Source organism: Clostridium sp. (genome assembly GCF_017888565.1).
Lineage (GTDB): Bacteria > Bacillota > Clostridia > Clostridiales > Clostridiaceae > Clostridium.
On sequence record NZ_JAGHFX010000018.1, the window covers coordinates 1 to 164782 of the forward strand.

At 28.3% G+C, this 164782-nt stretch carries 151 protein-coding genes, 6 tRNA genes, 1 pseudogene and 3 riboswitches; of the genes and pseudogenes, 140 read left to right on the plus strand and 18 right to left on the minus strand.

Annotation, left to right across the window (positions count from 1 at the left end; genetic code table 11):
* Positions 1-85, plus strand: an 85-nt coding sequence (locus J7M87_RS03170) for an IS3 family transposase (protein ID WP_291648866.1), incomplete at its 5' end; no start/stop codon positions are given.
* 61 nt (positions 86-146) lie between these two features.
* Here the strand turns inward: J7M87_RS03170 and J7M87_RS03175 are convergent.
* Positions 147-1247 carry a glycosyltransferase gene (locus tag J7M87_RS03175; RefSeq protein WP_291648581.1) on the minus strand — a complete coding sequence of 367 codons (1101 nt, stop codon included), beginning with the start codon at positions 1245-1247 and terminating at the stop codon, positions 147-149.
* A gap of 247 nt (positions 1248-1494) precedes the next feature.
* The gene (gene rpmE / locus J7M87_RS03180) at positions 1495-1701 is read right to left on the minus strand and encodes a 50S ribosomal protein L31 (RefSeq protein ID WP_008676589.1); all 207 of its coding nucleotides are present in this window, start codon (positions 1699-1701) and stop codon (positions 1495-1497) included.
* Between the two features lie 152 nt (positions 1702-1853).
* Here rpmE and J7M87_RS03185 point away from each other — a divergent pair, with 152 nt between their 5' ends.
* The 24 genes from J7M87_RS03185 to J7M87_RS03300 all read left to right on the plus strand — a co-directional run bounded on the left by J7M87_RS03185 (position 1854) and on the right by J7M87_RS03300 (position 24139).
* The gene (locus J7M87_RS03185) at positions 1854-2441 is read left to right on the plus strand and encodes a thymidine kinase (RefSeq protein ID WP_291648583.1); all 588 of its coding nucleotides are present in this window, start codon (positions 1854-1856) and stop codon (positions 2439-2441) included.
* Positions 2442-2458: 17 nt separating this feature from the next.
* Positions 2459-4222, plus strand: coding sequence for a peptide chain release factor N(5)-glutamine methyltransferase (gene prmC / locus J7M87_RS03190; RefSeq protein ID WP_291648585.1), 1764 nt, complete (start codon positions 2459-2461; stop codon positions 4220-4222).
* 63 nt (positions 4223-4285) lie between these two features.
* Positions 4286-5371, plus strand: a complete 1086-nt coding sequence (gene prfA, locus J7M87_RS03195) for a peptide chain release factor 1 (protein WP_291648587.1) — start codon at positions 4286-4288, stop codon at positions 5369-5371.
* 50 nt (positions 5372-5421) lie between these two features.
* Positions 5422-6009, plus strand: coding sequence for a hypothetical protein (locus J7M87_RS03200; protein ID WP_291648589.1), 588 nt, complete (start codon positions 5422-5424; stop codon positions 6007-6009).
* A gap of 20 nt (positions 6010-6029) precedes the next feature.
* On the plus strand, positions 6030-7079 hold the full coding sequence (locus J7M87_RS03205; RefSeq protein ID WP_291648591.1) for an L-threonylcarbamoyladenylate synthase: 1050 nt from the start codon (positions 6030-6032) through the stop codon (positions 7077-7079).
* Between the two features lie 75 nt (positions 7080-7154).
* Positions 7155-7604 carry a ribose 5-phosphate isomerase B gene (gene rpiB / locus J7M87_RS03210; protein ID WP_291648593.1) on the plus strand — a complete coding sequence of 150 codons (450 nt, stop codon included), beginning with the start codon at positions 7155-7157 and terminating at the stop codon, positions 7602-7604.
* A gap of 32 nt (positions 7605-7636) precedes the next feature.
* Positions 7637-8266, plus strand: coding sequence for a uracil phosphoribosyltransferase (upp, locus tag J7M87_RS03215; protein ID WP_142691549.1), 630 nt, complete (start codon positions 7637-7639; stop codon positions 8264-8266).
* A gap of 228 nt (positions 8267-8494) precedes the next feature.
* On the plus strand, positions 8495-9646 hold the full coding sequence (gene wecB, locus J7M87_RS03220; protein ID WP_291648599.1) for a UDP-N-acetylglucosamine 2-epimerase (non-hydrolyzing): 1152 nt from the start codon (positions 8495-8497) through the stop codon (positions 9644-9646).
* A 116-nt stretch (positions 9647-9762) separates the two neighbouring features.
* Entirely contained in the window at positions 9763-10944 is a 1182-nt protein-coding gene (locus J7M87_RS03225; RefSeq protein ID WP_291648601.1) for an acetyl-CoA C-acetyltransferase, read from the plus strand.
* A 640-nt stretch (positions 10945-11584) separates the two neighbouring features.
* The gene (locus J7M87_RS03230; RefSeq protein ID WP_291648602.1) at positions 11585-11947 is read left to right on the plus strand and encodes an ATP synthase subunit I; all 363 of its coding nucleotides are present in this window, start codon (positions 11585-11587) and stop codon (positions 11945-11947) included.
* Positions 11948-12646, plus strand: a complete 699-nt coding sequence (locus tag J7M87_RS03235; protein WP_291648603.1) for a F0F1 ATP synthase subunit A — start codon at positions 11948-11950, stop codon at positions 12644-12646.
* A gap of 74 nt (positions 12647-12720) precedes the next feature.
* Positions 12721-12951 carry an ATP synthase F0 subunit C gene (gene atpE, locus J7M87_RS03240; protein WP_008676605.1) on the plus strand — a complete coding sequence of 77 codons (231 nt, stop codon included), beginning with the start codon at positions 12721-12723 and terminating at the stop codon, positions 12949-12951.
* Positions 12952-12990: 39 nt separating this feature from the next.
* Positions 12991-13473, plus strand: a complete 483-nt coding sequence (locus J7M87_RS03245) for a F0F1 ATP synthase subunit B (protein WP_291648869.1) — start codon at positions 12991-12993, stop codon at positions 13471-13473.
* Positions 13473-14012: a F0F1 ATP synthase subunit delta gene (locus J7M87_RS03250; protein ID WP_291648608.1), complete on the plus strand. Its 540-nt coding sequence runs from the start codon at positions 13473-13475 to the stop codon at positions 14010-14012. Before J7M87_RS03245 ends, J7M87_RS03250 begins: the two co-directional genes overlap by 1 nt.
* A 10-nt stretch (positions 14013-14022) precedes the next feature.
* Complete coding sequence (gene atpA / locus J7M87_RS03255) at positions 14023-15537, plus strand: F0F1 ATP synthase subunit alpha (RefSeq protein WP_291648610.1); 1515 nt, start codon at positions 14023-14025, stop codon at positions 15535-15537.
* Between the two features lie 36 nt (positions 15538-15573).
* On the plus strand, positions 15574-16425 hold the full coding sequence (atpG, locus tag J7M87_RS03260) for an ATP synthase F1 subunit gamma (RefSeq protein ID WP_291648612.1): 852 nt from the start codon (positions 15574-15576) through the stop codon (positions 16423-16425).
* A 15-nt stretch (positions 16426-16440) separates the two neighbouring features.
* Positions 16441-17832 carry a F0F1 ATP synthase subunit beta gene (gene atpD, locus J7M87_RS03265; protein ID WP_291648615.1) on the plus strand — a complete coding sequence of 464 codons (1392 nt, stop codon included), beginning with the start codon at positions 16441-16443 and terminating at the stop codon, positions 17830-17832.
* 11 nt (positions 17833-17843) lie between these two features.
* Complete coding sequence (locus tag J7M87_RS03270) at positions 17844-18248, plus strand: ATP synthase delta/epsilon chain alpha-helix domain-containing protein (protein WP_291648617.1); 405 nt, start codon at positions 17844-17846, stop codon at positions 18246-18248.
* A 190-nt stretch (positions 18249-18438) separates the two neighbouring features.
* On the plus strand, positions 18439-19086 hold the full coding sequence (locus J7M87_RS03275; RefSeq protein ID WP_291648618.1) for a hypothetical protein: 648 nt from the start codon (positions 18439-18441) through the stop codon (positions 19084-19086).
* Between the two features lie 21 nt (positions 19087-19107).
* Positions 19108-20367, plus strand: a complete 1260-nt coding sequence (gene murA / locus J7M87_RS03280; RefSeq protein ID WP_291648621.1) for a UDP-N-acetylglucosamine 1-carboxyvinyltransferase — start codon at positions 19108-19110, stop codon at positions 20365-20367.
* A gap of 178 nt (positions 20368-20545) precedes the next feature.
* Positions 20546-21592 (plus strand): stage II sporulation protein D, encoded by a 1047-nt coding sequence (gene spoIID, locus J7M87_RS03285; protein WP_291648623.1) that lies wholly within the window; start codon positions 20546-20548, stop codon positions 21590-21592.
* 291 nt (positions 21593-21883) lie between these two features.
* Positions 21884-22621 (plus strand): M23 family metallopeptidase, encoded by a 738-nt coding sequence (locus J7M87_RS03290; protein WP_291648625.1) that lies wholly within the window; start codon positions 21884-21886, stop codon positions 22619-22621.
* Between the two features lie 94 nt (positions 22622-22715).
* The gene (gene spoIIID, locus J7M87_RS03295) at positions 22716-22967 is read left to right on the plus strand and encodes a sporulation transcriptional regulator SpoIIID (protein ID WP_195262752.1); all 252 of its coding nucleotides are present in this window, start codon (positions 22716-22718) and stop codon (positions 22965-22967) included.
* A gap of 137 nt (positions 22968-23104) precedes the next feature.
* On the plus strand, positions 23105-24139 hold the full coding sequence (locus J7M87_RS03300) for a rod shape-determining protein (protein ID WP_291648629.1): 1035 nt from the start codon (positions 23105-23107) through the stop codon (positions 24137-24139).
* Positions 24140-24209: 70 nt separating this feature from the next.
* Here the strand turns inward: J7M87_RS03300 and yyaC are convergent, their stop codons facing one another.
* Complete coding sequence (gene yyaC, locus J7M87_RS03305; protein WP_291648631.1) at positions 24210-24731, minus strand: spore protease YyaC; 522 nt, start codon at positions 24729-24731, stop codon at positions 24210-24212.
* Between the two features lie 110 nt (positions 24732-24841).
* Here yyaC and J7M87_RS03310 point away from each other — a divergent pair, with 110 nt between their 5' ends.
* The 3 genes from J7M87_RS03310 (at position 24842) to metK (ending at position 27326) form a co-directional block, all read left to right on the plus strand.
* Positions 24842-25414 carry a hypothetical protein gene (locus J7M87_RS03310; protein ID WP_291648633.1) on the plus strand — a complete coding sequence of 191 codons (573 nt, stop codon included), beginning with the start codon at positions 24842-24844 and terminating at the stop codon, positions 25412-25414.
* 294 nt (positions 25415-25708) lie between these two features.
* A tRNA-Tyr gene (locus J7M87_RS03315) sits at positions 25709-25793 on the plus strand.
* A 150-nt stretch (positions 25794-25943) separates the two neighbouring features.
* Positions 25944-26052, plus strand: a riboswitch (SAM riboswitch).
* A gap of 98 nt (positions 26053-26150) precedes the next feature.
* Positions 26151-27326, plus strand: a complete 1176-nt coding sequence (metK, locus tag J7M87_RS03320; RefSeq protein WP_291648635.1) for a methionine adenosyltransferase — start codon at positions 26151-26153, stop codon at positions 27324-27326.
* Positions 27327-27396: 70 nt separating this feature from the next.
* Here the strand turns inward: metK and nagA are convergent, their stop codons facing one another.
* The gene (gene nagA / locus J7M87_RS03325; RefSeq protein ID WP_291648637.1) at positions 27397-28527 is read right to left on the minus strand and encodes an N-acetylglucosamine-6-phosphate deacetylase; all 1131 of its coding nucleotides are present in this window, start codon (positions 28525-28527) and stop codon (positions 27397-27399) included.
* A 245-nt stretch (positions 28528-28772) separates the two neighbouring features.
* Between nagA and J7M87_RS03330 the strand changes: the two genes are divergently transcribed.
* The 7 genes from J7M87_RS03330 to prfB all read left to right on the plus strand — a co-directional run bounded on the left by J7M87_RS03330 (position 28773) and on the right by prfB (position 37593).
* Positions 28773-31001, plus strand: a complete 2229-nt coding sequence (locus J7M87_RS03330; RefSeq protein WP_291648640.1) for an ATP-dependent RecD-like DNA helicase — start codon at positions 28773-28775, stop codon at positions 30999-31001.
* A 15-nt stretch (positions 31002-31016) separates the two neighbouring features.
* Entirely contained in the window at positions 31017-32039 is a 1023-nt protein-coding gene (locus J7M87_RS03335; RefSeq protein WP_291648642.1) for a hypothetical protein, read from the plus strand.
* Positions 32012-32212, plus strand: a complete 201-nt coding sequence (locus J7M87_RS03340) for a hypothetical protein (protein ID WP_291648643.1) — start codon at positions 32012-32014, stop codon at positions 32210-32212. The genes J7M87_RS03335 and J7M87_RS03340 overlap by 28 nt, the downstream gene beginning before the upstream one ends.
* Positions 32213-32424: 212 nt before the next feature.
* Positions 32425-32655 carry a phosphoribosyltransferase family protein gene (locus J7M87_RS03345; RefSeq protein ID WP_291648871.1) on the plus strand — a complete coding sequence of 77 codons (231 nt, stop codon included), beginning with the start codon at positions 32425-32427 and terminating at the stop codon, positions 32653-32655.
* 474 nt (positions 32656-33129) lie between these two features.
* Positions 33130-33666, plus strand: coding sequence for a ribosome-associated translation inhibitor RaiA (gene raiA, locus J7M87_RS03350; RefSeq protein ID WP_291648646.1), 537 nt, complete (start codon positions 33130-33132; stop codon positions 33664-33666).
* Positions 33667-33903: 237 nt separating this feature from the next.
* A complete protein-coding gene (gene secA / locus J7M87_RS03355) occupies positions 33904-36417 on the plus strand; it encodes a preprotein translocase subunit SecA (protein WP_291648647.1) in 2514 nt (837 codons plus the stop codon).
* A 74-nt stretch (positions 36418-36491) separates the two neighbouring features.
* A protein-coding gene (prfB, locus tag J7M87_RS03360; RefSeq protein WP_291648649.1) for a peptide chain release factor 2 occupies positions 36492-37593 on the plus strand; the annotation gives its coding sequence in 2 pieces (ribosomal slippage) (positions 36492-36569 and positions 36571-37593; 1101 coding nt in all).
* 70 nt (positions 37594-37663) lie between these two features.
* Here prfB and J7M87_RS03365 read toward each other — a convergent pair.
* Complete coding sequence (locus tag J7M87_RS03365) at positions 37664-39019, minus strand: M28 family metallopeptidase (RefSeq protein ID WP_291648651.1); 1356 nt, start codon at positions 39017-39019, stop codon at positions 37664-37666.
* A gap of 624 nt (positions 39020-39643) precedes the next feature.
* On the opposite strand from J7M87_RS03365, the gene J7M87_RS03370 reads away from it, so the two are divergent.
* Both J7M87_RS03370 and J7M87_RS03375 read left to right on the plus strand, forming a co-directional pair.
* Positions 39644-41809 (plus strand): Tex family protein, encoded by a 2166-nt coding sequence (locus J7M87_RS03370; protein WP_291648654.1) that lies wholly within the window; start codon positions 39644-39646, stop codon positions 41807-41809.
* A gap of 429 nt (positions 41810-42238) precedes the next feature.
* Positions 42239-42356: riboswitch (FMN riboswitch) on the plus strand.
* A gap of 220 nt (positions 42357-42576) precedes the next feature.
* Positions 42577-43179: an ECF transporter S component gene (locus J7M87_RS03375; RefSeq protein ID WP_291648656.1), complete on the plus strand. Its 603-nt coding sequence runs from the start codon at positions 42577-42579 to the stop codon at positions 43177-43179.
* A gap of 38 nt (positions 43180-43217) precedes the next feature.
* Here J7M87_RS03375 and J7M87_RS03380 read toward each other — a convergent pair whose 3' ends face one another.
* The gene (locus J7M87_RS03380) at positions 43218-43820 is read right to left on the minus strand and encodes a GGDEF domain-containing protein (protein WP_291648658.1); all 603 of its coding nucleotides are present in this window, start codon (positions 43818-43820) and stop codon (positions 43218-43220) included.
* Positions 43821-44728: 908 nt separating this feature from the next.
* On the opposite strand from J7M87_RS03380, the gene J7M87_RS03385 reads away from it, so the two are divergent.
* Entirely contained in the window at positions 44729-46111 is a 1383-nt protein-coding gene (locus J7M87_RS03385; protein ID WP_291648661.1) for an MATE family efflux transporter, read from the plus strand.
* Between the two features lie 26 nt (positions 46112-46137).
* Here the strand turns inward: J7M87_RS03385 and rimI are convergent, their stop codons facing one another.
* Genes rimI through tsaE form a run of 3 tightly spaced genes read right to left on the minus strand, consistent with a single transcriptional unit; the run spans position 46138 to position 47757 of the window.
* Complete coding sequence (rimI, locus tag J7M87_RS03390) at positions 46138-46599, minus strand: ribosomal protein S18-alanine N-acetyltransferase (protein WP_291648663.1); 462 nt, start codon at positions 46597-46599, stop codon at positions 46138-46140.
* Positions 46583-47299, minus strand: a complete 717-nt coding sequence (tsaB, locus tag J7M87_RS03395; protein WP_291648665.1) for a tRNA (adenosine(37)-N6)-threonylcarbamoyltransferase complex dimerization subunit type 1 TsaB — start codon at positions 47297-47299, stop codon at positions 46583-46585. The genes rimI and tsaB overlap by 17 nt, the downstream gene beginning before the upstream one ends.
* Positions 47296-47757: a tRNA (adenosine(37)-N6)-threonylcarbamoyltransferase complex ATPase subunit type 1 TsaE gene (gene tsaE / locus J7M87_RS03400; RefSeq protein ID WP_291648667.1), complete on the minus strand. Its 462-nt coding sequence runs from the start codon at positions 47755-47757 to the stop codon at positions 47296-47298. Before tsaE ends, tsaB begins: the two co-directional genes overlap by 4 nt.
* A 378-nt stretch (positions 47758-48135) precedes the next feature.
* Here tsaE and J7M87_RS03405 point away from each other — a divergent pair, with 378 nt between their 5' ends.
* The 7 genes and pseudogenes from J7M87_RS03405 (at position 48136) to J7M87_RS03435 (ending at position 56829) form a co-directional block, all read left to right on the plus strand.
* Positions 48136-49014 (plus strand): zinc ABC transporter substrate-binding protein, encoded by an 879-nt coding sequence (locus tag J7M87_RS03405; protein WP_291648669.1) that lies wholly within the window; start codon positions 48136-48138, stop codon positions 49012-49014.
* A gap of 52 nt (positions 49015-49066) precedes the next feature.
* Positions 49067-49142: transfer RNA gene (locus J7M87_RS03410), tRNA-Trp, on the plus strand.
* A gap of 211 nt (positions 49143-49353) precedes the next feature.
* Positions 49354-49429 (plus strand) — tRNA-Trp (locus tag J7M87_RS03415).
* 183 nt (positions 49430-49612) lie between these two features.
* Positions 49613-52846 carry a sensor histidine kinase gene (locus J7M87_RS03420; RefSeq protein ID WP_291648671.1) on the plus strand — a complete coding sequence of 1078 codons (3234 nt, stop codon included), beginning with the start codon at positions 49613-49615 and terminating at the stop codon, positions 52844-52846.
* Positions 52847-53069: 223 nt separating this feature from the next.
* Positions 53070-53918: pseudogene (gene licT / locus J7M87_RS03425) on the plus strand (BglG family transcription antiterminator LicT).
* Between the two features lie 76 nt (positions 53919-53994).
* The gene (gene ptsG / locus J7M87_RS03430; protein WP_291648673.1) at positions 53995-56040 is read left to right on the plus strand and encodes a glucose-specific PTS transporter subunit IIBC; all 2046 of its coding nucleotides are present in this window, start codon (positions 53995-53997) and stop codon (positions 56038-56040) included.
* A gap of 123 nt (positions 56041-56163) precedes the next feature.
* Positions 56164-56829, plus strand: a complete 666-nt coding sequence (locus J7M87_RS03435) for a hemolysin III family protein (protein ID WP_291648675.1) — start codon at positions 56164-56166, stop codon at positions 56827-56829.
* Positions 56830-57101: 272 nt separating this feature from the next.
* Here J7M87_RS03435 and J7M87_RS03440 read toward each other — a convergent pair whose 3' ends face one another.
* Positions 57102-58040: a phosphatase gene (locus J7M87_RS03440; protein ID WP_291648677.1), complete on the minus strand. Its 939-nt coding sequence runs from the start codon at positions 58038-58040 to the stop codon at positions 57102-57104.
* Positions 58041-58253: 213 nt separating this feature from the next.
* Between J7M87_RS03440 and J7M87_RS03445 the strand changes: the two genes are divergently transcribed.
* The 12 genes from J7M87_RS03445 to yaaA all read left to right on the plus strand — a co-directional run bounded on the left by J7M87_RS03445 (position 58254) and on the right by yaaA (position 71146).
* Positions 58254-58436, plus strand: coding sequence for an alpha/beta-type small acid-soluble spore protein (locus tag J7M87_RS03445; RefSeq protein WP_291648679.1), 183 nt, complete (start codon positions 58254-58256; stop codon positions 58434-58436).
* 339 nt (positions 58437-58775) lie between these two features.
* The gene (locus J7M87_RS03450) at positions 58776-59141 is read left to right on the plus strand and encodes a GntR family transcriptional regulator (RefSeq protein WP_291648681.1); all 366 of its coding nucleotides are present in this window, start codon (positions 58776-58778) and stop codon (positions 59139-59141) included.
* Between the two features lies 1 nt (position 59142).
* Complete coding sequence (locus J7M87_RS03455; RefSeq protein ID WP_291648683.1) at positions 59143-59841, plus strand: ABC transporter ATP-binding protein; 699 nt, start codon at positions 59143-59145, stop codon at positions 59839-59841.
* Between the two features lie 20 nt (positions 59842-59861).
* Positions 59862-60560: a hypothetical protein gene (locus J7M87_RS03460; RefSeq protein ID WP_291648685.1), complete on the plus strand. Its 699-nt coding sequence runs from the start codon at positions 59862-59864 to the stop codon at positions 60558-60560.
* Between the two features lie 12 nt (positions 60561-60572).
* Complete coding sequence (locus J7M87_RS03465; RefSeq protein WP_291648687.1) at positions 60573-61370, plus strand: DUF4097 family beta strand repeat-containing protein; 798 nt, start codon at positions 60573-60575, stop codon at positions 61368-61370.
* A gap of 258 nt (positions 61371-61628) precedes the next feature.
* On the plus strand, positions 61629-62759 hold the full coding sequence (locus J7M87_RS03470) for a DNA repair exonuclease (RefSeq protein ID WP_291648690.1): 1131 nt from the start codon (positions 61629-61631) through the stop codon (positions 62757-62759).
* Entirely contained in the window at positions 62746-65493 is a 2748-nt protein-coding gene (locus J7M87_RS03475; protein ID WP_291648692.1) for an AAA family ATPase, read from the plus strand. Before J7M87_RS03470 ends, J7M87_RS03475 begins: the two co-directional genes overlap by 14 nt.
* A gap of 75 nt (positions 65494-65568) precedes the next feature.
* Positions 65569-66495 (plus strand): zinc ABC transporter substrate-binding protein, encoded by a 927-nt coding sequence (locus tag J7M87_RS03480; protein ID WP_291648694.1) that lies wholly within the window; start codon positions 65569-65571, stop codon positions 66493-66495.
* A gap of 369 nt (positions 66496-66864) precedes the next feature.
* Complete coding sequence (locus J7M87_RS03485) at positions 66865-68664, plus strand: MutS family DNA mismatch repair protein (RefSeq protein WP_291648696.1); 1800 nt, start codon at positions 66865-66867, stop codon at positions 68662-68664.
* Between the two features lie 262 nt (positions 68665-68926).
* Positions 68927-69826, plus strand: coding sequence for a 3'-5' exonuclease (locus J7M87_RS03490; protein ID WP_291648698.1), 900 nt, complete (start codon positions 68927-68929; stop codon positions 69824-69826).
* Positions 69827-69937: 111 nt separating this feature from the next.
* Positions 69938-70354: a CBS domain-containing protein gene (locus J7M87_RS03495; RefSeq protein WP_291648700.1), complete on the plus strand. Its 417-nt coding sequence runs from the start codon at positions 69938-69940 to the stop codon at positions 70352-70354.
* Positions 70355-70378: 24 nt separating this feature from the next.
* Positions 70379-71146: a peroxide stress protein YaaA gene (gene yaaA, locus J7M87_RS03500; protein WP_291648702.1), complete on the plus strand. Its 768-nt coding sequence runs from the start codon at positions 70379-70381 to the stop codon at positions 71144-71146.
* Between the two features lie 223 nt (positions 71147-71369).
* On the opposite strand, the gene J7M87_RS03505 is transcribed toward yaaA, so the two are convergent.
* The 3 genes from J7M87_RS03505 to J7M87_RS03515 are packed head-to-tail and all read right to left on the minus strand — an operon-like array spanning position 71370 to position 73428.
* Complete coding sequence (locus J7M87_RS03505; RefSeq protein ID WP_291648705.1) at positions 71370-72017, minus strand: DUF1292 domain-containing protein; 648 nt, start codon at positions 72015-72017, stop codon at positions 71370-71372.
* An 8-nt stretch (positions 72018-72025) separates the two neighbouring features.
* On the minus strand, positions 72026-72679 hold the full coding sequence (locus J7M87_RS03510; protein WP_291648707.1) for a PspA/IM30 family protein: 654 nt from the start codon (positions 72677-72679) through the stop codon (positions 72026-72028).
* Between the two features lie 17 nt (positions 72680-72696).
* Positions 72697-73428, minus strand: a complete 732-nt coding sequence (locus tag J7M87_RS03515) for a hypothetical protein (protein WP_291648709.1) — start codon at positions 73426-73428, stop codon at positions 72697-72699.
* 481 nt (positions 73429-73909) lie between these two features.
* Here J7M87_RS03515 and rpsA point away from each other — a divergent pair, with 481 nt between their 5' ends.
* Positions 73910-75052 (plus strand): 30S ribosomal protein S1, encoded by a 1143-nt coding sequence (gene rpsA / locus J7M87_RS03520; RefSeq protein WP_291648711.1) that lies wholly within the window; start codon positions 73910-73912, stop codon positions 75050-75052.
* 242 nt (positions 75053-75294) lie between these two features.
* Here rpsA and J7M87_RS03525 read toward each other — a convergent pair whose 3' ends face one another.
* On the minus strand, positions 75295-75945 hold the full coding sequence (locus J7M87_RS03525) for a GDSL-type esterase/lipase family protein (protein WP_365844397.1): 651 nt from the start codon (positions 75943-75945) through the stop codon (positions 75295-75297).
* A gap of 336 nt (positions 75946-76281) precedes the next feature.
* On the opposite strand from J7M87_RS03525, the gene J7M87_RS03530 reads away from it, so the two are divergent.
* From J7M87_RS03530 to J7M87_RS03565, 8 genes are all read left to right on the plus strand, one after another.
* Positions 76282-77586 carry an ABC transporter substrate-binding protein gene (locus J7M87_RS03530; RefSeq protein WP_291648713.1) on the plus strand — a complete coding sequence of 435 codons (1305 nt, stop codon included), beginning with the start codon at positions 76282-76284 and terminating at the stop codon, positions 77584-77586.
* 94 nt (positions 77587-77680) lie between these two features.
* Positions 77681-78571, plus strand: coding sequence for a sugar ABC transporter permease (locus tag J7M87_RS03535; protein WP_291648715.1), 891 nt, complete (start codon positions 77681-77683; stop codon positions 78569-78571).
* Between the two features lie 15 nt (positions 78572-78586).
* Positions 78587-79414: a carbohydrate ABC transporter permease gene (locus J7M87_RS03540; protein ID WP_291648717.1), complete on the plus strand. Its 828-nt coding sequence runs from the start codon at positions 78587-78589 to the stop codon at positions 79412-79414.
* A 224-nt stretch (positions 79415-79638) separates the two neighbouring features.
* Positions 79639-79971, plus strand: a complete 333-nt coding sequence (locus J7M87_RS03545; protein ID WP_291648875.1) for a YhcH/YjgK/YiaL family protein — start codon at positions 79639-79641, stop codon at positions 79969-79971.
* Positions 79972-79999: 28 nt separating this feature from the next.
* Positions 80000-80677, plus strand: a complete 678-nt coding sequence (locus tag J7M87_RS03550) for a DUF624 domain-containing protein (protein ID WP_291648719.1) — start codon at positions 80000-80002, stop codon at positions 80675-80677.
* Positions 80678-80700: 23 nt separating this feature from the next.
* Positions 80701-81396, plus strand: a complete 696-nt coding sequence (locus J7M87_RS03555) for an N-acetylmannosamine-6-phosphate 2-epimerase (protein WP_291648721.1) — start codon at positions 80701-80703, stop codon at positions 81394-81396.
* A gap of 30 nt (positions 81397-81426) precedes the next feature.
* The gene (locus J7M87_RS03560) at positions 81427-82344 is read left to right on the plus strand and encodes a dihydrodipicolinate synthase family protein (RefSeq protein WP_291648722.1); all 918 of its coding nucleotides are present in this window, start codon (positions 81427-81429) and stop codon (positions 82342-82344) included.
* A 27-nt stretch (positions 82345-82371) separates the two neighbouring features.
* Complete coding sequence (locus J7M87_RS03565; RefSeq protein WP_291648724.1) at positions 82372-83253, plus strand: ROK family protein; 882 nt, start codon at positions 82372-82374, stop codon at positions 83251-83253.
* A gap of 97 nt (positions 83254-83350) precedes the next feature.
* Here the strand turns inward: J7M87_RS03565 and pyk are convergent, their stop codons facing one another.
* The gene (pyk, locus tag J7M87_RS03570; RefSeq protein WP_291648726.1) at positions 83351-84769 is read right to left on the minus strand and encodes a pyruvate kinase; all 1419 of its coding nucleotides are present in this window, start codon (positions 84767-84769) and stop codon (positions 83351-83353) included.
* Positions 84770-84923: 154 nt separating this feature from the next.
* On the opposite strand from pyk, the gene J7M87_RS03575 reads away from it, so the two are divergent.
* The 26 genes from J7M87_RS03575 (at position 84924) to J7M87_RS03700 (ending at position 109744) form a co-directional block, all read left to right on the plus strand.
* Positions 84924-86375 (plus strand): aminoacyl-histidine dipeptidase, encoded by a 1452-nt coding sequence (locus tag J7M87_RS03575; protein WP_291648728.1) that lies wholly within the window; start codon positions 84924-84926, stop codon positions 86373-86375.
* Positions 86376-86573: 198 nt separating this feature from the next.
* Positions 86574-87287 (plus strand): SPOR domain-containing protein, encoded by a 714-nt coding sequence (locus J7M87_RS03580; RefSeq protein WP_291648730.1) that lies wholly within the window; start codon positions 86574-86576, stop codon positions 87285-87287.
* A gap of 242 nt (positions 87288-87529) precedes the next feature.
* A complete protein-coding gene (locus J7M87_RS03585; RefSeq protein WP_291648732.1) occupies positions 87530-88096 on the plus strand; it encodes a Maf-like protein in 567 nt (188 codons plus the stop codon).
* Between the two features lie 56 nt (positions 88097-88152).
* A complete protein-coding gene (gene radC / locus J7M87_RS03590; RefSeq protein WP_291648734.1) occupies positions 88153-88842 on the plus strand; it encodes a DNA repair protein RadC in 690 nt (229 codons plus the stop codon).
* A 17-nt stretch (positions 88843-88859) separates the two neighbouring features.
* The gene (locus J7M87_RS03595) at positions 88860-89879 is read left to right on the plus strand and encodes a rod shape-determining protein (RefSeq protein WP_291648736.1); all 1020 of its coding nucleotides are present in this window, start codon (positions 88860-88862) and stop codon (positions 89877-89879) included.
* Positions 89879-90730 carry a rod shape-determining protein MreC gene (mreC, locus tag J7M87_RS03600; protein ID WP_291648738.1) on the plus strand — a complete coding sequence of 284 codons (852 nt, stop codon included), beginning with the start codon at positions 89879-89881 and terminating at the stop codon, positions 90728-90730. Before J7M87_RS03595 ends, mreC begins: the two co-directional genes overlap by 1 nt.
* 10 nt (positions 90731-90740) lie before the next feature.
* Positions 90741-91232, plus strand: coding sequence for a rod shape-determining protein MreD (mreD, locus tag J7M87_RS03605; RefSeq protein WP_291648740.1), 492 nt, complete (start codon positions 90741-90743; stop codon positions 91230-91232).
* A complete protein-coding gene (locus tag J7M87_RS03610) occupies positions 91229-94204 on the plus strand; it encodes a penicillin-binding transpeptidase domain-containing protein (protein ID WP_291648741.1) in 2976 nt (991 codons plus the stop codon). Before mreD ends, J7M87_RS03610 begins: the two co-directional genes overlap by 4 nt.
* A gap of 152 nt (positions 94205-94356) precedes the next feature.
* On the plus strand, positions 94357-94998 hold the full coding sequence (gene minC, locus J7M87_RS03615) for a septum site-determining protein MinC (RefSeq protein WP_291648743.1): 642 nt from the start codon (positions 94357-94359) through the stop codon (positions 94996-94998).
* A gap of 18 nt (positions 94999-95016) precedes the next feature.
* Entirely contained in the window at positions 95017-95811 is a 795-nt protein-coding gene (gene minD, locus J7M87_RS03620; protein WP_291648745.1) for a septum site-determining protein MinD, read from the plus strand.
* 15 nt (positions 95812-95826) lie between these two features.
* Positions 95827-96087, plus strand: coding sequence for a cell division topological specificity factor MinE (gene minE, locus J7M87_RS03625; RefSeq protein WP_291648748.1), 261 nt, complete (start codon positions 95827-95829; stop codon positions 96085-96087).
* A 150-nt stretch (positions 96088-96237) separates the two neighbouring features.
* Positions 96238-97365 carry a rod shape-determining protein RodA gene (rodA, locus tag J7M87_RS03630; RefSeq protein ID WP_291648750.1) on the plus strand — a complete coding sequence of 376 codons (1128 nt, stop codon included), beginning with the start codon at positions 96238-96240 and terminating at the stop codon, positions 97363-97365.
* Positions 97366-97499: 134 nt separating this feature from the next.
* Positions 97500-98105 carry a peptidase M23 gene (locus J7M87_RS03635; protein ID WP_291648753.1) on the plus strand — a complete coding sequence of 202 codons (606 nt, stop codon included), beginning with the start codon at positions 97500-97502 and terminating at the stop codon, positions 98103-98105.
* Positions 98106-98190: 85 nt separating this feature from the next.
* Positions 98191-99051, plus strand: coding sequence for a site-2 protease family protein (locus tag J7M87_RS03640; RefSeq protein WP_291648755.1), 861 nt, complete (start codon positions 98191-98193; stop codon positions 99049-99051).
* 143 nt (positions 99052-99194) lie between these two features.
* Complete coding sequence (locus J7M87_RS03645) at positions 99195-101048, plus strand: TIGR03960 family B12-binding radical SAM protein (RefSeq protein WP_291648757.1); 1854 nt, start codon at positions 99195-99197, stop codon at positions 101046-101048.
* On the plus strand, positions 101032-101733 hold the full coding sequence (locus J7M87_RS03650) for a TIGR03936 family radical SAM-associated protein (RefSeq protein WP_291648877.1): 702 nt from the start codon (positions 101032-101034) through the stop codon (positions 101731-101733). Before J7M87_RS03645 ends, J7M87_RS03650 begins: the two co-directional genes overlap by 17 nt.
* A 13-nt stretch (positions 101734-101746) precedes the next feature.
* Complete coding sequence (locus tag J7M87_RS03655; RefSeq protein WP_291648759.1) at positions 101747-103195, plus strand: ribonuclease E/G; 1449 nt, start codon at positions 101747-101749, stop codon at positions 103193-103195.
* Between the two features lie 132 nt (positions 103196-103327).
* A complete protein-coding gene (gene rplU, locus J7M87_RS03660) occupies positions 103328-103639 on the plus strand; it encodes a 50S ribosomal protein L21 (RefSeq protein WP_008676723.1) in 312 nt (103 codons plus the stop codon).
* A gap of 5 nt (positions 103640-103644) precedes the next feature.
* Complete coding sequence (locus tag J7M87_RS03665) at positions 103645-104019, plus strand: ribosomal-processing cysteine protease Prp (protein WP_291648764.1); 375 nt, start codon at positions 103645-103647, stop codon at positions 104017-104019.
* A gap of 1 nt (position 104020) precedes the next feature.
* Positions 104021-104320 (plus strand): 50S ribosomal protein L27, encoded by a 300-nt coding sequence (gene rpmA / locus J7M87_RS03670; protein ID WP_008676729.1) that lies wholly within the window; start codon positions 104021-104023, stop codon positions 104318-104320.
* A 235-nt stretch (positions 104321-104555) separates the two neighbouring features.
* On the plus strand, positions 104556-105845 hold the full coding sequence (obgE, locus tag J7M87_RS03675; RefSeq protein WP_291648766.1) for a GTPase ObgE: 1290 nt from the start codon (positions 104556-104558) through the stop codon (positions 105843-105845).
* Positions 105846-105856: 11 nt separating this feature from the next.
* Positions 105857-106153 carry a YhbY family RNA-binding protein gene (locus J7M87_RS03680; protein WP_291648767.1) on the plus strand — a complete coding sequence of 99 codons (297 nt, stop codon included), beginning with the start codon at positions 105857-105859 and terminating at the stop codon, positions 106151-106153.
* Between the two features lie 9 nt (positions 106154-106162).
* On the plus strand, positions 106163-106780 hold the full coding sequence (gene nadD, locus J7M87_RS03685; protein WP_291648769.1) for a nicotinate-nucleotide adenylyltransferase: 618 nt from the start codon (positions 106163-106165) through the stop codon (positions 106778-106780).
* Between the two features lie 32 nt (positions 106781-106812).
* A complete protein-coding gene (gene yqeK, locus J7M87_RS03690; protein ID WP_291648771.1) occupies positions 106813-107379 on the plus strand; it encodes a bis(5'-nucleosyl)-tetraphosphatase (symmetrical) YqeK in 567 nt (188 codons plus the stop codon).
* 47 nt (positions 107380-107426) lie between these two features.
* The gene (locus J7M87_RS03695; RefSeq protein WP_291648773.1) at positions 107427-108773 is read left to right on the plus strand and encodes an LCP family protein; all 1347 of its coding nucleotides are present in this window, start codon (positions 107427-107429) and stop codon (positions 108771-108773) included.
* A gap of 74 nt (positions 108774-108847) precedes the next feature.
* Positions 108848-109744 (plus strand): RluA family pseudouridine synthase, encoded by an 897-nt coding sequence (locus J7M87_RS03700; RefSeq protein WP_291648775.1) that lies wholly within the window; start codon positions 108848-108850, stop codon positions 109742-109744.
* Between the two features lie 206 nt (positions 109745-109950).
* Here J7M87_RS03700 and J7M87_RS03705 read toward each other — a convergent pair whose 3' ends face one another.
* On the minus strand, positions 109951-111219 hold the full coding sequence (locus J7M87_RS03705) for a D-alanyl-D-alanine carboxypeptidase family protein (RefSeq protein ID WP_291648777.1): 1269 nt from the start codon (positions 111217-111219) through the stop codon (positions 109951-109953).
* 158 nt (positions 111220-111377) lie between these two features.
* Between J7M87_RS03705 and J7M87_RS03710 the strand changes: the two genes are divergently transcribed.
* The 38 genes from J7M87_RS03710 to J7M87_RS03895 all read left to right on the plus strand — a co-directional run bounded on the left by J7M87_RS03710 (position 111378) and on the right by J7M87_RS03895 (position 151311).
* Positions 111378-111533, plus strand: coding sequence for a hypothetical protein (locus J7M87_RS03710; RefSeq protein ID WP_291648779.1), 156 nt, complete (start codon positions 111378-111380; stop codon positions 111531-111533).
* Between the two features lie 84 nt (positions 111534-111617).
* Complete coding sequence (locus tag J7M87_RS03715) at positions 111618-112052, plus strand: helix-hairpin-helix domain-containing protein (RefSeq protein WP_291648781.1); 435 nt, start codon at positions 111618-111620, stop codon at positions 112050-112052.
* Between the two features lie 93 nt (positions 112053-112145).
* On the plus strand, positions 112146-112361 hold the full coding sequence (locus J7M87_RS03720) for a DUF350 domain-containing protein (protein ID WP_291648783.1): 216 nt from the start codon (positions 112146-112148) through the stop codon (positions 112359-112361).
* Between the two features lie 158 nt (positions 112362-112519).
* Positions 112520-113191 carry a hypothetical protein gene (locus J7M87_RS03725; protein WP_291648785.1) on the plus strand — a complete coding sequence of 224 codons (672 nt, stop codon included), beginning with the start codon at positions 112520-112522 and terminating at the stop codon, positions 113189-113191.
* A gap of 36 nt (positions 113192-113227) precedes the next feature.
* Positions 113228-113650, plus strand: coding sequence for an RDD family protein (locus J7M87_RS03730; protein WP_291648787.1), 423 nt, complete (start codon positions 113228-113230; stop codon positions 113648-113650).
* Positions 113651-113669: 19 nt separating this feature from the next.
* Positions 113670-115022: a 23S rRNA (uracil(1939)-C(5))-methyltransferase RlmD gene (rlmD, locus tag J7M87_RS03735; RefSeq protein ID WP_291648789.1), complete on the plus strand. Its 1353-nt coding sequence runs from the start codon at positions 113670-113672 to the stop codon at positions 115020-115022.
* A 987-nt stretch (positions 115023-116009) separates the two neighbouring features.
* The gene (locus J7M87_RS03740; RefSeq protein WP_291648790.1) at positions 116010-117296 is read left to right on the plus strand and encodes an NCS2 family permease; all 1287 of its coding nucleotides are present in this window, start codon (positions 116010-116012) and stop codon (positions 117294-117296) included.
* Positions 117297-117306: 10 nt separating this feature from the next.
* The gene (ade, locus tag J7M87_RS03745; protein ID WP_291648791.1) at positions 117307-119091 is read left to right on the plus strand and encodes an adenine deaminase; all 1785 of its coding nucleotides are present in this window, start codon (positions 117307-117309) and stop codon (positions 119089-119091) included.
* 166 nt (positions 119092-119257) lie between these two features.
* Positions 119258-119905: a hypothetical protein gene (locus J7M87_RS03750; RefSeq protein ID WP_291648793.1), complete on the plus strand. Its 648-nt coding sequence runs from the start codon at positions 119258-119260 to the stop codon at positions 119903-119905.
* 331 nt (positions 119906-120236) lie between these two features.
* Positions 120237-122810 (plus strand): polysaccharide deacetylase family protein, encoded by a 2574-nt coding sequence (locus tag J7M87_RS03755; protein WP_291648795.1) that lies wholly within the window; start codon positions 120237-120239, stop codon positions 122808-122810.
* A 28-nt stretch (positions 122811-122838) separates the two neighbouring features.
* The gene (locus J7M87_RS03760) at positions 122839-124722 is read left to right on the plus strand and encodes a glycosyltransferase (protein WP_291648796.1); all 1884 of its coding nucleotides are present in this window, start codon (positions 122839-122841) and stop codon (positions 124720-124722) included.
* Positions 124712-126397: a glycoside hydrolase gene (locus J7M87_RS03765; RefSeq protein ID WP_291648799.1), complete on the plus strand. Its 1686-nt coding sequence runs from the start codon at positions 124712-124714 to the stop codon at positions 126395-126397. Before J7M87_RS03760 ends, J7M87_RS03765 begins: the two co-directional genes overlap by 11 nt.
* 13 nt (positions 126398-126410) lie before the next feature.
* Entirely contained in the window at positions 126411-127469 is a 1059-nt protein-coding gene (locus J7M87_RS03770; protein ID WP_291648801.1) for a glycosyl hydrolase family 18 protein, read from the plus strand.
* Between the two features lie 313 nt (positions 127470-127782).
* Positions 127783-128016, plus strand: a complete 234-nt coding sequence (locus tag J7M87_RS03775; protein ID WP_291648803.1) for a hypothetical protein — start codon at positions 127783-127785, stop codon at positions 128014-128016.
* A 50-nt stretch (positions 128017-128066) separates the two neighbouring features.
* Positions 128067-129473, plus strand: coding sequence for a GH1 family beta-glucosidase (locus J7M87_RS03780; RefSeq protein WP_291648804.1), 1407 nt, complete (start codon positions 128067-128069; stop codon positions 129471-129473).
* A 179-nt stretch (positions 129474-129652) separates the two neighbouring features.
* Positions 129653-130381, plus strand: a complete 729-nt coding sequence (locus tag J7M87_RS03785; RefSeq protein WP_291648806.1) for a MurR/RpiR family transcriptional regulator — start codon at positions 129653-129655, stop codon at positions 130379-130381.
* Positions 130382-130659: 278 nt separating this feature from the next.
* Positions 130660-132099 carry a glycoside hydrolase family 1 protein gene (locus tag J7M87_RS03790; RefSeq protein ID WP_291648809.1) on the plus strand — a complete coding sequence of 480 codons (1440 nt, stop codon included), beginning with the start codon at positions 130660-130662 and terminating at the stop codon, positions 132097-132099.
* A 63-nt stretch (positions 132100-132162) separates the two neighbouring features.
* On the plus strand, positions 132163-132468 hold the full coding sequence (locus J7M87_RS03795) for a PTS sugar transporter subunit IIB (protein WP_291648811.1): 306 nt from the start codon (positions 132163-132165) through the stop codon (positions 132466-132468).
* A 41-nt stretch (positions 132469-132509) separates the two neighbouring features.
* On the plus strand, positions 132510-133844 hold the full coding sequence (locus tag J7M87_RS03800) for a PTS sugar transporter subunit IIC (RefSeq protein ID WP_291648813.1): 1335 nt from the start codon (positions 132510-132512) through the stop codon (positions 133842-133844).
* A 19-nt stretch (positions 133845-133863) separates the two neighbouring features.
* Positions 133864-134178, plus strand: coding sequence for a PTS lactose/cellobiose transporter subunit IIA (locus J7M87_RS03805; protein ID WP_291648815.1), 315 nt, complete (start codon positions 133864-133866; stop codon positions 134176-134178).
* Between the two features lie 247 nt (positions 134179-134425).
* Positions 134426-135052: a thioester domain-containing protein gene (locus J7M87_RS03810; RefSeq protein WP_291648817.1), complete on the plus strand. Its 627-nt coding sequence runs from the start codon at positions 134426-134428 to the stop codon at positions 135050-135052.
* A gap of 29 nt (positions 135053-135081) precedes the next feature.
* A complete protein-coding gene (locus J7M87_RS03815) occupies positions 135082-135636 on the plus strand; it encodes a phosphatase PAP2 family protein (protein WP_291648819.1) in 555 nt (184 codons plus the stop codon).
* Between the two features lie 177 nt (positions 135637-135813).
* A complete protein-coding gene (locus J7M87_RS03820) occupies positions 135814-136005 on the plus strand; it encodes a hypothetical protein (protein WP_291648821.1) in 192 nt (63 codons plus the stop codon).
* A gap of 275 nt (positions 136006-136280) precedes the next feature.
* Positions 136281-137228 (plus strand): helix-turn-helix domain-containing protein, encoded by a 948-nt coding sequence (locus J7M87_RS03825; protein WP_291648823.1) that lies wholly within the window; start codon positions 136281-136283, stop codon positions 137226-137228.
* Between the two features lie 117 nt (positions 137229-137345).
* On the plus strand, positions 137346-138554 hold the full coding sequence (locus J7M87_RS03830) for a maltose ABC transporter substrate-binding protein (RefSeq protein WP_291648824.1): 1209 nt from the start codon (positions 137346-137348) through the stop codon (positions 138552-138554).
* Between the two features lie 61 nt (positions 138555-138615).
* The gene (locus J7M87_RS03835) at positions 138616-139533 is read left to right on the plus strand and encodes a sugar ABC transporter permease (RefSeq protein WP_291648826.1); all 918 of its coding nucleotides are present in this window, start codon (positions 138616-138618) and stop codon (positions 139531-139533) included.
* Position 139534: 1 nt separating this feature from the next.
* Positions 139535-140428 carry an ABC transporter permease subunit gene (locus J7M87_RS03840; protein WP_291648828.1) on the plus strand — a complete coding sequence of 298 codons (894 nt, stop codon included), beginning with the start codon at positions 139535-139537 and terminating at the stop codon, positions 140426-140428.
* A 95-nt stretch (positions 140429-140523) separates the two neighbouring features.
* The gene (locus J7M87_RS03845; RefSeq protein ID WP_291648879.1) at positions 140524-141543 is read left to right on the plus strand and encodes a LacI family DNA-binding transcriptional regulator; all 1020 of its coding nucleotides are present in this window, start codon (positions 140524-140526) and stop codon (positions 141541-141543) included.
* A gap of 223 nt (positions 141544-141766) precedes the next feature.
* Positions 141767-143248, plus strand: coding sequence for a 4-alpha-glucanotransferase (gene malQ / locus J7M87_RS03850; protein WP_291648830.1), 1482 nt, complete (start codon positions 141767-141769; stop codon positions 143246-143248).
* Between the two features lie 133 nt (positions 143249-143381).
* Positions 143382-143678, plus strand: a complete 297-nt coding sequence (locus J7M87_RS03855; RefSeq protein WP_291648831.1) for a DUF503 domain-containing protein — start codon at positions 143382-143384, stop codon at positions 143676-143678.
* Between the two features lie 94 nt (positions 143679-143772).
* Positions 143773-143921: riboswitch (SAM riboswitch) on the plus strand.
* 93 nt (positions 143922-144014) lie between these two features.
* Positions 144015-145052, plus strand: a complete 1038-nt coding sequence (locus J7M87_RS03860) for a methionine ABC transporter ATP-binding protein (RefSeq protein ID WP_291648833.1) — start codon at positions 144015-144017, stop codon at positions 145050-145052.
* A complete protein-coding gene (locus tag J7M87_RS03865) occupies positions 145052-145690 on the plus strand; it encodes a methionine ABC transporter permease (protein WP_291648836.1) in 639 nt (212 codons plus the stop codon). Before J7M87_RS03860 ends, J7M87_RS03865 begins: the two co-directional genes overlap by 1 nt.
* A 175-nt stretch (positions 145691-145865) precedes the next feature.
* Positions 145866-146699: a MetQ/NlpA family ABC transporter substrate-binding protein gene (locus tag J7M87_RS03870; RefSeq protein WP_291648838.1), complete on the plus strand. Its 834-nt coding sequence runs from the start codon at positions 145866-145868 to the stop codon at positions 146697-146699.
* Between the two features lie 151 nt (positions 146700-146850).
* Positions 146851-147759, plus strand: coding sequence for a serine hydrolase (locus J7M87_RS03875; protein WP_291648840.1), 909 nt, complete (start codon positions 146851-146853; stop codon positions 147757-147759).
* An 11-nt stretch (positions 147760-147770) separates the two neighbouring features.
* Positions 147771-148970, plus strand: coding sequence for a DHHA1 domain-containing protein (locus tag J7M87_RS03880; protein WP_291648842.1), 1200 nt, complete (start codon positions 147771-147773; stop codon positions 148968-148970).
* Positions 148971-149188: 218 nt separating this feature from the next.
* A complete protein-coding gene (locus J7M87_RS03885; protein ID WP_291648844.1) occupies positions 149189-149902 on the plus strand; it encodes an N-acetylmuramoyl-L-alanine amidase in 714 nt (237 codons plus the stop codon).
* A 259-nt stretch (positions 149903-150161) separates the two neighbouring features.
* A complete protein-coding gene (locus J7M87_RS03890; protein WP_291648845.1) occupies positions 150162-150338 on the plus strand; it encodes a hypothetical protein in 177 nt (58 codons plus the stop codon).
* 442 nt (positions 150339-150780) lie between these two features.
* The gene (locus J7M87_RS03895; RefSeq protein WP_291648847.1) at positions 150781-151311 is read left to right on the plus strand and encodes a helix-turn-helix domain-containing protein; all 531 of its coding nucleotides are present in this window, start codon (positions 150781-150783) and stop codon (positions 151309-151311) included.
* Between the two features lie 155 nt (positions 151312-151466).
* On the opposite strand, the gene J7M87_RS03900 is transcribed toward J7M87_RS03895, so the two are convergent.
* The gene (locus J7M87_RS03900) at positions 151467-153218 is read right to left on the minus strand and encodes an FtsH/Yme1/Tma family ATP-dependent metallopeptidase (RefSeq protein WP_291648849.1); all 1752 of its coding nucleotides are present in this window, start codon (positions 153216-153218) and stop codon (positions 151467-151469) included.
* A 223-nt stretch (positions 153219-153441) separates the two neighbouring features.
* On the opposite strand from J7M87_RS03900, the gene J7M87_RS03905 reads away from it, so the two are divergent.
* The 6 genes from J7M87_RS03905 (at position 153442) to J7M87_RS03930 (ending at position 158977) form a co-directional block, all read left to right on the plus strand.
* Positions 153442-153885: a hypothetical protein gene (locus J7M87_RS03905; protein ID WP_291648851.1), complete on the plus strand. Its 444-nt coding sequence runs from the start codon at positions 153442-153444 to the stop codon at positions 153883-153885.
* Between the two features lie 25 nt (positions 153886-153910).
* The gene (locus tag J7M87_RS03910) at positions 153911-154867 is read left to right on the plus strand and encodes a YkvA family protein (protein WP_291648853.1); all 957 of its coding nucleotides are present in this window, start codon (positions 153911-153913) and stop codon (positions 154865-154867) included.
* 31 nt (positions 154868-154898) lie between these two features.
* Entirely contained in the window at positions 154899-155834 is a 936-nt protein-coding gene (locus J7M87_RS03915) for a ribonuclease H family protein (protein WP_291648855.1), read from the plus strand.
* 90 nt (positions 155835-155924) lie between these two features.
* Positions 155925-156098, plus strand: coding sequence for a YtxH domain-containing protein (locus tag J7M87_RS03920; RefSeq protein ID WP_291648857.1), 174 nt, complete (start codon positions 155925-155927; stop codon positions 156096-156098).
* 300 nt (positions 156099-156398) lie between these two features.
* Positions 156399-157700, plus strand: coding sequence for a helix-turn-helix transcriptional regulator (locus J7M87_RS03925; RefSeq protein WP_291648858.1), 1302 nt, complete (start codon positions 156399-156401; stop codon positions 157698-157700).
* A gap of 17 nt (positions 157701-157717) precedes the next feature.
* Positions 157718-158977, plus strand: coding sequence for a transcriptional regulator (locus J7M87_RS03930; RefSeq protein ID WP_291648860.1), 1260 nt, complete (start codon positions 157718-157720; stop codon positions 158975-158977).
* 381 nt (positions 158978-159358) lie between these two features.
* On the opposite strand, the gene J7M87_RS03935 is transcribed toward J7M87_RS03930, so the two are convergent.
* The gene (locus tag J7M87_RS03935; RefSeq protein ID WP_291648862.1) at positions 159359-161425 is read right to left on the minus strand and encodes a helix-turn-helix domain-containing protein; all 2067 of its coding nucleotides are present in this window, start codon (positions 161423-161425) and stop codon (positions 159359-159361) included.
* Positions 161426-161604: 179 nt separating this feature from the next.
* Between J7M87_RS03935 and clpB the strand changes: the two genes are divergently transcribed.
* From clpB to J7M87_RS03955, 4 genes are all read left to right on the plus strand, one after another.
* Complete coding sequence (clpB, locus tag J7M87_RS03940) at positions 161605-164199, plus strand: ATP-dependent chaperone ClpB (RefSeq protein WP_291648864.1); 2595 nt, start codon at positions 161605-161607, stop codon at positions 164197-164199.
* 338 nt (positions 164200-164537) lie between these two features.
* A tRNA-Arg gene (locus J7M87_RS03945) sits at positions 164538-164614 on the plus strand.
* A gap of 6 nt (positions 164615-164620) precedes the next feature.
* Positions 164621-164696: transfer RNA gene (locus J7M87_RS03950), tRNA-Lys, on the plus strand.
* Positions 164697-164699: 3 nt separating this feature from the next.
* Positions 164700-164774: transfer RNA gene (locus J7M87_RS03955), tRNA-Gly, on the plus strand.
* Positions 164775-164782: the final 8 nt, after the last annotated feature.

Below are 164782 nucleotides of genomic sequence, written 5' to 3' on the forward strand. Positions count from 1 at the left end.
TGATTATTATAATAATGACCGTTGTCAGTGGAACTTAAAAAAGCTGACTCCTGTTCAATACAGAAATCAGCTCTTAGCTTCCTAACTCTCTTTTTTAAAATGTCCTTGACATAGGGACCAGTTTAGTACTATCCCATACACATTTTTTATTTAAATATTAATTTATCAGCTAAACTTACTATTTTTTGCTTGGAATAACAAGAAGATAATTTAGATAGTTTGCAGCGCATTTTTTCTAATTCCTTTGGATTAGAAATTAAATTATCTATTGCTAAGTTTAATTCTAAAAGATTATCTATATATAAAGCATATCCATTTGAGGTTAAAAATTCTACATTTTGCGTTTCCTGACCTGGAATGGCAAATGGAATTAATAAAGGTAAATTTTTAGTTATTGCTTCAGTAACTGTAAGACCACCAGGTTTACTTATTATTAAATCTGAATATTCCATTAAAGAATCAACATCTCTTGAAAAACCTAATATATGAAGTTTTTTATCTTTAATTGAATATTTATATTCCTTAAGTAAATCTTCCTTTAAATTTTCATTTTTCCCACATACAACTGTTATTCTAAGCTTATTTGAGTTATTCAATAATTCTTTTAAAACATAAGAAATGTTTTTTAATCCCATGCTACCACTCATCAACAAAATATTGAAATAGTTATCGGTTTTAGTTGCTTTTATATCGGACTTATTCTCTAAAAACTCATCTTTAACAGGAATTCCAAAAGTAAATATCCTTTTAGAATCTATGCCTCTTTTAGCTAAATCCTCTTTTGTATTATCACTTGCAGTGATATAAGCGTCTATATTTTTATCTATGTATGTAGAATGAGCTTTAAAATCAGTTACTATAACTATTACAGGTTTATTTAAGCCTTTTCTTTTAAGAGATCCCATTATATTTACTGCAAATGGATGCGTAACTAATATTATATCTGGACTAATTGAATTAATTAGTTTAGAGATCTTTCTTTTAGTAAAGCAAAAAACTAAAGATAAAAGCCTATTTGTAAAACCTGTATCAGTAAGTTTATATGCAAATCCATAAGTTTTTGGAAAAAAAGATGCTGATATTTCATATCCACTAATAAATAATTTAGTTAATATTTTACTATTATTTCTTAAAAAATCATGGCGTATAACTTCATATCCAGAGTTTTCAAATGAACTAGATATTGAACTTGCAGCCTGATTATGACCTTCCCCTGTAGAAGTTGTTAATATTAAAATTTTTTTCATGATTAAATAACACTCACTTTTCTAAATAACATAATATAATTAAGGTAATAGTATAATTATATAGTAGTTCCATAAAAATAAATAATCTGATATATCTGTATATATTAAAATTAAGAAAATTATTTAAATATAATTACCATTATATTATATTATAAAAATCTATGTAAAACATAAAAAAATAAAATTCTAAGATAAAATTAAGAAATAAAAGAAAAAATGGGAAAGACTATGTCTTTCCCAGAATTTCCTATTTGTTAAGATTAAATCTCTTATTGAATTTGTCAACTCTTCCGCCAACATCAATAATTTTTTGTTTACCAGTGAAGAATGGGTGGCATTTAGAGCATATTTCTACTTTTAGTTCATCTTTAACTGAACCAGTTGTAAAAGTATTTCCACATGCACACTTAACTACAGCTTCGTGGTTGTATTTTGGATGTATGCCTTCTCTCATATTTTTCACCTCTTTCAACTACTTAAATAACCATTTGAGTATATCATAGGTGTTTTATTGAGTCAAGGAGATTACATAATAAAAATATCTTTGATTAGTTATTATATAAGATGCTATAATTTAAATATATCTAATGAAAAAGGAGAAATAAAATGAGTAAATTATATTTTAGATATGGAGCTATGAATTCAGGAAAATCAACACATCTTATGCAGGTTGCTTATAACTATGAAGAAAGAGGTATGAATGTTGCATTAATAAAACCTTTCACAGATAAAAAGGGTGGGGAAAGACTAGTTTCAAGATTAGGTGTTGAAAGAAAAGTAGATTTAGTTATTTATGATCAAGATAATATATTAGAAAAAGTTCAAGAGTATAGAGAAAAAAATAAAAATATAGATTGTATATTAGTTGATGAAGCTCAGTTTTTAAAATTAAAACAAATAGATCAATTATTTGAGATAGCAGTTGTATTAGATATACCAGTAATATGTTATGGATTAAGAACTGATTTTAAAATGCAAGGGTTTGAAGGAAGTACAAGATTATTATTACTTGCTCATAGTATAGAAGAAATGAAAACTATATGTAAGTGTGGAAGAAAAGCTGTGTTAAATGGAAGAAAAATCAACGATAGATTTGTTTTTGAAGGAGAACAGATTGCAATAGATAATGTAGATAATGTTGAATATGAGTCTTTATGTGGACACTGCTATTTTAAATATAAAAATAATTTATAAATAGAAAGAGTGGTAAAATGAGAAAATGTGAAGTTGGAGGCCAAGCAGTTATTGAAGGAGTTATGATGAGGGGGAGTAAAGGACAGGCTACAGCAGTTAGAACTCCAAATAAAGAAATAAAAATAGAATTTAAAAAAATAGTACCTATAACTAAAAAATATAAATTTTTAAATATTCCATTTATTAGAGGGATATTTGTGCTTTTAGATTCGCTTATTACTGGAATTAATACATTAAATTATTCAGCATCATTTTTTGAAGATGAGGATGAAAGTGAATCAAAATTTGAAATTTGGCTAAAAAATAAATTTGGTGAAAGAAGTAATGATTTAATAATTGGAGCAACTATGATATTATCATTTGCTATTGCTGTAGGATTGTTCGTAGCATTACCTACAGCAATTGCATCACTGTTTAGTTATTTAAATTTACCAGCTATAGCTTTAAATTTAATAGAAGCGGTAATTAGAATTACGATTTTACTTGTTTATATGTATTCTATAAGTAAAATGGATGATATTTATAGGGTATTTCAGTACCACGGAGCTGAACATAAATCAATTTTTTGCTATGAGTCAGAAGAAGAATTAACAGTAGAGAATGTAAAAAAATTTAGTAGATTTCATCCAAGGTGTGGAACAAACTTTTTATTTTTAATTATGTTTGTTAGTATATTAATATTTAGCTTTACTGGATGGGGGGGATTTCTTGAAAGGTTAATACTTAGAGTGCTATTAATTCCAGTTGTATCAGGAATAACATATGAGTTAATTAAGTGGCTTGGAAAAAATGATAATAAATTAGCGAAGATAATAGCATATCCAGGATTAAAACTTCAAGAGCTTACAACAAAGGAACCAGATGATGATCAAATAGAAGTAGCTATTGCAGCTCTTATGAAGGCAGAAGGACTTAAACCTAAAGAAAAAACAATAGGTGAATTATTAGATAAAGCATCTAAGGAATTAAAAGAAGAGAATATAGATACTTATATTTTAGATTCACAGTTATTGTTAGGTAATGTTTTAGCAAAGGATAAATTGTATATAATAACAAATAGGGATAAGAATGTTTCTTTAAAAGATGAAAAGGAATATTTGGGTTTAGTAGAGAAAAGAAAAAATAAAATGCCTATCAAGTATATTTTAGGTGAAACAGAGTTTATGGGATTAGATTTTAATGTAGAAGAAGGGGTCCTAATTCCAAGAGGTGATACAGAGGTATTAGTAGAAGAATTATTATCTATCATAAGTGAAGAAGATGAACTAAATGTTTGTGATTTATGTTCTGGAAGCGGAGCAATTGGAATATCTCTTGCAAGTTATAGAAAAAAAATAAATGTAGAAGAAATAGATCTTTATGAGATTCCAGAAAAAATAACTAAAAAAAATATTATAAAGCATGGATTAGAGGATAGAGTTAAATTTATTAAAAGTGATTTATTAAAGGAGCCAATAAGTCAAGGAAAGAAGTATGATATAATAGTTTCAAATCCTCCATATATTAAAGCTGATGAAATAAGTAATTTAATGGATGATGTGAAAAAATATGAGCCTCATACAGCACTAGATGGTGGTGATGATGGATTATTATTTTATAAAAGAATAATCGAAGAAAGCAAAATCACACTAAATAATGGAGGGATACTAGCTTTTGAAATTGGTTATGATCAGGGAGAAGAGGTTAGTGATTTGATGAGAGAAGTTGGGTTTTACAATATAAAATTGGTAAAGGACTTGGCAGGATTAGACAGAGTTGTGCTGGGATACTTTAAATATTGATAAATTTCTATCTCTTGTGATATAATAGGGAGATATTAAAAAATATAGTACGGAGTGATATTTATGTTATTAGATAAATTGGCTTTTATAGAAAATAAATATGATGAATTATCTGTAAAGATATCAGATCCTTCAATAATGGCTAACCAAAATGAATGGAGAAAGCTATGTAAGGAGCATGCTGATTTAGAAGTCATAGTTACTGCATATAGAGAATATAGAACAGTTATAGATGATTTAGCAGCTAACAAAGAAATGTTAGCAGAAGAAAGCGATAGGGAAATGAGAGAAATGCTTTCAGAAGAAATCTCAGACTTAACAGCGAGAGAAGAAGAGTTAGAAAAGCATATTCAAATACTTTTATTACCTAAGGATCCAAATGATGATAAGAACGTTTTTGTAGAAATAAGAGGTGGTGCAGGTGGAGATGAAGCCGCTCTATTTGCAGCAAATTTATTTAGAATGTATACAAGATATGCAGAGACACAAAGATGGTCAGTTGAATTAATGAGTGCTAATGAAACTGATATTGGTGGATTCAAAGAAGTAGTATTTATGATTAAGGGATCAGGAGCATATTCTAAGCTAAAATATGAAAGTGGTGTACATAGAGTACAAAGAGTCCCAGATACAGAATCAAGTGGTAGAATTCATACATCTACAGCAACAGTAGCTGTTCTGCCAGAAGTTGATGATGTAGAAATAGAAATAAACGAAAAAGATTTAAGAATAGATGTTTATAGATCTTCTGGTAATGGAGGACAATGTGTTAATACAACTGACTCAGCTGTAAGAATAACACATATACCAACTGGAGTTGTTGTTGCCTGTCAAGATGAAAAATCACAGTTAAAGAATAAAGAAAAAGCTATGAAGGTTTTAAGATCTAGATTATATGAAGCGGCAGAAGCTGAAAGAAATGCTGGTATAGCAGAAGATAGAAAGAGTCAAGTAGGTTCAGGGGATAGAAGTGAAAGAATAAGAACTTATAACTATCCTCAAGGAAGAGTTACTGATCATAGAATTGGGTTAACACTTTATAAGTTAGAGTCATATTTAAATGGTGATATAGAAGAAGTGATTAATGCATTAATTACAGCTGATCAAGCTGAAAAAATGAAAAAAATGGGTAATACAGACGCTATTTAATAAAAAGCCTTACATTTTATAATGTGGGGCTTTTAAAGTAGGTGGGAAGAATGAAAATAAACAAAGCATTAAAAAAAGAAAAAAATCATAAAAGGAACTTCTTTATATTAATGTTCATGCTATTTACAATACTTCCTTTAGTAGCTTTATTGGCACAAAATAAGAATATGTTTTTATGGGCTTATTTAGCGCTTATAGAGGGATTAATAATAATATCGTGTATAAATAAATTGAATTATCATAGGTTAAGATTTTATTGTAATAATAATAAATTAAAATTTAAAAGTGGATTATTTTCAAAAGAATCAGTTATTATATGTGATAAGGTAGCAGTTGTACATACTGATAAAACAAAGGAAGAAATGGATATTATATTAATATCGACTGTTAGATTTAGAAATAAATATTTAAAGCCTGTAACAAAAGCCTTCATTAAGAGATATCCAGAAGCATCAGAAGAATACTTAAAAGTAAAAAAAATAAATCCAGAAGAAAATTACTATTTTCAAGTTATAAAAAAAGGTGCTTTAAAGAAATATAATTTATTAGATGAGATATATAAAAATTGTGTTAGGGCATCTTATACATCTTCAGCTATAGAAAATATAAAAATAGCAAGAGAGCAGATAGAAATATAAAGAGAAAGAAGGTAGAACTTTTGGAAACAAAGGTAGCTATTATAAAAGATATTAATAAAGATATTGAATATTTAAAGGAAGCAGCTGACATTATATATAATGGAGGAGTTGTTGCATTTCCGACAGAAACAGTATATGGTTTAGGCGCTAATGCGTTAAATGATGAGGCGGTAGAAAAAATATTTAACGCAAAAGGTAGACCACAAGATAATCCTTTAATAGTACATGTTTCTTCGAAAGATATAACTAACTTAGTTAAAGATGTTCCAGAGGTAGCACAAAAACTTATGAATAGATTTTGGCCAGGTCCTTTGACCATAATTCTAAATAAAAAGGAAGTAATTCCAAATAGGACTAGTGCAAATTTAGATACAATAGGTATAAGAATGCCAAACGATAAAATAGCATTAAAGCTTATAGAATTATCTGGATGTCCGATTGCAGCGCCATCAGCAAATATATCAGGAAGGCCTAGTCCAACTGAAGTGGAACGTTGCATTGAGGATTTAAGTGGAAGAATAGATTATATCCTTGGAGGAGAAAGAAGTAATGTAGGTGTTGAGTCAACAATAGTGGATTGTACAGTTAATCCTCCTATGGTTTTAAGACCTGGTGGAGTAACTTTAGAAATGCTACAAGAGGTTTGTATGGATATAAAAATAGATAAAGCAATACAAGGAAAACCTGATGAAAACTTGAAGCCTAAAGCACCGGGGATGAAGTATAGACATTATGCTCCAAAGGCCAAATTAAAAATAATAAAGGGAAATAAGCAAAAAACTATTGAAAAAATTAATGAAATAGTACAAAATTATATAGAAAATCAAAAAGAGGTTGCGATACTATCAACAGATGAATTGTGTAGTTCTTTTAATAAAGGTAAAGTGATTTCTTTAGGAAGTGAAAAAAATCTATATGATGTAGCAAGAAATTTATTTGAATCACTTAGAGAATGTGATGATTTAAATGTTGACATTATATTATGTCAAGCCTTTGATGAAAAGGGTGTAGGTCTTGCTATAATGAATAGATTAAATAAAGCCGCAGGCTTTGATATAGTAGAAGTATAATTAGGGAGGGAAGGGGGCACCTTTCCTTTTTTATTATATAAATTTATCATTATAATGGTTAGGAGGTACATTCTTATGAAGATAGCAGTAGGTTCAGATCATGGTGGAGTTGAATTAAAGGAAGAAATAAAAAAATATCTTGCAATAGAAGGATATGAAGTAAAAGATTTTGGTACTAACTCTACTGAATCATGTGATTATCCTGATTATGCATTACCAGTGGCAGAAGCAGTAGTGGCAAAAGAGTTTGATTTTGGAATTTTAATATGTGGAACAGGTATAGGTATAGGCATTGCAGCAAATAAGGTTCCAGGAGTTAGGGCAGCATTGTGTTCTGATACTTTTAGTGCTCATGCAACAAGAGAACATAATGATGCAAATATATTAACTCTTGGTCAAAGAGTAGTAGGACCAGGGTTAGCATTAGATATAGTAAAAACATTTTTAAATACTGAGTTTCAAGGTGAAAGACACCAAAATAGAATTGATAAAATAACAGAGATAGAGAAAAAATATTATAAATAATAAAAATTAAAAGTGCTGTAGGAGGAATATAAATGAGCAAAGTAACACAAATAGATCACCCATTAATATTACATAAATTAGCTTTCATAAGAAATAAGGAAACAGGTTCAAAGGATTTTAGAGAATTAGTAGAAGAGGTTTCAATGCTTATGGCTTATGAAGTAACTAGGGATTTAAGCACTGAGGAAGTAGAAATAGAAACTCCAATTTGTAAAACAAAATGTAAGATGTTATCAGGTAAGAAAGTAGCTATAGTACCTATATTAAGAGCAGGACTTGGTATGGTAGATGGTATGCTTAAGCTTATACCAGCAGCTAAAGTTGGTCATGTAGGACTATATAGAGATGAAGAAACTCTTCAACCAGTAGAATACTTCTGTAAGCTACCTCAAGATATAGCAGAAAGAGACGTAATAGTAGTAGATCCAATGTTAGCTACAGGTGGATCAGCAGCAGATGCTATAACTATGTTAAAGAAAAGAGGAGCAAAAAATTTAAGACTTATGTGCTTAATAAGTTCTCCAGAAGGTGTTGAATTTGTTCAGAAGGCTCATCCTGATGTAGATATATATGTTGCAGGAATAGATGAAAAGTTAAATGAACATGGATACATAGTTCCTGGACTTGGTGACGCAGGAGATAGATTATTTGGAACTAAATAATAAATTAATAAAGAGTAGCTTAAATATAAGCTACTCTTTATTAATTTATTAATTATCATATAAGATATAGTATTATTTGTTTATTTATATTTAAAAGTGTATAATTAGATAAACATGTCACTTATAAGGAATGTAGAGTTAATTAGAATAAAGCCTTAAATAAATAGAAATATTAAATTATATAGTAGTGGAAAATTTATTTTTAATTTTAATTAGGAGGAACCTAAAATGGATAAGAAGAAAATAATAACTATATTTGGTACTAGGCCTGAGGCAATAAAAATGGCTCCTTTAGTAAAGGAATTAGAAAAAAGAGAAGGAATTGATTCAAAAGTTTGTGTAACAGCTCAACATAGAGAAATGCTAGATCAAGTTTTAGACTATTTTGATATAGAACCTGATTTTGACTTAAATATAATGAAGAGTAAGCAAACTCTAACTGGAATAACTAATAGAGTTTTAGAAGGCTTAGAGGAAATATTTTTGCAAGAAAAACCAGATATGGTTTTAGTTCATGGGGATACTACGACTACATTTTCAGGAGCTCTTGCAGCTTTTTATCAACAAATAAAAGTTGGTCATGTGGAAGCAGGACTCAGAACCTTCGATAAGTATTTTCCGTTTCCGGAAGAAATGAATAGAAAGCTTACAGGGGCTTTAACTGATTTACATTTTGCGCCCACTAAAAGTTCAAAATCAAACCTTTTAAGAGAAGGTGTAAATGAAGCAGATATTTACATAACAGGTAATACAGTTATAGATGCAATGCTTCATACTGTTAAGGAAGATTATATATTTGAGAATGATATATTAAATAAAATAGATTTTAAAAATAAAAAAGTAATAATGATAACAGCACATAGAAGAGAAAACTGGGGAGAAGGAATAGAGAATATTTGCGAATCTTTAAATAAAATAGTAGATGAAAATGAAGATGTTGAACTTATATATCTAGTTCATTTAAATCCAGTAGTAAAAGATGTTGTATATAATAAATTAGGAAATAAAGATAGAGTACATTTATTACCTCCATTAGATACTCAAGAAACACATAATTTGATGAGTAAATGTTTTATGGTAATGACAGATTCAGGTGGATTACAAGAAGAAGCCCCACATCTAGGAAAGCCAGTATTAGTTCTTAGAGATGTTACAGAAAGACCAGAGGCTGTTGAATATGGTACAGTAAAATTGGTTGGAACTGATATAGATAAGATAGTGTTAGAGGCTAATAATCTAATAAATAACAAAGATGCTTATATAAAGATGAGTAAGGCGGCCAATCCTTATGGTGATGGGCTAGCATCAAAAAGAATTGCGGATATAATAGAAAATTATTTTAATATAAGAACAATGAAAATAGAGGAATTCCTAATATAAATATAAAAAAGATAAAGTTTTGCTGTTGATTAAAAGGAATAAAGTGGTATAATTAAATTGTGTTAATTGTTTAACAAATTAGACAATTCTAACGATTTATGGAGGAGATGTGGATTATGAGAGAAGTTGTAATTGCAAGTGCAGTAAGAACTGCCATTGGTTCATTTGGCGGAGCTTTAAAAGATGTATCAGCAGCAGATTTAGGTGCAATAGTAATAAGGGAAGCAGTAACTAAAGCAGGTATAAAAGGTGAATTAGTAGAAGAAGTGGTAATGGGAAATGTAATTCAAGCTGGACTTGGACAAAATGTTGCAAGACAAGCTGCGGTAAAGGCTGGATTACCAGTAGAAGTTCCAGCTATGACAATAAATAAGGTATGTGGTTCAGGATTAAGAACAGTTGCTTTAGCAGCTCAAATGATAAAAGCTGGAGACGCTGATGTAGTAGTTGCTGGTGGAATGGAAAATATGTCTCAAGCTCCTTATTTGTTAAAAACATCAAGATGGGGCCAAAGAATGGGTGATGGAAAAATGGTAGATTCCATGATTAATGATGCTTTATGGGATGCATTTAATAATTACCATATGGGCGTAACAGCAGAAAATATAGCTAAAGAATGGAATTTATCAAGAGAGGAGCAAGATGAATTTGCACTTAACTCTCAATTGAAAGCTGAAACGGCAATTAAGTCAGGCAGATTTAAAGATGAAATAGTTCCAGTAGCTATACCTCAAAGAAAAGGTGAACCAAAAGTATTTGATACTGATGAATACCCAAGATTTGGAGCTACAATTGAAGGAATGACTAAATTAAGACCTGCATTTATAAAAGATGGTACTGTAACAGCTGCTAATGCTTCAGGGATAAATGACGGTGCAGCAGCATTTGTAGTAATGAGTGCAGAGAAAGCAGAAGAATTAGGAATAACTCCATTAGCAAAAATAGTTTCTTATGGGCAAAGAGGATTAGACCCATCAATAATGGGATATGGTCCGTTCCATGCTACTAAAAAAGCTTTAGAAGTAGCAAATCTTAAAGTAGAGGATTTAGATTTAATAGAAGCTAATGAAGCATTTGCAGCTCAAAGCTTAGCTGTTGCAAAAGATTTAAACTTTGACATGAGTAAAGTTAATGTAAATGGAGGAGCCATAGCTTTAGGTCATCCAGTTGGAGCATCTGGTGCTAGAATATTAGTTACATTACTTCACGAAATGCAAAAGAGAGATGCTAAAAAAGGTTTAGCAACTTTATGTATAGGTGGAGGAATGGGAACAGCACTTATAGTTGAAAGAAAATAATTCATATAAATATAAAAACTCTTGATATAGCATCGAGAGTTTTTATATTTATATGAATTATTAAAATAGTAATAGATAATAATAGTATATGAGAAGAAATAATAAATAAAATAGATATATTAATTAGAAACTCATTTAATGGTGAAGTGAGTTGAAAATGAGATTATTAAAAACTTATAAAATGGTTATTTTGAATAAAAAGATGCAGATTATAAAAGTCTATAAAAAACTAAAAAAAAAAGAACAAAATAAAAAAATGAATAATCAAATAAATGTTTATTCATTTTTTAAAATAATAATATATAATTAATTATCCTAAAAGCTTCTAAAAGCTTCTAAAGACTATTTTGAAATACATATTATGGAAATAAAATATAAAAAAATTCGTATGAAAATGATATCAGTAGCAAAAATCTATATAAAGAATATTGGAAAAATTCTGAAAATTGAATAACATTCCTTTAATATTACTATATATGAAGAAAATAGAAATAAAAGTGAAGTTACTTAAGTAAAATAGGAATAAACTCATTAAATCATCAAATATAAAGATTAAATGAGTTAAATGAATAAAAATAAGATTTTCATTAATGTTTTCAGAGTACTATAATAACAAGAGTTAGTTAGGGGTGAGGATAAAATGAGTAGAGAAATGAATAAGTTAATATTTAAGTTGGTAAAATATGATTTAATAGCAGGATTCATTTTTGTACTTATAGTATCCATTCTGATTAATTTAAAAGTGGCGCTTATTTTTTTATTAGGTTTAATGATATCATTATTAAATACAATAAGTAGTGGCTTAATTTTAGAATATTCTTTAAATAATAATAAAAAAATATTATTAGCTTTTAGTTATATTATAAGAATAACTACTATCATTATTATAGCATTGCCATTTTTAAATAACTTAATACAACTAATGGCATATCTTATAGGATATTTATCACATTTTATTTTTATTGTATTATATTCGATAAGAACAGGGAAAGGGAGTGATTAGGTGGAACCACTAGAACCTATATGGTCTTACGCTATTGGACCCATTAAAATTGAAATAGTTCCTGAAGTGGTAATGCAGTGGATAACTATTGTATTAATAGCACTTATCGCTATATGGGCGACAAGGAATATGAAGCTTAGACCTAATAAAAAACAAGCTGTAGTGGAATCTATATACACTATGTTAAAAAATGTAGTTACAGCAAATATGGGAGAGGAATTTTTAGACATTATTCCTTTTATAGGTAGTTTAGCAGTATTTTTATTATTTATGAATTTTACTGGACTGATAGGATTACCTGTACCTACCAAGAACTTTAGTGTAACAGTAGCATTAGCTTTAATAACTTTTTATATGGTACAGTTTTATACGATTCGAAAGTATGGTTTGAAAAGTTATTTTGGAGGATATACGTTCCCTCTAGCTATAATTACACCAATAAATATATTAGAAAGAATAATGCTTCCTGTATCATTAGCACTAAGATTATTTGGTAATATACTTGCAGCTACATTCTTAGTAGAGTTGTGTTATGAAGCACTACATCATATAGGATTTATAGCTCAAATAGGAATACCTGTGCCTTTACATGCATATTTTGATATTTTTGATGGTGGTATTCAAACAGTAATTTTTGTAATGTTAACCATGATAAATATTAAAATGATAGCAGAACATTCAGGACATACAGAACATTAAATTTAATTAAGTATTATATTAATTTATCAATTATATAATTATTATTTTGTTTTATCTTAAAGGAGGATTTTATTATGGAAATATCAATGAGAGCATTAGGAGCAGCAATAGCTGTATTAGTAGGTATAGGAGCTGCAATTGGAATAGGAAATGCAACAGCTAAGGCTGTAGAAGGAATATCAAGACAACCAGAAGCAAGTGGTAAGATAACTACTGCATTAATGCTTGGATCAGCTTTCGCAGAAGCAACTGCAATTTACGGTTTATTAGTATCAATCCTTTTAATTTTCGTTGGAGTAAAATAGTGTCTTAGGGCTCCAGAAGGGAGGCAATAGTATATGTTAATGGAAATAAACCCTAGTACCCTTATAGCCACTATAATTAATTTTATTATTCTTTTTGCAGTTCTAAAGTATTTCTTTTTCGATAAAGTTAAGGCTATTATTGATGAAAGGGAAAATCTTATAAATGAACAATTAGACAATGCTGAAGAAGAAGCTGAAAAGGCTAGAATGCTGGCTATAGAAAATGAAAGAGTATTAAAAAGTGCTAGAGAAGAAGGGAAGTTAATTACAGAAAGACATAAGCAAAAAGCTGAAAAGATATATGATGAAATAGTTGAAGAAGCTAATCAGGAAGCTAAAATTATCTTAGAAAGAGCTAAAGTTGAAATAAATAGAGAAAAAGAAAAAGTAGAGTATCAATTAAAGAAGGAAGCTATAGATTTAGCTATTGAACTTTCTAAAAAGGTTATAGAAAAAAATATAGATGAAGAAAAGAATAGAGAGTTAATTGGAGAATTTATTACTAAGGTAGGTAATTCATAATGTATGAATATTTAGACCGAAGATATGCATTAGCTCTATATGAAGTAGCTGAACAAAAAGGGAAAGTTCAACAGTATCTACAAGATTTAAGAGAAATTTGTAACCTTATAGAAACAAATAAGGAATTCTACGAAGTAATTAAGCACCCTCAAATTAGTACTAAAAAGAAAAAGAGAACTTTTATAAATATTTTTAAAGGACATATAGATGAGGAATTATTATCATTTTTATTAATTCTTATAGAAAAAGATAGAATACTTTATTTAAAGGAAAAGCTTAATGAAATGGAGAAAATTGATTTAGAGCGAAAAAACACTCTAAATGGAATTGTAAAAACGACGCTTCCTTTAACTGAAGAAGAATTCAATAAGTTAATAAAAACATTAGAAGAAAAATATAATAAGCAAATTATATTAGAACAAGTCATTGATGAAAGTATTCTTGGGGGAATATATGTAAGAGTTAATAATGATGTTATAGATGGAACGGTTAAATCTAAATTAGATGAACTAAGAGATTTAATGCTTAGAACAGAATAGAGGTGAAGGTATGAATATTAAGCCTGAAGAAATAACTTCCATAATTAAAAAGGAAATAGAAAGATATGAAAAAGAAATAAAAACTGTAGATTCAGGTACTATAATCCAAATTGGTGATGGTATAGCAAGAGTTTATGGATTAGATGATTGTATGGAAGGTGAATTATTAGAATTCCCTAATAATGTTTATGGTATGGCTCTAAATCTAGAGCAAGATAACGTAGGTTGTGTTCTTTTAGGACCAGAAGAAGGAATTAGAGAAGGCGATATAGTTAAAAGAACTAATAAGATAGTTGAAGTACCAGTAGGTGAAGCATTATTAGGAAGAGTAGTTAACTCATTAGGAGAGCCTATAGATGGAAAAGGACCAATAAATAATTCTGGTTATAGAGCGATAGAAGTTTCAGCTCCTAGTATTATAGATAGAAGTTCTGTTAATGAACCTTTACAAACAGGGATAAAAGCAATAGACTCTATGATTCCGATAGGTAAGGGGCAAAGAGAACTTATAATTGGAGATAGACAAACAGGGAAAACAGCTATAGCGCTAGATACAATATTAAACCAAAAAGGTAAAGATGTAATATGTATATATGTTGCTATTGGACAAAAACAATCAACAGTTGCAAATATAGTTAATACTTTAGAGGAATTTGGTGCCTTAGATTATTCAATAGTTGTAAGTGGTACAGCTTCTGAATCAGCTCCATTACAATATTTAGCGCCTTATGCAGGATGTAGTATGGGTGAATATTTTATGCATCAAGGAAAAGATGTGCTTATAATATATGATGATCTTTCTAAGCATGCAGTAGCTTATAGAACTATGTCACTATTACTTAGGAGACCACCAGGTAGAGAAGCTTATCCGGGAGATGTGTTCTATATTCATTCAAGACTTTTAGAAAGAGCTGCAAAGCTATCTAAGGAAAATGGTGGAGGATCATTAACAGCTCTTCCAATAATAGAAACATTGGCTGGAGACGTAACGGCTTATATACCGACTAACGTTATATCAATAACAGATGGTCAAATATTCTTAGAATCTGATTTATTCCATTCTGGGCAAAGACCAGCAGTTAACGCTGGTATATCAGTGTCAAGAGTTGGTGGAAATGCTCAAATTAAAGCGATGAAACAAGTTTCAGGAACTTTAAGGCTTGAATTAGCTCAATATAGAGAACTTGAATCTTTTGCTCAATTTGGTTCTGATTTAGATAAAGATTCTAAAAAGAGACTTGAAAAAGGTAAGAGATTAGTAGAAGTGTTAAAACAAGATCAATACTCCCCTATGGCAGTAGAAAAACAAATTGTAATTTTATATGCAATAGTAAAAGATTTTCTATCAGATGTAAAAGTTAGTGATGTAAGAAGATTTGAGAGAGAACTTTTAGAATATATAGATACTCATCATAGAGAGTTATTAAAGAAGATAGTAGATGTAAAATCATTAACAGATGAAATAAAAGTAGAATTAGAAAACTATATAGTAGAGTTTAAGAAATTATTCTTACAAGATGCATAGCTTAAATAGCTATGCACTTCTTTAGGAGGTGGAAATTTGGGATCAGCAGGACTTATAGAAATAAAGAGAAGAATAAAGTCGGTTGAAAGTACAAGAAAGATAACAAAAGCTATGAATCTTGTAGCCACTTCTAAACTTAGAAAAGCAAGGAAAGAGCTTAATGATAATGAAGAATACTATAGATTATGTGAAGATATATTAATTAATTTAATGTCAGCATTACCAGAAGACTATGAAAGTTCTTTCTTTAAGAAAGCTTCTAAAGATTTAGATAAACTATATATTGTTATAGCTTCTGATACAGGTCTTTGTGGAGGCTTCAATGGAAATATAGCTAATAGTATGAACGAAATGATTAAAGACAAAGGATCAGCTAGAATAGTTGTTGCAGGAAGTAAGGGAATTTCTTATATGAAGAAATATGGGTTTGATACAGTTAGAGAGTATGTAGAAATTCCAGATATACCTACAATAAAAGAAGTAAGATCTATATACGATGATGCTTTATATATGTTTAAAACTGGAGAGATAGGTGAAGTCAATATAGTATTTACAGAATTTATATCTCCTATAAAGCAGGAAGTAAAAATAGAAAAGTTATTTCCATTAGAAATAGAAAATAAAAAGTCAGAACAATTTTTAATTGAACCTAGTTTAGAAGAGGTTTTAAATTCAAGTTTAGATGTATATTTTAAGAGTAAATTAAGAAGAGCTATGTTGCATTCAAAGGTTAGTGAACAAAATGCTAGAATGACAGCTATGGATGGAGCAACACAAAATGCTAATGATATATTACAATCTCTAAATCTTAAGTATAATAGAATAAGACAAGGAATGATAACGCAAGAGATATCAGAGATTGTAGGAGGAGCAGAAGCTCAAAAATAGTAAGGAGGTATTACTATGCCTGAAAGAGTAGGAAAAGTAGTTCAAGTAATTGGACCAGTAGTAGATATAAAATTTGATTCAGATGCACTACCTAACATTTATAATGAAATTAGAATAGATATGGGAGAAAAACTACTAATAGTTGAAGTTGAACAGCATATGGGAGACGACATTGTTAGAACCATAGCTATGGAATCTACTGATGGATTAAAAAGAGGAATGAAAGCTACTGATATGGGAAGATGTATATCTGTTCCAGTTGGTAGAGAAGTATTAGGAAGAGTATTCAATGTTCTTGGTCATCCTATTGATAATGCTGGAGATGTAGATATTAAAGAGATGTATCCAATTCATAGACCAGCACCAAGTTTTAAAGAACAATCTTTAGAACCACAAATGTTTGAAACAGGAATAAAGGTTATAGATTTATTAGCTCCATATCAAAAAGGTGGAAAGATAGGACTATTTGGAGGAGCTGGGGTTGGTAAAACAGTTCTTATACAAGAATTAATAAATAATATAGCAAAAGAACATGGAGGTCTTTCTGTATTTACAGGGGTTGGTGAAAGATCAAGAGAAGGTAATGATTTATATTATGAAATGAAAGAGTCAGGGGTTATAGATAAGACAGCTTTAGTATTCGGACAAATGAATGAATCACCAGGAGCAAGAATGAGAGTTTCATTAACTGGATTAACTATGGCTGAATACTTTAGAGATCAAGGTCAAGATGTTCTTTTATTCATAGATAATATATTTAGATTTACTCAAGCGGGATCAGAGGTTTCTGCTTTATTAGGAAGAATTCCTTCAGCAGTTGGATATCAACCAACTCTTGCGACTGAAATGGGAGCCCTTCAAGAAAGAATAACATCAACTAAAAATGGATCAATTACATCTGTTCAAGCAGTATATGTTCCAGCAGATGACCTTACAGACCCAGCACCAGCGACAACATTTACTCACCTTGATGCAACAACGGTTTTATCAAGAAGCATAGCTGAACTTGGAATATATCCAGCTGTCGATCCGTTAGAATCAAATTCAAGAATATTAGACCCAAGAGTGGTTGGAAGAGAACATTATGATGTAGCTACAGAAGTAAAAAATATCTTAGAAAGATATAAAGAATTACAAGATATAATTGCAATTCTAGGAGTAGATGAACTATCAGATGAAGATAAAAAAGTTGTTGCAAGAGCAAGAAGAGTTCAAAGATTCTTATCACAACCATTTACAGTAGCTGAACAATTTACAGGTATGCAAGGAAGATATGTGCCAGTAAAAGAAACTGTAAGGGGATTTAAGGAAATTTTAGATGGTAAATATGATGATTTACCAGAAGCAGCTTTCTTATTTGTAGGATCTATAGAAGAAGCTATAGAAAAAGCTAAGACCTTAAGATAGGGGATGGAATTATGAGTAAAACTTTTAAAATAAGTATAATCGCCCCGGGAAAAGAACTATTAAAATTAGAGGCTGAAAGCTTAATTACTTTAACTAAAGATGGTGAAATTGAATTCAGAGCAAATCATACTCCTATAATAATAAGTACTATTCCGACTACTACATTGATAGTAAATGGAAATAATAAAGAAAGAATATTTACATCATCAGGAATAGTTTATTTAAAGAATAATGAATTAAAATTTTGCTGTGATGCTGTAGAGAAAGAGTCTGATATAGATGTAGATAGGGCAGAAAAGTCAAAGGAAAGAGCGGAAAAAAGGTTAAAAGAAGATAAAAATATAGATATTGAAAGAGCTAAAAGAGCGTTGGCAAGAGCTAATGCAAGAATTAGTACTATAAGTATTAATAATTAGCCTTAAATAGAGGGATAAAAGAAATGGAATTTCTTTTATCCCTCTATTTTTTTATAATCAATTTAGATATGTATAAATATGACAATTAATCACAAATTTCAACTAAATCTATATATTATATTATAGCTATTAATTTTGAATAAAAAAAAATAAACTGGACAATAATTAAATAGAAAGGTAGGGGGATATTGTGAAGAATATTATGAGATTAATGTTTGTTTTAAGCTTATCTTTATTAATTATTGGTGCAGTTCCAATTAGATCTAATTCACACTCAGATAATTTTGATTTTATGGAAACTGAATTTATAAAAAACAGTAATTTTATTCAAAATGGTATTAAGGTGGAATATAGTATAAATCAACCTATTGATAAAGAGTTATCTTTGCTTAAAGACAATTTTAAAAAAAGTTTTGGAGAAGATGTACAATCTAATGAAAATATCATTGTTTATAAGGACTCAATTAAAGAAATAAAGGCAGTAGTGTGGAGTAATAATGAAAATATCAAAGTTCAAATTACTTATATAAATAATGATAAAGATGCTAATACTTTTCAATTGAAGAAAGAATTAAAACAAATACAAAATATTGCAGCAAAAAATATAAAATATTTTAATTTTATAAAGGTAAAAATAATAGAAGACCAAAAGCAGAATCTTTTAGATATACTAAAGAAAAATATAGATATGGAAACTCTAGAAGTGTTAAATATTCATAATGGGTCAGTAGGAAAAGCAAAGCTATATGATGGAAATAAAATTAATATAGGGTTTACTAAATATGATACAGGAGAATATTTAATTATTGGAACACCAGTGATATTCGTAACATACTAACAATTCATTATGGAGGACAATATGGAAAAAATTATAGTTGAAGGTGGTAAAAAACTAAGTGGTGAAGTGAATATTAGTTTGGCTAAAAATTCTGTTTTACCGATAATAGTTGCAAGTATTTTAAGTCCCAATGATATAATTATTCAAAATGCACCTATGTTAGAGGATGTAGTAGTTTTAACTGATTTATTATCAGGAATGAATTGCCAAATTGAAAATAAATCAAATGGCGATCTTAGAATAAATACCTCTAGTATTAAAGAAGCAGATATGAATAGTGAACTAATAAGAAAGATGAGAGCATCTTTTTTAATTATGGGACCTATGTTATCTAGATTTGGAAGATGTAAAATATCGATGCCGGGAGGATGTAACATAGGTAGTAGGCCTATTGATTTACATTTAAAAGGCTTTAAACTTTTAGGTGCAGAAATTGAAACTGGACATGGTTTTGTGGAGGCTAAAGCAAAAAAACTTAAAGGAAATAGAATATATTTAGATTTTCCTTCTGTTGGTGCAACTGAAAATATTTTAATGGCATCTGTTTTAGCAGAAGGGACAACAATCATTGAAAATGCAGCTGAAGAACCAGAAATATGGGATTTAGCGAACTTTCTAAATTCAATGGGAGCAAGAATTCACGGAGCTGGAATGGGCAAGATAACTGTAGAAGGGGTCAAAGAATTAAAAGGAGTAACTTATAAGCCGATATATGATAGAGTTGAAGCTGGAACATTCATGGTAGCAGCAGCTATAACAAATAGTAAGATTACTATAAATGGGGCTAATGAAGATCAATTAAGACCAACTATTGAAAAATTAAAAGAATGTGGGGTAAAATTTAAGAATATAAAAGAGGATGTTATGCTAGTTGATGGAACCGGCAAGAAAGGCCCTGTTGATATAAAAACATTGCCTTATCCTGGATTCCCTACAGATATGCAAGCTCAAATGATGACGTTATTAGCTGTAACAAAGGGATCAAGTATCATAACAGAAACTGTATTTGAAAATAGGTTTATGCATGTTGCTGAATTAGTAAGAATGGGCACTAGTATAAAGATAGATGGAAGAACTGCAATAATAGAAGGCGTTGAATCTTTAACCGGTTGTGAAGTGAAAGCCACAGATTTAAGAGCTGGAGCAGCTATGATATTAGCTGGGCTAGTAGCACAAGGTGAAACTGAAATTAGTGACATATATCACATAGATAGAGGTTATGTGAATATAGAGGAAAAGTTTAGAGGATTAGGAGCTAATATATACAGGGTTGATAGATAAATATATTTAAAATAAATATAGCTATATTCACCTAAATAAAGAACTTAGAGTTAAATCTAAGTTCTTTATTTTTGTATATTAGTTCAAAGTAACTTAACATAAAAAATAAAAAATAAAGTATACTTAATAAATTTTTACATATATTAAATTGTATTTATTTAATTAGGAGGCGGTGTGATTGAAAAATAAATTAAATTCAATAGAAGGAATGGTATCTCTTATCTTTTTTAGCACTCTAGTTTTAATATCTATGATTGCAATTCCAATGTTTGTAATTAAGTCTTCTCCAGTCAATGCACTTGAAGAAAAACAAGTAGATAATACTGATATAAATACTGAGACAAAAGAAGATAATTTTGTAACTCTAACTGGAAATGATGTTATAAAAGTTCATTTGACAAAGGAGGATAAAATAATAGAAGTTCCATTAGAAGAGTACGTAAAGAGTGTAGTATCAGGAGAAATGCCAGCTAGCTTTGAATCAGAAGCTTTAAAAGCACAGGCTATAGCAGCAAGAACATATGTAGCAGCTAAAAGAACTAGACCATGTAATGAAGCGAATGGGGGAGATGTATGTGATACTACTCACTGCCAAGTATATATAACTAAAGAAAGTAGATTAGAAAAATGGGGTGACCAAGGGAATGAAAATTGGGCAAAAATATCAGAAGCTGTTGATGCTACAAAAGGAATGGTTTTAACATATGATAATAAATTAGTACAATATCCACAATTTTTCTCTACAAGTTCAGGAATGACAGAAAATGCTGTTGATGTATTTTCAAGTGATGTTCCTTACTTAGTATCAACAGAAAGTAAAGGAGAAGAAATAGCACCTAAATTTACTAGTGAGTTTCCATTTGATATATCTAATTTCGTAAATGATATAAATTCAAAATATGAAGATGCAAAAATAACTGAAGGGAATCTACAAAATGATATAGAAATTTTAAGTAGAAGTGATGCTGGAGGAGTAAAAGAAATAAGATTTGGAGGAGCAAAAGTTAAAGGTGCTGATTTTAGACTAGCATTTGGATTAAGCTCAACTAATTTTCAATTTAGTATAAGTGGAAATAAGATAATATTTACTTGTAAAGGCTATGGTCATGGGGTTGGTATGAGTCAATGGGGAGCAAATGTTATGGCTAAGGATGGAGAGAAATATGAAGATATATTAAAGCATTATTATACAGGCACTGAGTTAAAAGAGGTAAAGTTTAATTAATTGTTGTTATTAATGGATGAATAGAAAATGTATAGATAAATCTAATTACTTAAAGCATAAACATATTATAAGGAAGTAAGATATAAGGCTATATGAAGTAGCATTATATCTTACTTCCTTTTCATTTTAAAACAATAAAATTATAACTTGTTAATAAGTACTATTAATTCTTAATTTTTTAAGTATGATTACTAGAAATGTTGGGAAATGTAGAAATTTGATGTAAATAAATCCATATTTAATTGTATTAATTTATTAGAACGGGCAAGAATACAAAAAGGAGGTGTTGATATGGACCAAAATAAGAAAGATAAGGTAAAAGACTTTTTCAGAAAGGAGGGCTTTTATTTAGTACTATTCCTTTGTTTATGTGTAATTGCAACTGTTGCTGTTGTTACAACAAAGAAAAATAAAGCATTAGAACAAAGTAATCAATCACAAAATGAATTTACTTTAAATGTTGAGGATAAAGCAACTTCAGAGGTGCAAAAACAAAATGCTGATAGAGTTGAAAATACTCAAAATAATGAATTAGCAGAAGGACAAGAAAATGAAATAGCATCAGGAGAAGAAGATGTTAATGTTTCTACAGGAACTAATGTAGAAGTGAGCTTTGCAAATCCTTTAGATGGATCAATTGCAAGAGGATATACTTATCCAAAGCCACAATCTATGAGTGATGGAAGTAGTAGAAACATCAGAGGAATAGATATAAAAGCTAGCGTTGGAACAGAAGTTAAAGCCGCAGCTGTAGGTGAAGTAAAAGAAGTTTCAAGCAAAATTGAAGAAGGAAACTATGTATTAGTTGCCCATGCAAATGGATTATATACAAAGTATAGTAATTTATCTAAGGACATAAGGGTAAACGTTGGAGATAAAGTAACAGAAGAAACAGTTATAGGAACTGTAGGAGATAGCTCTAAAATATTTACAAATAATGAATTTGGTGAACATTTAAATATTCAAGTTCAAGATGTAGATGGAAAAGACTTAGATCCAACAACATATTTTACATTTAATCAAGAATAATAAACATTCATCAGTCATTAATCTAAAATGGCTGATGAATAAATTAAATTTTAATGGTCGCGTATTAATAAGCTATCCAAAGGGAGGTAATATTTTGAAAGATTATATAGAAGAAAGAGTTTTAGAAGTAGCAAAATATATTATAGATTCAAAAGATACAATTAGAAAAACTGCAAAAGTATTTGGAGTAAGTAAAAGTACTATTCATAAAGATATGACAGAAAGATTACCTAAGATAAATCCAGCTATAGCAGAACAAACTCATTCGATATTAGAGTTAAATAAAGCTGAAAGACACATAAGAGGTGGAAAAGCTACCAAGATGAAATATAAGACAGCAGAGTAGTAATTGATTACAAAATTAAATACAAATATATTGAAGGATTACCATATTCCATATATAATAAGAAATAGAACGAATATTGTAAAATAAGAGAGATTTCAAATATTATATAGTGTGAATAGAGTAGGAGTGAACAAGGAATGTGGTTTTGGAGAAATAGGAGCGATTTAGGAATAGACTTAGGTACGGCGACTGTTTTAGTTTATGCAAAAGGTAAGGGAATAATATTAAAAGAACCATCAGTTGTTGCAATAAATAAGAATAATAATAAAGTGCTTGCAGTTGGTGAAGAAGCAAGAAGAATGATTGGAAGAACTCCAGGTAATATAGTTGCGGTAAGGCCATTGAGAGATGGTGTTATATCAGATTATGATATAACAGAAAAAATGTTAAAAGAATTTATTAAAAAGGCGTATGGAAAGAGTAAGATTACGGCTCCTAAAGTAATGGTATGCGTTCCGTCTCAAGCAACAGAGGTTGAAAAAAGAGCAGTAATTGATGCTGCAAGAAATTCTGGAGCTAAAAAAGTTCATTTAATAGAAGAGCCTTTAGCGGCAGCAATAGGTGCAGGATTAGATATAACTAGGCCAAGTGGATCTATGGTTGTAGATATCGGTGGAGGTACTACTGATATAGCTGTAATATCTCTTGGTGGAGTTGTTGTAAGATCATCTATTAAGGTAGCAGGTGATACATTTGATGATGCAATAATAAAGTATGTAAGAAATAAGTACAAGATAATGATAGGTGAAAAAACTGCAGAAGAATTGAAAGTAACTATAGGGTCAGCATTTAAAGGATCAAGAAATTTAACTGCAAATATGAAAGGGAGAAATTTAATTACTGGGTTACCAGATGAGCTCTCTATTTCAACAGATGAAATAGTATATGCATTAAGAGAATCAGTGTCTTTAATTGTTGATAGTGTTAAATTTGTATTGGAAAAAACACCACCTGAGCTTGCTGCTGATATAATAGAGAGGGGAATCCTGATGACGGGTGGAGGTTCTTTATTAGATGGATTAGATAAGCTAATAGAGCATGAAACTGGTGTTACTGTTGAGGTTGCAAATAATTCAGTGGAATCAGTAGCAGAGGGAACAGGTAAAGTTTTGGGATATTTAGATAAAATAGATACAAGTTCTTCAGATAATGAAATAACATTAGTTGATTAATTTATAGATATTATTAAATACATACATTAAATTTATAAAATTATTAAAGGGGAGTTTAAAAACTCCCCTTTTAATTATGAGTAAGATTATATGCATAAATAATGGCAGATGAAATTATCTTTGACATTTCCATAACCAAATGGAGACGAATACTTCTAGATGTAAAAAATTCAGCATTTTCACTTGAGTCAATAATACCGATTATAGAAGCTACACCAACGTCAGGTAAATTTTTACCTACTCCTTTTCCAGGATGTATTGGATAATCTCTGGTATGTATTTCACCAATAGAATTAGATTCTCCTAAGCAGGCATCTATTCCTATTATTAAAGATTTTGGATGTAATTTATTAATTTCTTTTAACCTATTATTTATATTAAGAGCATGTATTGGAGATTCTATAGTTCCGTACACTGGAAGAGGAAAATTTTTTTCTTTTAAAAATGTACCAACCATTGGACCTAAGCAGTCACCAATGCACTTATCAGTACCTATACATACAATAACAGTATTATTCGTAATATAGTCTTTGATAAATTTTGCTATTTCGATATGAGAATTATAAGAATTATATAATACTTTATGCTTCACTAAAAATTCACCTCCGCTTATACAATATATGTTTCAAGATTAATAAATATAATAAAATGTATAAAAAAACATAAAAAGGAAATTAATTAAATAAAAGGAGATGAATAAATATGAAAAAAAGATTTTTTTATATAATTACTATAATTCTTGGAGCCATTATCCCGATATACTATTTATTAATATGGGAGCCATTAAAAAGTGAAGAGGTTATAAGTAATAATTCCATAGGAGCTATTAATGAAAATGTTTTAAATGATGATGAAGTTTCAAATGGTAAAGATATATCAAGTGATGGGAATAAGAAAAAAATAGATAATAATAAAAATGGCTTTAATAATAAAGGGGAATCTAATATTAGAAAGAATAGTAATTATAATGAAAATATACTAAATAATAAAAAGGAAATAGAAGCGATATCAATAAAGCAAAGTGATATTGAAAATAATTTGTTTGCCGAACTAGAAAAAAGTGAAAAGTTGGAAATAGACAGAATGTTAAAAAGTTTATCTATAGTAGATATAGTGAAGGTGAATGATTATTTTTCTGATAAATATGATAACGATAATATAAGAGAAGGGTTTTTATTAGTAAAAAAGAGAATGTCCTTATTGGATTATGAAGAGTTTAAGAATATTCTAAGTAGATATACTGATTTGGATATTATTGAAGAAAAAATTTTATAATTTGAAAGTTAATAAAAATATGTATTTATTTTCGTAGTAAAAATTCAAATAATTATTAATAATAAATAAAAAATTATAATGCCTTGGGTAAATTTATTTTTAGGACAATATAAGACAATAAAAAAGTGATATTAGTATTAAATAGGAGAAAATTAAAGAAATATAGAAATAAATAAGTATAATCTTTATAAATGAGTTAATAACGCACTTGAAATTAAGATACAATAAATATATACTAATCATTGTCAGTTGAGGCGACAATGTTTACTTAACTGAAATTAAATAAATTTTAATGGGGGAGTTCCCGAGTGGCCAAAGGGGGCAGACTGTAAATCTGTTACGTTTCGTTTCGATGGTTCGAATCCGTCCTCCCCCACCACAAAAGACAAGAATTCTTGTCTTTTTTTTATATTTGCAAATAACTTAATATTTTGTTAGTTAAGTAAATTAAATATGCAATAAATTTGATTTTTAAGTTGACTAGTAGTATTAAAGGTGATATACTCTAAAAAGTAAAATTTGATATTAGTTCTTATCCAGAGAGGTGGAGGGAGAAGGGCCCGATGAAACCCGGCAACCTACTTTATTAAGTTTAAGTGTGGTGCCAATTCCTGCAAAGTAATTTTGCAAGATAAGAAAGATTAGGATTTTTAACGTCTCTTCTTATCGAAGAGATTTTTTTATTTTATAAATTAATTCAGAATTAATATCAAATAAAATGAAAGGAGAAATGAAAATGAGAAGATTATTTACATCAGAATCAGTTACAGAAGGGCATCCAGATAAAATTTGTGACCAAATTTCAGATGCAGTATTAGATAGCATTTTAGCTAAAGATCCTATGGCAAGAGTTGCTTGTGAAACAGCTGTTACTACAGGTATGGTACTAGTTATGGGAGAAATATCAACTAATTGTTATGTTGATATTCCAAAGTTAGTTAGAGAAACGGTAAAGGAAATTGGATATGATAGAGCTAAGTATGGTTTTGATTGTGAAACATGTTCAGTTTTAACATCAATAGATGAACAATCAGGCGATATAGCTATGGGGGTAGATGAAGCTTTAGAGTCAAGAGCTGGACAAAAGGATGATGTTGAGGCTGTTGGAGCTGGAGACCAAGGTATGATGTTTGGTTTTGCAACAAATGAAACAGAAGAATACATGCCTTTACCAATAGCAATGGCTCACAGATTATCAAGAAGATTATCAGAAGTGAGAAAGAACGGAACTTTACCATATTTAAGACCAGATGGAAAGACTCAAGTTACTGTTGAATATGATGATAATAAAGTTGTAAGAATAGATGCAATTGTAATATCAACACAACATAGTGAAGATGTATCTCAAGAGCAAATAAGAGAAGATTTAATGGAACATGTAATTAAAGCTGTAGTTCCAGCAGAATTATTAGATGATACTACTAAGTATTACATAAATCCAACTGGTAGATTCGTTGTTGGAGGTCCACAAGGAGATAGCGGATTAACTGGAAGAAAGATAATAGTTGATACTTATGGTGGATATGGAAGACACGGCGGTGGTGCTTTCTCAGGAAAAGATCCAACTAAAGTTGATAGATCAGCAGCTTATGCAGCAAGATGGGTTGCTAAGAACTTAGTTGCAGCAGGAGTTGCAGATAAGTTGGAAATTCAATTAGCTTATGCTATTGGAGTGGCTAAACCAGTATCAATAGAAATAGATACATTTGGAACTGGAAAGAAATCAGAGGCAGAAATAATTTCAATAGTTGAAAAGGTATTTGATTTAAGACCAGGTGCTATAATAAGAGATCTAGAGTTAAGAAGACCAATTTATAAGCAAACAGCTGCATATGGACATTTTGGAAGAAATGATTTAAATTTACCTTGGGAAGATTTAAATAAAGTAGAAGAAATAAAGAAATATCTTTAAAATAATAAAGTAGAAGATATAAAGTATATTTAAAATAAAAAATGCTCCAATTCGAAATTGGAGCATTTTTTTATACTAATACTTTACCAGCAACTATGACATTTTTTATATTTATGTCTTCATCAAATAAAACTAAATCAGCATCATAGCCTTCTTTTACAAGACCTTTTCTATCTTCAACTTTACAATGTCTAGCAGCATTAAAAGTTGCCATTTTTACAGCTTCATTTAGTGAAAGTCCAACATTTTTATATACATTTCTAACAGCTTTGTCTAGAGTTAATATTGAGCCAGCTAAGCTTCCACTTAAAAGTCTTGCAGCTCCATCTTTAACAATAACGTCTTGACCGCCTAATGCATACATGCCGTCAGGCATAGCGCATGCCATCATTGCATCAGTAACTAATAATACTTTATCAGTTGTCTTTTGATTGTAAGCTATTCTAAGTGATGGATATGATATATGGATACCATCAGAAATTGTTTCTGTAGTTATCTCACTATCAAATATAGCACCTACAACTCCAGGTTCTCTATGAGCAAATGGTGTCATTGCATTAAATAAATGAGTTGAGTGACAGCAACCACATTTAATTCCTTCCATAGCTTCATCATAAGTAGCTTTTGTATGACCTATAGAGCAAACTATTCCTTTTTTTGATAATTCTTTTATTAATTCCTTAGCCCCTGGAACTTCAGGAGCAATTGTAATTGATACAACGGCATCTTCAGCATCTCCTACCATAGCATTAAAATTCTCAAGCGTTGGAGGGATTAAGAAATTAGGATTTTGAGCTCCGATAGCTTTTGGACTAATGAAAGGCCCTTCAAGATGAGCTCCTAAAACTATAGCACCATCAGTGCCATTTTCTTTAGCTTCCTTTATAACTCCCATAGATTTTCTTATATCATCTACTGATACTGTCATTGTAGTTGGTGTGAAAGCGGTAGTTCCATGTTTAACTATAGTTTTAGAAATTTCATTGATTGCTTCAAATGTACCATCCATCGTATCGTGTCCACCTGCGCCATGTATATGAACGTCTATAAATCCAGGAGATAAGTATAGTCCTTCTGCATCAATTACTTCAGAGTCATTAATATTACTTGGATTTATTTCTTTTATTTTTCCATTTTCGATTAAAACAGATCCCTTTTCTATCTTATCAAGATATACTATGTTACAGTTTTTAATTATCATACGAGCACCTCCATGTTTTTAATATAAAATTCAATTAATAACTAAAACATTAATAGTTAGAAACGTATTCAAATATAGTATTAAATTGAATAATATAAGTTTATTAATTTATATATTTAATTATATCACATTAAATATAATAAGATTTAAATAAATGTATAATCTTTATTACAACTTATATATGATATAATTATATAATAAAAATAGTGAGATTAAAATATTATTAGAAGATTTGGAGAGATAACATGGAATGTCTAAACGGAATAGTAGAATCTATTGTATTCAAAAGTGATGATACAGGGTATGTTGTATCAAAGGTAAGGATAGATAAAGATTGTATAAATGCAGTTGGAATAGTTCCTTTTTTAAAGGAAGGGCAACATGTTAAGTTAAAGGGACAATGGGTTCTTCATAAGCAATTTGGGCGTCAGTTTAATATAGATGAATATGAAGAAGTGTTACCAGATTCAATTGATGGAATTAAAAAATATTTGAGTACAGGTATAATTCATGGAATAGGTCCTATAACTGCTAAAAAAATTGTAGATAGATTTAAGGAAGAAACTTTAGATATATTAGAAAATCATATTGAAAGACTTCAAGAGATTGAGGGAATTGGAGAGAAGAAATTTAGAATAATTTATGAATCTTATATAGAGCAAAAGGATTTAAAAGATATAATAATTTATTTTCAAGGTCATGGAATGACAACTAATCAATGTATAAAAATATATAAAAAGTTTGGTGTAGATGCTAAGGCTATTGTTTCAGAAAATCCTTATATTCTTTCAGATGAAATATCGGGAATAGGATTCATAACAGCAGATAGAATAGCAAAGAGCCTTGGAATAGAATCAACATCACCATTTAGAATACAAAGTGGAATAAGATATATATTGAATCAATTTTCAGCATCAGGTAATACATATATGCCTAAAAATAATTTAATTGATGAAGTATCTAAGATATTAGCTGTGCCAGCACAAATGGTAGAAGAAAACTTATATAACTTAGCACTAGAAACAAAAATAAAAATAGAAAAAATTAATAATATAGAAGCAGTATTTTCATTGCCATATTATTACTGTGAATTAGGTGTTACAAATAAGATAATTACATTAAGTATAGAAAATTTTAGAACTATAAATACAGATGTTGAATTTGAAATTGAAGCTTTTGAGAGAAAAAATAAAATAAAATTTGCAAACTCCCAAAGAGAGGCTATTGTAGGTGCTTTTGACAATGGGATAGAGATAATAACTGGAGGTCCTGGAACTGGAAAGACTACAATTATAAAATCTATCATAGAAATATATGAAAATAATGGTATGAAGGTTTTATTAGGGGCACCAACAGGAAGAGCAGCTAAGAGAATGACTGAATCTACTGGTAGAGAAGCAAAAACAATTCATAGGCTATTAGAAATGGGAGTAAGTGAAGATGAAAATTCTTATTATGGAAAGGGAGAATCGGAACCATTAGAAGCTGATGTAATTATAATAGATGAGGCATCTATGATAGATATAATGCTTATGCATAGTTTGCTTAAAGCAATAAAACTTGGAACAAGATTAATAATAGTTGGTGACGTAGATCAATTACCGTCAGTTGGGGCAGGAAATGTATTAAAGGACTTAATAGAAAGTAATTTTATAAAAGTGGTAAGACTTAAAGATATTTTTAGACAAGGAGAAGAAAGTCTTATTGTAACAAATGCGCATAAAATTAATAATGGTGAAATGCCGTATATAAATAGAAGAGATGGTGACTTCTTTTTTGAAAATAAAGACAATGTGGATTTAATATTATCTACCATAATAGATTTAATAAATAGAAGATTACCTAACTTTAAGAAAGCGTGGGATAAGTATAGGGATATTCAAATATTAACACCTACAAGAAAAGGAATATTAGGTGTGCAAAATTTGAATAATAAACTTCAAGAAGTTTTGAATCCTAAATCACCTAGCAAGAAAGAAAAAGAGTTAAAAGAAGTTATTTTTAGAGAAGGAGATAAAGTGATGCAAACTAAAAATAATTATTCTTTAAAATGGATTAGAGTTAATGGAAGTGGGGAGAATGAAGGTGTAGGTGTCTTTAATGGAGATATGGGCTTTATTCAAAGTATAAATGAAGAAGAGAAGACAATTACTATAATTTTTGATGATGAAAGAAAAGTTATTTATGATTACATATATTTGGATGAATTAGAGCTAGCATATGCAATTACTATACATAAAAGCCAAGGAAGCGAGTTTAAGGTAATAATTACTCCAGCGTTTATGGGATCACCATTGTTAATGAATAAAAATTTATTATATACAGCTATAACTAGAGCAAAAGAACTTGTAGTTGTTGTTGGTATTCCAAAGGCTTTAAAACATATGGTATCTAACACAAGAAGTATGGAGAGATACTCTTCACTTAGAGATAGAATAATAGATATTACCAATCAAGACATGTTTAGTGAATAAATAAGGAGAGGTTAAATGTTAGATAAAAAATTAATAAACCTAAAAGAGTTTAATAATTGTACATCTAAGATAAATAAGTGGTATAACAAACAATCAAAAATACTAACTATAATAACTAATCCATATAATAGTACATTTATATTTCTACCGTTAATAAAGTCGATACTAAAACAAAATAAAAAAGTATTATATGTGTGGGCAGGAAAAGATTTTAATAAAGAAATAATAGAAGATTTAAAAATAAGTGATTATAAATTTAGATATTCATATATGGAAGAGAACGAAGGTAATGAGGATTTAGTATTTGTAAATTTTGAAAATATTAATAAAATAAATAATTGTTATGAACTATGTATAATTGACGATATAAGTATATACTCACTTATTTCAAAGGAAGAGTTTAGACAATATGTTGAAGATTTATATTTATGTAGTAAAAGGATGATAATATTGTCTATAGAAAAAATAGTTAATATGGGTAGATGTATATCAGTTTCCGATTTGACTAGAAATACGCCTTTTGTAGAGCCTAGAATGATTACAACTAGAGTAAAATTAGATGAGGATATGCCTTATACACTATATGATTATTTAATGTGGTTTAAAAGTAATAATCGTAAGGTTATAATATATGTTCCCAGTGAAGAAAAAATTAATAAGTTATTTGATTATTATACACAAGAACTAAAGATTAAGGATATAAAAATAGTAAAATTTTTTAGAGGTGAGAATATAAAGAAGATAGACTCTTTACACAGATTAAAAAATAAAAGTGTTTTTATTATCACTAATAATATTAGAGAATATAAAACAGGTTCAGAGAGTATAGATATAGTTGCATTATTCTCTGATGAAATATTTTATAGTTATAAAAAAATAATATATTTTTGTGCTGATGTGGGAAAAGACGCAAGCGATAATAAAATAGGAGAAGTAATCCTTGTTGGAAAGGAAATATCGGAGGATATGGACTTGGCTAAAGAAATGGCAAGGGGATATAACAAAGAAATATGGGAAAAGGGCTTATTGAACTATTAAGAGATATTATAGATGAATTACTAGATATAATATATCCACCTAAAAATAAATGTATTTCCTGTGATAATGAAGTTATAGGATTATGTCCTATATGTAAAAGTAAGATAATGAGAGTAAAGGAAGAATCTAAGGTATTATCATATGGATATTATAGTGGAGTAATGAAAAAATAATACTTGAATTTAAATACAATAAAAATTTTTTAGCTGGAAATATATTAGCAGATTATTTATGTGAGTTAATAAATGAAAATAATATTAATGTAGATGCAATATTATTTATTCCTAGCAGTAAAAAAGCTTTAAAAAATAGAGGATTTAATCAATGTGAATTTATAGCACAAAAGATAAGTAGAAGATTAAATAAACCGATATATAGAGATATAATTAAAGTAAAAAATATAAAAGAGCAAAAAACTTTATCAAAAGAAGATAGATTTAAAAATATAGAAGGAGCTTTTGGGATTAAGAACAATAAAAATATAAAAAATAAAAATATAATTTTAATAGATGATGTAATAACAACAGGTGCGACATTATTTGAATGTGAAAACCTACTAAAAAAAAGTGGGGTTAATTCTATAAAAATGTTGACAGTTGCAAAAAGTTATATATAATAATAATGTAAAGTTTAGGTCTGTGGATGAAAGTCGATGCCAGTCGCAGGCAAAACGATCCACGTAAGTTTGGAAAAATTCCTAATGAGCATGGTGCGGTATAGAAGTAAGTCCTACCAAGAAAATTGAGAGGGTTAGTAGTGAGAGGGTAATTCCGAGTAGCAAAAGCTCCAGTAGGCGAGTGTGGGGTCAAAATCCAGGTCAGCTAACTTTACGAAAAAATAGCCATTAGTATTTACTAGTGGCTATTTTTTATACATATAAGAGCAGAGAAATTTAAAATTTTTTAAATTAAAAAATATATAAAACAAAGAGTAAACAGAAGTTTTATTGAGTAAAATAAAGTGAATTTTCTGTCAATTGCTCATATTCATCTTGATTGAAAAGGTTTCTAAGTAGTATAATATAAACATAAACAAACAAGTTTAAGACTACTGAGTAAGGTTTAAGCTTATAGAGAGGGGATGAACTTATATGAGAGTTTCAGTAATAGCAAAAAATACTACAGCAACACCAGCATTAAAGGAAATGGTTGAGAAAAAGCTTTCCAAGGTAAAAAGATATTTTGATCCAGAGGTAGAAGCAAAAACTACTTTATCAGTACAAAAAAATAAACAAAAGGTAGAAATAACAATACCGTTTAATGGAATAATACTAAGAGCTGAAGAATCAACTGAAGATATGTACAAATCAATTGATTTAGTAGTTGCAAAGTTAGAAAGACAAATTAGAAAACAAAGAACAAAATTATCTAGAAGAAACAATGAGTCATTAAGATTCCCACAAGCAGAGGAAGTTGCTTTAAGCGATGAAGTTGCAGAGGCAAATGGAGAAGTTGTTAAAGTAAAAAGATTTGGAGTTAAACCTATGTCAGTTGAGGAGGCAGTACTTCAAATGGAATTAGTAGGACATAATTTCTTTGTATATCAAGATTCAGAAGCAAATAAGGTATGCGTAGTATATAAGAGAAAAGATGGAGATTATGGCTTATTAGAACCAGATTATATTTAAAATTTTATGAATATTAAATTTAATTAATAAAAGGAAGTGCAATGCACTTCCTTTTTAGTTATAATGTTATTAAAAAGTAACTTATTTATTGAATTAATTGTTAGTAAAATGGTATAATTTATAAATGAAATTCAATAAATTAAATTTGATAAATAAAATACATGAGATTTGATAAATAAAATGCATGTACATGATTAAACTAATTAATAAAATAAAACGATTGGAAGGAAAATTATAATGGGATTTTTGGAAAAGTTATTTGGGTCATATAGTGAGAGAGAAGTTAAAAAGTTACAAAAAATTGCAGATAAAATAGAAGCCTTAGATCAAACTATGCAAAGCTTATCAGATGATGAGCTAAAAACAAAGACGGAGGAGTTTAAGAAAAGATTAGAAAATGGTGAAACTCTTGATGATATATTACCAGAAGCTTTTGCGGTATGTAGAGAAGCTGCATGGAGAGTTTTAGGTATGAAACACTATAGAGTTCAACTTATAGGTGCTATGGTTCTTCATCAAGGAAGAATTGCAGAAATGAAAACTGGAGAAGGTAAGACTTTAGTTGCAACATTACCAGTATATTTAAATGCATTAACAGGAGAAGGTGTACATCTAGTAACAGTTAATGATTACCTAGCAACAAGAGATATTGAGTGGATGGGTAAGTTATATAATTTTCTAGGATTAAGTACAGGATGTATAGTTCATGGATTAACATCTGAGCAAAGAAGAGAAGCATATGCTGCTGATATAACATATGGAACTAATAATGAGTTTGGTTTTGATTACTTAAGAGATAATATGGTAATTTACAAAGAAGAAAAAGTTCAAAGAAAATTGAACTTTGCAGTTGTGGATGAAGTTGACTCAATACTTATAGACGAAGCTAGAACGCCACTTATAATTTCAGGAGCTGGAGAAAAATCGACTAAATTCTATAACGTTGCAGACAATTTTGTTAAACAATTATTAGCTGAGACAGATTATACAATTGATGAAAAAGCTAATTCAGTAATGTTAACTGATTCAGGGGTAGAAAAAGCTGAAAGAGCATTCGGGATAGATAACTATGCAGATGCAGATCATTTAGAATTACAACATTATATAACTCAAGCATTAAAAGCTAATTATGGAATGAAAATAGATAAGGACTACATGGTGAAGGATGGTCAAGTAATAATAGTTGACGAATTTACAGGTAGACTTATGGAAGGTAGAAGATATTCAGATGGACTTCATCAAGCTATTGAGGCTAAAGAAGGAGTTAAAATAGAAAGAGAATCAAAAACTCTTGCTACAATAACATTCCAAAATTACTTTAGAATGTATAATAAGTTATCTGGTATGACAGGTACAGCATTAACAGAGGAAAATGAATTTAGAGAAATTTATGCATTAGATGTAATAGTTGTTCCAACCAATAGACCAATTGCCAGAATAGATAAGAGTGATTTAATATATAAAAATACAAAAGGAAAGTATAATGCTATTATAGAAGAGATAATAGAATCTAACAAGAAAGGTCAACCAGTTCTAGTTGGTACAGTAAGTATAGAAAAATCAGAGTACTTATCTTCTTTACTAAAGAAGAGAGGTATTAAACATAAAGTGCTTAACGCTAAATATCATGAACAAGAAGCTGAGATAATTTCTCATGCTGGGGAATTAGGTAGCGTTACTATTGCTACTAATATGGCAGGTAGAGGAACTGATATTAAGCTTGGAGAAGGTGTTAAAGAAGCTGGTGGACTTAAAATAATAGGAACAGAAAGACACGAATCAAGAAGAATAGATAACCAATTAAGAGGTAGATCAGGTCGTCAAGGTGATTCAGGGGAATCAGTATTCTATATTTCTTTAGAAGATGATTTAATGAGAATATTTGGATCAGAAAAGATCCAAGGGCTAATGGAAAAGTTAGGATTAGAAGAAGATGAAGCTATTGATCATAAGATGGTAAGTAAAGCTATAGAAAATGCACAAAAGAAGGTTGAAGGTAATAACTTTGACATAAGAAAGAATCTTATCGGTTATGATGATGTTATGAATATGCAAAGAGAAGTTATTTACAAACAAAGATCTGAAGTTTTAGAAGGAAAAGACTTAAGAGAACAAATTAATGGAATGGTAAATGAAATAGTATCTGATGCAGTTAAAACTCATTTAGATGGTGTAAATGAAAACTTTGAAGAAGAAATAGGAAAGTTAATTCAATACTTAGAAGATATATGCTTACCTCATGGAGTAGTTAAAGTTGAAGATTTAGTGGAATTATCTAATGATGAAATAATTAGTAAGTTATTAGATATATTAATTAAAGTTTACCATGAAAAAGAAGAAGAATTTGGTGAAGAGCACTTTAGAGAAGTTGAAAGAGTAATACTTCTTAGAGTAGTAGATCAAAAATGGATGGATCATATAGATAACATGGATCACTTAAAGCAAGGTATTGGACTTAGAGCATATAAGCAATTAGATCCAATACAAGCATACCAAATGGAAGGTAGTTCTATGTTTGAAGAAATGATTAATGGAATAAAGATCGATACAATTAAATTCTTATTCCATATTCAAGTTCAAAAAAACGTTGAAAGAGAAAGAGTTGCAGAAGAAACATCAGCAAGCCATGGTGGGGATGATTCAGATGTAAAAAAACAACCAGTTAGAAATGAACCTAAAGTAGGTAGAAATGACTTGTGTACATGTGGAAGTGGTAAGAAGTATAAAAACTGTTGTGGAAGAGAAGTATAAAAAAGTGCCCTTTGGGCACTTTTTTAAAGCTAGTAAGCTATTTTCAATAAATTTAAAAAAGATAGGGTGATTATATGATAATTAAGTTAGAATCAGAATTAGCTAAGCTTAATGATATAAAGAAAGTTATAAAAGAAATGGGGGCTTCTCTTTGACAAAGAAGCACTAGAAAAGCAATTAAATGAATTAGAGCTTCAAATGCAGGAAAATAGATTTTGGGAAGATATAAAAAGAGCCGAAGAAGTTACAAAGGAAAGTAAAAGAATTAAAGACAAAATAGAGATGTATGAATCGCTAGTATCAAGAGTTGAAGATGTAGAGATACTGGCGGAATTAATAGATGAAGAAGATGAAGAATCTATAAATGAAGTTATAAGAGAAATAAGGTCTATAGAAAAAGCTGTAGAAGGTTATAGGATAGAACTACTTTTATCAGGAGAGTATGATAGAAATGATGCTATATTAACTTTACATGCTGGAGTAGGTGGAAGTGATGCAAATGATTGGACTGAAATGCTACTTAGAATGTACACAAGATGGTGTGAAAAAAGAGGTTTTAAGGTAGAAACTATTGATTATTTAGAAGGCGATGAAGCTGGAATAAAGAGTGTAACATTAAAGGTGAAAGGCGAATTTGCATATGGTTACTTGAAGGCTGAAAAGGGAATTCATAGATTAGTAAGGATATCTCCTTTTAATGCAAATGGTAAAAGGCAAACTTCTTTTGCATCAGTTGAAGTACTTCCTGAATTAACAAAAGATCAAGATATAGAAATAAGAAGTGAAGATCTAAAGATAGATACCTATAGAGCAAGTGGTGCTGGTGGCCAACATGTAAATAAGACTGAATCAGCAATAAGAATAACACATTTGCCAACTGGAATAGTTGTTCAATGCCAAAGTGAAAGAAGTCAGTTTTCTAATAAAGATACAGCTATGTCTATGCTTAAATCTAAACTTATAGACTTAAAAGAAAGAGCTCATAAAGAAAAAATAGAAGATTTAACAGGTGAGCTAAAGGACATGGGATGGGGAAGTCAGATAAGATCATATGTGTTCCATCCATATAACATGGTTAAAGATCATAGGACTGGAGAAGAAACGGCTAACTTAAATGCAGTTATGAATGGTGAAATAGATAACTTTATTAATGCATATTTAAAAAATAATAACTAGAAAATTTAATGGAATTGAAGAGCACCTTTGAATATTAGATATAATCCAATATTCAAAGGTGTTCATTTTATTAACTTATTTTCTTCTTTTTTATATATGATATAAATGGTGCTGAAGCTAAGAAGCCAAATATTATTGCAAATACAAATAATGAAGTTTTATTATGGAAAAATAAAGTGATTGCTCCATAACAAGATTCATTTATTTTATCTTCTATAACACTATAAGCACTGTTTATTGCATCAACACTTATATAATCAACAGTATCATTAGGTGTGTGAATTTTAGTCATATCACTATGAGAAAAGCTTAAAGCATCTATACCTAAATTATTGAAGCTGGCATGATCACTTGAATCTTCGTAAACAACATTAGTATCAATATTATTTTTTTTAGAGATTTTTTCAACAGAGTTAAGTAGTTCAGAATCCTTATCTTTATAAGAGGCTCCAAGCATTAAAGTAAGCGGATAATTGTCGCTACCTATCATATCAAAATTAATTACTTCGGCATCTTTAAGTTTTTCAAGATTATTTTCTGCAAAACTTTTAGAGCCAAGTAAACCAAATTCTTCAGCATTTAAAGCAACGAAAATTATATCTCTTTTTGGAGTTCCAAAGCTAGTAATAGATCTTTGTAGCTCTAATAAAAAGGCTGTTCCAGAAGCATTATCTAAAGCACCACTATAAGTATTTTTTAAACCATCTTGACCTAAGTGATCATAATGAGCAGTTAAAACAAGAGGGGGAAGATCGCTAGAAGATCCTTTTAGAACTCCAACTATATTTACTAGCTCTTTTTCAGAAGTTGAAAATGGTAAATTAACAGAAACTGTTAGCCCAGAGCGAACTGAATCCAGTATTTTATTATAGGTATCAGTTGTTATTGAAACTATCATATCATAAGGAAAGTTACTCATAAATGAGCTTCTAAATGAAAAATCATTATTAGGAGCTACATAAAATAAACAATTTCCTTCATCAGTTACAACTTCTATTGAGTTTGTATAAATATTTACTTTATCATCCTCAGAAAAGCTTAGGCTATTGATCTTAAAATTAAGCATATCCTCTTTGTAGTCAACACCATACTTTAAGGTTTCAATAACTTCATCATCTAATGATATTTTAAGATATGGAGAGCTATTATTGTTTATTGGACATAGTGCTTTGAAGCTCTCTTTATAACTTTCATTAAGTGGAACTAGTTTGTTATCCTCAAAGTTTTTTCTTATTATTTCTCCAACAAGTAAATTACCGTCACTACCAGCTAGTCTACCACCATAAGTTTCAGAAGAAAATATCGCAATATTTTCTTTTACATTATTAGCATTAAAAGGCGAATATGTAAAATTAAAAAATATAGAAATAGATAAAAGTACTATGCTAGTAACTAGCGATACAGAATAAAACAATTTTCTTTTCATAAAATATACCTCAAATAATAGTTATATTTAATACTATTACTCGAGGCATGAGATTATGAAAAAAATAATTGAAGTCATTTAGGCCTTTTTATAAACTAATTCTATAAATCCATATATTAGAGAAAAAAGAATACATATATAAATAAAGATATTTATTTGGTTTGTAACTATTGAAAAAACACCACCAACTATTGATGAAAATAATATTACGCAGTTTATAAACTTAGATAATCCAGATTTATTGACTATTATTTCCTTTGTAGAAGAAATAAGTATAAGTATTAATGTTAAGAAATACAAAACATACTTTAAAGTAGTCGAGAATTCTATCACATAATATTCATTTAGTATAATAAAGACTATAAAGAAGATAAGGAGTATACTTATTATTTTATTAATTATCATTATAAATTTATTCATATTACCACCCGTTTGTAAAATTTTTACAACTTAATTATAAACTTAATTTTACATAATATCAATATTGTACTTAAAGTAAATATTCAATATTTATTAATATATTTATAAAAATAAATTATATGTTACATAAAAGTGTGATATTGTATTATAATATCATTATGTAAAATTTGGAGAAAAATTTTTGCTATAGCATAGGAGGACTTTATGGTAGATATTGTTGAAAGATTATCATCTGAATTAGGAATAAGTATAACCCAAGTAAAGAATGTAATATCACTGCTTGATGATGGAAATACCGTTCCTTTTATTTCAAGATATAGAAAAGAACAAACAGGTGCCTTAAGTGATGAAGTATTAAGAAAGTTTCAAGAAAGACTTATATATCTTAGAAATTTAAAAGAAAGAAAAGAAGATGTTTTAAGACTTATAGATGAGCAAGGAAAATTAAATGATGACATAGTAAAGGCATTGGAAGATTCAAAGACTTTAACAGAAGTAGAAGACATATATAGACCTTATAAGCAAAAGAAGAGAACAAGAGCAACTATGGCGTTAGAAAGAGGATTAAAACCACTTGCAGATATTATATCAAGCGGTGAATTTAATGCTGATTTAAATAGTGAAGCACTTAAATTTCTTGATGAAGAAAAGGGTGTTAATAGTAAAGAAGATGCAATTAATGGAGCTTTAGATATAATAGCAGAACAAGTATCTGATGAAGCGAAATATAGAAAGTGGATAAGGGAATTAGTATTCAGAGAAGGTAAGATACAGTCAACAGGTGAAAGCGATGAACATACACCATTCGAGATGTATTACGACTATAGTGAAGAAGTAGCTAAAATACCACCACATAGAATTCTAGCCATAAATAGAGGAGAAAAAGAAAAAATATTATCAGTAAAAATAGCAGTGAATGAAGATAAAATAATAAGTTACTTAGAAAATGAAATATTAAAAAATAATAGCATTACTGATGAATATTTAAAGTTAGCAATAAGAGATTCTTTAAAAAGATTGATATATCCATCTATAGAGAGAGAAGTTAGAAGTGAACTTACTAATATAGGTGAAGAAGGAGCTATAAAAATATTTAAGGAAAATTTAAAGGCATTATTAATGCAACCTCCTATAAAGGGAAAAGTAGTTATGGGGTATGACCCGGGATTTAGAACAGGTTGTAAGATAGCTATATTAGATAGTACTGGAAGGTTCTTAGATAAGTCAACAGTATATCCAACGGCTCCGCAAAACAAAGTTAAAGAAACTAAAGATATATTAAAAGATTTAATAAAGAAGTACAATGTAGAAGTAATTTCATTAGGAAATGGAACTGCTTCAAGAGAGTCAGAAGAAGTAGTATCTGAAATAATATCAGAAATAAAAAAGGAAACAGGGAAAGAAATAGCATATGTTATAGTTTCAGAGGCTGGTGCATCAGTTTATTCAGCTTCAGAGCTTGCTACTAAGGAATATCCAGATTTAGATGTTACAGTAAGAGGAGCAATTTCTATAGGAAGAAGGTTACAAGATCCTATGGCTGAGTTAGTTAAGATTGATCCTAAAGCCTTAGGGGTTGGGCAATATCAACATGATGTTACACCTAAAAGACTCGATGAATCATTAAAGGGTGTTGTTGAAGATTCTGTTAATAAGGTTGGAGTAGATTTAAATACTGCAACCCCATCATTACTTACTTATGTTGCTGGTATAAATTCAAGCATTGCAAATAATATAGTAAGCTATAGAGATGAAGCAGGCGGATTTAAAAATAGAAAAGAGCTATTAAAGGTAAAAAGACTTGGACAAAAAGCTTATGAGCAATGTGCAGGGTTCTTAAGAGTTATGGAAAGCAATGAAGCTTTAGATAATACATCAGTTCATCCAGAATCTTATGATGCAGCAAGAAATTTAATTAAATTATTAGGATATACAAAAGATGATTTAAAAGAAAATAAGCTTAAAGATATAGATGAAAGAGTAAAAGAGAAAGGTATATTAAATATTTCTAAAGAATTAGAAGTTGGTGAACTTACTTTGTCAGATATAATAAAAGAACTTAAAAAACCAGGTCGTGATCCAAGAGAGGAAATGCCAAAACCTATTTTAAAGACTGGAGTAATTGATTTAAAAGATTTATCAGAAGGTATGATACTTATGGGAACGGTAAGAAATGTATCTGATTTTGGAGCTTTTGTTGATATTGGAGTCCATCAAGATGGCCTTGTTCATAAAAGCCAAATGGCTAATAGGTTTGTAAAGCATCCATTAGATATTGTTAAAGTTGGAGATATAGTAAAGGTTAAAATATTAGAAGTAGACAGTAAGAGAAATAGAATCTCACTATCAATGAAAGACATTACTGAATAATAGTTATAAATTGAGAATATAAGGGCTACGATAACTAGATATGTTCCATAAGCTAAATAGATACGCAGGCATTAAATGCTTAGTGAAGCTAGCTGAACTTAGTATGAAAGCCCATCTACTGAAGCTTGTCTGAAGTAGATGTTCCTATTAAATTTTTGAATAACTACTATGCCAAGAGTTTTGGTTAACTCGCTGCGCTCAGACAATTAAGCAACATTAAAGCCTAGTAGTTCTTCCTTCGCCAAGTACTTCTAATTGCTCGCTATATGCTTATTCCACCGTCTATTTATCTTCGCCAACTTATATTCTGTCACTTTACACCGTTAAATTAAGAATTAGCCTCATTAAGTTTAATTCTCAATTTATAACAATTGTTAAAAAAGATACTTGCAAAAAGGTATAGTAAGGCATATAATATGAGTGTAAATAAATTATCTTCAGGGCGGGGCGTAATTCCCCACCGGCGGTATAGCCCGCGAGCTAAGTTTTAGCATGATTCGGTGAAACTCCGAGGCCGACAGTATAGTCTGGATGAAAGAAGGTAAGTGGTTAGATATTGCTTAATATTTATTTTAGGCACATCTTATTTCTTATGGATTTTGAGCCCTGATGTATTTTAATATATCAGGGCTTTTTTATTTATTAATATGTATCTAATTAAGATAAGATGGGTAAATTATTAAAATAGATTGTTAAATTAATGTCATTTCACTGATTATGTAATCTAACCCATTGCCCCAGGGGATAGACTTTTGGGAGGAGAAAAAATGAATAATCAACAAAACAAAAACCTAAACAAATTTATTAAAATTTCACTTTTAGGTGCAATAGCAGTGGTGCTTATGTACTTTGATTTTCCAATACCATTTCTACCATTTCCATGGCTCAAAATTGACTTAAGTGATATTCCAGCACTTATGGGAGCATTTGCTTTTGGACCGATGGCAGGTATTGTTGTAGAATTGATAAAGAATTTATTAATTTTAATAGTTAAGGGAACATCAACGTATTTTGTTGGAGAACTTGCTAATTTTATAGTAGGAGTTTCTTTAGTAGCTCCAGCAGCATGGGTTTATCATAGAAATAAAAGTAGAAAAAATGCATTACTTGGAATGGCATTAGGAACATTATCAATAGAAATTATAGGGATAATAGCAAATGTATATTTATTATTACCTGCATTTGGAATGAATATGGTAAAAGATGAATTAGTTCAATATGTTACTATAGGATTACTACCTTTTAATGGAATAAAGTCTATATTAGTATGTGGGATAACATACGTATTATATAAAAGAGTTTCTTCATCTATTTTTAAGGTAGATTCAAATTTTGATAATTCTAGAAAAAGTAAATTAAATTCGATATAAAATAATAAAGCTAACTATTAGATTTTTAATAGTTAGCTTTATTTAGTATCATCTGTCTTTTTTAAGTATTTATTTTGATACATTTTATTATCAATGTAATTAAAGAAATCATATATGTCATCAAAGTCATCAGAATAAATACAATATGCAGAACTAAATTTAATAGCATATTTGCTATTGGAATTATGAGATTCAATTATAGAATTTAATAATCTTAAATCACTTTCAATTTCTTGTGTGCAAGTATTTTCTATAATAACTAAAAATTCATCTCCACCCATTCTAATTATCTTTGATTTTTTTCCAAAGGATTTATTTAATATAAGGACAAAATCTTTAAGGACCATATCACCAGCTTGGTGACCATAGGTATCATTTATATATTTAAATTCATCTAAATCTATATTTATTGCACCTATCCCATATAGATTGATGTTAAATTTATTTATTTTGGAAATAAAGCTATTAAAATAATTTCTGTTGAAAGCTTCAGTTAAGGAATCTGTTTCTAATAGTTCTTGTTGCACTAAAATATATGTAAATACAAGGATAGTTGCGATACTGTTCCAAAATAATAAAAATTGAGGTATTAATAATTGTATTACTAATGCTAAAATCGGAAAAATATAAAGTATGTGCAAAAATTTACATATATCCTTAGAGAGATTACTTCTTTCTTTTATTAAGATTAAATAGCTATTAATATAATATAGTGTGTAAGTTAAGAATGGAATTATAAAAAGTTTTTCACGGTTATATAAATTTGAATTATCGACTGAAAAAATTATATTGTATTTTAAATTTAAAATAAGTATTGTGGTATTTATGATCAAAGGTATTTCAAAATAGCTTATTTTTATCTTAAGAGTAATGATTTTTTTACTGATCCATATCAATAAATATTTGTTCCACATATATATAGGAATTGGTGAAGCTATAAATAGTAAGGTATTAATTAACTTATTAATACATATAAATTTATAGTTTGATGTATTAATATTTATAAAGACTCTTAGAATTTCTAAAATTAGTATAAAAGAGGTTATTGTACAAATATTTAAGAATAGTTTATTAGACAATTTTTTCATATCAAGCTTTACATAACTATGAAAAATGAGCATAAGTAATGTAAAAAGGCACATTATATTAACCTGAGTTTGAATAATCCTATCCATTTTAATTCCTTACATGATGTAATATTATATATTATTTATAGTATATGTATGAATGGAATTATATATTGATAAAATTACTTTGAAATTCAATACTATATAAAATTAGTTGCAACAGTTATTAAATATGATATAATTTAAAACAGTTGCATACTATATTAGGATGAAATTTAAAAGAGATAACAAATAATATATAAGAAGGAAGCACAAATATATATTGTTTAAATAAAAGGAAATATAAATTTTTCAAGGAATTAGCTCAACTTTAAATTTTATATGAGTAGTTTCTTTTTTTTTATAAATATATAAATTATGTATATTGAAATAAGAGATTTTATCCGATGAAATTAAACATAAAATTAAGAAGAGGTGATTAGATGGGAACACAAGAATTACTTGCAAAAGAGCCAATAGGAAAACTATTATTAAAATATTCTGTACCAGCTATAATAGGAATGATTGTAAATGCATTATATAATGTAGTTGATAGAGTTTTTATAGGAAATATACCAGGGGTAGGTTCATTAGCAATTACAGGTGTTGGTGTAACAATGCCAATTACAACGATTATACTTGGATTTGCAATGCTTGTTGGAGTAGGTGCCACAACAACAATATCAATAAAACTTGGGCAGGGAAAGAAAGAGGAGGCATCAAAAGTTATTGGAAATGCTATAACATTAGCAATTGTTTTATCTCTTATACTAACAATTGGAGGATTGGTTTTTGGAGATATAATTTTAACAAAATTTGGTGCTAGTCATGAAACTTTATATTATGCAAAAGCTTATATATATATAATTTTATTAGGAACAATATTTAATATGGTAGCATTTACTTTAAATAATACTATAAGAGGGGATGGAAATCCTAAACTAGCGGCAACTATTATGGTAATTGGATGCGTAACTAATATAATTTTAGATGCAGTATTTATATTTATATTTAATATGGGGATACAAGGTGCAGCAGTAGCTACAGTTATATCACAACTTGTAACAGCAGTTATAGGGTTATGGTACTATATTAGTGGAAAGTCTAATTTGAAATTTGTTAAATCAAGTTTAAAGTTAGACAAACAAATAACTTTAAAGATATTATCAATTGGAGCAGCACCATTTGCTATGCAAATAGCAGCAAGTTTAGTTCAAGTTATAGCTAATAATGTTTTGAAGGCGTATGGAACTGATATAGCAATAGGTGCTATGGCAACTATATCATCTGTAAGTTTAATGTGTTTAATGCCTATCTTTGGAATAAATCAAGGTGCACAGCCTATAATTGGATTTAATTATGGTGCAAAACAAGAAGAAAGAGCTCAAAAGGCATTTAAACTTTCAGCTACAGTAGCTACAATAATATTAGTAATTGCATTTATTGCAGTTCAATTATTCCCTGAGGCGATAATAGGAATATTTAATAAAGATCCTAAGTTTGTGGATATATCAGTTAAAGGAATGAGGATATATCTACTTATGCTTCCAATAGTGGGAATATCAATAACTGGTTCAAATTACATACAATCTATAGGAGAAGCTAAAACTGCAATGTTTTTAAGTTTACTTAGACAGGTAATTTTATTAGTTCCTTTTATAATTATCCTTCCAAGAATTTTTGGATTAGGTTTAGATGGAGTATGGATTGCTCAGCCAATAAGTGATGTATTATCAACTGCAATAACTATTTTTATATTGGTAAAGAGTATGAAAGTTAAAGCAAAAATAGAAGATGAAGAGGAATTGCTTAAAAAAGCAAATTAATAAGAAACAGGTATAAACATTAAAGTTTATACCTGTTTCTTATTATAAAAGTAAGTCATTAAAATTGCATCTTCTTTATTATCTTCATAATATCCCTTTCTAAGACCATTTTCTATAAAAGAAAATTTTTTGTAGAGATTTTGGGCAGAAATATTTGAAACTCTAACATCTAAATTTATTAAAGAACAATTTAAATCCTCACAAAGAACTATTAAGGAAGAAAGTAGTTTACTTCCAATTCCAAGCTTTCGATAGTTTGGATGAACAGCTATATTAGTTATATCAGCTTCACCGACAACTATCCAAGCACCAACAAATCCAACTATTGAATTTGATTCTAAATTTTTAGCAACTATATATTTTGCTAAGGGATTATTTAATTCACCAGTAATAGAACTCTTGCTCCAGGGCATAGAAAAGCATAAATTTGTAACTTCGAATACACCATCAATATCTTTTTCAGTCATCAAACTATAGCTTATTTTCATTTTCTAATGCTAACCTTTTTTCTAATTCTCTTTGTGCTTGAGGCTTTTTTAGATAAAAAGGAGAAGAGTTTAATTCATCAGACACATTTTCTGATAATAATTTTATACCTAAATCTCCTAATGATGATGCTCTTATTATACTAAGATGATTAGGGGCAAAGCATGCATTAGGAAGATTAGTTGATAAATATTCCTTATGCTTAGTTAAGCCATCTCCAGTAAATATGACTTTTTCACCTTTTTCCTTTAGAACTTTAACTAATTCATCTAGATCAAGTGCCGAATAATCAATTAATTTTTCTAAGCTACCATTATTATTTTTATATAAGCATGTATAAACACTATCTCGTAAAGCATCCATTATAGGACAAATAATGCCATCAAAACTTATAAGAGAATATGCAAGGGCATCTAAGCTAGAAATGCTAATATAGGGCTTGTTTGAACCGAAACTTAACCCTTTAACTGTAGCCATGCCTATTCTGAGTCCAGTAAATGATCCAGGACCTTTTGATACGACAAATCCGTCTATATCATCAATTGATAAATTAGAATCTTTTAATAATTTATCTATCATGTCCATTATTAAAGTAGAGTGTTCCATTTTATTATTTAATGTATATTCTGCTATTAAGTTATTTTCATCTAAAAGAGCAGCTGTTGCTACTTTAGAGGCTGAATCTATGCTTAAAACTATCATAAGACTAACTCCTTTATATAATCATATCTTTCTCCATATGGAGTAATAGAAATTTTTCTGAAGTTTTCACCTCTTGATAAGTCCTTTTCAATTAATATATGTAAGTACTCTTTAGGTAAAATTTCTTCTATGTAATTTGCCCATTCAATTATGGAAACACCATCAGAAAATATATAATCATCAAAACCTATGGCATAAATTTCATCAGGGTCACTAACTCTATAAACATCGAAGTGGTATAGTTTTAGTCTTCCAGAATCATATTCATTAACTATAGTAAATGTTGGACTTGTTATATGATCATCAATATCTAAACCCTTAGCTATTCCTTTAGTTATGTGAGTTTTTCCTGTTCCTAAATCACCAGTTAAGCAAATTATATCCCCAGGATTTAGTAGTTTACCTATAGAAAAACCTATTTTTGTGGTTTCTTCTATATCATTAACATAAAAATGCATAAGAAGGCTCCTTTCTAAATATTCTATATTAATATATTCTATCCAAAATACGAAAAAAAAGAAAGGTAAAATAATATACATAATATGGTATTTGAGGGTTATATATAGTAAAATATTAATATAATTGGAATTGTAATTAATATGTAATAGAATTGTAATTTTTATTTATAGGTGATAAGATATTATGAAAGTATATAAGTTGTAATAAATATTTGACATTTAATCAAGCTATAATTATATGATAGAATTTAAAGAAAGTTAGAATTTTAGCAACGTATATAAAAAATTATGTAGTATGTGATTGTATTTTGATATTTTGAGAAAATAGATATATCAATTAAAACATCTACAATTATTTGTTTCCTGGAGGAAAGGTTTATGAAGAAGTTAACATATGCTTTAGTTATTTTTACTTCTATTTTATTTTTGGGGCTGACATTTTCCTATAATCCATTAATGGCTAATCCTACTGATGAATTTGATGAGGAAAAAGAGACGTTTTTAAATATATTAACAGTTAACAAAGAACAATATAAGATGACTAAAGCATTGGTTGGAAATAAACATAACGTTGAATATTTGTTTAGTAATGAAAGTGATATGGAATCTTTTGAGGTTAGTGATAATGTTAAAAGTAACATATTAAATATGGAGTTATTTATATATAATGGATTAGGCTATGAAACTTGGATAGATGATATAATAGATAGTGCAAAAAATTCAAGTATAGGTATTATAAATATGAGTAGAGGTATAAGAGCAATTACTAGAGAGTTATCTGATGATAATAAAGAAAATCCTTATTATTTATTAGGATTTAATGAATATAAGATTGCTTTATATAATATAAAGACAGCATTGCAAGAAAGAGATATTATAAATAGAAATTATTATGAAGAAAATTATAATACCATTATTCAGGACTTAGATGAATTTTTAACTAAATCAAAGGAAGAATTAAATAATTATAAGAATTATTTAATTGTTACAGATAGTGACAAGTTTGATTATTTATTTAGGGATCTTGGAATCCAAGTAGAAAAGATAAAGAATAATGAAGAGATTAATGACATAGCTAATGAAAGTAAGAACTCTAACATTATATTTATTCATGACAATAAATTAGGAAATTTGGATGACTTAAAAAATAAAATTTCAATAAGTTGTACTTTTATAGAATTGAGTACTGAAGGGGACAATAATATATTAAAAGATAATGTTACTAAGATTATTAATAGTATAAAAAATAAAAACTAACATTAATGGTTGATTTTTATGTATACATAAGATATAATAATTATTGTTGCAAAGGGGTATAGCTCAATTGGTAGAGTAGCGGTCTCCAAAACCGTTGGTTGTGGGTTCGATTCCTACTGCCCCTGCCAAATAAATCGATAATGATAATTATCGATTTATTTTTTTAAAGATTTTTATTAGTATAAATTAAAAAATATATTTAAATAATAATGGAGTTTTTTAATATATAAAATTTAGTAACTTAAACAATATATTAAATAATACATAAAAAATTTGAAAGATAAGTAAATTATTTTATTGACAAGTGTTAAAATGTCATGATAGAATAAGTTTTGTTGAAGGGGTATAGCTCAATTGGTAGAGTAGCGGTCTCCAAAACCGTTGGTTGTGGGTTCGATTCCTACTGCCCCTGCCAAATAAGAGAGTGTAGATATTACACTCTCTTATTTTTATTATTTTTTATTATAATTATTTATTTTTTTATAAAAAAATGTAAATAATTATGTAAATGTACTATAAATTTATATAAATATAAGATAAATCTGATATAATATATTTACTTAATTATAAGAATCTTAAAATTTTACGAGGGATGAATATGAGAAAAAGGTTATATAAAGTTATACTTATATTTATAGTAAGTATTATTATGATAATAAATATGAGCGCTACTAATACATTTGCCATAACAAATGATGATAAAAATATAAATTTTAAAAGAATAACAATAGAAGATGGATTATCACAAACATCAGTAGAGTATTTATTCCAAGATAGTAAAGGATATATGTGGATTGGAACGGCAGATGGATTAAATAGATACAATGGAAATAAATTTGAAGTATTTAGATATAGTAAAGATAAGCCAAATAGTATAAGTGGTAATTATATTTCTGCAATAACTGAAGATTATGAAGAAAATATATGGGTAGGTACATCTAGAGGACTAAATAAGATAAATATGAATACAAATGAAATAACAACATATTTACCAGGAATAAATGGGTGTAATTTATCAAACTACAATATAACAGAAATATTAGTAGATTCAAAAGGCGATATATATATAGCAACAGAAGACGGATTAAATTTATATAATGAAGAAGATGATAATTTTACACGATTATATAATTCAGTAGATGAAATAAATTCATTAAGTAGTCAATTTGTATATTCTATTGTAGAAGATGGCTATGGTGATTATTGGGTTGGAACTGATAATGGTTTAAATAAAATATCAAATAATTCAAAAGAAATTATTAAATACTATTCTGATGGAGGAGATAACTCTATTAGTGATAATTTCATATTTAAGCTATATGCTGATAATTCAGATAATATCTGGATTGGTACATATAATGGAGGGTTGAATAAACTTAACATAAAAACTGGTAAAATAGAAAAGTTTGAAAATGATCCTCATGATGACTCTTCCATAGCAGGAAATTTTATAAGATACATATTAAGAGATAGCAGAGATGAATTGTGGATTGCAACTAATAATGGATTAAGTAGACTGAACGAGGAAGAAAATAAATTTATTAACTATAAATCTAAAGTATATGATCCGCAAAGTATAGTTAGTAGTAATATATTAAGTTTATTTGAAGATAAATCAGGAGCAATTTGGGTTGGAACTTATGATGGGATAAGTTTATTTAATCCTAAAAATTCATTTAAAAATTATAAAAATGATCCTTTTAATGATAATTCATTAAGTGAAAATATGATGGCTGGGATATATGAAGATGATGAAGGCCTTTTATGGGTCGGAACAGTGCATGAAGGATTAAATGTAATAGACAGAAAAAGCGGAAATATAACTAAATTCAAAAGCACAGATGATGAATTTTCTTTAAGCAATAACAATATAAGAGATATAGTTGGAATAGGAAATGAAATTTGGATAGCAACAGAATTTGGATTGAGTAAATATGATAAATTAACAAAGAAGTTTACTAGATATTATGATGAGGATAATGAAAATAGCTTAGTATCTAATGATGTTAGAACACTATATATTGATGATGAAGGTATTTTATGGATAGGGACTAGAGATGGACTATGTACTTTTGATAGAAAGAGTACATTTAAATCATACAAGAATATTTTGATTCAAAATGGAATAACTGAAAATATGTTTTCGGATATAATTCAAGATAAGGATGGAATTATATGGATAGCTTCATCCTTGGATGGTGGATTAATTAGATTAAATAAAAATACAAATGAGATAAAAAGCTATAGAAATAATGAAGAAGATAAAGATAGTATAAGCTTTAATGCATTAAAAGCTATAGCAGTCGATAGTAAAAATAATATTTGGATAGGAAGTCAATATGGATTAAATAAATTCGATAGAAGTACTGAAAAATTTCATAAGTATACAGAAAACTCAGGTTTATCAAATAATTTTATATATGGTATTTTAATAGATGATGATGATAATCCATGGATGAGTACAAATTATGGTATATCAAAATTTGATATAAGAAATGATAAGTTTGTTGATTATAATGTTACAGATGGATTACAAGGAAATGAATTTAATGGTTACTCATATTTTAAAAGTAATAGTGGGGAAATGTTTTTCGGTGGAATTAATGGGCTTACTTGTTTTTATCCAAGTCAATTAGAGGAAAAAAAATACTCACCTAATGTAATAATTGATAGTATCTATAGTGGTGAAAAAGAAATTTTAGATATATCAAAGATAAAAATAGGATATAAAAATAGTAATATACAATTTAACTTTTTTATGCCTGATTATAGAAATGTAAGCAAAATTCAATATGCATATAAATTAGATGGATTAGATGAAAATTGGATTTTTTCTGATGATAGAAACTATGTAAGTTATACAAACTTAGATTCAGGTACATATAAATTTCGAGTTGTTGCAAGAAACTCAAGCGGCGATTGGAGTAAGGAGACTACGGTAAGTTTTAAAGTTGAAATGAAGCCATGGGAAACACCATTAGCTTATGTAATATATACTTTAATTGCCTTTTTAGTAATATATATAATCTGGAATAGAGTAAAGATATTAGATAGTTTAGTTGAACAAAGAACTCATGAGTTAAATAATAAGTTTAAAGAAAACAAACAGTTATATGATAAGCTAATAAAAAATGAAAAATATAAAAATAATTATTTCGTTAATTTATCTCATGAATTAAGAACTCCACTTAATGTTATTATATCAACTCAGCAATTAATAACTAAGTTAAATGAGGACGATAATCATATACCAAAAGAAAAGATTTCATATTATATGAGTACTTTAAGAAGAAATTCAGATAGATTATTAAAGCTAATAAATAACATTATAGATACATCGAAAATTGAGTCAGGATCATATAGGCTAAATATAGAAAAACATGATATTGTCTATTTAGTAGAGGAAATTGTTCTATCTATGAAGGATTTTATTGAAGCAAATGGGATAGAATTAATAATTGATCCAGAAGTGGAAGAAAAAATAATATACTGTGATAGTAGTGAAATAGAGAAATGTATTGTAAATCTAGTTGGAAATTCAGTTAAGTTTACTCCAAGAGGAGGAAAAATAGAAGTAAGAATAGTAGATTTAGATAAGAAGGTAAAAATATCTGTTAAGGATTCTGGAATTGGAATAGAGAAAAAATATCATGAGTCTATATTTGATAGATTTGGACAAGCATATAATGATATTTCAGAAGAATATGGAGGAAGTGGCCTAGGATTAACGGTAACGAAGCAGTTAGTTGCATTACATAATGGAGAGATATTTGTTAAGAGTGAACCTGGAAAGGGTAGCGAATTTATAATAATATTACCAGTTAAATATTAGGGATATTATGTGTTAATTTTATAGTGATTTTAAGTGTATTACTCATGGAAAAATATTCAAAATCATGATAGTATACGCTTGACAGTAGTTGTTCACAATGATATTATAATAAATAAATAAGTATGTGGATTGTTACTGTAAAGCAGGCAATACCTAAATTAAGATAATGTTTTATCTTAATTTAGGTATTTTATTTTCCAAGTGTTAGGAGAATGAAGGTAATATGATTGTAGAAAAGGTATTAAACAATAATGTTGTTATCTCAATAGATCCAAAGACTAAGAAGGAAGTTATCCTTATGGGGGCCGGAATAGCCTTCAATAGGAAAGTAGGGCAAGAAATAGAAGAAGATAAAATAGAAAAGATATTTGTAGTAGATGATAAGCGAATGGGTAATAAACTTAAAAAGCTTATAAATCAAATACCCGACGGGATCTTTGAATTATCACATGAAATTATATCTTATGCAGATAGAAAATTAAATAGAAAGTTAGATAAACAAATTTATATTTCTTTATCTGATCACATTGCTTTTGCAATTAAGAGGTATAAAAATAAGGTTAAAATTAAAAATGATTTATTAGATGAAATAAGAAGAATACATAAAGAAGAATTTAAAATAGCACTATGGGCTGTAGATTATATAAATAATAGATTAAAAATAGATTTACCTGAAGATGAAGCGGGGTTTATTGCTTTACATCTTGTTAATGCAAGTTATCAAGAAACTGCAAAAGAATCAGTAGTTGCAACTAACATAATTAAAGGGGTATTAAACAGAATTAGATATTACTACTCAGTTGAATTTAATGAAGAGGATTTAAACTATGATAGATTATTAACTCATCTTAAGTATTTTGCAAAGAGAGTAATAACTAACAATCAAAATAATGATAATAATAGTGAGTTTTAGGAAATAGCATCAAAAAGTTATCCAGAAGCTTATGATTGCGCTAAAAAGATACAAGAGTATATAGAAAGTAATTATGATTATAAAGTAAATGAAGATGAAATAGTATATTTAACTATGCATATACACAGGGTTATCTCTGTATTAAGAAGTAATCATTAGTATGTTTATTAAGACTTAAGCCAAAGAATTTAGTGCTTAAGTCTTTGTTTTAATATGAGATTAATTAGGAGGAAAAATGAATACTATATTTCTAAAAAAATCTTTTGGAGTTCTTCAGAGGGTAGGTAAATCATTAATGTTACCAGTTGCCTTATTGCCAGCAGCTGGACTATTAATGGGGATTGGAACATTACTACAAAATTCAAACATAATAAGTAATATTCCAATTTTATCAGGTGAAACTTTTCAACTAATTGCTAATATAATGTCATCTTCAGGTGATATTATATTTTCTAATTTGCCACTAATATTTGCAGTGGGAGTAGCTATAGGTATGAGCAATGGAGATGGTGTTGCAGCCTTAGCAGCTATAGTATCCTTTTTAATAATGAATATGACTATTGGAATAACAGTTGGTATTGACCTATTAAAAGTTGATACTAATCCAATGTATGATATGGTACTTGGAATTCCTACTCTCCAAACAGGAGTATTTGGTGGTATAGTAATTGGGATGGTTTCTGCTATTATATATCAAAAATTTTATAATATAAAGTTGCCAGAGTTTTTGGGTTTTTTTTCAGGAAAAAGATTTGTACCTATAGTAGCTGCAATAGCAGGATTAATAATAGGAATAATAATGGTAGTAATTTGGCCTCCGATACAAAACTTTCTATTGGCTTTTTCAAGGAGTATGATAGGAGCTAATCAAACTATCTCGGCTTTAATTTTTGGAATTGTAGAAAGAGCATTGATACCTTTTGGATTGCATCACATATGGTATAATCCATTCTGGTATCAGTTTGGAGAATATACTAATTTAGCTGGACAATTAGTAGTTGGAGATCAGGCAATATTTTTTGCTCAATTAAAGGATGGAGTAAGATTTACTGCGGGAACATTTATGACTGGAAAATTCCCATTTATGATGTTTGGTATTCCAGCAGCAGCGTTAGCAATGTATCATGAAGCAGATAGCAATAATAAGAAACTAGTAGCAGGTATATTGTTTTCAGGGGCCTTAACATCTTTCCTAACAGGAATAACAGAACCTATTGAATTTATGTTTTTATTTGTTGCTCCAGTTTTATTTGGTGTACATTGTATATTTGCTGGTTTATCATTTATGATAATGCAAATATTAAATGTTAAGGTTGGGTTGACATTTTCAGGTGGCCTCATAGATTTTATATTATTTGGTGTTATTCCTAATAGAACAAAATGGTGGTGGATAATAATAGTTGGAGTGGCATTTGCAGCTATTTATTATATGGGATTTAGATACATAATAAGAAAGTTGGATTTAAAGACGCCTGGAAGAGAACGAGAAGAAAGTGAAATTGATATAGATATTTCTGATGGAAACTTAGCTTATGAAGTATTAGATGCTTTTGGAGGCAGAAAAAACATAAAATATTTAGATGCTTGCATAACTAGAGTTAGGGTTACAGTTAAAAATATAAGCTTAGTAAACAGAAGTAAACTTAAGGCATTAGGTTCGGCTGATCTGATGATAATAGGTGGGAATGTTCAAGCTATATTTGGTCCTAAATCTGATATGCTTAAAGAACAAATGAAAGATATCATAGATGGAAAAGAGGTAAAGGTTAAAAAGAAAAAGAAGATAGAAAAAATGGAAAAAGGATTAAAAATAGAAAGTTCCATTATGATGCCTGTTACAGGAAAACTTCTAAGATTAGAAGAGGTTCCAGATCCTATATTTTCTATGAAACTTATAGGTGATGGCTTTGCTATAGATCCTAAAGAGAATGTTTTAATATCTCCAATAAAAGGAATGATATTGATAATTTCAAGAACATCTCATTCCATAACAATTAGAAGTCTAGATGGGTTTGATATATTTATTCATATAGGTATAGATAGTATTAATTTAAACGGAAATGGATTTAAAGCCTTTGTACAAGAAGGAGATATAGTTAATGAAGGAGATTTACTAATAGAGTTTCCTTTAGATGAAATAAGAGAAAAGTTAAAATCACCAATTATACCTGTTATATTTAAAGGGCTATCTAAGGAAAAATTTATATATTTTAATAATGATATAGATGTTATGTCTGGAGATATTAACAAAGTTGAAATACATGAAAAATTAAATAATTAAAATTTTAGGAGCAATTTTTATAGTTTAAAGATTGTTCCTTTTTCTAAAAAGAATAATATATTGAATAATGAGCAATATTATTAAAGTAATTAAAAATGTTGGAGGGTGAAGAAGGAAATATCTATGAGCAATAAAAAGGAACAGGTAGTTTATAATTTTTATACTAAAGGTGAAGAGATAGCGAATGCTATAACTCATGGAGTAGGAGCTATACTATCTATTATAGGAAGTTTATTTTTAATTATAGCAGCAGCAAATTCAGGAAGTAATTATGCTGTTGTTGGAGTTTGGATATATAGTATTTGCTTAATAATATTATATCTTGGATCAACTTTATATCATAGTATTCCAGGAGCTTTGGCTAAAAGAATACTAAGGATATTAGATCATTCGTCTATATATTTATTGATAGCAGGAACATATACTCCTATTATATTAATACTGATGAATAGTGATAAAAAATCTATGCAAATATTATTAGCACTATGGATAATTGCATTTCTAGGGATAATATTTAAGATATTTTGGATAGATAAGTTTTCTGTTTTATCAACAATACTATATATATTAATGGGTTGGATCATAGTACTTAATGTTAAAGTAGTTTTACTTTTAGTACCTATGAAAATATTAATATATATAGTATCAGGCGGGCTTGCTTATACTATAGGATGCATATTTTATGCGTTAGATAAAATGCCGTACAATCATTTTATATGGCATCTATTTGTAATTGCAGGAAGTACATTACATTATATTGCAATATTTTTAGGAATATTATATTTATAATTTAAAGAGTGTAGTATTAGAAATATATTTAATAGAAAATTTATTCAATTTTAGGTAAGTTTTATTGCTTTAAAAAAGTTAATCTCTTATTTTTATAAATGGGCTCACGAAACGCGAACCCCTTTTAAACCATTGATTTTACATGCTTAAAGATGTTTTTAAACTTAAATGGAAACTTTTGTGATTATCTATATATGCGCAAAAAGGAAAGCTCGAATTAGAGCTTTCCTTTTTATAGACTAATATTAAAATTTATTTTGATACAGCCTATTTTAGCTAGGTTCGGTTTCATTAGGTAATGGAGCGCTTTCAATATACAGACCTTTTTTATTTTTTAACCATGTAGAATAGTTAGTCTTAAATTCGGATTCTCTATTTTCTAAAATATAGTTATAAAAATATTCTAGAAAAGTTGCTCTTGGAATATTATCTGTTAATACTATTCCACCAATAGTAATTTGATCATTAAGTATAATTGAAAGAGATTCATTAGATGGATTTTTCATCATTTGAAACATTGACATAAACATAGTCGTTCTACCATCTCCAGCGTCGCAATGAAACAGTATATGTACATCATCAGCTGTAGTATTAACAAAGTTTATAAAGTCATCTACTGTTTCTGGAGTTGGAATTGAATTATCCCTTACTGAAATTCTTTTATAACCTAATCCGAAATTTTCACAAGTTTTATCTTCACTTGATACAACATTGGCTTTCAATGATTCTAAATATTCGCCTGTCGTTTTAAAAATTGGAATATTATCACCTAGTGGTATCTTTGATAAATCTTCTTTTTCTATTTTTAATGTTTCTTGAGAATTTAAATTACTATTTATAAGCTGAAAAAAACTATAATAGCTTATTGGGTTATCGTCAATAAATCCATGAGATTCTTGTCTTAAGTCAACTACAGTTATTTTAGGACTATTTATAGCTACTTTTATATTATCTATTTGGCTGGGTCTAAGTTGAGCACAACCTGAAATATTAAGTTCCTGGATGCTTCTAAATCTAGGAGGAAGTTTATAATTTTTTTTAACATCTAATATTAAAAACTTATCCTCAAGAAATGGAAGGGTATCTGGTGAATTTATAGTTGCCATAGATATATTAGATAGATTAAATATAGATAATAACGTAGACAAAGCAATAAAAATAGAAATTGATTTATATTTAATATTTTTAAATTTAAACATAGAAATCTTCATAAAGAACCTCCTATTAAGTATATTCATTAAATATTTTGTGCACAAAAAGATAAAATATCCTTCATATAAAATATTCTAAAGTAGCTATAATTTACTAAGAATATAAACCTAGATTAGGGTTAATATAATAGTGTAAACAAAAAACTTTTAAATGAGAGGGAGTTCAATTTTAAAAGTAGTTTACAAAACCAATAGCCAAAGGAGGAATTACAAATGGCAAAAACATTAGTTCCAGAAGCAAGAAAAGGATTAAGTGCATTCAAGAATGAAGTTGCAGCAGAGTTAGGAGTTCCATTTAGCGATTACAATGGTAACCTAACATCAAAACAATGTGGTTCCGTTGGTGGCGAGATGGTAAAAAGAATGGTTGAACAATACGAAAGTTCATTAAAGTAAGCCACCAGAACAAATTAACTAAAGGTTAAAAAGACAGGATGGATATACCGCCAAAGAATTTAGTATTGTAACCATTCAAAAAAAGAAGAGGTATTTCTAAAATAGAAATTATATTTTTATTTTAGATACCTCTTTTTTTATGTAAAAATTTATAATAATAACTTTATAATATTATATTTTAATATTATAAGAAAAATAGAGAAATATAGAGATAATTAATAGTATATAAAGATAATTTCAGATAATAATAATGGTTGGTTATTATTGGAATGGAAAGAAATTCAGTATTAGTGTATTATTTAATTAATACACTAATACTGTAGAGGAAGGAGATAAAAGATGTTACTTGAATTAAATTCAAAAGAGCCGATATATCTTCAAATAATTGCTTATATGAAAAAAAGAATAGTTTCTGGAGAATTAAAAGGGGGCGAAAGAATTTTGTCTGTAAGAGAATATGCAAGCGAATTAAAGGTTAATCCAAATACAGTTCAAAAGGTTTATTCAGAGTTAGAAAATGAAAAGTTAATATATACTCAAAGAGGAATTGGGAAATTTGTTACTGAAGATGAAAAAAAGATTAATGCTCTAAGACAAGAGATATTTAATGAAACTATAGATAAATTTATTGCGGATTCTAGAGAATTAGGATTCACCAAAGAAAGAATATTAGCAGTTATATCAGAAAGATATAAGGAGGACTAAGATGAGTAGTTTATTAGAAATAAAAGATTTATATAAAACAATAAAAGGAAAGAAAATATTAAATGGAGTAAGTTTAAGCTTAGAAAAAGGAAAAGTTTTAGGAATAATGGGGCCTAATGCACAAGGTAAGACAACTCTTTTAAACACAATACAAGGATTTTTAAAGGTTGATAAAGGGGAAATAAAGCTTGATGGATTATCTATAGGAACTGAAACTAAAAACTATATTGCATTTTTACAAGATAAAAATATTTTTCATAAAACAATGAAAATAAAAGATGCAATAAATTTATACTCAGACTTCTTTAATGATTTTGATATGGAAAAGATGAAATATTATTTGGATTTCATGAATCTAGATATTGAAGCCAAAATAAAGGATTTATCAAAAGGAACAAGTGAAAAGTTTAGCTTATCATTAACTTTAAGTAGAAAAGCTAAGTTATATTTGTTAGATGAGCCTATATCAGGTGTTGATCCTGTTTCAAGAGAAAAGATTTTAGATGCTATATTAGAAAATTTATCAGAAGAAAGTTCTATGATAATAACTACTCATTATATTGGCGAACTTGAGAGGGTTTTTGATGAAGTCGCTTTTTTAGGAGATGGGAAAATAATAGAATCTGGAGATGCTGAAGAGCTGAGAGAAAAATATAAATTATCAATTGACGAAATTTATAGGAAGGTATTTGCAGAGTAGATTGAAGAAGGAGGAATAATATGAATAATGTTTTAAATATTTTAAAATATAATTTTGGAAAATACAATTCAGGTATAAGTAAGATATTGTATGTAATTGCTTTTGTAATTTTGTGTATATTAACTTTAGGGATATTTATAAAAATACCATTTGTTGGAGAGCTGATGTCAATTATGAATATTGTATTCATTTCAACATTTTTAGGAATAAATTTCATTACCTCAATAATAAAGTTTATATCACAAATATCAAAGGATAATGGTAAGTTAATTTTTACTTTACCAATAAAAGCTTGGGAATTTATGATTGCTAAGTATCTAGAATTTATAATTTTACAAGGAAGTATTGCTGTTATGGCATATATAATATCAAGTCTTTCTAACAATACAATGGCAGAAGTAGTTAAGATGGCATCATTTGGAGTGGCTTTTGGGACTACAGCAGCATATATTGTAATTACTTCTTTTATAGTAATATTTTCATCATATATTTATAATGTAGGATTATGTGTACTTGCTGTTATAGTAGGTGGTGGAATTATTCAAGGATTTGTTTCAGAAATCAATAGGTTTATAACTAACTTATTTCCATATATTTATTTAAAAATTGGATCGTTTATAGAAATTGATTTGATATCTACGCTTTTGGGGATTTTATGGGTAGGTATTCTTGTGACAATGGCAGTGAATCATCTAGATAAAAAATTAGATATTATTTAGGGGGATATAATTATGAAAAAGATATTTAAGATTTTTTTAGCATTATCATTAAGCGTTGTATTAGTTGGTTGTAGTGTTAAGTTTGGAATAGAAAGTAGAAACAATGATAATGACACAGATTCAACTAATTATAGTGGAGAAAGTATAAATAAGGTTGAATCAATAGAAGGCATAAATAAACTTAATATAAAAATAGAAGTTAGCAATGTAGAGATAATGTACTATGAGGGTAAGGATATTGAAGTTTCGGGTACTTTGGGAAAGCTTTCTAAAGGAGTTACAATAGACAAAAGTTCGGATGAAGTAACTATTAGTGAAAAATCAAAAAAATCTAATAGTGTAATTAGAGACTCTGCTAGTGATTTAAAGATAAAGATACCAAATAGTTATAATGGAAATATAGACTTAGAATTTGGTGTTGGAGAATATGAAGTTAGGGACTTAAAAGTTGATAATATGAATGTTAGTTCAGGAGTAGGAGAAATAGTTATAAAGAATATTTCATTTAATAAACTTTATTTAGAAAGTGGAGTAGGAGATGTTGAATTAGAGACAAAAGAAAGAACAGGAGACATAGATATTAGAGGGGGAGTTGGAAGCGTGGATGTATCATTAGGAGATGTAAATGGTAACTTAACGTTTGAAGGTGGAGTAGGAGATACCAATATAAGTATTCCATCAAATTCTCCAGTAAGCATAAAAACTGATTCTGGGCTTGGAAATGCTAATATAAGTGCTAAAACATCTGGAGAAAATAAATATATATTTGATATCAGCATGGGAATTGGAGAAATAAATATAACAAATTAAATTGATGCAGGTAACTTTGCCTGCATTTTTATTTTTATCAAATAAAAATGAAATTATCTAATTACTGGTTTAAATAATTGAAGTCATAATATATTTGTTAATATATTTATTAGAAATTTAAAGTTTTGTTCAAATTAGATAATATTACTAATATAAATTATTATTATGTATATATGTGCTTAATATTGTACAGTAAGATGAAAAATGATAAAATGAGAACAAAAGTTCGTTGAGAATAATTATAATTAAGGTGATAATATGAAAAAAGTTAAGATATTACAAGCAGGAGACTTACATTTTGATACTCCATTTAAAGATTTAAATAAAAATATAGCTTTAATAAGTAAGGAAGAACTTTTAGAAGTTTTTAGTAAAATTATTAACATGTGTATAGAAAATTCTGTTGATATCTTACTATTAACTGGGGATATTTTTGATAATCTAACAGTAAACAAAAAAACACTAGTTTTTATTAAAAGTCAATTAGAAAGAATAATTAATATAAAAGTATTTATATCTCCTGGGAATCATGATCCTTATTACGAAAAATCATTTTATAAGATGATAGAATGGCCAGATAATGTTCATATATTTAAAAGTTCAGTTGAAAGTGTAGTTTTGCAAGATTTAGAAACTGTTGTATGGGGAGCAGCGTTTAATACACATCATGTTAAAAAAAGTATGTTAAAAAATATTTTAATAAATGAAAAATACATAAACATAATGTTGATACATGGTGATATATCAAACAATGATGAAGGAAATGATTATAATCCAATTACATTAAGAGATATAGAAGATAGTAGATTAGATTATATAGCCATAGGTCATAGACATAATTATAGTGGGATATTAAGGCAAAAAGATACTTGTTATGCTTATGCAGGATGTCCTCAGGGAAGAGGGTTTGATGAGCTTGGAGATAAAGGTATTATAGCTGGAGAAGTTTCAAAAGGAGCTGTAGATCTAAGATTTATTAGAACATCAAAAAGAAATTATTATGTAGTTGATGTAGATATAAGTAATTCTGTAAGTTATGAAGAAATAAAAGAAAGAGTAATAAATTCTATAAGTGAGGAAGAAAGAAAAAATAATTTATATAAAGTTATTTTAAGGGGCGAAATAGAATCTTATATGAATTTAAATGAAGATATAGTATTTGAGAAGATAAAAGATTATTTTTATTTTGTTAAAGTAATTGATAATACTGATGTAAAGCTAGATTTTGATAAAATATCAAAGGATTATTCCATTAAAGGAGTTTATGCGAGAAAGCTACTAGATAAAATGGAAGATGATGATTATGATGATGAAGTTCTAAAATTAGCTTTAAAGATAGGAATACAATGCTTATCACATGAGGAAGTGAATTTGAATGATTATAAATAAGATACATATTATTTCTTTTGCTGGATTAAAAGATAAGATAATTGAGCTAAGTGATGAAATAAATTTAATATATGGTGAAAATGAGAAAGGTAAAAGTACTATTCAAAATTTTATTAGGATTTGGCTGTATGGTATGAATTCTAAAAGAAGTAAAGATATTAAAAGTAATGATAGAATAAGATTTATGCCTATTGATGGGGATAAGATAAGAGGTGAACTTCATGTATCACATAATAATAGAAAGTATATTATAAGAAGAAGTTTTGGATTAACTAAGAAGGAAGATACATCAGAGGTATTAGATGCTGAATCTGGAGATATAGTTTTAGATATACCAAAAGATGAACCTGGAAAGTACTTTTTAAATGTAAACTCGTCTACATTCTTGAAAACATTATTTATTAGCCAATTAGGAGTATCAATTTCTAAAGATAAGGAAGAAGAAATAATAGATAGGGCAGCAAATTTGTTAGGTAGTGGAGAAGAAAATGTATCACTACAAAAGGCATTAGAAAAGTTAGATAATATAAAAAAGTCTATAACTACAAGTAGAAAAAATGGAGAGTTGGATTTACTTAGAAATAAATACAATTTGCTAAATGAAGAAAGATATGAGGCTTATAAATTATCAGAAGCATGTATAGATAAAGAACAGGCTTTAATTATTTTGAAAGATGATAGGGAAGAATTAAGAAAAGAACTTAAAAATTTAGATATATATAAAAAATATATGAAAAAAGCTAAACTTCAGAAAGAATATGAAGAAATCACTGAATATTTAAAGAAAAAAGAAGAGTTAAAGAAAAAAGAAAGATATATAGAAGAAAGTATATCTTCTAGAAATGGTGTAATAGATGAAGTTTTATTAAATGATATAAAGGATGAAAACTCTTTGTATTTTAGTATATTAGATATGAAGTCAGAAGAGGAAAAAAAGTTAATAAGCAGTAAAGAAATTTATTCAAATAAGAGAAATGAATTTGAAAATTTATTTTTTATAGAAGATTTATCAAGTGAAGATAAGAATAAGTTTATGAAAGCTATTATGGAAAGAGAAAATCTAAAAGAGAAGATTAAGAACTATGAAACTCTAAATGGTGATATAAAGTTTATAAAAAAGGATATAGAAAAGAAGAAAGACTATATAGGAAATGCCATAAACTTTAAAGATATAAGAAATGAAATAGGAAAGTTATTAGAAAAATATGAAGATAAGTTAAAAGAGCTTAAGTTTAAATTAGAGAGCTCTTCTAACAATGCAAAAGAAAAAAATATAGATATTAAATTGAAGAGTCAAAATAGGCTTATCAATTTATTAATTATAATTTTTTCTATTATTTTAGCTATATCGATTTTTTTATTTAGAAATAATTTGTTTTTGATAGTTATATTAACAGGAGCTCTAAGTCTTCTTGTATTTAAATCTTTTAATCTAAGAACAGAAATAAATAAAAGTGATAAACATAATAGTTTATTTAGCATTGATAAATTGGAAGAAGATATAAAGGATATAGAAAAGGATATTTTTAAATATACAAAGTTGGTTGGAGCAACTTCGTATGAAGATTTTATTAGAAAACTAAAACTTTTTGATGAGTTCATTTTGTATGAAGAAAAGCAAAATATAAAGATAACAGAAAAGGAAATTCAAGTTTCTGTTCTAAATATAAGGACAGTTGAAGAAAATTATAAAAATAACGAAGAGTATATAGAATATATATTAGATCTAGCAAAAACAAGAGATGTAAATGAAGTAATATTAATGCTATCTAAATACGAAGAAGTAAATAAGGATATTTTATCTTTAAAAATAGATATAGAAAAGGAAGAGCAATCAATAAATAAATTAGAAAAAGAGCTTGAAATAAGAGAGAAAAGAATAAGAGAAAAACTTGAATTTATAGGCTTAGAAGATATAGATTTATTTAGTTTAGAAGAAAAGTTGCTAGAGATAAAACAAAAGGTAATGCAAAGAGATGAAATAGTTAGAACTTTAGAAAGTATAGATGAAACCTATAAAGCTTTAACTAAGGATAAGGATATTGATGCAATAAAGGAAGATTTAAAGGATATAATTAATGAAAATATAAATTATACTTATTCATCAGAAGAGGAGATAGATAATCAGATTTCAATAAAATCAAATGAATTAATAGAAATCGAGAAAGCTATAAAAGATGTTGAAAATGATTTAAATAATCGATTTATAGGTAAAAGGGCTATACCGCAAATAGAAGAAGAAATAGAAGATGTAAGAGAAAAGATTAGTAAGTTTGAATTGAAGCTAAAAGCCACTGAACTAGCTATAGAAAAAATGAATGAATCTATAAGAGAAGTTAGAGGAAACTTTGGCAATATTTTAAATTCTACTGTTATAGAATATTTTAAGGATTTAACAAACAAAAGCTATGATGATGTTATGGTATCTGATTCATATGATATGAAAGTAAGGAAGGGGTCAGAGGTGCTACCTGGCGCTATTTTAAGTAATGGAGCAAATGATCAACTATATTTATCATTAAGGCTAGCCTTTATTAATATGATATATAAGGAAATTGATTTTCCGGTTATATTAGATGATGCTTTTGTGCAATATGATGATACTAGAACTGAAAAAGCTATTAATCTACTTTTAAGCTGTAAATTCAAGCAGTTATTAATATTCACATGCCAATCAAGAGAAAAGTATATATTTGAAAAGAAAAATATAGAAATTAATTATATTTCGCTGTAGTATTGACAATAATAGTATAAGAAGATAAAATTATACCAATGAATAATGCAAATCATTTGCAAAAGAGGTGGAGAAATGAAGAAAAAATTAGTAGGTGTAATTCTTGTGCTAGGAATTATATTTTCTTTTTCTGGATGTGTGGATAAAGGTAATGAGAATAGCAGTGAAAAATTAAGAGTAGGAGTTACAATCAATCCGCTAAAGGATTTTACAGAAGCTATAGGTGGAGATAAAGTAGAGGTGTTTTCAATAATACCAGATGGTAGTGATGCACATAGCTTTGATCCAAAACCAAAGGATTTAAAAGATTTAATAAATACTAATATGTTTGTGTATAATGGGCTTGACATGGAAGAATGGATAGATTCTGTTTTAAACACAGTTGAAGGTAAAGATATCAAAATAGTAGAAGCTAGTAATGGGATAGAGCCAATTAGTATATCAGAAGAGGATCATGAGCATGAAGAGGGAGAAGAAGAGCATAAGCATAGTGGAAATGACCCTCATATGTGGCTAAGTTTAAGCGATGCAACAAAACAAGCTGAGAACATAAAAAATAGTTTAGTTGAAATGGATCCGGAAAATAAAGATTACTATGAAAGTAATTATGAAAAGTTAAAACAAGACTTTGCTAATTTACAAAATGAATATGAAAGTAAGTTTCAAGAAATAACAAATAAGGATTTTGTTACTGGACATGCAGCCTTTGCTTATTTATGTAGAGACTTTGGATTAACACAAAAAAGTATAGCTGATGTATTTGGAGAAGGCGAATTAACTCCAAAAAATTTAGAAACATTGATAAATTACTGTAAAGAAAATAATGTTAAAGTTATATTTAGTGAATCTACAGCAAGTGCAAAAGAATCAGAAACTTTAGCAAGAGAAGTTGGAGCTAAAGTAGAGAAGATATATAGTCTTGAAACTAAAGAAGATGATAAAGGTTATTTAGAAGGTATGAAATATAATTTAGAAACTATATACAATTCATTAAAAAATTAATCTCTATATGTAAAATATAGTATTTTCAATAAAGATTTAAAAGATATCGGATAATAGGTATTAAGAGTTCCTATATCCGATTTTTATTATCTATTAGAAAATGTATATAAGTTGTAATAGATATTCTATATTTATATTAATTATATTTATAATTGATAGTATTGAAGTAAAGCTATTGTTTTAGCAACTTGTATAAAAATTTAAATACTATATGCTTTCAATTTTGTTGATTTACTTAAGTAAGTCTATTAACTTTTAATAATATAGAACTATAGTAATGAAGAAAATTAATTGAAACATATAGATTTTAATATGGTAAAATTATTAAGTAAGGTATGATAAAATTGTTAAGTAAGGGTGGTGTAAATTATGAGTAAGGCATTAAGTTATTATGAAGGTGAAATTTCAAAATATGAAGAGAAAATAAAAAATATAAATGGAATTATAACTAAGCTTTCTACCGTAAGATTGATAATAGTTATTATGGCTGTATTATTGGCATATTATTTTTACAAAGGAGAAAGTATAGCATACTTAATATCATCTATAGTTATATCTGTAAGTATATTTATTGTAGTAGCATATTATCATAACAAAAGAATTCAGGAAAAAAGAGAGTATGAAATTTATATAAATATAAATAAGAATGGTATAAATAGAATAAAAGGAACTTTTAAAGAAAAGGAAGATAAAGGAGAAGAATTCTTAAGAGATGATCATCCATTTGCAAGTGATCTAGATATATTTGGAAGAAACTCGCTTTTTCAAATGATTAATTCAACAAGGACTAAGTTTGGAAGGTCTAAATTATCTGAAATGTTAAATTTAAAGGTAATTCCAAGTAGAGAAGAAATATTAAAAAAGCAAGAAGCTATAAATGAGTTAGGTAAAAAAGTAGAGTGGAGACAACGTCTAGAAGTTAAATCTACTATTAAAAAGAGCGGAACAAAAAATATAAATGAACTTTTAGAGTGGGCAAATGGGAAAAGTGAAATAAAACCATTATTTAAGATAGTTCCCTATTTATTTATTGTAATTACTATGATATCAATAGTATTAGTAGTTTTAAAAATCTTACCAATAAGTTATGTAATTTTAGTTTTTATGATTAATTACTTAGTAGTAAAAATACTTACAAAGGACCTAGTACAAATAATAAAGTTATTTGATAAACATAAAAAAGATATAGAAGCATATACAAATTTATTGATACTTATAGATAGTGAAAATTTCGATTCTGTACTTTTAAAAGAGCTAAAGAATAAGATGAAATCCTCAGGTAAAAGCTGTGTTGAAGAAATGAAATCACTTAAAAAACTAGTTGATTGGTTAGGTGATAGTTCATCTAATGCATATTATTTATTGTTAAACGTGACTGTATTATCAGATACTTTTATTCTAAGAAATTTAGAAGAGTGGAGAAGGTTAAATGGAGATAAACTAGGACAATGGCTTAATATAATGGGTGAGTTTGAAGCTTTATCTAGTATATCTAATTTATCATTTGATTTTGATGAATGGAGTTATCCTACAATTAGCAATTTAGACGTGGTTGAAGGTATAAATATAGGTCATCCTATGTTAGGGGAAAGAGCTGTAGTTAATAGTTTCACTTTAAATCATGATTCAAAAGTTGCTTTAATAACAGGTTCAAATATGTCTGGAAAAAGTACTTTTTTAAGAACTATTGGTTTAAATCTACTTTTGAGCTATATAGGAGCTCCTACTTGTAGTAATGGATTTACTTGTGGAGTTTTTAGTATATATACATGTATGAGAACTAAAGATAACTTAGAAGAAAGTATATCATCATTTTATGCTGAAATATTAAGAATAAAAATACTTATTGAAGCTGCTAAAAATGGAGAAAAGGTGTTTTTCTTATTGGATGAAATTTTTAAAGGTACAAATTCAAAGGATAGACATGAAGGGGCACAGGTTCTTATAAATCAATTAGTAACTAACAATGCTATAGGGCTTGTTTCTACTCATGATTTAGAATTATGCGATTTAGAAAAAACAAAGAAATGGATTAAAAATTATAACTTCCAAGAATACTATGAAAAAAATAATATCAAGTTTGATTATAAATTAAGAGAAGGAAGAAGCAAAACTCAAAATGCAGTTCATTTAATGAAGCTAGCGGGTATAGAATTTAATGATAATTAAATTGAACTATAGAAACTATCTTTCTATAGAAAAACTACTAAATAAAAATGTAAAATTATTGATGTAATTTAAATAACTAAAAATTAATTAATAAAAAACTCCTTTTGGAGTTTTTTATTAATTTTACATTTTGAATGTTAAAGCATATGTTGTATAGATAGTACTTTCAAATTTATTATTGTAAAAATTCTAAATAATAGTGAAAAGAATTTAAGAAAATGGCATAATATACCTATAATAATAATTAATGAGAGGTATGCAAATGGCGTTTATAATAATTGATTTAGAATTTAACAATCTAGAAGGAATACATAAGTATTATCCAAATATATTTGAAGATTATCCGTATTTACAAAATATAGATTTAGATAATGAAATAATAGAAATAGGTGCAATAAAACTAGATAATTATATGAAGCCGCTTGAAGAGTTTAAGACATATATAAAACCATCTGTTATTCCTGTATTAAATCCAAAAATATCAGAAATAACAAACATTAAAGAAGTGGATTTAGAAAAAGGGGTAACATTCGAGGTAGGAATTGAAAATTTATCAAAAATTATAGGAGATGGAGATATTATTTGTTCTTGGGCAAAAGATGACATTATAGAAATAATTAATAATGCAGTATATCATAAATATGATAATTTAGATTGGCTTAAAAATTACCTTGATTTACAAGAATATTCAACAAAAATATTAGGTAAAAAGAAATCACTTAGCTTGAAAAATGCCTTGGAAGAATTAAAGATAAGAATAGATAATAATAAATTACATGATGCTTTAAACGATGCTATTTATACTTCTTTAGTATTTAAAAGGATATATAATTCAAGAGCATTAAAAAGTTATATAATTAAAGATATCTATAATATGCCGGCAGTAGAGTTAAAAAACTTATCAGAGTATAAATTAGATTTAGATAAAATAAAATACAAATGTCCTAAGTGCAATGTACATTTAGAGATTGAGTATGATTTTATACCTATAAAATGGAGATTTGTATCTCTTTGTAAATGTCCTAGGTGTAATAATAAGATTTTAAATGAAGTAATAGTAAAAAAGACATTTAGTGGGGAAGAGGTATATAAAGAAATTTCTACTATTGTTGATGAAATAGAATATATGAATTATAGTTATAAAATAAAAAAAACTAGGTGATAAATTAATAAAATATTAAATAATTATAATTTTAAAACAATTACATTATAATTATGATAAAATGTATATGTGGCTTAGTTTTAAATTATAAGTATGGGAGATTGATAAAATATGAATATAGCATTTTTTTTAACACCTAAAAATGAGGTTATATATGAATATTTAGATGCAACCATGAGACAAGTTATAGAGAGAATGGAACATCATGGATATACAGCTATTCCCTTAATAGATAAAGAAGGAAAATATGTTGGAACATTAACAGAGGGTGATTTGCTATGGAAGCTTAAAAATACCCCTGATTTAAATTTTAAAAATACTGAAAATGTTAGAATTATAGATATTCCAAGAAAAAGAAAGCATAAAAGTGTTTCAATAAATGCAGATGTAGAAAGCTTAATTTCACTTGCTACAAATCAAAATTTTGTACCAGTAGTAGACGATGAAGGAATATTTATTGGTATAATAAAAAGAAGTGATATAATTAATTATTGTTATGGTGAAATGAGAAAAAAGAAAATAGTATAATCAGAATATATAGGAGGATTGGTTATGATAATAGTTATTTCTCCTGCAAAAACTTTAGATTTTGAAGAAATAGATAATAACTTACCAATGAGTAAGCCGAGGTTTTTAGAAAAGTCGCAGGAAATTATGAATGAGTTAACTAAATATGATAGTTACTCTTTAGAAAAGCTTATGAAGATAAGTACTAAATTAGCAACATTAAATAAAGATAGGATTGAGAAGTGGACAACTAATCTAGAAACTTCTAAACAAGCATTATTAGCTTTTAGAGGTGATGCTTATAGGGGGATGGACGTTGGTAGTTTATCTCACTCTGAGCTTTTTTATGCAAATGATCACTTAAGGATTTTATCTGGTCTTTATGGAGTTTTAAGACCATTCGATGGAATAAATGAATATAGGTTAGAAATGGGAATAAAGTTACCAGTTAATGATTTAAAAGATTTATATGAGTTTTGGGATGAAACTTTAGAAGAAAGTATATTAGATGAAATAAAGAATCATAAAAATAAGACTATAATTAATCTAGCATCTAAGGAGTATTTTAAATCTATTGAAGGATTGGATAATAGAGAAGAAGTCAATGTGATTACAATAACATTTAAGGAATTTAGAGGTGATAAGTATAAAATAATTTCCTTAAATGCTAAAAGAGCTAGAGGTATGATGTCTAGATATATAATTCAAAATGAGATAGAGGATATAGAGGATGTCAAAAAATTTAATTTAGATGGATATGAATTTAATGAAGAAATGTCTACTGAAAAGGAATTAGTTTTTACTAGAGAATAGTAAAAATGTAATAGTTAGAGAAGTGCTTTAGTAGGTTAATTTTAAATTTTGTAATAATAGATTAAAAAGATTTATATGTTGCATATTTTAATAGTATATGATTGTTAGAATAAGTAAATTATATGAGAACAAAGGGGGTCGCGAAACGCGATCCCCCTTGTTATATATTGAGAAAATATTTAACTACACAAAACTTTTTTTCTCTAAGAAATAATAATTGAATTTAAGCTTGTTCATAAGTTTCAACAACTAAATTAAATTCTTCTTCATCAGTTATTTCACCAAACTCATCAGATGAGATTCCAGGATAATAATAAAGAATAAATTTATCGCTAGAATCACTAAGGTTTTCTAGTGCTATATACAATCTATCATACTCACAATTTTCTATAGTAGCAAGAACCTTATATCTACTAGCTTTACCAGTATTGTTATTAGTTAAATCTAAAATAAAGTCTTTATGAAAGCGAACATTTAATTTAGATTTATCGCAGGTCTTTATATATGAATTAGATCTACATCCACTACAACTTTGAAATTGACATTCTTTTATGCAATTTAAACATGCACATCTAGAACAATTTTCAAATTGATTAAATACAGCTAAGTTATTTTGTTTATAGTCAGTTAATTTTGCTTTACTATTATCTTTCTTGAAAAAACTGAATTTTTTATTTTTATTAGAGTATTCTGCATCATTTAACATATCCATATATTCTTTTAATATAGAAAGTTTAGAATAATACTTTCTCTTTTTTAAGATGCTTTCATCAAGAAAAGGACTAACTTCACTTATAGCATAAGTTATATCAGTATATGTTTTACCAACGGTAGCCTTTTCCTCATTTATAAAATCAATAGTACTGGACATTTAATCACCTAATTTGCATTCTTGTATTTTTCAAGTTCTAAATCAAGATCAACAGTATCTAAAGCTTCAAATTCACTATCAAATGTATCAACATCTCTAAGTTCACCTAAACCGTTTGCTAGTGATTCATGCTTTTGAATTTTTCTTTCAATACTATCTATTTCAATTGAATTTGATTTTGTTTGAACATTAGCAAGAACTTCATTAACCTTTTGAGTAGCCTTTGCATTACTATATCTTGCAGCAGCTTCATCTCTATAATTTCTTGTTTTTTCAATTTCTGATTCTAAAGCAGCTAAATTCTTTTTTATAGCGTCTGCTTGTGCTCTTGCAGTTTCATAACTAGATTTTAAACTTGTATATTTCTTTTCAGATTCAAGCTTTTTAGATAAAGCTCTTTTAGCTAAATCTTCATTGTTTTTAGATAAAGCTAATTTAATCTTATCTTCAAAATCCTTAACTTCTAACTCAGCAGATGCCATTTTCTTTTTAATTTCATGTGCATTTCCTATAATTTGTGCAGAGTTTAATTTAGCTGTGTTAAGCTGCTTTTCCATATCTCTAATTTTTTGATCTAATAACTCTATTGGATTTTCCATTTCATCTAAAGTTGAATTTACCTTTGATTTTAACATATTTGACATTCTTGTAAAAATACCCATAATTTGGCCTCCTGAAATTAATATTTTCTATTCTTTAAATAAATTCGTATTACAATAACTATAATTATGAAGATAATAGCAAGTGTGAATATAGAACCAAATGAGATTCCGCTTCCCCCTCTACTAAAACCAAAGTTTCTCATAGCAGAAAGGCCATAAGCTATTTCTCCAAAAGAAAATCCTTTATCATAACTAGTTGTTGTATTCCTATTATCTTTATCTTGGGTGCTTTTGTTTTCACTTGTCGAACTATTTGAATTTTTCTTTTCATCTTCTGTAGTTGTACTAAATGATCCAGATGAAAAGTTTTTAGAAGTTCCAGATTTACCCTTATCTACATTGCTAAAGGAACCACTTTTATATCCACTAGATGAAGTTGAGGTGGATTTTGAGTCGGAACTTGATGTACTTGATTTACTATTACTGCTACTATTACTAGATTTAGAACTATTGGAGCTCTTTGAGCTATTACTAAATGAGCTGCTTTTAAAACCACTAGTTGATTTAGAAACATTTGATTTACCACCACTGGATTTAAAGCTACTAGAACTAGATTTAGTACTTGATTTAAAGCTGGAACTAGATTTAAAGCTTCTAGAGCTTTTAGGTTTTGCAGAAACAGTTATTTCTCCATGAGTAATATTATCAAATACAGATATTGTATCAATAAGGAAACTAGAAGTAAGAAAAACAAAAGTTAAAAGTAGCGTGAAAATTAGTTTTTTATTATTCTTTTTTATAAATTTCACCTCCAAGAAAAAGATTGTATTTACATAGTATAGTAAAAATAATAATTTTTCAAAGCTGATTTAAAGGTAAATAGTAGCAAAAATTAAGAGAAGTATTAAAAATCTAAATGCATCTCGCTATATCGTAATAATACTAACATTTAATATTAAACTATATCATTTTAAGAGTTAATAATTAACCTTTTGAAAAATAAGCTAAGATTTTATTATAATATATTTAATTATAGCATATATAAATAACTTATATAAGTTTAAGAGTAATTACATATTTATTTTATGAGGGCAAATATAGTAAATAATTTAGTGATATAAAAATTTTTATATGGCTATTTATATTTAAATATAATATTGTATAGTATATTAGTAGGTTAAATAAATATATTTAAGATTATAAAGATATTAATAAACTTAAAGTCTTGTAATCAATATCATATTATTCTAAAATTAATTTATAATACAACATTTTTAAGGAGTGAAATACATGACAAATCAAAATTTAGAAGAAACTATGGGAGATTTATTAAAAGACTTCGATGTTAAAAGAATAAGAACAGGTGACATATTAGATGGAGAAATAATTGATGTAAATGATAAAGAAGTTATGGTAAATATCAATTATGCATTCGATGGAATGATTTCAAAAGAAGATTTAACTAGTACAGATAAAGATCCTAGGGAAGTTGTAAGTAAAGGAGATAAAATAAAAGTATATGTTTTATCACCTAACGATGGAGAAGGATATGTTAAGCTTTCAAGAACAAAGGCTTTAGAAATAACTGAAAAAGAAGAAATTGAAAAAGCTTTTAAAAATGAAGAAAATATAACTGTATATGTTAAAGAAGAAGTTAAGGGCGGCTTGGTTGCTTATTATGGTAATATAAGAGTATTTATACCAGCATCACTAGCTTCAAGAGAAAGAATAGAATTAAGTACATTAGTAGGAAAAGAATTAGAAGTTAGAATTATAGAGTTAGATTTTAGATCAAGAAAGATAGTTGCATCAAGAAGAATATTAGAAGATGTTATATATGAAAATAAGAGAAAAGAGTTATGGAAATTAGTTAAGTCAGGAGAAAAAAGAACTGGTGTAGTTAAAAAGCTAATTAAAGCTGGAGCAATAGTTGATATTGGAGGAATAACTGGTTTAATTCACTTAAATGATTTATCTTGGGGAAGAGTACACAGAGCAGAAGATGTAGTAAATGTAGGAGATAAAGTTGAAGTATTTATTGGGGAAGTAGATACTAAAAATGAAAGAGTATCATTAATATTAAAAGATATAGATAAAGATCCATGGGAAACAAATGTATCAAACTTAAAAATTGGAGATCTTTTAGAAGGTAAGGTAGTTAAATTCCTTAACTTTGGAGCATTTGTGGAACTATTCCCTGGAGTAGAAGGTCTAGTTCATATAAATGAAATAACAGATGAAAATATAGCTAAGCCATCAGATGTATTAACATTAGGACAAAATGTAAAAGTTAAAGTTTTAGATGTTGATAAATTAAATAAGAGAATATCATTAACTATAAAAGATGCTGAGGAAAAATCTAAGGAATATTTACAATATAATGATAATGATGAAGGTGTATCATTGGGAGAGTTATTTAAAGGATTATTTTAATATTTAAAAATAAATATAAATTTATTGAGAGGAACTTATTTATTATTAAGTTCCTTTAGTTATATAATAAAAGTTAATAATAGTAAATATTATGATTTTGAATATAGGTTTTTAAGTGAGCTGAAACTTAGTTTTAACTGAGTTTCTTTTTTTATTCACAAATTAAGAGGATAAAATATAGATGTTAAAAAGTAAATATAAGTTTTAACTCTTATGTTCACAAGTTATTTAAAAAATTGAAATTAACAAATATCAGGAATAATCTTAGAAAGTTTATATGCAAGTAACTGATGGCTTTCCTTACTGAAATGTATATAATCATAGGGATACATAGTCATACCTTTGATAGAAGATGAATCTAAAAAATGGCACTTATTTCTCTCTGCAACTTCTTTGTACAGAGAAGCAAGTGCTTTGGATTTTTCTGCACATCCTTTTCCCATTTCACCTGAAACAGAAGTGTTTTCATAACCAATTTCAATTGGAAGTGGTGCAATTAATAGGATATTAGGATTGCTTTTCCATACCCCAGTAGTTGAGATTGCCTTTTGAGTAAGGCGCTCTAAGCCTCTTGAAATGTTTTGAGACGTAGCAGAGAATCGTTCCTTAGTATCATTTGTTCCAAGCATAATTATTAATAAATCAATAGGCTCATGTGTCAATAAGCTTGGAGAAATATATGAAATTCCATCTAGACCTTCAAAAAGTGGATCGCTAAAGACAGTTGTTCTTCCACTAAGTCCTTCTTCTTTTACAGAATAATTATCTCCAAGATATTTAGATAAAAGACATGTCCATCGTTCGTCTTCTGTAAAACGACCGTTATTTGAAGAGTTATATCCATGAGTATTAGAATCACCAAAGCATAAAATAGTTTTTTTCATAGTTACCATATTTTTATCCTCCTTTAGATATATATATAAATAATAATATGATAATAGCATATATTTTGGAAAAAACAAACAAATAATAAAAAAAATTTTTTTTTATGGAAAAATGTTGAAAAAAATTTTCAAACATGATATATTCTCTTTAGAAAATGTTTACAAATAATTTTCGCTTGTATAATTTAAAAATACAATTTTATATTTAACTAATTGATATGAAAAATTAGTAGAAGTTATTAAAAGTAATATTGTGACTTTAATATGGTTTAAAAGGGAATGTGAGATTAAGGGTATGATAATCTATTAAAATTTAAATAAATTTTATTATGGGAGGGTATATTAATGAAAAAGAAATTATTAGCTACTCTACTTGCTGGAGTGATGTCTGTTTCACTTATAGCGTGTGGAGAAAAATCCAGTGATGGCTCAAACAGTAATGACAGTGGAAAAACTCAAATAACATGGTGGGCGTTTCCAACATTTACTCAAGAAAATGCAAGTGATGCAGTAGGAACATGGGAACAAAAAATAATCGATGCATTTGAGTCAGAAAATCCAGACATAACTGTAAAATTAGAAACAATAGACTTTACTTCAGGGCCTGAAAAAATTACAACAGCAATTGAAGCGGGTACAATAGCAGATGTTTTATTTGACGCACCAGGACGTATAATTACTTATGGAAAAGCTGGTAAATTAGTAGAATTAAATGATATGTTTACAGATGAATTTGTAAATGATGTAAACAATGATGCATTATTACAAGCTTGTAAAGCAGGAGATACTGCTTATATGTATCCAATAAGTTCTGGTCCCTTCTACATGGCATTTAACAAAGAAATGTTAAAAGAAGCAGGAGTTCTTGATTTAGTAAAAGAAGGATGGACAACTGATGACTTTGTAAAGGTTTTGGAAGCCTTAAAAGCTAAGGGATATAATCCAGGATCATTATTCAGTAATGGACAAGGTGGAGACCAAGGTACACGTGCTTTCTTCACAAACTTATATAGCACTAGCATAACAAATGATTCACTTACGGAGTATACTACAAATGATGCTAATTCAGTTAAATCAATGGAATTAATTAAGAGGTTAATAGAAAACGGTTCATTAATGAATGGCTCTCAATATGATGGTTCTGCTGATATTCAAAACTTTGCAAATGGACAAACTGCATTTACGCTTTTATGGTCATCAGCTCAACCAGGCACACAAGCTAAATTATTAGAAGCAAGTAAAGTTGATTACTTAGAAGTAACATTTCCATCAGAAGATGGAAAACCAGAATTAGAATACTTAGTAAATGGATTCAGTGTATTTAATAATGGTGATGAAGCTAAAATAGCTGCCTCTAAAAAATTCATCCAATTTATTTGTGATAACAAAGAATGGGGTCCAAAGAACGTTGAAAGAACAGGTGCATTCCCAGTTCGTAAATCTTTTGGTGAAATATATAGTGATGAAAGAATGAAAGAAATTGGTTCGTGGACAGAATATTATTCTACTTACTACAATACAATTGATGGATTTGCTAAAATGAGAACTCTATGGTTCCCAATGCTTCAGGCAGTATCAAATGGAGAAGCAGAACCAAAAGCAGCTTTAGATGATTTTACTAATAAAGCAAATGAAACAATAAAAAAATAAGTGTATTAAAATAATATCTTCTTGTACATTATTTTAATGTGCAAGAAGATATTTTAAAAATATTACTTTTTAGATAAGTGATTGGAGGGAAAATATGAAAGTTTCAAGCAAATTAAAGATGAGAGAGACTATTGTGTCATACTTTTTTCTTGCTCCTGTATTAATATTCTTTGTAATATTTGTTTTGACTCCTATGATTATGGGATTTGTTACAAGTTTCTTTAATTATACAATGACTGATTTTATATTTGTTGGAATAGATAATTACATAAATATGTTTAATGATAAAGTATTTATTAAATCATTAATAAATACTCTAATAATTGTAATAGGATCCGTTCCGATTGTAGTAATCTTCTCTTTATTTGTAGCTTCACAAACATATGAAAAAAGTGCATTTACTCGTTCTTTTTTTCGTTGTGTATTTTTCTTACCTGTTGTTACAGGGAGTGTGGCTGTTACGGTTGTATGGAAATGGATCTATGATCCTTTATCAGGTATATTAAATTATATTTTAAAAACAGGAAATATTATTGACCAGAATATTAGCTGGTTGGGCGATAAAAGATATGCATTAATTGCAATTATAGTTATATTACTTACTACATCAGTTGGACAGCCAATTATACTTTATATAGCATCATTAGGAAATATAGATAAGTCGTTAGTAGAGGCAGCTCGTGTAGATGGAGCCAATGAGTTCCAAGTATTCTGGAAAATAAAATGGCCAAGCCTATTACCTACAACACTTTATATAGTAGTTATAACAACAATTAACTCATTCCAATGCTTTGCTTTAATTCAGTTATTAACATCGGGTGGGCCAAACTATTCTACTAGTACAATTATGTACTATCTATATGAGAAAGCATTTAAACTTTCCGAGTATGGATACGCTAATACAATGGGAGTATTCTTAGCTGTATTAATTGGTCTTATAAGCTTTGCACAATTCAAAATTCTAGGTAATGATGTAGAATATTAGGAGGGAGAGAGCATAATGAAGAAAAAAATCACACCTTTTGGGGTAATAACAATAATACTTTTGAGTATCTTAACTATTATTTTTGTATTTCCTTTCTATTGGATTATGACCGGTGCGTTTAAGGCTCAGCCTGATACGATTAAAATTCCACCACAATGGTGGCCAACAGCTCCAACATTGGAGAACTTTAAACAATTACTTATTCAAAATCCAGCAGGAAAATGGTTGTTTAACAGTATTTTCATTTCATTAGTTACAATGATTTTAGTGTGCATAACATCTTCACTTGCGGGATATGTTTTGGCTAAGAAGAGATTTTATGGTCAAAAACTTTTGTTTTCTGCTTTTATTGCAGCAATGGCATTACCAAAGCAAGTTGTATTAGTTCCTTTGGTGAGAATTGTAAATTTTTTAGGGATGCATGATACATTAGCAGCTGTAATTCTTCCATTGATTGGATGGCCTTTTGGAGTATTTTTAATGAAACAATTTAGTGAAAATATTCCTGGTGAATTATTAGAGTCAGCAAAGATTGATGGTTGTGGTGAATTTAGGACATTTATAAATATTGCATTTCCAATTATAAAACCTGGATTTGCAGCATTAGCAATATTTACATTTATTAATACATGGAATGATTACTTTATGCAATTAGTAATGCTTTCATCAAGAAATAAACTTACAGTTTCACTTGGTGTAGCAACTATGCAAGCTGAAATGGCAACAAACTATGGATTGATAATGGCAGGTGCAGCCTTATCAGCAATTCCAATAGTTGCTGTATTTCTAATGTTCCAAAAATCATTTACACAAGGTATTACAATGGGCGCTATAAAAGGTTAATTTATATAAATGGAACTATCGAAACACAATGACCTTTAATTAGCAGGTATGTGAAAGGTAGTTCCATTTTAAATTTTTATCTGATAGTAAAAGGAGATATTCAGATGATATATGATGGTATAAAAAATATTGGTAAGTATAGAGGACAATTTATATGGTTAGATAAAGCAATTAGTTTTTTAGAAACAACAGATTTGAAATAGTTTCCAATTTGATGTACAGGAATAGCAGAAGATAAAGTGTTTTTGAATGTAATGGAAGCTGAAGCTAGAGAAGAAGATGAAACAAAATTTGAAATACATAAAAAATATATGGATATTCAAATTGACATAGAAGGAACAGAAAATATTAAAATTGGCTTAAAAATAGAAAATGTCATTGAGGCATATAGAGAAGAAATAGATTTAGAATTAGTTAATTGCATTGAATCTACAATGTGTAGTTTAGGAAAAGAAAGATTTATTATTTGCATGCCAGATGAACCTCATAAGCCAGGAATTGCTACAGGAGAGAATATTTATCTTAAAAAATGTGTAGTAAAAGTAGCTGTGAATTAGTAGTTAAAATAATTGATAGGAGAAGAATATGTCAGGAAATAGAGGGTATTTATCAAGTAAAATATTTAATCTAGATAATGGAATTATGCGCTTTTTTTCAAGAATATTAGATATGGTGGTATTGAATCTTTTGTTCATTATATGCTGCATTCCTGTTGTGACAATAGGAACATCGTTGACTGCTATGTATTCAATAACATTAAAAATGGTAATAAATGAAGAATCGCATATTATAAGAGGATTTTTAAAATCATTTAAGCAAAATTTCAGGCAAGGAACAACGATTGGAATGATAGCAATTATAATAACACTCTTTATTATAATAGATTTAAGAATTATAGGAATAACTGGGAATGATAGATTGAAAGTATTACAAGTGCTATGTTATATAGTAGCAATTTGGGGATATATTATATTTTTATATGCATTTCCGATTTTATCTAGATTTGAAAATACAACAAAAGAAGTATTTAAGAATTCATTTGTAATTAGTATTGTTAATTTTAAATGGACTATACTATTTATGCTTCTTAATGTTCCTTTTATGTTGATGCTATTTTATTCTGGAGTATCTATGTTTTTACTTTTTACAATATTAATTATATGTGGATTTTCTGGCTTAGCGCTAATTCAGTCATTTATTTTCTATAAAATATTTAAAAAATATGAAAATTATGAAGGTCTTCAAGAAATGAATTTGAAATAATGTTATACAGAAAGGAAAGTATTATGAATAATAAAGTTAATAGTTTAAAAGGCAAATTAATAGTCTCATGTCAAGCATTGCCCAATGAACCACTTCATTCCTCATTTATAATGGGAAGAATGGCACTTGCAGCCAAAGAAGGTGGTGCAGCTGGAATTCGTGCAAATACAAAAGAGGATATTGCTGAGATACAGTCACAAGTGGATCTTCCCATTATTGGAATTATAAAAAGAGATTATGATGATTCTAAAGTTTATATTACGCCAACTATGAATGAGATTGATAAATTGATGGAAGTAAAGCCAGATATTATAGCACTGGATGCTACTTGTGAATTGAGACCAGAGAGAAAGACATTAGATGAATTCTTTAAAGAAGTAAAGAAGAAATATCCAGATCAACTTTTTATGGCAGACTGTTCTACTGTAGAAGAAGCTCTTCATGCAGATGAACTAGGATTTGATTTTATCGGGACAACAATGGTTGGTTATACAGAACAGAGTGTAAATCTTAAAATCGAAAATAATGATTTTGAGATTATTAGAGAGATTCTTTCAAAAGCAAAACATCCAGTAATAGCAGAAGGTAATATAAATACACCGCAAAAAGTTAAACGTGTAATTGAATTAGGATGCTATAGTGTTGTAGTTGGCTCTATTATAACAAGACCTCAGCTTATTACGAAAGCATTTGTAGATGAGTTACGATATAATAAATAAATTAGCCTTGTGTGGCGAAAGGAGATTATTATGAGAGATTTAAATAAGTATAGAGGAGTAATTCCTGCATTTTATGCATGCTATGATGAGAATGGAGAAATAAGTCCCAAAAGAGTGAGGGAGCTTACTGAATTTAACATAAAAAAAGGTGTTAAAGGTATTTATGTAAATGGATCTTCTGGAGAATGTATTTATCTAAGTGTAGAAGAGAGAAAGCTTATTCTTGAAAATGTAATGGCAGTTGGAAAGGGAAAACTTACCGTGATTGCTCATGTTGCATGTAATAATACAAAAGATAGTGTAGAGCTTGCAAAACATGCAGAAAGTTTAGGTGTAGATGCAATTGCAGCAATTCCTCCAATATATTTTAAACTTCCTGAGTATGCAATTGCAGCTTATTGGAATGCTATGAGTAATGCAGCGCCAAATATAGATTTTATAATATATAATATTCCACAGCTTGCAGGTGTTGCTTTAACACAGGGTCTTTATTCAGAGATGCGTAAGAATCCTAGAGTAATTGGTGTGAAAAATTCCTCTATGCCAGTACAGGATATTCAGATGTTCTGTGCAGCTGGTGGAGATGATTATATTGTGTTTAATGGTCCAGATGAACAATTTATTAGTGGACGTGCTATTGGTGCAGAAGGAGGCATTGGTGGTACATATGGTGTTATGCCAGAATTGTTCCTGAAACTTAATGACCTTATAATTGGAAATAAAATAGAAGAAGCTAGAAAACTTCAGTATGATATTAATGAAATTATCTATAAAATGTGTTCCTGCTATGGAAACATGTATGGAGTAATAAAGGAGATTCTTCGTATAAATGAGAATTTAGATATAGGAAGTGTAAGAGAACCACTAGTAGCATTGAGTTATGAAGATATTTCAACTGTAAAAGAAGCTGCTCTTATGATTAAAACAGCTATTAAAAAATATTGCTAAATTTAAAGTCTTAAAAGAGGTGAATTTGTGAAGAATTATGTAAGTATTGATATTGGAGGAACTGCAATAAAATACGGAGTCATTGCTGAGGATGGAACAATATTAATAAAGGATAATATAGATACAGAGGCAGAGAAGGGTGGCCCTGAGATTCTAAATAAAGTCTTTAAAATTGTAGAAAACTATTTAGAAGAATATAAAATAGTAGGAATTTGCATTTCAACAGCTGGAATGGTTGACACTGAAAAAGGAGAGATTTTTTATTCATCTCCTTTAATTCCTAAGTACACAGGAACAAAATTTAAAGAAGAGTTAGAAAGAAAGTTTTTGATACCTTGTGAAGTTGAAAATGATGTTAACTGTGCTGGATTAGCAGAGAGAATTTCAGGAGCAGCTGTTGATAGTAAAGTAACATTATGTCTTACTATAGGTACTGGAATTGGAGGATGTATACTTATTGACGAAAAAGTATTTCACGGTTTTAGTAATAGTGCGTGTGAGATAGGATATATGAAGATGTTTGATAGTGATTTTCAAACATTGGGAGCAACTAGTATTTTAGCAAAAAAAGTTGCAGAGAGAAAACAGAGTTCAATAGAAATATGGGATGGATATCATATTTTTGAAGAAGCTAAAAAAGATGATGCCATATGCATAGAAGCTATTGATGAGATGATAGAGATAATTGGAATTGGAATTGCTAATTTGTGTTATGTAATTAATCCACAAGTAGTTGTGCTAGGTGGGGGAATTATGGCTCAAGATACATATCTAAAACCTAAAATTGAGAAAGCACTAAAAAAATATCTTTTGCCAAGCATTGCTAAAAAAACAAGGCTGGAATTTGCAAAACATAAGAATGATGCAGGAATTTTAGGAGCATTCTATAATTTTAAAAATAGATATTAATAAAAAATTCAGCTTAAGCTGAATTTTTTATTAACTTATAAGTTTGATGTATAATAATGTGTTAACTTGGCTAGTTGAATAAACAAGCAAAATTATACTAAACTTTCTCTATCTTAAGCATATTTGTTCCACCGGTAGTAGCACTTGGCATTCCTGCTGCAACTATTATATCATCACCTTTTTCAGCAATAGATAAGTTAGTAGCCACTTTTTTAGCTTCACTTAATATTTCATCAGTAGTAGTAAATACGTCACATTTAGTAGGGAAAATACCGAAATTAAGATTTAAGCCTCTTCTAACTTCATCATAAGGAGTTATAGCAATAATTGGGCATTTAGGTCTATATTTTGATATAAGTTTAGCTGTTGCACCGCTATTTGTAGCAGCAACAACTGCCTTTGAATGTAAAAGGTTTGAACTTCTACAAGCAGAATAGCTAATTGCTTCAGAGAATGATGTTAATGAAGGTTCTTTTAATCTTTTATTTAAGTAGTTATAGTCTAAGTTGTCTTCTGTTTCTATTGCAATTCTAGACATTGTTTCAGCAGCTTCTATAGGATAATTTCCACTTGCACTTTCACCGCTTAACATGATTGCATCAGTTCCATCAAAGATTGCGTTGCATATATCACAAGCTTCAGCTCTAGTTGGAAGAGAGTTTCTAATCATTGAGTCTAACATTTGAGTAGCAGTTATAACTATTTTTCCAGCTTCGTTACATTTTCTGATTATGTTTTTTTGAATAATAGGAACTTTTTCAATAGGAATTTCAACTCCCATATCACCTCTAGCAACCATTATTGCATCTGCTGCTTCTATAATGGAATCTATGTTATCAACACCTTCTTGATTTTCTATTTTAGCAATAATTTGTATATAGTCACCACCATGAGATTTTAATACATTTCTTACATCTTCTATATCAGAGGATTTTCTAATAAATGAAGCTGCAACAAAATCAACCTTATTTTCACATCCAAAAACTAAATCTTCCTTATCTTTTTCAGTTATTGATGGTAGATTTATTTTTACATTTGGAACATTAACACCTTTATGATTTTTAATAGTTCCACCTACTGTTACGGTGCAATTAATTTTATTTCCGACTACATCATCTATTCTAAATCTTAACAAGCCATCATCAACTAATATTTCACCGCCGACTTTAACATCTTTATATAAATCTGTATAAGATATAGAACATTTTTCAGTATCACCAAGTATTTCATCACCGCAAATAAAAGTAAAGTCTTGGCCTTCTTTAAGGTCAACTCCGTCATTTATAAAATTATGTGTTCTAATTTTAGGTCCTTTAATATCTAGGATAATAGCAGTAGGGGCATTTAAGTCTTCTCTTACTTTTTTTATAAGATTCATTTTTTCTTTATGTGTTTCATGAGTTCCATGAGAAAAATTTAATCTGGCAGCACTCATTCCTATTTCGATAAATTTTTTTAGAGTTTCTTCGTTATCACTTGCAGGTCCAATTGTAAAAATCATTTTTGTTTTTTGCATAAAAATCACCTCACATTTTAATTAGCAAACATAATATTAAGAATATTTCGAATAATTATAATAAAAAAATAGAATTTAAGTATTATATATACTATGATATACTTAAAACTATATATTAATTCTAACATAATTTACTAGGAAGGGAGAAAAAAACATGAATATTTTACAAAATTTAGAGCCAAAGAGCGTTTTTAAATACTTCGAAGAAATATCACAAATACCTAGAGGATCAGGAAATGAAAAGGATATAAGTGATTATTTAGTTAATGTTGCAAAGAAATTAAATTTAGAAGTAATACAAGATGAAGCATTAAATGTTATTATAAAGAAACCAGGGACAAAGGGATATGAAAATTCTGAAACGGTGATACTTCAAGGTCATATGGATATGGTTTGTGAAAAAAATAAGGGAACAGACCATGATTTTCAAAAGGATCCATTAAAATTAAGAGTAGTAGATGATATGGTTTATGCAACTGATACTACTTTAGGAGCAGATAACGGTATTGCAGTTGCATATGCATTAGCAATTCTTGACTCAACAGATATACCACATCCGCCAATAGAAGTTTTAATAACAACAGATGAAGAAACAGGTATGTCAGGTGCTATGGCAATTTCAAAAGAGCATATAAATGGGAAAATATTATTAAACTTAGATAATGAAGAGGAAGGTCATTTATTAGTAAGTTGCGCAGGGGGAATAAGAAGCAAACATACATTAAATGTTACTTTAGAGGATGCTGGTGATTATAATAACTTCTTAAACATTGCAGTAAGAGGATTAAAAGGTGGCCATTCTGGAATGGAAATAAATAAAGAAAGAGGAAATTCTAATAAGATAATAGGTAGAATTTTAAAGTCTTTATTATCTTTAGATTATAAATTAGTTTCAGTAAATGGTGGATCTAAAAATAATGCTATACCAAGAGAATCAGATGCAATAATAGCATTAAAATCAGAAGATGTAGCAAAAGTTAAAGAATTAATAAATAATTGGAATAAAGTTTTATTAAATGAATTAAAAACACAAGATCCTGGTGTTAAAATTAGTATTTTAGAAAATACAGAAAATATAGAAAAAGTATTTACAAAAGAATCTACTGAAAAAGCTGTAAACCTATTATACTTAATACCTAATGGAATAAACACAAATAGTGTAGAAATAAAAGATTTAGTAGAAAGTTCAACTAACTTAGGGGTTGTTACTACTGAAGGTAATAAAGTAGAATTTGATAGTGCTATAAGAAGTTCAGTTGCATCATTAAAAGATGAAATAGTTTTAAGAAGTAAAACTATAGCAGAACTTATTGGAGCTGATTTTGAAACAACTGCAGGATATCCAGAGTGGCAATATGATAGTGAATCAAAGGTAAGGGGAATTTGCCAAGATGTCTATAAGAGAATGTATGGAAAAGATGCAAAAATAGTTGCAATACATGCTGGAGTAGAATGTGGGTTATTTAATGAAAAATTAGGAAAGCTAGATATGATTAGCTTTGGACCAGATCTTTATGATGTTCATACACCACAAGAACATATGAGTATAACATCAGTAAAAAATGTTTGGGAGTACTTATTAGAAGTACTAAAAGAATTAAAATAAATTTATGAATAATTAAATAAACGATTAAATATAAATAGCTAGACTATAAAATAATAGTCTAGCTATTTATATTTAACTCTTAACTTTTCACTTATAAATTGCTTTGCAATTTATAAAAATAAAAAAAATAAGTTACATAATGAATATTATTAAATCTAATTGAATATATATTTAATATAAAAAGAGGGGGATGATAAAATGAAGTACACAAAATATCATTACAAAAAGAAAAATGAGGGAGCTAAGTTTTTGACGTCCTTGGCTATGACAACACTTGCAGCTGTAATTATAGGCTTAATTGGAGCTTGGGTATTACTTAAGATTATTCCTGATATTAATAAAGGGAATGGAATAACACAAGAACCAGTAGTAAATGCAAATAATAGTACTGAAAATAATGGACAGCAAGTTCAAGAACAAAAATTTGCATTTATACAATGTGGTTATTTTTCAAAAGAGGATAATGCAAAACAGGTGTTAGCAAAAATAGAAAACGAATTTAACTCTTTTATGATTAAAGATGAAACAGGGAAATTTAAGGTCATAGCTGGTATAGCCAAAGAAGAAGATAGTTCGAAAATAACAGAAGAATTAAAAGCAAAGTCAATTGAAAATGCCAAAATAGGTATATCATTAAATAAAAATGATGAAGTTCAAGGGCAAATAGGAGCTATAACAGAAGGATACCTACAAATAATAAATACTGCAAGTGAAGATGAAGTAAAAGAAATAAATACTAGCGATTTTAAAAATTGGACAAAAGAATTAAATGAAGTTAATGAGGGGGATGGAGTAGAAGTTCTTAAGGAATATAAGGCACATATAGAGACATTACCAGAAACAATTAATAAGGAAAATATAGTATCAGAATTAGAGTATATCTATTCTATTTTAGTAAAATGGCAAAAATAAAAAATGCCATATGGATAAAAATAACAAAACTATTACAAATAAATAAAAATTAAATAAAGAAAGACAAAGCTACTTGTTTGGAAACTTATATAATGATACACTATATAAGATATAAGATAGGGGAAAATGGCTTTGTCTTTATATCTTTGCATTGCTAATTTAAGTATTTTAAGACTTAAATGATTAAACCATACCGTTTTGTCAATACTATAAAATATGTGTAAAAATAGGATGTGATAGGTTTGAATTATGTTTTAGCGTCAGGCTCAGAAAGACGACAGGAACTATTACATAGAATAGTAGATGAATTTAACATAATAGTAAGTGACTTCGATGAACATAAGATTTTATTTAACGGGAATGTAGATGAATACGTAATTGATTTAGCTAAGGGAAAGGCTCTTAGCGTTAAAGAGAGTCTAAAAGAAGAAGCTATAATAATTGCAGGAGATACAGTAGTAGTTTTAGATGATAAAATCTTAGGAAAACCTAATAATGAAGAAGATGCATACAGCATGTTAAAACAACTTAGTGGAAGAACTCATAGAGTTTATTCTGGATTAGTAGTGATAAACATGTACAATAATAAAATTGAACAAGAATCTCTTTATACTGAAGTTAAATTTTCTAATTTAACCGAAGAGGAGATAAAAAGTTACATAAAGACTGAAGAACCGCTTGATAAAGCAGGAGCTTATGGAATACAAGGGTATGGTGGAGTGTTCATAGAAGGTATTAATGGGTGTTATTATAACGTAGTAGGATTACCGTTAAATCTTTTGAATAAAATGATTAAGAAGGTTAAATAATAGGGATTTAGGGTATATTTATTAATAAAATTATTATTATTTTGAGGAGTATTTATATGAATAATAGTATAAAAGTTATAGATATGCCAAAAGAAGAAAGACCTATAGAAAAATTGCTTATAAACGGGCCTGAAATACTAAGTAATGCAGAGCTTCTTGCTGTAATTTTAAGGACAGGAACAAGAGGGGAAAATGTAATTTCTTTAAGCACAAGAATACTTTCAGAGTTTGATGGACTTAATGGTTTATTAGACATAGGTATTAGTGAAATTACTAGTATAAAAGGAATAAAAAATATAAAAGCAAGTCAAATATTAGCTATTGGAGAGCTCTTTAGAAGATTTAATTCATTAAATCTGATAAGAGCTGATAAGAGTATATCTTCTCCAAGAGATATAGCAAAGCTTTTAATAAATGAGATGATGAGTTTAAAGCAAGAGATTTTGAAGTTGATAATGTTAGATACAAAAAATAATATTATAGGTATCAAGGATGTTTTCAAGGGAAGCCTTAATACATCTATAGTGCATCCGAGAGAAATATTTAAAGAAGCTCTTAAAAAAAGCAGTTCGAGTATAATTATTTGTCATAATCATCCATCAGGAGATCCTACACCAAGTAAAGAGGATATAAATATTACATTAAGATTGAAGGAATGTAGTAAAATAATAGGGATAGATTTATTGGATCACTTAATAATTGGAAAAGATAAGTTTGTAAGTTTAAAAGAAAAAGGAATAATTTAAGCGAAAGGGGAATTCATATGGGATTTTTCAGTAGTAATAAGGATATGGGAATAGATTTAGGAACAGCAAATACGCTTGTTTTTGTTAAGGGGAAAGGTATAGTTTTAAGTGAACCTTCAGTTGTAGCTATTAATAGTGGAACAAGAAAGCCTTTGGCTGTAGGTGCTGAAGCTAAGCTTATGATAGGAAGAACACCTGGGAATATAGTAGCTATTAGACCATTAAAAGATGGTGTTATAGCTGATTTTGACGTAGCACAAACAATGTTAAAAAAATTAATAGAAAAAGTAACTAGTAAGAGTGCATTTACTAGTCCAAGAATTATAGTTTGTTATCCATCAGGTGTAACAGAAGTTGAAAGAAGAGCGATAGAGGAAGCAGCTAAATTTGCAGGCGCAAGAGATGTTGTATTGATGGAAGAACCTATGGCAGCAGCTATTGGAGCGGGACTTCCAGTTGGAGAGCCAACAGGAAGTATGATAGTTGATATCGGAGGAGGTACAACAGAAGTTGCTATAATTTCGTTAGGAGGAATAGTAACTAGTAAATCATTAAGAGTAGCTGGTGATGAATTAGACCAAGCAATAATTGCATATATTAAGAAAGAATTTAACTTAATGATTGGAGAAAGAACAGCAGAACAAGTTAAAATGGAATTAGGTTCAGCATACAATACTGACGAAGAAGAAATAAGTATGGAAATCAAAGGAAGAGATATGATTACTGGACTACCAAAAACAGTTACAGTTACAGATACTCAAATTAGAGAAGCATTAAGAGAACCTGTATATGCAATAATAGAATCAATAAAGACAACTTTAGAAAAGACACCACCTGAATTAGCAGCAGACATAATGGAAAAAGGAATAATGTTAGCTGGTGGAGGAGCTCTACTAAGAGGGTTAGATCAATTAATTAACCACGAAACAAATATGCCTGTTCATATAGCAGAATCACCACTTGATTGTGTTGTTTTAGGAGCAGGAAAAGCATTAGATAACTTTGATGAATTAAGTAAGAGTCAAAGAGGTCAATAATGAAGCTTCTAAAAAATAAACTGGCAGTTACTATAATAGTACTGTCAGTTGCCTTTTTAGGCATAATTATTTATACAATGAATAATGAAGAAAAAGGTTTTGTTTCCAGTGGTGTAGGTAGTGCTGTTAATCCTCTTCAAAAAGTAGTTTATTCAATAAATGATAAGATAAAAGGTACATTAGATTTCTTTTTAAATTTTTCAAAAATAAAAGAAGAAAATGAAGAATTAACTAAAGAAAATATAGATTTAAAAAACAAATTATTAGAATATGATAAGTTTAAAGAAGAAAATGATAGACTTAGAGAAGTTTTGAATTTTAAAAATTCAAAGAATAATTATGATTATTTAGGGTGTGAAATAATCGGATATAGTGGAGAAAGTTTTTCAAGTGGATATGTAATTGATAAAGGCGAAAATGATGGCTTGAAAAAAGATATGATTGTAATTTCAAACAAAGGTCTTGTTGGACAGGTTACCAGTACTGGGTCTAATTGGGCAATAGTTCAAAGTTTGCTAAATGAAAATATAGCAGTTTCAGTAATGGTGAATAGTACAAGAGAAACAACTGGAATATTAAAAGGATATGTAACTCATAGCAACCAAAACTTAACTAAAGTTACTAATTTACCAATAGATTCAGAAATAAAAGAAGGCGATGTAATTCTTACGTCTGGGCTTGGTCAAATATATCCTAAGGAAATTAGAGTTGGAGAAGTTATATCTGTAGAAACAGATGAAATTAAGGTAATGAAAACAGCTATAGTTAAGCCTTTTGTTGACTTTAATAAGCTAGAAGAACTTTTTGTAGTTATTCCTAAGGAAACAAGAGAAGTAAAATATGATAATTAGGGGTAAATATATGAAGAAATGGATTTTAATTTTAATTTCATTAGTACTTTTAATATTAGATAATTCTCTTATGCCTTTTTTAGCTATAAAAGGAGCTTATCCAAGTTTACTTTTTGTTTTTGCAATAGCGTATTCTATAATAAATGGAAAGTCAGAAGCTGTCTTTATTGGGGTTATAACTGGATTAATGCAAGATATATTTTTCTATAGTGGTTTTGGTATAAATTCATTAATAAATATGCTTATATGTTTAATAGCTGCAATTATAGGCGAAAACATTTATAGACAAAAGAAACTCATACCAGTAATATCCGTTATATTCTTATATGTATTGAAGGTATTAGCAGTGTTTACAATATTTAAGTTTATGGAAAGATCTATAGACATAAAAATAGGAATGTTTACTGCTTTATATAGTTCAGTGGTAATGTTTTTAGGATATAATTTTGTTTTAAGACTTTATGATATTGAGTATAGGAAAAAGTCATGGAGGTTTAAATGATAGTAAATAAACCGAAAAAGAAAAAGAAGATTTCAAGATACACTGTTTTAAATATTATAATGCTAGCACTTTTTACTATAATAATGGCAAAACTATTATATATTCAAGTTTATAAACATGAAGATTATAAAGAAAAGGCAGATATAAGTTCTACGAGGTTTATATCAGAAAAAGCACCAAGAGGAAAGATATATGATAGTGAAGGCAATGTTTTAGCAACTAATATTCAAACATATACATTAACATATACTAAACCAAATGATGAAAAAGAAAATTTCTATGAAACTATGGATAAAGTATTTAAAATATTATCTGAAAATGGGGAGAAGTTTCAAGATGATTTAATGCTTAAGATAGATAGTAGTGGGAAATTCTATTTTGATTTTAAGACTGATGATGCAGATACAAAAAAAATAGTAGAAGTTAGATTTAAAAGAGATAGAGGGTTAAATGAAGCTATAGAAAAAGAGCTTTATAAAGATAAGCAATCAGATTATACAGATGAAGAAATTGCTAAGGTAGATAGTGAGTTATTAAAGATATCTCCAGAGGAAACTTTTTATCGATTAGTTAAGATTTATGATATGCAAGAACTTACAAATCCAGCACCTGTTCAAGAAGATGGAGAAAGTGATAAGGATTATAACGCAAGAGTTGATGCATATAATGACAAGATGGAAGCTTATGATGATATGTCTGGAAAGGAAATATTAGATGAGCTTTTAACAACATATTCAATTAATGATATAAGAAATTATATAGTAATAAAAGATGCTGTAAAAATGCAAAGTTTTAAAGGCTATAGAGCTGTTACTATTGCTTCTAATATAAAGCAGGATACCGCATTTATAATATATCAAAAGTTAAATGACTTAGCAGGTATAGATGTAAGTATAGAGCCTATCAGATATTATCCTTATAACAATTTAGCATCAGGAGCTTTAGGATATTTATCATCTATAGATTCTTCTAAAGAAACAAATTATGAATTAAGAGGATATGATGTATCTACTGATTTGATAGGTGTAGCTGGAATAGAATCAGCTTTTGAGAATCAATTAAAGGGAACTAAGGGTGGAACAACTGTTAAAGTTAACTCAAAAGGAAGAGTGACAGAAGAGTTATTTAAACTAGATTCATACCCAGGAAACAATGTTCACTTAACAATAAATAAAGATGTTCAATATGCTGCTGAGCAGGCAATGAAAGATACTATGGAACGCATTAAGGGCATTGCTCCAAATGCAACTAGAGGTGCTGTTGTAGCAATAGAAGTTAATACTGGAAGGATAATTGCAATGGTTAGTTATCCGGGGTATGATCCTAATATTTTTTCAATACCAGGAATGTTAACAGAAGATTTGTCAAAGCAGTATTTTGACCCAGATATAGATAGTTTTGCTAAGGAGTATATGAAAAGAACTGGAGCTACAGGAGATATTGATGAATTATTCCCTATAGATGAAGATACAGGAAAAAGAACTGATAAGATAGATTCATATCCAAAGAATTTTTTTAATTATGCAACTCAAGGTTTATTACCACCAGGATCAGTATTTAAACCACTTACTGCTGTAGCTGGATTAATGGAAGGCGTAGTTACTGAATATGAGTCTATGAATGATACAAGTGGTACATGGAGTAATGAAGAGTTGCCAGAAGTGCGTGAAAATTTTGAAAGGGTAGCTAATGGGCAAACTGATTTAAGAAAGGCTTTACAAGTATCATCTAACTATTATTTTTATGAACTTGGATATAGGTTATATAAGCAAAATGGTGGGGATATTAATGCTTTAGATACTCTAGCAAAATATGCATGGAAGTTTGGATTAGGAGCAGAGCCTGGTACACAAGAATGGAAATATCCTTCAACAGGACTTCAAATACAAGAGGAGTTTGGTCAAGTATATAACTTTTATTCTTGGAAGAAGCAAATACTTGATACTCCAATGTTTGAAATAGTTGATGCATTAAAGGCTGGCAGTTATTATTCATATTCATTTATACCATTTGATATAGAGGATAATGAAAATGACTCAGATGAATTAAAAGAAGCTAAAACTGCGCTTAAATCTCAAATGAAAGATGCATTATCTAAGGTTGGTACGGATGAAGAAATAAAAGATAATACAAAATTTGCAGAAAGTATTTTACCATATATTAAAAAGATAATGGACATATCTCCTCAATTTAAGAGTGCTGTTGAAGAAGCATCAAAGAAAAGAACTGTAGATATTGATGAAGAAGCAGGCGTTATTTCAGATGCAATTGCATTCTATACTATAAATAATAAACCAGCAGAGATGAAAACAGCGGGTCAAATAGTATCAAGTGCTATTGGGCAAGGTATAAATAACTTTACTCCAGTTCAGCTTGCAAATTATGTTGCAACTTTAGCAAGTGGAGGAACAAGATATAAAGTTACTATTGTAGATAAGATAACATCACCAACAGGAGATGTTATAAAGGAATATAAACCTGAGGTTGTTGATAAGTTAGAAATACCAGAAAACTATTTGCAGGCTATAAAAGATGGTATGTATAGAGTAAACACTAGTCCAAGTAATGGAATGGCATATCAAAGCTTTGCTAATTTTCCTATTAAGGTTGGAGGAAAAACAGGGACAGCCGACTTTAGTACAGATGAACAATATGTTATTCAGGGTAGATTAGCATATGGTAACTATATAAGTATGGCACCGTTAGATGATCCACAAATAGCTATTTTCTCTACTATTTATGATGGTAAAAAAGGTAGTGAAAGTGCAACGATTCACAAGGCTATATACGAAGCTTTCTTTAAGGAGGAGTTATTAAAGCTTGATCCTTCATATGCTTCTAAATCAGAATCATTTAGAAAATATGTTTTAGAATCACCTCTTAAAGATAATAAAGATGATAGTATAAAGCTAGATAATGGCTCAACAAACACAAATACTAATACAAATAGTAATAGTACAAATAATCAATAACCAATAAAAACCATGTTTTTGCATGGTTTTTTTTATTTTATTATAAATTATGTAAATTATTATTGTTAAGTGATATAATATGATTGTATAATTATAGATATGTAATAAGATTTATGATTACTGAAGCTTTAATTATTGGTGGAGGGTGACCAATGAATGACGATAGAATTCAAATAAAAGGTACAAAAGAAGGTATCAATGCAACTATTGATATGGAGAGATTTAATGACTTTGATGAAATGCTGGAATTGTTAATGGATAAGCTAACAGCAGGGAAAGGATTTTACAAAGGGGCATCTCTTAAAATTGTAGCTAATTTAAAGAATGTAAATGAAAATGATATTTTAAGATTAAAAGATGTTTTATTTGAAAAAATACAAATAAAAGAATGCTCGTTTGAAGAGGCTAAACGAGAAGAGCAAAAAGAAAGTAAAATTTTTAATGGAGTATATGAAGGAAAAACTAAATTCATAAAGAAAACAATAAGAGGCGGACAGTTAGTAAGGTATCATGGAAATATTGTTATAATAGGTGATATAAATAATGGAGCTGAGGTTTATGCAGGGGGAAATATAATTGTTTTAGGAACAATTAAAGGACAAGTGCATGCTGGAGTAGGTGGTAATAAAAAAGCTATAATTTCTGCTTTTAGTCTTCAACCAGAAATACTCCAAATAGCGGAGATTGTTACTATAGCGCCAGAAGATGGTATAAAACCATCATATCCGGAACTAGCAAAGATTAAAGACGATATTATCGTGGTAGAGCCATATTTACCAAAGAAATATATATAGCGTTGGAGGGAGAAAAAAATGGGAGTTTCTATAGTTATTACATCAGGTAAGGGTGGAGTTGGAAAAACAACAACAACAGCTAATATTGGTACTGCTTTAGCTGCATTAAATAAGAGAGTTGTAGTTGTAGATGGTGACACTGGTCTTAGAAATTTAGATGTTTTAATAGGGCTTGAAAATAGAATAGTTTATACAATAACAGATGTTATAGAAAATAGATGTAGACTTAAGCAAGCTTTAATAAAGGATAAAAGATATCAAAATTTATGTTTATTACCGACAGCTCAAACTAAAGACAAAGATGATATAAGACCACAAGATATGTTAAAGTTAATTAATGAATTAAAAGAAGATTTTGACTATGTTTTAATTGATTGTCCAGCAGGAATAGAACAAGGTTTTGAAAATTCAGTTGTTGGAGCTGATAGAGCTGTAGTTGTAGTTAATCCAGAAATAACTTCAGTAAGGGATGCTGATAGAGTTATTGGTAAATTAGATGCTAAAGGATTGGATGATCATGCAGTAATAATCAACAGATTAAATTATGAAATGACTCAAAGAGGAGATATGTTAGATGTTTCAGATATAATTGAAACTTTATCAATAGAACTGTTGGGTGTAGTTCCTGATGATAAAAACATAACTGTTTCAACTAATAAAGGTGAACCTATAGTTCTTGATGATAAATCAATAGCGGGACAAGCTTTTAAAAATATAGCTAGAAGATTAAATGGAGAAGAAGTACCTCTTTTAGATTTGAAAACAGGGGGAGAAGGCTTCTTTGCATCAATAAAAAGATTATTTAAACGTTAGTAGGGGGAATGAGAGGTGGAATTTTTTAGAAAACTTTCAAATAAACCAACACCTAAAGAGGTGGCAAAGGATAGACTAAAACTAATATTAATACATGACAGAGGGGATTTACCTCATGAAACCCTAGAAAAAATAAGAATGGAAATATTAGAAGTACTATCTAAGTATGTAGAAATAGATTCTGAAGATGTTGAGATAGCTGTAAGCAAAACTGAAAATGTTGAAGGAAATAATCCGGCTTTAGTAGCTAATATTCCAATAAAAAACATAAAATAACTATAAGAGGAAAAGTAGATACACTTTTTCTCTTTTTTAATTAAATTTAATTAATATTTTCTTAAATTTTAATTATTTATCTCAATTATTATGGAGAAAGCATTAATTTTTGGATATAATAATTCTTAGGTTGAAAGATGGAGGTGAAATATGTTTTCAAAATTTAAAATAGACTTTAAGAAGTTAAAAGAAATAGATAAAGTAATGTTATTTTCAATGGTAGCATTAATGATATTTGGAATAATTAATATATATTATGCTAGTTCGGCTGAGTATGGAACATTATTCCTAAAAAGGCAATCGTTGTGGTTTGTTGTTTGTTTAGTAGCTTTATATTTTGTTGTAGCAATTGACTATACATTATTAAAGTCATATACTCCTCTTTTTTATTGGGGATCTATACTTTTGCTTATAGTTACTATATTTATAGGAACTGATATTAATGGAGCAAGAGGATGGATAAGACTTGGACCATTATCCTTTCAACCATCAGAATTAGCAAAAATGGCTACTATAATGATGCTAGGTAAGACGTTAGAAGAAATGAATGGGACAATAAATGAGTGGAAGAACTTTTTAACAATGGCTTTTTATGCTATAGTTCCAGCAGTGTTTATAGTTATACAACCAGATATGGGAATGACTATGGTTTTATTCTTTATAGTTCTAGGAATATTTTTTATTGGTGGACTTGATTTAAAAATTATTGGTGGTGGGCTTTTATCACTATTTTTAGTTGTTATAATAGTTTGGAATTCGGGCATAATAAAACCTTATCAAAAGAATAGAATAACTTCATTTATGAATCCAGAGTCAGATACATCTGAATCAGGTTATCAACTTAGACAATCCCTTATTAGTATAGGTAATGGAGGAGTCTTTGGATTAAAAGGATCTGCGACTAAAGATACGAATATAGGATATGCAGCTCAGTATGTACCAGAAGTTCAAACTGACTTTATATTTGCGAGTATAGGTGAACAATGGGGACTAGCAGGCGCAGCATTTTTACTGCTGTTATATGGATTACTCATTTCAAAAATGATAGCAATAGGAAGAACGGCTAAAGATACTTTTGGTTCAATAATTTGTGTAGGGCTTGTTGCATATTTCTTATTTGCATTACTACAAAATATAGGTATGACTATAGGACTTATGCCTATTACAGGGATAACATTACCTTTACTTAGTTATGGGGGTACTTCATTACTTACAACTGTAATGTCAATAGGATTAATTTTAAACGTAGGAATGAGAAGAAAAAAAATATATTTTTAATAATAATGAAAGCTATAGAAGGCTATAAATCTTCTATAGCTTTTTTTATTTAGAAATTCAAATTATAGCGTAGGTAGCATAAATCATTATAATTGAAAATATAAATACAATATTAAGATATAGGAGTGAGGTGTATGGAGAGGTACAGCGAGGAATATAAGGAATATTACGATAAAATAAGAAAAAAGGTAAAAGGAAAAACTGATAAGAAAGAAAAAATAATTAGTACGAGGGATGACGTGTATCCAAATATAAGAAATGTCCAAAACTTTAGTTATCAAAGGGGGAGTTATGGAGCTGGAATACCTAAGAAAAGTATGGGATATATAGATAAGTTTATCCTTAGATTAATATGCACTTTTTTATTATTTTTAGGAGTTTTTACATTAAAAACAATACCAAGCAGTGATGCAAAAAAACTCTATAATATATGTAAGACCACAGTAGATGCTAATTTTAATTATGAAAATGTATTATTAAGCATGGATAAGATGGGAATTGATTATAAAAGTGTAATTAATGTTATAGAAGAAAAATATACTGATGTAATGGGGGAAATAAAAAATTTAGATAATGGTGTTCCGAGTTTTAAAGAAGAAGGAATAAAAACAAATGTAGATGAATCGATAAATAATAATGAGTCATCAAAGGTAGATGGGTTGTCTGACGAACAAGATGAAAAGAGGGTAGATGAAGAACAAAGTACGGCAACTGGAGATACCAATACGAATGATCTATAAATATCAATTATGATTTTAAATTTTCAAGGCGTTAGAAGTAGAAGGTGATTTATATAGAGAGGTAGCAATTTTTAGGGAGATATAAATGAAGAGAGAGACAAAAAAAATATTGGCAGAAATAATATTAATAGTTTTAGTTTGTAGTTATAATAGAATGTTTATATTTGCATTAATATGGGTGTTTTTACATGAACTAACGCATATACTAGTTGCATTAAAGTTTGGTTGCAAGTTTTATAATATAGAGTTTCATGTATTTGGAATGAAGGCGGAGCTTATAGATATAGATAGTTTAAAAGAAAATCAAAAAATTATAGTTTATCTATCTGGAGCCTTATTAAATATAGTTCTTGCGATATTTTTCTATATTATAAATATTAAATATAATTCTAGTTTTATAGAAACTAGTATGAATTTAAACATAGGATTAGCAGTATTTAATTTATTGCCTGCTTATCCATTGGATGGATCGAGAATATTAGAAATTATTTTATCAAAAAAAATGTTATTTAAAAAAGCTCAAAAAATAATTAGTATAGTTAGTTTTTCAATAGCAACCTTATTTATTATAATATCAGCTATTATTTATATATTCCTACATAGTATAAATTTAAGTATGATTATAGGTGCAATAATAATAATATATATTACTAGAATGGAAGAGCATACTACAATGTATATAACTATGAGTAACGTAGTTAAAAAAAGAAATAAACTTTTAAAAAGTAAATATATAGAAAATAAATCCATATCTGTATACTACAAGCAGGGGCTTGTTAATGTATTAGCTTTAGTTGATAGAAATAAATTTAATACATTTTATATCTTAGATGATGATATGAAGCTTATTTATATATTAAATGAAGATGAGCTAATTGATGCATTAAAGGTTTATGGAAATATGACTTTGGAGGAGTATATAAAACAGAAATTGTTTGTATCCTAAAATGGGATAAATTTATAATGTGTATATAGTGAGTAATAGATTTACTTTTTAGATGTATATATGCTAGAATAGAAAAGATATAAAGGAAGTATAGAGATATACTTCTTTTTTAATGGATTATTCTCACTTTAGGAGGAAAGATTATGAAGAAAATTACAGACCATATTTTACATAAGGTTGAAAAGCCATCAAGATATGTTGGTGGTGAATTGAATCAAGTAGTTAAGAACCCAAAAGATGTTGATATAAGATTTGCATTTTGTTTCCCAGATGTATATGAAGTAGGGATGTCTCATTTAGGAACAAGAATACTTTATCATACAATAAATGAAAGAAAAGATACATATTGTGAAAGGGTATTTGCACCATGGCCAGATATGGAAGCGGAGCTTAGAAAAAATGAAATACCACTAATGACATTAGAAACAAAAGATGCTCTTACTGAATTTGATATATTAGGATTTACACTTCAATATGAAATGAGTTATACAAATATACTAAATATGCTAGATATGGCTGGTATCACAATCAGAGCTTCACAAAGAGGAGAAGATGAACCGATAATAATGGCAGGGGGACCTTGTGCATACAATCCAGAACCTCTATATGACATAGTAGACTTCTTTGAAATTGGTGAAGGCGAAGAGGTTATGAATGAAGTTCTTGATGTATATAAGAAGTACAAGGGTAAAGGACAAAAGAAAGAATTTTTAAGGGAAATATCAAAGATTCAAGGTGTTTATGTTCCTTCTTTATATGATGTTACATACAAGGAAGATGGAACTATAAAAGAATTTAAGGCAAAGTTTGAAGATGTTCCAGCTAGAATTAAAAAGAGAATAGTTAATAATTTTGATAAAGTAGATTTTCCATTAGATATGATAGTTCCATATTCAGAAATAGTACACGATAGAGTAGTTTTAGAAACTTCAAGAGGATGTACAAATGGATGTAGATTCTGTCAAGCTGGTATGATTTATAGACCTGTCAGAGAAAAAACTACTAATACATTATTAGATCAAGCAAGAAAGATGATAGATGCAAGTGGATATCAAGAGGTTTCTTTAGCATCATTAAGTATTTGTGATTATTCAGATATACAAAATCTTGTAAGTAGTTTAATTTTAGAGCATGGTGATAAAAATATAGGGGTAGCCCTTCCATCTATAAGAGTAGATGCCTTTTCTGTTGATTTAATAAAAGAAATACAAAAGGTTAGAAAGACAGGTTTAACTTTTGCACCAGAGGCTGGATCTCAAAGAATGAGAGATATTATAAATAAAGGACTTACAGAAGAGAGAATATTAGAAGCAACTAAAAGTGCTTTTGAATCAGGTTGGAGTACTATTAAGCTTTACTTTATAGTAGGACTTCCTTATGAAGAAATTGAAGATGCGGCTGGAATAGGTGAACTTGCAGAGAAGATGGCTGCTGTTTACTATGGAATTCCAAAGGAAAAGAGAGCTAAGGGATTAAAGATTACTGTAAGCACATCAATACTTGTACCAAAGCCATTTACTCCATTCCAATGGGCCCCTATGGCTAGACCTGATGAAGTTTGGAAAAAAATTGATGCGGTAAAAGGTGCAATAAAAACAAGAGCTATAAATTATAATTACCACGAACAAAAGACTTCATTTATGGAAGCTGTATTTGCAAGAGGAGATAGAAGAACTTGTGATCTTTTAGTTAAGGCTTTTGAAAAGGGAGCTAAGTTTGATGGATGGTCAGAGTACTTTAATTACGATATATGGATGGAAGCAATGAAGGAATGTAATATAGATGAAGATTTTTACGTATATAGAGATAGAAGTTATGATGAAATACTTCCATGGGACTTCATAGATATTGGAGTAAATAGAAAATATCTAGAAGTAGAAAATGAAAAAGCAAAAAGAGCAGAACTTACACAAAACTGTAGAAAAGGATGTACAGGTTGTGGAGTAAATGTAAACTTTAAAGAAGGGAAGTGTTTTGAAGGTGCGTTATGTAATTAAGTTTACTAAAGAATCTAGTGTAAAATTTATATCTCATTTAGATTTAATGAGAACAATACAAAGAGTAATAAGAAGAGCTAATCTTCCGATGGAGTATTCAAAGGGATTTAATCCACATATGGCATTATCTATAGCACAACCTTTATCTGTTGGAGTTTATTCTGATGCTGAATATATGGATATAGTTTTAGTTGAAGAATTAGATGAAAAAGAAATTATAGATAGATTAAATGCTAAAACAGCATCTGGAATTAAGTTTTTAAATGCAAGAAAAGTTATAACTAAAGAAGGGGAAAAGAAATTACCTCAAACTATGGCTTTAGTAGATGCAGCTAGATTCACTATAAAGATGTTTTGTACAGATTCAAATGTAGTTGAAAGTAAAATTAAAGAGCTTATTGATAATCCAGAATGGAATACTATAAAGAAAAGCAAAAAAGGTGAAAAAGAAGTAAATCTAAAGACAATGATAAAAGAAATGAAGCATTGGATAAATAATGATGAGTTAATTTTAAATATATTAATATCATCAGGAAGTAGAGAACATTTATCACCAGACTTAGTTGCAGAATATATAAAGAGCAATATTCCAGAAATAATGGAAGATGCTTTTGTAGATATAAAGAGAGAAGAAATGTATGTATTAAAAAATAATAAGTACATACCGATATATAAATGTATTTAGGGAAGTGTATCTTATGAGAGAAATTTTCATTGAAAGAGATGAGCCGCTTTTAAGAGTTGCTATAAAGGATAATAATGTTTTAAGTGAGTGCTTCGTAGAGGAGCACTCTTCAGGACCTAAAATGGGTGAAATCTATAAAGGAAGAGTAAAAAATATAGTGACCGCTATTAATTCTATTTTTGTAGATATAGGTTTAGAAAAAGAAGCGTATATGTACTTTAGCAATGAAATTAAAAGCGAAGGAATAAAAAAAGGCGATGAAATATTAGTTGAAGTAATAAAAGAGCCAATAAACAATAAAGGTGCTAAAGTAAGTAAAAATATAAGCATACCAGGCAGATTTATGGTTTTAACTTTAGGGGGAAGTGGAATTAGCTTTTCCAAGAGAATTAGTAGCACAGAAGAAAAAGAAAGAATATTAAAGGCTATTAACAATATAGATGGATATAGTATAACAATAAGAACAGAAGCAGTTCATGCAAGCGATGAAGATTTATTAGCAGAAAAAATAAGTCTTTTATCAGAATTAGAAGTAATTATTAAAAAATTAAGGTATAGTTTAAAGCTAGGAAAAGTCTATGGAGAAAATATTATTTTAAATAAAGTAATAAGAGAAAACCTAGGCAATGAATGCAAGATAATTTTAAATCATGAAGAAGATTTAAATGAGGTAAAAGCATTGTTAGAAAACAATGATAAAGTTAGTATCGAGAAGTTTAATAATACTAGAAGTTTATTTGATTACTATGGAATAGAAAAGGAAATCCTAAAATTAAGACATAAAAAAGTAGCTTTAAATTGTGGTGGAAATATAGTAATAGATAAAGCAGAAGCTATGTATGTTATAGATGTTAACTCATCTAAAAATATTAAAGGTAGAAATTTTGATAAAACTATATTAGAAACAAATATAGAGGCTGCTAAAGAAATAGGAAGACAAATTAGACTTAGAAATCTTGCTGGAATAATAGTTATAGACTTTATTGATATGAGAGATTTTTCTCAAAAAGCCTTAGTTATGGATGCTTTGAAGGAAGCTTTAAAAGAAGACAAAGGTAATATGAAAATATTCCCTTTTACAGAGCTAGATCTTGTTCAAATAGCTAGAAAAAGAAGAGGAAAATCAATATATGATTATTTAGAAGAAGGCTGTAGAAGGTGTAACAAAGAAGGGTATGTTTTAAAGCTATCATATATAGAAAAGTTGATAAGAAATGAGATAATTAAATGCGAAGAAGAAAATTCTATAAATTCATTTTATATAGAATTAGATAGCAATTATGAAGAAATGGTAAAGGGAGATATTTTTTCGTTTTTAAGAAATATAACTTCATTAGATAAAGAAATTTATTTGAATTTTACAAATGGAATTGAAGGATATAAAATAGAGCCACTTATATTTAATAGCCAAAAAGAAAATATAAAAAAATTTAGAGTAAGTGGCTATGAAAAATATGAATAAACTTCTTTACAAGCAACATAATATTATGATACAATATCAGATGTTAAACCGCACATAAGAGGTTTTTATCTAAACAAAGTTTAGAACTTTGTACCTCGGTTGGCGAGACCGTAATAAGAGGAGGTGTTTTTAATGTACGCAGTATTATCTACAGGAGGAAAACAATACAGAGTTCAAGAAGGAGACGTAATATTCGTTGAAAAACTTAACGCTGAAGTTGACTCAACAGTTGAATTAACAGAAGTATTAGCAGTTTCAAATGGTGATGCTTTAAAGGTTGGTACACCAGTTGTAGAAGGTGCTAAGGTTGTTGCTAAAGTTGTTGCTCAAGGCAAAGCTAAGAAGGTTACAGTATTCAAGTATAAGCCAAAGAAGGACTACAGAAAGAAAACTGGACACAGACAACCATACACTAAGTTAGTAATCGAAAAAATCGAAGCTTAATTATTATGATTAAAGTAAAGATTTTTAAAAAAGATGATTTATGCCTTGGATTTAAGATAAAAGGTCATGCTTTATCAAGAGCTGAAATAGAGAAGGTCGGAGATGCTTATGATATGATTTGCAATTCGGTTTCAGTATTATCTCAAAGTGCCTTAATAGGTATTGAAGAAGTACTAAAGCTCAAAGTTAAGTATGATATAGATGATGGTTTTTTACATATAAACTTATCTAATCTTAATAACGAGGATATAGAGAAGTGCCAAGTATTACTTTTAACTTTTGAAAAGAGTATAGAAAGCTTGATACAATCTCTTAAATTAAGTTTTGGAAATGAAAAAGACAGTGAATATATAAGAATGTTGAAAGAGGAGGTGCAATAGTATGTTAATAATGAACCTTCAATTATTTGCCCACAAAAAAGGGGTAGGTAGCTCAAAGAACGGTAGAGATTCTGAATCAAAAAGATTAGGAGTTAAAGCTGCTGACGGGGAGTTCGTTTTAGCTGGTAACATTTTAGTTAGACAAAGAGGAACAAAGATTCACCCAGGAACTAATGTTGGTAAAGGTGGAGATGACACTCTTTTTGCTAAAGAAGACGGAATCGTTAGATTTGAAAGAATGGGTAGAGACAAAAAGAAAGTTAGCATTTACCCAGTGAATGTTGAAGAAATAGCAGAATAATATTATTTTTTCTAAAAAGCACCCTGTTTTAGGGTGCTTTATTTTGTAAGAAATATAAATGGGCAATTGACAATGAATAAAACTTGCCCATTGTACACTGTCAATTGTCCATTAATTTAATGGATTAGAAATTAATTTTCGTGTGATATAATAAACATTAAAAAATAGTGAGATAATATAAAGTAAGTACGTGTTTATATTATTATAAATAATTTCAAGAAAGATGGGTGATTTTATGTTTATAGATAAGGCCAAGATATTCGTTAAATCCGGAGATGGTGGAAATGGATGTGTGTCTTTTAGAAGAGAAAAATATGTTCCGCTTGGAGGTCCAGATGGAGGAGATGGCGGAAAAGGTGGAAGTGTAATATTTGAAGTAGATCCAGGTTTAACTACACTTTTAGATTTTAAATATAGAAAGAAATTTGTAGCTGACGCTGGTGGTAAAGGTGAAGGTTCAAAATGTTATGGTAGAGATGGAGATGACCTTCATGTTAAAGTACCTATGGGAACAATAATTAGGGATTTTGAAACTAATAAAATTATAGCAGATCTTTCACATAAAGATGATACTTTTGTAATTGCAAAAGGAGGAAAAGGTGGAAAAGGAAATTGTAAATTCTGTACACCAACAAGGCAAGCTCCACACTTTGCAGAACCAGGTATGCCAGGTGAAGATAGATGGATTACATTAGAACTTAAATTACTTGCTGATGTTGGCTTAGTAGGATTTCCTAATGTAGGAAAATCAACTTTCCTTTCAACAGTAACAGCAGCAAAGCCAAAGATAGCAAACTATCATTTTACAACATTAAAGCCAAACCTTGGAGTTGTAAAGGCTGAAGGTATGAATGCTTTTGTAATGGCTGATATACCAGGAATAATTGAAGGTGCTGCTGAAGGGGTTGGCTTAGGTTTAGATTTCTTAAGACATATTGAAAGAACTAGACTATTAATACATGTAGTAGATATATCAGGAATAGAAGGTAGAGATGCTTTCGAAGACTTTGTTAAGATAAATGAAGAACTTAAGAAATATTCAGTTAAACTATGGGATAGACCTCAAATAGTTGTAGCAAACAAAACAGATATGCTTTATGATGAAGAAATTTTTGAAGACTTTAAGAAAAAAGTAAATGAATTAGGCTTTGATAAGGTATATAAGATGTCTGCAGCAACAAAATCAGGTGTTGAAGATATAATTAAAGAAGCTGGTAGAATGCTTTCAGAAATTCCAATTAAGGACTTAGAAATAAGTGATGAAGAAAGATTCGTACAAGAAGAAAAGAGATTTACATATGATGTATCTATCGAAGATGGAGAAGATAACAACAGAGTATATGTAGTTTATGGATCATTTGTAGATAGATTATTAAATTCAGTAAATATTCATGACGCTGATTCATTAAGATATTTCCATAAGGTATTAAGAAACAAAGGTGTGTTTGATAAATTAAGAGAAATGGGAATAGAAGATGGAGATATGGTAAGACTTAACGATTTTGAGTTTGAGTATATTTTATAGGAGGATAAAGAATGATAACAGGAAAGCAAAGAGCATATTTAAGAGGGCTTGCAAATAACTTAGATCCAATATTCCAAGTTGGGAAAAATAGAGTAGAAGAAGCTTTTTTAACACAATTAACTGAAGCTTTAGAAGCAAGAGAGCTTATTAAAATAAAGGTACTTGAAAATAGTGGTTTAGGAGCTAGAGAAGTATCAAATTATATTTGTGAAAAAATTGGTTGTGAAGGAATTCAAGCTATAGGAAGTAAAATAGTTTTATATAAAAAATCCTCAAAAAAACCTAAGATAGAAATACCTAATAAATAGAGAATTTTTATGAAAAAGATTGGCATAATAGGAGGAACATTTAATCCTATTCATTTAGCACATCTATATATTGCATATGAAGCTAAATGTCAATTGAATTTAGATAAAGTGATTTTTATGCCAGCAGGGAGCCCGCCTCATAAAAGAAATGAGGATATATTAGAGGCTCCTTTAAGGTATGAAATGGTTAAAGAAGCCATAAAAAGTTATGAGGATTTTGAAATAAGTAATTATGAAATAGAAAAAGAAGGTTTTAGTTATACATATGAAACCTTAGAAAACTTTAAATCTAGGGATAATATATTGTACTTTATTACTGGAGCTGATTGTCTTATAAATATAGAAAAATGGAAAAATCCAGATAGAATATTTAAGACTTCTAATTTAGTAGTATTTAATAGACCAGGATATGATGAAGAGTCATTAAAATTACAAAAGAATGAAATTGAGAAAAAATATAACACAAGTATCAACTTTTTAGATATAATGGACTTAGAAATTTCATCATCAATGATAAGAAAGAGAATCAAGGAAGGAAAGAGAATCAACTTTTTCATTCCCAAAGAGGCTCTAGATTTTATTAGAAAAAATAATATATATAATTATTGCGAAAATATTAAAGATTGATGAAAGTATAATGATATTTAAGGAGAAGATATATGCTTAGTAAAGAAGAAATGAAGAGCTATCTTAAAGAGCATTTAACAGAAAGTAGATATAACCATACTTTAGGTGTGGTTGAAACTGCAATGAGATTAGCTGAAATAAATAAGGTAGATAAAGATAAAGCTGAAATAGCAGCATTAGCTCATGATATAGCTAAAAATATGACAATCTATGAGTTAAGGGATATCATAAATAGAAATAGTATTAATTTATCATATGATGAAGAGAAAACTCCTGAATTATGGCATAGTATTGTTTCACCGATACTAGGGAGAGAGATTTTTAAAATAGAAGATGAAGAAATATTAAGCGCTATGAGATGGCATACTACAGGAAAAGAAGATATGAGTAAATTAGATAAGATAATTTATATGGCTGATATGATAGAGCCAGGTAGAAATTTTCATGGAGTAGATTTAATTAGAAAAGAAAGCTTTGCGGATTTGGATAAAGGCCTTCTTCAAGGATTAACTCATACTATTAAATATTTATTAAATAAAGGGTTTCCTATTGATATAAATAGTATAAAAGCTAGAAATTATTTATTGCTTAATAAATAAAAACTAAATTTATTTAACTATGAAAAAAATCAGAGAGGATTTTAAGGATGGGGAGTAGGAGAGAGAATCTGGAAAACAGAGAAAGAAGAAGACCTTCTAAAGATGAACAAATTAAAAGAAAAAGAATTGAAGCTAGAAGGAAAAAACTAAAAAGAAAGAGAATAGTAACATCTATAGTAACTAGTTTATTAGTAATAATACTTGGAAGTGCATTGTATATATATAGCTTCTTATCAGGTTTAAAAACAAATAATTTAGGTACTGGAGTTGCACCCATATCATCAAAAGACCCTATTAATATTTTGATTTTGGGTATGGATGTAGGAGATACAGACAATCAATCTAATAAAGCAATTAGAAGAAGTGATACTATAATGGTTTTAAATTATAATCCTAATACTAAAAAGACGCATGTAATTTCTATACCAAGAGATACTATGATTGAAGTAGATGCTTATTTAGATACTGGAGAATATCAAAGATATTGGAAAATAAATGCTGCATATGCTTTAGGTGGAGAAGAAGAAGTAAAGACACATGTGGAAGATTTATTAGGTATAAGTTTAAATTATATAGTAGAGGTAGATTATAATGCCTTTAGAAGTATAGTGGACGCTTTAGGTGGGGTAGAAATGCTTATAGAACAAGATATGTTCTATGATGATGAAGCTCAAGGCCTTCATATAAACTTTAAGGCTGGAGAAACTGTTCAGTTAGATGGTAAAAAAGCAGAAGAGTTCTTTAGGTGGAGAAAAAATAATGATGGAAGTGGATTAGCAAATGGTGATTTAGATAGAATTAAAAATCAACAGCAATTCATGAGTAAATTAGTAGATAAAGCTTTAAGTCCAACTATAATTTTTAAAGCACCAAAAATATTGAAGGCTATAAGTGAAAATGTTGAAACTAATATTCCAGCTAAGAATTTAATTTCTCTTGGTATGAAGATTATGAGATTGAAATCAGAAGATATAATTATGACTACCCTTCAAGCTGAGCCAGCGGATATTTATGGGGAATCCTTTTTAATTGCTGATAAAGAGCTAAACAGAGATTTAATAAATGCATTAAATACAGAAAACTCTTCATTAGCACCAGTTATAACTTCAATAAACAAAGAAGAGCTCAAGGTACTAGTATTAAACGGAACTAAGATTGATGGATTAGCATCAAGTGCAAGAGATAGTTTACTTTCACTTGGATATACAAATATAGAAGTTGGAAATACTGATAATGTAGAGAAAAGTGTAATTCAATCAGATAATAAGGAATTAAAAGATTTGCTTAAAAATGATACAGGGATACAAAAGTTTGAAAAGATAGGTAAATCAGAATATAAACAATATGATGTTGTAATATTATTAGGTAAAGATTATAACTTATTTGGAAACTAAAAGGGGATGTCGCAGAAAGCAGTTTAATGTAAATTGTAGATTTGTGCGACAGCTCCTTTTTACTAGGAGGAAAAATGAGTACTATAAAGAAAGTTGTTTCAAAAGAATACGAAGGAAGAAAAATTAGAGAATTTTTAAAAGAGGAACTAGGATTATCTTCTAGGTTAATTAGAAGTGCTTCAGTAGACAAAAGAATTTTTGTAAATAATAAAGCTGTAAAAATGAATTATATGCTAAAAAGCAATGAAGAAGTTTTGATTGATTTAGTAAAAGAAGAAACTCAAAATATAGATCCTGAAGATATACCAATAGATATTGTGTATGAAGATGAAGATATAATAGTTGTCAATAAAGGACCTAATATGGTAGTTCACCCAACTAAAAGGTATCAAAGTGGTACATTAGCTAATGCTTTGATGTACTATTTTAAGGAAAGTAACCAAAAGTGTATTGTTAGGCTAGTAAGTAGGTTAGATATGGATACATCAGGACTTATTATTATAGCTAAAAATCAGTATGCACATATGGAATTATCTAAAGAAATGACTTTAAATAATGTTGAAAAAAGATATCTTACAGTTGTACATGGACATATGGAAAATGATGAAGGAACTATAGATTTACCAATATATAGACCAGAAGAGGAAGGGACTATAAGAAGAGTTGTAGATGAAAGAGGACAAAGAAGTATAACTCATTATAAGGTTATAGAGAGATTTAAGGATTCAGATTTAGTTGAATGCTTATTAGAAACAGGAAGAACACATCAAATAAGGGTTCATTTAAGCTCATTAGGACATCCTATTTGGGGGGATACCTTATATGGTTATGAAGAAGATGGGGAAATTATAAGTAGGCAAGCACTTCATGCCTATGGATTAGATTTTAAATCTCCAAGAACTAAAAAGGAATTAAGTCTTAGAGCAAGAATACCAGATGATATACAAAAACTTATAGAGAATTTAAAGTAGTATATAGTTATATAAATGTAGTTGCCTTTTTTAAAATTAAAGCAACTACATTTTAATTTTTTAAGTGATATTTAACTATAAAGATGTAGTTACTTTTTTTTTATAAAAGTAACTACAATTTATTTTAATATGAAAAGAAAAGTATGTTGTAAAATGATTTATAAAATCATTTTACAACATACTTTTTATTATTATAAATTTGGGGGTTATTTAAACCTAGGTCTTCTTCTTCTAAGGTTTCTTCTTCTTATGGATAAAATTAAGTATCTGATAAGAATTACAAAGATAATTGTTACTACTACAGCAATAACAATAAATTTAGGTGTAGATACTAGAGCAGAAAACTTTTCTTTTATTTTAATTTGGTTATTATATTCTCTGTTAGCTCCACTAACTAAATCTAAGGATGATATAGTTTCTCCATTGACATTTATCTTAGCTTTGAAAAGAGCATCACCTTTATTTATATTTTGTTTTCTTATATCTTTTTTTGAATAATTTACAGTATATGATGGTATTTCTTCTGATTTGTTCTTAGTATAATATAAGTCATCTTTAGCAAGTAAAGGGATAGAAATTTCATCATTAATTTTATATGTATCAAGAACGTCATTTTTATTTATAAGTTTTATAGTTTCAAAATTATCAAAACCATAATTAAATAATGGGCCTATATTTGTATAGAAGTTGTCCTTATCAGTAGCATTTAGGAAGGTTGCTACTAAAAATTGCCCATCTTTCATAGCGGTAGCAGTATATGTATGATTTGCTTCCGGAGTATATCCATTTTTACCAATATAGGCATATTGATAATAATAAGGAGTATATTCATTAAAAAGCTGGTTTCTATTTGTAGCCCATTTTTCACTTCCATCAGAAAATGGATGATTTACATATTTGTAAGATTCGGTTTGTGCAATTCTTACAAGATCTTCATTTTGATAAGCAGCTCTCATTATAAGTGCTAAATCATAAGCTGTAGTAACGTGTCCATCTTCATGTAAACCACTTGGATTTTTAAAATTTGTATCTAAGGCACCAAGTTCCTTAGCTTTAGCATTCATAAGTTTTGCAAATTCTTCATTAGATCCAGAGATATACTCAGCCAATGCTTCAGCACAGTCGTTTCCAGATTCTAATAAAAGACCAAGCATAAGTTCTTCAACAGTATAAACTTCTCCTTTAGCTATACCAATTGCAGATCCATCTACTAAAGTTGGTTTTTCACCAATAGTAACTTTATCACTTAACTTTGCATTTTCTAAAACAATTAATGCAGTCATTACCTTAGTTGTTGAGGCAGGCTCATATTGAGTATGCTCATTTTTAGAATAAATAATCTTACCTGTTCTTCCATCCATTAGTACTGCACCTTCAGAATATACTGGAGGTAATTCAGTAGCTTTTACATTAACAGCAAAAATACTGTATATAAAAATAGTAAATAGGAAGATTCTTTTTATAAACTCTTTCATATTAATTCTCCCACAATAAACTTATTACATATAGACAAAAATATTTTAACAGAAATAAATGAATCATTCTATATTTTATAAATATTTAAACAAAATTCGTTAAATTTTTAATAAAAAGTTAATAATTAAGATAAAGATTTATCAATTAGAGGTGATTTATGGATAAAGGAATAGAAAAATTTGTGACTAAACGAAATATAGTATTAAGTATATTAGTTTTCTTATGTGTGATAACATCATTTATCTTATACGGAAGGAATAAATCAAAGGTATTTAAAGACGAGTATATGAAAAATATATTTGTAGAGGAATAAGCTCCTGATGATGATAGTGTTGAAGTTAATTCGGAGTCTATAAAAGAGGGAAATGGAGAAGGTCAACTAACTAAAAGCACTAAAATGATAATTGTTGAGATAAAAGGAGAAGTTGTTAATCCAGATGTTTATGAAATAAGTGAAGGAAGTATAATTAGGGATTTAATAACTAAAGCAGGAGGATTAACTAATGAAGCTAACATAGATAAAATAAATAGAGCTGATAAATTAAGAGATAATCAACTTATAGTTATACCAAATAAAAATGACTTATCAAATGGAAATACTAATATAAATATTAGTGCAGAAGGCAGTGGTTCAGGAGATGGAGCCATTAATATTAATACTGCAAGTCTAGAAGAGCTTCAAAAAATAAATGGAGTAGGAGAAGTTAAAGCGAAAAGTATAATTGAGTATAGAGAGAAAAATGGAGGGTTTAAATCAATAGATGAAATGAAAAATATAGAAGGAATAGGTGATAAAACTTTTGAAAAGATGAAAGATAAAATAACAATATGATTTAAAAAAAATTCAAATCTATAATGTTATAGATTTATTATTTATGATAAAATTAAATATATAATTATCTAATTTAAGGGGGGAGAATGGGATATGGATATAGTTTTAAATACACTTATGAATTTAGGATTAAGCTTATTATTTGGAGCGGTTGGAATATTAGTATTAGTGATTGGGTATAAAATATTTGATGCTATAATACCAGCTGATTTTAATAAAGAGTTAGAAAAGGGGAACATAGCAGTGGCTATATTTTTAGCTGGAGCTTTAATTGGAATAGCAATAATAGTGTCACAAGTTGTAAAATAAGTTAGTGTAATATGGGTGAGGAGTATTATTCTTTGCCCATTTGTTATTATGACAGTTATGTGACAGAGGCTTTTAAATTGGAGTCTTTAATGTTATAATAAATTGAATTTAGGAAACTATAAATACAGAAGATTAGAAAAATCCTAGGGGGGATTATTATGATAAGAAAATTTTTAATGATGTTAATTAGCGGAATAATGGTTACATCACTAGTAGCTTGTAGTGGAAATTCAAATGATAAGGTAGCAAAAACAGCTCAAGAACCACCTAAAGTTGAAGAAAGGAAATTTATAGGCGAAGGTGTGTGGGCAGAAGACTATACAAAAGATCAAGTAACTGTTTTAAATGATGAAATAAGATCAAGAATAGAAGAAGTAGCTACTTTTTATGATTTAGAGTATTCTAAAGAAGAAAAAGTTACAGAAGAAAATGGGGAAACTATAAACGATAACCATATATATATAGATAATTTAAATCCTGAACCAAACAGAATGGAAAGTATGTATTATGGATTTAAGATGTATGGAGCAGATATGTCTAGTGGAAGCTTAAATTTAAAAATAGGATTTAAGTTAGATATAGACTTAATAAAAACTGAAGAAAAGTTTAATATTGAAGAAACATCTATAGCAAAGTTCTCAGAAGCTATGACAAATAATCCTGAAAGAGATTATTCAGATTTAGATAGCCAAATAAAAGATATAGTTATAAATCAAAATAGCAATGGAACTATAGAAACAAATTTAAATGGATTAGTAGAAACAATAACAATAAAAGATGATTTCTTGCTATACAAAGTAGATTCTAAAAACTATGATTTTAAAAAATAGTACATACTTTAATTTTTAATTTAGGAGGATATAAAATTGGTAGATAGAGAAGATATAGGAATGGATAATGGAGAAGAAGTGGTTAATAATGAAATAATAAATAATGAAGAGTTAAATAAAAATCTTGAAGATAATAATACTAACGAAAATTATGATAATAAAGATAGTAAAGTTATAGAGGAGTATAATGATATTAATGAAGAAGTAAAGGAAGATGGAAAGTCAGTTAAGTTTATAAAAAGACTTTTAGCGGCAACTATAGATCAAATAGTAGCTATAGCATTAGCTTTACTTTTATTATTAGTTTTTGATCTTATATTAAGATTTGTAGGTCTTTATATTGCAGAAAGGCAGCCAATGTTCTTGATAATATATGTAATAACTAATATACTTTATAGTACAATTTGTGAATCAACAAAACTTGGAAGAACTATAGGAAAAAAGACAATGTTAAAATAAACATTAATTAGGAGATAGCATGAGAAAAGGAAGTACAGTACAAGTCAAAATAGATAAAACAGAATTCCCATCCGTTGGAGTTGGCACTTTAGAAGGAAAAAAGATATATGTAAAAGGTGCTTTCCCAGGACAAGTGGTAAGTGGTAGGGTAAAAAAGAAAAGAGAAGGCTTTGCGGAATTAAAGCTTTTATCTGTAGATGAAAGAGCTGATTATGAAATAGATGCGCCTTGTGAATGCTTTGGAGTTTGCGGTGGTTGCACATCACAAAACTTAACTTATGATAAACAATTAGATTTATTGAGTGAAGAAGTTAAGGCATTATTCAAAGATGCTGATATACCTATGGGAGAGTATTTAGGTGTTGTAGGTAGCAAGGAACAATGGGAGTACAGAAATAAAATGGAATTTACCTTTGGAGATTTCGAAAAAGGTGGAGAATTAACTTTAGGCATGCATATGAAGGGAAAATCCTTTGGGATTATAACTGTTGATAAATGCTTAATAATTGATGAAGATTTTAGAACTGTAATAAGAGAAACAGTAAATTATTTTAAGGATAAAAACTTACCTTATTATAGAGTTATGAAAAGAGAAGGTTACTTAAGACACTTAGTTATAAGAAAAGCAATAAACACTGGTGAATTAATGGTTAATATAGTTACTACAACACAAATAGATTTTGACTTATCAGAGTATGTAGACTTACTAAAATCACAAAATTATAAAGGGAAATTAGTATCTATATTACATACTGAAAATAATTCCTTCTCAGATGCTGTAGTACCTGAAAAAGTAAATTTATTATTTGGAAAAGACTATATAACAGAAAATTTATTAGGTTTACAATTTAAAATATCACCATTTTCATTCTTCCAAACTAATACTAAAGGAGCTGAAAGTCTTTATAGTATAGTTAGAGATTTTATGGGAGAGTCAAATGATAAGGTTGTATTTGACCTTTACTGTGGTACAGGAACTATAGGGCAAATTGCAGCTTCAAATGCTAAAAAAGTAGTTGGTATAGAACTTATAGAAGAAGCTGTAGAAGCAGCAAAAGAAAATGCAAAGCTAAATAATTTAAACAACTGTGAGTTTTTAGCTGGTGATGTTGCAGAAATAATAAAAAATGTTAAAGATAAACCAGATATTATAATATTAGATCCACCAAGAAGTGGAGTGCATCCAAAAGCGTTAGAATACGTAATTAAATTCAATGCTAAGGAAATAATTTATGTATCATGCAATCCTAAAACTTTAGTAGAAAATTTAAAGGACTTAATAGGAGCTGGATACAAAGTTGTTCAAAGTACTGTTAAGGATATGTTCCCAAACACTCCTCATGCTGAGGTTGTTGTTAAGTTAGTGAAGTAATTGTAAATTCTTATAGAACTTTAACTTTTCCAAATACACTTTAGCTTTAATGAAGTTAAAATTAAAGAAATATGAGAAAAATAAAGTAAAATAATAAAAAAATAAAGTTAAAAAATAATAAAAAAGAGCTAAACTAGAAAATTGTTTAGCTCTTTTTTATTAAATTTGAAAATGATAATGAATAATTGACAACATCTGATTAATAGCTTAAATTAAAAATTATTATATAAAAAACTACTAATGATAAAGATTTTAAAAAAGCAGAAAAGTTTATTAGTAGATCTATTATCTTTTTATAACCAGGTAGTTTTTTATAAATTTATCCATTAAAACATATATTGTTAAATCACTTTTTTTAACTGTAGCATTCTTTGCTCTAACATGTTCACTGCTTTCATTAGAAACAGGTATTGTTGTGAATGCTACTATATTATTTTGTAGAAGTTCTAATATTTTTGGATGACCTCTAATAGAAAAAACATTATTATAATAAAACTTTTGGTTGATGAATTTCTTAGGAAAAATGATTGAACATTGTGGCGAAGAAAATATTAAGACCTATAAAATTGATAAATTACTTATAGATTTACTATTTATTAATGATAATTTTGGATATAATCTTTTGCTGAGCTTTGGTAATAAGTGTGAATGTTTGGAACATATTAATATAAGAGAAGAACTTATTAAAAAATAAAAATATGTTATATATAATTAGTTAAAGCGCCACTTAGGTGCTTTTTATTTTTATTTAAGTTATTAGAAAAGCACTATATATATATTTATATATGCGATTATTATTATTTTATTTATTAGATATAGTACGTATTTTTCTGGTGAAAAAATATATTTATAAGATATTGTTGTTTTAAAATTGTGAAAAATTTAGGGAAAACAGTTGACTTATACGAATAATATGTGTAACATATATAATATAATTCGTAATAATAGATGTGGTAACGAATGAAAAACAAAGTGGAGGAATTGTTAATGTTAGAGAAAATATTTAAATTTCAAGAACGTAATACTAATGCAAGAATAGAAATAACTGCAGGTATAACTACATTTATGACAATGGCATATATTTTAGTTTTACAACCTATGTTTATGGGAGCAGCTGGAATGGATGTAGGAGCAGTTACAGTTGTTACTGCTATATTATCAGCGGTATTTAGTATATTTATGGGTATATATACAAATTTACCATTTGCCTTAGCACCAGCTATGGGAAGCAATGCATTCTTTGCATATACTTTAGTTGCAGGTGGAATAGTTAACTGGGAAACTGGATTAGGTATGGTATTTATTTCAGGAGTAATATTTATCCTTTTAACTGTGCTTGGGCTTAGGGAAGTTATAGTTAATTTAATTCCTAAGAATATTAAATATGCAATTGGTGTTGCAGTTGGCTTTTATATAGTTTTATTAGGATTTAAAAATGGAGGCTTAATGAGCCTTGAAGGTGGAAGTATTGCTATGGGAGATGTTAAATCTCAAGGAGTTTTACTTACTATAATAGGTTTAGTAATAGTAGTATTTTTACAGGTTAGAAAAGTAAAAGGTGGAGTTTTAATTGCAATTATATTAACTACTATAATTGGTATTCCAATGGGAATTACAAATGTACCAGAAAGTTTAATTACAATGCCACCATCAATAGAGCCAATAGTATTTAAGCTTGATATATTGGCAGCATTAAAATGGAGCTTTTTTCCACTGATGTTTACATTCTTTGTTGGAGATTTCTTTTCTACTTTAGGAACATTACTAGGAGTTTCTGCAAAAGCAAATCTTTTAGATGAAGAAGGTAATTTACCAAATATAAACAAACCATTTTTGGTTGATGCAATTGCAACAGTAGTCGGAGCATTATTTGGTTCTACAGTTGTTACAACTTATATTGAGTCAGCAGCAGGCGTAGAAGAAGGTGGAAGAACTGGATTTACAGCAGTTGTAGCAGGAATTTGTTTTGCATTAACAATGTTTATTACTCCAATTGCAGGAATGATACCAAGTGAGGCAACAGCACCAGCTTTAATATTAATAGGGTTATTAATGATTACAGGTGTTAAAGATATTGAGTTTAATGATTTCACAGAAGCCTTCCCTGCTTTTGCTACAATAGTATTTACAGCATTTACTTCAAGTATTTCAAATGGTATAAGTATAGGAATTATTTCTTATATGGTAACAAAAGTTATGGCAGGAAGGTTTAAAGATTTAAATTGGGGAATCTATATATTATCAATTCCGTTAATAGCATATTTTATAATATAGGAGATATAAGATGAAAATTTTACCTAGGGACAAAAAAGGACTAATTGAAGCAGCAATAGGAAAGAGACCTTGTGATTTAGTTATAAAAAATGCAAATATAGTTAATGTTTTTACTGGAGAAATATATATTGGTGAAATAGGGATCTATGATGGATTTATTGCGCATATAAGTACAAGCGTTGATAATAGAGATATGGAAAATATAGAGTCTAAGAAGTACTATGATGCAGAAGGTCAATTTGTAATTCCAGGACTTATAGATAGCCATATACATATAGAAAGTACTCTTATGACACCAAGAGGCTTTGCAAGAGAAGTTATACCATATGGAACAACTACTGTTGTAACAGATCCTCATGAAATTGCTAATGTTCATGGAATAAGAGGAGTTAAATATATGCACGATAGCAGCGAAGGTCTGCCGATGAGGCAGTATGTTTTAGCACCATCATGCATTCCGGCTGTTTTAGGACTTGAGAATTCGGGAGCAGAGTTTTTTAGTGAAGAGATTGAAGAGCTTCTTAAATTAGATAGAATCATAGGATTAGGGGAAGTTATGGATTTTGTAGGAGTTATCGAAAATAGCGATAGAATGGTTTCTATATTAAACGAAGCTGAAAAAAGAGGTAGCTTTATACAAGGACATGCACCATTCTTAAGTGGAAGAATGCTATCGTCTTATTTATGTGGGGGAGCAACTACAGATCATGAGAGTAGGACGTCTCAAGAGGCTAGGGACAAAATTAGAAATGGAATGTATGTAGATGCAAGAGAAAGTTCTATATCTAAAAATGTTAGCGAAATAGTTAAAGGTGTAAAAAACTTTAGATATTTAGATAATTTAACATTATGTACAGATGATAGGGAAGCAGATGAAATAATTAAAAATGGACATATAAATGATGTTGTTAAAACAGCAATAAATTCAGGACTTGATCCTATAGATGCTATAAGATGTGCAACTTTGAATTCAGCAAGAGAAATAGGCGTTACTAATTTGGGGGGGATAGCGCCAGGGTATGTAGCTGACTTAGTAATATTAGAAAGTTTACATGATATGAAGGTCAAAGCTGTAATATTTGATGGGAAGTTAGTTGCTGAAAATGGAAAACTAATTACTGAAATAAGTGATAAGATGTTTGATTTAGAGACAGAAAATTCTGTTCATATAAGTAATTTATCTTTAGATGATTTTAAATTAAAAGCTCAAATAGAAAATGGAGAAGCTAAAGTTAACGTAATAAAATATAATAGTCAATTATCTTCGGCTACAGAAATCATAGAAGAAGTGGTTACTATTAAAAATGGAACTGTAGTACTTGATGATAAGGATGATTTAAAATTTGTTATAGTTATTAATAGGCATGGGAAGTTAGATACAAAATCTATTGGATTAGTTAGAGGATTTGGGATAAATAAAGGGGCAATAGGAAGTACTATTTCTCATGATAGTCATAACCTAACTATAGTTTATAGTGATATAAATGAGGCAATGAAAGTTGCAGAGGATTTAATATCCATTGGTGGTGGAATAAGCTGTGCAGTAGATGGGGAGATAAAAGAGCATATTCAATTAGAAGTAGCAGGACTTATGACAAATAAAAGAGCTTCTGAAATAGCTATAGTTGCAGAAAGAATGAAAGAAGTACTTAGAAGTATAGGATTAACAGAAATAAAAAATCCACTTTTAAGAATTGTTACATTAGCACTTCCAGTAATACCAGAAGGTAAGATGTCAGATTTAGGTTTAATAAATGTAAATAAAAAAGAGATAGTTAATATCTTTAAAAAATAATAAAAATATGGATATCTTCAAAAAAGGATAAGTTTGATTTGAAGATATCCTATATTTATTTTGAATATTAAAGTTGATATGCGAGCATTGTTTAAATACTATCATGCTGATAGTATTATTTAGGGCTTAATCTTATGAAGAATATTAAATCGGGGTGAAATTTTTGATGATTATAGTGAAAAAGTCGGTGAGACTTATATTGGGATTTTTATTATGCGCAAGTTCAACAGTTTTTATGTTAAATTCTAATTTGGGATTATCTCCATGGGATGTTTTCCATCAAGGAATATCAAATGTAACAGGAATCACTATAGGACAAGCCAGTATATTAACTAGTGTATTGGTTGTTTTATTAGGAATACTATTAAAGCAAAAGATTGGTATAGGAACATTACTTAATATATTATTTGTAGGAAAGTTCATAGATATTATTAATGAAAGCAATATAATACCTGTAGCAAATAGCTTATTTTGGGGAATTATAATGATGATAATCGGTATGTTTGTTATGGGATATGGATGTTATTTATATATAGGATGTGAAATAGGCTGCGGACCAAGAGATGGAGTAATGATAGGATTAAGTCAAAAACTAAATAAGCCAATTAAGATAGTTAGAGGCAGTATAGAAATATCAGTATTAATAATAGGATTTTTTCTTGGTGGAACTGTTGGATTAGGAACATTTATAAGTGCTGTTGGACTGGGGTATTGCATGCAGGTAATATTTAAGATATGTAAATTTGATGTAGTAAATATTAGGCATAAAGCAATAATGGAAAGTTTAGAGGTAGTTAATATTTTTAATAAGTAATAATATGGATATCTTCAAAAAGACAATTATGATTTGAAGATATCCTATATTTATTTAAAGCACCTAATTTGGTGTTTTTTTATATAAATATTGAATTTATTTAGTATAATTAAGAAGAAAAAACTAAAAAAGTTTTACTGATTGGAAATATATGTTAGAGTTTTGCTGTAGGAATCATAGGTAATTAAAGGGAATATATAATAAAAAGGTTTGAAAAAATAATTATAAAAAGAGGTAAGTTATGGGTGAAATTCAATAATTTTAATATGATAATTTACATCTAAAATAAGTATAATTATTGTTAGTAAACTAATAAATTAAGGAGAAAATAATGAAGAAAAAATATATTAGTATTCTTATTGGAGCATTAATACTTAGTTCTTTTATAGGAGTTTATATATATAAAAATTACAAAATAGATTCTAAAGAAGGAATAACAAATGTTGTAAAAAAAAATAAATATGATGCATCAAAAGAAGTAAATGAAGCACAGGAAATTTTTGATATTACAAAAAAATCAGAGGTTATAACGAATATAGATACTAAATCAAATATAGTTTCTTTATCATTTGAAGGAATTAATAATAAAGAAACTATGGAAAAGATATTAGATTTACTAGAAAAATATAATGTAAGAGCTACTTTTTTTATTCCGGGAGTAGAAGCAGCAGAAGATTCTAGTATAGTTGAAATGATTAAAGAAGGTGGACATGATATAGGAAATGGAACACTTTCAGGAATTAATAATATGGAGAACTTATCAAAAGAGGAATTGATTTTAGACTTTGCTACTACTAATAAAATTTTAAAGTCAATTGTAGATAAAGATATAGAGTTATTAAAATGCAACTCAACAGTTTATAACGATAATGTGTTAGCAGCGGCCTTTGCATCAGGAAATAAATATGTTGTTAGTACAGATCATTATTTAAGCTATCAGAGCTTTAAAAATTATGAGCAAGCCTATGGGTATGTAAAGAATTTATCAAATGGAACTATTTTATCTATAAAATTAGATGGTGTTCTTAATGATTTTGAATATAATAAAGAAATTATGGATAATAAGCCAGCAGTAGATAAACAAGCAGGCATAAAAGAAAATTCAGTAAATAAAGAAGATGAAAGAACTATTGATGAAATAGTAGAATGGATACTAAAAGCTATTAAGGAGCAAGAAAGAGTAGCAGTTAAGTTAAAGGAATTCCCAAGTATTAAAAAATATAATGAATTAAATAATATGGGGATTTATAATAATGAATTATTAAATAATGATATTCTAAATGGTTCATCTATGGAAAATATAAATAATAGCAATAATATTAATAGTGGTAATTATGAAGACAACAAAAATGATGTAGACAAGATTAATTTTAAAGAGTTAATAGATAAAAATAATGGTAGGCTTTCTCCTATAGTTTCAAGGTTTTATACAACTCAAGAAGCTTTATCATACACATTTAGAGGATTAAGTAATGAGAGTGTATTGGATAATGTATTAGAAAGCCTTGATAAGTGTAACGCAAAAGGAACATTTTTTGTTACTAAAAATGAAATAATAAAATATCCAGATAGAATAAAAAAAATAATAAGAGCTGGACATGAAATTGGAAATGGAGGAATAACAGTTAGCTCTAATTTATTAGATAAAACTATTGAAGAAATATGTAAAGAAATATATGAAGTTGATAAGCTATTAAAAGAAAAAGGTATATACACTAACTCATATATGTCTGGATATGGATATTCAAACTCTAAGGTTCAGGAATCCATATCGATAATAAACAAGATTGAAGGACTTGAAAATTATGAATTGATTACTTATACAAAGGCACCTATTATAAGTAAATATAAAGATATGAATGCAGATCAAATTATAAAAGACTATTTTAACGTAAATTCATATGTTTCATTAAGTAAAGGTGAAATAGTATATTTTAGGCTAGATTCTGATTTGTTTAAGGATAATACTGTAATTTCAAATTTAATTGAAATATTAACAGATAACTATGTAAAAAATGGTTATGCCCATAAATATAATAAAGAGCTACAGGCATATGATTTAGTTAAGAAGCCTTTAAATTACTCAGTAGTTGAATTGAAAGATATACAAAGTAATTTTGAAAGGTATAATATTTTAACTAATATAAGACCCATGGAGATGAGGTCTTATGATGAAGCCTTAAATATGATGAAAACTAACTATATAGGAAATAAAGATGTTAATTTAGAAGATTTTAGTGATGATGAAAAGCTAAATATTGATAAAGATGGGACTATAGACACCAATGGAGAAAATGTAATATTTTTTACATTTGATGATTGGGGGGGAGATCCAATAGTAAATGAAATATTAGATGTTTTAAATAAACATAATGTTAAAGCAGGATTTTTTGCTATTTCAAAATATGTAGATATAAATAGTGGTATATCTAATATTAATCCTAATTTACTTAGAACTATTGCCTTAAATGGACATGATATAGGAAGTCATAACTATAATCATGAACTCTTAGATACTAATAAATCGGAGCTGGAAAAATCATTAATTAAGTCTTATGATGTTATGTCTAATATAATAGGGGATTTGAATTCATTAAGACAGTATTTTAGGCCACCAACATTATTACTAAAAAAGGAAGGTTTGGCAGCGGTATTTGAAAGTGGATATAAATATGCGATTAGTGGGAATATTTCTACTCATGATTATGAAAGTACTTCTTCACAAGAAATTTTAGATGCAATTGAGCCAGGATTAGTAGAAGGAAGAGGTAACATAATTGTAATGCATATGAATAATCAAAGCTATTATACTGCAGAAGCTATAGATAAATTTCTTACTAATAATGAAAATGGAGTTTATGGAACGAAGTATAAAATTGCTAAGTTAAGCGATTATTTAGAATAGTAAAAGTATTAGAAAAGGAGTTTAAATAGTGAAGTTTAGTTATAAAAAAAATAAGAATGACACAGGTATTATTAATGATATTCTTTTGAGGCCACGTAGGGATAGGAGATTACTATCTAATGTTCCAGATAAGGAGAGGATCAGAAAAGGCGTTGATCGTAGAGGGCAAAAGATATTAGATGAATCTGTAAGTGATTCGAATACATTTATTGATAGAAATAAAGCAGGAATAAGATATCTAATGCAAACTGATATTAAGATTAGCTGCAAAAGTTCAAAAGAAAATTTTAAATTTATAACAAAGTCTATAGATATTTCTACTACAGGAATGTTAATAGAATTACAAGATAAAAAACAATTAGATATGATTAATGGAGCAGATAAAGTAAAATTGCAGTTTAAAATATTACCTGGAGCTATGCCAGAAGGGTATGAAATGAAGGTAAATATAGATGCCAAAAAAGTTAGAAGTACAATTGATGAGAATGGTAAAATACTTTGTGGAATAGAGTTTTTAGAAACACTATCAGAATATTCTAATAGAAAAAAAGATAAATATTTTTTATTCATATCAAGTTTAATATTATTTTTTATAAGTCTTTTTATAATTTTAATGAGGGCTGAAAGTATAATTTATTTTAAATTTAATAGATGGCTTTATTTATATAGTATAATAGCTGCTGTATTTTTATTAAGTAGATATTTATTTGGTGCATTATATAAACCAGTAAATATAGATACTAGCTATACTCCAGGTGTAACGATAATAATTCCTTGTTTCAATGAAGAGGAATGGATACAAAGAACAATTTTAAGTTGTATTAATCAGGATTATCCAATTGACAAGTTAGAAGTAATAGTGGTAGATGATTATTCACATGATAGATCAGTAGAAAAGATAAAAGAGATAGTAGAAGAGTTAAAAAGGGAAAAAAGATTTGATGTTGAAAAAAGATTGAAGTACATTGTACAAGAAAAGAATATGGGAAAAAGAGAAGCCTTATGTACAGGAGTATTAAATGCAAAGCATGACTTAGTAGTATTCGTTGATTCAGATAGCTTTTTAGATCCTTTTGCAATTATTAACTTAGTGCAGCCCTTTAAGGATCCTAAAATGGGAGGTGTGTCAGGTAGAACGGATGTTGCTAATACATATACAAATACTTTAACTAAAATGCAATCAGTTAGATATTATATTGCTTTTAGAATAATGAAAGCAGCAGAAGCATACTTTGATGCGGTTACATGTTTATCAGGGCCACTTTCATGTTACAAGAAACAAATAATTATAGATAATATGGAAGCTTGGAGAAATCAGAAATTTTTAGGGCAAAGAGCTACATTTGGTGATGATAGAGCAATGACTAATTTTGTATTAAGTAAATATAGAACTAGCTATCAAGATACAGCCATTTGTTCTACTATAGTACCTAATAAATATAAAGTATTTTTAAAACAGCAGATGAGGTGGAAAAGATCTTGGCTTAGAGAATCTATTATTGGTGGAAAGTTTATGTGGAAGAAAGAACCTTTTATGTCCTTATTCTTTTATATTGGATTATTTGTACCTTTAGCAGCCCCAATAGTAGTAGTATATAATCTTATTTATGTTCCAGTAGTTCATAATGTGTTTCCAACAACTTTTCTTGTTGGTGTATTAATGATGGCTTTGATGATGAGCTTTGCGCAAATGTTCTTTAGAAAAAGTACTACTTGGATATTTGGGTTACTATTTTGTTTATACTATGAAGTTGTATTACTTTGGCAAATGCCTATAGCTTGGGTAACATTTTGGAAATCAACATGGGGAACAAGAATGACTCCAAGTGATGTAGAGGCTAAAAGGAAAAAGGAGCAAAAAAAAGCTACAAAGAAATTTAATAAAAAGGGAGGAATTAAAAATGAAAAATAATAGATTTTCTCCTGAGAAAAAAGATAAGATAAAGGTTTTAAGAGGAACATTTCAAGGAATAATATTATTTGTGTTATTAATAGTAATTATAAAGTCTGTTTTTACGTTCTCAGAATATAAGCCTTATGATTATAATGAAGCAGCAAATACTGAAGATAAGGGATTTATTGCTGTATCATATTTTGGAGTAGATAGAACAGGAGATGATACATTAATAAGTACTGAAGTATTAGAAAAGCAATTAAAAGCCTTAAATGATAATGGATATGTGACAATAACACAACAAGATATTCTAGATTATTATATTAAGGGAAAGGCTTTACCTAATAAATCATTATTTTTATTATTTGAAGATGGTAGAAGAGATACAGCTATTTTTTCACAAAAGATTATGGAAAAATATAATTATAAAGCTACAATGCTTACTTACGCAGATAAATTTTCAAAAAATGATCCTAAGTTTTTAATGCCAAAAGATTTATTAGAATTAGTTGATAGCTCTTATTGGGAACTGGGAACAAATGGCTATAGACTTGGATATATAAATGTTTTTAATAAAGATAATAAATATTTAGGACAGTTAACTTCGCAAGAGTTTTCAAAGATATCAGATACAATTAATAGAAAGTATAACCATTATTTAATGGACTTTATAAGAGATGAATATAATATTCCAATGGAAACCTATAGTGAAATGGAAGAACGTATCAATAACGATTATAAAGAATTATCAAAAATTTATACTAAAGAGTTTGGAAATGTACCAAATTTATATTCTCTTATGCATTCAAATACAGGGCAGTTTGGAACAAATGATAAAGTGAGTTTAATAAATGGTAAATGGATTAAAGAGTTGTTTAGTATGAATTTTAATAGGGAAGGCTATTCTTTAAATACAAGGGATAACTCAATTTATGATTTAACAAGAATACAGCCTCAAGCATATTGGTCAACTAATCATTTATTAATGAGAATATTGGATGATACTAAGGAGAATGTAGAATTTATTGTTGGAGATGAAGAAAAAGCAAGGAATTTCAAAAAAGTAAAAGGAGAAGCAGAATTTATTGATGATACTATAATATTAACATCATTAATAAGGGATAAGGGGCTTATAAAATTATTAGATAGTGATAATTATAAAGATATTAAAATTTCATCAGAGTTAAATGGAAATGTAATAGGTTCTCAAGCTATATATTTTAGAGCAAGCGATGATTTAAAAGATAGTTTGTGTGTTAAGCTTGTTAATAATACTATTGAGGTTATAGAAACCTTAAATGGAAGTAAGGAAATATTATTTTCATTGGATTTAAAAGATAATAGGAGTATTGATGATATTGATATAAAAGATCCAGGTAGTAAGAAGATAGATATAGTTATAAATGATAACAAGCTTAACCTGATGGTAGATGGAAAACTTATAGTAGATGGATTAGAAGTTAGAAATACTAATAAAGGTGCTATTTACCTAGAATCAGCATGGGGAGAATATGGATACAGTCAAAGAAATATAGCTGATGATGTATATGACGGAGTATTCAAAAAGTTTAATGTATCTGAAATAAATGATACAATATTATATGATTCATCTTTAAAAGGATTGGATCTTATAAAATATAATGTAAGGATATACTTTAATAAGGTTATAAATTGGTTTGTAAAACATTTATAAACAAGAGGTAAAAATGAATATTAAAGAAAATAAAAGAAAAATAATCTTAATAGGAATTATTATCTTATTAGTTGGAGCCGTATACTTAAAAAGCGTATTGGTAAAAGATAATAGTATCGAAAATCCAAATAAAATTCCTCAGGAGAAAAATTACGATACTTTTCAAAATATAGATAATTTATCTTCATGGATAGTGTATTGGGACTTAAATGTAGATAGCGAAATAAATATGCTAAATAAGAAGTTGAGTAGTATTTCATATTTTGCAGTTAATTTTAATCAAAATAATGATTTAGTTATGCCTGAAAAATTAAAAGCATATTATGATAAGAAGACGGCATATAATTATGAAAAATATATAACGATCGTAAATGATGTAGTTAATGATGATGGTACATCTTCACTAAAGAATAAAGAGATATTAAATATTTTACTTAGTGACAAGTTATCTAGAGAAAATCATATAAATGACATAATTGATTTAGCTAAAGAATATGGATTTGATGGGATAGAAATTGATTATGAGCAAATTAAAGATGATTTATGGCTATGGGAAAATTATATATTATTTATAAATGAACTATATAGCAAAGCTTTAACAAATAATTTAAAATTAAGAGTAGTTTTAGAACCTAATATCCCTATAGATAAGCTTAATTTTACTGAAGGACCTACATACGTAATCATGTGTTATAATTTGCATGGATCATTTAGTAAAGCTGGAGAAAAATCAAACAAAGAATTTATTAAAGAATTAATTGATAAGATGAAGAAAGTTCCTGGAGCAAAAAGTTTTGCAATTCCAACTGGTGGATTCGATTGGAAAGATAATGGTAATACTAAATCAGTATCAGAGATTGAAGCTAAGCAAATATTGAATGAGTATGGCATAGAAGCTAAACGAGATGATAAAAGTAAATATTTATATTTTAATTATACGGACAAAGAAAATATCAATCATGAAGTATGGTACGCAGATCAAGTTACATTAGAATATTTATCTGAAGTTATTATAGAAGAAGGGTATGATGTTAGCTTGTGGAGATTAGGCGGAAATTTATTTGATAAATAAGATATGAAAAAGAGAGTTATGATTTTAATAACTCTCTTTTTAAATAAGTATAGATATAAATATTAACAAATTACTTTTTATAATATTAATAAGTAATGATTTATGGATATAATCACAAAAATTTTCGAAAAATTAAGAATATATTTTTATAAAAAATATTGGTATAATAAAGTAACAATATGTTACAGAAATAAAACAAATTATAAAAAATGATATTTGTTTTATTAATTTATAAAAATAGGCTTTATCTAAAAAAGTATTGTAAAATTATATTAAAGTTAGTTTTAAAAGAATTAATGTAGGGGGATAAGATATGTATAAGGTAGAAATAAATGGAGTTCAAATGAAATTTATAAGGGAATTCTTCGATAACTTTGAGGATGATAAGGTTAAGCTTACAGTGCTTGATGATAGCAATAGAATAAAAATAATTTACTCAGCAGAAACAGGTTTAACCGCTAAGGAGTTAGAATCTTATTTAAAATCAGAATTTAAAACAAAATCAAAATATGGAATGAGTCTTTATTATACAATTCAAGTAAAATAACATATTGAAATAAAATTAAGCTTATTTTTATAAATAGGAGGAAAAAATAAATGAAGTTTGCAAAGGATTTTTTATTTGGAGCAGCATCTGCATCATATCAAGTAGAAGGAGCATGGAACGAAGATGGAAAAGGTCTTTCAAATTGGGACGTATTTTCTAAGATTCCAGGAAAAACTTTTGAAGGCACTAATGGTGATATTGCAATCGATCACTATCATAAATATAAAGAAGATATAAGACTGATGGCAGAAATGGGATTAGAGTCATATAGATTTTCAATTTCATGGCCTAGAATATTACCAAATGGAGTAGGTGAAATAAATCCAAAAGGTATAGAGTTTTATAATAATATAATAAATGAATGTCTAAAATATGGAATAGTTCCATTTGTAACCTTATATCATTGGGATTTACCACAAGTTCTAGAAGAAAAGGGTGGATGGATAAATAAAGAAACTATAGATGCATTTTTAAATTACTCTGAAATTTGTTATAAAGCTTTTGGCGATAGAGTTAAGCATTGGATTACATTTAACGAAACAGTAGTATTTTGTGGATTAGGATATCTAGCAGGAGCTCATCCACCAGCTATAGTTGGAGATTTTAATAAGTATTTCCAAGCTACCCATAATGTATTTTTAGCTCATGCAAAATCAGTTGATTTATATAAGAAGTTAAAACAATATGGTGAAATAGGAATTACTCATGTATTTTCTCCAGCCTTTAGTATAGATGATAAAGAAGAAAATATATTGGCAGCTAATCATGCAAATGAAATCGATACGCATTGGTTTTATGATCCGATATTAAAAGGTGAATATCCTAAATATGTTGTAGATATAATCACTAAACATGGTGTTAAAATTGATTGGACAGATGAAGAGTTAGAAATAATTAAAAATGTCGCAGATAAAAATGATTTTATTGGACTTAATTATTATCAGCCTCAAAGAGTAATGAAAAATAATATAGACGAAGAAGTTGAAAGAAACAGAGAAAATTCAACGGGAGCCCCAGGAAATCCATCATTTGATGGTTTTTATAGAACTGTTAAAATGAATGACAAACAATATACTAAATGGGGATGGGAGATATCTCCTGAAGCATTTTTAGATGGATTAAGAATGCTTAAGGAAAGGTATGGAGATATAAAAATATATATAACAGAAAATGGACTAGGAGATGAAGATCCTATTATAGATGATGAAGTTGTTGATATACCTAGAATTAAATTTATTGAAGCGCATTTAAAAGCTGTAAAAAATGCTATTAAAGAAGGAATAAATATAAAGGGATATTATGCATGGTCAGTTATTGATTTACTGAGCTGGTTGAATGGATACAAAAAACAATATGGATTTATATATGTAGACCATAAAAATAATCTAAATAGAAAGAAAAAGGCTTCTTTTTACTGGTATAAAAACATAATAGAAACCAGAGGAGAAGATATTTAATTATAATAAAATATACTATATTTAAATGGCTGAAGTCTTAAATAATATAGATTTTAGCCTTTTGCAAATCATTAATAATATACTAAGTAGTTTTAAATACAAAATAATGAGCAAATTTACTATGTATTAATAGTATATAAGAAATAAGTGAAAAGTTATTTCGATAAAGGAGATGAGTAATGTTTAGCTATAACAAAATACAAAATTTAAATGAATTAGAATTATCGTTATATAATTATATAATGAAAAATAGTGAAAAAGTAATTTATATGAGAATAAGAGAATTAGCAAACGAAGCTCATGTATCGACAACGACAATTTTAAGGTTTTGTAAGAAGTTAGACTGTGAAGGATTTTCAGAATTTAAATTAAAATTTAAGATGTATATAGAAGAAGGTAAAGAAAAGCACTTAACTGATAATACATCAATGATAATCGATTTTTTAAAGAAAGCGCAAACTAAGGACTATAGAGAAAAGATAGATAAAGTTTGTGATGTATTAGATAAAGCTAATACAATAATATTTGTTGGAATAGGATTTTCGGGCATACTTTCGAAGTATGCTGCAAGGTATATTTCTGCAATAGGAAGAAATGCCGTATATATAGATGATCCATTTTATCCAATTAATATTAAATTCACAGAAAATTATGTGGCTATTGCATTTTCTGTTTCTGGTGAAACACCAACTGTAATAGAACATATAAATAATTTAAAACAAAAAGGATGTAAAGCTATAAGTATTACTAATAATGAAGATTCAACTTTAGCAAAAATATGTGATATAAATATTGGATATTATGTTCAAGAAGAAAAGAATGGAGAGCATGATATAACTACACAAATTCCAGCATTATACATTATTGAAACCGTAGGTAGGAAATTATATAGAAATTATAAAGGATAGATGTCAAACATCTATCCTTTTATAATTAAAAAAACAAATTATATATATCACTATGTGAGAGCTTTATAGCTTATTATAAAGAAATGTGGTGTTATTATTTTAGAAATAATAACACTTAATTATTGACTTAAATCCATATTTTATTTAAAACAAATTGTTATATTTATGGAACAAATTATATAAGCTGAAAGTGTGTTTTTTTAAGATTTGAAAATGATTACAATGGCTATTTAGTATTATATAATATAATAAACAAGCAAGAGAAGGAGGTGGGAATCTTGATTCATAAAAAGTTAGATAAATTTAAAGAGGGTTTTTTATGGGGAAGTGCTTCAGCAGCATATCAAGTTGAAGGGGCTTATAATATTGATGGAAAGGGATTAAGTATTTGGGATACCTTCACTGAATTGCCTGGTACAACTTATAAAGGAACTAATGGAAAGGTTGCCGTAGATCATTATAAGAGATACAAAGAGGATGTAGCTTTAATGAAGGAGATGGGATTAAAAGCCTATAGGTTTTCAATATCATGGAGCAGAATTTATCCAGAAGGAAGAGGTAAGGTAAATGAAAAAGGATTAGAGTTTTATGATAGCCTTATAAATGAACTTATTGCTAATGATATAAAACCTATTATTACAATCTATCACTGGGATTTGCCACAACATCTCCAGGATCTGTATGGAGGATGGGAGTCTAGAGAAATAATAGATGATTTTAATAATTATTGTATAACTCTTTATAAAAGGTATGGAGATAGAGTTAAGTATTGGATAACTCTAAATGAGCAAAATATATTTATAATTTTAGGATATAAGATAGGAATACATCCGCCAAAGGTACAAGATGATAAAAGGATGCTTAAAGCAAACCATATTGCAAGTCTAGCAAATGCAAAAGCAATAGAATCTTTTAGGCAATACGTATCTAATGGAATGATTGGTCCAAGCTTTGCTTTTACTCCTAATTATGCTTATACATGTAAGCCGGAAGATGTTTTAGCAAGAGAAAATGCTGAAGATATGAATTGTCACTGGTGGCTAGATGTATATTGTTTTGGAAACTATCCTGCTTTCGCATTAAACAGATATGAAAAAGAAGGGATAGCTCCAGAAATTGAAGATGGAGATTTAGAACTTTTAGAGAGAGGAAAGCCTGATTTTATAGGAATAAATTATTATAGAAGTGAAACTGTGGAGACAAACCCGATAGATGGAGTAAGTAATTTTGAAGAAATAAATACATCTGGAAAAAAGGGAACATCTAAGGATTATGGTATTCCAGGAAATTTTAAAACTATAAGAAATCCTTATTTAGAAAGAACAAATTGGGATTGGGAAATTGATAATACAGGGCTTAGGATAGGGATAAGAAGAATAAATAGTAGATACAGATTACCAATATTAGTAACTGAAAATGGTTTAGGTGAATTTGATAGGCTAGAGGATAACGATATCATAAATGATGACTATAGAATAGATTTTATAAGAAATCATATTTTAGCTTGCAAGGAATCTATAACAGATGGGGTAGAGTTATTAGGCTACTGTACATGGTCTTTTACAGATTTATTAAGTTGGCTTAATGGTTATCAAAAGAGATATGGCTTTGTTTATGTAGATAGAAATGAAAATGATGAAAGGGATTTAAGACGTATTAAAAAGAAAAGTTTCTATTGGTATAAAAATGTGATAGCTACTAATGGAGAGGAACTTTAAATGTTTAGATTTTAATAAAGATTAAACATAATTATATTTAAATAAGTTTTAGGAGGAGTTATTATGAAAAATATTTTATTAGTATGTGCAGCTGGGATGTCTACAAGTCTTTTAGTAAATAAGATGAATGCAGCAGCAAAAGAGAAAGGAATAGAAATTAATATTGAGGCTTTACCAGTTTCAGAATGTTCAAGTGTTATAGATAAAGCTGATATAGTTTTATTAGGGCCACAAGTAAGATTCCAAAAACCACAAGTAGATGCATTAGTTAAAGGAAGAATTCCAGTAGAAGTTATAGATATGAGATTATATGGAACAATGAATGGAAAAGCAATATTAGATCAAGTATTAAAAACTCTTGGAATTTAACAAGAGGTTTAATAAATAAAAAAATATAAGGGGGAAAAACAATGAGTTTTATGACGAGCTTAGAAAACAGCATGGAAAAAATACTTGTTCCAATTGCAACAAAGTTAAATGCACAAAGACATATTGTTGCAATTAGGGATGCATTCATCTTAACCTTCCCATTAACAATGGCAGGTTCATTAATGGTATTAATAAATAATGTTTTACTTCATCCAGATGGGTTTGTAGCTAAACTTATTCACTTAGGAGATTTAATTCCTAATTTAGCAGACTATCAAGCAATATTTGCACCTGTATTAAATGGATCTTTAAACATTTTAGCAATCTTTATAGCATTTTTAATAGCAAGGAATCTTGCAAGAGCTTTAGGTGCAGATGACTTATTAACTGGACTTACTTCAGTATCAGTATTCTTTATAATGTATCCATCAGCAGTAGATGGAAGTATTACAATGCAATATATGGGACCTCAAGGTCTATTCGTTGCAATAATAGTTGGATTATTAGTAGGTGAATTTTTATCAAGGCTTTCTAAGAGCCCTAAACTTGAAATTAAGATGCCAGAACAAGTACCTCCAGCAGTTTCTAGGACATTTAAGATATTATTACCTATAATAATAGTAACAGTTGGTTTCTCAATTCTTAACTTTATATTAGATAAAGTTACAAATGGTGGCGGAATTCATACTATGATTTATAATGTATTGCAAGCGCCATTAACTAAACTTGGAGATAATATTTTCTCAGTAGTAATAATGGTTTTAGTATCAAATTTATTATGGATAATGGGTATTCATGGACCTAACACAATTGCAGCAGTGAGAGAAACTATGTTTGCTGAACCAAATGCCGCTAACTTAGCTTTTGCACAAGCAAATGGAACAGCATGGGGAGCACCATACCCAACAACTTGGGTTTTAACTGATGCCTTTGCTAACTATGGTGGTTCAGGTATGACACTTGGATTATTAATCGCAATATTTATTTTCTCTAAAGCAAAAGATCAAAGAGATATTGCAAAATTATCTATAGGACCAGGATTATTTAATATTAATGAATCAGTAATATTTGGTTTACCAATAGTTTTAAATCCAATCTATATAATACCATTCATATTAGTGCCTATAGTAAATGTTCTTATTGGATATGGTGCAATAATGTTTAAATTGATTCCACCTATAGCTTATGGAGCTGTCTGGACCACTCCAGGACCACTTATTCCGTTTATAGGAACTGGTGGAGTATGGATGGGACTTGTAGTAGGATTTGTTTGTTTAGCAGTCAGTGTATTAATTTATGCTCCATTTGTAATTGCATCAAATAAAGCTGCTATGAAGATGCACGAAAATGAATTAGAAAACACAGAAGCTATGTAATAAGTTAGGAGAATAAGAAATGGATGAACTAGAATTAGTTGCATTTGAAATTATAAGTAATGTAGGAATGGCTAAATCTTTAGCTATGGAAGCAATAAGAGAAGCCAGGAAGAATAATTATGATGAAGCAGAAAAGAAGATAGAAGAGGCTAAGAGGTTTTTAGTAGAGGGGCATCATGCACATTCTGGATTGATTCATAAGGAAGCAAATGGGGAGAAGCTTGAGTTTTCTTTAATAATAATGCATGCTGAAGATCAGCTAATAAGTGCAGAAACTATAAAAGATATAGCAATAGAGCTTATAGAAATGAATAGGACATTCATAAAGAATTAAATGTTCATATAATATATATGTTAAGGCGGCATTAGGAAAATCTAATGCTGCCTTAGTTGTTTTTAAGTAAAATAAGAAAGAAGGAATAACTAATACTATAGTTATTCTTTGGAGAATTTATAAAAATAAATGCGCATATATTATGGTAGTTATTGCTAGGTTGAGAGTTGAAAAGTAGCACTTTGATTAGTATATTTAGTTGCAAATTGATAAAAATAGTACTGAGACAACTAGTAGGAGGGATAAAATGAAAAATTTATGGAAAAATGTAATTATTATTATCGCGTTAACTTTGATATTGTGCAACTGGAGCTATAGTTATTGGGCTATTAAGCTTGATAATGAAGTTAAAATAACTACTGATAATTATTATGTAGGTGAAGTTGAATATGAAAATTTTAATATTAAAGCAAAGATGATAAGAGAAGTTGAAACAAATCAAATCGGATATTGCTTGGAGATTGATAAAGATTATCCAAGTGGAGAAATGTTTAAGGAAAATGGATATGCAACTAAGCAATTAGCTGGAATATTATCTTCAGGTTATCCGAATAAAAGCTACAATGAATTAAATCTTTTCTCAGAAGAGGAAGCATATTTCGCTACTCAAATTGCTGTATGGAGTTTTGTTGAAGGATATGATGTCAATGGATTTAAGGGAGATACTAGAGTTGTAGAAGCTATAAAGAAGATATATAATGAAGGAATAAGATCAGATGAGCAATCATATAGTAATGAATATATATTATATTATTCTAATGATAATATACAAGACATTGCTCTAATTAAAAATGAAAAAAGTAGGCTAAGAGAAGAACAGAAGAAGGAGATTGAAAGAAAGGCTATAGAAGAAAATTCTATGTATGGTAAATAATCAATAAGTTAAAAGGTAATGGGGGAAACATGTGGGAATATATAAACTTAATAGATATAAGTATATTGAGATTTATTAGAGAATATTTTTCTAGTCCTTTAATGGATTCTATAATGATATTTGTAACTAAATTAGGAGATAGAGGATTTATATGGATAGTAATAGGTGTAATTTTATTAATAAGTAAAAAATATAGAAAAATAGGATTTACAATGTTAATTGCTTTAGCTGTAACAAGTATTATTGGAGAAGGAATCATAAAAAATATTATACAAAGACCAAGAGCCTTTACAACTTTTCCAGATATTGAAATAATAATTAAGGCACCCTTATCATATTCGTTTCCATCAGGGCATACTGCATCTTCATTGGCAGCAGCTGTGGTACTCGGGCATTACATAAAGGACTGGAAATATTTATTTTATTTTTTTGCAGCTCTTGTTGCGTTATCAAGATTATATTTATTTGTACATTATCCATCAGATATAATTGGAGGAATAGCATTAGGTGTTGTCTGCAGTTTAGTTACTATTAAAACTATAGAAAATAATAAATGCAAAAAGCTATCATATAGTAAAAAGTAATTTTTCAATCATAGCTATTGAAATTATAATAATTTCGATTATACCTTCCATAGTAACAATTATAAAAAAGAAAAGAATCAATAGTAGAGTTACAATAAATTTAATTTACTCTTAAGTATAAATTTATTTTAAAGGTAAAAGATAATAATATATATATTTATTTAGGAGGTTCAAATTATGGTAATGGAAGAAATAGAAAATAAAATGAAAAGACTATATAAGCAAGTGAAGTCAGGGGAAATGACTCAGGAGATAGCAGAAGAAATATCAGAATTAGCAGACAAAGTTGGCGACATGGGCGAAAATGCTAAGGAAAGCATGAAAAATATGATGAGTGATATGAAAAAAGCTATGAAAAAAATGAAATAAAATAAAAAGCTAACTAAAAATTTTCAAAAAATTAATACTTTTTAGTTAGCTTTTTATATTGAAATACAAGAGCTGAGAAGGATTTTTTGTAAAAATTCACAAAAAAAATGCATCTAATTGTTATAAAATACTATTGAATAAAAACGATTGCAAGGGTATAATTAAGCTAATATAAAGTAAACAAATAAATCAAAACCATTTTATTATTTTCTGGAAACGTTACCTATTTCACGAAGCTTTAGAAAATATAAAATTGTTTTGTGATGGGGGAGCTTATGTATGGGTTAAAAAACTCTTTTCAAAAAATAAGTGAAGAAATTCAAATTCCCTTCAAGATAAGTGAAAAGGATGGATCTGTAATAGCTAATTTCTTACAAAAAAATAATTCGAAAACTGTAAGTAGTATTTTAAGAATGCCAACAGAGGAGTTATTGCTAGAAACATATGAAAATTACAGTAACTGTATTAGTTTATTAAAATACTGCTTAGAACAAGAGTTAAGCAATGCAGTGAAGTCAAAAGAGGAAATAATAGCGGATATAATAAGGGGAAAAGAATTTTCTAATGACATTCTTAAAGAAGTAATAAAAGACAAGCCTTTTAAATTAATACTTATTTATTTGAAGGACAAGCAATCTAAAGCTATAAAGTTAATAGAGAAAAAATACTTAGAGGATGAAAGTATAATAGTTATTCAAGATGAATATATTCTTATAATAAGCAAAAATGATATCAGTAATGAAATTATTAAGGAAACTCTTCTAGGAATTAAAAAAAATATAAAAGAAAAATGTTATATAAGCTATTGCAAAATTGATGAGTATAATGAATTAAAAGAAAAATTTGAGTATCTTAAAGCGAATTTAGAAATTTGTTTGAAATATAATTTACCATCAAAAATATATACTGAAAACTCATTGCTTCTAGAAAAAATAATAAAAGGCGCAGATGAAAAGGAAATTAATAGAGTATATAGAAAGTATAATGATATTTTTTCTAAATTAGATGATGACCTTATAAAGACTATAGAAATATTTTTTAGTGAAAGTTTAAAAATAAGTGAGTCGGCAGAAAAGTTATATATTCATAGAAATACTTTATTTTATAGAATAGATAAAATAAAGAAAATAGTAAATTATGATATATCGAATTTCAATGATGCAGTAGAATTTAAAATTTTATTTCTATTATGGAAAGAGTCAGGATATAAAAATACATTATAAAACTTTATGGAAACGGTACCGGTAAGGTTACCTGTAAACAATAACATAAATTAGTTGATAAACCTATATGGTTTATAAATATAAAGATCTAAAATTAGATTTTGGGAGGAATTTATTATGGTAAAACGTTCAAAATTATTAGCAGTTTTAATTGCTGGTGTAATTGCTACGACTTCTTTAGTTGGTTGTGGTGGAAAGGGTGAAAATGGTGGTACTACTGATGGAGAAAAGAAAACTTTAACAGTATGGTCACACTTTACTACTAATGAAGTTCAAGAATTTGAAAAGGTAGCTAAAGCTTGGGGAGAAGAAAATAACGTTGAAATAAACGTTGTTGAAGACCAAGGAAAGTTTCAAGAAATGATTCAAGCTCTTCAAAGTGATAATGGCCCAGACCTTGTATTAGGAGTTCCACATGATAACCTAGGAACATTCCAAAAAGCAGGTGCAATTGCTGAAGTTCCAGAAGGAATGGTTTCAGCTGATAAATATACTTCTCAAGGAATTGTTGATGCAGTGACTATAGATGGAAAAGTTTATGCAATTCCATTTGCTCAAGAAACAACAGGAATGTTCTATAATAAAGATAAGGTTAAAGAAGTTCCAAAGACTATGGAAGATTTAGTTGCAATGGCAAAGGAAGTTGGATTTGAATATAACATTAATGATTTCTTCTTTTCATATGCATTCTTATCAGCTGGCGGCGGATATGTTTATAAAAATAATAATGGCACATTAGATCCAAATGATATAGGGCTTGGAAATGAAGGTGCAGTAGCAGGACTTCAATTTATTTCAGATTTAGTTAATAAAGATAAATTAATGGCAGCAGATATCACTGGAGATATAGCTAAGGGTGACTTTACATCAGGTAAAGCTGGATTCTATTTCTCAGGTCCATGGGATGTTTCAGGTGCTAAAGAAGCTGGATTAAACTTTGGAGTAGTTCCAATGCCAACTTTAAATGGTAAAGTTCCACAAACATTCTTAGGTGTTCAAACTTCATTTGTTAATGAAAATTCAAAAAATAAAGATACAGCTTGGAAACTTATGGAGGAGTTTGTTGATAAGGGACAAGATATAGTATATAAAACTGGTAGCAGAATTCCTGTAGCTAAAGATTATGTAATTGATGATGAATACACTAAAGCATTTATGGAACAAGCAAAAGTTGCTATGCCAATGCCGAATATAGTGGAAGTTCAAGCTATGTGGGAACCAGCAGCAAATAACTTAAAGTTATTAACTTCAGGTCAAATAGATGCTAAAACAGCTGGAGAAAATATAGTAAATCAAGTAAAAGAAGGTATCAAACAAATAAAATAATAGTTAGCTAAATAGAGATAGGTTTTTACCTATCTCTATATAAAATAAAGGGGGATTTTAAATGGGCATGAAGAGTAAAAGTCGTAAAGCTTATTATTTCTTAGCACCAGCACTTATTTCAATATGTATATTTACACTATTTCCAGTAATATCAACAGTATACTATGCTTTTACTGATTATACTCAGTTTTCAAAGGGTGAAATTAATTTCGTAGGTTTTTCTAATTTCATAGAAGTTTTAGCAGGCCCTTTTAAGGAAACATTTTTACCTGTATTTGCATGGACTTTAACTTTTGCAATAATATCAACACTTGGATGCTTTTTATTAGGATTAGTAATAGCATTGATTTTAAATAATCCTAATATCAAAGAAAGAGGATTTTACAAAGGAATATTAATACTTCCTTGGGCATTACCAGCATCAGTTGCAATCCTATCATTTCAAGGTTTATTTAATGGTAGCTACGGACAAATAAATAATTTATTAATGCAACTACACTTAATTGAAGAACCTATAAAGTGGCTAACAGATCCTAACTTAGCAAGAATGAGTATTTTAATGGTTAATATATGGCTTGGATTCCCTTATATGATGAACGTTTGCTTAGGTTCATTAGCTGCAATACCTGAAGTTTACTATGAAGCAGCAATGGTGGATGGAGCGACTAAGTGGAAACAATTTACGAATATTACTTTACCTTCAATAGCTAAAACAGCGTATCCACTTATAATATCATCATTTGCATTTAATTTTAATAACTTTGGATCTGCTTATTTAATTACAGGTGGTAATCCTCCAAGGTTAAATACTCAGTTTGCAGGATATACAGATATATTAGCATCAGTAAATTATAAACTTTCAATGCAATTTGGAAGATTTGAGATTGCTTCTGCTCTTAGTATAATAATATTTATAATAATTGCAACAATTTCATTTGCGCAAATGAAGGCATCTGGCCAATTTGAGGAGGTTGATTAATATGCAAACAGAGGTAAATTTAAAAAGTATTTCAAGAAAAAAAGATAAAGTAGTGTATAAAAAGAAATTAAGACCTGATGAAGTAAGGGCAGCTTGGGTTGGTAGAATCTTTATATGGATAATGATATTAATAACATTATTTCCTATAGTAGCTGTAATTTCTGCATCAATGGCAAAAGGAAATGCATTTACCCAGACATCATTTTTTCCAACAGAATGGACTTTAGAGAATTATAGAAAAGTATTTGAAAAGACTAACTTTTTATTATGGCTAAAAAATTCATTGATTATTTGTACAAGTGTTGCAGTTATTCAATTATTATTATCAGTTCCAGCAGCCTTTGCCTTTTCTAAGCTAAGATTTTGGGGAAGAAGAAATGGACTTATGAGTTTATTAATTCTTCAAATGTTCCCAGCTGCTATGGCTTTACCAGCAATAATGGGGATAGTTTTCACATATAATTTAACTAATAAACCATGGGTATTAATATTAATATTAGCTGGTGGTAGTGCATACAACATTTGGCTTTTAAAAGGAGCAGTAGACGGAATTCCTGATGAATTGGTTGAGGCAGCTTATATAGATGGAGCATCAACTTGGAAGGTGTTTTCAGTAATAATATTACCTTTACTAAGAAATATGTTAATAGTTATATTCCTATTTGCATTTATAGGAGCTTATAGTGAATTTATGTTTACTTCAGCAATATTAAAGAATGCAGATGTACAAACACTTGTAACTGGATTACAAAAATTTATTAAGGATCAATTTTCTGCAAACTGGACTATGTATTCAGCAGCAGCAGTAATGGTGGCTACGCCAATTGTAGTTATATTCTCACTTTTACAAAAATATATAGCAGGTGGATTAGTTTCTGGTTCAGTAAAAGAATAATGATTTTATCCTTGAATTGAGTCTTATGGTATAATTAATATAGAAATTAATGGAAACGATACCGAATAATTTGTCGAAATTTGGAGGGAGTTATGATAAACATAAGAGATATTGCAAGAATTGCTGGGGTAGGTGTTAGTACAGTTTCAAGAGTTATAAATAATCATCCAGATGTAAAAGAGCAAACTAGAGAAAGAGTATTAGAGGTAATAAGAGAAAATAATTATATACCTAATAATAGTGCTAGAAATCTTAAAAAAAATAATACAAATAATATAGGCGTGTTAATAAAGGGGGTTTTCAACCCATTTTTCTCAGAAATGTTAGACTCAATAAGTAAAAGAATTTCTAAAGCAGGATATTCTATGATTTTAGAGCATCATGATTATTTAAGTGATGATGAAATGAATAATTTAATATCTATGATAAAGGAAAAGAGATTACAGGGTGTAATTTGCTTAGGAGGAAACTTTACAGACGTAAAAAATGATGATTTTAATGATATAAATGTTCCAGTTGTATTAACCTCAATAAATCATAAATATGGAAAAGAGTTTTCAAATTTTTCATCAGTATCTATAGATAATGAGAAATCTGCTTATTCAGCTACACAATATTTAATTAATTGTGGTCATAAAAATATAGCTATAATGCTAGGAGATGAAAATGACTTTGGAATTGGATATTTAAGAGAAGCAGGTTATATAAAAGCATTAAAAGAAAATAACATTGAGTTTAATAAAAACTATAAAATTCTAGGACATTATGATTATAGAGGAGCATATGAAGAAACAGATAAACTATTGAAGAACAATAAAGATGTTACAGCTATATTTGCTATATCAGATATAATGGCTGTAGGATGTGCAAAGGCTATAAAGGATAATGGTTTAGAAGTAGGAAAAGATGTTGCTATAATTGGATTTGACGGTATGGATATTAGTGAATTTTATAGCCCTACAATTACAACAGTTATACAACCTAAAGTAGAAATGGCAAAGATAAGTGTGGATTTATTATTAGATTTAATAGCTAATAAAACTAATAATAAGCACGTTATATTAAATACAGAGCTTGTTGAAAGAGAATCAACAAATTTCAAAATAAGCAAGTAAAAACTATAAAAACTAATCTATTCATAATAGCACGAGATCTTGCTATTATGAATAGATTATAAATAATATAGATTTAAAATTAATTAGTAATAACTCCTAGTAATATAAATAAATTTCTCTTATGTATTAATATAGTAAGTTGGTAATTTATTATAAATAACTTTCAAAACAGAATAATAATTACAGTACAGAAATAGGTTTTATGAGAAATGAGGTAAAATTTATGAAAAGAAGTAGTGGCATATTGATGCATATTTCATCATTACCAGGTAAGTATGGAATAGGCACATTTGGAATGGAAGCGTTTGCCTTTATAGATTTTTTAAAAAAGAGCGGACAAGGGTGTTGGCAAATACTACCATTAGGACAAACTAGTTACGGAGATTCACCATATCAATGCTTTTCAGCATTTGCTGGCAATCCATATTTTATAGATTTTGATTTATTAGAGAAATATGGCTTATTAGCTAAAAAAGATTATTCAACTTTAGACTATGGATTAGATGAAAATTGTGTGGATTATGCAAAATTATTTATAAATAAAAATAAAGTATTAAGAATTGCATATGAAAATTCTAAAAATAAATATGACAAAGAAATAAATAAATTTATAGAAGAAAATAAATTTTGGTTAGAAGACTATGCTTTATATATGGCAGTTAAGAATCATTTTAATTTAGTTAGCTGGCAAAATTGGAATGATGACATAAGACTTAGAAAGAAAGAAGCTATAGATTCTTATAAGGCATTATTAAAGGATGAAATTGATTATTGGATATTTATTCAATATATGTTCTTTAAGCAATGGTATAGTTTAAAAAAATATGCTAATAGTAATGGAATTAAAATAATAGGCGATATTCCAATTTATGTATCAGAAGATAGTGCAGATATATGGAGTAACCCAGAATACTTTAATGTTGATGAAAATATGTTACCAATAACAGTAGCAGGTTGTCCACCAGATACATTTTCAGAAACGGGTCAACTTTGGGGAAATCCTATATATAATTGGAATAACTTAGATAAGGATGGCTACAGTTGGTGGATAGATAGAGTTAGAGAAAGCTTTAAGCTATATGATGTAGTAAGGATAGATCACTTTAGAGGGTTTGAAGCATATTGGGAAATACCTTATGGAAATAAAACTGCAGAATTTGGACAATGGACAAAAGGGCCAGGAATAAAGCTATTTAATGCAATAAAAAGTAAACTTGGGGATGTTAATATAATAGCAGAAGATTTAGGGATGATGACTGATGAAGTTATTGAACTTAGAGATACAGCAGGTTTCCCAGGAATGAAGATATTACAGTTTGGGTTTGGAGAGGGAGATAGCAGAGATTTACCTCATAACTACCCAGTTAATTGTGTAGCTTATACGGGTACTCATGATAACGATACTGTTTGCGGATGGTATAATGTTACAGGAAGCAAAAAAGAAATAGAGAAAGCTAAAAAGTATTTAAATTTAACTTATGAAGAAGGAATTGCAAGGGGGTTAATAAGAGGAGTTTGGGGAAGTCCAGCTTACTTAGCAATAACAACTATGCAAGATTTATTGGGATTAGGTAATGATGCAAGAATGAATATGCCTTCTACTTTAGGTGGTAACTGGATATGGAGAGCTTCAGCAAAGGATATAAATAATAAGTTAGCAGAAGAGATTTATGATTTAACAAAATTATATGGCAGAACAAAATAATTTTAACTAGATTATTAAAATAATCTCCTATAAAAATTATGAATAAAGCTCATAGAGAATATTCTCTATGAGCTTTATTCATAATAATGTTAAGATATATAATATCTAAAAAATTTAATGTAGGTGGTTTAAAATGAGAGTTCTAGTAATGAGTGTAAAGTTGAGAGCAAGTTGGGTACATTCTTTAAAAGAAAAGAGGATGGTGGTCAAAAGCATAACTCAAAAGCTAAAAAATAAATTTAATATTTCAGTAAATGAAGTAGAAGATCAAGATATTCATCAAAGTATAGTAATTGCTATTTCAGGAATATGTTCAAGTAGTTCGCAGGTAGATTCTACAATGGAAAATATAATTAATTTTATTGAGTTAAATACAGATGCAGAGCTTATTGGTATAGAAAAAGATGTTATAATGTTTAAGTTTTTATAAAAATAAATACATAAAATTCAAATTAATAGGTTGACAATCTAAACCAATAAATGTATATTAGTATCAATAGAAAAAATAAATAATTTGATTACGTTTCTTATCAAGAGTGGTGGAGGGACTGGCCCTGTGAAACCCAGCAACCTGTAATAGGATTAAATGATAAGTCTAATTTGTGTTAGATAAAAGTTTATTCTTATTAAGTTTGGTGCTAAATCCTGCAGCTTTTTAGCTGATAGATGAGAGAATAAATTAATATGTGAGTTTACGCGCACTAGAGATTTATTCTCCAGTGCGTTTTTTATTTTGCTTTAAGTTTCTTTAAAGGGGGAATGGCTTGTGATTAAAATTAATAACTTAAGTAAAAGATTTAATGATGTTGAAGTTATAAAGGGAGTTTCGCTTAAGATAGAAGAAGGAGAGATATACGGAATTATAGGACATAGTGGGGCAGGGAAATCTACATTACTTAGATGTATAAATGGTTTAGAAAACTATGAAGATGGATCAGTTACAGTGATGGGAAGAGAAGTGAAAAATTTAAGTGGATTGGAACTTAGGGAGTTTAGAAAAAAATTAGGAATGATATTTCAAGGATTCAATTTACTAAGTAGAAAAACAGTATCTGAAAATATAGCATTACCATTAGAAGTATGGGGATATGAAGAAGAGTATAAAGAATATAAGTTTGAAAATAAAGAAAAGGGAGTAAAGTCATATAGTTACAAAAAATTTAAAAAAGAAAAAATAAATGAAAGAGTTACTGAGCTTTTAAACTTAGTAGGCCTTTCAGAAAAAGCAGATGTAAAACCATCAAGCTTAAGTGGTGGACAAAAGCAAAGAGTAGCAATAGCAAGGGCTTTAGCATTAGAACCTAAAATTTTACTTTGTGATGAAGCTACATCAGCTTTAGATCCTAAAATAACAAAAGATATATTAGCACTTTTATCAAAGATAAATAAAGAATTAGGTATAACAATTGTTATTGTTACCCACCAAATGGAAGTAGTTAAAGAGGTTTGTGAAAAAGTTGCATTAATAGAAGGGGGCATTTTAAAAGCAGAAGGCAATTCAGAAGACTTATTCTTAAAACCAGGACTTTCCCTTAAGAAATTTTTAGGGGATCAAGATGATGAGCTACTACCTACAACAGGGATTAACATAAAACTATTTTTCCCAAGTACATCATCAGAAAATGCTATTATTACAAAAATGGCTAGAGAGCTAAATGTAGATTTTTCAATTGTTTGGGGCAAATTAGAAAAATTTAGAGATGATGTACTTGGAAATTTAGTAATAAATGTAGAGTTAAATGATAAAGAAAAAGTAATAGAATATTTAGAAAGTAAAAATGTGGTATTGGAGGTGCTTAATTAATGTCAGAAATATTAATACCAGCGTTTAATAAAACAATTGCCATGGTTTTTTTCTCAACATTATTTTCGCTTATATTAGGATTTATACCAGCAATTATATTAGTAGTTACAGCTCCAAATGGTTTAAAGCCTAACAAGATTATATACAGGGTTTTAGATACAATAATTAATATATTAAGAGGGTTTCCATTTTTAATTTTAATGGTAGCAATAATACCATTTACAAAATTAATAGTAGGAAAATCAATTGGTACACCAGCAGCTATAGTACCATTAACAATAGCTGCAGCACCTTTTGTAGCAAGAATAATAGAATCATCTTTAAAAGAAGTAGATTCAGGAGTTGTGGAAGCTGCAAAATCATTTGGTGCTTCTAATACACAAATAATTTTTAAAGTTATGTTAAAGGAAGCAGTGCCTTCAATAATATCAGGACTAACATTAACTATAATAAGTATAATAGGATATTCAGCTATGGCTGGAACAGTAGGTGGGGGTGGTCTTGGTGATGTAGCAATAAGATATGGCTATCAAAGATATCAAACGGATATTATGATTGTAACAGTAATAATTTTAATAATAATCGTACAAGTATTACAGTCACTAGGAAACTATCTATATAAAAAATTATCAAAATAAAGCATATAAAAATTAAATTAATATATAAAGATAATTGTTAAGTTATAAATGATAACTATTAATTAAAAGGATATTGAAGTTGATAAAGCTTCAATATAAAAACTCTGTAAGAGTTTTATCTTCAATTATCAATTATGAATTGTCAATTATCCATTATTTTAAGGGGGTTAAAGAAATGAAAAGAAAATCAATTTTATCATTATTATTAACAGGGGCTTTAGCAATAAGCTTAATAGGTTGTGGAAATTCAAACAATGAATCAGAAGCAGGTTCAACAACTGAAGATAAAACAATAACAATAGGGGTTACTCCAGTTCCTCATAAGGAAATAGTAGAAGAAATAAAACCTGATCTTGAAGCTGAAGGATACACAGTAAACATAATAGAATTTACAGATTATGTAACACCTAATACATCTTTAGCGGAAGGCGAATTAGATGCAAACTACTTTCAAACAATTGCATATTTAGATGAAACTAATGAAGGAAAGGGATTAGATTTAACTTACACAAAAGGAATTCATTTGGAGCCGCTAGGCGTTTATTCTTCAACTATTAAAAGCCTAGATGAATTAAAAGAAGGAGCAACAGTTGCAGTGCCAAATGATCCATCAAATGAAGCTAGAGCTTTAAGAGTACTAGAGGGTGCAGGATTAATAAAATTAAAAGAAGGTGAGTTAGTTACACCAAAGGATATTACAGAAAATCCTAAGAATCTTAAATTTGAAGAGCTTGAAGCAGCTCAATTACCAAGGGTTTTAGAAGAAGTAGGTATTGCTGTTATTAATGGAAACTACGCACTTGAAGCAGGCTTAAATCCAGCTGAAAATGCTTTATATTTAGAAGATGCAACTAAAGAAGCTTCTAAGAAATATCATAATGTATTAGCGGTGAAAAAAGGAAATGAGGATAGCGAAAAAATTAAAGCTTTAACAAAAGTTTTAACATCAGATAAAGTTAAGAAATTTATTGAAGAGAAGTATAATGGATCAGTAATTCCAACTTTCTAGAAATCAAGCAAAATATAAAGACTGAAAGAGTGAGTAAGAAAATAAATTTTTACTTGCTCTTTCATTTTCTATTTAGAAATATAAATATTCATTTATGATATAATAATTATAAACATATAACTAAAATAATTCTTTAAAATAGGAGAAATAAATGAAAAAGGTATATATTTTGCTAATTATTATACTTACATTATTTTTTCAAGGATGTACTAAAAGAGTGGAAATTATAGAGCATAGTAACAATAATACTATAGAAAACAGTACAATAGATGAAAATATGTATGAAAAGATGGATGAAGTATTAGGAAATTATAAGGATAATATATCTATATATTATAAGAATCTAAATACAAAGGAGGAATATACATTAAATAAAGATAGATATTATATAGCAGCAAGTACAACGAAAGTACCTTTATGCATGATGATTTTAGACCAAGTTTTTGAAGGTACATTATCTTTAGAAGATATTATTTATTATGAAGAAGTAGATGGTGAAGGGGGAAGTGGAGTCTTATACTATTTACCAGAAATTCCAAACATAACTATTGAGGAAGCCATTTATTTATCTATAGTTGAATCAGATAATATTACTAAAAATATGCTTAATAGAATAAGTGAAATTTCATTAACGGATTATTTGAGAAATATAACTGAAGATGATAGTATTCCTTATGAAAATTCTATTACAGCAGAACAATTATATAAGGTGCTAGAAAGACTATATAAAAATCCAGATAATAACCCTTACTATGAAAAGCTTATAGGCTATATGAAAGAAACCATTTTCCATGATAGATTAGACAAATATTTACCTTATAATATAGTTGCTCATAAAATTGGAGATTATTATAGGTATTATCATGATTTTGGAATAGTATATGCTAAAGACCCTTATATAATAGTAATATTGACAAAGGATATAGGAGATTTAAGTGAAGAGCCTTATGAATATGGAAGTGAAGATGAAAGATATCTTTTAGATTGGGGTAATGAAGCATATGAAATTATAGCAAATGTATCAAAAGAAATATACTTAATGGTTGAGGAAGATTATTAATAGGTGAAAAAATGGAGAAGTTATATTATATAGATCAATATTTAATAGAATTTGAAGCAGAAATTATAGATGTAAAAAAAATAGATGATAAATTTCATGTGGCATTGGACAAAACAGCATTTTTTCCAGGTGGGGGAGGCCAATCCTGTGACTTAGGTGAATTAAATGGAATAAATGTATTAGATGTATATGAAGAAAATGGGAAAATATATCATGTTGTTTCTCATGATATATCAGACTCAATTAGTGTTAAATGTAAAATAGATTGGGATAGAAGAGAAGATGGAATGCATCAGCATCTAGCCCAACACGTATTATCTGGGTGTTTTTTTAAGCTTTTTAATTCTAATACAGTAAGCATACATTTAGGAAAAGATATTAGTACTGTAGATATTATTGGGCATTTAACTGAAAATCAAGTAAGAAAAGCTGAAAAAGTGGCAAATGATATAATAAGAGAAAGTATTTTAGTAGAGAGTTTTGTGCCTAGTGAAGAAGAACTAGAGAACATGAATTTAAGAAGAGATTTGCCAAATACTGAAGAAGAAATAAGAGTTGTTAAAATTGGAGATTTGGACATAAATGCATGTTGTGGAGTTCATCCAAAGAGAACACTAGATTTGAAGTTGATTAAAATTAAAAGGTATGAAAAAAATAAAAACAATACTAGAATAGAGTTTTTAGCAGGAGAAAGAGCGATTAAGGACTCTTTATATAAAGATAAAGTACTAAAAGATATATGTAATTATTTAAGTAGCAATGAGGAAGAAGCATTAAATAGTATTAAAAATTTAAAGAACAGTATAGATGATTTGAATAATGAAAAGAGAAAGTTAGAAGAAGACCTTATAAACTATGAAATAGAAAATATAATTTCTATTTCAAGTAAAGAAAATAGTTTGATAATTATAAATAAGATATTTAATGAGAGAAGTATTGATTATATAAGAAAATTAGCTAATAGACTTATTAATAGAGGAAATATTATTTGTTTATTTGCTACTATAAATAATAATAAGTCCAATGTACTATTTTCATGTTCTAAAGATTTGGAAGTAACTCATATGGGGCAACTATTAAAGGAATCCATTAAAGATATAAATGGAAAAGGCGGGGGAAGTAAAATATTAGCCCAAGGATCTGGAGAAAGCATAGATATTGAAAAGTACCTTAATGATATCAAGAATAAAATAACAGAAAATGTAATTTAGTAGAAAGCTACTCTGAAATTTTAGAATTAGGAGTAGCTTTTATATTTAGCTAATAATTAATGAAATTATTAAGATTATGAGGCGAGTAATTTTTCTATTTGTCAAAATTAAAGAGATAGAAATTAATTTTGTAACCAAGTATTAAAGTTATAAGTATACTAAATTATGAATTAATACAATATCTGTATATTTATATATAGATAATAGGAGGGACAGAATTGGCAAAATGGGTATTAGATGCAGCACATGGTGGCAGTGACCCAGGGGCAATAGGAAAACATGGTAGAAGAGAAGCTGATATAGTCTTAGAAGCAGTATATGAGGCAAAAAGATTGTTAGAAAGAAATGGAGAAATAGTGTTACTGACTAGAGCATCAGATGTAAATATAGATGCAAAAGACAGAGTAAATATAGCAAATAACTGGAATGCAGATTATTTTGTTAGCTTCCATATGAATTCCTTTGTTGATGAGTATGTAAAGGGAAGCGAAATAGTAATCTTTGAAAAAGGAAGTAAATCAGAAGATTTGGCAAAATTTATTAAAGATGAACTATTAGCAAATCTAAAATCTAATGATAGGGGAATAAAAGAAGCAAGTTATACTGTTTTAAGAGAGACTAATATGCCTGCAGTCATCATTGAAGCAGAATTTATATCTAACGAAGACATAGAGAAAAACTTTAGTAGTATTAAATATGGGTACATGGTAGCCAAAGCGTGCTTAGCTATGGTTGATAAGGTTTTAATTGATATTCCGATAAAAAAACCTAAAACTCCAACAAGAGAAGGATGGAGAATTTGTTTAGGATATTATAGGGATTATGAAGAAGCAGAGGAAGAATTAATTAGATTAAATAAGAATGGAATTAAAGGAGCTTATATTGTTCCATACCCTGAAAGTAATGGAAAGAATGAAAAAATGACAGAATAAAAAATTTAAGGGAATAACTCAGACAAGCTGAGTTATGAAAAATGAAGAAGTGAAAGAATGAAATAATAAAAAAGTTAATGAAAAAACTCCCTGAGGGGAGTTTTTTCTAGTTAATAATTTATAATGGATAATTGAGGGATAATTTAGGCGAGCTGAATTATGTAAAAGGTAGTAAATATTGATAAAGGAATATAAGAAATATAATTGGGATTAATTGTAATATGGAGGGGCGCATGATATTGGAGTAGCTGAAAATGGAATGCCTATCTTTAAGAATACAGATAAAGCTTTTAAACAAGCTAAGGCTGACTTCGATGATGGCTTTAAACTGATAAAGGATCAATTTAATCTTAAGAAAGTAAGTAAGTTGTATTGGAAGCCATATAAAACATATGGTTGGCAAGCAGAAACTAAAGATGAAGAATTAAGAAAGTAATGTGGAGAAATAACAGTATTCCTTGATATATATGAAAATAGCTTTGAGTAGAATATTCTTAAAGAAACATTTTTGGAGTAGTTAAATCAGTAATTCGAAAGGGTATCACGTTTCGTGATATCCTTTTGAAAAAATTAATAGAGAATGTTTTATTTAAAGAATATCTTTTAGCTGCAAAAAAAAGTAGTTGAAAAGGGAGTCGTGAAACGCGACTTCCTTCATAAAAATAAGGAATTAACTTTTAAGGCAATAAAGATTATGTGAAATTGAATAAAATAAATGAAAAACCAAGTAAGATATATGCTTGTTTTTTTATTTGTAATAAATCCATTTTAAAATTATAGTAGCATTTTTAGGAAAGTGTGATATAATATAATTAAGTAGTAAAAAATATTTTAGTAGTAAACGAATATAGATTAATAAAATAAAAGGAGAAATGAAAATGAATTATCTAGATTTATATTTACAAAGGAATAATAGTAAGAGATATGATATATATAAAAAGACTGGAGTTAGTCAACAATTACTTTCAACTCATACAAATAAGAAAATAGAAAAGTATTCTAATAAGATAATAATGGCTTTAGCTGAAGCTTTAAATAAAACTCCAGGTACTGTATTGGATGAACTTATAGCTTTAGAAAAGGAAAATCCAGCATTTGAAGCATTTAATCCATCGGAATTATTAATTGGATTAGAATATAAATACGATATTATAATTATAAAAGGAGCTTATTGTAATGAAATATATAAGCTAATGAAAGGACAACTTTCAGAAACAGAAAGTATGGGCTTTGAGCTAGGTAGTGCTGGAGGTGCAACTGTTCTTGCTTATGCAATTAATATGGTTAGAGACCTGTTTAGTAATTCCGATAAGGTTCAAAAAGAAATAGAAAGAAAAATAATATCATACAAATTAGTAGAAGCAAGTCATGAGCAATTAATTTTAAAATTAAAACAACTTGATTATTAGAATTTAAAATAGAATATTAATAAAAATATTATAGGATAATACTTTTATTAAAAATGTTTTTTGATATGGAAAAGTAGAATAGTAAAATAGTAAAATAGGGATAGTATATGTATTTACTTTTATAAAAATTCATATACTATCCCTTAATTTATTTACTAATTAAATTTTTTATTAAATATTTTGTAGATTTCTTTTTCATCTAATGTTTCTTCTTCTATAAGTTTCATAGCTATTTTATTTAGTATTTCTTTATTATTCTTAAGTAGTTCTAAAGTTTGATTATATAGTGAATTAACAAGTTCTCTACATTCTTCAACTACTGGGTTTCCATAGCTATTTGAAAGTGGGCCAAGACTTGATAGTTTTAATAGGCCTAATGTTTTTCCCATACCATATTCTGAAATCATAGACATTGCCATTTCTGTTGTTTGGCTTAAATCACCTTGAGCTCCCGTTGAAATTTTATCTTGTCCGAATATAATTTCTTCTGCAGCTCTTCCTCCTAGCAGTACCATTATTCTGTTTTTTAGATAATCTAATCTTTGATAAGAACTATCTTTAGGTATAGTTAATGTATAGCCTCCAGCGCCTTTAGTTGTTGGGATAATGGTTATTTTAGAAACCTTATCTTCAGGTGTCTTTATTAATGAAACAAGAGCATGTCCAGCTTCGTGATATGAAGTTAATAACATATCCTCTTCAAGATAATGGCTTCTTTCTTTTTTCTCATAACCAGCAAGAACTATAGAGTATGCCTTGTTTATATGATCTTGTGTCAACAACCTAGAATTTTCTTTAGCTGCGATAATGGCAGCTTCATTAATTAAATTTTCTAGTTTTGCACCTGAAAAGTAAGCTGTTTTTTTAGCTATATCTTTTAAATCAAGATTATTGTAAGGCTTATTTTCTAAATGCAATGATATTATTTTTTCTCTTGCACTTATATCAGGTAACGAAACCTCTATATGTCTATCAAATCTACCAGGTCTAAGTAGTGCTGAATCAAGAGTATCTAATCTATTAGTTGCAGCTATAACAACTATTCCTTCTTGTTCACCAAAGCCTGACATTTCAGTTAATAGAGCATTTAGAGTTTGATCTCTTTCATCATTTCCACTAGAAGCGCTTGAACCACCTCTTTTTTTTCCTATTGCATCTATTTCATCGATAAAAATAACAGCTTTACCTTGAGATTTTGCCTTTTTAAATAAATTTCTTATCCTAGCAGCCCCAACCCCTACATATACTTGTACGAAGTCAGATCCACTTAATGCGTAGAATGGAACTTTAGCTTCACCTGCTACTGCTTTAGCAAGTAATGTTTTACCTGTACCTGGAGATCCATAAAGGATAACTCCTTTAGGCATTCTAGCACCATAATCTTTATACTTTTGAGGATTTTTAAGAAAATCTACTATATCCATAAGACTTTCTTTTGCTTCTTCATTACCAGCCACATAGTCAAAGTTTAGAGCATTTTGATCTTCTGAAAAATCTTTAACATCTAAATTAGTCATACTTGAGGTTCCAAGTTTTCTTTTATTAATAGTTACAAAAACAATTGAAATAATTGATATTAAAAGAATACTTGAAGCAACTGTTTTTGTGGGACTTGTACTATTTTGATCTAGTACTTCTATATTATTTTTTAATAGATCCTCTTTCAAAGTAGGACTATCAGGATTATTTGTTGAATATTTTGTTCCATCTTTCAAAAATACAGTTAAATTAGAGTTACTATTAACAATAACCTTAGAAATATTATTACTAGTTATATCTTCTAAAAAAATTGAATATTGTTTACTATAGTTAGCTTTGGAGCCAAAACTTGCATATCCTAAAATTAATGTAGAGATAATAGCAGTAACTATTGGTATCCAAATTATGTTTTTCTTTATTTTGTTCATCATTACCTCCTAAATAGAAGATGAATTTTTAAGAATATTGTAACATTTTAAAAAATTTAGTCTACTTAAAATCATATATTTTTCCAATGTAAGTATTGGTGCATTTGTAAAATTGAAAAGATATCTTTTAAAACTCTTACAAATGGAGTATACTTTAAGTTAAATAACTGACTAATTAGACTAATATCTTTAACGAGTAATATAGCAAGGGGAGATTTGAAAAATGCTTAGCTCAACTGTATTAATGGCAGAAGATATTACTGAGATAATTAATTTAAAAGGAAAAGAAAAAGGAATAGAGGTAACCCATATAGAAATTACTAATGGAATAGAATTTAGAGGAAAGATTAGGGCAAAAATAAACTCGAGTTTTAGAGGCGCTGTATATATAAAAAGTTTTTCTAAAAATAAAATAATATTAGAAACTCAAAAGTTAAATATAACTAGCTTAGGATTGTTAAAGGGAGCAAGTAATATAATATTAAAAGCTGTTGTCAAAATGCTTGGGGAAGATTATATCAATATAAAAGATAATAATATAATAATCGATTTAGGTAAAATAAATGGTGATAGCACGTTATATAATACATCTATAAGCGATTTGTATATTAAGGATAAGGCTTTGTATATAATTGGGACAAACTTAGACATGTACTTAAACGCATAAATAACTTGTATAATAGGAGGTAATTATGAATATATCTGGGGTGAAGGTTTCATTAACAGGAGAAGACTTATTAAGTATTATAAATGATTTCGTGAAGGTAGAAGGATTAAATTTAGCTAAGATTGAAATTGATGAGGAAATAAAATTATTTGGGAGCTACGTTAAAGGTTTTAAAGTAGATTTTATTGCTGGATTAAAAATTAGAAGAGTTGAAGATGGAATTATTCATGGTGAAGTTTCTTCATTTAAAATAGCAAAAATTAAAGTATTTTCTTTGTTTAGAAAAATGGCATTAAAATATACTCTTAAATCATTGGAAGAAAAGGGTATAAACTATGAAGATGGAAAAGTTGTTATAAATTTAAAAAGTTTATTAAGAGATGTACCATATGTAGATTTAGATATTGCAGATATACATATTAAGCAAAATATATTAAATGTAGATGTAACCAATATAAATATTTCTTTAGAGGGAGCAATTAAAAAAGAAGAGCCAGAAGCTTTTGAGGCTGAAGAGGTTATTGAAGAAGTCAATGAAAACATAGAAAAGGTTAAAGATTGTTATAGTAATGGAAGAGGGTATTTAGAAAATAAATTACCTGAAAAAATAAAGACATATAGCGATTATTTATTTATAATACCTGATATGGTAGCTTTATTATATAGATTATTAAAAGATAAGAGAGTGCCAGTAAGGACTAAGCTAATAATATCAGGAGCAATTGCATATATTGCATTTCCAACGGATATAATACCAGATAATATTCCTTTTATAGGTAAAGTTGATGAGATAGCAGTAGCATTTTTTGCTATTGACAGAATTATAGCTGATGTTTCAATTAATGTTATATTAGAAAATTGGGAAGGAAAAAATGATATAGTTTTAGTTATTAAAAATATAATAGAATACGCTATTAACTTTACTGGTGCAAGAAATGTGGAAAAAGTTTATAATTTTGTGGAAGAAGTAATGTCGTTATAAAAATTATTTATAATATTAAGGAGCATAGAGTATGGGCAAAAAAGTTTATGCAATAAAAGAAGGATTTAATTTTACTACTAATGAAAAGGTAGAAAATATAATAGTTAATACATGGGCCGAATGTTTAAAATATGTAAAGGGTGTTAAAGGGGCAAAATACAAGAGCTTTGAAGATATAAATGAAGCTAAAAAATTCTTAGAAGAAGGTAGTAAACTATTAAAAAAAGGTATAGATAAATACCCAGAAGATTGCTTGCATATTTATGTTGATGGAAGTTATAGCGTAAGTACTGAAAAGTATTCTTATGGATTAGTTGCTGTTAGAGATAATGTTGTAGAATATATAGAATCTTCAGCTGCAAAGGATAATACTAAAAGTAATATTAGACAAATTGCAGGAGAATTAGAAGCAGCAATAAAAGGCGTCGAATATGCAATAAGAAATAAGGATAAGAAAGTAGTTATATTCCATGATTATGAAGGGATTGCACATCATGCTACTGGGTTTTGGGAAAGAAGAGAAGAGTCATCTATTAATTACTATAATAAAATGAATGAATTAATTAAAAGTGGCATAGAAGTTATTTTTGTAAAAGTTGATAGCCATACAGGAGATTTATTTAATGAGATTGCTGATGAAAAATGTAAGCAAGAGCTATCAATTGTTTCAGATATGGTAGTTAATAAATGGCTAGATAAAAACGAATTATATGTAGCTAGTAACAAAATTAAAAAAGATATTTTAGAAATTGTTAATGGAAAAGAAGATAAAATAATAGTTGTAGAAAATAGTGAAGAGGATGTGGCTATATCACTAGATTCTTTTAATAATGAGTATTCTGATGATACAGAAAATGAAAGCAGAAACATAATGGACCAGTTAAATATATTTATGAAAAAAATATCTCTTGAAAATCAATTAGATGTATTAAAGTATGCGGAGTATTTATATAATAAACAAAAATAATATAGATTCCATAATTTTCATAGAGTAAAGATAATAATATTACTAATAATAAATATATCTAATCAAAAAATATTTATAGAGGTGATAATTATGGCAAAGATGATGAGAAATATGGCAGCTGGTGCAATGCTAGGAATGGCAGTAAGCGCTATGGTTTTACCACAACTAGATAGAAGAACACAAAAGAATATAAGAAAGGCTAGTAAGAGAGCAATGCATATGGCTGGCGATGCATATGAAACAATAATGGATTATATGAGATAAAAGAGTAGTAAATCTACTCTTTTTTTGTTGTTAGTATTAAAGTGGTACTATAACCTATGTAATTTTAATAACAATATTTTGAATTTTTTATAGTATTTTAGATATATTTAATGATATAATAAATAAAAAATGAAAAAATATTCTAAATTTGAGTATAAAATTTAGAATTTGACGAAAAAAATTTAATTCGGAGAGTAAGCTTATAACAATTACTGTTTGAATTGGTTAAATTATGATATAATTGAATAAAAAACAGAAAAGAAAAATATTAATTTATAGTTGTGAAAAGGAAGAGTATTTATGGAAATTCTTGCATTAGGGGAAAAAATAAAGAGGAAAAGAAAAGAATTAGATATGACCCTTAAAGATTTAGCTGGAGATAGGATAACCCCTGGACAAATAAGTTTAGTAGAATCAGGGAGATCTAATCCCTCTATGGATTTATTAGAATACTTAGCAGGTGCATTACAAACTTCAGTTGAGTATTTAATGGAGTCTGAAGAAACTCAAGCGGAAAAAATTAGTATTTATTATGAACAAGTTGCTGAATCTTATATTTTATCAGGAGATTATATAACAGGAGAAAAATATATAGAAAATGCTTTATATTATGTAGAAAAATATAATTTAGAATATAGAAAAGCGAAAATACTATATCTAAGGGCTCAAATATATATGGCTAAGGACGAATTAACTTTAGCACAACAATTTTTCTTATCATCAAACGTAATATTTATTAAAAATAATAATTATGAAGAAATTATAAATACTTTTTTGAATTTGGGGAAAATAACATTAATGTTAAAAGCATATCATTCTGCCAATAGTTATTTAAGACAAGCTGAAAAGGTCTACTTAGATAACAGTATTGGAAATGATTCATTGCTTGGAGAAATATATTATTATATGGCGAGATCCTATTTTAAAACAGAAGATATTGGAAAGGCCATAGATTATTCATTTTTAGCAAAAAGTAAATTTGAGCAAGTTCATAATAGAGAAGAATATGCTAAAACTTTACTATTAATATCTGAGGAATATAATAAAAAGGGAGATCTAACTAATGCTATTAAATATTCTCAAAAAACTTTAGAAGTATATAAAGAGTTAGATGAACTTAATAATATATCTGAAATTGAGAATAACTTAGGTAAACTATTTTATGAATTCGAAAATATAGAAGAATCCTTTAAACATTATGAAATTTCTAAAGAAATAAGAATAAGAAGAAAAGACTACAAGATAGTAGATACTCTAATAAATATATGTGAGAATTATATTAAATTGAAGAATATTTCTAAGTGCGAGGAAGTATTAGAAGAAATTGATTCATATATAGAAGAAGAGGATATGGATAAATTAATAGATTTAAATATATTATGGTATCGAATTTATACAATAAAAGAAATGACTAAAGAAGCGGAATATATTTTATTAGATACTTATAAGTTATCAAGAGCGAGTAATTTACAGAAGAAATCAGCTCAATTAGCAATTATGATAGGAAAGTTTTATATAGATAATAAGAGAGATTTTGAAGCAGCTAAATATTTAGATGAAGGAGTTAATATTTTTAAGGAAATAGGAATACTTAAAAATTAATTCAAGCGGGGGTTTAAATGGAAATATTATCAACTGGAGAAAAGATTAAAAGAGCAAGGGTATATCAAGGGATAACTTTAAAAGAATTATGTGGAGATAAAGTATCCATATCAAAAATGAGCTGCATTGAAAATGGTAAAATAAAGGCAGATAAAGATATTCTAGAGTATATATCTAACAAGCTTACAATTGATTATAACTATTTAGTTAGAGATGTTGAAGAACAAATAGTTAGTAATCTTGAATTAATTAGAAATAATTCAATACCAGAAGATGAAATAGATGATGTGATAAACCATAATTTAAATTATGCTTTAGAATATTCCTATGATGATTTAGCCTTTGAACTTATGCATATACTGTTTAATTTTTATGTAGAGAAAAATAAGGTTGAAAATATACAAATCATAATATCTCAATATTATGATTTATACCAAAAAAATAATACTCGTGAAAATACAATAACTTACTATATAGATATGGCTACTTTTTTTTATAGTATTAAAGAGTATAATGAAGCGATAAATTATTATAGTAGAGCAAGAGAACTTATAAAAGATTCTGATAAATTCGATAAAGAAAAATATTCATATATTTGCTATAAAGAAGGAAAAGCTTATGACAAATTAGGATTATTAGAAGAAACATATAGCTCCATAAAAGAATCGGTAGAGTACATAAATTATATAGATAATGATATAGAAAAGGGGGACATATATCATTACTTTGCTTCTGCATGCATTAGGTTAAAGAAAAATGATGCAGATAAATATATAAAATTAGCTTATAAATATCAAAAGGAAAATCCAATGATTTTGGCTTTAGCAAAAGGAAAAAATGGAGAAAGTTATTTTTATGTAAATGAAAGAGAAAAGGCTATTAAAGAAATTAAAGAGGGAATAGAGTTATTTCCGCCTGATAATAAGGTGAATTATGTTAAGTTTTTGAATAAATGTATAAGAACTCTTTACAATAATGAAGAGTATGATACAGCATATGAAATTACTGATACAACATTAAATTTGGCTATTGATACAAATGATATAGTATTAGTAGAGGATTCATATTATTTAAAAGGAATGATACTTCAAAAGAAGGGGTTATATATTCAAGCAGAAATGTATATGAATTTATCTTTAGATTCTTTATTTAAGTTTGCTAATAAGGAAAAAAGATATGAAAGATATTTAGACATGGCAGAAATGTATTATAAATTAGGAGAAGTGAAAGACTCCTTAAAATATTTTACGTTAGCCATGAAAATGGAAAAAGAATAAATAAAAGGTACATTAGCCACCTTTTATTTATTCTTTTATTTGAACATTAACTTTATTTATCATAATAAAATCCTATAAATTTAACATTTGTCTACAATATTTATTTAATTTGTATAGTTTATTTAGATGGATGTAAAATTGCTGTTAATATGCTTAATATTGAGTATTTTGATAATATACCAGGCATAAAAAATAAGCCTCTCATTAAATAATCAATCCTTTCTAAACTTTTTAGTTTATTATTATGATTAAATTATAGTTTAATATAAATATAAAAGCATTGACTTAAGTGCGGATATTTAAGTACATTTAGGTTATTGAAAGTTAAATAAGTAAATTAAAAAAGTACAAAGAAACCATAAAATTTGGTTTCTTTGTACTTTATTTAATATTTTTTATTAAAATTAGCTTAGCAGCATAACCTCTAAGTTCGGTAATTATATTTAATATTGTATTTTTCTTTGAATATTTAAATTCTATCTTAGGAAAAGATGCCTTGTGTAAAATTTCTTTTTCTTCTTTATTAAGTCTATCAGGGGAGCCCATGGATAACCAATAATTGTAGGAAGATCCGACTCTTTCACTAATTTCATAAGTAATTATTCTAGATGATTTTTTGATATTTTCAATATTTAAAGAAATTTTTCTTTTATATATTTTTCTTTTACCGCGTTTAGTAAATATATCTTCAAAATTTTGCATTTCATTTAATTCATCATTATATGAGTATAATAAAATGCAATATTCATCTTCTTTTTTAGTTACAATATATCCATTTTCCATTGCAACTATTTCGTCTCCTAATTTACTAAGAAGGTAATATGCATAATAGGATGGCTTTCTAATTCCCATATCATTAACAAGCCCAGGAGATCCTATAAATACTTCATTTGTCAAACTTATTTCTTTTTCTAAAACATCAAAAGCTCTTAAAAAGCTTAAAGAGTTTTTATTAAAAAGGGTATTATGAATTATATATGGAAGCATATAAGCAGTATCATAAATTTTATTTAGACTTTTATTGCATATAAAATCATCTTCAATAACATCTAAATTATATTCTTCAGCTAAAAAAGATTTTAGCGGCTTTTTTATATCTTCTGATATAATTGGTGTAAATTGAAATTTAAATCCAGAGACATCAATATAATCTATTTCTGAAAAATATTCAAAAAAACTAGTTAATACTTGCTTGTATTTATCAAAAGTAAAATTAGAATTATCAATTAGTATAAGTGGCTTTAAACCTATATAATCTAAAAATTCTATTACACTTTTAGCCTTATTCCAATTATAAAAGTCAGCTTTAGGAAATACCCCCATATCACTATTAAACATGTTTTCAAGTCTTGCATAATTAAAGTGAAGTTCTTCTTGAATTTCTTCAAGAATATCTTTATTATCTTCTAATAATAAATCAAAGGCGTCATCTAAGTTTATAACTTCCCTATAATCCTTGTCGAATTCTCTAAGACTATCATCCATATTTATATGAATTTTCCATAGTTTATTTTCATAATTAAAACGTTCATAATCATCTAATTCAGAAGATAAATATTCAAGGGCATCTTCAAGATTTAATATTTCTATGTTTTTAATTGATTCTAGTTCTTTTTCAGTTAATTTATTTTTTTTTCTATATTGAAGTGGAGTACAACCATAATAATTTTTAAAGTTTTTATTTAAATATCTTACATGAGAAAAACCAACTTCATCTGATATATCCGAAATACTTAAATCACTATCTAATAAAAGTTTAACTGATTCTTCAACTCTAGTTTGATTAACTAAATCAGTAAAACTATACCCAGTTGCATATTTAATCTCATGAGATAAGTAATGAGGACTTAAAAATTCTTTTTTAGCAATTTCTTGTAAAGTAATATTACTATCATAATTATTAAATATATATTTAGAAATTCTGTGATATCTAGCTAGCTGTTCAGTTTTCTCTTTTAACTCTTCCTTTTCATAAGTTAAGTAATGGAAGTTATTTATAAGATGATACAATAAATCTATTAAAATTGATTCAATTTCCTTATCATAATCGTCAATCTTTTGAACAGCCTCACATAAAAGTTTAGCTAGAAAATTTCTAAGTAAATCATATTCTTCACCTTCTTGAGCACCATCATCAGTAGAGTTTGTATAGAAGAATATATTGTTTATATCTTTATAGTATTTCTCAAAAAAGTATGGATCTATATGAAATATTAATACCTTATTATCTTCGTTACTGTAGATTCTGTGAGATTCATCAACATTTATTATTTCTAGTTCTTTTTCAAGGACTTCAAAGGAGTCAGTATCTATAGTAACATTAATACTTCCACGTAACACATATAGTATTTCAATTGAGTTATGCCAATGTATTGGATATTCTCTTATATTTGCATATGATATTTTAATTGGGGAATCTGTTGGATAGCTAACAAATTCTCTTCTCATAAAATCACCTCCTTTCTAATAAATCTAAATTATAATTTAATTATAGTCTATTTACAGGTAAATAGAAAATTTTTAGGAAAATAAAAATAAACTTTGACTTTCTTTGACTATTGTATTATTATATGAATATAGGTTATATTAAATATGCTTAAATAAATGAATGCGAGGAGGAGTGAAGCATGAACATTGATAAAATGACCTTAAGAGTGCAAGAAGTGCTAAATAATGCTAGCTTATTAGCTGTTAAATATAGTCATCAACAAGTAGAGTTAATACATCTATTTGCAGCATTAATAGAACAAGAGGATGGATTAATACCAAACATTTTAACTAAGATGGGAGTCAGAGTTAAATTATTAGATGAAGATGTGAATAAAGTATTAGATAAAAAGCCAAAGGTTTTAGGAGATGGAGCTAACTCCTCCGGGGTTTATGCTACAAGGCAAATTGAAGAAGTCTTAGTTAAGGCTGAAGATATAGCTAAAAAGTTTGAGGATTCTTATATAAGTGTAGAGCATTTAATGCTTGCAATAATTGAAGTAGATAAAAATGGAGAAGTTAAAAATTTATTAGATAAATATAATATAAATAAGAAGAATTTCATGGAAGTTCTAAAAGAAGTAAGAGGAAATCAAAGAGTAGAAACACAAGACCCTGAAGGGACTTATGATGCTTTAGGTAAATATGGTACTAATCTTACAGACTTAGCTAAAAAACATAAACTTGATCCTGTTATAGGAAGAGATGATGAAATTAGAAGAACTATTAGAATACTTTCAAGAAGAACAAAAAATAATCCAGTATTAATTGGAGAACCAGGAGTTGGTAAAACTGCAATTGTAGAAGGATTGGCAGAAAGAATAGTTAGAGGAGATGTACCAGAAGGATTAAAAGATAGGATTATTTTCTCTTTAGATATGGGTTCACTTATTGCTGGAGCTAAATATAGAGGTGAATTTGAAGAAAGATTAAAAGCTGTATTAAAAGAAGTTCAAAGTAGCGAAGGCAGAATAATCCTATTTATAGATGAAATTCATACTATAGTTGGTGCAGGAAAAACTGATGGAGCTATGGATGCAGGTAATTTAATAAAGCCATTACTAGCAAGAGGAGAGCTTCATTGTATAGGAGCTACAACTTTTGACGAATATAGACAATATATAGAAAAAGATAAAGCACTAGAAAGAAGATTCCAACCTGTAGTTGTAGAAGAACCTACAGTAGAAGATGCTATATCAATATTAAGAGGATTAAAAGAAAGATTTGAAATTCATCATGGTGTAAGAATACATGATACCGCATTAATAGCAGCAGCCAAATTATCTAATAGATATATTCAAGATAGATATCTACCAGATAAAGCTATAGATTTAATAGATGAAGCTGGAGCAATGATAAGAACAGAAATAGATTCATTACCAACAGAATTGGATAACATAAGAAGAAAGCAGTTCCAATTAGAAATTGAAAAAGAAGCTTTAACTAAAGAAAACGATGAAGGCTCTAAGAAAAAGCTGGCAGCATTAGAAAAAGAAATAGCAGAATTAAAAGCTAAAAACGATGAAATGACAGCGAAATTTGAAAAGGAAAAAGGGGCAATAGTTAGTTTAAGAGATTTAAAATCTAAATTAGATGATGCAAGAGGCGATTTGGAGGCTGCTCAAAGAAACTATGACTATAACAAGGCAGCAGAAATTCAATATAGTGTAATTCCAGCATTAGAAGAAGAAATTAAACAAAAGGAAGTAGATGTAAAAGAAAACTATGAAGGAGCTCTTTTAAAAGAAGAAGTAACAGAAGAGGAAGTTTCAAAGATTCTTTCTAAGTGGACTGGAATTCCAGTTACTAATTTATTAGAAGGGGAAAGAGAAAAGCTTCTAAGATTAGAAAGTGAAATGCAAGGAAGAGTAATTGGCCAAGAAGAGGCTATAACAGCTGTTTCTAATGCAATATTAAGAGCAAGAGCAGGCTTGAAAGATGTAAATAAACCAATTGGTTCATTTATATTCTTAGGTCCTACAGGAGTTGGTAAAACAGAACTTGCAAAAACTTTAGCAAGAAACTTATTTGATTCTGAAGAAAATATAATAAGAATTGATATGTCTGAGTATATGGAAAAGCATTCTGTATCTAGATTAGTTGGAGCGCCTCCAGGATATGTAGGATATGATGAAGGTGGTCAACTTACTGAAGCTGTAAGAAGGAATCCATATAGTGTAATATTATTTGATGAAATTGAAAAGGCACATGAAGATGTATTTAATATATTCTTACAAATCTTAGATGATGGTAGGTTAACAGATAATAAAGGTAAAACTGTTGATTTTAAAAATACAATAATAATTATGACATCAAATATAGGAAGTAGCTATCTTTTAGAAAATAAAAATGAAGATGTAGTTGATGATAACATAAGAGCTCAGGTTATGAATGAAATGAAGTTAAGATTTAAACCAGAGTTTCTAAATAGAGTAGATGACATAATTATGTTTAAGCCATTATCAGAAAATGGAATCAAGAAGATAATAGATATATTCTTAAAAGAAGTTTCAAGTAGATTAAAGGATAAAAATATTACTTTAGAAGTAACAGATGAAGCAAAGACAATTATGGCAAAAGAAGGTTATGATCCAGTATATGGAGCAAGACCTTTAAAGAGATATATACAAAATAGCCTAGAAAATAATTTAGCAAGAAAGATTATAAAAGGTGAAATTGGATATGGATCAAATGTAGTTGTTGATGCAGAGGAAGAAGAAATAGTAATTAGGTGAGAATATAAAGGCTAAGATAAATAGATATGTTTCATAAGCTAAATAGCTATGAAGGAATTGAATACTTAGTAAAGTGTAGCGTAGATACGACTGAGCTTAGTATGAAAGTTGATCTAGTGAATACTGCCTGAAGTAGATATTCCTATAAATAATAGAAAAACTACTATGCCAACAGTTTTGGTTAACTCGATGTGATCAGAGAATTAAGCAACGCTAAGGCCTAGTAGTTTTTCACTTTTTACTTTTAACTATTCATTAAAAAATTGCAAAGTAATTTTAAAAAAAAGGTGTTGACAAAATCCGACCTTTTGCGGTATTATATACAACGTAGCAAATATGCGTGTTTAGCTCAGCTGGATAGAGCAACGCCCTTCTAAGGCGTGGGCCAGGAGTTCGAATCTCTTAACACGCACCAAGCTATGGTTTACTAGCTCAATCGGTAGAGCACTTGACTTTTAATCAAGGTGTACCGGGTTCGATTCCCGGGTAAGCCACCACTTGCGGAAGTGGCTCAATGGTAGAGCGTCACCTTGCCAAGGTGAATGTTGCGGGTTCGAGTCCCGTCTTTCGCTCCATAAGAAAA

Bases quoted from the DNA above. Each gene is read 5' to 3' on its own strand.
- J7M87_RS03365 (WP_291648651.1), bottom strand. From the start codon at position 39,019: ATGAAAAGAAAATTGTTTTATTCTGTATCGCTAGTTACTAGCATAGTA.
- J7M87_RS03595 (WP_291648736.1), top strand. From the start codon at position 88,860: ATGGGATTTTTCAGTAGTAATAAGGATATGGGAATAGATTTAGGAACA.
- J7M87_RS03905 (WP_291648851.1), top strand. From the start codon at position 153,442: ATGCTTAGCTCAACTGTATTAATGGCAGAAGATATTACTGAGATAATT.
- J7M87_RS03655 (WP_291648759.1), top strand. From the start codon at position 101,747: ATGAGAGAAATTTTCATTGAAAGAGATGAGCCGCTTTTAAGAGTTGCT.
- J7M87_RS03245 (WP_291648869.1), top strand. From the start codon at position 12,991: ATGGAAATAAACCCTAGTACCCTTATAGCCACTATAATTAATTTTATT.
- metK (WP_291648635.1), top strand. From the start codon at position 26,151: ATGAGAAGATTATTTACATCAGAATCAGTTACAGAAGGGCATCCAGAT.
- J7M87_RS03610 (WP_291648741.1), top strand. From the start codon at position 91,229: ATGATAGTAAATAAACCGAAAAAGAAAAAGAAGATTTCAAGATACACT.
- J7M87_RS03780 (WP_291648804.1), top strand. From the start codon at position 128,067: ATGAAGTTTGCAAAGGATTTTTTATTTGGAGCAGCATCTGCATCATAT.
- J7M87_RS03750 (WP_291648793.1), top strand. From the start codon at position 119,258: ATGATTATAGTGAAAAAGTCGGTGAGACTTATATTGGGATTTTTATTA.
- J7M87_RS03470 (WP_291648690.1), top strand. From the start codon at position 61,629: ATGAAAAAAGTTAAGATATTACAAGCAGGAGACTTACATTTTGATACT.
- J7M87_RS03460 (WP_291648685.1), top strand. From the start codon at position 59,862: ATGAATAATGTTTTAAATATTTTAAAATATAATTTTGGAAAATACAAT.
- J7M87_RS03580 (WP_291648730.1), top strand. From the start codon at position 86,574: ATGAAGTACACAAAATATCATTACAAAAAGAAAAATGAGGGAGCTAAG.
- J7M87_RS03720 (WP_291648783.1), top strand. From the start codon at position 112,146: ATGGATATAGTTTTAAATACACTTATGAATTTAGGATTAAGCTTATTA.
- J7M87_RS03710 (WP_291648779.1), top strand. From the start codon at position 111,378: ATGGATAAAGGAATAGAAAAATTTGTGACTAAACGAAATATAGTATTA.
- J7M87_RS03825 (WP_291648823.1), top strand. From the start codon at position 136,281: ATGTATGGGTTAAAAAACTCTTTTCAAAAAATAAGTGAAGAAATTCAA.
- J7M87_RS03370 (WP_291648654.1), top strand. From the start codon at position 39,644: ATGGTAGATATTGTTGAAAGATTATCATCTGAATTAGGAATAAGTATA.
- obgE (WP_291648766.1), top strand. From the start codon at position 104,556: ATGTTTATAGATAAGGCCAAGATATTCGTTAAATCCGGAGATGGTGGA.
- J7M87_RS03815 (WP_291648819.1), top strand. From the start codon at position 135,082: ATGTGGGAATATATAAACTTAATAGATATAAGTATATTGAGATTTATT.
- minD (WP_291648745.1), top strand. From the start codon at position 95,017: ATGGGAGTTTCTATAGTTATTACATCAGGTAAGGGTGGAGTTGGAAAA.
- J7M87_RS03465 (WP_291648687.1), top strand. From the start codon at position 60,573: ATGAAAAAGATATTTAAGATTTTTTTAGCATTATCATTAAGCGTTGTA.
- pyk (WP_291648726.1), bottom strand. From the start codon at position 84,769: ATGCAAAAAACAAAAATGATTTTTACAATTGGACCTGCAAGTGATAAC.
- J7M87_RS03875 (WP_291648840.1), top strand. From the start codon at position 146,851: ATGAAAAAGGTATATATTTTGCTAATTATTATACTTACATTATTTTTT.
- rpmE (WP_008676589.1), bottom strand. From the start codon at position 1,701: ATGAGAGAAGGCATACATCCAAAATACAACCACGAAGCTGTAGTTAAG.
- J7M87_RS03900 (WP_291648849.1), bottom strand. From the start codon at position 153,218: ATGAACAAAATAAAGAAAAACATAATTTGGATACCAATAGTTACTGCT.
- atpE (WP_008676605.1), top strand. From the start codon at position 12,721: ATGGAAATATCAATGAGAGCATTAGGAGCAGCAATAGCTGTATTAGTA.
- J7M87_RS03695 (WP_291648773.1), top strand. From the start codon at position 107,427: ATGGGGAGTAGGAGAGAGAATCTGGAAAACAGAGAAAGAAGAAGACCT.
- J7M87_RS03385 (WP_291648661.1), top strand. From the start codon at position 44,729: ATGGGAACACAAGAATTACTTGCAAAAGAGCCAATAGGAAAACTATTA.
- J7M87_RS03405 (WP_291648669.1), top strand. From the start codon at position 48,136: ATGAAGAAGTTAACATATGCTTTAGTTATTTTTACTTCTATTTTATTT.
- J7M87_RS03510 (WP_291648707.1), bottom strand. From the start codon at position 72,679: ATGGGTATTTTTACAAGAATGTCAAATATGTTAAAATCAAAGGTAAAT.
- rpiB (WP_291648593.1), top strand. From the start codon at position 7,155: ATGAAGATAGCAGTAGGTTCAGATCATGGTGGAGTTGAATTAAAGGAA.
- J7M87_RS03450 (WP_291648681.1), top strand. From the start codon at position 58,776: ATGTTACTTGAATTAAATTCAAAAGAGCCGATATATCTTCAAATAATT.
- J7M87_RS03880 (WP_291648842.1), top strand. From the start codon at position 147,771: ATGGAGAAGTTATATTATATAGATCAATATTTAATAGAATTTGAAGCA.
- J7M87_RS03375 (WP_291648656.1), top strand. From the start codon at position 42,577: ATGAATAATCAACAAAACAAAAACCTAAACAAATTTATTAAAATTTCA.
- J7M87_RS03635 (WP_291648753.1), top strand. From the start codon at position 97,500: ATGGAGAGGTACAGCGAGGAATATAAGGAATATTACGATAAAATAAGA.
- J7M87_RS03895 (WP_291648847.1), top strand. From the start codon at position 150,781: ATGAATTATCTAGATTTATATTTACAAAGGAATAATAGTAAGAGATAT.
- J7M87_RS03435 (WP_291648675.1), top strand. From the start codon at position 56,164: ATGAGCAATAAAAAGGAACAGGTAGTTTATAATTTTTATACTAAAGGT.
- yqeK (WP_291648771.1), top strand. From the start codon at position 106,813: ATGCTTAGTAAAGAAGAAATGAAGAGCTATCTTAAAGAGCATTTAACA.
- J7M87_RS03540 (WP_291648717.1), top strand. From the start codon at position 78,587: ATGAAGAAAAAAATCACACCTTTTGGGGTAATAACAATAATACTTTTG.
- J7M87_RS03740 (WP_291648790.1), top strand. From the start codon at position 116,010: ATGTTAGAGAAAATATTTAAATTTCAAGAACGTAATACTAATGCAAGA.
- J7M87_RS03535 (WP_291648715.1), top strand. From the start codon at position 77,681: ATGAAAGTTTCAAGCAAATTAAAGATGAGAGAGACTATTGTGTCATAC.
- J7M87_RS03575 (WP_291648728.1), top strand. From the start codon at position 84,924: ATGAATATTTTACAAAATTTAGAGCCAAAGAGCGTTTTTAAATACTTC.
- J7M87_RS03290 (WP_291648625.1), top strand. From the start codon at position 21,884: ATGGACCAAAATAAGAAAGATAAGGTAAAAGACTTTTTCAGAAAGGAG.
- J7M87_RS03805 (WP_291648815.1), top strand. From the start codon at position 133,864: ATGGATGAACTAGAATTAGTTGCATTTGAAATTATAAGTAATGTAGGA.
- rpsA (WP_291648711.1), top strand. From the start codon at position 73,910: ATGACAAATCAAAATTTAGAAGAAACTATGGGAGATTTATTAAAAGAC.
- nagA (WP_291648637.1), bottom strand. From the start codon at position 28,527: ATGATAATTAAAAACTGTAACATAGTATATCTTGATAAGATAGAAAAG.
- J7M87_RS03705 (WP_291648777.1), bottom strand. From the start codon at position 111,219: ATGAAAGAGTTTATAAAAAGAATCTTCCTATTTACTATTTTTATATAC.
- J7M87_RS03865 (WP_291648836.1), top strand. From the start codon at position 145,052: ATGTCAGAAATATTAATACCAGCGTTTAATAAAACAATTGCCATGGTT.
- J7M87_RS03250 (WP_291648608.1), top strand. From the start codon at position 13,473: ATGTATGAATATTTAGACCGAAGATATGCATTAGCTCTATATGAAGTA.
- J7M87_RS03770 (WP_291648801.1), top strand. From the start codon at position 126,411: ATGAATATTAAAGAAAATAAAAGAAAAATAATCTTAATAGGAATTATT.
- radC (WP_291648734.1), top strand. From the start codon at position 88,153: ATGAATAATAGTATAAAAGTTATAGATATGCCAAAAGAAGAAAGACCT.
- J7M87_RS03920 (WP_291648857.1), top strand. From the start codon at position 155,925: ATGGCAAAGATGATGAGAAATATGGCAGCTGGTGCAATGCTAGGAATG.
- J7M87_RS03835 (WP_291648826.1), top strand. From the start codon at position 138,616: ATGGGCATGAAGAGTAAAAGTCGTAAAGCTTATTATTTCTTAGCACCA.
- J7M87_RS03495 (WP_291648700.1), top strand. From the start codon at position 69,938: ATGAATATAGCATTTTTTTTAACACCTAAAAATGAGGTTATATATGAA.
- J7M87_RS03765 (WP_291648799.1), top strand. From the start codon at position 124,712: ATGAAAAATAATAGATTTTCTCCTGAGAAAAAAGATAAGATAAAGGTT.
- minC (WP_291648743.1), top strand. From the start codon at position 94,357: ATGAATGACGATAGAATTCAAATAAAAGGTACAAAAGAAGGTATCAAT.
- J7M87_RS03930 (WP_291648860.1), top strand. From the start codon at position 157,718: ATGGAAATATTATCAACTGGAGAAAAGATTAAAAGAGCAAGGGTATAT.
- J7M87_RS03505 (WP_291648705.1), bottom strand. From the start codon at position 72,017: ATGTCCAGTACTATTGATTTTATAAATGAGGAAAAGGCTACCGTTGGT.
- J7M87_RS03200 (WP_291648589.1), top strand. From the start codon at position 5,422: ATGAAAATAAACAAAGCATTAAAAAAAGAAAAAAATCATAAAAGGAAC.
- J7M87_RS03480 (WP_291648694.1), top strand. From the start codon at position 65,569: ATGAAGAAAAAATTAGTAGGTGTAATTCTTGTGCTAGGAATTATATTT.
- J7M87_RS03310 (WP_291648633.1), top strand. From the start codon at position 24,842: ATGAAAAAAAGATTTTTTTATATAATTACTATAATTCTTGGAGCCATT.
- ade (WP_291648791.1), top strand. From the start codon at position 117,307: ATGAAAATTTTACCTAGGGACAAAAAAGGACTAATTGAAGCAGCAATA.
- J7M87_RS03840 (WP_291648828.1), top strand. From the start codon at position 139,535: ATGCAAACAGAGGTAAATTTAAAAAGTATTTCAAGAAAAAAAGATAAA.
- J7M87_RS03820 (WP_291648821.1), top strand. From the start codon at position 135,814: ATGGTAATGGAAGAAATAGAAAATAAAATGAAAAGACTATATAAGCAA.
- J7M87_RS03340 (WP_291648643.1), top strand. From the start codon at position 32,012: ATGGGAAAAGGGCTTATTGAACTATTAAGAGATATTATAGATGAATTA.
- J7M87_RS03715 (WP_291648781.1), top strand. From the start codon at position 111,618: ATGATAATTGTTGAGATAAAAGGAGAAGTTGTTAATCCAGATGTTTAT.
- J7M87_RS03795 (WP_291648811.1), top strand. From the start codon at position 132,163: ATGAAAAATATTTTATTAGTATGTGCAGCTGGGATGTCTACAAGTCTT.
- J7M87_RS03185 (WP_291648583.1), top strand. From the start codon at position 1,854: ATGAGTAAATTATATTTTAGATATGGAGCTATGAATTCAGGAAAATCA.
- J7M87_RS03645 (WP_291648757.1), top strand. From the start codon at position 99,195: ATGAAGAAAATTACAGACCATATTTTACATAAGGTTGAAAAGCCATCA.
- malQ (WP_291648830.1), top strand. From the start codon at position 141,767: ATGAAAAGAAGTAGTGGCATATTGATGCATATTTCATCATTACCAGGT.
- mreD (WP_291648740.1), top strand. From the start codon at position 90,741: ATGAAGAAATGGATTTTAATTTTAATTTCATTAGTACTTTTAATATTA.
- J7M87_RS03700 (WP_291648775.1), top strand. From the start codon at position 108,848: ATGAGTACTATAAAGAAAGTTGTTTCAAAAGAATACGAAGGAAGAAAA.
- murA (WP_291648621.1), top strand. From the start codon at position 19,108: ATGGAAAAAATTATAGTTGAAGGTGGTAAAAAACTAAGTGGTGAAGTG.
- J7M87_RS03485 (WP_291648696.1), top strand. From the start codon at position 66,865: ATGAGTAAGGCATTAAGTTATTATGAAGGTGAAATTTCAAAATATGAA.
- J7M87_RS03915 (WP_291648855.1), top strand. From the start codon at position 154,899: ATGGGCAAAAAAGTTTATGCAATAAAAGAAGGATTTAATTTTACTACT.
- wecB (WP_291648599.1), top strand. From the start codon at position 8,495: ATGGATAAGAAGAAAATAATAACTATATTTGGTACTAGGCCTGAGGCA.
- J7M87_RS03810 (WP_291648817.1), top strand. From the start codon at position 134,426: ATGAAAAATTTATGGAAAAATGTAATTATTATTATCGCGTTAACTTTG.
- rpmA (WP_008676729.1), top strand. From the start codon at position 104,021: ATGTTAATAATGAACCTTCAATTATTTGCCCACAAAAAAGGGGTAGGT.
- J7M87_RS03925 (WP_291648858.1), top strand. From the start codon at position 156,399: ATGGAAATTCTTGCATTAGGGGAAAAAATAAAGAGGAAAAGAAAAGAA.
- mreC (WP_291648738.1), top strand. From the start codon at position 89,879: ATGAAGCTTCTAAAAAATAAACTGGCAGTTACTATAATAGTACTGTCA.
- J7M87_RS03445 (WP_291648679.1), top strand. From the start codon at position 58,254: ATGGCAAAAACATTAGTTCCAGAAGCAAGAAAAGGATTAAGTGCATTC.
- J7M87_RS03335 (WP_291648642.1), top strand. From the start codon at position 31,017: ATGTTAGATAAAAAATTAATAAACCTAAAAGAGTTTAATAATTGTACA.
- upp (WP_142691549.1), top strand. From the start codon at position 7,637: ATGAGCAAAGTAACACAAATAGATCACCCATTAATATTACATAAATTA.
- secA (WP_291648647.1), top strand. From the start codon at position 33,904: ATGGGATTTTTGGAAAAGTTATTTGGGTCATATAGTGAGAGAGAAGTT.
- J7M87_RS03800 (WP_291648813.1), top strand. From the start codon at position 132,510: ATGAGTTTTATGACGAGCTTAGAAAACAGCATGGAAAAAATACTTGTT.
- rimI (WP_291648663.1), bottom strand. From the start codon at position 46,599: ATGAAAATAAGCTATAGTTTGATGACTGAAAAAGATATTGATGGTGTA.
- rplU (WP_008676723.1), top strand. From the start codon at position 103,328: ATGTACGCAGTATTATCTACAGGAGGAAAACAATACAGAGTTCAAGAA.
- J7M87_RS03755 (WP_291648795.1), top strand. From the start codon at position 120,237: ATGAAGAAAAAATATATTAGTATTCTTATTGGAGCATTAATACTTAGT.
- J7M87_RS03640 (WP_291648755.1), top strand. From the start codon at position 98,191: ATGAAGAGAGAGACAAAAAAAATATTGGCAGAAATAATATTAATAGTT.
- J7M87_RS03230 (WP_291648602.1), top strand. From the start codon at position 11,585: ATGAGTAGAGAAATGAATAAGTTAATATTTAAGTTGGTAAAATATGAT.
- J7M87_RS03330 (WP_291648640.1), top strand. From the start codon at position 28,773: ATGGAATGTCTAAACGGAATAGTAGAATCTATTGTATTCAAAAGTGAT.
- J7M87_RS03870 (WP_291648838.1), top strand. From the start codon at position 145,866: ATGAAAAGAAAATCAATTTTATCATTATTATTAACAGGGGCTTTAGCA.
- nadD (WP_291648769.1), top strand. From the start codon at position 106,163: ATGAAAAAGATTGGCATAATAGGAGGAACATTTAATCCTATTCATTTA.
- prfA (WP_291648587.1), top strand. From the start codon at position 4,286: ATGTTATTAGATAAATTGGCTTTTATAGAAAATAAATATGATGAATTA.
- atpD (WP_291648615.1), top strand. From the start codon at position 16,441: ATGCCTGAAAGAGTAGGAAAAGTAGTTCAAGTAATTGGACCAGTAGTA.
- J7M87_RS03420 (WP_291648671.1), top strand. From the start codon at position 49,613: ATGAGAAAAAGGTTATATAAAGTTATACTTATATTTATAGTAAGTATT.
- J7M87_RS03560 (WP_291648722.1), top strand. From the start codon at position 81,427: ATGAGAGATTTAAATAAGTATAGAGGAGTAATTCCTGCATTTTATGCA.
- atpA (WP_291648610.1), top strand. From the start codon at position 14,023: ATGAATATTAAGCCTGAAGAAATAACTTCCATAATTAAAAAGGAAATA.
- J7M87_RS03910 (WP_291648853.1), top strand. From the start codon at position 153,911: ATGAATATATCTGGGGTGAAGGTTTCATTAACAGGAGAAGACTTATTA.
- J7M87_RS03785 (WP_291648806.1), top strand. From the start codon at position 129,653: ATGTTTAGCTATAACAAAATACAAAATTTAAATGAATTAGAATTATCG.
- J7M87_RS03935 (WP_291648862.1), bottom strand. From the start codon at position 161,425: ATGAGAAGAGAATTTGTTAGCTATCCAACAGATTCCCCAATTAAAATA.
- J7M87_RS03270 (WP_291648617.1), top strand. From the start codon at position 17,844: ATGAGTAAAACTTTTAAAATAAGTATAATCGCCCCGGGAAAAGAACTA.
- J7M87_RS03490 (WP_291648698.1), top strand. From the start codon at position 68,927: ATGGCGTTTATAATAATTGATTTAGAATTTAACAATCTAGAAGGAATA.
- J7M87_RS03525 (WP_365844397.1), bottom strand. From the start codon at position 75,945: ATGGTAACTATGAAAAAAACTATTTTATGCTTTGGTGATTCTAATACT.
- J7M87_RS03455 (WP_291648683.1), top strand. From the start codon at position 59,143: ATGAGTAGTTTATTAGAAATAAAAGATTTATATAAAACAATAAAAGGA.
- clpB (WP_291648864.1), top strand. From the start codon at position 161,605: ATGAACATTGATAAAATGACCTTAAGAGTGCAAGAAGTGCTAAATAAT.
- raiA (WP_291648646.1), top strand. From the start codon at position 33,130: ATGAGAGTTTCAGTAATAGCAAAAAATACTACAGCAACACCAGCATTA.
- J7M87_RS03300 (WP_291648629.1), top strand. From the start codon at position 23,105: ATGTGGTTTTGGAGAAATAGGAGCGATTTAGGAATAGACTTAGGTACG.
- J7M87_RS03550 (WP_291648719.1), top strand. From the start codon at position 80,000: ATGTCAGGAAATAGAGGGTATTTATCAAGTAAAATATTTAATCTAGAT.
- J7M87_RS03855 (WP_291648831.1), top strand. From the start codon at position 143,382: ATGAGAGTTCTAGTAATGAGTGTAAAGTTGAGAGCAAGTTGGGTACAT.
- J7M87_RS03665 (WP_291648764.1), top strand. From the start codon at position 103,645: ATGATTAAAGTAAAGATTTTTAAAAAAGATGATTTATGCCTTGGATTT.
- J7M87_RS03830 (WP_291648824.1), top strand. From the start codon at position 137,346: ATGGTAAAACGTTCAAAATTATTAGCAGTTTTAATTGCTGGTGTAATT.
- J7M87_RS03555 (WP_291648721.1), top strand. From the start codon at position 80,701: ATGAATAATAAAGTTAATAGTTTAAAAGGCAAATTAATAGTCTCATGT.
- J7M87_RS03530 (WP_291648713.1), top strand. From the start codon at position 76,282: ATGAAAAAGAAATTATTAGCTACTCTACTTGCTGGAGTGATGTCTGTT.
- yaaA (WP_291648702.1), top strand. From the start codon at position 70,379: ATGATAATAGTTATTTCTCCTGCAAAAACTTTAGATTTTGAAGAAATA.
- J7M87_RS03890 (WP_291648845.1), top strand. From the start codon at position 150,162: ATGCCTATCTTTAAGAATACAGATAAAGCTTTTAAACAAGCTAAGGCT.
- J7M87_RS03725 (WP_291648785.1), top strand. From the start codon at position 112,520: ATGATAAGAAAATTTTTAATGATGTTAATTAGCGGAATAATGGTTACA.
- rodA (WP_291648750.1), top strand. From the start codon at position 96,238: ATGTTTTCAAAATTTAAAATAGACTTTAAGAAGTTAAAAGAAATAGAT.
- J7M87_RS03775 (WP_291648803.1), top strand. From the start codon at position 127,783: ATGTATAAGGTAGAAATAAATGGAGTTCAAATGAAATTTATAAGGGAA.
- J7M87_RS03225 (WP_291648601.1), top strand. From the start codon at position 9,763: ATGAGAGAAGTTGTAATTGCAAGTGCAGTAAGAACTGCCATTGGTTCA.
- J7M87_RS03175 (WP_291648581.1), bottom strand. From the start codon at position 1,247: ATGAAAAAAATTTTAATATTAACAACTTCTACAGGGGAAGGTCATAAT.
- rlmD (WP_291648789.1), top strand. From the start codon at position 113,670: ATGAGAAAAGGAAGTACAGTACAAGTCAAAATAGATAAAACAGAATTC.
- J7M87_RS03475 (WP_291648692.1), top strand. From the start codon at position 62,746: ATGATTATAAATAAGATACATATTATTTCTTTTGCTGGATTAAAAGAT.
- tsaE (WP_291648667.1), bottom strand. From the start codon at position 47,757: ATGCATTTTTATGTTAATGATATAGAAGAAACCACAAAAATAGGTTTT.
- prmC (WP_291648585.1), top strand. From the start codon at position 2,459: ATGAGAAAATGTGAAGTTGGAGGCCAAGCAGTTATTGAAGGAGTTATG.
- ptsG (WP_291648673.1), top strand. From the start codon at position 53,995: ATGAATACTATATTTCTAAAAAAATCTTTTGGAGTTCTTCAGAGGGTA.
- J7M87_RS03680 (WP_291648767.1), top strand. From the start codon at position 105,857: ATGATAACAGGAAAGCAAAGAGCATATTTAAGAGGGCTTGCAAATAAC.
- tsaB (WP_291648665.1), bottom strand. From the start codon at position 47,299: ATGATAGTTTTAAGCATAGATTCAGCCTCTAAAGTAGCAACAGCTGCT.
- J7M87_RS03440 (WP_291648677.1), bottom strand. From the start codon at position 58,040: ATGAAGATTTCTATGTTTAAATTTAAAAATATTAAATATAAATCAATT.